Here is a 204506-nt window from a genome sequence, read left to right on the forward strand (position 1 = left end):
ACGCCCGGACCGAACCTGCACATTATCAAGGGCGCCGGCCCCGCGCTATCGAGCTATGCGCGAAACGCCATGAGGGGCGCCCGGGCGAGGCTCAAGACAGAGTTGTGGCCAGCGGGTATAACCGCCGCTCGTGTCAGGGAGGACCATGAATGATCTACGAAATGCGCGTCTATCGCTGCCTGCCCGGCCGCCTGCCGGCATTGCTCAAGCGGTTCGAGACTGCCACGCTGAAGATCTGGGAGAAGCACGGGATCAAGCAGGCGGGATTCTTCACGACCGTGATCGGCGAATCCAACCAGGAGCTGACCTATTTCCTCGCCTGGGACTCGCTTGCCGAGCGCGAGAAGAAGTGGGGCGCGTTCATGACCGATCCGGACTGGATGAAGGCCCGCGCCGAGAGCGAATCCGACGGGCAGATCGTTGCCAATATCGTCAGCCAGATTCTGGCGCCGACCGCGTTCTCGGCGGTGAAGTGAGCGCCGGTCGGCGCTGCGCAGCCTCATTGGGGACCCTGGCGCAACCCTGATATTCGGACCGCCCGGGCGGAAGAGGGTTGATCCGACCCTCATGGCGGCTATGGTCGCGCCGAAACGAGGGATTTGCCTTGAGCTCTTCGAATTCAGCGGCGCCGGTCGTCACCATCGGCGGGGTCAAATTCGGCAATGATCTGCCGATCTCGGTCATTGCTGGGCCCTGCCAGCTCGAGAGCCGCCAGCATGCGCTGGAGGTAGCCTCCGCGCTGAAGGAGATCGCGGCGCGGCTGAACATCGGCCTCGTCTACAAGACCTCGTTCGACAAGGCCAACCGCACCAGCGCGGCGGCGGCGCGCGGGCTGGGCCTTGCGCAGTCGCTGCCGATCTTCGCGGAGATCCGATCCTCGTTCGGCTTGCCTGTCCTGACCGACGTGCACGAAGCCACGCAATGCGCCGAGGTGGCGCAGGCGGTGGACATCCTGCAAATTCCGGCCTTCCTGTGCCGGCAGACCGATCTGCTGCTGGCGGCGGCTGCGACCGGCAAGGTCGTCAACGTCAAGAAGGGTCAGTTCCTGGCGCCCTGGGACATGGCCAACGTCGTGACCAAGATCACCAGCGCGAACAATCCGAACGTGCTCGTCACCGAGCGCGGCGCCTCATTCGGCTACAACACGCTCGTGTCCGACATGCGCGCGCTGCCGATCCTTGCGCGCACCACCGGCGCGCCCGTCATATTCGACGCCACCCATTCGGTGCAGCAGCCGGGCGGGAAGGGGACATCGTCGGGCGGTGAGCGCGAATTCGTGCCGGTGCTGGCGCGTGCAGCTGTCGCGGTCGGCGTTGCCGGCGTCTTCATCGAGACCCATCCTGATCCCGATCGCGCGCCATCGGACGGCCCCAACATGGTGCCGCTGCGCGAGTTCGAGGGGCTGGTCGCGCGATTGATGGCGTTCGACGCGCTGGCCAAAAGTACGTCAAAGACGACGTCAAAGAGCACCATGCGCTGATGCACCAGCCTGTGACCAGGCCGTCGTCCGACCAGAAATTTCCGCCCGCGATCAACATCATTGCGCTCGCCGGCTTCTCGGCCGCACTGTCGACGCGCGCGCTCGATCCCGTCCTGCCGCATGTCGCGGATGATTTCGCGATCAGCATCACGACGGCCGCCAGCATCGCGGCCGGCTTTGCCCTGATCTACGCGCTGGTTCAGCCGGCGATCGGAGCGGCGGCCGATCTGTTCGGCAAGGCGCGATTGATGACGGCGTGCCTGGCGCTGCTGGGCGTTGCCTGCATCCTCGGCGCGCTCGCCACCTCCTTCTCCGGATTGTTCGCAAGCCGCATCCTGGCCGGCATCGCCGCAGGCGGCGTGTTTCCTGTCGCGCTCGGCCTCACCGCCGATCTCGTCGCGCCGGCCAAGCGGCAGGTTGCGATCGGGCGCACGATGGCGGGCTCGATGACCGGCAATCTGCTCGGCTCGTCCGCCAGCGGAATCATCGGCGATTTCATCGGCTGGCGCGGCGTGCTCGTGATCCTCGGCGCGCTCGGGCTGATCGCGGCCGTGGCGGTTGCGGCAGGATTTCGCGGGGCGGCGCTGACGGCACCGCCGAAGACGGATTTCAGGACGTTGCGGCAGGGCTACCGCACGATCTTCTCCAATCCCAACACGCGCTACAGCTATTCGGCCGTGTTCGTCGAAGGCTGCTGCGTGTTCGGCTTGTTTCCCTTCATCGCCGCGTTCCTGTTCGATCTCGGCGAGAAATCGCTGTCGATCGCGGGCATCGTGATCGCGGGATTTGCGGTCGGCGGGTTGCTCTACACGCTCACCGTCTCGCGCATGCTGCCGCGGCTCGGCGTCAAGGGCATGATGATCGCGGGCGCGAGCCTCGTGGCGTTGCAGCTCGGCGCGCTCGCCTTCGGTCCCGGCTGGAAGCTGCAATTCGTCAGCATGCTGGCGATGGGCTGGGGCTTCTACATGATCCATGGCTGCCTGCAGGTGTTCGCCAGCGAGCTGTCGATCGGTGCGCGGGCGACGGCGATGTCGCTGCATTCGTTCTTCTTCTTCATGGGGCAGACGGTGGGGCCGCTCGCCTACGGCTTCGGGCTGCAGCATGCCGGCAAGATGCCGACATTGCTCGCAAGCGCTGTGATCATGGTGGTGCTGGGCCTCGTCTGTGCCCGCATGCTGCGGCAGCGGGCGCCGTCAGATGCCCGCGTCTGAGAGCGCGTCCGGGAGAAGCGTCCTTTCAAAAAGCCGCGCGAGCGGTCTTTGTGGCGCTCAGGCGCTCGCGTGGGCCTCCTGCCAGAGGTCAAGCACCTCGGGGCGCGTAATGCCACGGGTGATGAACACGATGCGCGAACGGCGGTCGGCATCGGGCCATTTTGCAAGCGCCACCGGCGGATGGAAGACGTGGTGGACGCCATGGACCGCGACCGGGGTCGCTTCATCGCGAAGATTCAAGATGCCCTTGACCCGCAAGAGGTCCTCTCCCCGGGTGGCGCGCAGATGCGCGAGCCAGCGCGATACGGCCATCCAGTCCAGGGGATCGTCGAATGCGATCATGAAGCTAAGGATCGATGCATCGTGGCTGTGATGCTCGTGATGGGCGTGACCGTCACCGTGATGATGGGCGCGCTCATGCGCCGCCTTGGCGACGTCGGCGAACGCCTGCTCGTTGAGCCAGCGCTCGATATCGGCTGTCTTCTTTTCCGGATCAATGAGGGCAGCGCCGAATAGTTGGGCCGGATCGACCTCGCCATGCACCACGCTCTCGATCCTGGCGCCAGGATTGAGCCGACGAAGCCGCAAGTCCAATGCGTCAGTGTCCTTGACCAAATCGCGTTTGGTGATCAGCAGCCGGTCGGCGAGCGCGACCTGCTTCACCGCCTCGTATTGGCGGTCGAGCTGCCGTGCTGCATTGACTGCATCGACGGTCGTCACCACGGTGTCTAGCCGCAGAAAATGCGAGACCAAAGGGTTGTTCAGCAGCAGCTGAGCAATGGGAGCGGGGTCAGCCAACCCCGTTGTCTCGACCAAAATCCTGCGGAACGGCGGTACCTCGCCACGATCGCGGCGCACCAGCAGCGCGCGCAGGGTCTCTTCCAGATCGCTGCGAATAGTGCAGCAAATACAACCACTCGCAAGCACGGCGACTTCGCCGTCGACGCGTTCCACGAGGAGGTGGTCGAGGCTGACTTCGCCATATTCGTTGATGACGACGGCGCTGTCCTTCATCGCGTCATGGCGCAGCAGGCGGTTGAGCAGTGTCGTCTTGCCGCTGCCAAGAAAGCCGGTGATCAGTGACACCGGAGTCCGCTCGGCGGATTTGTCGCTCTCGAACAGGCTCATCGGCGTCCTCAACCCTGGTCTTATTTTTGTCGCTGGACATCAGCCTAATGGAGGACGAGCATTCCGAAAACAGAATCTTAAGCCCGATCTCAGCGGGCACAACCCGGGAGGAAACGATGGACGATACCAAAGGCGACGAAGAGAAGGGCGGTGCCGCGACCGATCGGCGGACCCTGCTCCGCACGGCAGGCCTTGCCGGTGCGGCTGGGGCGGCATTCGCAGGTGCGATGCACGGCAAGTTCTCACTCGCACCGATTACCGAGGCGCAGGCCCAAACCGCAGCGATGCCAAAGGGCGTGGACAAGCCTTGGTGGCCCTCGAAATGGGGCAAAGACGACGAGGCCGGCGCGTCGAACCACATCACGCCAGCGAAGGTTCTCGATGCCGTGAAGTGGATCAAGGATGGCAAGATCTACAAGATCGGCCGCGTTTACGAGCAAGGCATGCCGTTGTTTGGCGCCCGCGCATTCTCATTGCGCATTCCCGGCGGGCCGACTGGCGGCCCGTTCGGCGACAACAAGCTCGTCTATCACGACGAGTTTCTCGCCACCGAAATCGGCCAGACCGGTACACAATTCGACGGGCTCGGCCATATCGGTATCCAGCTGGGTAAGGACGGCGACAAGAGCGAGATGCGCTTCTACAACGGCTTCAGCGCCGCAGAGATCGGCGACGCCTACGGCCTGAAGAAGCTTGGCGCCGAGAAGCTCAAGCCGCTGTTCACACGCGCCCACCTGATCGATATGGTCGCGCTGAAGGGCGGCATGATGGACGCGGGCCAAGAGATCACCTCGGCCGATATCAAGGCGGCGCTGGCGAAGCAAAGCATCGCGGAGAGCGACATCAAGCCAGGCGATGCGATCATGTTCCACACCGGCTGGGGCTCCCTGTGGATGAAGAACAATGATCGCTACAATAGCGGCGAGCCTGGAATCGGCCTCGATGCTGCGAAGTGGATCATCGAGAAGGATCTCGCGCTGACCGCGGCAGACACCTGGGCGGTCGAAGTGGTGCCCAATCCGGACAAGTCGCTCGCCTTCGTGGTTCACGCCGAATTGCAGACCAAGCACGGCATCCTCAACCACGAGAACCTGATCTTTGACGAGTTGATTGCCGACAAGAAGTACCAGTTCGTCTACTGCTTCACGCCATCGCCGATCAAAGGCGCGACCGGCAGCAATGGCTGTCCGATCGCGATCACCTGACGCGGACAAAAAGCGGGTGGGCGGGACTTCCCCGCCCATCACGCGAAGCCCCGCCCAATCACCCCCGTTCGCGATAGTTCGCGATAGGGCGTGACGCCAGGGGGCATAGCTCCCACCACGACACCGTCGGCTCGGTATACATGGCACACGAATTGCTTCGATTCTGGGCAAATCGAGGTGTGAGACCGTGGACGTCCAGACCAGTCATTCGGCCAACGCAGGCGGTCCGGGCCGTTCGACCGGATATCTCACCAAGCCGCCGCTGCGGCGTTTCCTCACCGATTGCCACGCCGAATTCCGGACCGACAATTCCGGCGAGCTTGCCGACTACATTCCCGAGCTGAAGCGTGCAAATCCCGATCATTTCGGCATCGCGCTCGTCACCATCGACGGCCATGTCTACGAGGTCGGCGACAGCGAGGTGGCGTTCACGATCCAGTCGGTGTCCAAAGCCTTCGTCTTCGCGCTGGCGCTGGAGATGGTCGGCGAGGCGCGCGTCTCGGCCACGATCGGTGTCGAGCCGAGCGGCGAGGCCTTCAACTCGATCCGGCTCACCAACGACAACCGTCCCTTCAACCCCATGGTCAATGCCGGCGCGATCGCCTGCTCGGGCCTTATCTATGAGGTCGAAGGGAAGGGCGCCTTCGAGCGCGTCCGCGCCAAGCTCAGCGCGTTCGCCGGCCGCGAGCTCGGCGTCGACGAGGCCGTACACGCGTCGGAGACCGCGACCGGCAATCGCAATCGGGCAATTGCGTGGCTGCTGCGGAATTACGCGGTGCTGCCCGACGACGTCGATGCCGTGCTCGACGTCTATTTCCGCCAATGCGCGATCCTGGTCACCGCGCGCGACCTCGCGGTGATGGCGGCAACGCTCGCCAATCGCGGCATCAATCCGGTGACGGGCGTGCAGGTGATCACGCCGCACATCGTCGCGCGCACGCTTTCGGTGATGACGAGCTCGGGCATGTACGACTATGCCGGCGAGTGGACCTACCGCGTGGGCATTCCCGCCAAGAGCGGCGTCGGCGGCGGCATCGTCGCGGCGCTGCCCTCGCAGCTCGGGCTCGGCACCTTCTCGCCGCTGCTCGACAACCATTTCAACAGCGTGCGCGGCCTGAAGGTCTGCGAGGCGCTGTCGGCGCGGTTCGACCTGCACATGCTCAATCGCAACGCCGACGTCCGCACCAGCATCATGGCGGATTACGACGTCTACGGCATCTCCTCGCGCCGCAGCCGCCAGCCACACGAGCAGCAGATCCTCGACGAACGACACAGCGACATCCGCGTGCTCGAGCTGGTCGGTGCGATGAATTTCGCCACGATCGACTACGTCACCCGACGGCTCACCAGCGAGCCGCCGAACGCGCCGCTGCTGATCATCGATTTCCGCCGCGTCCCCGACGTCACCGCGGCCGGCGCCGAGCTGCTCGGCGAGACGCTGGCCGCGCTCGGCAATGCCGGCGTCACCGCCGTCCTGTCCGGCTTCGAGACCACCTCCGCGGTGTGGCGCGCGATCGCCGCGCGCACTGCCGAGCCGCGCCGGCTGCGCCGCTTCGCACTGCTCGACGATGCCATCGAATGGGCCGAAGACCAGGTGATCTACCGCTTCGGCGGCTTCACCGATCTCAAGGAGAGCGCGCATCTCGGCGAGCAGGCGCTGCTGGCCGAGCTCGATGCCGAGGAGATCGCTGCCATCGTCAAGCTGTCGACCACGCGCCATTACGCGGCCGGCCAGCGCATCATCGCGGCAGGCGAGCCCGCCAATTCGCTGTTCTTTCTCCAGAGCGGCATGGTCAGCGTGAAGCTGCGCAGCGGCGTGCGGCTCGCTTCCCTCGGCCCCGGCATGGAATTCGGCGAGATGGCGATCCTGGAGCAAAGCCGCAGCGCCGACGTCTTGGCCGACACGCCCGTCACCTGCCTCGAACTGCCGCTCGACAGCTTTGCCGATTACCGCCGGCTGCACCCGGAAACGTCGTTGAAGATCATGCGCAACCTCGCCGCGATCCTGGCGCGGCGGCTGGTGCTGGCGAATGCCAAGGTGGACTTGCTGAGCGCGTATTAGGTGCTGGACTATCGCGCTCGCCCTCCGGCTGACGCGGCTTCCAGCCTGATATCGCTGGGTGCCTAGAAAATATGCAACCTTTTGTTGCTCTACAATCACACCGCAGAGGGAAATCGCCGACTCATCCGGCGATAAAACCGATCATCGATGGTTCGCCGGTGGCGAAGCAGCTAGGTATTTCCCGTTTGAGGAATCTGGCTATCATGGGCAGCGCAGGCCCAGCGGAATTTTCAATGATCCGGGCGGACGGGGTTGGGCCCACGCGTGGGACGCTCTTCAGGGCTTTTCTGGCCGGCACTGCTCTTGCGACGGTTGCATTGCTGCCGTCACTGGCGCGAGCGCAGGTCTGGCAGGACGGCGGCGTCGACAACGGCAATTACAACGCGCCGACCAATTGGTCGACAGGCACCGTCCCCGACAGCGCGGGTGAAACCGCGACCTTTTCCAGCACGGGCACGACGGCTGTCACGGTCACGCTTGGCCCCATCGCACCCCAGTCCTGGATTTTCGACGCTGCCTCACAAGGCTACACAATAAGCGGTCAGGCGGTGAATTTTGTCACCGGCATCACCAACAATGCCGTCGGCGTCGGTACTTTCATCTCGATCAGCAACAACATGACGGGCACCACGATCTCGCAGGCGGGGTCGAGCCGGTTGACGCTGTCCGGCACCAACTCGTTCACCACCACCAGCGTTACCGCCGGAACCTTCCTCAACACCGGCACTCTGAACACGTCGTTGACCAACAGTGCCATCGCGAGCAATTCAGGCAACCTGACCGGCGACATCACCAACTCCGGCAATTTCTCCAACATTCCCGGCGGCGTCATCTCAGTGACCACGATTGCCAACAACGGTGGCACGATCTTCAACAACGGCTCGATCACGACGACGGGAGGCACGACCAATTCCGGCACCTTCAACACGACGGGCACGGTCAACGGCGGGCTGACGAATTCGGGCACGGCCAACGCGAGGGGTGTGTTGAATGACGGCATCACCAACCAGGGCAGCGGCGTCTTCGCGCTGATCAACGATCTCACCACCAACGGTGCGCTGACCAACAACGGGACGTCGAGCCTGGCCGTGCAGTTCGGCAGCTTTACCGGCATCACGACGCTGACGAACAATTCGACCTCGGCCACCGCAGTCCAGGTCTTCGCGGGCCGTACGCTGAGCGCGACCAGCATCGTCAACAACGCCGGCACCTTCACCAACGGCGGTACGGTGACGACAAGCGCAGGGACGACGAACGCAGCCGGCGGTACCTTCACGACGACTGGAACGGTCAATGGCGGACTGACGAATTCCGGCACGGCGAACGCAGCCGGCACGATCAATGGCAACGTCGACCATCAAAGCGGCACCTTCACGGTGACCGGTGCGCTCACCGTCAACGGTACCCTGACCACCGGTACCACATCAGACCTTTTCGTCTCAGGCGGCGATCTCACCGTCACGACGCTGATCAACCAGTCCAGTGCGATGATTCACGGGACAACAATTGACGCCGGACGGACGGTCAATGCGACGACCGTGACCAACAACGGCAATCTCGGAGTCACGGGAACGCTGAATGCGACAAACACCATCAGCAACGCCATCGGCGCCAACATTGTCGTCGATCCCACCGGGACGATCAATGGATCGATCAACGCCGCTGGCGGATACACCCAGCTCTACGGGACGATCAACGGCAACATGACGCTGTCTGGCAGCCTCGCTTCGATGAACGTCTACGGCGGCAACGTCACGGGACGGGTGGATCTGACGGCAGCCGGCGCGAATGTCTACTCGACCTCCGGCGGTGGGACCTTCGGCTCGCTCGCCGGCGTAGCAGGCACCCAGCTGGATACGGACGTGTTCACCATGACGGTCGGGGGCGACAATTCGACGTCCGTGTTCGCCGGATCCGTGATCGGCACCGGCAACCTCGTGAAGACCGGTTCCGGCACCCTGATCCTCTCGGGCAACAGCGGCGCCTACACTGGGAGCACGACCGTCAGCGCTGGTGTCCTGGTGGTGGAGGGCTCGCTCGCGTCCTCGGTCCTCACTGTGAATACCAACGGATTCCTGAGCGGAACCGGTACCGTCGGAGCCACCCTGATCGCGGGAGGCTATTTCTCGCCGGGTGCCCCGGGTACGCCGGGAACCTCCATGACACTGGCAAGCCTCGCGATGCAGTCCGGGGCGTACTTCAATGTCTTCCTCAATCCCACGACGTCCACCTTTGCCAATGTCACGGGCAACGCAACGCTCGGCGGCGCCACTGTCAGCGCCAACTTCGCGGCCGGCTCTTACGTCGCCAAGCAGTACACGATCCTGAATGCGGGCAGCATCACCGGCACGTTCGATCCTACCGTGGTGAACATCAGCCTGCCGGCGAATTTCAAGACGTCACTGAGCTACGATGCGACCCACGCTTATCTGGACCTCGCGCTGATCTTTGCGCCGCCGTCCGGCAACCTGAATGCCAATCAGCAGAATGTCGGCAACGCCATCATCAATTATTTCAACACCAACGGCACGATCCCGATCGCGTTCGGCGGCCTGATGCCTGGCGGCCTGACGCAGCTATCTGGCGAGGCGGGTAGCGCGCCGCAGCAGGCGACGTTCAACGCCATGAACCAGTTCATGGGCGTGATGACCGATCCCTTCATTGCGGGCCGGGGCGATCCCTTCAGTGCGGGCGGCACGCCGAACGCGTTTGCTGATGAGAGCCTGGCCTATGCAGGCATCGGCCGCGGCAAGAGCGAGCGCGACGCTTATGCTGCGATCTCCACCAAGGCGCCGGTTGCGCCCTCGTTCGAGCAGCGGTGGAGCGTCTGGGCGGCGGGGTTCGGCGGGACGCAGCAGACTGACGGCAGCACGATCGTCGGCTCCAATACCACCACCAGCAACATCTACGGCACTGCTGTCGGCGCGGATTATCGCGTCTCGCGCGATACGCTGGTCGGCTTTGCGCTTGCCGGCGGCGGCACCAGCTTTACCGTGGCTAACGCGTTTGGCGGCGGCCGGTCGGACCTGTTCCAGGCCGGTGCGTTCTTCCGGCATGTCGTGGGGCCAGCCTACATCTCCGGCGCGCTGGCCTATGGCTGGCAGAACATCACGACCGATCGCACGGTGACGGTTGCCGGTCTCGATCGCCTGCGCGCCGAGTTCGGCGCCAACACCTATTCCGGCCGGCTCGAGGGCGGCTATCGCTTCGTGGCGCATGGCGTCGGTCTCACGCCTTATGCGGCAGCACAGTTCACCACCTTCGACCTGCCGGCCTACGCCGAGCAGGCGATCGTTGGCAGCAATCAGTTTGCGCTGACGTACGGCGCCAAGAGCGTCACCGACACGCGGACCGAGCTCGGCCTGCGCGCCGACAAGGCCTTTGCCGAGACCGACGGTGTTGTCACGCTGCGCGGGCGGCTCGCCTGGGCGCACGATTTCAATCCGGACCGCACCATTGGCGCCACGTTTCAGACGCTGCCCGGTGCAAGCTTCGTCGTGAGCGGCGCGGCGATGGCCGCGGATTCCGCATTGGTAACGGGATCGGTCGAGAAGAAGTGGTTGAGCGGCTGGTCGGCCGCAGGCACTTTCGAGGGCGAATTCTCTGGCGTCACGCGGTCCTACGCAGGCAAGGGCGTGGTCCGGTACGCGTGGTGAAGCGGATCTGTCCGGACAGGACCTAGTCTAGGGTGCAGTGAGAGAGGTGTTATCTCGCGCCACCTGCCGCGATAGGCTCCATCCCGCTCGCGATGATCGCGTCGCGCGCGGCGGGGGAGGCGAGGAAGTTTATCAAGGCGCGGCCAGCGTCCGGCTCCTTCGCGCCCGTCGCAATCCCAGCCGAGAAGATCGTAATCTTCTGCAATTCGTCCGGCAGGGGACCTACGATATCGATGCCCTTGACGGGCTTCAATTCGCTGATCTGCTGAAAGCCGAGCTCGGCCTCGCCGTGCGCGACGATCTCGCCGACCGGCGTTGCCGGAATCTTGCGCGCCTTGTCCTTCATGGCCTCAGTGATGCCGAGCTTGTCGAACATCTCGGTCGAGACGTAGACGCCGCTGGCGCTGTCGGAATAGGCGATCGTCTTCGCCGCCAGCAGCGCGCGCTTGACCGCATCGGCCGAGCTGATGTCCGGCTTCGGCGCGCCCGATTTCACCGCGATTCCGATCGGCGACTTCGTGAGATCGACCTGACTGCCGGCGACGACCTTGCCCTTGCTCGCAAGGTCGCTCAGGGCATAGCCCACCATGATCAGGACGTCGGCCGGCTCGCCGCGCTCGAGCCGCACCGGGATCGCGTTCGCGGTCGTTCCCATCGACGGCCCATATTCGGTGAGCACCTTGTTGCCACTGGCCTTCTCGAATTCCGGCACGAGCGCCTTGTAGGCGGCCGTCAGTCCGCCCGAGATCATCACCCGCACCTCAGCGGCATCCGATGTGCCGGTCAGCACGAGGACGCCGAGGACGCCTAGCGCAAAATTACGGAATGTTGCCGAGATTGATGTCATCGTCGTCGTCTCCAACTAGCCCCGTCCGCGATAGGGCGCGACGCCTTGCTCCGGCACCCACAGGCCCTTCGGCACGCGGCCGGTCTGCCAGAACACGTCGATCGGGATGCCGCCGCGCGGATACCAATAGCCGCCGATGCGCAGGAATTTCGGCTTGATCTCGCTCGCGATGCGCTTGCCGATCATCACGGTGCAATCCTCGTGGAAGGCGCCGTGATTGCGGAAGCTCGCGATGTAGAGCTTGAGCGATTTCGATTCCAGCAGCCACGCCGCCGGCGCGTAGTCGATCATCAGATGCGCGAAATCCGGCTGGCCCGTGACCGGACAGAGCGAGGTGAATTCCGGCACGGTGAAGCGCACCAGATAGTCCGTGCCTTTCTGCGGATTGGGCACGCGGTCGAGCTGGGCTTCTTCCGGCGTGTGCGGCCACTCGACCGCGCGGCCGAGCTGGAGGGATTTTTTCGCCATCGTCGTCACATCCTTTTACGGATGTCGGGATGGACGCAATCGCGGCCGTCGTCAACCCGAGGCGATCGTCTGGATCATGACGATGCGGTCGTTGCCGGACTCGCAGCCCCACAGCTCGCCCGGACGGCCGTCGAGCTGGCGGACATTGGCGTTGGCCTTGTCGCTGGCGAGGACGTTGAACTTCTCGGTGGCGGGATCGAACCTCACGATGGCATTCGCGGAGAAATCGGTCAGCCAAACCTTGTCCTTGTCATCGACATACACGGCATAGGCGCGGGGACGTTCGCCCGGCAGCTTCCAGGTCTTCCACGAGCCGTCGTCGGGATCATGCACCGAGACGTGGCCGCTGTTCCACTCGCTGACCCAGATCCGGCCTTTCGAATCCGACCAGACGCGCCGCGAGCCCTGGTTCGGGGTCGGCGGCTCGACCACGGTCGCATTGCCGCCCGCGCGGTCGATCTTCGCGATATGGCTGCCAGCGAGGGAGGCGTACCAGACATCACCCTTGGGCGTCACCGTGATGCCGTAGGGGCCGACCCCCTTCGGCGCCTTGAACACATTCATCTCGCCGGTCTTCGGAGACAGCCGGCCGTAATAGCCGGATTGCCCGGTGAACCAATAGGTGCCGTCCTTGTCGAACACGCCGGTGTTGAGATTGGCTGAGGCGAACCTTTCCGGCAGGCGGAACAGCGTGACGCTGAGATCGGAAGGGTCGACCCGCGCGATCGCGTTCTGGCCGCCCTCGGTGATCCAGGGCGCGCCATCGGGGCCGATCGTCACGCCGTGTGGGGCCGCGCCCTGGCCGAGGCTGACCGTCTTGAAACGGCCATCGCGTGGATCGAGTCTGCCGAGCAGGCCCTTGCCCTGCGCCGTGAACCAGATCGTGCCGTCGGGGGCGGGGGTGAGATCATGCAGGCCGATGCCCGGGCTGATGGGATAGTATCTCGTCCGGAACGGGCCTTCCTGCGCAAAACCTGGGCGGGCGGCAAGCAGCGCGGTGCTCGAAGCAAGAAACTGGCGGCGATTCATGGCGTTACCCCGACTGTTTGAGATTGAGGTTGGGCACGCGGACCAGGTGCGGCGGAGCATAGTCTGAGGCGCCTCACGCGTCAGTCAGAGCAGTGCGTCCAAGCGTTCACATTTGCTTGCGGCCCGTGTAAGACCCGCGGCACCGATCAGCCCTAACGAACGGAAGTGGACATCATGACCGCCATCATCGACATCATCGGCCGCGAAATTCTCGATAGCCGGGGCAATCCCACCGTCGAGGTCGATGTCGTGCTGGAGGACGGCGCGCTCGGCCGCGCCGCGGTTCCGTCCGGCGCCTCCACCGGCGCCCATGAGGCCGTGGAACTGCGCGACGGCGACAAGGCCCGCTATCTCGGCAAGGGCGTGACCAAGGCGGTCGGCGCCGTCAACGGCGAGATCTTCGAGGCCTTGAGCGGCCTCGACGTCGAGCAGCAGGCTCAGATCGACCAGATCATGATCGACCTCGACGGCACGCCGAACAAGAGCCGGCTCGGCGCCAACGCCATCCTCGGCGTCTCGCTGGCTTGCGCCAAGGCGGCCGCGAACTCGCTCGACATGCCGCTCTACCGCTATGTCGGCGGCACCTCGGCGCGGCTGCTACCGGTGCCGATGATGAACATCATCAATGGCGGCGTGCACGCCGACAACCCGATCGACTTCCAGGAGTTCATGATCCTGCCGGTCGGCGCATCCTCGTTCGCCGAAGGTCTGCGCTACGGCGCGGAAGTCTTCCACACGCTGAAGTCCGAATTGAAGAAGGCCGGCCACAATACCAATGTCGGCGACGAGGGCGGCTTCGCCCCGAACCTGCCGTCGGCGGACGCGGCGCTCGAGTTCGTCATGAACGCGATCGGCAAGGCCGGCTTCAAGGCGGGCACCGACATCATGATCGGCCTCGACTGCGCCTCGACCGAGTTCTTCAAGGACGGCAAATACGTCTATGAAGGCGAGGGCAAGACCCGCTCGATCTCCGAGCAGGCGAAATATCTTGCAGACCTCGTCTCGCGCTATCCGATCGTGACCATCGAGGACGGCATGTCGGAGGACGACATGGACGGCTGGAAGGAGCTCACCGACCTGATCGGCAAGAAGTGCCAGCTGGTCGGCGACGACCTCTTCGTCACCAACGTCAAGCGCCTCGCCGAAGGCATCAAGACCGGCCGCGCCAATTCGATCCTGATCAAGGTCAATCAGATCGGCACGCTGACCGAGACGCTCGCCGCCGTCGAGATGGCGCACAAGGCCGGCTACACCTCGGTGATGTCGCACCGCTCCGGCGAGACCGAGGATTCCACCATCGCCGACCTCGCGGTCGCCACCAATTGCGGTCAGATCAAGACCGGCTCCCTTGCGCGGTCCGATCGCACCGCCAAATACAATCAGCTCCTGCGCATCGAGCAGCAGCTCGGCAAGCAGGCGCTTTATGGCGGCAAGGCGGCACTGAAGGCGCTGGCATAAGCCACGCCCCGACCGTGAAGAGAGGGACAGGGGAGGATCGACATGAGTGACGGCAAGACCGGACTGGAATTGCGTTCGCTGCTCAAGAAGAGCGGCGAGCTGGAATTGTCTCTCGTGACGGTCCCGACGCCGGAGCCGGCCGACGATGAGGTCGTGGTTCGCGTCGAGGCGACCCCGATCAACCCGTCCGACCTCGGGCTGCTGATCGGGGCGGCCGACATGTCGGCCGCCAAGGCCTCCGGCACCGAGGAGATGCCGGTCATCACCGCCACGATGCCGGAGGCGGCGATGCGGATGATGGCGGCGAGGTTCGATCAGTCGCTGCCGGTCGGCAATGAGGGCGCCGGCACGGTGATCCAGACTGGATCGTCGGACGCGGCGAAGGCCCTGATGGGCAAGACGGTATCGATGATCGGCGGCGCGATGTACACGCAGTACCGCGTGCTCAAGGTCCGCGACGTCATGGAGCTGCCGCCGGGCACCACGGCCGCCGACGGCGCCTCCTGGTTCGTCAATCCGCTGACCGCGCTCGGCATGACCGAGACGATGCGGCGGGAGGGCCACAAGGCGCTCGTGCACACCGCGGCGGCCTCCAATCTCGGCCAGATGCTCAACAAGATCTGCATCAAGGACGGCATCGGCCTCGTCAACATCGTCAGGAACAAGGAGCAGGCCGACATCCTGCACAAGATCGGCGCCAAATACGTCGTGGATTCCAGCGGACCGAGCTTCATGGACGATCTCACCAACGCGCTGGTCGAGACCGGCGCCACCATCGCCTTCGACGCCATCGGCGGCGGCAAGCTGGCGAGCCAGATCCTGTCGGCGATGGAGATCGCGGCCAACAAGACCGCGAAGGAATACAGCCGCTACGGCTCCAACGTGTACAAGCAGGTCTACATCTATGGCAGCCTCGACACGCGCCCGACGGAGCTGAACCGCTCGTTCGGCCTCAGCTGGGGCGTCGGCGGCTGGCTGCTCACGCCATTCCTTCAGAACATCGGCCCGGCCGAGATCGGCCGCCTGCGCCAGCGCGTGGCATCCGAGCTCAAGACCACCTTCGCCAGCCATTACACCAAGGTGGTGTCGCTCGCCGAGGCGCTCGATCTCGCCAATATTGCAGTCTACGCCAAGCGGGCCACCGGCGAAAAATTCCTCATCAACCCGAACAAGTGATCGCTTCGGTCCGTTATCGGTAAACATCAGGCCGCCGCTTGGCGGCCTGATTGCTTTTGATCGTGGCCCGGATGGAGCGCAAGGCGACCCATTTCCGGAAACGCAGCGTTTCCAAATCCGACCAGTTCATGCACTTGCATCTATCGACCCGGATGGCTTAAGTGCCCTCCCGGCATTCCCGCTCAAGCCTTCAAGGACACCCAATGGCCTACAACATCGTCACGATCGCTGGCAGCCTGCGCAAGGACGGCTTCTCGCTCAAGATCGCCAATGCGCTCGCCAAGCTCGCGCCTGCCTCGCTCAAGCTCGAGGTGATCACGCCGGCGGGCATCTCGTTCTTCAACCAGGACCTCGAGGGCGCGCCGCCCGCGGACTGGCTCGCCTTCCGCGAGAAGCTCAAGAGTTCGAACGGCGTCCTGTTCGTCACGCCCGAATACAACCGCTCGATCCCCGGCGTCCTGAAGAACGCCATTGACGTCGCCTCGCGGCCCTATGGCAAGAGCTCGTTCCTCGGCAAGCCGGTCGGCATCATCTCCAATTCGCCGGGTCCGCTCGGCGGCGTCAGTGCGGCCAAGCATCTGCAGACCATCCTGCCTGGCATTTCCGGTCCGATCCTTCAGCAGCCGGAAATCTATCTCAATGGCGTCGGCGATGCCTTCGATGCGGACGGCAACCTGACCAAGGACTCCCTCAAGACGGTGCTGCAGCAATACATCGACGCCTTCGCCGCGCATGTGGCGAAGAATCAGGGGTAAGACGATGGTGTCATTCCGGGGCGATGCAAAGCATCGAACCCGGAATCTCGAGATTCCGGGTTCGGCTCTTCGAGCCGCCCCGGAATGACCTCTGATGCTGAATTAGCACTCCCTTAACCAACCTGTCCCATCTTCCAAAGATGGTCTCACGCGCGCGCCTGAAATCGATCCTGACCGGCCTTGCCCTCTATGCGATGGCGGCGGCGATCGTCGGCTATTTCGGCGTCAACGCCTATACCGGCAAATACGGTCTCAACGCCCGCCAGGAGCTCGACCAGGAGATCATCGCGCTGACGAGCGAGCTGGCTCAGCTCAAGCGCGAGCGGGCCAGGAGCGAGCAACGGGTGTCGCTGCTGCGGTCGGAGAAGATCGACCCGGACATGCTGGACGAGCGGGCGCGCTTCCAGCTCGACTATGTCCATCCGCGCGATCTCGTTCGGATGATCCCGGCGAACTAGCCCATCAGCAGCTTCTGAAAGCCGCGGCGAAAGTCGCTGCTGAAATCCGACCACCGTATCCTTTTGCCATCCTGCGAAGGTCGTAACCCCGGAACCGGGCGGTTGCCTTGACGGCGGCGCCGCGGCGGGCTCATCCCTTTGGGGTGCTCGCTGAAGTTGACGCAGATCAACCGGGCAGCACCGGCACGTCCTACACTGCTATCCGGAGGAACTGTGATGAATGGGACCATGCCCCGGCATCACGCGGCCCGCGTCGAGGCCGCCATCGCGTCAGGCCAGGCGGCTCGCTCCGCGCTCGTGGCCTCGTGGCGCCGTTCCTCCCGATTGCATCACCTTGATCCCAGCGGTCGCGCCGCGCCGATGCGGCTGACCGGAGCCGAGCTGCAGCAGGCGCGAGAGCGCATCGCGCCGCTTCTGGCGGCCGCGCAGGGCGCGATGGACCGGCTATATCAGGCCGTCGGCGCTGCGGGCTGCTGTGTGCTGCTCGCCGATCGCGAAGGCGTGCCGGTCGACCGCCGCGGCACGGTAGCGGACGATGCGACGTTTCAGTCCTGGGGCCTGTGGACAGGCGCGCTCTGGAGCGAGGAGCACGAGGGCACCAACGGCATCGGCACCTGCCTCGTCGAGCAGCGTCCGCTGACCATCGATCGCGACCAGCACTTCTTTGCCCGTAACACGCTTCTGAGCTGCACCGCCGTTCCGATCTACGATCACGAGGCGGCGCTCGCGGGCGTGCTCGACGTCTCCTCCTGCCGCGCTGATCGCACCGACGCCTTCGCCAGCCTGATCGCGCTCGCGGCGGGCGAGGCGGCCAAGCGGATCGAAGCCGACCTGTTTCGCAAGGTCTTCGCCCATGCCCGCATCGTGCTGACGCAGGCGGCGGACGGAAGCTGCGGCGGCCTCGTTGCGGTCGATGCGGACGATCTGGTGATCGGCGCAACGCGCTCCGCCCGGCTGGCGCTCGGCATCGCGTCCGGCGGTGCGTTGCGGCCGGTGCCCGCGGCCGATCTTCTCGGCGGTGATGCCGCGCACGATCATCTCGCCGGAGGCCAGCGTGCGGTGCTGCAACGGGCGCTGCTGCGCGCCGGCGGCAACGTTTCCGCCGCCGCCAAGGCCCTCGGCGTCAGCCGCGCCACGCTGCACCGGAAGCTCAAGCGGTTCGAGCTGAACCACTAGGTCGCGCTATTCCTCAATCGTCATTGCGAGCGCAGCGAAGCAATCCAGAGTCCCTCCGCGGAAAGATTCTGGATTGCTTCGCTGCGCTCGCAATGACGGTGGAAGCCGCTGGTGCGCCAATTGCTCCTTGCTTCTGACGGGCGAGACAACTGTCGCAGAACTGCGACAGGTCCGCTCCGCGATCGCGTCCGCCCGGGCTGACGGAAAACGCCTCCCGCATCATCGTCTGCGCAAGTCGCGAACAGGCGACGACAAGCGCAAACAGCAACATCGGGAGTGATCAATGAACAAGGTGGAATTCCTCAGCGTCACCAAAGTTCCCTTTGCCGAACGCTACGACAATTTCATCGGCGGCAAGTTCGTCGCGCCGATCTCCGGGAAATATTTCGATAATGCCTCGCCCCTGACCGGCCAGGTCGTCTGCAAGATCGCGCGGTCCGACGCGCAGGACGTCGAGGCGGCACTCGATGCGGCGCATGCCGCCAAGGCCGCCTGGGGCCGCACCAGTGCCGCCGAGCGCGCCGCGATCCTGAACCGGATCGCCGATCGCATGGAAGAGAACCTCGAGCGGCTCGCGATTGCCGAGACCTGGGACAACGGCAAGCCGATCCGCGAGACGCGCGCCGCCGACCTGCCGCTCGCGATCGACCATTTCCGCTATTTCGCCGGCGTTGTCCGTGCCCAGGAAGGCTCGATTGGCGAGATCGACCACGACACCATCGCCTATCATTTCCATGAGCCGCTCGGCGTGGTCGGCCAGATCATTCCCTGGAACTTCCCGCTTCTGATGGCCTGCTGGAAGCTCGCGCCGGCGCTGGCCGCCGGCAATTGCGTGGTGCTCAAGCCCGCCGAGCAGACCCCGGCCTCGATCATGGTCTGGGCCGAGATCATCGCCGACCTGCTGCCGCCGGGCGTGCTCAACATCGTCAACGGCTTTGGCCTCGAGGCCGGCAAGCCGCTGGCGTCGAGCCCGCGCATCGCCAAAATCGCCTTCACCGGCGAGACCACGACGGGCCGGCTCATCATGCAATATGCCAGCCAGAATCTCATCCCGGTGACGCTGGAACTCGGCGGCAAGTCGCCGAATATCTTCTTCAAGGACGTCACCACCGAGGACGACGATTTCTTCGACAAGGCGATCGAGGGCTTCGTCATGTTCGCGCTGAACCAGGGCGAGGTCTGCACCTGTCCGAGCCGGGCGCTGGTCCACGCCGACATCTACGACCGTTTCATGGAGCGGGCGCTCAAGCGCGTCGCCGCGATCAAGCAGGGCGACCCGCGTGATGCCGCCACCATGATCGGCGCGCAGGCCTCCAGTGAGCAGCTCAACAAGATCCTCTCCTATATCGACATCGGCAAGCAGGAGGGCGCCAAGGTGCTGGCCGGCGGCGGACGCGCCGATCTCGGCGGCGATCTCTCCGGCGGCTTCTACGTCCAGCCGACCGTGTTCGAGGGCCACAACAAGATGCGAATCTTCCAGGAGGAGATTTTTGGCCCCGTCGTCTCGGTCACGACCTTCAAGACCGACGAAGAGGCGCTCGCGATTGCCAACGACACGCTCTACGGCTTGGGTGCCGGTGTCTGGAGCCGCGACGCCAATCGCTGCTACCGCTTCGGCCGGGAGATCCAGGCCGGCCGGGTCTGGACCAATTGCTACCATGCCTATCCCGCCCATGCGGCGTTCGGCGGCTACAAGCAGTCGGGCGTCGGGCGCGAGACCCACAAGATGATGCTCGATCACTACCAGCAGACCAAGAACCTCCTGGTCAGCTACAGCCCGAAGAAGCTCGGCTTCTTCTGATCGGCAAGATCTGATCGGAGGAAAGGGCGGCGCCGCGCTTCAGCGCCGCCCTTTCCGAATGTCGGGATTGGCGCACGCACCGTTCTTGATCCGGTCACGAATCTGCGCACGCCATGGCGTGCATAGATTTGTTGCCTGATCAGCGCCAAAGATTTTCCAATATTTCGATCACGCTGCAGTGCGGCATAATGAAAGTCGTGCCATGCCGCCGCGGTGCTTTCCAAGGGCGTTTGACTTGGGTTAGAGAGGGCGAAAGTTTTCTCTGACCCGGAATTCCCATGGCCGCACCCAAGAAAGCCGCCGCAAGCGCTCCACAGGACAAGACCGATGGCGGTTCGCCCCCGGAATTTAGCAGGGAGCAGGAGTTCAAGGCTCTCCGCGACATGCTCCTGATCCGGCGGTTCGAGGAAAAGGCCGGCCAGCTCTACGGCATGGGCGCCATCGGCGGTTTCTGCCACCTCTATATCGGCCAGGAGGCCGTGGTGGTCGGCATGCAGATGGCCCTGAAAGAGGGCGATCAGGTCATCACCGGCTATCGCGACCACGGTCACATGCTTGCGACCGGCATGGACGCCAACGGCGTGATGGCCGAGCTGACGGGACGCCGCGGCGGCTATTCCAAGGGCAAGGGCGGCTCCATGCACATGTTCAGCAAGGAGAAGCACTTTTACGGCGGTCACGGCATCGTCGGCGCCCAAGTCTCGCTCGGCACCGGTCTCGCCTTCGCCAATCACTATCGCGGCAACGGCAACGTCAGCGTCACCTATTTCGGCGACGGCGCGGCCAACCAGGGCCAGGTCTATGAGAGCTTCAACATGGCGGAGCTCTGGAAGCTGCCGGTGATCTACGTCATCGAGAACAACCGCTACGCCATGGGCACCTCCGTCTCGCGCGCCTCGGCCCAGCAGGATTTCTCCAAGCGCGGTGTGTCCTTCAACATCCCCGGCAAGCAGGTCGACGGCATGGACGTCCGCGCCGTGAAGGCGGCGGGCGAGGAGGCGGCGGCCTGGTGCCGCGCAGGCAAGGGCCCCTTCATCCTGGAGATGCAGACCTACCGCTATCGCGGCCATTCGATGTCCGACCCTGCAAAATATCGCACGCGCGAGGAGGTCGAGAAGGTTCGCCACGACCAGGATCCGATCGAGCAGGTGCGCAATCGCCTGCTCGCCGCCAAGGTCAGCGAGGCCGACCTGAAGGCAATCGACGCCGAGGTGCGCGACATCGTCAACGCGTCCGCCGATTTCGCCCAGCATGATCCCGAGCCGGATGCCGCCGAGCTCTGGACCGACGTGTACCGCTGAACGCGCGCAAGCTTTCTTTGGAGAAGATATGCCAATTCAAGTGCTGATGCCCGCGTTGTCGCCCACGATGGAGAAGGGCAACCTCGCCAAATGGCTGAAGAAAGAGGGCGAGACGATCAAGTCCGGCGACGTCATCGCCGAGATCGAGACCGACAAGGCGACCATGGAGGTCGAGGCGACCGACGAGGGTACGCTCGGCAAGATCCTGATCCCCGAGGGCACCGCCGACGTCGCCGTCAACACCCCGATCGCGACCATCCTCGCCGACGGCGAGAGCGCGGCTGATCTCGCCAAAGCACCCGCAGCGGCCGCGAAGGCTGCGGAGTCCGCACCGCCGGCCGCAGCAAAGGCCGAGGCGCCCGCGCCGAAGGCCGCGCCTGCTCCGCAGGCCGTCGCCGAGCCGGATCCGGAAGTCCCTGCCGGCACCGAGATGGTGACGCAGACCATCCGCGAAGCGCTGCGCGACGCCATGGCCGAAGAGATGCGCCGCGACGCGGACGTGTTCGTGATGGGCGAAGAGGTTGCCGAATATCAGGGCGCCTACAAGGTGACCCAGGGCCTGCTCCAGGAGTTCGGCGCCAAGCGCGTGATCGACACGCCGATCACCGAACATGGCTTTGCCGGCGTCGGCGTCGGTGCGGCGATGACCGGCCTCAAGCCGATCGTCGAGTTCATGACCTTCAACTTCGCCATGCAGGCGATCGACCAGATCATCAACTCCGCGGCCAAGACGCTCTACATGTCCGGCGGCCAGATGGGTTGCTCGATCGTGTTCCGCGGTCCGAACGGTGCGGCTGCGCGCGTCGCCGCCCAGCATAGCCAGGACTACTCGGCCTGGTACTCGCACATTCCGGGCCTCAAGGTCGTCGCCCCGTATTCGGCGGCCGATGCCAAGGGCCTGCTCAAGGCTGCGATCCGCGATCCCAATCCAGTGATCTTCCTCGAGAACGAGGTGCTGTACGGCCACACCGGCGAAGTGCCCAAGCTCGACGACTTCATCATTCCGATCGGCAAGGCCCGCATCGTGCGCTCGGGCAGCCATGTCACCATCATCTCGTGGTCGAACGGCATGACCTATGCGCTCAAGGCCGCCGATGAGCTCGCCAAGGACGGCATCGAGGCCGAGGTGATCGATCTGCGCACGCTTCGGCCGATGGACACCGAGACCATCGTCAACTCGGTCAAGAAGACGGGCCGCGCCGTGACGGTGGAGGAGGGCTGGGCCCAAAGCGGCGTCGGCGCCGAGATCGCCGCGCGCATCATGGAGAACGCCTTCGACTATCTCGATGCGCCGGTGACGCGCGTGTCCGGCAAGGACGTGCCGATGCCCTATGCCTCGAACCTGGAGAAGCTTGCGCTGCCCTCGGCGGCTGAAGTCGTCGAGGCCGCCAAAGCCGTCTGCTACAGATAGAGTCCGGCGCAACCATGCACAAGCTGACCTGGTATATCTACTGGCGCTGGATATTGGCGACGTTGGCTTTTACAATTCTGGTTCCGCTTGCGTTCGTGGTGGTCGAGTTTCCATTGATGCTGTTGGTGGCGATCGTGTCGCGACTGCTGGGTTATCCCGAGTTTGCGGCCACCGCTTCTACCGTCGTCAATGCCATGATCTTCCAGCCGCTCGTTCTGAATTTGGTGTTCTTGGCCGTCGGCTTCCTGGTTCTGCGGTCCATGCTGAAACGAGCGATTGGAGTAGAGATGGACGGGAAGGTTCTTGCCCTTCAGGACGCATCGAGTTCATCGCAATGAGCGGGCCCAAGGAGCAGCCACTGCCGCCCGACGTCATGAGCCGCGACGACGCGGTCGAGATCCTGCGCGTGTTCGTGCTGGATGGCGGACTGTCGATGGCGTTCCAGCGCGCCTTCGAGGAGCCCGATATGTGGGGCCTCTTGCTCGTCGATCTCGCCCGTCACGCCGCGCGCGCCTATGCGCGCGAGAGCGAATACACCGAGGAGGACGCGCTGAACCGGATCCTCGACATGTTCCAGGCCGAGATCGAGCGTCCCACCGACACCGGCACCACGACGCCGCGCGGCAAGGGGCACTGACCATGGCGATCGAGTCCTATCATTACGATTTCATGCTGGAAGCGATCCGCGAGGCGGAAGCCTCGATCGTGCAGGGCGGCCTGCCGATCGGCGCGGTGCTGACGCGCGACAACAAGATCATCGCCCGCGGCCATAACAACCGCGTGCAGGAGAACAATCCCATCCTGCACGGCGAGATGAGCTGCCTGCGCGAGGCCGGCGCGATCTCGTTCCACGACACTGTCATGTACACCACGCTGTCGCCATGCTCGATGTGCGCCGGCGCGCTCGCGCTGTTCAAGGTCAAGCTGGTGGTGATCGGAGAGTCCATCACGTTCCCCGGCTCCAAGGATATCCTCGACAAGTTCGGCGTTCCCTGGATCGACCTTGCCGACGATCGCTCCATCACCATGATGAAGAATTGGCGTTCCATCCCTGCCAATGAGCGCCTGTGGCAGGGCGACATCGGCAACTAAACCTGGTCTGTTCGTCTTCGCTGTCGAAAGACGACGTTTTGCAAAGTTCTTCTTGAGGTCAGCATGCCCATCAACATCCTGATGCCCGCTCTCTCGCCGACGATGGAGAAGGGCAACCTCGCCAAGTGGCTGAAGAAGGAAGGCGACAAGGTCAAATCCGGCGACGTCATTGCCGAGATCGAGACCGACAAGGCGACCATGGAGGTCGAGGCGATCGACGAGGGCACGATCGCCAAGATCCTGGTGCCCGAGGGCACGCAGGATGTCCCGGTCAACGACGTGATCGCCGTGCTCGCCGGCGAGGGCGAAGATGTAAAGGCTGCAGGCAGCGCCAAGCCCAGCGCTTCGGCTGCGCCGCCGAAAGCTGCTGAAGCACCGGCCGCCGCTGCCGCGCCTGCGCCTGCTGCGCCCAAGGCGCCTCCGCCGCCGCCCGCAGCTCCTGCGCCGCAGCCCGCAGCTCCGGCCGCCCAGGCCAATGGCCATGGCGGTCGCGTGTTCTCATCGCCGCTGGCGCGGCGTCTCGCCAAGGAAGCCGGCATTGATGTCGGCATGGTCACCGGCACCGGCCCGCACGGCCGCGTGGTCGCCCGCGACGTCGAGCAGGCCAAATCCGGCAAGGGCCTCAAGGCACCCGCCGCGGCGCCGTCAGGCGCGCCGGCGATCGCGCCGACCATGTCGGACAAGCAGATCCTGTCGCTGTTCGAGCCGGGCTCGTACGACATCGTCCCGCATGACGGCATGCGCCGCACCATCGCCCAGCGCCTGACCGCGTCGATCCAGAACGTCCCGCACTTCTATCTCACCATTGACTGCGACATCGGCAAGCTGCTCGCCGCGCGCGAGGAGATCAATGCGGCTGCACCCAAGGACAAGGAGAAGAAGCCGCTCTACAAGATCTCGGTCAACGACTTCGTCATCAAGGCGATGGCGGTGGCGCTGCAGAAGATCCCGAACTGCAACGTGAGCTGGACCGAAGGCGGCATGGTCAAGCACCATCATTCCGACGTCGGCGTGGCCGTTGCGATGCCCGGCGGCCTGATCACGCCGATCATCCGCAAGGCCGAGACCAAGACGCTCTCGACCATCTCCAACGAGATGAAGGACTTTGCGGCGCGCGCACGTTCCCGCAAATTGAAGCCCGAGGAGTACCAGGGCGGCACCACGGCCGTCTCCAACCTCGGCATGTACGGCATCAGCCACTTCACCGCCGTGATCAACCCGCCGCATGCGACGATCCTCGCGGTCGGCACCAGCGAGGAGCGTCCCGTGGTGCGCGGCGGCAAGATCGAGATCGCGCACATGATGAGCGTGACCCTGTCCTGCGATCACCGCGCCATCGACGGCGCGCTCGGCGCCGAGCTGATCGGCGCGTTCAAGCAGCTGATCGAAAACCCTGTGATGATGATGGTCTGACGCGGCGGCAGAGGGGGCAACCTTGCATGTCCGGACCCGCTGGCCATGGATATCGCTGCTGCTTGGAGCCGTCGTCGCGCTCAACCCGGTTGGGCTCGATTTTCTTCACTCTGCGTTCTTTGCCGGTGAGCAACTGGCACGGAACATCGCCCAGCCCATCGTGCTCACCGCGCTGGCCATCATGGTCCTGGCAGTGGTGCTCGAATGGCTGGTGAGGTCTTTTCTGATCAAGCGCCGCGCCCGCGGCGACTCTTGAGTTGAACGGGAGCCGACATGGCCGATACATCCTTCGACGTCATCATCATCGGCTCCGGTCCCGGCGGCTATGTCACCGCGATCCGCGCCGCCCAGCTCGGCCTCAAGACCGCGATCGTCGAAAAGTCCTATCTCGGCGGCATCTGCCTGAACTGGGGCTGCATCCCGACCAAGGCGCTCTTACGCTCGGCCGAGATCTATCACTACATGCAGCACGCCAAGGATTACGGCCTCTCGGCCGACAACGTCTCGTTCGATCCGAAGGCCGTGGTGCAGCGCTCGCGCGGCGTCTCCAAGCGGCTGAACGACGGCGTCGGCTTCCTGATGAAGAAGAACAAGGTCAGCGTGATCTGGGGCGCCGCCTCGATCGATGCGCCCGGCAAGGTCACCGTGAAGAAGTCCGACGTCGAGGGCCCGAAGGGCGCGCTGGGCGAGGGGACCTATCAGGCCAAGCACATCATCGTCGCGACCGGCGCACGGCCGCGCGTGCTGCCCGGGCTCGAGCCCGACAAGAAGCTGGTCTGGACCTACTTTGAAGCAATGGTGCCGGAGCGGATGCCGAAGTCGCTGCTGGTGGTCGGCTCGGGCGCGATCGGCATCGAATTCGCCTCGTTCTTCCACACCATGGGAAGCGATGTGACCGTCGTCGAGGTGCTGCCGCAGATCCTGCCCGTCGAGGACGCCGAGATCGCAGGCTTCGCCCGCAAGCGGCTGGAGAAGCAGGGCATCAAGATCATGTCTTCCACCAAGGTGACCAAGCTGGAGAGGAAGGCCGACAGCGTCGTCGCCACCATCGACGACGGCAAGGGCAAGCCCGTCACGACCGAGTTCGAGCGCGTAATCTCGGCGGTCGGCGTCGTCGGCAATATCGAGAATCTCGGCCTGGAAAAAGTCGGTGTCAAAACCGATCGCGGCATCATCGTGGTCGACGGCTACGGCAAGACCAACGTTCCCGGCATCTATGCCATCGGCGACGTCTCCGGTCCTCCGATGCTTGCGCACAAGGCCGAACATGAGGGCGTGATCTGCGTCGAGGCGATCAAGGGCCTGCACCCGCATCCCATGGACAAGAACATGATCCCGGGCTGTACCTATTGCCATCCGCAGGTGGCCTCCGTCGGTTTGACCGAAGCCAAGGCCAAGGAGAGCGGCCGCGAGATCCGCGTCGGCCGCTTCCCCTTCGTCGGCAACGGCAAGGCGATCGCGCTCGGCGAGGACCAGGGCCTGGTCAAGGTGATCTTCGACAAGAAGACCGGCCAGCTGTTAGGGGCCCACATGGTCGGCGCCGAGGTCACCGAGCTGATCCAGGGCTACGTCGTCGCCATGAACCTGGAGACCACGGAAGAAGAGTTGATGCACACGGTGTTCCCGCATCCGACGCTGTCGGAGATGATGAAGGAAGCCGTGCTGGATGCGTATGGACGGGTGTTGAATATTTGATGGTTGGCATCGCCGCCCACCGCCGTCATTGCGAGCGCAGCGAAGCAATCCAGACCGCCTCTGCGGAAAGACTCTGATTGCTTCGCTTCGCTCGCAATGACGAGCAGAGAGAGCTGTTTGCAGAATAAGAAGGGAACCACCCCATGCACGACAACGACAATCTCACCATCGAGCGCCCGACCTTCGTCACCCATCTCGAATGTGCCATGGAAGGCGACCATTACGCCGCCGACCAGGTCCACAACCTCTCCAAGGCCGGCAAGCCGCTTCTGGTGCGCTACGATCTCGCGGGCGTGAAGAAGGCACTGACCAAGGACGCACTCGCCCAACGCCCGGGCGACATGTGGCGCTATCGCGAGCTGCTGCCGGTTCGCAAATGCAAGGACATCGTCTCGCTCGGTGAAGTCACGACGCCTCTGATCCGGCTGCCCAAGCTCGGCAAGAAGCTTGGCGGCGGCGAGATCATCGTCAAGGACGAGGGACGGCTGCCGACCGGCTCGTTCAAGGCGCGCGGTCTCGTGATGGCGGTGTCGATGGGCAAGGCGCTCGGCATCAAGCACATGGCGATGCCGACCAACGGCAATGCCGGCGCGGCGCTGGCGGCCTATGCGACCTCCTGCGGCATCAAGACCACGATCTTCTGCCCGGCGGATACGCCTGAAGTGAACGTCAGCGAGATCGAGCTCCAGGGCGCGACCGTCTACCGCGTCAACGGCTATATCGACGATTGCGGCAAGATCGTCGGCGAGGGCAAGGCCAAGGTCGGTTGGTTCGACACCTCGACCTTGAAGGAGCCGTACCGCATCGAGGGCAAGAAGACGATGGGCCTGGAGCTCGCCGAGCAGCTCGGCTGGGACGTGCCCGACGTGATCTTCTATCCAACCGGCGGCGGCACCGGCCTGATCGGCATGTGGAAGGCCTTCGACGAGCTGGAGAAGATCGGCTTCATCGGTTCGAAGCGCCCGCGCATGGTTGCGGTGCAGGCCTCGGGCTGCGCGCCGATGGTGCGGGCCTATGAGGCCGGCACCGAGCACGCGACGCGCTGGGAGGACGCTCACACCATTGCGTCGGGCATCCGCGTGCCGCAGGCGATCGGCGATTTTCTCATTCTGCGCGCGGTGCGCGACAGCAAGGGCTTTGCCATTGCGGTCGACGACGACAAGATCTCGGCGGCGCTGAACGAGGTCGCGCGCGAGGAGGGGCTGCTGCTCTGTCCCGAGGGCGCCGCAACCTACGCCGCCTACAAGGAGAGCCTTGCCGACGGCCGCGTCAGCAAGACCGACCGCGTCATGCTGTTCAACTGCGCGACCGGCCTGAAATACCCGCTGCCACCGGTCACCCGCACGCTCGATCGTCACAAGCCGATCGACTATTCCCAGTTCTAGCGCGGCAATACGCCACGAATGATCCCTCTTCCCGTACGCGGGAAGAGCAAGAACAATATCGACATCGCTGGGGAGAAGACAATGACGAAGGCCGTCTGGGCTGCGCTGATTGCTGTTCTCGCTGTCGCAGGCGTCGCGCGCGCCGACGATTATCCCTCCCGTCCCATCACCATCATCGTGCCGTTCGCGGCCGGCGGGCCGTCGGATGCGATGGCGCGCGTGCTTGCCGAGCGGATGCGCGTTTCGCTCGGCCAGCCCCTGGTGGTCGAGAACGTGACCGGAGCAGGCGGCTCGATCGGTGTCGGCCGTGCCGTGCAATCGCCGCCCGACGGCTACACCATCTCGTTCGGCCATCTCGGCACCCACGTCGCCAACGGCGCCGTCTACAAGCTCAAATACGACCTCGTCGCCGACCTCGAGCCGGTGGTGCTGCTGCCGAGCAATCCGATGATCGTGGTCAGCAAGAACGCGGCGCCCGCGACTTCGCTCAAGGAGCTATTGGACTGGCTGAAGTCGCGGCCGTCGCCGCCGACCGCCGGCACGGCCGGCGCAGGCTCCGGCAGCCACATCGCCGGCGTCTATTTCGAGAGCGTCTCCGGCATCAAGCTGCAATACGTGCCGTATCGCGGCACGGCGCCCGCATTGAACGACCTGATCGCCGGCCAGATCGACATCATCGTCGACCAGACCTCCAACTCCATCGGCCAGGTCCGCGCCGGCACCATCCGCGCCTACGCCGTCACCGACGACAAGCGCCTCGCCTCGGCGCCCGAGATCCCGACCGCGGAGGAGGCGGGCCTCAAAGGCTTCAACATGACGCTGTGGTCGGGCATGTGGGTGCCGAAGGGCACGCCGAAGGAGATCGTCGCAAAGCTCAACGCCGCGGCCGCGGAAGCGCTGAACGATCCTGCGGTGAGGAAGCAGCTCGAAAGCCAGGGCCTGGAGATGACGCCCAAGGATCAGCTCGCGCCCGAAGCGCTCGGCACGCGTCAGAAGGCCGAGATCGCGAAATGGTGGCCGATCATCAAGGCGGCGAACATCAAGGTGGATTGAGGCGGTCGGCGCAGGCCTCGCGGTGTGGCGAGGTTCCGCGAATTTTCTGAGTAGGCCGCCAGCGCGGCCATCTCGGTCACTGCCGCGTTTTGGGCCACGGGCGCTCACGACGTCGTGGTTTGGTGATCTGGTGCCAGCGCACGGTCCAGGCATTGCATCAGATCCGAGGCAGCGAACGGCTTACCGAGAAAACAGACTGCGCCCGCATTGAGTGCCCGCACACGCACGCCGTCATCCGGGAAAGCTGTGATGAATATGAACGGCGCGGCCGAACCCTGCGCCCGCATCTGCGTCAACAGATCGATTCCACTCATCAGCGGCATCTGCACGTCGGCGATCACGCACGAGGTGTCGCTCGAATCGGTCGAGCTCAAGAACTCCTCCGCCGAGGCGAATGTGTGGACGTTGAATCCGCGCGATTCCAAGAGATTGTTGATCGCGGCCCGAACGTAGGGGTCGTCGTCAAGCACCGAGATGACCGAAGCCGCTGACAAGACGTCCGCTCCTCGCCGGGAATTACGCTTGCCGTCGCCACGGCCACAACATAAAGGCGTAAGGTGGACCTGCCGGTCACGATTGGAAACTCATACTTAGGTTTGTGCATCGGACTTGTTCGGGCCAATCCCGAGCGCCTCGCTCATTCTCACCAGGTCGGCCAGCGACTTCGCGCCCATTTTCCGCATGATCTGGCCGCGGTAGATTTTAACGGTGATTTCAGCCAATCCGAGCTGGGCGGCCACCTGCTTGTTCATCAGGCCGGACGTCACCAGTGACAATACGTCTCGCTCCCGCGAGGACAGTGACTCGAAGCGTGATCTGACGCTCGAGACCGTCCTGTTGAGGTCGCGGCGCTTGCGGTCTCGCTCGATCGCGGCCTGGACTGCGTCGAGAATGTCCTGATCGCGGACCGGCTTGGTCAAGAAGTCGATCGCCCCGCTCTTCATGGCCCGAACCGTCATGGGAATATCGCCGTGACCGGTAATGAAGATGATAGGCGTGTGGATATTTGCCTTGGCAAGATCAGTCTGCAGCTCGAGGCCGCTGGTTCCGGGCAGGCGGATGTCGAGCACCAGGCAGCTTGGGACGTCTGGCGGCTTGGCCTGGAGGAGCTGCGGTGCCGAGCCGAATGCTTCGACCTTGAGACCGACCGACTCGAACAGATTGGTGAGCGCACGGCGCATGGACGCGTCGTCGTCGACGATGAGGACAATGGGCTGATCGCCGTCCTTCTGCGGCGGCGAAGAGTCCGCGCGCTCGGTCACGATGCTTCCTCTCGATGGAGGGGCAAGGTAATCTGAAAAGTCGCGCCGCGCTCCTGATTTGGCATGGCGGAAAGTCGTCCGCCATGGGCCTCGATGATCGATCGGCAGATCGACAGACCCATGCCCATGCCGGAGGACTTCGTGGTAAAGAACGGCGTGAACAGGCGGTCCATCGCCTGTTCGCTGATGCCGACTCCGCGGTCGGAAACACTCATTTGCATCGCGCCATCGCCGCTCGCCTGTGAGCGGATCGCCAGCTCGCGCGGGCGATCGTGGACGTCTGCCATGGCCTCGATCCCATTCATGATCAGGTTAATCAGGACTTGCTGCAACTGGATGCGATCGCCAAAGATCCTCGGCAGTGCCGACGACAGCTCCATACGGACGGACACGGTGTGGCTGGCCATCTCGCGCTGAACGAGCGCGACGGCCTCCCTCACGACCGCATTGGCGTCGAGCGGAACCATCTCGATGTCAGAGCTCTTGGCGAGCGCCCGAACGTGACGGATCACGTCGCCGGCACGCCTGCCGTCCTCGATGATCCACTCCACGGAGCGGCGGGCCGCTTTGATATCCGGCGGACTGCGCTGCAGCCAGGCGAGGCAGGCGTCGGCGTTTGCGATCACCGCGGCGAGCGGCTGATTGATTTCGTGGGCAATCGAAGCGGTCAGCTCACCCAGTGTCGTGACACGTGTCACATGGGCGAGCTCGGCCTGGGCTTTGCGCAGCGCGTCTTCGGCTTGATTGGCCCGGATGGCCGCGGTCACGTCTGAGCAAACGCCACGGTAGCCCAGGAAAGCGCCGTCGGCGTCGAAGAACGGCTTGCCGCTGGTCCGGACGTAGATTGGCCGCCCATCGCGGTCTCTGCTGCGATACACCAAGTCGCGGAACGGGACGTGGGCGTCGAGCGCCGCTCGATGTTGCCGCCATTTTTCGGGCTCGAGAGCGGCGTCGGGAGCAATGTCCCAGCGTGTGAGCCCGATCAGGCCCGCGGGGACGGTGTTGGTATCGGAGTGTTCCGATATCTGGGTGACGCGATGGTCTGGGCCGGTTTCCCAGAACCAGTCAGACGCGGTTTCGGCATAATCTCGAAAGCGCTGCTCGCTGTCACGAAGCCTACGCTCCGCCTCTTTGGTCGCCGTGATGTCGGTCACCGATCCGACGAACTCCACGCGACCGTTGGAATCTCGCGTCGCTCGTGCCACCGCTCTAACGTATTTGATGGAACCGTCGGGCATCACCAGCCTGTATTCGTGATCATAGTCTTTGCCTTCGCGCGCCGCCTGGCCCGTCGTCTGCTGCACAGCGAGCCGGTCCTCCGGATGGATCCGCTGAAGCATGAATGGGATCGCGGGCTTCGTCCCCTCTTCGCATTCGAAGATGCGATAGGTCTCCTTGGACCAGGTGATCTCGCGGGTTGCGGCCTTCCAGCCGAAACTACCGGTGTGGCTCAATTCCTGCGCCTGGGCGAGGTAAGCCTCGCTCTGTCGCAGCGCGTTCTCTGCCTTCTTGCGCTCGGTGATGTTCTCGCAGGCGACAAGCACGATTGGTCCGCCATTGGCCCGCAGCATGGCCTTGGCGTTCTCGCGGACCCATAACATCGAGCCGTCCTTGCGAACCTTCCGGATTTCCCAGGTGTGTGACTGATCAAGGGTCTTGAGGCACAACGCGACACAGGCGCGGACAGTGGCGCGATCTTCCGCGAGGAAGACATCCAGCACGGATCGGCCGATCAACTCGGCCGGCGTGTAGCCCAGCTGCTCGGCGCCGAACGTGTTCACGTTGATCACGGTACCGGCCGGATCGACCATGAAGTACATGACCGGCGTGTGCTCGAAGACCTGCTGCCACTGCTTGACAGCCTCGAGCAAGTCGGCGGCATTGGGATCGGTGCGCGGCTTGGCGGGAACAGTTTGCCTCAGGCAGCCGACGAGGAATTGCGCGGCTGACTTCCCGAACGTCGCTGCCCGGCCAGGCTTCATCGCAGACGCTCCCGGCACTCTCTGCGTGAAGATGAGTAGAGCACGTTGCGGAGGAAGGAGCAATTCCAGCCAAAGTCGGATCGGCGGTCATGACATTCGCCTTTGGACTGTCCGCTCGCCGCCGGGCCCATTGTGGCGCATCAAGGACACCGTGCCGGCCAAGTTTTCACGGTGACCGTGCAGCCGAAGCGTCGTGCGCCGTCTCGTTGAACTCGAGCAGCGTGGGCCCCCCGGGCGAATACGGGACAAACCTAGGTATAGCTCCTCCATTCCTAGTCATGTCGGCCATTTTACCTCCGTACAATTGAGCGCTTCGTGCCCGGCGGACTAGCCTCTCGACCATCGAGAGTGCCGAAGGGAACAACTGAGAAAAGCGTAAGCAACAGAGGGAGACAACAATGTGCGATATGTCGGTACTTCCTGAGCGTCACCGATCGGAATCCGAAAGTTGCTCCTCGCTCAGCGGATGTGCAGTTTGCGGCGGCAAGTTTGGCCTGATCCGCTACTATTCCTGGCGCACGGCGCTCTGCTCAAAGAAGTGCGTTGATCGTTTCCGCACGCGAAGCGAACGCGACCGGCAGTGGTTGTTTCGGGCTCAGGTCGCATAAGGCTGCATTGGAGAGCTGATCCGGGAGGCTGTGTCGTTGAACCGCTCATGCAAGCTCTTCTGCTGGATCGTTCTCATCACCCCCATCGCGGCCCTCCAGGCACAGGAGACGGGACACGGTGCTGTTCATCGCCAGCACCCACCTCAGGACCAGGCGCTGCACGAAAAATTCTATTCCACCTGGCACATGCCGGACAACCCGAGCGTCAGTTGTTGCAACAGCGCCGACTGTTATCCGACCGACATCAAGTACATCGAGGGCCAGATCTATGCGCGGCGCCGGGAGGACGGGAGATACATTCTGATCCCACCGCAAAAGGTGGAGCGAAACAGGGATAATCCGGACGGCCGAAACCATCTGTGCGCTCCTCCGCCAGCACTGTCTCCGCTCGACAGCGTTTACTGCTTCGCTTTGGGAGGTGCCACATGAGATTCGCGTTCGTGCTGGTCAACGGCCGGACCCCGTTCCGGCAGACCTGGTGCATGCAGTGCTGCGAGCCGATCAGCGGCAGCTATCTGCGCGAGATCGCGACCCGTCTGCCTTACTGCGATCATCAGTGCTACGCGCTGTTCTGCGAGACGCTCGCGAAAGATGGTGTGAGAGCCGCTTCATGAAATTCGTGGTGGTCAATCACGAGCCGCCGTTGCACGCGGCCACGTGCAGCACATGCTCGCGTCCCTTGCGCTCCGGCTATGTCCGCCATGCGCGGACGCAGCGCCGTTACTGCGACGACAATTGTTATCGGCGCGGCGAATTCTCCACGCTGTTCATGCAATGGCCGGTGCCTGGGCGGACAGAACCGGCCCTAGGGAACGTCGAGCTCGCCGCTGGCAGCATGATCGAGATACTGACGGTCATGAGTGCCGTCTGGTGCTGGAGCTGCACGATCAGCGCCTGGACCGTCGCGAGAGCCGTGACCGGCGCATGTTTGGACAGTCGCGATCTGATCACGATGGAAGGAGGTGACACCTAGCTGCGCGACTGCACTCGCGTGGGAGCCGCAGCACCGTATCCTTGCAGGCGTCGCGTCCAGCCCCGGCGGCGTCGATCAGGGAGCGGGTGCTGCGGTCGCCACTGGCGCCGTTGCGCCGGCCTCGTGCGTCACGACGCGCTGGTCGCTCTTGCCGGCGATCATGCCGCTGCCCTCGAATCTTGCGCGGTAGACCAGCACGTTCTCCATCACGCGCTGGACGTAGTTGCGTGTCTCCGACAGCGGGATGCGCTCGACCCAGTCGACCGGATCGACATTGGAATCGCGTGGATCGCCGCGCGCCTGCACCCACTCGCGCACGCGGCCGCGGCCGGCATTGTAGCCGGCGAAGGTCATGATCTGGTTGCCGCGATATTCCGACAGCAGCGCGCTGAGCTCGGCCGCGCCCATCTGGGTGTTGTAGACGGGATCGGACACCATCCTGTCCCAGTCGTAGGTCAGGCCGAAACGCTTGGCGGTGTCGCGGCCGGCTTCCGGCGTCACCTGCATCAGCCCGACCGCGTTGGCCGGCGACTTGTCGCGCTGATCGAACGAGCTCTCGGTGCGCGCCACCGAATAGATCACGCTGGTCTCGATCGCAGGCGCAACCTGCTTGTGCTCGGGAATGCCGATGGTCGGAAAGGCGTAATGGTCGAGCGCGAGCCCGCGCGCCAGCGCGGTCTTGCCGACCTCCAGCATCACGCGCGCATCGTTGCGCCGGCCGGCGAGCTCGGCGAGCGCTTCGAGCGCGGCGACATCGGTGCTCACCTTGGCGAAATCCTCGGCGTAGTAGAACACCATGTCGCGCTCGCCGATGCCGTAGAGCATGTCGGCGGCGCGCACGCGCTCGTCCGCTAGCTGCGTCTCGGCGGAAGCCAGCACGGGCGAGGGCGGACGCAGCTCGATGCCATCGAGGCCGAGCTTGGCGCGGGCGAGCTGGCCGTAATAGGCGGTCTGATAGCGCGCCGCAGCCCGATAGCTCATGCGCGCATCGGCCGTCGCGCCCATGGCTTCGGCAGCGCGGCCGCGCCAGTAATGGGCCCGGGACAGCGCGATCGGATTGGCGGAGCCTTCGTCGATCGCGACGAAGTGCATCATCGCCGTCCTGGGATCGTTCAGAAAGCGCAGCGCGATCCAGCCGCACATGAAGTGATAGTCGATGCGATAGACTTCCTTCTCCGGCACCGCGGCCATACGCACGACATCATAGGCGGTCCTGGACTTGCCCTGGTCGAGCAGCTTGCGCGCGAGCAGGCGGCGCTCGCGCCACCACGCGTCGGTGTCCTGGGCCGCCATGGTGTCCGGCGCGGCGGCGAGGATCACCTCGGCGGCATCGTCGATGCGGTCCTTCTGCAGGTGCCATTGGACGCGGCACAGCACGTAGCCGAGATCGCGGCGTGCTTCGGCCGGGACGTCCTCGAGATAGTCCTTCGCCTTGTTGGCCTTGCCGGTGACGGCGGCGCATGCCTTGACGATCGCGAGCGCATCCTCGCCGAGCCGCTTGGCCGCGCGCCGCGCGCCTGCGTAATCCTTGGCGCCGAGACGCTTGTCCATGCGGGCACGATGATCGTCCGCTGTGAGCAGATCACGGAAGGCTTCGTAAGAATCCTCTTCGCTGCGCTCGGACAATTCCTCCGCGCGCCAGGTTTCCCGGACCAGCCGCGCGGCCCTGTCGGTCTCGCCTTCGGCGAGCAGCACGCGCGCGAGCGCAAACTTGCCCTTGGCGCTGGTCGGCCGATCCATCGTGAACTTGTGCACGATGGCCGCGTCGGCCTTCTCCTGCCACAGCCGCGCCTCGGCGCGGCGGCGGAGCAGGGCGCTGCTCGGCCAATCGGGATTGGCCGCGAGGAAGGCGGCGTAGCGCTTGAAATTCGCGGTGCTCTCGGAATGGCGCAGCATGAACCAGTCGGCGAGCTTCTGTCCTGCGGGATCGGCAATGCGGTCGCGCGCGGCGCTCGCATCCTCGGTCTTGCCCTTGCGCGTCAGATCTATGGCGTCCTTCAGCGCGGCGAGATCGCCGGTTAGCGGCGGCGGCGCCGGCTTGTTGTCGGCGGGCTCGTCGACCGTCTTCTTCGATTTGCGCTTGGCTTCGGCGTGCTTGCCATGACGCGCTTTGCCGGCGGCGGCGTGACGGTGTTTGCCGGCCTTGGCCTCGTGCGTCTTCTTCAGTGCGGATGATTTGTGATTGCTCTTCGCCGCCAGCTCGGTGGGAAGGAGGGCCATCGCGGCCACGGCAACGACACACGCGAGCGAGCGTAGGCACTGGTTCATTCGATGGTCCCCCCTGCGAAAACCACTACAAACCCAGGTCCGCGACATGCGGCTTTGCGAATCAAAGCACCGAACGATGCGTCGGCGTCGTGTCGCATCCTCAAGCTGTCGCAACAATGCGGCAAAATACGGATTGGAACTGGGGAACTTCCGAAAGAACGAAGAGGCAGCAGCTTTTAACCTTTGTTAACGATCAGGACTCGCGCGAGGATCGCGCCCGGTGCTGGACGTCGGAACCTGCACATTGCGCGTGTTCCCTCGGCCAATCCGGTGTATGAGTTCCCTCGCTTCATCCTTTCAACCTTTGCCCTGCACCAATGCCGATTTTCAACCAGTCGATCCGGCGCAAGATCGTCGGCATCGCTCTCGGATTGATCGTCCTGATGCTGGTCACCTCGATCCTGTCGATGGTGATGTCCAGCCAGGTCGGCATTTTGCTCGACGAGCTGACCAACCGCTACATCCCGGCCTATAGCCATCTGGCCCGCGCGAACATCCGCTCGCTGGAGCGCGCCCTGGCGCTGCGGCAGATGGTGATGACCCGAATGGGATCGCCATCGGACGAGCAGGCCTACGCGGCGCGGCTTCGCGACTTCGAGGCGTTGGACCGCAAGTTCGAGGAGGAGGCCGAGGCTGCACGCAAGCTCATCAACGCGATCATCGACGACGTCAGGACGTATTCCGACAATGCCGCGCTGGCACGGCTCGACGTCCGGATCGAAAGCGCCGTCACCGAGCTGCGGCGCGATCTGGACGAGGGCAATGCGAAACTGCTCAAGCAGGTCGAGGCCAAGGATATGACCGCGGCCCGGGACACGCTGGAGCACCTCGATACCCTGCGCGATGTGTTCAATCGGAAGGTCGATACGATCCGCGCCGACATGCTGACGCAGGTCTATTTCTCGACGTCGCAGGTGATCAGCCGCCAGCATCAGACGATCATCGTTTCGGGGGTCGTGACCTTGCTCGCGGCGATCGTCGGGTTTGCCTTTGCGCTGCTGGTGAGCAGTGGCATCACGCGCCCGGTGCGGCTGTTGCTGGCCGGCGCGCGCGATGTCGAGGCGGGCCGGTTCGACAAGCCCATCACCGTCTCGACGCAGGACGAGATCGGCGAGCTCGCGGCTGCCTTCAACCGCATGATCGAGCAGCTCAGGCACAACGAGCGCATTCGCGAGACCTTCGGCCGTTACATCGATCCGAAGGTGGTGCAGGGCCTGATCGACCGGCCGGAGGTCGCCATCGACGGCGAGCGCCGGATGATGACCATCATGTTCTGCGACATGAGCGGCTTCACTTCGATGAGCGAGGGCATGACCCCGCGCGGCCTCGTCAAGGTGATGAATCACTACTTCACCGTGATGTCCGCTCCCATCAGGAATAATCGCGGGATCATCGACAAATATATCGGCGACGCCATCATGTCCTATTGGGGGCCGCCCTTCATCGAGGAGGAAGAGCAGGGTCTGCTCGCCGGGCTTGCCGCCGTCGAGATGACCGATCAGGTGCCCGCGCTGCAGAAGCAGCTGCCGGACCTGCTCGGCATCCGTGCCATGCCGGTGCCGTGCGATCTTCGCGTCGGCATCGCCACCGGCGAGGTCCTGACCGGCAGCATCGGCTCCGAACTGATGATGAGCTTCACCGTGATGGGCGATGCCGTGAACCTCGCCTCACGGCTGGAGGCCGTCAACAAGGTCTACGGCACCCGCATCCTGATCTCGCAGGCGACCGCGGACGGGATCGGATCGCGGCTGGAATTGCGCGAGATCGATCGTCTGGCGGTCGCGGGCCAAAGCGCGCCGCAGGCGATCTTCGAGGTGATGGCGAGAGCGGGCGCATTCACCGAGGCGCAAGTGACGTTGCGCACGCATTATGCCGATGGTCTCGCCGCCTATCGCGGCCGGCGCTTCGACGAGGCGCGCGCCGCCTTCAATGCGGCGCTCGAGGCAGTCCCAGGCGACGGCCCCTCGCGCACGATGCTCGTCCGCATCGCGCAGTTTGCGGCCAATCCGCCGGATCCCAATTGGGACGGCGTGTGGCGGCTGGAGCAGAAATAGCGTTGCCTTACGTCCGGCACGCCGCGCCGGAAAAAAAGATGCTACTCCATAACGATGTTCGCCGTGACCTATTTCCCGGGCTTAGGTTGGATGTCCCTGAGGCGTCTGATGGGGACACGCCGATGACACATCTTGAGGACAGGCTGGAACGGTTCGAGACGCTCACCGCCGAATGCGAGCTGATCGCCAAGCTCGCCACCGAAAGCAGCAAGCGCGAGTTCTATTTGAAGCTCGGGGAACAGTACCGTCAGCTGGCCGTCGATATCCGGCAGGCGATCGCGACGACGGCTGCGGCCTGAGCCGGGCTGAAATCCGTTCTTAACGTTTGGCGCGCATCCTTGCAGCAAGCGAGTATCGCTGATCGGCGACGCTCGTGGTGGGAAGGCCGGGGTTCGCTGCAATGCAGCGCGTCCCGTGAGTGTGATTTGCCATGCTTGACAGGCAATCCCATGCGCCTCGCTGCAGTGATCATATTCGCGCTCATGACGGCGGCCTGCGATCAGGAGCAGGACTTCACCGGCTCGACGACGCCGGCCTGTCCGTTGCGAAACTACAGCTACAATCCGCGCGACATGAACCAGTGTGTCAGCGCTTGCAAAGCGTGCGACCGCGGTACGACCGTCACCTGCACGACCTCCTGCACCCTCAAGGGGGCTCGCTGAGCGGGGCACTGGCAGGGGATCGCAATCGCGCGACGGCCATCGGTGAGCGTCGCAACCCAATCGTCCACCCGATGCTCTGCGGTTGCGCGGAACCGGTAACGGCCCCGAGCGAAGGCCGGCGGTGCTTGGACACCGGAACGATTCACATGGATTAATCATTGAAGGAAGCGGCAGGATTCGGAGTCCGATGGAATGGGTATGCTCGATCCCGGTCGTTTTCTGGTGTCGTGCTCGCATTGCGATGCCTGGCCGATGGCGGCCAATGTAAAGCGGTCGAATTGGTCGGCGTCCCCGCATGAGGTCCGCTTCGTCTGCACGCGCTGCCGCAGCGAAGAGACGGCGATCGTTTCGGCCTCCGGCGAATTGACGCCCATCAAGCGCGTCGATGTTCCGCCACGCGACGTCGCAGTCGCCTGGGCCCAGGCGCAACGCTTGCGCGGACGGTCCTGATGATTGCGATCGTCGGGTCGTCGGTGCCCGGCTGGCGGCGATAGCTGCGGCCGTCGCAAGCACTTTCACGCACCGAACGCTTCAGCGCTTTTCCGCCGCGCGGTCGCAGCTACCCGTCAGAGCGGGGCCAGGTTTTGATCTCGATGGGGCTGTCGCAAGCCCGCAAACGAACTAGAATTGGATGGGAAGGAGATCATCCATGGCGCTCAGCATCGTGCCGCCTCACGCGGACCATCTGCGGCTTGATCCGGTGGCACCACGCCTTGCGCCGGTGTTCTGCTTTGCGCTGCTGACTTTGTCATGCGCGCTTGCAAGCGTCGCGCTCGCCTGCGCAACGCCGTTCGCGGCGTTTGCAGTCGTCGCGGCGGCGATGCTGCCATTGCGCAACGCGCTGCTCGTCATCGCCGGTGCCTGGCTCGTGAACCAGGGCATCGGTTTCGGAGCCTTGCACTATCCCGTTGACGGCAACACCATCGCCTGGGGCCTCGTGATCGGCGCCGCAGCGCTCCTGTCCACCGCGGCAGCGTCCGCCGTGCTCCGCATGCTGCCGCAGCGTCGCACACCCCTGATGCTTGCGGTCACGCTCATCGCCGCCTACGCGGCCTATGAGATCGCGCTGCTGGCGGCAACGCCGTTCCTCGGTGGGGAGGGCGCGTTCACCGCCGCCGTCGTTGCGCGTCTCGGGCTGACCAGCGCCGCCTGGCTCGCCGGGCTCGTTGCCGCCTGCGAGATCGTCCGTCTGTTCGATCCGTTCGGGCGCAGAGGCGCGATGTCGGCCTGAGCGGCTCGCCTCGTACGGCAGAAGCGCTCCGGCGCGGACGCGAGAGGGGACGACTCACTTGCGCGCATGTCATCGCCGAGCCGGAGCATAGGCGCGCACCAGACATTGCGAAATTAGAGGTTGTAGCTTGTCGTCTTGCCGAGAGTATCATGGTAAGCATACCCGTGTCTTCCCGGTAACGATTGTGCTGCTTGTGCAACACCTATCCCGGATTTAACCCTCATCACCGGCGGTTCGCATCGCCGCCGCTTTTTGGCCACACCCGACCATGAATAAAATCGCTCTAAATTTACGGCGGTCTTCGAAGGCGACGAGAAAATCCCAAGGTCGATTCAAATCTTGGCTCTGATTTTTCGGGTCTGAAAGGGTTGGCCGGGGAAACTGGTTGCGATGGGCGCGAAGATCGACAAGCAGAGGCTGCCGAGCCGTCACGTGACGGAAGGCCCCGCGCGCGCGCCGCATCGGTCCTATTTCTACGCCATGGGTCTGACCACCGAGCAGATCCACCAGCCCTTCGTCGGCGTCGCCTCCTGCTGGAATGAAGCCGCTCCCTGCAACATCGCCCTGATGCGCCAGGCACAGGCGGTGAAGAAGGGCGTGGCATCGGCCGGCGGCACGCCGCGCGAATTCTGCACCATCACCGTGACCGACGGCATCGCCATGGGGCACGACGGCATGCGCTCCTCGTTGCCGTCGCGCGAGTGCATCGCCGATTCGGTCGAGCTGACCGTGCGCGGCCACGCCTATGACGCGCTGGTCGGGCTCGCCGGCTGCGACAAGTCGCTGCCGGGCATGATGATGGCGATGGTCCGCCTCAACGTGCCCTCGATCTTCATCTATGGCGGCTCGATCCTGCCTGGCAATTTCCGCGGGCAGCAGGTCACCGTGCAGGACATGTTCGAGGCGGTCGGCAAGCACTCGGTCGGGGCCATGTCGGACGAGGACCTCGACGAGATCGAGCGCGTCGCTTGCCCCTCGGCCGGTGCCTGTGGCGCGCAGTTCACTGCCAACACCATGGCGACCGTCTCCGAGGCGATCGGGCTGGCGCTGCCGTACTCCGCCGGTGCTCCGGCGCCGTACGAGATCCGCGACGCCTTCTGCATGACCGCGGGCGAGAAGGTGATGGACCTGATCGCCCAGAACATCCGGCCGCGCGACATCGTCACCCGCAAGGCGCTGGAGAATGCCGCCGCCGTGGTCGCGGCGTCCGGCGGCTCGACCAATGCTGCGCTGCACCTACCGGCGATCGCGCACGAGGTCGGCATCAAGTTCGACCTGTTCGACGTCGCCGAAATCTTCAAAAAGACACCATATGTCGCGGATTTGAAGCCGGGCGGCCGTTATGTCGCCAAAGACATGTTTGAAGTAGGTGGCATACCGCTTCTGATGAAGACGCTGCTCGACAACGGCTTCCTGCACGGTGATTGCCTTACCGTCACGGGCCGCACGATCGCTGAAAACCTCAAGAGCGTGAAATGGAATCCGCACCAGGACGTGGTGCATCCGGCGGACAAGCCCATCACCGTGACAGGCGGTGTGGTCGGTCTGAAGGGCAATTTGGCGCCAGAAGGTGCGATCGTGAAAGTCGCGGGAATGTCCAACCTCAGGTTTACCGGTCCGGCCAGGTGCTTCGACCGTGAGGAGGACGCGTTCGAGGCGGTCCAGAACCGCACCTACCGCGAAGGCGAAGTCATCGTAATCCGCTACGAGGGGCCGAAGGGCGGTCCCGGCATGCGGGAAATGCTCCAGACCACGGCAGCACTGACCGGCCAGGGCATGGGCGGCAAGATCGCGCTCATCACCGACGGCCGCTTCTCTGGCGCCACCCGCGGCTTCTGCATCGGCCATGTCGGGCCGGAGGCGGCGGTCGGCGGCCCGATCGGGCTGCTCGAGGACGGCGACATCATCGAGATCGACGCGGTCAATGGGACCCTTGACGTAAAATTGAGCGACGCCGAGCTCGCCCAGCGCAGAACCAAATGGAGCGCCCGCGCGACTAACCACACGTCGGGTGCGCTCTGGAAATATGCTCAGCAGGTTGGACCGGCGATCGGAGGGGCAGTGACCCATCCGGGCGGCGCGCACGAGAAACAGTGCTATGCGGACATTTAGGCGTGCCACAGTTGCGTTTGTGTTGGGGGCGGCTGCGCTGGCCGCGCCGGCGTTCGCCTTCGACGGTGCGCCGGTCAACCCGAAGGACGCCACCATCCCGGTCGTGACGACCTTGCCCGGCGCTGCGGGTGCGGTGCGCACCAAGGTTCCGCCTGCGGTCGCGACCCAGGAAACCTCGCTCAGCGCCTTGCAATATGCTGCCGAGGGCGGCCACCCGATCGCGCAGTGGAAGCTCGGCCGCATGTACGCCAACGGCGACGGCGTCGCCCAGGACGATCTGCGTGCCTTCGAATATTTCAGCCGGATCGCCAACGCGCATGCAGAGGACAGCCCGTCGGCGCCGCAGGCGCAGATCGTGGCCAACGCCTTCGTCGCGCTCGGCCGCTACTATCTGGCCGGCATCCCGAATTCGAAGGTCAAGGCCGATCCGGACCGCGCCCGGGAGATGTTTTCCTATGCCGCATCCTATTTCGGCAATGCGGACGCGCAGTACGACCTCGCTCGTCTGTACCTGAAGACCCCGGACGCCTCGCGCGAGGACTACCGCTATGGCGCGCGCTGGCTTGGCCTCGCCGCGCAGAAGGGCCAGCACCAGGCCCAGGCGCTGCTCGGCCAGATGCTGTTCAACGGCGACCGCCTGCCGCGGCAGGCCGCGCGCGGCCTGATGTGGCTGACGCTGGCGCGCGACAGCGCCGGCGCCGACGAGGTCTGGATCAAGGAAAGCTACAACCGCGCCTTCGCGAAGGCCTCCGACGACGACCGCGCCATGGCCCTGCAAATGCTGGAGCAGTGGGTGCAGGGGCGTAGGGAGTAGGCGCACTACAGCGTCACGCCGGGGAGATGCGAAGCATCGAACCCGGAATGACGACTAATAGCCTAGGCCGCCTCCAAATCCAGATCCGCCCACACCGGCACGTGGTCCGAGGGCTTCTCCCAACCGCGCACGTAGCTGTCGATGCCGACATTGGCGAGCCTGTCGCTGGCCTGCGGCGACAGCAGCAGATGATCGATCCGCAGCCCCTGGTTCTTCTGCCAGGCCCCGGCCTGGTAGTCCCAGAAGGTGTAGAGCCCGCCCTCGTCGCTGACGGCGCGCAAGGCGTCGGTGAGGCCGAGGCCGAGCAGGGACTGGAAGCTCTCGCGCGTCTCGGTCTTGAACAGCGCGTCCTCGGTCCAGGCAGCCGGATTGTGCACGTCGCGGGCATGCGGGATGACGTTGAAGTCGCCGGCCAGGATCAGCGGGACCTCCTCCTTGAGTCGCTTTTTCGAATAATCAAGAAGTCGCGACATCCATTTGAGCTTGTAGGGATATTTCTCGGTCCCGACCGGATTGCCATTGGGCAGGTAAAGGCAGGCGATGCGCAGCACGCCGGACTTCAGCGTCACGACGCCTTCGAGGAAGCGGGCATGGGTGTCCTCGTCGTCGCCGGCGAGGCCCGACTTGGTCTCGTCGAACCGGAGCTTGGAGAGCAGGGCGACGCCGTTGAACGTCTTCTGCCCGTGCGTCACCACGTTGTAGCCGAGCGCCTCGATCTCCAGCCGCGGAAAGGCCTCGTCGACGCACTTGATCTCCTGCAGGCAGACGATGTCCGGCTGGCACTCTTTCAGCCAGGTCAGGAGCAGATCGATCCGCTGCCGGACCGAGTTCACGTTCCAGGTGGCTACTCTGATGGGCATTGAGACGGGCTCCGGGCAGGGGTCTTGGTTAGAACAAAATGCAAACGCGCCCGTCAAGGCGGCCGCAAAATCTCCCACAAAATTAACCCGGCTTAAGCAGGCCGCAGGCCATTGATCATCAAGAGGTTCCTCGGATGGATGGCCGGACAAGGCGATGAAGCGAACTCTGCCGCGTGACGACCTGCTCGGCGCGTTCCTGTATTGGCTCGGCGGCTTCGAAATCGAGGACGGTCTGACGGCCGATCTCAGCGAGCGCGAGATCCGCCGCATCCGCGCCAAGCAGATCGATGCGGTGACCCAGCTGATCCCCGTGACGATGGCCGTGACGATGCTGAACGTCGCCATCGTGCTGATCCTGTTCTGGGGCAGGGGCTGGAACGACTTCCTCGCGATCTGGGGCCTGACGCTCGCCGCCACCGCTTCGCTTGCGGTGCGCGCATGGCGCAAGTCGCGTCAGAACCCGCCGCAGGAGGCATCGCCGCGCGCGGCGCGGCAGACGCTGCGGCAGGCGTTTTTTCTCGCCGCGATCTGGGGCGCGCTGCCGCTCGCGCTGTTCAGTCGCATCGAGCCGACCAGTCAGCTCCTCCTTGCCTGTCTGATGGTCGGCATGATGTCGGGCGGCGCCTTCACGCTCTCGACCTTCCCCCGTGCCGGGCTCGTCTATCTCGCCACCATGACGGTCGCCTGCACCGGCGCGCTGCTTTTGTGCGGCACCGGACCCTATCTGGTGACCGCGGTGTTCCTGCTGCTGTTCGCGTTCTTCATGGCGCGCAACATCGTCTCGCAGGGCAACCTTTTCCTCGGCAATCTCAAGGCCCAACTCGAGCTCGAGCGCCAGACCGAGATCATCTCGCTGCTGCTGAAGGACTTTCAGGAGAACGCCAGCGACTGGCTCTGGCAGACCGATGCCGAGGGACGCCTCGTCGACGTGCCGCAACGCTTCGCCGACGTCGCGCAACTGCCGCTTCCGCTCCTGAAAGGCTCGCAATTCGCCGACGTGCTCGACATGCTCTGCCCAGAGGATAAGAGCGCCGCCTACAACATCGTCGGCCTGATGGAGCACGCCGAGCCGCTGCACGAGATGAACCTCAAGGTCGTCGCGGGCGGCGAGGCGCGGCTGTGGTCGCTGACGGCGAAGCCGGCCTATGACCGCGACGGCCAATTCCTGGGCTATCGCGGCTTCGGACGCGACGTCACCGAGCGCTGGCGCGCCGAGAAGGCCGAGGCCGAGAGCCGCGCCAAGTCCGACTTCCTGGCGGTGATGAGCCACGAGATCCGCACACCCATGAACGGCGTGCTTGGTCTCGCCAGCATGCTGCTCGAAACCGAGCTCGATCCGGAGCAGCGCGAGGCCGTCACCACGATCCGCGAGTCCGGCGACAATCTCCAGCGCATCCTCAACGACATTCTCGACCTCTCCAAGCTGGAAGCCGGCCGCTTTCAGTTCGAGGCGATCGACTTCGCGCCGCAGGCGCTGGCCGAGACGGTCGCGACCGTGGTGCGCGCCGGCGCCAAGAGCAAGGGGCTCACGATCAGGGTCGAGCTCGATCCGAACCTGCCGCCGACACTCCGCGGCGACGTCGCGCGCATCCGCCAGGTGCTACTCAACCTCGCCTCCAACGCGGTGAAGTTCACCGACGAGGGCGAGGTGACGATATCGGCGACCTGCCAGGCGCGGCGCGACCTGCTCGCGACCGTCGAATGGACGGTGACCGACAGCGGGATCGGCATCGCACCCGACAAGCTCGGCCTGCTGTTCAGCGACTTCGCCCAGGCCGATGCCTCGATCAGCCGCCGCTTCGGCGGCACTGGCCTCGGCCTTGCTATCAGCAGGCGGATCATCGAGCAAATGGGCGGCACGATCGGCGTCACCTCGACGCCGGGCGAGGGCTCGACCTTCCGCTTCACGCTGGTGCTGCCCTGGAGCCAAGCCCAGGCCTCCGATCCGGCTGGCGGGCGCGACCAAGCCGACGAGCTCAAGGCCCGCATCGCCGGCCTCGATCGGCCGCTGAAGGTGCTGGTCGCGGAAGACGATGCGGTCAACCGCATGGTCGTGAGCAAGATGCTGGGGGCTTTCGACGTCGAGCTGCGGGTCGTCACGGACGGGACCGAAGCCGTAGCGGCAGCCTGCGAAGGCAATTACGATGTCGTGCTGATGGACGTGCGCATGCCCGACATGGACGGGCTCGCCGCCACCCGCGCGATCCGCGCGCAAGGCGGGCGCTTCGAAGCCTTGCCGATCATCGCGCTGACCGCCAATGCCTTCCCCGAGGACATCAAGATCTGCCGCGAAGCCGGCATGTCGGACTTCCTGGCCAAGCCGCTGCGCAAGCCGGCGCTGATCGAAGCGCTCCTGCGGGCGCTGGACGGCCACGTGATGTCGGAGGACGCACCGCTCCAGCCGGAGTTGATGCCGACCGAGGTGGCGTGGACGGACGAGGAGAGGCAGATAACGGGCGCGTAAGCGCGCTACACCGAGAAGCTCGTCCCGCAGCCGCAGGACGCGGTGGCATTGGGGTTGTTGACGCGGAACGAGGCGCCGATCAGGTCATCGACGAAATCGACCTGTGATCCGGCCAGGAACGGCTGCGAGGCGGAATCGACCAGCACCACCGCATTGTCCTGCTCGATCACGAGGTCGTCGTCGGTGCGGGCGCGATCGATGTCGAACTTGTATTGGAAGCCCGAGCAGCCGCCGCCCTCGACCGAGATGCGCAGCATCGCGCCCGACCCTTCGCCCTTGAGGATCTCCCCAATCCGGCGTGCGGCGCGGTCGCTGATGGTCACGGCACTCGTCATTGCTGGTCTCCGATAGTCCCGCGGTCATACCAAGTTCACTTGCCCAATTCATTTGGTATCGCGCGTCCGACATAGTTAAGTGCCACCATACGCAGAATCAAATGGATAGGGACTAAATTCGCCGTGTCCGTCGGAATGGCAGCCCCCCGCGCGCCCTATGCCTGCGACCCCGACCGCAGCCGCGGCCGGCTGGTCGCCGAGCCCCCGAGCCGGACCCGCAGCCCGTTCCGGCGAGATTGCGACCGGGTGATCCATTCCACCGCGTTCCGCCGACTGAAGTACAAGACCCAGGTGTTCGTGTTCCACGAGGGCGACCACTACCGCACCCGGCTGACTCATTCGCTGGAGGTGGCCCAGATCGCCCGCGCGCTGGCCCGTCAGCTTGGCCTCGACGAGGACCTCACCGAGACATTGGCCTTGGCGCACGACCTCGGTCATCCGCCGTTCGGGCATGCCGGGGAGCGGGCCCTGGACGCCTGCCTGAAGGAGTTCGGGGGCTTCGACCACAATGCCCAGACGCTACGCGTCGTGGCTTCGCTCGAGCACCGCTATCCCGAATTCGACGGGCTCAACCTAACATGGGAATCGCTGGAAGGCATCGTCAAGCACAACGGTCCGCTGACCGACCGCAGCGGCGCCCCGGTCGGGCGCTACCGCGAGCATGGCGTTCCCGTCGGGATTGCCGAGTACATCAAGACCTACGATCTCGAATTGTGGAGCTTTGCCTCGCTGGAGGCGCAGGTCGCCGCGATCGCCGACGACATCGCCTATGACGCCCACGACATCGACGACGGTCTGCGCGCCGGCCTGTTCCATCTCGACGATCTCAAGGGAATGCCGCTGACGGCGGAGATCGTCGCTGAGACTGCGGCACATTATCCCGATCTTGAAGACGTCCGCCGCGGTGCCGAGCTGGTGCGCGAGCTGATCTCGCACCTGATCGGCGCGGTGTTTGCGGAGACAGGGAAGAAACTCGCTGCCGTGAAGCCGCAATCGGCCCAGGATGTCCGCCGGCAAAGCCAGGCGCTGGTCGCATTTCCAGCCGACGTGGCGGAGGAAGAGGCCGCCATCAAGGCCTTCCTGTACCAGCACATGTACCGCCACGAGCGGGTGATGCGGGTGATGGGCGAGGCCGAGCAAATCCTGTTCGACCTATTCGCAAAATACCTGAAGTCCCCCAGCGAGCTGCCGCCGGAATGGCTGCTGGGGTCGGAGGCGGACGACGAGGGTGACCGGGCCCGCCGGATCGGCAATTTCGTTGCCGGAATGACCGACCGCTTTGCCTTGACCGAGCACCAGCGCCTCTTTGACTCGACCCCGGATTTGCGTTAGGCGGCGGCCATGCCCCAGACATCCTCATCGCTGCATCTGTTCGCCGACGTGCTCGCACGCGTGCACGCTGCCTGCCGCGCGCTTGCGGCAGACGCCAACTGGCCCGAGGGCATCGATTTCTCCCGCGTCGTGGTCGAGCCGCCGCGCGATGCCTCCCATGGCGACATGGCGACCAATGCCGCCATGGTGCTTGCGAAAGAGGCAAAGGCAAAGCCGCGCGATCTCGCCGAGCAGATTGCCGAACGGCTGCGTTCCGACGCGCTGATCGCCAAGGTCGATGTCGCCGGTCCCGGCTTCATCAATCTGACGCTGAAGCCGGCTGCCTGGGCCGAGGCGCTGCGTACCGTGCTGCGCGAAGGTGCCGATTACGGCCGCATCCACGGCGGCTCCAAGGTCAATGTCGAATACGTCTCGGCCAATCCGACCGGACCGATGCATGTTGGCCATTGCCGCGGCGCCGTGTTCGGCGACGCGCTGGCGAGCCTGCTCCAGTTCGCCGGCCACGACGTCACGCGCGAATATTATATCAACGATGCCGGCGCCCAGGTCGACGTGCTCGCGCGCTCGGCCTTCCTGAGGTATCGCGAGGCGCTCGGCGAGGACATCGGCGCCATCCCGGAAGGCCTCTATCCCGGCGACTATCTGAAGCCGGTCGGCGAGGCGCTGGCGAAAGAGCACGGCGACAAGCTGCTCGCCAGAAGTGAGGCCGAGTGGCTGCCGACCGTGCGCGCCAAGGCGATCGCGATGATGATGGACGAGATCAAGGACGATCTCGCCGCGCTCAACATCCGCCACGACGTGTTCTTCTCCGAGCGCTCGCTGATCGAGACCGGCAACAACAAGGTTGCCGAGACCATCGACTTCCTGCGCGCCAAGGGCGACATCTATGAGGGGCGCCTGCCGCCGCCGAAGGGCGCGCCGGTCGAGGATTGGGAAGACCGCGAGCAGCTGCTGTTCAGGGCGACCGCCTACGGCGACGACGTCGATCGTCCGCTGATCAAGTCGGACAATTCCTACACCTACTTCGCCTCCGACATTGCCTATCACAAGAACAAGTTCGACCGCGGCTTTGCCGAGATGATCGACGTCTGGGGCGCCGACCATGGCGGCTACATCAAGCGCATGCAGGCCGCCGTGAAAGCGACGACCTCAGGCAAGGGTGCGCTCGACGTCAAGATCGTCCAGCTCGTGAAACTCTTGCGCAACGGCGAGCCGGTGAAGATGTCCAAGCGGAGCGGGGACTTCGTCACCTTGCGTGAGGTGGTGGATGAAGTCGGCCAGGACGCGGTCCGCTTCATGATGCTGTACCGGAAGAACGACGCGGTGCTCGATTTCGACCTCGCCAAGGTCATGGAACAGTCGCGCGACAACCCGGTGTTCTACGTCCAGTACGGCCACGCCCGCGGCCACTCGATCTTCCGCAACGCCCGCGCCGAGGTGTTCCCGGAACTCCCGGAGGATGCCGGCCCGCGGATCGCCTGGCTTGCTGAGTCGGCGGTTGAGCGGCTGTCGGACCCGGTCGAGCTCGATCTTCTTAAGCGCCTCGCAATTTATCCGCGCATGCTCGAGGCTGCCGCCGCGGCCCATGAGCCGCACCGAATTGCCTTCTATCTCTATGACTTAGCGAGCGAATTTCACGCACTTTGGACGAAAGGGCGCGATTTGCCCTATTTACGCTTCATTATCAATAATGATGCAGATCTTACAAAGGCGCGATTGGCAATGGTCCAGGGCGTCGTCTCGGTCCTGGCATCGGGCCTCGCCATCCTCGGCGTCCATGCCCCGGACGAGATGCGGTAGTTTGGGGCGAACTACTTAAGGGGAATTCGGGGGTAACCGGCAGAAGCCGGATCGCTTAGACTTGGTTGAAAGCCTTGTGGGTCGAAAGCCGTGCCTTGGTCGAGGGGCGCGCGGCTTTCCCGAAGGGACGCATCATCACGATGGCCGAACGATATCAGGACAGACCGTTTCCTTCCGATGACTATGGTCGCGGTGGCGATCAGCATGGGAAGGCGGAAAGCGATCCCTTGGCCGAGCTCGCCCGTCTGATCGGGCAGACCGATCCGTTCGCCGCGCAGTCGCGGCCGACGGCACGTCCGCCGGCAACGCCCTCTCAGAGTTATCAGGACGACGATTACCGTCAGGTCGATGATCAGCAGCAGGATTACGCCGAGCAGGTGCCGCCGCCCGGGCCGCCCTCATGGATGCGGCGCGCCAACGTGCAACCGCAGCCGGCACCCGCACCCGAGCCCGACTATCCCGTTTCGGTAAGCCCGGTTCACCCGCTGCATCGCTACACGGCCAAGCCTGCCGCGCCCGAGCCTGTCGTTCATCAGGCTCAGGCCTACCAGGACCACGCCTATCAAGATCAGGCTTATCAGGAGCAGGCCTATCAGCAGCACGGTCAGGCCCACCAGGAGCAGTCGTATCAGGAGCCGTACGCGCAGCCGGATCCGTCGCGCTATGACGATGCGCTCTATGGTCGGCTGGAGACGGGCGAGCAGGACTTTCAGCGCGAGCCGGCCTATCCCGACGACCCTTACGCCTACCAAAGCGACTATCCCGAGGACGAGGTCGAGGAGCCGAAGAAGCAGCGCGGCGGCATGATGACGGTTGCGGCGATCCTGGCGCTTGCCGTGGTCGGCACCGGAGCCGCGTTCGCCTACAAGACCTATATCGGCTCGCCTCGCAGCGGCGAGCCGCCGATCATCAAGGCCGACAACACGCCGACCAAGATCGTGCCGGCGCCGACGGACTCCGCGGCCAAGGTGCCGGACCGCATGGTCAGCGGTGACGGCACTGAAAAGATCGTGCCGCGCGAGGAGGCGCCCGTCGACGTCAACGCCAAGGCAGGCGGGCCGCGCGTGGTGTTCCCGCCGCTGAACCAGAATGCGAACCCACCGTCGGTGGCGAGCGTGTCGCCGTCCACCGTGCCGCCGCCGAGCGCGGGGCCGACCCCAAGCAACGGCACCATGCCGAACAATTCGCCGCGCCCGATCAGGACCGTGGCGGTGAAGGGTGACCAGACCGATAGCGCCGTGCCGCAATCGGCTGCCGCCAAGCCGACGGCCGCCGCGCCGAAGCCTGTTGCCGCGCCAGTTGCGCCCGCCGCGCCGCGCAATCCGCCGACCTCGGCCAATGCCAGTGCCAACCAGCCGATGTCGCTCGCGCCGCAATCGGCACCGGCGGCCGAGCCGCCGCAGCGGATGGCCGCGACCAACCCGACGCAGATTGCGCCCACCAGCAGCGGCGGCGGCTACATCGTGCAAGTCTCCTCGCAGCAGAGCGAGGACAGCGCCGCCGCGTCCTACCGGGTGCTTCAGGGCAAGTACGGCAGCGTGCTCGGATCCCGTTCGCCGGTGATCAAGCGGGTCGATCTGACCGATAAGGGCAAGGGGATCGTCTACCGCGCCTTCGCAGGACCCTATGGCTCGGTCCAGGAAGCGACGCAGGCTTGCAACAATCTGAAGGCCGCAGGGCTGTCCGACTGCTTCGTCCAGAGGAATTAACAGCGGTTTCCTTGACCCCCTGACGGGGCAGGGTTAATCGGCCGTTATGAGCACGCGGGCCTTCATTACCGGCGTATCCGGAACGGAACTGACCGCCGCCGAGCGGGAGTTTATCCGTGCCGAACGCCCATGGGGCTTCATCCTGTTCAAGCGCAATGTCGCGACACCGGCGCAAGTTGCTGCGTTGGTTGCGGAATTACGTTCGGTCGCGAATGCCCCCGAGGCGCCGGTCCTGATCGACCAGGAGGGCGGACGGGTGCAGCGGCTAGGGCCGCCGCACTGGCCGGTTTATCCGCCGGGAGCCGTTTTCGCGAATTTGTACGACACTGATTCGGCCCTCGGGCTCGCCGCGGCGCGCCTCAGTGCCCGGCTGATCGCAGCCGATCTCGCTGATCTCGGCATCACCGTGGATTGCCTGCCGCTGGCGGACGTGCCGGTGCCGGGCGCTGACGCGGTCATCGGCAACCGCGCCTACGGCACGGAGCCGGGCAAAGTCGCGGCGATTGCCCGCGCAGTCACCGAGGGCCTGGAGCAGGGCGGCGTGCTCCCGGTGCTCAAGCACATTCCCGGGCATGGCCGCGCCACCGCCGACACCCATTTCAAGCTGCCAACCGTCGACACGCCCCGGGACGAGCTGGAGCGGACCGATTTCGCCGCGTTCAAGCCGCTGGCTGATCTGCCGATGGCCATGACTGCACATGTTGTGTTTAGCGCCTTCGACCTCGCCCATCCGGCGACGACATCTGCGACAATGATTGCTGACGTGATTCGCGGCGCAATCGGGTTCCAGGGTTTGTTAATGAGTGATGACGTGTCGATGAACGCGCTGTCGGGAAATATCGCCGAGCGGACCCGCGCGATCTTCGCGGCCGGCTGCGACGTGGCCCTGCATTGCAACGGCAGCATCGAGGAGATGCGCGACGTCGCCAGTCAGACTCCTGAACTGGCCGGCCGGGCGTTGGAGCGGGCGAAAGCCGCGCTCGCCGCACGCAAGCCGCCGCAGCCGTTCGACCGCGTGGCCGCACGCACTGAGCTGGACGCATTGATCGCACGGGCAAACACGGCATCGGCATGACCGCAGAAATCCTATCGTTCGAAACCGGGCGGCCCGCAGAGCTCGCCGAGGGTGAGCCGGCGTTGGTGGTGGACGTCGAGGGCTATGAGGGCCCGCTCGATTTGTTGCTCGCGCTGGCGCGACAGCAGAAGGTCGATCTCGCCAAGATCTCGATCCTGGCGCTCGCCGACCAGTACCTCCATTTCATCGAAGCCGCGCGAAAGATCCGGCTGGAGCTCGCCGCGGACTATCTGGTGATGGCCGCATGGCTCGCCTTCCTGAAGTCGCGTCTGCTGCTGCCGGAGCCGCCGAGCGCGGAAGGCCCGAGCGCCGAGCAGATGGCGACGGCGCTCGCCAACCGCCTGCGCCGTCTGGAAGCCATTCGCGAAGCCGCCAACCGGCTGATGAACAGGCCGCAATTGCAGCGCGACATCTTCCCGCGCGGCGAGCCCGAGCACATCGCCGAGATCAAGCATCCGAAATACACCGCAACGCTCTACGACCTGCTCACCGCCTATGCCGCGCAGCGCCAGTCGCGCGTGCTGGCGAGCGTGCATCTGGCCAAGCGCACGGTGTGGTCGCTCGCCGAGGCACGCGCCACGCTGGAGCGGCTGGTCGGCAGCATCACCGAGCAGGACGATTGGGGTGTTCTCGACGACTTCCTGATCCGGCATGTCGCCGACCCGACGCAGCGCGCAACGGTGTTCGCCTCGAGCTTTGCCGCCGCGCTCGAATTGGTGCGCGAAGGTCAGCTCGAGCTGAACCAGAAAGAGGCGTTTGCGCCGATCTATTTCCGGAAGGGGCGCCCAAAACCGGTCCCGGACGCAGCTCCTGCGCCTGATGCGCCGGTCGCTTAAGTGCAAGAAGGAGAATCTACCATGGCAAGCCTGGCTGAAGTGCGGGTAGAAGAGGCCGAGCCGATGGAGAACGAATCCCAGGCGCGCCCCGAAGAATTGCGGCTGCTGGAGGCGCTGCTGTTCGCCTCGAGTGAACCGCTGGACACCGCGACGCTGGCCAAGCGCATGCCCGAAGGCGTCGACGTCAAGGCTGCGCTCGAGCAATTGCAGGCCGATTATGCCTCGCGCGGCGTCAACCTCGTCCGCGTCGCCAACAAATGGACGTTCCGCACCGCCGGCGATCTGGCCTGGCTGATGACGCGCGAGAGCACCGAGACCCGCCGCCTGTCGCGTGCCGCGATCGAGGTGCTGGCGATCATCGCTTATCACCAGCCGGTGACGCGGGCCGAGATCGAGGAGATCCGCGGCGTCGTCACGTCGAAGGGCACGCTCGACGTGCTGCTGGAGACCGGCTGGATCAAGCCGCGCGGCCGTCGCAAGACGCCCGGCCGTCCGCTCACCTTTGGAACCACGGAGGAGTTCCTGTCGCAGTTCACCCTGGAGCAGCTCGGCGACCTGCCGGGCCTGGAAGAGCTGAAAGGCACGGGCCTCCTGGATTCGCGCCTGCCGACCGGCTTCAGCGTGCCGACGCCGTCTGATGATCCGGCCCTGCGTGAGGACGAGGATCCGCTGGAACCGGGCGATGACCTCGATCTCGCGCTCGCGCCTGCGGTCGAGCCCGAGAGCCCGCCGGATGGCGGCAATGAGGGGGGCGGCGAGGGCGGCACCGAAGAGTGACGCCCCGGCGAAATACGGGCCCCTGCGACAGTTAACACTAGCAAGATTGCGTAGCGCCGACAGCGAATTGGCGCCGCCTTGGTCCTTGTTTTTGAGACCTGCCAAGCCTAGGTTTCGGTGAAGATCGGCCGGGTCCCCGGCCATGCGCGTTTGGAGGGTTGCAGGATGGGTTCACTCAGCATTTGGCACTGGATCTTGGTGATCGCAGTGGTCCTGCTGCTGTTCGGCCGCGGCAAGATTTCGGATCTGATGGGCGACGTGGCGCAGGGCATCAAGGCGTTCAAGAAGGGCATGCAGGACGACGACAAGCCTGCCGAGAAGCCCGAGCCGGCCAAGTCGATCGAGCACAATGCGGCGCCGACCGCGGCACGGTCCGACGTCGGCAGCAAGGCCGTCTGAGCCGGAAGCAGCACGCGAGACGCGGGTAGCGGCCCCGATCCTGCGCGCAAGGGATTGGGCCGGCTCCGGCTTCGCGTGAACGGAAGACCTCATGTTCGACATCGGGTGGAGTGAACTGGTCCTCATCGGGGTCGTGGCCCTGATCGCCATCGGCCCGAAAGAGCTGCCGGGCGTGCTGCGCATGGTCGGGCAGTGGATGGGCAAGGCGCGCAAGATGGCGGCCGAATTCCAGGGCCAATTCCAGGAGGCGATGCGCGAGGCCGAGATGGCCGATCTCAAGAAGAGCTTCGACGAGGTCAAGGAAGCCGCCACGGGATTCAATCCACTGACCTCGCTCCAGAAGGACGTGAGCGACGCGCTTCGCGTCGATGCGCTGGACAAGCCGGCCGAGACGTCGGCCGCCACGGCGGTCGATCCGCCCGTCACGCCCACGACACCGGAGAGCCCAACGCCTTCGACCTTCATGGAAGCCGAAGCGCATGCGGCCGCGAACGAGCCGCTCGCGATCACCCGTGAGGTCGAACAGGCGACGGTTGCGCAGGACACCGCGCCATCCGAAGCGATCAAGGACGCCAAAGCGTCATGACCGACGCCGATATCGAGGCCAGCAAAGCCCCGCTGATGGACCACCTGATCGAGCTGCGCTCGCGGCTGATCAAGGCGTTGATCGGCTTTGGCGTGGCCTTCATCTTCTGCTTCTTCTTCGCCAAGCAGATCTACAACGTGCTGGTCTGGCCGTTCGTGTGGATCGCAGGTCCCGAGAACTCGAAATTCATCTACACGGCGCTGCTGGAATATTTCATCACCCAGCTCAAGCTCGCCCTGTTCGGCGCCGGCTTCATCTCGTTCCCGATCGTGGCGACGCAGATCTACAAATTCGTCGCGCCCGGGCTCTACAAGCACGAGAAGCAGGCCTTCCTGCCGTATCTGGTCGCGACCCCGTTCTTCTTCGTGCTCGGTGCGGCGCTGGTCTATTTCGTCGTGCTGCCGATGCTGGTGCGCTTCTCGCTCGGCATGCAGCAGGCCGGCGGCGACGAGACCGCGCAGATTCAGCTCTTGCCCAAGGTCGGCGAATATCTGTCGCTGATGATGTCGCTGATCTTCGCCTTCGGCATCGCCTTCCAGCTGCCGGTGATCCTGACGCTGCTCGGACGGATCGGCATCGTCACCTCGAAGATGCTGCGCGAGAAGCGGCGGTATTTCATCGTGATGGCCTTCGTGATCGCGGCCGTGCTGACGCCGCCCGACGTGCTCAGCCAGTGCTCGCTCGCATTCCCCCTGATGGCGCTCTACGAGGGCTCGATCATCGCGGTGGCGATGGTGGAGAAGAAGGCGGCGGCCTCGTCGCAAGCCACCGGCACCGACGTGTCGACGCCGGCCAAGCCGGCGGAGTAGGGGCGGCTGGCTCTACTGTCATTCCCCGCGAAAGCGGGGAATCCAGTACGCCGCAGCCTATCGAGGAATCACGGCCGTCTCTGGAATACTGGATCATCCGCCTTCGCGGATGATGACACCTGTGCTAGGGGAAGCGCGCCAATGCAAACTTACAACGTTTGCCGTTGTATGTTTACGCGCTGATCCAGGACCACGGCCATGCACGACATCAAAGCGATCCGCGACAATCCGCAAGCCTTCGACGCCGGCCTCGCCCGGCGCGGCCTGAAGCCGATGTCGGCCTCGCTGCTTGCGATCGACGAGAAGCGGCGTGCGGCGATCCTTGCCTCCGAGCAGTCGCAGGCGCGGCGCAACGCGGCCTCGAAGGAGATCGGCGACGCCAAGAAGGCCAAGGACGAGGCGCGCGCGGCGAAGCTGATGGCCGAAGTCGCCGAGCTCAAGACCACGATGCCGGAGCTCGAAGCGGCCGCGAAAGCCGCTGACGATGAGCTCGCCAGGGAGCTGTCGGCAATCCCCAATCTGCCGCTCGGCGAGGTACCCGATGGCGCCGACGAGCATGGCAACGTGCAGCGCCATGTCTTCGGCAACAGGCGCAACTACGCGTTCGCGCCCAAACCCCACGACGATCTCGGCGGCGCGCTCGGTGACATGGATTTCGAGACGGCGGCAAAGCTCTCCGGCGCGCGCTTCGTCGTGCTGAAGAAGGGGCTGGCGCGGCTCGAACGCGCGCTCGGTCAGTTCATGCTGAACCTGCATGTCGACGAGCATGGCTATACCGAGATCAATCCGCCGCTGCTGGTGCGCAACGAGATCATGTTCGGTACCGGACAGTTGCCGAAATTCGAGGACGACCAGTTCTGGGCGATCAAGGGCGAGTTGCTCGCCGCGCCCGAATATGAGCGGCTGCAGACCGAACGTCTCGGCATCATTCCGACAGCGGAGGTAGCGCTTACCAACCTGGTCCGCGAATCCATCGTTGACGAGAAGCAGCTGCCGATGCGTCTCACGGCGCTGACGCCGTGCTTCCGCGCCGAGGCGGGTGCGGCAGGGCGGGACACGCGCGGGATGATCCGCCAGCACCAGTTCACCAAGGTCGAGCTGGTGTCGATCACGACGCCGGAAACCAGCAAGGATGAGCACGAACGCATGCTCGCCTGCGCCGAGGAGGTGCTGCGGCGGCTCGGCTTGCACTACCGCGTCATGACGCTGTGCACCGGAGATATGGGTTTTTCGTCGCAAAAAACCTACGACATCGAGGTCTGGATGCCCGGGCAGGGCGAGGGCGGGGCGTTCCGCGAGATCTCGAGCTGCTCGGTCTGCGGCGACTTCCAGGCCCGCCGCATGGATGCGCGCTCGCGCGGGCCCGACGGCAAGCCGCGCTTCGTGCACACGCTGAACGGCTCCGGCACCGCGCTCGGCCGCGCGCTGATCGCCGTGATGGAAACTTATCAGCAGGAGGACGGCTCGATCGCGGTCCCGGACGTGCTCCAGCCCTATATGGGCGGGCTGAAGGTGATCGCGCGCGACTAAAGCGTTTTCCCGTGAAGTGGGCACTGGTTCGCGTCCGAAAACGCGGCATGACGAGAATCGCGTTGCGAAGATCGGGCGGCCGGCTATCCTGCCGGCCCGTCCACGCGAACCCCTCCGTTCATGGCCTTGCACCGCGACATCTTCTGGGTCGGCCGACAATGGGCGGTGACAGGGGCCGGGATCCAGGCCGTCGATCAGCGCCTCCGCGGCGTTCTCGACATCGAGATCGCGCGGCTCTGGGACAACGATCTCGTGCAGAGCCGGCGGGCCAAGCCCGGGGTCAATGCAGCGGATTTCGACAAGGCGCTGACCGTGGCACGCGAACGCTTTCCGCAGGAGCCGACGTCTGACCCGTTCGTGGCACAGCTGAAGGCGCTCGGCGTCATTGAGGCTTCCGTCGTGAACCAGGTCGTGCCGGCGATGCAACTGCGTGCGGAAGGCCGGCTCGCGCGCTTCCTGCCGCAATGGCGCATTCGCCGCTAGCGGGACCAGCCAGGGAACCAGCCGCCGGACCGCAATCGTCCGGTTTGCCTGATCGGCCCCGGCCGGATAAGACGGCTCAGACCCGCTTTCAGGAATCGAACCTTCCGCATGCGCATTCTCTGCACCAATGACGACGGCATCCACGCTCCCGGCCTCAAGGTCGTGGAGGAGATCGCGCGCGCCTTGTCCGATGATGTCTGGGTGGTGGCGCCCGAGCTCGACCAGTCCGGCGTGTCGCATTCGCTGTCGCTGAACGATCCCTTGCGTCTGCGCGAGGTCGGCCCGCGGCACTTCGCCGTGCGCGGCACGCCGACGGACTGCGTCATCATGGGGGCCCGCCATATCCTGGGTGCCAAGCTGCCCGATGTCGTGCTGTCCGGGGTCAACAAGGGCCGCAACGTCGCCGAGGACGTCGTCTATTCCGGCACCATTGCCGGCGCGTTGGAAGGCACCATCCTGGGATTGCCGTCGTTCGCGCTGTCGCAGGAGTTCAGCGTCGAGACGCGCGAACGGCCGCCTTGGGATACGGCGCGCAAATTCGGGCCCGATATCCTGCGCAAGGTGATCGCCGCCGGCGTTCCGAAGGACACCGTCATCAACATCAACTTCCCGTCCTGCGCGCCGGAGGATGTGCTGGGCATCCGCGTCACGCGGCAAGGCAAGCGCAATCTGGGCTTCCTCAGGATCGACGAGCGCAGGGACGGCCGCGGCAATCCCTATTTCTGGATCGGCTTCGAGCGCACCGCGATGCTCGACACCCCCGCCGACGGCACTGATCTCGCGGCGCTGCGCGAGCGCTACGTCTCGGTCACCCCGCTCAGGCTCGACCGCACCGACGAAGCCTTTTCGGAGCAGCTGGGCCTCACCCTGAAATAAAGGCTAGACTAGCCGCCGCGAAGCGCGGCCTCGATGGTCTTGCCGAGCGCGTCGAGCTGAAACGGCTTTTGCAGCGCCGGCCGGTCGCGATATTGCTCGGGCAGGCCGGAGGAGCCGTAACCGGTGGCGAAGATAAACGGGCAGCCCTTGGCCATGATGACATCGGCGACGGGCGAGATGACCTTGCCGTTGACGTTGACGTCCAGAATGGCGAGGTCGAAATCGGTGGATTGCGCAAGCCGCATGGCCTCGGTGATGTCACCCGCCTCGGCGGCTACCTTGTAGCCGAGCTCCTCCAGCATATCCGCGACCATCATTCTGATCATGACCTCGTCCTCGACGAGGAAAACAGAGCGGCCCGAAAGCCCTGTCGCAGTCATGGTTGAGTCCTTGCCCATTCTCGTAAACGTTCGCAGATAACGATAGGCGACGCAATGCGCGTTTCGGCGAACGCAAACCCCACAAATGGCTTAGCGCTTTGAATGCCTGTTGTGGTCAAATGCTGCGCCGAAAGGCTATCATGAGTTCCTGAGCCGGAACAAGATTCTCGTCTCGGGTTCTTGCGGTGCAGTACGGCGATCCGCCAGACGAGATGAGCAATAGCAGCAATGACGCCCGACCAGCAGCCGCCGGAAAAGATGATGTTTCAGCTCACGCTGAGGCGTCGGGGCATCAGCGATCAGGCCGTGCTTCGGACCATGGAAGAGGTGCCGCGCGAGCTTTTCGTCGACGAGGCCGATCGCGACGGCGCCTATCGCGACAGCGCGCTGCCGATCGCCTGCGGGCAGACCATCAGCCAGCCCTTCGTCGTTGCCTACATGACCGAACAGCTCCAGCTCCAGAAGCAGCACCGGGTGCTCGAAATCGGCACTGGCTCGGGCTACCAGGCCGCCGTGCTGTCGCGGCTCGCCGGCCAGGTGCTGACCGTCGAGCGCTATCGCAAGCTGGCCGAGGCGGCACGCGCCCGGCTTGAGAAGCTCGATTGTCACAATGTCGAGGTGATGCTCGGGGACGGTCTCAATCTGGCTCCCAACATCGGCCCGTTCGACCGCATCATCGTCACCGCCGCGATGGAGCAGATTCCGCAGAACCTGGTCGAGCGGCTGGAGGTCGGGGGCATCCTGATCGCCCCCGTCGGCCCGCATCAGGGCGTGCAGACGCTGACCCGCCTGGCCCGGACCGAAACCGGGATCGAGCGCAAGGAACTCGTCGAGGTCCGCTTCGTGCCGGCCCTGCCCGGTGTGGCGCGGGAGCTGTAGAATCCCGGATCGGCAGTGCCGCCAACATCTTATTGTGAGGGTTAAGCCGTTATTTACTCGGCGCGTGTTTACTTAAAACACCAGTTCTGTTGCGTACGAGTGAGTAACCATGTCCGCTGTCGCCGAGTTGCTTTACTCGCGCCGCGTGCCGCAGGTCGCGGTGCTGGCGCTGATCTCCTTCAGCTTTGCAGGGTGCAGCGCCGACATGTCGTCGCGGCTGTCCCAGTCGAACTTCTCCAATCCCTTCGCCTCTGAGCAGACCGGGTCGGTGCAGCAGCCAACGCCGCCGCAGCGTGAGCTGCCGCAATATGCGCGGCCGCAGACGCAGCCCGGTTACTACCAGTCGCAGGCTTTGCCTCCGCCCGCGGTGTCCGCCCCGCAATCCTATCCCGTTGCCCCCGGCGGCGGCGTATCCGGCGGCGGACGCGGCGTCAGCTCATATGCGCCTCCGGCGCAACCGCACCTGGAGACCACGGCTACCGTGCCGCCGCGGTCGGTCGCGGCCGCCCAGCCGGCCGGCGGGACCAAGATCATCGTCGGCACCAGCGATACGCTCGACGTGCTCGCCAAGCGCTATCACGTCACGCCGCAGTCGATCCTGGCCGCCAACGGCTACAAGGGTCCGCGGGCGCTCTCGCCCGGCCGGCAGCTGATCATTCCGGCTCCGGCGACGGCAGCTGCACCGGCGCCCACGATGGCTCCGGTCGCGGCTGCGCCTGCAGCGAAGCCGGTTGCGGCCGTCGCCGCACCGCCGAGCACGCACTTCGTCAACCGCGGCGACACGCTGGCCAGCATCGCGCGCAAGAACCACATCTCGGCGGCAGAGCTCGCCCGTGCCAACGGCCTCGATCCGTCGGCAAAGCTCAAGCTCGGCACCAAGCTGACCGTGCCCGGCGCCAAGACCGCCGCCGTTGCGGCGCCGGTTGCTGCGGCTCCGGTCGCGGCCACACCGGTGGCCGGAACGCTCCAGCCCGTCGCGGCAGCTCCGGCGCCCACGATCAAAATGGCCACTGCCGCCGCTCCCGTGCAGAGCGCGCGTCTCGCCCAGGCCACGAGCAATGTCGAAGAGAAGGCCGCCGAGACGCCGGCGAAGGCTGCGGAGGCCACCGGCGCGCTGCCGACCTTCCGCTGGCCGGTGCGCGGCAAGGTGGTCACGACCTATGGCGCCAAGACCAATGGCAAATCCAATGACGGCATCAATCTCGCGGTGCCCGAGGGGACGCCGGTCAAAGCGGCCGAAGACGGCGTCGTCGCCTATTCCGGCAACGAGCTGAAGGGGTACGGCAATCTGGTTCTGGTTCGGCACTCCAACGGCTACGTCACCGCATATGCCCATGCGAGTGAGTTGTTGGTGAAGCGCGGCGATACCATCAAGCGCGGCCAGGTCATTGCCAAGTCGGGTCAATCCGGGGAAGTGGCGTCGCCGCAGCTCCACTTCGAGATCCGCAAGGGGTCGAGCCCGGTTGACCCGCTTCAATTCCTGAACGGGGCGTGAGGCGCAAGCTTCGGCTTGGGGCTCGCCATCACCACAAGCACATTGTCGTCGCCCGGCTTGACCGGGCGACCCAGTACGCCGCGGCCTCTCGATCGATAGCAACCGTCTCTGGAATACTGGATCGCCCGCTTTCGCGGGCGATGACAGTTTTGGGTGGGGAGATAGCTTCCGCTAATTCGCCGTCAGCTTCACACCGAGCCGTCCCGCCAGCTCCTGCACGAACTGCCAGGCGACGCGGCCCGAGCGGGAGCCGCGTGTCGTCGACCATTCCAGCGCCTCGCGCTCCAGCGCCTCGTCGTCGATCTTGATGCCGAAATGGCTGCAATAGCCGCGCACCATGGCGAGATATTCGTCCTGGCTGCAGCGGTGAAAGCCGAGCCAGAGGCCGAAACGATCCGACAGCGACACCTTCTCCTCGACCGCTTCGCCGGGATTGATCGCGGTCGAGCGCTCGTTCTCGATCATGTCGCGCGCCAGCAGATGGCGGCGGTTGGAGGTGGCATAGAGGATGACGTTCTCGGGCCGGCCTTCGATCCCCCCTTCGAGCACCGCCTTGAGCGACTTGTAGGAGGCATCGTTGCCGTCGAAGGAGAGGTCGTCGCAGAACACGATGAAGCGGAAGGCGGAGGCGCGCAGCTGCTCCATCAGGGCCGGCAGGGTCTCGATGTCCTCGCGGTGGATCTCGATCAGCTTGAGCTTGTCGGCCGGTTTGCGCTCCGCGTTGATGCTGGCATGCGTCGCCTTCACCAGCGACGACTTGCCCATGCCGCGTGCGCCCCAGAGCAGGGCGTTGTTGGCCGGCAGGCCGTTGGCGAAGCGCTCGGTGTTCTCCATCAGGATGTCGCGCATCCGGTCGACGCCCTTGAGCAGGAACAGCTCGACGCGACTGACCCGCGGCACCGCCGAGAGGCGTCCGTCAGGGTGCCAGACATAGGCATCGGCCCGCTTGAACGACTCGGGCTCGACGGCCGGCGTGCCCCGGGCGGAAAGGTGCGCCGCAATGGTCTCCAGGGCGCGGACAATGCGCTCCTGGGCAAGGTTGGGGCCTGTCTCGGCGATCGCCGCCGTGGGGCGTTTTGCCGCGACGCGGGCGGGCCTGTTGGCAGGGGTGCGGGGGCCTTTGCCGGCCGGGCTTTTGTCTGGTTTCTTGGGCATGTCCGAAGTTCCTGAGAACGCAGCCTTATCGGGCCGCACGGGCCGCCGCAAGGTGGCCCAAAAGGGAGGTCTGGCAGCGTTGCAATTGGGGCAATGGCCGCTATAGTCCGCGCGAATTTGACCGAACCGGTCGCCCTTGAGGGCCCGACCGGCTTTCCCCCGTTCTCACGAGGATCGTCCGAATGCTGATTACCCCTGCGTATGCCCAGGCCGCGGGCGCCGGCGACACCAACAGCATGTTGATGTCACTGCTGCCGTTCGCCCTGATCTTCGTGATCATGTACTTCCTGATTCTGCGCCCGCAGCAGAAGAAGGTCCGCGACCACGCCGAGCTCGTGAAGAACATCCGCCGCGGCGACACCGTCGTGACCTCGGGCGGCCTCGTCGGCAAGGTCACCAAGGTGGTCGACGACGACCAGATCGAGTTCGAGATTTCCGACGGCGTGCGCGTGCGGCAGATGCGCCAGATGATCTCGGGCGTTCGCGCCAAGGGCGAGCCGGCGAAAGAAAGCTCGAAGGAAAGCGCCAAGGACGACAGCGCGGCGAAGTGAGCGCTTCACCGCGAGTCTCAAGTCTCCTGATCTGACAGGTCCAGTCGATGTTGTATTTCACGCGGTGGAAGGCGCTCGGGATCATCCTGACTGCGCTGATCGTGTGCCTCTGCGCGGTCCCGAACTTCTTCCCCGAGGCCCAAGTCAAGACCTGGCCCGCCTGGGCGCAGCGCCGGCTCGTGCTCGGCCTCGACCTCCAGGGCGGCTCCTATCTCTTGCTCGAGGTTGATTCCAACTACGTGAAGAAGGAGCGGCTGGACCAGATCCGCGACGACGTTCGCCGGACGCTGCGCGACGCCAAGATCGGCTTTACCGGCGGCGTCACGGTGCGCAACGACGCGGTCGAAGTTCGCATCACCAAGGAAACCGACGTGCAGCCGGCACTCGCCAAGCTGCGCGAGCTGTCCCAGCCGCTGGGCGGCCTGATGGGATCCAGCGGTCAGCGCGACCTCGAGGTGGCTGATGCCGGCGGCGGTGTGATCCGCCTCAGCGTCCCGCAGGCCGCGATGCTCGACCGCATGCGCAAGACCATCGAGCAGTCGATCCAGATCGTCGAACGCCGCGTCAACGAGCTCGGCACCGTCGAGCCCGTGATCCAGCGCCAGGGCAACGACCGCATCCTGGTGCAGGTCCCCGGCCTCCAGGATCCGACCCGCCTGAAGGAGCTGCTCGGCAAGACCGCGAAGATGGAATTCCGCATGGTCGACACCTCCGTGCCGCCGGATCAGGCGCAAGCGGGCAGGTTGCCGCCGGAATCCGAGCTGCTGACGAGCGCATCGCCGCCGCCCACGCCCTATGTGGTCAAGAAGCAGGTGCTGGTCGCCGGCGGCGACCTGACCGACGCCCAGGCGAGCTTCGACCAGCGCACGGGCGAACCGGTCGTCAGCTTCAAGTTCAACACCTCGGGCGCCCGCAAGTTCTCGCAGGCCACCACCGAGAACGTCGGACTGCCGTTTGCGATCGTGCTCGACAACAAGGTGATCTCGGCGCCGGTCATTCGCGAGCCCATCACCGGCGGCCAGGGCCAGATCTCCGGCAATTTCACCGTGCAATCGGCCAACGATCTCGCGATTCTCCTGCGCGCCGGCGCGCTACCGGCGCCGCTCACGGTCGTCGAGGAGCGCACCGTCGGCCCGGGCCTCGGCCAGGACTCGATCGAGAAGGGCGAGCTCGCCGCCTATGTCGGCTCGATCCTCGTTATCATCTTCATGCTCGTGACCTACCGGCTGTTCGGCGTGTTCGCCAACATCGCGGTGGCCATCAACGTCGCCATGATCTTCGGCCTGCTGTCGCTGCTCAATGCCACGCTGACGCTGCCCGGCATCGCCGGCATCGTGCTCACCGTCGGCATCGCGGTCGACTCCAACGTGCTGATCTACGAGCGCATCCGCGAGGAGCTGCGCGGCGGCCGCAACGCGATCTCGGCGATCGACGCCGGCTTCAAGCGGGCGCTCGCGACCATCCTTGATTCCAACATCACCACCTTCATTGCCGCCGCGGTGCTGTTCTACATCGGCACCGGTCCGGTGCGCGGCTTTGCCGTGACGCTCGGCATCGGCATCATCACCACGGTGTTCACCGCCTTCACCCTGACCCGACTGATCGTGGCATGGTGGGTGCGGTGGAAGCGGCCGCAGAGCGTGCCGATCTAGGAGCCTGATCGTGACTTACACCGTTCTCATCGGGCTCGGCGTCCTCATTGCCATCCTCACCGTGGTCGCGGCCCTCGGCGTGCTGCCGTCCCTGCGCATCGTTCCGGACGAGACGCATTTCGACTTCACGCGCTTCCGCCGCATCAGCTTCCCGATCTCGGCCGCGCTGTCGATCGTCGCGATCACGCTGTTCTTCACCCACGGCCTGAACCTCGGTATCGACTTCAAGGGCGGCACGCTGCTGGAGGTGAAGGCGAAGTCCGGCACCGCCGACATCGCGGCGATGCGCACCAAACTCGATGCCCTGGGTCTCGGCGAAGTCCAGCTGCAGCAGTTCGGCGGCCCCGAGAACGTCCTGATCCGGGTTGCGGAGCAGCCGGGCGGCGACGCCGCCCAGCAGGCAGCCTTGCAGAAGCTTCGCGGCGCGCTCGGCGACAGCGTCGACATTCAGCGCACCGAGGTGCTCGGTCCTCGCGTCGCCGGCGAGCTCCTGGCCTACGGCATGCTCGGCCTGATGCTCGCGATCATCGCGATCCTGATCTATCTCTGGTTCCGCTTCGAATGGCAGTTCGCGCTGGGCGCCATGATCGCCAACGTGCACGACATCGTGCTGACGATCGGCTTCATGTCGATCAGCCAGGTCGATTTCGACCTGACCAGCATCGCGGCGCTGCTGACGATTCTCGGCTATTCGCTCAACGATACCGTCGTCATCTACGACCGCATCCGCGAAATGCTGCGGCGCTACAAGAAGATGCCGATGCCGCAGCTGCTCAACGAGTCCATCAACTCGACGCTGTCGCGCTCGATCATCACCCACGTCACGGTGACGCTGGCACTGCTCGCGCTGCTGCTGTTCGGCGGCCATGCCATCCACAGCTTCACCGCGGTCATGATGTTCGGCGTGGTGCTGGTCGGCACCTACACATCGATCTTCATTGCGGCGCCGATCCTGATCTATCTCGGCGTCGGCGAGCATCGCGAAGATGCGCCCGATACGGCGGCGCCGGCGAAGAAAAGCAAGGCATGATCCGAACCTCATGCCCTCGCTGGCGTTTGCGAGGGCAGTAAGCCCATTCGGACGAAGCTCATGGCCGGCGATCCCAACGCTCCGCATTTCCCGCGCTCGGCGCCGATCGATGCCTATGGCAAGGGCGGCTTCGCCTTTGCCGGCATGTCGCATCGGGGCTCGCTGCTCTGCCTGCCCGATGCGATCTGGGCCTGGGACGTGACCGATCCCGCGAAGATCGACCGCTATTCGCTGGATCGGGTCTTCGCGGCCGCTAATAGCATCGACACGCTCCTGGTCGGCACCGGAACCGGGCTGTGGCTGCCGCCGCCCGAGCTGCGTCAGGCGCTCAAGGCGGTGAGGGTGGTGCTGGACACGATGCAGACCGGCCCGGCCGTGCGCACCTACAACATCATGATCGGTGAACGGCGGCGGGTTGCCGCCGCGCTGATCGCCGTGCCATGAGCACCCCCCCGCCGCCGCCCGACTCAGTTGTCTTTTGCGCCGATCTCGTGCGCAGCCATGACTTTCCGCGCTACGCTGCGACCCTGTTCGCGCCAGCCGCCGAGCGCCGCGCGTTGCTGGCACTCTACGCCTTCAACGTCGAGATCGTCCGCGTTCGCGACCAGGTGAGCCAGCCCTTGCCCGGCGAGATCCGCCTGCAATGGTGGACCGACATGCTGTCGGGCCAAGTCCACGGCAGCGCCGAGGGCAATCCGGTGGCGGCCGAGCTGCTCCGCGCGATCCGCGATTTCGACCTGCCGGTCGAGCCGCTGTCGCTGCTTGCGGAGGAACACCAGTTCGATCTCTACAACGACCCGATGCCGACCATGGCCGCGCTGGAAGGTTACCTGGCGGCGACCTCATCGGCGCTGTTCGCCCTCGCAGCGCAGGTGTTGGGACCGCCATCGGAGGCGGCCGAGCATCTCGCCCGCCATGCCGGTCTGGCGCAGGGGATCGTGCAGGTCATCGCCAATCTGCCGCGCGATGCCGCGCACCGGCAATTGTTCGTGCCGCAGCAGGTGCTGGAGAAGCACAATTGCAGCATGGAGGATGTGTTCGCCGGCAAGGAGACACCCAATCTCCATGCGGCGCTGGAGCAACTCGCGGGTGAAGCCCGGCAGCATATGACCGCGGCTTCATCGCTGCTGGCGCAGCTGGCGCCGCCGGTGCGGCCGGCATTTCTGCTGCTGCGGCAGGCGCAGGCCGATCTCGCGCGCCTGTCGCGCCCGGGACGCAATCCGTTTACATTGCAGCCGACCTCGCGGTTGCGCACGCTCTGGACGCTGTGGCGCGCCTCGCGATCGCGTGAATTTACCAAATAGGCGCCGGCTTATCGCATGGCCCGGCCAAATGCTCTATGCTGTCCTATGGCTGACATGTCCCAAAGCACGTCCGAACTCAGCGGCCTTCCGGTCGCACCGGAAGACATTCACGCCGCCGCCAAGACCATCCAAGGCGCCGTCGTCGAGACGCCCTGCAGCTACAGCCGCACGCTGAGCAGCATCTGCGGCTGCGACATCTGGCTGAAATTCGAGAACCTCCAGTTCACCTCCTCGTTCAAGGAGCGCGGCGCGCTCAACCGGCTCACCGCGCTGACGCCGGAAGAGCGCGCGCGGGGCGTGATCGCGATGTCCGCGGGCAACCACGCGCAAGGCGTTGCCTACCACGCCAAGCGGCTCGGCATTCCCGCCACCATCGTGATGCCGATCGGCACGCCCATGGTGAAGATCGAGAACACCAGGCATCACGGCGCCGAAGTGGTGGTCACGGGCGCGACGCTGGAAGAGGCGGCCGCCTTTGCGCGAAGCCACGGTGAAGCGCACGGCATGGTCTTCGTCCATCCTTACGACGATCCGCTCGTCATCGCCGGGCAGGGCACGATCGGACTGGAAGTGCTGAAGGCGGTCCCGGAGCTCGACACGCTCGTCGTCCCGATCGGCGGCGGCGGTCTGATCAGCGGGATTGCCATTGCCGCGAAGTCGATCAAGCCGTCGCTGCGGATATTGGGCGTCGAGGCCTGGCTGTATCCCTCGATGTACAACGCCATCCATGACGGCAATCTGCCGGCGCGCGGCGATACGCTCGCCGAGGGCATTGCGGTGAAATCACCGGGCAGGATCACCACCGAAATCGTCCGCCGCCTCGTCGACGACATTGCCCTCGTCAACGAAGCCGAGCTGGAGCGTGCGGTCGCGACCCTGATCTCGATCGAGAAGACCGTGGTCGAGGGCGCCGGCGCCGCCGGCCTCGCCGCCCTGATGTCCGATCCGTCTCGCTTTGCCGGCGAGAAGGTCGGCCTCGTGCTGAGCGGAGGCAATATCGACACGCGGCTGATCGCTTCCGTGCTCACCCGCGAGCTGGCGCGCGAGGGGCGGCTGACGCAATTGTCGCTCGATATCCCCGACAGGCCGGGGCAGCTCGCCGCGGTAGCCGCGCTGCTGGCCGAGGCCGGTGCCAACATCATCGAGGTCTCGCACCAGCGGACCTTCTCCGATCTGCCGGCCAAGGCGACGCTGCTGCAGCTCGTCATCGAGACCCGCGATGCCGCGCATCTCGACGAGGTCATGGCGCGGCTCAGCGCGTCCGGACTGAGCGCGCGCTGCACGTGAGCGCCACGCGAGGCCGAGCCGAGCGCTACTCGGGAAGGCCTGCAACGCGGAGGGCGTCGCCCAGCGAAGAGGCCAGCGCAGGCGCGCAGTCGACGCCCTGAAATTGACGGCCATAGCGGAAGGTCGGGTGTAGCTCCAGCACCCGCGCGGCCGCGGCTTTCGCCTCCTGCAATCGTCCCAGCTTTGCCAGCGCTGCGGACAATTGCACATAGGTGATGCTGTGGCGAGGGTTGGCCTGAACCGAGCGGTAAGCGGCGCGGCACGCCTCCTCATATCGGCCGCGATGGAAGTGCCCAAGCGCCTGGGCGTCGAATGCGGCGAAAGCCCAGGAATCGAACGGGCTGAGCCGCAGGCCTTGCTCGCTCCATTCGATGGCGCGGTCGGAATCTCCGCCCCAGCCGAGCACGACACTGCCGAGGATGTAGGTCAGGGCCGATGATGGGCTGATGGCGAGCGCGGCCTCGAACGCGGTGAATGCCGCGGAGCGATCATGCCCGTCCATGCCGACCGAGAAACCCGCGAGCGTAAGCGCAAGCGCATCATCCTGGCCATGGGCGATGGCCGAGCGCGCGTGGTGGATCGAAGCCTCGCGATTGGCTTCCTGCAAGCCGGCCCGGAGAAACAAGCAATGATGGCACATCGCCGCATTGCCGTGGGCGAGCGCATACGCAGGCTCGAGCGCGATCGCTCGTTCGAGCAACACGAGCGCCTGGGTCACCTGGGCGGGCATGCCGGAATCGACGTCCGGCTGGGCGCGCAGGACGAGATCATAGGCATCCAGGCTGTCCGGCCGCTTGCGCTTGACCCTGTTGATCTCGGCACGCCGTAGGCTGGGCGCGATGGCACCGACGGTCGACAAAGCGATGTCATCTTGGAGGGCGAAGACGTCTTGGGACCGGCGGTCAAATCGCTCGGCCCATACGTGCATTCCGCTCGCCGCATCGATCAACTGGCCGGTGATGCGGACCAGCGTGCCTGTCCTGCGGACGCTGCCTTCAAGGACGTAGCGTACACCAAGCTCGCGGCCGACCTGCTTCACGTCCACCGCGCGGCCCTTGTAGGCGAACGTGGAATTCCGCGCGATCACGAACAGCCAGTTGATGCGTGAGAGCCCGGTGATGATGTCATCGACCATCCCATCGGCAAAATAGTCCTCGTCCGCATCACCGCTCAAGTTCGTGAAAGGCAACACTGCGATGGACGGCCTGTCGGGCAATGTCAGCGGCCGTGCTTGCGGCGTTGCCCGAGCGCGATCCGGATCGGACGGCGTCACGGTCGGGCCGACATAACGATAGCCGCGGCGCGGCAGCGTTTCGATCCAATGCGTCTCGCCGGAGATGTCCGCCAGCGTGCGCCGCACCGCCGCGATCTGGACCGTCAGATTGCTGTCCTCAACGGCCTGGGCGGGCCAGGCCCCCTCGATCAAGGCGTCTTTCGAAACAGGCGCTCCAGCTTTCCGGACGAGGAGGGCGAGGAGCAGCACGGCGCGCCGGCCGAGTCCGGTCGGCTCGGCGCCGTGGAACAGGATCCCCGCCTCGTCATCGAGCCGAAAGGGACCAAATTCAAGGATCGCGGCCATGCCGAAGAAGGGCACATTTCGCAGGTTTTTTGCAACGTTTTCCGAACGGCTTCACCACTTTCGGGCGCGCCTGGATCACTATCGCGCCAGCCGTGAGGTGCGCTGCAACAAGCGATGGAGGGTTACATGACCGCGAAACACGTGATCCGCAGGCCCGGCGAGACCGAAGGGGTCGTGCTCCGCGGCCAACCGATGGGCTTCCTGGTGACCGGCGAGGACACCAGGCACACCAGTATGTTCGACTGGACAATTCCGGCAGGATTCGCCACCGGCCGGCACGTGCATCGTGTTCAGGAAGAGACGTTCTACATGCTCGAAGGCGAGTGTGAATGGCACGTTGGGGATGAGGTTGTCCGGGCAACCCCCGGGACATTTCTCTTCATTCCTCCGGGCGTAGCTCACAACATCACCAACGTGACCGAGAAGCCCGCGCGCGTGCTCATGACCGTCTCCCCACCGGGACACGAGCATTATTTCGAGGAGCTGGCCAAGCTGACGGCGAGTGGGCCGCCGGATGCGAAAGCCATCAGCGCCTTACGCGCCCGCTTCGATACCGACCAACTCTCGGCATTGACGACAAGAGCTTGATAGGTCGGCGCGATGGTGGACCGACCTCACGGTCGGCCCGGTCGCGCCGGCTCTTTTGCTATCGTGACGTCAGGTCCGCCAGATGCGCGAGCAGCCGATCGACCTCGGCTTCCGTGTTGTAATAATGCGGTGATGCCCGCACGAGATGCGGCAGCGAGCGAAGTTCGGCATCGATGCGCGTGCTCGACGGGTCCGAAGCACCGATCGTGATGCCGGCTGCAGCGGCGCTGGCGACAATGTCGTCCGCCTCGTGCCCGTCCATCGTGAAGCTGACGATCGCACCCGGCGCACGCCCGAGGTCGCGAATGGTGATGCCAGGAAGGGCGGCGAGGCCGCTGCGCAGGCGGCCGGCGAGCGGGCGGCAGCGCTGCTCGATCCGATCGATGCCGATCTCGAGGGCGTAGTCGACAGCCGCGCCCAAGCCGAGCCGGGCCGCGTAATTGTTCTCCCAGGTCTCGAAGCGGCGGGCATCGTCGCGGAGCCGATATTCATCGCGCGAGACCCAGGGCGCTGCAAAATGGTCGATCATCGGCGGCTCGAGCTGCTGCAGCAGCGCGCGGCGGATGTAGAGAAAGCCGGTGCCGCGGGGGCCGCGCAGGAATTTGCGGCCTGTGGCCGACAGCATGTCGCAGCCGATGGCTTCGACGTCGACTGTCATCTGCCCGACCGCCTGGCAGGCGTCGAGCAGATAGGGAATGCCGTGCGCCCGCGCGATCCTGCCGATTGCCTCTGCCGGATTGACCAGCCCGCCATTGGTCGGAACCCAGGTGATGGCGATCAGTTTCACCCGCTTGTCGATCATTCGTTCGAGCGCGTGGAGGTCGAGCTCACCGCTGGCATCGCTCGGCACCACGTCGATGACCGCGCCGGTTCGCTTGGCGACCTGAAGGAACGCGACATAATTCGCCGCGTATTCCACTTCGGCGCTCAGGATCCGGTCGCCCTTCCGAAACGGAAGCGAATAGAACGCCATCTGCCACGCAACCGTCGCATTCTCCACGAGCGCGATCTCGCCGGGCGCGGCATTCAGCAGGCGCGCAACCGAGCCATAGACCGCATCTAACCGCGGGGCTTCACGGTCAGCGGCGGCATAGCCTCCGATCTCGCTTTCGAGGTCGATATGCTGCTTCATTGCGGCGACAACGGGGGTCGGCATGAGCGCCGCGCCGGCGCTGTGGAGATAGGCGAGCCGGCTGGTGGCTGGCGTGTCGGCACGTATTCGGTCGAGGTCGATCACTCACGCCCTCCGCTTCTTGCGATCCCATGAACTAGGCGCCTTGCCGAGCGCGAGCAAGATGGGCTGGCCCGCCTCAGATGCAGAGGCCGAGCAGCTTGACGTGACAATTGCTGGGCTTTGGCTTGCCGGCCGGAGCGGCCTCGCGCTTCACGGCAACGACGGGTTCCTTGTCCTTTTTCTTGCCTTTGCCCTTCGGCTCGTAATCGCCGGCGATGACCATGGCCCAATAGATGCGCTTGCCGCTCGCATTCTTGGCGCTGGCAATGCCGACGCGGGAGGCATTGTGCAGCAACAGGTTCTTGCGGTGCCCGGACGAGTCGATCCACTGGCCCAGCGTCTTCTCGAAACTGTCGTAGCCATAGGCGATGTTCTCGGCGGCGCGGCCCGCACCGGCCGGTGCGACCCGGCGGTTGAACGGGCCGAGTGCGTCGTGGCTGAGGTCGTCCTTCGCCGCCATCGCGCGGGCTTGGTCCATGGCGATGCGATCGAGTGTGGCGTCGCGGACGACGCGGGCCTCACCATGCTTGAGACGGAAGCTGGAGATCAGCTCGGCTGGAGAGTCCGCCAGCGCGGGCGCGCCCGCCAGCAGCACAAGGCCAGCGATGATCCCGCCAACCACACCATGCATCATCGTCCCCCGACCGCCCATGATCTCTGCCAACCCTGCGTGATCCAAGCGCTTCTCGGTCGCCAATGTGGAGGCTTCAAGGCGCAGATCCCGCACTAGCTCGTTGGGAGCTTCGCCTCGAAATTGAAGCGGTCGCGCAGGTTCTTGCGCTGCTCCAGGATGTCCTTGAGGAAGGCGCGGTCCTGCTCGTTCTTCATCATCGGCTCGATCAGGTCGAGCTGGTTCATGGCGACCAGCTGCAAGACCTCGGTGCGCGGTTTGCCGCTGCTGTTGCGCGGCAGGGCGTGCACGACCTGGATGTGCTCGGGGGGCTTCGGCCCCTTGGCGGCGGCAAGCTCGCTGCGGAGCTGGCCTTCGAGCGCGGCCTGATCGGCCTCGACGAAGGCATAAAGCCCGACGCCGGAGCGGCGGTCGGCAAAGGCGACGATGGCGGCGTCGCGCACGGCGGGATTGCGGCGGATCAGCTCGGCCAGCACCGGCGCGTCGTTAACGAGTCGGCGGCCGCCGCCCTCGCGGTCGGTGAAATTGAACAGGCCGCGGGTGACGGCGCGATAGACCTTCTTGCCGGTGGCGAGCCACAAGCTCGCGGCAAACGACTTCCTCGCCAGGATCTTTCGCTCGCGCGACGTCAGCGCCTCCGGCGCGTAGGAGCGCTTGTGCTTGAGCAGATGCCGGAGGTCTTCATAGGCGAGGATGCGATAGAGCCGGCCGCGGCGCTTGAAGCACGCGGCGAGCTGGAAGTCGGTCACATAGGCGCGGCCGTCGCGGCCGACCAGCCAGTTCTGCTCCTTGGCGAGATCGTTGTGGCAGATGCCGGCGCGGCGCAGCCGGCGCAGTGCGGCCTTGGCCGAGCGGAAATAGGCGAGATCGCCATGGGGCTTTGCCAGATGCAGCGCGACGCCGTCGACGAAGCCGCGCACCAGAGCGCGGCGCCCGGCCCATAGCAGTTCGGGACCGACGTCGAGGCCTTTGGCGCGCACCAGGGCATGCTTCTCGCGGGCGAACAGGTGGCGCGCCAGCAGGAACGACCACCAGGGCACCTCGTCCAGCCGGCGCAATACCGCATCGATCTCGCCGCTCTCGCTGCGGAAGCGGCCGCGCTCGACGGTCGAGAACACGTCGCGCTTGAGCAGCACGCCTTCGGTCCAGCGCGCCGACAGCTCTGCGGCGTCGTCTTTGGGCAGGCTCATCGCAAACTCACGCGGCGGCGGCAATACGCAGGTGATCGGCGATCCAGCGATCGAGATCGGCGAGCGCGCGTGCGCTCAGCGCCTGCTTCTTGGCCACCGTCTTCTCGTTGCCGCGCAGCCGCGTGCCGTCGGGCTTCTTGGTCGGCACGGTCGCGAGCGGCGGGAACAGACCGAAATTGATGTTCATCGGCTGGAACGAGCGCGTACCCGGTTCGATGGTCTCGATATGGCCGCCGGTGATGTGGCCGAGCAACGACCCGAGCGCGGTCGTGCCCGGCGGGCTGACAAGCGCCTCACCACGTGCGTCCGCGGCTGCGTAGAGACCAGCGATCAAGCCGACGCTGGCGGATTCCACATAGCCTTCGCAGCCGGTCATCTGGCCGGCGAAACGCAGCCGCGGTTGCGCACGCAGGCGCAACTGGCCGTCGAGCAGCTTTGGCGAGTTCAGGAAGGTGTTGCGATGCAGGCCGCCGAGGCGGGCGAATTCGGCGTTCTCCAGCCCCGGAATGGTGCGGAAGATGCGCTGTTGCTCGCCGTATTTCAGCTTCGTCTGGAAGCCGACGATGTTGTAAAGCGTGCCGAGCTTGTTGTCCTGGCGCAGCTGCACGATTGCGTAGGCCTTGGTCGTGGGATCGTGCGGATTGGTGAGGCCGACCGGCTTCATCGGGCCGTGGCGCAGCGTCTCGGGGCCGCGCTCCGCCATCACCTCGATCGGCAGACAGCCGTCGAAATAGGGCGTGTTGGTCTCCCACTCCTTGAACTCGGTCTTCTCGCCGGCAATCAGCGCGGCGACGAAGCCGTCATACTGCTCCTTGGTCATCGGGCAGTTGATGTAGTCGGCGCCGTTGCCGCCGGGCCCGACCTTGTCGTAGCGCGACTGGAACCAGGCCACCGACATGTCGATGGATTCGCGGTGCACGATCGGCGCGATGGCGTCGAAGAAGGCTAGCGCGCTCTCATCCGTGAGCTCGCGGATGGCGTCAGCCAGTGGCGCGGAGGTGAGGGGGCCGGTGGCAACGATGACATTGCTCCACTCGGCCGGCGGCAGGCCTGAAACCTCGCCACGGGCGATCTCGATCAGGGGATGGTCGTTGAGCGCCTTGGTGACGGCAGCGGAGAAGCCGTCGCGATCGACTGCGAGTGCGCCGCCGGCGGGCACCTGGTTGGCATCGGCGGCGCGCATGATCAGCGAGTCGAGCCGCCGCATTTCCGCATGCAGCAAGCCGACGGCGTTGTTGGCGGCGTCATCCGAGCGAAACGAGTTGGAGCAGACGAGCTCGGCGAGCCCGTCGGTGCGATGCGCCTCGGTCATGCGGGTCGGCCGCATCTCGTGCAGCACCACGGGCACGCCGGACTTCGCAACCTGCCAGGCGGCTTCGGAACCGGCGAGGCCGGCACCGATCACGTGCACGATGTTGGATTGGGGTCCTGTCATGGGGCGGACAGGTAGCGCTTTTCGGCGGAGAGTGGAATCGCCGAGATCGAGTTTTCTGCCATCAGAAACGACAACGCCCGCACGAGGCGGGCGCTATCGGTCCGTTCCGGTGAAGGGCTGAACGATATCAGCCCTGGTACTGACCGGCGGCAACGCGCGGGATGTCCGAGCGATCGAGGCCGATGTCGGCCAGTTCGCGGTCGCTGAGCTGGGACAGCTCGGCAACATTGCGCTGATAGTCCCGGAAGGCCTGGATCATGCGGATGAGCGAGAGCAGCATTGGTAGTCTCCTGTAGTTCGATTCAGCTCTTGCTTTGAGCCTCATCGTTGAAATGAATATAGGTGAGAGTGGTGCAGTGCGAAAGTTCCGATGTTGCGATGCAGCTAAGCGAAGAGCGCATAGCACCGGTAAGAAGCGATTAACCTCTTGGCACTCCCGCCCAACCGCTGGGCGGCAGTGATCGGTTTCACAGCAAACGTCCGTGAAATCACGGGCTTATGTTTGGATTTGCGGTGCCGGCTTGGGTCGAAGTATGTCGCGTTCCCGTGATCCGCAACAGGATGGAATAGCGTCTGGGCCCAAGTCTCGCATGCGCGAATCGCATGATTTGCTCGGAGAAAAAGTGAATTTATATTCATATATCGCGAGGGCCGAAATTGGATCGCCATTGATCCTGAGGCTCTCTGTCGACCTGTTGGTGCCGTGTACACAGCGATGCGTTAGGGCCTCCATTACGAAGTTGTAATGAAAATCAGAAATTTCGCATGCGGCTCTGCGCGGTGCGCAGGATCACGCAGTTCTCGCGCGGAATTTATTGCGGCAAGTTGCCGCAACCGGAGGAAAGTCATGTCGCAGATTCCGGCAATGTCGCCGGTTCTGGCCCAAGGACAAGAGAAGGAAAGTAACATCATGACGAAGTTACTCGGGGTTATCGCAGTCGCCGCTGTTGCACTCGCCGTCGCGCCGGCCCAGGCCGCCAAGCACGCCATGGGCGGCTGCAGCGGGGCCAATCTGGAGAAAACGGAGACCGCGATCGAAAACATGGCCGACGGTGACAGCAAGTTTGTCGCGCAGAAGGAGATCGCTGCGGCTCAGGACTCCCTGCTCAACGGCAAAATGGGTGCGTGCGGCGCGCATCTGAACAAGGCAATGCTCGCCACCATGGGCAAGTAAACGCACCCAAGCGAGGGCCGGTCGCTCGCGATCGGCCCATGCATTTTGTCGCGTGAATTTCAGGGAGCGCGTGCAAGCTGGGCGGCAAAATAGGCGACGGTCTTGGAGTAGACCTCGCTCTTGTTCCACTGCTTGAGCACCTCAAAGTTCGGACTGCCCGGCTGCCAATCCTTGCCCTTCTGCCAGCCATAGCCGGCCAGATAATTGGCGGTGGAGGCGAGCACGTCGGGCGCGTTATGCAGCAGATCGCGCTTGCCGTTGCCGTCGAAGTCGACGGCATATTTCATCCAGGATGACGGCATGAACTGGGTCTGGCCGAGCTCGCCGGCCCAGGCGCCTTTCATGTCGGCAGGCGCAAGATCGCCGCGCTGGACGATGCGCAGCGCATCCAGCAGCTCGGCGCGAAACTGCTCGGAGCGACGGCAATCGTAAGCGAGCGTTGCAAGCGAGCGGATCGTTGCGAACTTGCCCGTGTTGACGCCGAAATCGGTCTCCAGACCCCAGATCGCGACCAGGACCTCGCCGGGCACGCCATAGGCCTGCTCGATGCGCGACAGCACCGAGCCGTATTGCTTCATCCTGTTGGCGCCGCGCTCCAAGCGCGGCGGCACCATGCGGCCGGAGAACTCCTCGAAGGTTTGGGTGAAAACCTTTTGCGAGCGGTCGCGGTTGAGCACGCTCGGATCGAGCGTGACGCCGGCAAGCCCGGCGGTGATGGCCTGCTGCGAGATGCCTTTCGCCGCAGCGTCGGTTTTGAAATCGGCCAGCCAGGCGTCGAAATTGCCCGAGCCGCAGGCAACCGCGGCGGACGCTGGCTGGACTGAGAGAAGGGACGCGGAGACGATGAAGGCTGCGAGAGCAAGACGAGAAATCGTCGGAGTCATCAGATGAAATGGATTTCCGTGAATCGATCTGACCGGCAGCAATAATCTCGGCTGTAACCGCGGCCAAAGCAAGGCGTTCGGCCCTGTCCGAACCGGGCAGGGCCGCACGTCACGAGATTGTCAGGCGTCCGTCCGATTCCGCCACGGGAAGAGGTTGGCGGGGAAGTCGGCGGCCGGCTTGCGCGGCCGATGCGGCGGAGGCGGCACAGGGCGTGCGCCCGGATCCGACACGATCACCTTGCGATAGAGGTGCCACGTGGCGTGCCCGAGCAGGGGGACCACAACGGCAAGGCCGAGGAAGGCCGGGATCGTGCCGAGCGCGAGCAGCACCGCCACGATCAGGCCCCAGGCCGCCATCGGCACCGGGTTTCTCGCGACCACGCGCAGCGAAGTGCTCATCGCCTCGAACGCACCGGCATGGCGGTCCAGCATCAAGGGGAACGACACGGCACTGAGACAGAGTGCGGCGAGCGCGAACAGGAAGCCGGTGCCGCAGCCCACCACGATCAGCCACCAGCCTTGCTGCGTCGTCAGCACGCGCCTGATGAAATCCGAGAATCCGGTGACGCCCTCATAGCCGAACGCCGCGACATAGATCGCCTGCGCGGTCGCGACCCAGGTCACGAACAGCGCGAGCAGCAGCGTGCCGAGACCGAGCATCGCACCGAACGAAGGCGAGCGCAGCACCTCCATGGCATCCCAGGCGCTGGCCTCCTCGTAGCGTTCGCGCCGGCTGGAGAGTTCGTAGAGGCCGAGGGCTGCGAACGGGCCGATCAGAGCGAAGCCCGCGGCCAGCGGAAACAGCAGCGGCAGCACCGAATAGCCCATCACCACGCGGGCGAGCACGAGGCCCAGCACGGGATAGATGACGCACAGGATGATGGCGTGGCTCGGAACCGCCTTGAAATCCTCCCAGCCGCGCCGGAGCGCCTCGTGCAGGTCGGACAGTTGGATGGTTCGAATGACAGGTCCAGCCGCATCAGTGGGCTGGGCCGTCGTGGGTACATTGCCCTGGTAGAGTGTCGCCATGGTCGCTAGCTCCCTTGCCGAGCAGCCGCACTCGGCGCCGGCAAACGGCGCAAGCGGCCGCTCTTCTCTGAGTTTCGCGATTCCAACCAGACGCGAATTCCGGACGGGATCGCGAGTTGAACGCAAAGGCTACTCCCAATTCCGAGTCCTGTCCCTCACGCCTGGGTGAAATTCGATGCCGCAGTGCAATCTCGATGATGTTCATTCGGCCGTCATTTCGCCGCAGATAAGCTCATGCTGGTTGTCGGTTCGCAGAACTTCGCGGGCGCAACGCAGTGACTTCGTCTATAAGGGGCCACTTAAGGCCCTTCCAATGGATCCTTTTCGGGGAAGCAGACATGAGCATTTTCGGGAAAATCATGAGCGCGATCTTCGGCAGCCAGCCGGCTTCCGCCGCGCCGGCCGGTGGCGCAGCGCCGGGCAGTGCCCCCGCTGGGACCGCGCCGGGCGCATCGGCGCCGGCATCAGCGCCCATGGCGGCCGTCGACGTCGCTGCCATCGTCGACAAGGCCGTCGCCGCGCACAAGGGCGAGAAGCTGGAATGGCGCACCTCGATCGTCGACCTCATGAAGGCACTCGACATCGATTCCAGCCTGGCCGCGCGCAAGGACCTCGCCAAGGAGCTCGGCTATAGCGGGGACATGAACGACTCCGCCAGCATGAACGTCTGGCTGCACAAGCAGGTGATGTCCAAACTCGCCGCCAATGGCGGCAAACTGCCGCCGGAGATCAAGCACTGACCGATCCCTCGGTCGTCGAAGGGCCCGCGATTGAGCGGGCCCTTTTGTGTTCAGGCGACCAGATCCGCATCCTCCGGATGCCGGTCGAGATAGTCGACGACGAAGCCGCAGCCGGCGATCACCTTCTTGCCGTCGCGCCGGATCAGCTCGAGCGCGCCCTTGACCAGCTCGGAGCCGATGCCGCGCCCGCGCAGCGCGCGCGGCGTTTCGGTGTGGGTAATGATCACGGCCGATGGCGTCAGCCGGTAATTGGCGAAGGCCATGTCGTTGCCGACATCGAGCTCGAAGCGCCTCCTGTCCTTGTTGTCGCGTACCGAAGCCGCCATGCGGGATCCTTCCAAGCTGCAGATTGCTTCCTGATTTAGGAGCCTGACACGGCCCTTGCCAAGATGAGACCAAGGGAGATCGGCGCAGAGGAGATATATGCAAATGCGCGCCACCGTCACCGCATTGCAGTATGGACCTGGCGCGCCGCGAGCGCGGTCCCGCGACCCCGCAAAAAAATCCCCGATGCCGCTCTTGCAAGCCGGAGTTCGGTTCCCACGTCCTGGAAAGGACATACGCCCGAATGCGGCCGGCAGGGTCGCTAGACATTCGGAGTGTCATGATCGCCAGCCGCAGACGTATGCCTCTTTTGCAGGGGAGGGTACGATGTCGGACTCTGGTTTCTTTAATACTCATCGAACGTGGGAAGACTGGTGCGGGATGCTGCTGGGTGCGGTGATCGTGGTCTCGCCGTGGTTTCCGATTCAGGATCAGGCGATCGCCGGTCACCAGACGGCGATCCTGAACACGGTCGCGATCGGTCTGGTCGTGTTTGGCATCAGCCAACTCGAATACGTCGCCTTGCAGCGATGGCAGGAGGTGACGACGATCCTGGTCGGACTGTGGCTCATCGCCTCGCCCTACGCGCTCGGCTATTCCGGCGAGGGCTTCCTCCGCATCTATCACACGAGCCTTGGTGCGGTGGTGGTGCTGCTCGGCGTTCTCCAGCTGTGGCAGGACTGGGACAGTAATGACCAGGACTTGCTCAAGCACGGACAATAGGTCGTAAGTTGACGGCAGGCCCGCGGCCACGGGCGGCGGGCCTGTGCACTCACCGTGTCACGAGATCCGCATAGTCCGGGTGCTTGTCGATCCATGCCTTCACGAACGGGCATTGCGGGATCAGCTTCAATCCGTTCGCCCGGACCTGGTCGAGCGCGCCTTGCACCAGCTTCGAGCCGATGCCCTTGCCGCCAAGCTCCTTCGGCACATCGGTATGCTCGAAGGTGATGACATCGCCGTCGAGCTTGTAGTGCTCGGTCGCAAGGTGACCCTCCACCTCGAGCTCATAGCGGTGATGGGCCTTGTTGTTGATGACGTCACTCATATCGTTGCCTTGCAGCTGCCGGCCCCGCGCACGAGATCGTAACGCGCGGTCCGGCCGGCGGTTTCCGATCCGCGCCGTTCAATCGGTCGCTTTGGCCAGCCTGGACTCTTCGGCCTGCGGCGGCGGGCGAAGGCAGCCCTGGCAGATGACCAGAGAGCGGTTGACCCTGGCGTCCTGTTCGGCCTCGATGCCGTCCTGCGCCTGCCACCGCTCCTTCGAAGAGGGCTGAGCGTCGGCTTGCGCCCTGTTGCGCTCGGAGCGGGGGGCGGTCCGGGTTGGCTGTGAGGCGCCGCGCAGCCGATTGGGATCCTCGCCGGCGCCATCCCAGGCATAGCGCGCAGGCTTGAAGGCGGGATCGGACGCAAGATGCGCTTGCGGAGAAGCGGCACATCCGGCGAGCGCCAGCGACAACAGGAGGACGGCGGGCGCTTTGACCATGATGGGGCACTCTGTACGCGACAATCGATGAACGTTGCGCCGATCATGTTTAAAATTCCCTGAACGATAATTGCTGCGCTGGCGACAAATGCGCATGCGCTATCTCATCCTCATGCTCGCTCTGTTCGCCTCGGCTGCGCGCGCCGACGACGCAAAGCCGTTCAATCCGGCCGACTATCCGCCCGGCGTGCAGAAGGCGCTGCGCTACGCCAATGAGGAATGCGAGAGCCAGGAGGGTGGCGCGGTGACCTTCGCGCCCAACACCGTGCGCAAGATCGACCTGACCGGCGATGGTCGCGAGGACTACATCGTCGATTTCCAGGACACCAAATGCGGCGATCGCGAGACGACCTATTGCGGAACCGGCGGTTGCGTCATGAAGATCCTGGTGATGCTGCCGGACGACAGCGTGCGCGAGGTGTTCGACGGCTACGTCCTCCGCTACAAGATCATGGCCCCACCGGTAAAGCGCGGCGCCGCGCGCACCATCCGCTTCGATCTGCATGGCAGCTTCTGCGGCGGCTTTGGTGCGCAGGCCTGCTGGAAGACCAGGACCATCACGGCGACGCCTTTCGCGTTCAAGCAGCCGTAGGGCAGGTCCGCGGCAGCCGGCCTTGCAGGGCCGCTGGCGTTGGCGATAAATGGGCTGCAATGAACGGACGGCTCGCGTGCCGCCCGTCGCCCACGAGGAAGCCCGATGCAGCCCCTGCGCATGTCCCGCCGCGTCATGAATCTCGCCTATATGCTGACCCAGAATGCGCGGCGGCATGGATCGCGCCCCGGTTTCGTCTGGGGTGAAAAATCCTGGACCTGGCGCGAGATCGATGCGCAGGTCTCGGCCCTGGCCGCGGCGCTCGCCGCGCGGGGTATTGCAAAGGGGGACCGCATCCTCGTCCATTCCAAGAATGGCGATGAGATGTTCTTTTCGATGTTCGCCGCGTTCCGGCTGGGTGCGGTCTGGGTGCCCACCAATTTCCGTCTGATGCCGGATGAGGTCAGTTATCTCGCGCAGGCTTCCGGTGCAAAGGCGTTCCTGTGTCACGTCGATTTCCCCGAGCACGCCGCGGCCGTGAAGGGCGGCGCAATCGAATTCACCTGGAGTGTCGACGGCAAGGCCGCGTTCGGCGAGCGCTCGGTCGCCGATGCCATCGCCTCGCAGGCCGGCGCGAACGTCGCGAATGTCGCGGTCGAGCACGACGATCCCTGCTGGTTCTTCTTCACCTCCGGCACCACCGGACGCTCCAAGGCGGCGGTGCTGACCCACGGCCAGATGGGCTTCGTCGTCACCAATCATCTCGCCGATCTGACGCCCGGCACGACCGAGCAGGATGCCTCGCTGGTGGTGGCACCGTTGTCGCACGGCGCCGGCGTGCACCAATTGATGCAGACCGCGCGCGGCGCGCGCACCGTGCTGCTGCCGACCGAAAAATTCGACATCAACGAGGCGTTCCGCCTGATCGAGGCGCATCGCGTCAGCAATCTCTTCACCGTGCCGACCATCCTGAAGATGATGGTCGAGCAGCCCGCCGCCGACAAATACGACCATTCCTCGCTGCGTTACGTCATCTATGCGGGCGCACCGATGTATCGTGAGGACCAGAAGGCGGCGCTGAAGAAGCTCGGCAAGGTGATCGTGCAGTATTTCGGCCTTGGCGAGGTCACCGGCAACATCACCGTGCTGCCGGCGGCGCTGCACGATCCGGAGGACGGCCCGCATGCGAAAATTGGCACCTGCGGCTTCGAGCGCACGGGCATGCAGGTGTCGATCCAGGACGACGAGGGCCGCGAGCTCAAGGCCAACCAGAGCGGCGAGATCTGCGTGATCGGGCCTGCGGTGTTCGCCGGCTATTACGACAACCCCGAAGCCAATGCGAAGGCGTTCCGCAACGGCTGGTTCCGTACCGGCGATCTCGGCCACATGGACGAGGAGGGTTTTGTGTACATCACGGGACGCGCCTCCGACATGTACATCTCCGGCGGCTCCAATATCTATCCGCGCGAGATCGAGGAGAAGATCCTGACCCATCCTGGGATCGGGGAGGTCGCCGTGCTCGGCGTGCCCGACGCGACCTGGGGCGAGGTCGGCGTTGCCGTCTGCGTCGTCCGTGAAGGCGCGAAGGCGGTGAGCGAAGCGGAGATGGCGGCGTTCCTGTCGCCGAAAGTGCCGCGCTACAAGATGCCGAAGCGCTTCTTCTTCTGGGATGCGCTGCCGAAATCCGGCTACGGCAAGGTGCCGAAGCGCATGGTGCGCGACGAGCTCGAGGCGCGCGGGCTGCTCGACCTCGACAAGAAGACGGGCTGAGCGCACCAGATGCGGAGCATCAAGCAGCCGGGCCCGCCGCCCCCGGAACGCATCCAATGGGTGGAGGCGAGGGGGCGCGCCTTTTCCTTCACGCTTGAAGCCGGTCTGCCGCTGCTGGAGGCCGCGCGGCGCGGCTTTGCCGCGGAGGGCTTTGCCGGCGGCGTGCTGAACTTTCGCCGCGGCGCGCTGGGGCCGTTCGCCTATGTCATGCCGGCGCTGTCGAAGACCGGCGAAAACGCGGCGTTCTACAGCGACACGTTCCGGCCCGACGGCGTGACGCGCCCAAGGCTCGGCAGCATGACGCTCGGCACGCGCGACGGTGCGCCGTTCTTTCATTGTCACGGCCTGTGGACCGAGGCCGACGGCAAGACGAGCGGCGGCCACATGCTGCCGGACGAGACCGTCGTCGCCGAGCCGTTCGAGGTCGAGGCCTTCGGTCTCGACGGTGCGATGTTCACGGCCGAGCCCGATCCCGAGACCAATTTCAAGCTGTTCGGACCGGTCGCGGCTGCGAGCAACGGCGCGCGCACGACGAGCCGCGCCTTCGCGCTCCGCCTGCGCCCGAACCAGGATTTTGCTGGGTGCCTCGAAGTGTTCTGCCGCGCGCACGGCATCGCCCGCGCGAAGATTCATGGCGGCGTCGGCTCGACCATCGGCGCGCGCTTCACCCATGGCGGCGTCACCGAGCCGTTCGCGACGGAGCTGGCGATCACGGCAGGGACAATCGCACCCGGCGCCTCCGGCGCGCTGGAAGCTGCGCTCGATGTCGCGCTGATCGACTACACCGGCGGCGTTGCGGAGGGCCGTTTGATCCGTGGCGATAATCCCGTGCTGATGACGATGGAGCTGGTGCTGGAGGTGCTGGGCTAGTCGCGGCGAGTGCTCAATGAGCGCGCAGCTTGGCAATGGCCAGGAACGTCGATTGGCTTATCCCTGAGCTCGATCCCTGGAAGAGGTCGAGCAAGGGGGATTGAGCCTGACCGGTGCTCTGGCTGTTCTTGACGTCATACATAGCGGAGAAACGGCCGAGCAGCTTTTCAACCTTCGCGGGATCGGAGAGATCCTTGATCTTCATGAAGCGGTCCACGAACTTGGCTTGGTGATCGATCGGCATCGCAGCCATCGAATCGGGCAGGTTGAACGTGGTCCTGAACACCTCCGAAAGCGCCTTGTCGGCAAGGATGTCGTATGCGGACGTGATTTCCCCCGCCTTGCGCTGGAAATAGAGGGCCAGGCGCACGCCGGGGTTCATGTCGCCTTGCTGCTGTTCCAGGCTTTGCCGGAGATAGTTTGCCTGGGTTTCCCGAAACTGATCTCGTTTCTGAGGCCCCATCGTCGGCAGGCGCGCGACGTTGCCCTTGCTGTCGAAATTGAACGAGGCCGCGATTTCAGCAAAGCGCGGATCGCTCTCCGTGTTGGCGAAGCTCTTTGGATTGCTCAGATCGGAATTGAATATCTTCTTGAGATATTCGGTGCTGATTTTCCCTGGCTGCAGACCCTTGGCGACGAGAATGAAATCGACCATTTTCCTGTTTGCGAGCAAATCGGAAACGCTCTCGATGTCTGCGATGGCTTCCCGATAAGATGTCGCGTCTTTCGCGGCTTGGGCCCGAACCGCAGCTTGCTCCTGAGGGCTCGCCTGTCTGATCATCGCGGTGACGTAGTCCTTCGCAATCTGGAGGACCTCGCTCGGGTCCTGGGCCACCAGGGGCGTGGTCAGATTGCCCTTTGCATCGAAGTTGAAGGCGCGCGCGAGCTGAACATATCGATCGTCCTTGAGGGTATACACGAAGCTCTTGGGGTCGTTGAGATCGCTTTCGAGGACGGCTTTGACGGTGTCCTGCGAGACTTCCTTGGAATCGAGGCCGACGGCCCCGAGAGCAAAATCATACACGGCCGGTGTCGATACGAACGCCTGGATCGAATCGATGGTGAGGATGGCCGTTCTGAACTGCCTGATTGCGAAGGCTTCGTTCAGCGGGCTTGCCGCCGAATAGATGGCGGCCTTGCTGTCGTCGAACCGCTGTTTCGTGAGCGCGACGTTTGCGGCAGTCTGCGCAGGCACGCCTGCCGGAAGCGACCCGTCAGGCGCAAACTCGAATGCGCCGGCCAAATCCACGAATTCGCCGATCGTGCCTATCTGGTCATTGAGGCTGGAAATGCTCTTCGTGTACGACTCCAGGTGATATTTTTCGACCAGGATCTGGACCTTCAACTGGGTCACGTCAGCGCCTGGTTGCGAGAGTTGAGCCGTGTAGTCGGCGATCTTTGCATTGGCGGCGCTCACGTCCGATTTGGCTTGAGCGAGCTGGGCGTTCAGGCCGGTCAACTGAGACGCGAAGGTGGTGTTGACGTAGCTGCTTGGATCGGATGGATCGCTGCGCAGAACCTGACTTATGGTGTCGCGCGGCCACTTGCCTTGATCGATTCCGAATGCGGAATAAACGTAGTTGCGGAGACGGTCGTCGTTCAGGAGCTGGTCTGCACCGGTGATGTTGCTGATTTGGGCGCTGTAGTATTTGGTGTCGTCGCAAGTGCATCGACCTGGCTCTTCTTGGTCGCGGTGTACAGTCCGATCATCTCGTCGGTCTGGTCCTCCGATTGCGCAACAGGCGTTGTTCTGCCGTTGAAGGAGAATGCCCCGGCAAACTCCCGGTAACGCTTATCGACCAGCTTGTTGACAAAGCTCTTTGCGTCGGAGAGGTCGCTCTCCAGGACCTTTCTCATGAAAGCCTTGGCATAGGCCATATCTTCCAGGCCGTATGCCTTCATAGCAAAGTGATACAGGCGATAATCATTCATGAGATCGTCGACGGTCTTCACCTTGCCGATGTTGGCTTTGTAATAGGCGGCCTCTCGCGAGACGTCGGGTTGCTGTTCGACCCGCGTCAGGGACTGCTTGAGATGGCGCGAAATGTAGTTGTAGCTGAAATACGTTGATACCATCGCGCATTTCTTGCGGCTTGGCGGTCCCGGACCTCCGTCAATCATTGCGGGGGCGCGAGGTGGGTGCTGGCCTCATGTCAGCAGACTGTCTCAAGCTGTGTCCCGAGCGGATTCCGTGACACAGCTTTAAGTAGTGGGCCTTATCGTAGTTTCGCACGGCGCTTGTATTTCTATTTGTGTCTGGACGTGTCTCAAATGCAGCTTTCGCGAGGGTTGTGTTCCTGGTATGTTCCGATTGCGTGAATGGATCGGAATGGGGGCAGCTGGGCATGAGCCGAAGGGGCAGTCGAACGGTCAACCTGCCGGCGCCATATCTGAAGCGGGTTTGGCTCGACCTCTCGCGCGTCCACGATCGAGAGGTCTATCCGTTTTGCCTGCCGATCTTTCCGGATGATTTCGAGCTCAATTTCGACGCGCCCATCACGATCATCGTGGGAGAGAATGGCAGCGGCAAATCGACGATTCTCGAGGGGATCGCGGCGCTCGCCGGCTATGACGACGCCGGTGGTGGGAAGGGGTACATGCCTGTCGACCACACCGAGGCGCGGGAGAAGATGGGCGGACAGCTTTCCAGCGCGTTGCGCGCGAGCTGGCTGCCGAAGATCACCAATGGTTGGTTCTTCCGCGCCGAAAGCTTTTTCTCGGTTGCGCGGTATCTCGACAAGGCCGCACGCGACGCCGGTCAGGTCGGCCCGGACTTCCTGTCGCACTCCCATGGTGAGGGCTTCCTGCGCTTCTTCGAGGAGCGGTGCCAGCGCCAGGGCATCTTCATATTCGATGAGCCGGAATCGGCGCTGTCGCCGGCGCGCCAGATCGAATTCCTCAAGTTGCTGCGACGCATGGACGCGTCCAGCATATGCCAGGTCATCATGGCGACCCATTCGCCGATGCTGATGGCCTATCCCAACGCGCAGCTGCTGCGGCTCGGGAAGTACGGGCTGGAGCCTGTTACGGTGGAGCAGACCGATCACTACCGGCTCATGCGCGAGTTCTGCGAGGATCCGCGCGGGTTCGTGGAGGCGACGCTGGGGGAGTAGGTAATGGGGCCTGCGCTCTCTCCATCGTCATTGCGAGGAGCTCTTGCGACGAAGCAATCCAGAGTCTTTCCGCGTAATGAGTCTGGATTGCTTCGCTACGCTCGCAATGACGGAGAGGAGGGGCCTGCATCGAACTAAAAATCGTCTTAATACCGGACACAGGCCCGCATCCTCGCGGCAGATTCCGCCCGAGCTTTGTTAATTCACCACCCTCAAGAGTGCCGAGGGCGCAGGGAAGGCCGGGTGCCGGCTGGCACCCGCGGTCCACTGTGCGAAGCGTGTGCTTGAAAAAGCTGCATAGCGGCATACAGGTGAAGCCAAACATCCGGCCTTCCCTGCGCAGTGGGTTGACGGCTTATGTCGTGCTCTCCCCGGGGAGCGATGCACTATTGCCCCCGTCGTCTTGCGGATGACTGACGGTGCGAGCCCGGTCGGGCCGCAACGTCACCGCAAGCCTTGGCGCACAGACCCCGGGCGCCAGGACCACACGATTTTGCCGTACGCAGACTGCGCCCGTCGTGTGCGCGCATCGCCTGCTCACGGAGTGACCCGCCCTGCAAACCGCCTGCGCGCGACGCTGCCTGCGTCCACCGCCTCCCATCCCGCGTTCGTGACGATCGCGATGCGCCCCTCGGCCCGGGTTGGGGTGGCCTCAACATGCGATAATTCCGAATTCGCGTAAAGCGAATTATTTCGGCGTGGCCGGGTTGACCCCGGTCTGGTGTTTTGTCCGCCCGGCAGCTCAATCAATGGTGTGCATTGCCTTTGCCACTGCGGTGCCACGAACGGGTCTCCCCATGGCCCAAAAATGCGCTAGCATGACCTCAGCGCGCCTCAAGTCGCGCAGGTTGAGAAACGAGGAAACGACATGAGGATGAGAAGCGGACCGGCGCTCGCCGGGGTGGCGGCGCTGGCGGTGGCGGGGATGGCTCTGATGACCGCCTTCGAGCCGGTCCGGGCCCATGGGCCGACGCGGCAGAAGGTGCGGGAATCCATCGAGATCAACGCGGCCCCGGCCAAGGTGTGGGCGGTGATCGGCAATTTCCAGGACATGAGCTGGCTCCAGCCGGTCACCAAGACCGAAGGCGAGAAGGGCAACGAGATCGGCGCGACGCGGAAACTCACCTTGACGGGCGGCGCCATTGTCGAGGAGGAGCTCTACAAATACGAGCCCGACATGCAGAGCTATTCGTACCGGATCACCAAGGTGGACGTGAAGGTGCTGCCGGTGACCAATTATTCCTCGACCCTGACGGTCTCGCCCGCGCCGGACGGCAAGGCGAAGCTGGAATGGGCCGCCGCGTTCTATCGCGGCTATCCCAACAACGACCCGCCGCCGGAGCTGAGCGACGAGGCCGCGATCAAGGCCGTGAGCGGGCTGTACAAGGCCGGGCTCGAGGCGCTCAAGAAGAAGATCGAGAGCGGTAGCTGATCGTGCGCGCGCTGGTTCTGGCGGCCCTCGCCGCCAGCCTTTGTCATGCGAGCCTCGGCAGCGCAGCCGCCGAGGAGGCGTTCGTCACCAACCAGCTCAGCGACGATCTGATGGTCGTGGACCTCGCCACTGCGCGCGGGGTTGCGACCATCCCGATCGGCGGCAAGCCGGCAGGTATCGCCGTCAGCGCGGACGGGCGCTTTGCCTATGTCACGAGCCCGGATGCCAAGGCGGTGACGGTAGTGGACGCAGCGACGCGGCAGGTCGCAGGCCGCATCGAGGTCGGCGGCGGGCCGCTCGGCATTGCGGTCGCGCCCGACGGCAAGGCGGTCTATGTCGCCGATTGGTACGCCGCCGCGGTGCGGGTGATCGATACGGCCTCGCGCAGCGTTGTCGCCAGCATCGCGGTCGGCGCCTCGCCCTCGGGTCTTGCGGTGACGCCCGACGGAAAGCTGCTGCTCTCGGCCGACCGCGACGACGATACCGTCTCCGTGGTGGACACGGCGACGCGCCAGCGCAAGGCGGTGATCAAGGTCGGCACCCGCCCGTTCGGCGTCACCATCGATGCCGAGGGCAAGCGCGCTTACACGGCCAATGTCGGCTCCGACGATGTCTCCGTGATCGATATCGCAGAGGCTCGCGAGATCGGCCGCGTGCCGGCCGGCATGCGCCCGTATGCGGTGGCGCTGACGCCGGGGCGCGGTTTCGTCAGCGACCAATATGGCGGCACCGTCAGCGTGTTCGATCTGGCGAGCCTCAAGCCGGTCAAGCGCATCAATGTCGGCGATTATCCCGAAGGGATCGCGGCAACCGCCGACGGCAAGCGCGTCATCGTCGCCTGCTGGGAAAGCAACACGCTCAGCATCATCGATGCGGTCGAGCTGAAGGTGACCGGCGAGATCAGGACCGGCGACGGCCCGCGCGCGTTCGGGGCGTTCTTGCGCAGGACGGAGTAGGTGTGGTCGCGTAGGGTGGGTTAGCGTCAGCGTAACCCACCTCTTTGGTGTCCGCGGTGACCGAAGTGGTGGGTTACGCCAAGCGGTCTCCGCTTCGCGCAGTCCGCAAGGCTAACCCACCCAACGGATCCGGCACAACACATCCGCAATCTCATCCATCCGGTCGAACACATGATCCGGCCCCAGCGCCCGCAATGCCGCCGGTGCCGCATAGCCCCAGCACACGGCGCCGCAGGCAATTCCCACGGCCCGCGCCGCCTCGATGTCGCGAACCTCGTCGCCGATCGAAATCACCTTGCTGGGCTCGACACCCGCTCGGCGGATGACCCGGCGGAATTTCGCGGCCTTGCCGAACAGCGACGCAGAGCAGTCGAAATGCGCGAACAACGCCGCGGCAGGCCCAAGCTTCTCGCGGGCATTGGCCTCGCTGTCAGAGGTCACCAGCGCCAGCTGCACGCCGTTCTGGGCCAGCGTCCGCAGCATCGTCTCGACGCCCGCAAACAGCGAGATCTCGGAAGCGGCCTCCGCCTTCAGCCGCCGCGCATGCCGCGCGATCGCCGGCAGCTTCCACAAGGGCACTTCGAGCCGGGCGAGGATCTCGCGGCTCGAGGCATGCCGCAGCTCCTCGACATCCTCATCTTTTACGCGGCGAAAGTCGAAGCGGTCGGCGACATCGTTGATGGTGCGCAGGAACCAGGGGAAGCTGTCGGCCAGCGTGCCGTCGAGGTCGAAGATGGCGAGGGAATAGGGCACGTGAAAGGGATGCCGTTCGATCATCCAGTTATTGAACTAGGATTTCCACACAGTGTCTTCGGTCCAACCAAGTTCGGCGAATTCGCTGGCGCGGAGCGATGCTTCTCCCTCTGCAAAGAACTCGTCAAGCTGAGGCGGTGCGACGCTTGTTTCGGACAGCATGGCATGCGCCTGTCCGCGATGATGAATTTGATGCTGGAAAAGATGCATGAGCAGCCGGTCGCGGCGTTCGGCCTGCACGGTCGCGTCGCGGTTGATACTCACAACGGTATTGAGACTCTCGGGCGTCAGTGCATCGCAGACAGCAATCAAGCGCTCGTCGACTGCGGCTTGCGCCGGCTTGAGCGTGACGAGGGAAGGGTACGGCACCTCGTTCTCCCAGGCCGCCGGGCCCAACCAACCGCCCTCCAGCGCATCGACATAGAAGAGATCAATGACATGGATGTGGTTTAGCGTGCGCTGAAGACTTGGAAAGAACCCGGTTCGCTCGGCCTCGAAGTCAACCTGAGACAGAGCAGCGCAAGCCGTGAGCAGCCGATGGTTTGCCCAGGCATTGTTATGAGCGAGCGCACGAAAGGTTTGCACAAGTCCGGCAGGCAAAGTTCATTCTCCCTCAGACATGTGCGTCATCACATTCCGGACGCGCAACCTACTCCGCCGCCTCGCTCGCCGCGCGTCTCCGCTTCGGCTTTCGCGCCTTCTCCAGCACCGGGGCCAGGAATTTCCCCGTATAGCTCCGCGGCGCCTTCGCAATATCTTCCGGCGGGCCCCAGGCGACGATCTCGCCGCCGCTGTCGCCGCCTTCGGGGCCCAAGTCGATGACCCAGTCGGCGGTCTTGATGACTTCGAGATTGTGCTCGATGACGACGACCGTGTTGCCCTGCGCGACCAGCTCGTGCAGCACCTCCAGGAGCTTCTTGACGTCGTGGAAGTGCAGGCCGGTGGTGGGCTCGTCCAGGATGTAGAGCGTGCGGCCGGTGGCGCGTTTTGACAATTCCTTTGCCAGCTTGACGCGTTGCGCTTCACCGCCCGAGAGTGTCGTCGCCTGCTGGCCGACATGGATGTAATCGAGCCCGACGCGGTGCAATGTCTGAAAAGTCTCGCGCACGCGCGGCACCGCCTTGAAGAACTCGGCGGCTTCCTCGACGGTCATGTCGAGCACGTCGGCAATGCTCTTGCCCTTGAACAGCACCTCCAGCGTCTCGCGGTTGTAGCGCTTGCCCTTGCAGACGTCGCAGGTGACGTAGACGTCGGGCAGGAAGTGCATCTCGATCTTGATGACGCCGTCGCCCTGGCAGGCTTCGCAGCGGCCGCCCTTGACGTTGAAGGAGAAGCGGCCCGGCTCGTAGCCGCGCGCCTTCGCTTCCGGCAGACCGGCGAACCATTCGCGGATCGGCGTGAAGGCGCCGGTGTAGGTCGCAGGATTCGAGCGCGGGGTGCGGCCGATCGGCGACTGGTCGATGTCGATGATCTTGTCGATGTGCTCGAGGCCCTCGATGCGGTCGTGCGGGGCGGCGCCCTCGCTGGCGTTGTTGAGCTTGCGGGCGATGGCGCGGTAGAGCGTATCGATCAGCAGCGTTGACTTGCCGCCGCCGGACACGCCGGTGACGCAGGTGAACAGGCCGAGCGGAATCTCTGCCGTGACGTTCTTGAGGTTATTGCCGCGCGCGTTCACCACCTTGATGGTGCGGCGGTGGTTCGGCGGACGCCGCTCCGGCACCTCGACCTCGAGCTCGCCGGTGAGGTACTTGCCGGTCAGCGATTTCGGGTTGCGCATGATCTCGGCGGGCGTGCCTTCGGCGACGATGTTGCCGCCATGCATGCCGGCGCCGGGGCCGATGTCGAGGACGTAATCTGCAAGGCGGATGGCGTCCTCGTCATGCTCGACCACGACCACGGTGTTGCCGAGATCGCGCAGGCGCTTCAGCGTATCGAGCAGGCGCGCGTTGTCGCGCTGGTGCAGGCCGATCGAGGGCTCGTCGAGCACGTAGAGCACGCCCGTGAGCCCCGAGCCGATCTGCGAGGCCAGGCGGATGCGCTGGCTCTCGCCGCCGGACAGCGTGCCGGAGGAGCGCGACAGCGTCAGATAATTGAGGCCGACGTCGAGCAGGAAGGTGAGGCGCTCGCGGATCTCCTTCAGGATGCGGCCCGCGATCTCGTTCTGCTGCGCGTTCAGCGCCTCCGGCACGGTCTCGAACCATGCGCCGGCGCCCTTCACGGACAGCTCCGAGATCTCGCCGATATGCTTGCCGCCGACCTTGACGCAGAGCGCCTCGGGCTTGAGTCGAAAGCCTTTACAGCCCTCACAGGGCACGTCGTGGAAATATTTCGCCAGCTCCTCGCGCGCCCACTCGCTCTCGGTCTCGCGGTAGCGGCGGTTGATGTTGGTGATGACGCCCTCGAACGGCTTCTTGGTGTCGTAGGAGCGCACCCCGTCCTCGTAGGAGAACTTGATCTCGTCCTCGCCCGAGCCGTAGAGGAGCGCGTTTTGCGTCTTCTTCGGCAGGTCCTTCCACTTGGTGTCGAGCGTGAACTTGTAGTGCTTGCCGAGCGCGGTCAGCGTCTGCACGTAATAGGGCGATGACGATTTGGCCCAGGGCGCGATCGCGCCCTTGCGCAGCGTCAGATCCTTCTCGGGGATGACGAGGTCCTCGTCGACATGCTGCTCGACGCCGAGACCGCCGCAGGCGGGGCAGGCGCCGTAGGGATTGTTGAAGGAGAACAGGCGCGGCTCAATCTCGGGGATGGTGAAGCCGGAGACCGGGCAGGCGAACTTTTCCGAGAACAGGATGCGCTCGGGGCCGCTCTTGTCGTGGATCTTTGCGGTCTTCTTCTTCTCCTCCGCAGGGGCAGCCGCCGCGGGCGCATCGGCGAACTCGACAACGGCGAGGCCTTCGGCGAGCTTCAGCGCAGTCTCGAAGCTCTCGGCGAGGCGTTGGCCGATATCGGCGCGCACCACGATGCGGTCGACGACGACGTCGATGTCGTGCGGGAACTTCTTGTCGAGGCTGGGGGCTTCCGCCAGCTCATAGAAGGTGCCGTCGATCTTGACGCGCTGGAAGCCCTTCTTGAGCCATTCGGCGAGCTCCTTCTTGTACTCGCCCTTGCGGCCGCGCACGACGGGGGCGAGCAGATAGAGGCGCGTGCCCTCGGGCAGCGCCAGCACGCGGTCGACCATCTGCGAGACGGTCTGGCTCTCGATCGGCAGGCCCGTGGCCGGCGAATAGGGCACGCCGACGCGCGCCCAGAGCAGGCGCATGTAGTCGTAGATCTCGGTGACGGTGCCGACGGTGGAACGCGGGTTCTTCGACGTCGTCTTCTGCTCGATCGAGATCGCCGGCGACAGGCCGTCGATCTGGTCGACGTCGGGCTTCTGCATCATCTCCAGGAACTGACGGGCATAGGCCGACAGCGATTCGACGTAGCGGCGCTGGCCCTCGGCATAGATGGTGTCGAAGGCGAGCGAGGATTTGCCGGAGCCGGAGAGGCCGGTGAACACCACCAGCTTGTCGCGGGGAATCTCGACGTCGATATTCTTGAGGTTGTGCTCGCGCGCGCCGCGGATCGTAATTGCGCGCAGGCTCGAGCCCGCGTTCTGTTGTTGGCGCTTCGCCCTGATCACTTCGTCCATCCCAGAGGTCCTCGAGGAATCCAAAGACGCGCGATCGCGCCAATGCAAAAGGCGCGCTTCGCCCGGAACCGGGATCGGCGCCGATGGGTATGGCAGCGAACGTAGGAAGAACGGCGGCGGATTTCCAGTGGGACTTGCGAATCGTCAACGGATTGTTGGCGCGCTGGCGGCATCTGGCAGCAGGAGCGCTGCGGAACCGCTCTCGGAACAGCCCGCCCAAAAGCAAAAGGCCGGCGCGAGGCCGGCCTTCCGTGACGATGTGACTTGGAAGATCAGTACTTCGCGACGACCGGGCCGCCGAAGGTGTAGTTAAGGCGAACGGTGCCCATGTCGACATCCTGCTTGATGCGGTCGGTCCGGTCGTTGACGCCAAGCACCGTGAAATTGACGTTGCGGCCGCCCATGAACAGATGGTCGTATTCGATCGCAACGGACCAGTTCGGTGCGAAACCGAATTCGATGCCGGTGCCGACTGCGCCGCCCCAGCGCGTCTCGCTCGCGCTATCGAAGACCACGCCGCCGAGAAGGCCGTCATACTTGGCGTGCGTGACCGCGGCGCCGCCCTTCAGGTACCAGAGCACGTTATTCCAGGCGTAGCCGACCTGGCCGGTGAACAGGCCGAGGGCATCGATTCTGGTCTGATTGACCACGGGTGCGAAAGCGGCAAGCGGGCTCGCGTTCGATCCCTTCAGATTGGCCCAGTCGCCTTGGGCTTCAAGGCCGAACACCCAGTTAGCCGACTGCCAACGATAACCGACCTGGCCGCCGACGAGACCGCCGGTCGCGTTGTGACAGCCTTCGGACACGACCGGGATTGCCACACCGAGCACGGCATTGAGATCCCAGCAATTGCGGCTCGATGCACCACCGCCGTTGATGCCGAGGTAGAAGCCGCTCCAGTTGTACACTGCGATCGGCGCCACCGGAGCCTTGGCGTAGGGGCGGGCCGCCAAATCGGCCGCCGAGGCCGGTGCCAACGCGCTGAGTGCGAACAAACTGGCCGAAGCCAGCAAAAGCTTCTTCATATCCATTCCCCACTTCCGTTTCTCATTCCGGTCTTCCGGAGAGCGGAAGAGCAGCGGACCTCATGACCCAAGTAACATCGTTGCTTTACACCATTGAAGCTAAAAGTTGTGTCACCCGGCCGCCACATCCGTCCGAAAACGCCAGCGGACGGACGGCCGCGACAAATACAAAAAGGCCGGCGCGAGGCCGGCCTTTCGTAACGCGGGTGCGTCAAAGACGAAGCTCAGTACTTCGCGACGACCGGGCCACCGAAGTGATAGTTCACGCCGACCTGCACGGTGTGAAGGTTGAGCGTGCCGGTGTTCACCGGAGCGCCGATACCCGAGAAATAGGTCTCGCCGCCCAGGCTGCGATAGAGATACTCGCCCTTGACCGACCACTGCGGCGCGAAGAATGCCTCGATGCCGGCGCCGACCGTCCAGCCCGAATGCCACTTGCTGTCGGAGACGCTTGCCAAGGGCGAGCTGACGGTAATCTTGTTGTCGATCCAGGCGTAGCCGCCCGTAGCGTAGAACAGCACATTGTTGACAGCCCAACCGATACGGCCGCGCACGGTGCCGAGCGCATCAATGCGCGAGCTCGTGGTCACGGGAATAATGGCGCCGCCAAAGAGAACAGGGGTGGTCACCGAAGCATTGACATCAGCCCACGAGCCGTCGGCTTCCACGCCGAACACAACGTTGCCGGTCTGCCAGTTGTAGCCGCCGGTGCCGCCGACGAAGCCACCCTTCATCCGCGGGTCGCCGGAACCGTTCTCCCAAGCGCCGCCACCGACGATACCGAGGTAGAAGCCGGTCCAGTTGTAGACCGAGGCCACAGCCACCGGAGCCTTGGTGTAGGGGCGGGCTGCCAGATCAGCAGCCGAAGCGGGGGCCGCAAGAGCGAACACACAGGCCGAAGCCAACAAAACCTTTTTCATTTTCAACTAATCCCAGTCCCAGTTTCTGTTGTTGCCTTCCTTTGCGGAAGGGCATCGGACTCAACGGCCCAACTGGCGCCGTCTTTACACCACCAAAGCCGCAAGTTGTGTCTCCGAAAAGCCACAACAGTCGAAAAGGTGATGGTTGCTGACTTATTACGTCCAGGCATCGTGCCGCAAAAAAGAAGGGCCGGCGCAGCGGGCCGGCCCTTGCATTCACTCACGAAATCAGAGGGATATCAGTACCTCCCGACCAGCGGGCCGCCAAAGCGATAATTCAACCGGACCAGGCCGATATCGACATCCTGGCTGATGCGATCGCTCCCGAACACGGCGCCCGCAGGCGTCGTGAAACTGATTGTGCGGTCGCCGAGGAAGATGTGGTCGTACTCGACGCCGAGCGTCCAGTTCGGAGCAAATCCGAATTCCAGGCCGGCGCCAACGGTGCCGCCCCAGCGGGTCTCGCGAGCCGACGCCAGCAGCGTGCCGGCGCCCGGCGTGCCGGCCGCGGCATAAACGTCGTACTTGTCCCCGACCACGGCGCCGCCGCCCTTCACATAGAACAAGACGTTGTTCCAGGCGTAACCGACCTGGCCGGTGATCAGGCCGAAAGCATCGATGCGCGAGCGGTTGCGGTCACCGGTGACCAAAGCGCTTCCAGGGAAGACGGTGCTGACGTTGTCGCCCGAGAAGTCAGCCCAGTTACCCTGGCCTTCGACGCCGAACACCCAACTGGCCGACTGCCAGCGATAGCCGATCTGGCCACCGACCGTGCCACCGGTCGCGTTGTGGCATCCTTCACCGACGAAGGTACCGGGAACGCCGGTGACGGCGCCGGTGGTGTCGAGGAAGTCCCAGCACTTGCGGCTCGTGCCGCCGCCGCCGTTGATGCCGATGTAGAAGCCGCTCCAGTCGTAAATCGCAGCGACCGCCGGAGCGGGAGCCTTGGTGTAGGGCCGCGCGGCAAGATCTGCCGCGCTTGCCGGAGCCGACAGCCCCAATGCCAGTACACTGATTGCGCCAAATAGAACCTTATTCATTGCAGTCTCCCCAGTTACGTCCGCTTCACGAAAGTCCCCGAAGCGGCTGATCAGGCGCGACGCCCATATGAACCAATTCCGAGGCAAAGCTAGCCTAAGGAAAGGGCAGAGTCCGTCTCCGGAATGCCACACTCGCGGCTCAACTGAGGTGGAACAACTTGATGAATGTTAAGCGGTTTTCGTCGTTCACGGGAACCCAAAAAAGTTCCATCGGAGCGCTGCTCTTTTCGTTGGCGGTCGGTCGAATGTTTGCTCTATCGCTATAAAGAACAAATCTGGAACAAATCTGAGCGCGATGCTATATGTGGGGATAACCCTGGGGGTGGCAGGCTGAGCGGTGCCCGCAAGCGTATAGGGTCGCCTCGACGGGCGCAGAGAAACGCGGGCAGCGGGATTCGCCCCTTTTGAAATTCAGTGGCATTCGGAGTGGAGAGCGGCGATGGCGGGAAGCGTCAACAAGGTCATTCTGGTTGGAAACCTCGGCAAGGATCCTGAAATCCGCCGCACCCAGGACGGGCGGCCGATCGCGAATTTGAGCATCGCGACGTCGGAGACCTGGCGCGACAAGAACACCGGCGAGCGCAAGGAGAAGACGGAGTGGCATCGCGTCGTGATCTTCTCTGAGCCGCTTTGCAAGGTCGTCGAACAGTATCTGAAGAAAGGCGCGAAGGTTTACATCGAGGGCGCGCTGCAGACCCGCAAATGGACCGACCAGAGCGGCGTCGAGAAGTACTCGACCGAGGTCGTGCTTCAGGGCTTCAACTCGACGCTGACGATGCTGGACGGCCGCGGTGGTGGCGGCGGAGGCGGCAGCTTCGGCGACGAACCGGGCGGCGATTTCGGCTCCTCCGGACCCGTCAGCAGCGCGCCGCGCCGTCCCGTTGCCGCCGGCGGCGGCCGCAACAGCGACATGGACGACGACATCCCGTTCTGAGCGGGCGGACCGCTCGGCGGGCGGTGCGGCGGCGATTTCGATCGCGCTTCCCGCATCGGGTCAGCAAACCTTACTAATTGGCTGGGCGGGCTCGGATTTTCCGGGCCCGCTTCATGTTTGGGGTGAGATCCGTTGCGCAGCGGAAAGCTGGCTGACGGGGCGCCGCTCCCTGGTGTTCAGGCCGGCGTTGCGGGTGGTTCTGGAGGGTCGATTCCGTGGCCGCCCAGGGCGCGGCTCTGAGCCCGTAAGTTATTGGAAAAATAAGCGGAAAAAGCGCTTTCCGAGCGGCTGCCAGGGTGGTTATCCGACCCCGGATGCGCTATATGATTCCCAGACAAAACCTCACCGGATTCCCCCTTGGCTGACGACGACAACAAGCCCGGCGACCAGCCGGCGCACCCCTCGGACATTCGCCCCGTTTCCATCTACGAGGAGATGAAGAAGTCCTACCTCGATTACGCCATGAGCGTGATCGTGGCGCGTGCGCTGCCCGATGCGCGCGACGGGTTGAAGCCGGTGCACCGCCGCATCCTGTTCGCGATGAACAATCGCGGCGACACCCCGGACAAGAAGCACAAGAAGTCCGCCGGTGCCGTCGGCGAGGTCATGGGTAAGTACCACCCCCATGGCGACCAGGCGATCTACGACGCCTTGGTGCGCATGGCGCAGGACTTCTCGATGCGCGCGCCCTTGATCGACGGCCAGGGCAATTTCGGCTCGGTCGACGGCGATCCGCCGGCGGCCATGCGCTACACCGAGTCGCGCCTGACCAAGATCGCGCTGAAGCTGCTCGAGGACATCGACGACGACACGGTCGACTTCCAGGACAACTACGACGGCTCCGAAAAGGAGCCGGTGGTTCTGCCGGCGCGGTTCCCGAACCTGCTGGTCAACGGCGCCGGCGGCATCGCGGTCGGCATGGCCACCAACATCCCGCCGCACAATCTCGGCGAGGTGATCGATGCCTGCGTCGCGCTGATCGACAATCCGGCGCTGACGATCGACGAGCTCAACGCCATCATCCCGGGCCCGGATTTCCCGACCGGCGGCATCATCCTCGGACGCCAGGGCATCCGCAGCGCCTATCATCTCGGCCGCGGCTCCATCGTGATGCGCGGCAAGGTCACCTTCGAGACGATCCGGAAAGAGCGCGAGGCGATCGTCATCACCGAGATCCCGTATCAGGTGAACAAGGCGACGATGGTCGAGCGCATCGCCGAGCTCTACAAGGAAAAGAAGATCGAGGGCATCTCCGACCTGCGCGACGAGTCCGACCGCGACGGCTACCGCGTCGTCGTCGAACTCAAGCGCGATGCCGTGCCCGACGTCGTGCTGAACCAGCTCTACAAGTTCACGCCGCTGCAGACGAGCTTCGGCGTCAACGCCGTCGCGCTCGATAGCGGCCGTCCGCAGACCATGAACCTGAAGGACATGCTGACGATCTTCGTCGGCTTCCGCGAGCAGGTCGTCACCCGCCGGACCAAATACAAGCTGCGCAAGGCGCGCGAGCGCGCGCACGAGCAGGTCGGCCTGGCCATCGCCGTCGCCAACATCGACGAGATCATCAAGGTGATCCGGCACTCGCCGACGCCGGCTGCGGCGCGCGAGACCCTGATGACGCGCGACTGGGCCGCGCGCGACGTCGAGGACATCATCACGCTGATCGACGATCCCCGTCACCGCATCAACGAAGACGGGACGATCCGCCTGTCGCTGGAGCAGGCGAGGGCGATCCTGGAGCTGCGCCTGGCGCGCCTCACGGCGCTCGGCCGCGACGAGATCGGCGAGGAGCTGTCCAAGCTCGCTGGCGAGATCAGCGATTATCTCGACATCCTGCGCTCGCGCGCCCGCATCCTCGACATCATCAAGACCGAGCTTGCCGAGGTGAAGGCGGAGTTCGCCACCCCGCGCCGCACCGTGATCATGGAGCAGGAGGGCGAGGTCGAGGACGAGGACCTGATCCAGCGCGAGGACATGGTCGTCACGGTCTCGCATGCCGGCTACGTCAAGCGCGTGCCGCTGTCGGCCTACCGGGCCCAGCGCCGCGGCGGCAAGGGCCGCTCTGGCATGCAGACCCGCGACGAGGACTTCGTCAGCCGGCTCTTCGTCGCCTCGACGCATACTCCGGTGCTGTTCTTCTCCTCGCGCGGCCAGGTCTACAAGGAAAAGGTCTGGCGGCTGCCGATGGCCGCGCCGAACGCGCGCGGCAAGGCCATGATCAACATCCTGCCGCTGGAGCAGGGCGAGCGCATCACCACCATCATGCCGCTACCCGAGGATGAATCGACCTGGGGCCAGCTCGACGTCATGTTCGCGACCACGGGCGGCAACGTCCGGCGCAACAAGCTGTCCGACTTCGTCGACGTGCGCCGCTCCGGCATCATCGCGATGAAGCTCGACGACAACGAGGCGATCGTCGACGTGCAGATCTGCACCGAGCGCGACGACGTGCTGCTGACCGCTGCCGGTGGCCAGTGCATCCGCTTCCCCGTCACCGACGTGCGCGTGTTCACCGGGCGCACCTCGATGGGCGTGCGCGGCATCGCGCTCGGCGAAGGCGACAAGGTGATTTCGCTGGCGATCCTGCGCCACGTCGACACCACCTCGGACGAGCGCTCGGCCTATTTGAAGATGCGCCGCGCGGTCGCGGGCGAAGCCGCCGCAGACGAGGCGCCGGCCGATGCCGAAGCCGAGGAGACCTCGGGCAGCTTCCAGCTCCCGCAGGAGCGCTATGTCGAGATGTCGGCGCAGGAGCAGGTCGTGCTGACCGTCTCCGTCAACGGCTACGGTAAGCGGACATCGTCCTACGAGTACCGCACCACCGGCCGCGGCGGCAAAGGCATCGTCGCCATGAGTGTCAACAACCGCAACGGCAATCTGGTCGCCTCGTTCCCGGTGGAGGAGGCGGATCAAATCATGCTGGTCACGGACAAGGGCCAGCTGATCCGCTGCCCGGTCGAAGGCATCCGCATCGCCGGCCGCTCCACGCAAGGCGTGATCGTGTTCGACACCGCCGAGGACGAGCACGTCGTCTCGGTCGAGCACATCACGGAAGAGGCCGAGAGCGGCAACGGCGAGAACGGCAACGGGGCGTGACGCCCCCTCTATGCGGCGTTTGCAAGCTCTCTCGTCAAATCGGCAAGCGCCTCGTGCTTGCCGATTTGCGCCATCCAGCACCATAGCTCCAGCGTGCAATACACGCGGTAGAGATCGAGCGTCTCCTGCCAGTCAGGGCGCTCGATCTTGCCATAGCCCGCGAGCAATCCTTCTCGCTTCGGCGCGTCCTTCGCTGTGAAATAATAGATCGCCTTCGCGATATCCATCAGCGGATCACCGGACGTCGCATTCTCGAAATCGACGATGCCGGACAGGTGCGGATCGCCCTGCGACGTCACCAGGATATTTCCGGCGTGAAAGTCGTAATGGCACAGGCGAGGGACAACTGCCGCCTTCAACAGGTGCTGGCGAGCCATAACGCTATCCCGGAGCCGCTCGGCAAGTGCGGGATCACCGCCCCGCACGCAGAACTCTTTCAGCTTCCTTTCGAGTTGCGCGGACATGTAGGCATGATTGCTCGGATATGCCGTCCACACCCCGTCGGGGCCGATATAGCCAAAACTGTCGAGGGCAATGTCATTGATCCTGCGGAGCGCCACGCCCATCTCGGCGTAGATTTCGAACAGCTGTGCGTCTGTCAGCACCGCCTCTCTCCGGCCGAGCACCGTGCCGTCAAGCTTGGTCATCAGGACGTAGTTGAGGTCGATCACCGATCGCGTGTTGTCGGCGAACAGTACGCTGGGAACGGCTATGTCAAGGTCACGGAGAAGCCCAAGAACGTAGACTTCCTTTGCCATCTTCCACTGCAGCGATGCAGGGTAGGCCTTAAGGATGCAGGCTGGCGAATCCGCCAGCGCGATCTCAAGGACAGTACCGATCTCGCCGCCATGCAGCTCAGCGACATCCAGCACCTCCGCCCGCGGAGACGTCCGACGAATGATCGTCTGCACCTGATCGACCGAGATTGTCAGCCGAGGCTTCAGCTGCAGAGGCGGATTGTTGGACATTTCGCACCTGCCTCATGCAGCCCGGTGAGCCGCGCTAAATCTCCAGCTCCGTGCCGAACTCCACCACCTGCTTGGTCGGCACGCCGAAGAACGCGGCCGAGCGTTCGGCGTTGCGCTGCAGGAAGGCGAACACGCCTTCGCGCCAGACCCACATGCCCGGGACGTCCTCGCGCGGGATGATGGTTTCGCGGCCGACGTAATAGGTGATCTCGGAGAGGTCGATGCCGGGCAGCTTGCCCTGCTGGCAAACGAGCTTCAGTCCGTCGTAGATCGTCGGGTTCTGCATGAAGCCGTAGTGCAGGATCGCCCGGGTGATGCCGGGAATGATCTCGATCACCTCGGCGCGTTCGTCGTCGGGAATGTGCGGGGATTCCTCAATCAGCACGGTGACCAGCAGCACGCGCTCGTGCAGCACGCGGTTGTGCTTGACGAACTGGGTGAGCGCGAGCGGCACGCCGCGCGGCGCCGAGGCCAGGAACACGGCGGTCCCAGGCAATCTCGCGTGGCACTTGTTGACGGCGGTCTCGATCAGATCCTCCTCGGGCTGGCGCAGCTGGCCGCGCGCCGCTTCGACCAGCTTCACGCCGGCGCGCCAGGTCAGCATCAGGAAGGCGACGAGGCCGGCGAGCAGCAATGGAAACCAGCCGCCCTCGAACAGCTTGATCGAATTGGCCGAGAAGAAGATCAGGTCGATGACGAAGAAGGCCCCGTTCACGCCGGCCACCAGCCACGGCGAATAGCCCCACTGGATCGCCACCAGCGCGGCGAGCAGCGTCGTGATGGCCATCAGCAGCGACACGGCGATGCCATAGGCGCCCGCGAGCGCGTCCGAGGTGCCGAAGCTCAGCACCGCCCCGAGGGTTGCCGCAGCGAGCAGCCAGTTCACCAGCGGCACGTAGATCTGGCCGATCGCGTCGCTGGTGGTGTGGCGGATCTGCATGCGCGGCAGGAAGCCGAGCTGGATCGACTGCTGGGTCAGCGAGAACACGCCGGAGATGATCGCCTGCGAGGCGATCACGGTCGCGACCGCCGAGAAGGCGACCAGCGGATAGTGCAGGGCGTCCGGGCAAAGCTGGAAGAACGGATTCTCGATCATGGTGGGGTCGGTGATCAAGAGCGCGGCCTGGCCGAAATAGTTCAGCACCAGCGCGGGCAGGCAGATCGCGAACCAGGCGAGCCGGATCGGCAAGCGGCCGAAATGGCCCATGTCGGCATACATGGCCTCGCCCCCGGTCACCGCGAGAAAGGCGGCGCCGAGGATGGCGAAGGAGACGTGAAAATCCTGGTGGATCAGGAAATTGAACGCATAAAACGGGCTGAGCGCGGCCAGCACCGCCGGCGCCTTGACGATGCCGTGGATGCCGAGCGCGGCGAGCACGACGAACCAGGCCAGCATCACCGGGCCGAAGATGCGGCCGATGAAGCCGGTGCCCTGCTTCTGCATCATGAACAGCCCGATCAGGATGGCGACGGTGACGGGCACGACCACCGGTGCGAGCGAGGGGGCATCGACCTTGAGGCCCTCGATGGCGCTGAGCACGGAGATCGCCGGTGTGATCGCGCCGTCGCCATAGAGCAGGGCCGCGCCGACGAGACCGACGACGAGGAGATGCGCCCGCCAGGTGCCGGCTTGCGCGTTACGCGCGTGGAGCAGAGCCAGCAGGGCGACGATGCCGCCTTCGCCGCGGTTGTCCGCGCGCAGGATCAGCAGCGCATATTTCAGCGAGATGATCAGGAGCAGCGCCCACAGGATCAGCGAGGCAACCCCCAGGACAGCGTCGTGAGTGAGTGTACCGCCATGGGCAGCCGCCTTGGCGGCTTCCTTCAGGGCGTAGAGGGGACTGGTGCCGATATCGCCGTAGACCACGCCGAGGGCGCCCATGGTCATGGCAACCGGCAGTGCATCAGGGTGGTGGCCGGAGGCAACTGCAGGTGTGCTGGACAAGGGCAAGTCCCCCAATGGAATCGCGCCCGGCGGGCCATTCCGACGGGCGCGAGCATGACGCAGTCTGCGACGAGACGTCGCAAATAGCCATGGGATTTATCTTGGGGTTTATCTTGAGGGACCTGCCTGACGCGAAACTGACAGATCCGACTACGGCGTGCGGTCGGCGGTCACGAGGCGCGCCTCCCGGACATTTCCCTTGCTGCCGGCGCGGCGCAGGCAGGACGCCTCGAAATTCGGCCAGGCCTGCTGCGAGCAGTCACGGCCGACGGTGCGGATATCGAGCCGGTCGCTCTTGGCCAGCGGCTGCGGCACGCTGGCTTCGACCGTCGGGGCAAAGCCGGGCAGGAGGGTGAGGGCCGCGGCAACACACGCAGACAGAGCGATCGCTGAAAGAGCCTTGATCATTGACAGTCCCCTGTGATGCGGCCGCCTGCGCCCAGCATGCGACCCGTCGTTCGTTGGCCGGATTAGTAACCATGGCCAGTTTCCGGACGTCTTCGCGGGCGCCGGAAATGGTTTCGTTCGCGGTCCGTTTTGTTTCGTGGCTACCCGCAGGACGAAACAAACCGGCCGTTGCCGACGTCCGGGGAGACATCTAGGGGTGACTGGACGGAAACCGTGAAGGAACCTGCCCGGCTTGCCGCCCCGGGCCGGGCGCGGTAGGACGGGGCCATGCCGCGCATCGCCTTCTACCCAGGTTCCTTCGACCCCATCACCAACGGCCATCTGGACGTGGTCCGGCACAGCGTTTCCTTGTGCGACAGACTTGTGGTCGCAATCGGGGTGCACCCCGGCAAGAAGCCGCTGTTCTCGACCGAGGAGCGGTTGAAGATGCTCGAGGACGTCTGCGGTCCGATCGCGGCCCAGGCCGGCTGCGTGCTCGAGGCGACGACGTTTGACGATCTGTCGGTCACCGCGGCGCGCAAGCACGGCGCGACCATCATGATCCGGGGCCTGCGCGATGGCAGCGACCTCGACTACGAAATGCAGCTCGCCGGCATGAACGAGGCCATGGCGCCCGAGGTGCATACGGTCTTCCTGCCGGCCTCTCCCATGGTCCGCCCGATCACCGCCACTTTGGTGCGCCAGATCGCCGGCATGGGCGGGGACGTCTCGGCCTTCGTCCCGCCGCAGGTCGCGGCACAGCTCAAGGCCAAATTCGCCGGATAACGGCGCGCTTCCTCCTCTTTCTGATCCGGAGTTGTCATGATCCGAATTCTCGCAGTTCTTGCCGCGCTTCTGTTCGCGGTGCCGGCGGCGGCACAGCAATTGCCGGCAAATCTCGACAAGGCCAACGCCATCGTCATCGACAGCACCAAGGGCCGCATCGTCATCAAGCTCAGGACCGACATCGCGCCCCAGCATGCCGAACGCATCAAGCAGCTCGCGCGCGAAGGCTTCTACAACAACGTGCCGTTCCACCGCGTCATGGATGGCTTCATGGCGCAGACGGGCGATGGCCAGAACGGCAACGGCACCGGCGGCTCGAAATATGCGAACCTGAAGCAGGAATTCTCCAAGGTGCATTTTGCCCGCGGCATCGTCGGCATGGCCCGGCGCGGCGACAGCGTCGACAGCGCCAACTCGCAGTTCTTCATCATGTTCGCCGACGGCGGCAGCCTCGACGGCCAGTACACCGTGATCGGCGAGGTCGTGCAGGGCATGGACGTCGTCGACAAGCTGAAGAAGGCGCCCCCCGGCTCGCCCGGCGGCTCCGTCACCGATCCCGACAAGATGGTGAAGGTGCAGGTCGCCTCCGACATCAAATAGGCACGGCCATGGCGCGCCGCGGTGGCAAGCTCCTGCTGATTGCCGCGATGCTGCTGCTCGGCACCTCCCGTGCCGCCGTGGAGGCCGCTCAGGTCGACACGATCCAGGACATCTTCCGGCACCTGCGCACCTGCTGGAGACCGCCGTCGCCGGCCAGGGCGCGCCCACTCGACATCACCGTCGTCGTGAGCTTTAACCGGGCCGGAAACATTCTGGGCCATCCGAGGATTACCTATGAATCCGCGGAGGCCTCCGACAATGACCGGCTGCAATACCGGATCGCGGTGATGGAGGCGTTGCAACGCTGCACGCCGGTGCCATTTACCGATGCAATGGCCGGCGCAGCCGCGGGGCGACCATTCGCGATCCAGTTCCGCAGCCGCAAAACGTCACCCGACAAGACTTCACCCCCAACGCAAGAGAGGCGAGCATGAGCGTCACCGAAAACACCCTGATCCTCGAGACCACGCAGGGCCCCGTCACCATCGAGATGCGGCCCGACCTCGCGCCGGGCCACGTCGCGCGCATCAAGGAGCTGGTCCGCGAGGGTTTTTACGACGGCATCGTGTTCCACCGCGTGATCGAGGGCTTCATGGCGCAGACCGGCTGCCCGCACGGCACCGGCACCGGCGGCTCCGGCAAGAAGCTGAAGGCCGAGTTCAACAAGGAGCCGCATGTGCGCGGCACCGCCTCGATGGCGCGCGCCGCCAATCCCGATTCCGGCGACAGCCAGTTCTTCATCTGCTTCGACGACGCCCGCTTCCTCGACAACCAGTACACGGTGTGGGGCAAGGTCACCGAGGGCATGGAGAACGTCGACAAGATCAAGCGCGGCGAGCCGGTGCAGAACCCCGACAAGATCGTCAAGGCGCGGATGGCCGCGGACAAGGAATAACGACTGGCGTCATGCTCCGCCAAGGCGGGGCATGACTGGTACCAAACGTGCGCACCGATCTCTTCGATTTCGACTTGCCTGCCGAGCGCATCGCGTTGCGCCCGGCGCATCCGCGCGACTCCGCGCGGATGCTGGTGGTGCAAGGCAGTGTGCAGCAAGACAGGCAGATCTCCGACCTGCCGCAATGGCTGAGGCCGGGTGACCAGCTCGTCGTCAACGACACCAAGGTGATTGCGGCGCAATTGAAGGGCCGCCGCATTGGCCGCGAGACCGAGCCGAAGATCGAGGCGACGCTGATCAAGCGGCTCGACGGCTCGCGCTGGCAGGCGCTGGTGAAGCCGGCGAAGAAGCTCGTCCCCGGCGATCGCATCCGCTTCGGCAACGAGGGCAAGGTCTGCCTGCTCGGCCATCTCGACGCAGAGGTGGAGGCCAAGGGCACCGAGGGCGAGGTGACGCTGTCGTTCTCGTTCCACGGTCCGGCGCTGGACCAGGCCATCGCCGATCTCGGCAGCCCGCCGCTGCCGCCCTACATCGCCTCCAAGCGCACGCCCGACGATCAGGATCTTGCGGATTACCAGACCATGTTCGCGGCCAATGAAGGCGCAGTTGCAGCGCCGACCGCGGGGTTGCATTTCACGCCGGCGCTTGAGCAGGCGCTGCGCGACCGCGGCGTCGGCATCAACCGCGTGACGCTGCATGTCGGGGCAGGGACGTTCCTGCCGGTGAAGGTCGACGACACCGAAGGCCACAAGATGCATGCCGAGTGGGGCACGATCTCGGCCGAGACGGCGGAGCGCCTCAACGCGGCGCGGAAGAACGGCGGCCGCATCGTTGCGGTCGGCACCACGTCATTGCGGCTGCTGGAAAGCGCCGCGAGCGAAGACGGCACGATCCAGCCATTCGCGGCCGAGACCTCGATCTTCATCACCCCCGGCTATCGCTTCCGCGCCGTCGATATCCTGATGACCAATTTCCACTTGCCGAAGTCGACGCTGTTCATGCTGGTGTCGGCCTTCTCCGGGCTCGCGACGATGAAGCAGGCCTATGCGCACGCGATCGCGCGCGGATACCGGTTCTATTCTTATGGGGATGCGTGTTTGCTGTTTCGGGCTGAGCAGTAGGGTGGGCAAAGCGAAGCGTGCCCACGTCTTTCTTGGACGCAGAGAAGAAGGGTGGGCACGGCGCTTGCGCGCCTTTGCCCACCCTACGATACCTGCTCCTGCGGCGGCGGTTACGCCATCACCCGCTGCGGCAAGAGCTCCGCGATCTGCACCGCATTCAGCGCCGCGCCCTTGAGCAGCTGATCGGCCGCCACGAACATCGAGATCGAATGGCCGCTAGCGTCGCTGAGATCCTTGCGGATGCGACCGACCAGCACGTCGTCCTGGCCCGAAGCGTCGATCGGCATCGGGAAGTAGTTCTTGGCGCGGTCGTCGACCACCTTGACGCCGGGCGCCTGCGCCATGATGGCGCGGACCTGGTCCTCGCTGATCGGCTTCTCGCATTCGAAGGTGATGGCTTCGCAATGGGCGCGCAGCACCGGCACGCGCACGCAGGTGACGCCGACGGCGATGCTCTCGTCCTCGAAGATCTTGCGGGTCTCCTTGATGACCTTGGTCTCTTCGTCGTTGTAGCCGGTCTCGGGGTCGATCGCGGTATTGTGGTTGAACAGGTTGAAGGCGTAGGGGTGCGGCATCACCTTGGGCGTATAGACCTGCCCGTTGAGATTGGCGCGGGTGGATTCGACGAGTTCCTCCATCGCGGCGGCGCCGGCGCCGCTAGCCGCCTGATAGGTCGAGATGATCACGCGCTTGATGCGGTTCTTCTGGTGGATCGGCCAGAGCGGCACCAGGGCGGTGATCGCGGCGCAGTTCGGGTTGGCAATGATGCCCTTGTGGTCACGGATGCGGCTGGCGTTGATCTCGGGGATCACCAGCGGCACGTTGGGGTCCATGCGGAAGGCGGAGGAGTTGTCGACCACGACGGCACCGGCCTTGACCGCGATCGGCGCATACTTCCTGGAGATGCTGCCGCCGGCGGAGAACAGCGCGATGTCGACGCCGTCGAAAGAACGCTCGGTCAACTCCTCGATGACCACACTGTGCCCGCGGAACGACACCGTCTTGCCGGCCGAGCGTGCGCTCGCCAGTGCCTTGAGCTTGCCGACGCGGAAACCACGCTTGTCCATGGTGGCGATGAACTCGGCGCCCACCGCACCGGTGACGCCGACAATCGCGACGACGGGATCGTTACTCACTTTGTCCTCCATTGAGTTTTAGACAACAAAAAAGCCCCGGACCATCGAGGGCGGGGCTTGCCGTAGAGCTGATGCGTTTAAGTCGACGACCTACGCGCGCACGCCTCCCCGGGCCCCTTCGGCCGTGGTGGTTTTGGTCGTGCGTTTGGTGGTCGTGAACATGGCGGCGACTTATGCGGGAGAGTCTTGCCCCCGTCAATGGCTTTTCGGATCGGTCGATGCCGGGGGCGGCGTGCCGGTATGCGGCACCCGCTATTTCGCACCCGCTATTTCGCCTTGGCGCCCGGCGGCTCCAGGGTGACCTCCTTGAGATCGTCGCCGCTGACGACGACGATCGAGAAGTTCAGCCGGCCGCGTTCGCGGACCAGCCCGCCGCTGATCGCCTTGCCCGCAGCGGCGCGCTCCGCGACGCGCACGGCATCGGAGAGGCGGTGCCTGATCGCACCCAAGGCTGCGAGGTTGCTGCGATCCTCGCGGTCGAGCTCGGTAAGGGGGAGGGCGGCTTCCCCGCCGACGAACTCGCCCGTCGCGGCATTGATGGTGTGGCGCCAGATCCGGTCGTTGTGCAGGGTCTTCACCCGGTAGACCGGCACGCCCGAGCCGCCGTCGAAGCTCACATCGGCGGTGGTGGCGCCGGCATGGCGGGCTTCGGCAATCGCCATGGCCTGGCTGATCGTGATCGACGAGCTGCGGAATCGCTCTATTTCGCGGCTGACTGCCTGGCGGTCCGCTTCGGCATCACCATCTGTGTCGCTGTGAAGCGCGGTCGGCGTGCTCGCGGTCACGACGGCCTGTACCGGCGCGGCGAAGAGCAGCGCGGGCATCGCGACCGCAGGCAGGTACGAGGTCCATCGTTTGGCAGTCGTCATGCTCGAAACCCTCGGCCAGCGAGTGTGCCGGATGATCGTAAAGAATTCGCGGCCGGCCTTGGGCATCGGCCGGCCGCCGAGCGCCGCGGCAGGCTGTACTGTACCCGCAATGGCGATCGAAGCGGTCCGGACCTCTTTGGGGCTGGTGAAAAAGCGGCCCGTACCGACTTATAATTAAACCATACCGTATCGTTTTGTTTCGGTCAATGACGCCACGCCATCCGCCTCGGGGAAAGTCCGCAAGCTCACGGAATTGTCAGCGGGCGGAGCGGCGCCGCGGCGTGAGTTTCGGGCCGCCCTGGACGCGGTCGGCAGGTCCCAGCGCGCCCGCCAGGAACAGCTTGATCGCCGCGCGCATGCGCTTCTCGGCGGACTTCATCTCAAGCGCCGTTCCGAACGTCGCCATGCGGTGGGTGTGGCCGACGACGACGTCGAGGAACACCTCGGCTGCGATGGTGGTGTCCTCGACATCGAGGGCGCCTTGCGCCACCAGATGGTCGAAGAAGCGCGCCGTGGTGGCGACGGCCTTGAGCCAGCCTTCCTCCTTGCCGAGCTTGGCGACGTCGGGAAAGTTGATGGCCTGCGCCGTCATCATGCGGCTGAAGGCGACGGCATCGGGGCCGCAGGTGAAGGTCAGCATCTCGCGCCCGATCTCGACCAGCCGCTGCTCGACCGGAATGTTCGAGGCGCTGGAGAGCTGCGTCTCCGCCGCCGCCGACAGCGGCGCAAGCCAACGCTCGATCTCGCGCCTCAGCACGGCCGCGAACAGGCCGCGCTTGTCGCCATAGCGGGAATAGACGGTGGGCTTGCTGACCCGCGCCGCTTCCGCGACCGCATCGAGCGAGGTCGCATCGAAGCCGCGGTCCAGGAACAGGCGGGTGGCGACCTCGATCAGCCGCTGATCGCGCTCGATCGCGGCGGTCTTGGTCGGCCGGCCGCCGCGCGATTTCGGCACCTCGCGCCGTGGCGCTGCCGGTCTTGCCTTGGTCGCAGTCAATCCCATGCCCAATGATTCCTGCGCGTTTCTGACGGTCGTCTTTGCTCTATAACGCGCAGCAACCGGGGCGTCATCGCGAATCTGGCCGAAATGGCCGGATCGTCAACGGTCTCGATAGGGCCTCGTTCCTTCGTGCCGGCCTACGGCAGCGTCGAGGTCCAGGCCTGGCCGGATGCAGCCTTCTCGTATCCGTACTGATACAGCGCCCGCATGTAGGCGGTATCGAACCCTTCCGACGGCGGGGCAGGATAGTCGCGCGCGATATAGGAGAGATGGAAGCCGAGGCGGTTGCGCTTGGCGAAATCGTAGGTCGAGAAGATGATCGAGCGGGTCTGCGATTGGGTGATCGCCGACAGGCTGCGTGAGGCGACGTCGATGGTGCCGTTGGACACCAGCTCGAAATTGCGTTCGATCTTCTTGTTGACGAGGATGTAGATGTCCATCTTCGCATTGCCCGGCAAACGGCCGCTCTGGAACAGCAGAGCTTCCGGCAGGGTCAGCACCGGCGCCGTCACGCCGCCGTCGACATGCATCTCCTGAAACTTGCGGCCCTGGCCTTCGGCATCGATCATGATGGGCGGAAACACCAGGGGAATGCTGGCGGAGGCCGCCATCACGTCGCGAAACAGCTTGAGCGCCTCGGGCGTTCCGACCGCGGCGATCTTGCCCATGTCCCAGATCGCGGTGCGCTGCGTGTCGAGGTCGGTCGTCACCACGAGCAGCTTGCGGCCCTTGGCGTGCTCGCGCGCGACCTGCGCCATGATCTCGGGCCCCACGTAGCGCGCGACGAGCTCGCGCAGCCTGGTGTTGCCGAACAGGCCGGATCCGAACAGCACGCGCATGATGCTGGGGTCGTTCAAGAGGCTCTCCGCGATGCCGCTGGTGTAGACCTCCTGCAGCGTGTCGTCATATTGCGGTCCGAGAAACGCAAACGGCGCGATCAGGCCGCCGGTGCTGACGCCCGAGACGACCGAGAAGGTGGGGCGGGTTCTCGCTGCGGTCCAGCCGTTGAGCACGCCGACGCCATAGGCGCCGTCAGCGCCGCCGCCGGAGAGGGCGAGATAGGTTCTCGTCGCGGTGCTGTAGTCCTTCTCGAAGTTGAACCTGGTGACCGGCTCGTCGGCGTAGCGCCTGAGCCCGTCGATATTCAGCACGCGCGAGACGCTGGCCTCAGTGGCCGTGTAGGGCGTGCGGGGCAGGGAGGTGCAGGCGCCGAGTGCCAGGCTGCAGATCAGGGCCACCAATCCGATCAGGCCTAGGCCAATCTGCCTGATCCGGTCGCGCGAGGAGGCGGATGCGTCGGTCGAACACGAAGGGTACGGCATTGTCGGTGGCTGGCGATCACGCATCTACCGCCGCCGGCAAGTTACGCCGCGGCATCTCGTCCAGCCCCCAAGGACAAAACTACACTGTATCGTTTTGTTTGACAAGTATGGGGAACACGGTCCGTGCGTTGGACGGTGTCCCAGTCTGAAGCACCAGCCGTGCTTTAGCGCCGCTTGGCGGGTTGATCGGCTTCCTCCGACACGCAATAAGCACCGCCATGAATCCCGACCATGACCTTCCCAATCACTTTGAGTTGCTTGCCACCGACGGGGCCGCACGCACCGGGCGGCTGACCACTCCGCATGGCGTGGTGCGCACCCCGGCCTTCATGCCGGTCGGCACCGCCGGTGCCATGAAGGGCATGCACTGGCGCGAGGTGCGCGATGCCGGCGCCGACATCGTGCTCGGCAACACCTACCATCTGATGCTGCGTCCGACCGCCGAGCGGATCGCAGCGCTCGGCGGCCTGCAGAGGTTCACCGGGTGGAACGGACCGATGCTGACGGATTCCGGCGGCTTCCAGGTGATGTCGCTGGCGGATTTGCGCAAGGTCAGCGAGCACGCCGTCACCTTCCGCTCGCATATCGATGGCGCCAAGGTCGAGCTGTCGCCGGAGCGCTCCATCGAGGTGCAGCGTTTGCTCGGCTCCGACATCGCCATGCAGATGGATGAATGCGTGCGGCTGCCCGCCGAGCGCGCCGACATCGAGCGCGCGATGCAATTGTCGCTGCGCTGGGCCGAGAGAAGCAAGCGCGCCTTCGAGACCGCCCCGGACGGCTACATGCTGTTCGGCATCGTGCAGGGCGGCGACGTGCCCGAGCTTCGTCATGCCAGCGCGAGAGGGCTGGTCGGGATCGGCTTCCATGGCTATGCGATCGGCGGGCTTGCCGTCGGCGAGCCGCAGGCGGTGATGCTGGCGATGATCGACGAGACCGCGCCGCTGCTGCCGAAGGAGCGGCCGCGCTATCTGATGGGCGTCGGCACGCCGGACGACATCCTCGAGGCGGTGAAGCGCGGCATCGACATGTTCGATTGCGTGATGCCGACGCGCAATGGCCGGCACGGCGTCGCCTTCACGCGCTACGGCCAGGTGAATTTGCGCAATGCGCGCCATGCCGACGATCCGCGCCCGCTCGATGAAGAGAGCTCATGGCCGTCGACGCGCAACTGCGCGCGCGCCTATCTCCATCATCTCGTCAAGGCGGGCGAGACGCTGGGGGCGATGCTGCTGTCCGAGATCAATGTCGCATACTACCAGTTCCTGATGCAGGGCATCAGGGACGCGATCGCACACGGAAATTTCGAGGAGTTCTATCAGCGCACGCGCACGGACTGGGCGAGGGGCGATATCGCCCCGCGCTAGATCAACGGTCCAAACTCAGTTGCACACGATCCGCCGCTTCACGGCATGCTTGGTCACGAAGCCGTAGCCGCAATTGTCGCAAGTCCAGAGATAGCTGATCATGTGGTCCGAGACGTAGGCAGATGCTTCAGCGGCGACCATGGAGTCGGCGCAGACGGGACAGGTCGGCAACTCACTGCAACGCGGATCACGCCTTAGCGTTACGGTCGACATCACTTCAGCAACTGCTGACATCGTGCTGACCTCCCTGCTTTGAGACCTAAGTCTAACATAAGCAGAATCAGTTGACGAGGTCGCAACACAAATGCGTTGGTTTTCTGCTAATTAGAGCTCACGTGATTTTGCGATGCAGCGTATTTAACATGTGCTGCATTGCCGCTTGCGTGTCGCCGCAAGCTGTCCGTAACTGCGCAAGGCCGCGACAGACGTGCAGATCGTCGCCTCAGGGAGTTCATCATGGACGCATCGTCCAACACGGGTGCAGCGCACCAACCCGGCCGTGGCCGGATCTACGACTCGATCGTCGATGCCTTCGGCAACACGCCCGTCGTGCGCTTGCGCCGGCTGCCCGGCATGCACGGCGTGAACGCGACCATTTTGGCAAAACTTGAATATTTCAATCCTGCCGCGAGCGTGAAGGACCGCATCGGTGCGGCCATGATCATCGCGATGGAGAAGGCGGGCATCGTCAAGCCCGACACCGTGCTGATCGAGCCGACCTCCGGCAATACCGGCATTGCGCTCGCCTTCGTGGCGGCCTCGCGCGGCTACCGGCTCAAGCTGGTGATGCCGGAATCGATGTCGATCGAGCGACGCAAGATGCTGGCCTTTCTCGGCGCCGAGCTGGTGCTGACGCCGGCGGCGCAAGGCATGAAGGGCGCGATCGCAGCGGCCGAGGAGCTCTTGAAGACGACGCCGAATTCGGTGATGCCGCAGCAGTTCAAGAACCTCGCCAATCCCGAGGTGCACCGCCGTACCACCGCGGAGGAGATCTGGAACGACACCGGCGGCAGCATCGACTTCTTCGTGGCCGGCGTCGGCACCGGCGGCACGGTCACCGGCGTCGGCCAGGTGCTCAAGCCGCGCAAGCCCGGCTTGCGTGTTGTCGCGGTCGAGCCGGAGGAGAGCCCGATTCTGTCGGGAGGACAGCATACCCCGCACAAGATCCAGGGCATCGGCGCCGGCTTCGTCCCCGACATCCTCGACCGCGCCGTGATCGACGAGATCGTGAAGATCAACTCGACCACGGCCATCGAGACCTCGCGCGCGCTGGCGCGGCATGAGGGCATTCCGGGCGGCATCTCCTCGGGCGCCGCGATCGCCGCCGCGCTCGAGATCGGCAAGCGGCCGGAAGCTGCAGGAAAAACCATCCTCGCCATCGTGCCGTCCTTCTCCGAGCGGTATCTTTCAACGGCTCTGTTTGAGGGGATCTGAGACATGGCAGATCAACCGAGGCGGCCGCGCACGCTTGGCGATGCCAGAACGGAAGCCGAGGCGGCGTTCAAGAAGGTGACTGCGAAGGTCGCCGCGCCGCCGCCCCAGCAAAACGCCGTTCCCGGCATCAAGGAGCAGGTCACGCTGCGGATCGACCAGGACGTGCTGGAGTTCTTCCAGGAGGGCGGTCCCGGCTGGCAGGACCGCATCAACGAGGCGCTGCGCAAGGCGGCGGGGAAATAGATAGGCTCCGACCCGGCATGCCGGACCAGCGGCGTCTCTCCGCGGACTGTGACATCCGCTTGGCGCGCATCCCTATCCTCGTCATTGCGAGGAGCTCTTGCGACGAAGCAATCCAGACTTGTTCCACGGAAAGATTCTGGATTGCTTCGCTGCGCTCGCAATGACGGAATATGCTGCAACACTGTCCATACCAACGAAAAAGCCCGGCGCGAGCCGGGCTTTCGTCTTCCGAGATCGGCGTCCGTCTCAGCGGCGGAACATGCCGCCCATCATGCCGCCGACGACGCCGCCGACGAAGGCCGCGCCGGCCGCATCGCCGGGATTGCTGCGTGGCTGGGGAGCCGGTGCGGGCGCGCTGCTCTGAGCCGGGGCGGTAGCGGCGCGGCGAGCAGCCTTCTGGCTGGTGTCGCTCGCGGTCGCGGGGGTAGCCACGATCTCCGAGAGCAGAGCTTTATGCTGAAGCTTGTTGAGGTAACCCGATGAGGGATAGCCGCGCGCCGTCTGCCAACGCTTGAGCACTGACCGGGTCTCGTCGTTGAATGTGCCGGTCTGGTTGGTGTCGAAGCCGAGCGCCGTGAGCCGACGCTGCACGTCGCGGCGCTTGTTCTTGTCGAGGCCGATCTGGTCCTCGGTGACTTGGGTGGCCTCGTCGGTGAAGGTCGCGGGATCGACGCCAGCGTTGAGCGTGCGGGTCGCGGTCGAGGGGCCGCTCTTGATCGCCGCAAGCCGTGCCAGCGCCAGCGCCTTGAACTGGCCGTTAGGGTAGGCGGTGAGGTAGGCGTTGAGCTCCTCGGGCTTGTTGGACTCCTTGACCGAGCGCCAATATTCCAGCTCTACGCCGTCCGAGCCTCCGGTCGCTGCCGGCATGATGCCGGTCGCGGTCGGGGCCGCGGCGGCAACCTGGGTGGTCGGGGCCTGATTGAGATAGACGGAGCCGGTCAGGTTGGTGTGGCCCCAGGGCAGCTGGCCCTTGCGCGTCTCCTCATTGACCTGAGCGCGCACCGACGTCATCGCCTGCTGGATCTCGACGCCGGGCTTGGTGATGTTGTCGATCAGCGCACGCGTGAACGGGCTGTTATTGCCCTCCTGGCCGTCGAGCGCGGTCTGGCCCGGGCCGGTGGCGAACGCGATCAGCGTGCCTTCGCCGGACTTCATCTCGGCGAGGCCGCTCTGGACGTTGACGCTGCGGGTCGCCGAATTCGACTTGATCTTGGCGGCGAACGGATTGTCGCGGCAGGCATCGAGGAAGACGAGCTTGACCTTGGCATCGCCCATAGTCTGCTCGAGCGTGAGGTCGATGTTGATGGCGGCGCCCAGCTTGACGTCCATCTCCGACTTGATGTCGGCGTCGACGGGCAGCAGGTAGTTGGTGCCGCTGACGGCGATGCCGTGACCGGCATAGTAGAACAGCGCGATGTCGGAGCCCTGCGCCTTGCGGCCGAAATCGAGCAGCTTCTCCGTCATCTGGTCGCGGCTGAGATTGGAGCCTTCGATCACCTCGAAGCCGACATTGCGCAGCGTCGAAGCCATCGCCTTGGCGTCGATCGGCGGGTTCGGCAATTGCGCGACGTTCTTGTAGGAGCCGTTGCCGACCACGAAGGCGACGCGGCGGTCAGCCTTGGCGGCACTGACCGACAGTGCCACGCACATCAGCGAAGCGAGGAGGGTGAGATAGCGCATTCTGAAATCCCCAGAATCGAATTGCAGGCAGCAACAAATTGGCAACGAACCTACACGAAGTGCCCGACTTCGCGCCACCAAAACGGCAGTCCGTTGCGGCAACCCGCTGCAGTGTGGCCGAATGTGCACGATGGAGTGTCGCTCCAGCGTGATCCAAATCACACGGCCACTTGGTTTTGTCGCGCGAGGCGGCGCGTGGTTCACCTTGCGCGGGCGGGAACCGGCGAAGCGGGCTTCAAATTAAGGAGATTGCCGAACAGGATCAGCGCGGCGCCGAGCACGGTCCAGGCATCGAGCCGCTCGGAATACAGCAGCCAGCCGGCGGTTGCGGTCAGTGGAACCCGCAGGAAGTCCATGGGAACCACGATCGTCGCGTCGGCGTAGCGCATCGCGCTGGCGAGGCAATAATGTGAGAACGTGCCGCAGACGGCGATCACGCCGACCCAGGCCCAGACATAGAGCGATGGCCAGGTCCAGACGAAAAGCGTCGGAACGAAGCCTGCGACGGACTGCACCACCAGCATCCAGAACAGGATCGAGAGCGCGCTTTCGGTGCGGGTCAGCGATTTGACCTGCGCCATCGAGACGCCGAATCCCATCGCCGCGCCGAGCGCGATGAGCTGGCCCGGATTGATCTCCCCGGCCACCGGTCGGACAATGACGATAACGCCGACGAGGCCGAGCACGATGGCGGCGATCTTCCACGGGGTCATCCGCTCGGACAGGAAGCTTGCCGCGAGGAGGGCCGTCCAGATCGGCATGGTGAACTCGATGGCCACCACTTGGCCGATCGGGATCAGCGTCAGTGCGAAGAACCAGCCGAGCTGCGCAATATAGTGCACCAAATTGCGGGCGACATGCTGCGGCAGGCGCGATGTCTTGAGCACCTTCAAGCCGCCGGCGCGGTAGATGATCGGTGAGAGCAACACGAACCCGGCCAGCGACCTCACTTCCATGATCTGAAAAACATTCAGCTCGCGCGTGGTCTCGCGCCCGGCCACCGCCATGACCAGCATCAGTGACAGCCAACCGGCCATCCACAGTGCAGCCATCATTTTCGACGGTGTGGTGCTCATTTGCGGCGGGTGGAATACGAAGGGGCGGCCGGTATCGGCGACATTGCCGCCGTTTGCAACGGCCAAATCTGCGGATGCAGCGATGCAGGGCGGCGTGTTAAGGCATCAGCCGAACAACAACGAGAAACATCGGGAGAGATTGCCCATGCGCATCCTGCAGCCGGCCGAGTGGAAAAAACCGCGGGGCTTTTCCCATGGCGTCGTGGTCGAGGGGCCGGGGCGGTGGGTGGTTCTGGCCGGACAAACCGGCGGCGACGAGGCGGGCAATTACGCGCCCGACATGGCGGCCCAGGTCGCGACTGCACTGAAGCGGATCGTCAAGCTGCTGGGCGAGGCCGGCGCCGGCCCCGAGCACATCGTCCGCCTGACCTGGTACCTGACCAGCCGCGCCGAGTACGAAGCGGCAGGTGCCGGCATCGGCGCGGCCTGGAAGGAAACGCTCGGGCGCAATTTTCCGCCCTCGACGCTGCTCTATATCGGAAGCCTCGTGGACGAGCGTGCCAAGGTCGAGATCGAGGTCACGGCGTTCGTGCCCGGCACATAAATTTCGACCCGGCGGGGTCGCCGGATCGATCGTCGCATCACCCGGCGTCTTACTTGGACATCGAGATGCTGGCCCCGCGGAACTGGCTGTCCGCGCGCATCGTGACGTTCTGCTTGTTGCCGGACGTCTTCAGAGAGATGTTGGCGTTGAAGCCGGCGGTGGAGGCCACCAGCTCGTAGTTTCCTCCGCCGCCGCGGCCCTGGAGCGAACCGGAGATGTTGCGGCTGGTCTCGGACCAGCTGCCTGCAATGGCGCCGCCTTCGGCCTTCACGTTGGCGCCGAGATTGAACTTGTAGGCATCGCTGGCGCAGGTCAGCGACATCTCCATGGTCGGTCCGATCGGGGCGTATTTGGCCCGGCAGCGGATCCGCTCGGTGGAGCCGTCATCCAACGTGACCGTACCAGCGCCGCTCCAGCTGCCCGCCAGCGGGGCGAACGGGCCGGACTGGGCCTTGCTTTGGGTATTGGCGATCCCTGCCGCAAACAAAACGGCGGCCGCGATCAGCAGCCGCCGGTTCCGGGCGCGAGCCTCAATTGACTTATTGGCGCGATGCTTCCCACCGCCCGCTGCACGGTATGCCTGCAGATGCTCCATTCCACTTCCCCGATCCGGCGTTGCCGCTGAGTTGACCGTTGGCATATGCACCATTGATCGAAACTTTCACAAGTCCCCCACTGCCGATGGTGCCGGAAACGTTAGCGCCGGGCGCTGTGATCTTGCCGTCGGCAACCGTCAGCATGGAGCTTGCGGTCGGCTCACACGAACCGCTCTTGGTCACGATGGTAACCTGCCAATTGCCGTCATAGGGATTCTGGGCGAAGGCGGGGGCGGCGAGGGTGCCGGCGAAAACTGAGGCGGCACAGAACACCGCAATGCGACCAAAACGCATGAATTCGTCCTTGAACGTGTCTGAGATACTGACGCTTATTCGGACGAAATGTGACGGAAATTTGTTGCGATGCCAAAACGAAAATTGTTCCTGTGGGAACAATGGTTTATTTGCCCTTTTGGCTTCGATTTCCGAAGTGGAATCAAAGGCCCCTCACGTTAAGGGTAAACGTCAGGGCGACTCGGGAAACCTGACTCAGGGAGCTTGGCCTAGGAGAGGCTCGGCGCGGAGGTCGCGAACTGCTCGTCCTGGGCTTTGGCGGGCAGCGCTTTGTGAACCTTGGCGTAGTCGATCACGTCGGCCAGCAGCTTGAGCCCGAGCGGCGCCAGCGCGCGCTCCCAAAGCTCCCGTGCGGTCTCGCCCTTCTTGACGAAGCACCAGTCTTGGGCGGCGATCGCACCGGCATCCATGCGGTCGGCGAGATGGTAGATCGTGCCGCCGGCGATCGGGTCGCCTTCCTTGATGGTCCATTCCACCGCGGCCTTGCCGCGGTGGCGCGGCAGCAGCGAGGGATGATAGCCGATCCCGCCGAACCTGGCGGCGGCGAGCGCATCCTTGCCGATCCTGGCATGGCTGTGTGCGGTGATGATCAGATCGGTGTCCGGCGCGATCTCGGAGGCGACCACCAGCTTGGGATTGGCTTGCACCTCCACCTCGATGCCCGCCGCCTTGGCCGCCGCGGCAAGGCGGTCGTCGGCGTCGGCCACCACGACCCGGACGACCGAGACGCTGTGCTCCCGGAGCATGTTCAGGGTGGTCACGCCGAAATGGCGGGACCCGACGAGGGTAATGCGCATGGGTGTCCGATCCGTCTCGCAACTGCGTACATCCCCCGATAACACGTCCGCACGCCCTGTCACCACCCGCGCAACGTTTGCGAGGGTTATCAACAATGCGCCAGGCGCCGGTTGCGTGAACTCTGGGATTGCGCGGTCGAGCTGTCCGGTGCTTCCATCCGGGCATGACACCGGCTCGGGAGCGAGCGCATGCGCAGCATCGGTTTTTTCGTCGTCGCGACACTGATGGCGGCCACTTCGGCCCAAGCTGGCGGGCCTTACCCGGCGGTCCCGCCCGAGACCGGGGTCGCGCCATCAATAGGGCCGGCCTGGGACGCCTACCGTTGCGCGCAGGGACCAGTGATCAACTTCTATCATGGCGCCTATTACGGCGAGGAGCCGCCGGCGCTCTATCGCGGCTACGCCTACCGGCCGTACTATCGTTACCGGGCCTATCGAAGATTGCCGCGCACCTATTTCTGCGTCATCGACGAGAGCACGTGACGGGTTCCTGTGTTTCGTTCTTAACAGAGATATCTCGGATTGGCTGATAGAGTGCGCCAACCGGGGCTGGCGACATTTCAACCCGCATCCGTTTTCGAACCCGGCTTTGGCCGCTGGCGTCACCGCCGGCGGCCTTTTCATGCCACGCATCACGAAATCATCGAACGGTAACACGATCTCAACCAGCTTGGCGTATCGACGAATCCGTCGCGGATTTGTATTGCGTACCGCGACACTGAAATCGTCCGCCGGCGTGGGCGCGCCGCCGGGCCGTTTCGCCGGGACAGATTTCATGCCGAACGCGATCGAGCAGATCGTCGACGCCTATGTGCGTCTGAAGAACCGTCGTGGACTCGACGAGCTGATGATGCACAGGCAGCGGCTCGCAGTCGATCTGAAGAGCCGGTCCGGCTATGATTTCAGCCTGCCGATCGGCCAGATCGACGAGGAGATCGCGATCATCGAGGCGGGGCTCAGCCGGCTCAAGGCGGAGAATTCCACGAGCTAGAAAGTCTGCATCGTGCACTGGATTCGGCGCTGACGCATTGTCGCAGCCCGAGCCCGGTTCATGCAGGGTTCAGGCCGGCCAAGTCTAATGGCCAAGTCGTTCGTGGGACGCGAACCTGAGAGGCTTGTCCCAGTGATTTGGAGGAATCGTCATGATCGAGCTTGCGCTGGCCGGCCTGCTTGCATTCGCAACCGTGCCTGCGGCATCGACGGTGCCCACGGTGGAGCAAGTTCAATTCAGAGGCGGTCCCGGCGGACAATGTCCGCGCGGCTATGATTTCAACCACTCGAACGGGCGCTGCTATCCCAACGAGCATCACGCGCCGGGTGTCTATACCCGCGATCCCGGGCCCCGTTACGGCGGCGAGCTCTGTCCGCGCGGCTACGATTACAATTACACGAACGGCCATTGCTATCCAAACGGGGCGCATGCGCCCGGTGCTTATGGCGCTCCCGAACACTACGGACGACGCGGCGAACTTTGCCCGCCCGGCTTCGATTACAACTATTCGCGCGGACAATGCTTCCCGAACAACGCTCACGCGCCTGGCTTGTACGGCCGATAATCCATCGCCAAGGGGGCGAGCTTAGTCGCGCCGGCCACCATCGATGACCGTGAACAGCGGCCGCGCCGGCGTCGGCTCGACCAATAGCTCCTCCACCAGTGCGGTCGCCGCATCGACATATTTGCGCGTGGGCTTGTCGAGAGGGCGCTTGGCCTCGTCGTCGAGCGCGACTTTTGCGGCCTCGACCAGCTTGCGCATGCGTGCCGCATGGTCGTCGCCCGCGGTCAACGTCGCGCGCGCCAGCGAGCGCAGCACGAACAGCTCGCCCTCGAGGCGAAGCAGACGGTCGTTGAGCCTGGTCAGGACGGCGTTGAGGTCGGCCATGGTGTCGGAAGCGGAGGGGTCCGTCCTGATCTAGCCGCGATCGGTGAACGGAGTCCAAACGGGGCCGGTGCAATTCGGCCGATCCAGCGTCACCGCGGGCGGCTTACCACTCGACGCCGGCCCAGCGCCTCCCGAACACGGGCGGCTTCGTCTTCACGGCCTGCCAGCCGAAGAAATGATGCTTGCCGGACCAGGCGTGCACGACGCCGTTGCAGATGCCGCATTTGAAGCTGCCGCTGTGGGCCTCACTATGCTCCTCTTTGGTCGCGGTGTAGTTCATGCCGCAACTCGCACAGGTGAATTCTTCGATCGTCCAGATGCTGTTGGCCATGGTCCGGAATGCGTTTCGGTGACTGCGAATGGAAGGTAGTCACCAGCGTTTGCAGCGGCGTAAACCGGCGCCGGGAAATCCGGTTAATGGGCGTTAGCCAAGGCGGGTTGGAGTGCGGCCGATGCGGTATCCAGCAGCCGGTCGTCTTGACGCCAGATGCGTTGCTGGCAATAACGGCTGAGCCCGCAACCGCGGAAGTTGCGTTCATGCCGCAAGGAAAGCTGTGCCCGTGAAAAGCCTCCGTCAGCTGCTGACGGGAGAGGACGTCATCCAGCTCGTGATCCGGCTCGGCCTGTTGGCCCTGCTGATCATCTGGACCTTCCTGATCATCCGCCCGTTCGTGCCGATCCTGGCCTGGAGCGGGGTGCTGGCGGTCGCGTTTTATCCGGCGTTCAGCTGGGTTGCCAAGATCCTGGGCGGCCGGCCCAAGACCGCAGCCGCGATCTTGACCCTGATCACGCTGGGCATTGTCATCGGTCCGGCAACCTGGCTCGGCATCAGCGCGGTGGACGGCGTGCGTGAGCTGGCACACCAGCTCGGCACCGGCGACCTCGTGCTCCAATCGGCCCCGGAGCAGCTCAAGTCCTGGCCGCTGGTCGGCCCCTGGCTCTACGAGCTCTGGGACCAGGCCTACAACAACGTTCGGGCGGTGGTGCGCGAGGTGGCGCCGTATCTCCAGCCGCTGGCCGGCCCGCTGCTCTCGCTCGCGGGCGATGCCGGCGTCGGCACGCTCCAGTTTCTCGTCTCGGTGTTCGTGGCGGGCTTCCTGTTTCCGCATGGGCCGCGCCTGGTCGCCGCCGGCCGCGGCTTCCTGTTTCGGATCGTGCCGGAGCAGAGCGAGCATTTCCTCTCGCTGGCCGGTGCGACCATCCGCGCCGTGGCGCAGGGCGTGATCGGCGTCGCGATCGTGCAGGCGCTGCTCGCCGGCATCGGCTTCAAGCTCGCCTCGGTGCCGAGCGCGGGCCTTCTTGCCTTCATCGTGCTGCTGCTCTCGATCGTGCAGATCGGTGCTTTCCTGGTGCTGCTGCCTGTCATCATCTGGATCTGGACCGCAAAGGACGTCACCACCGCGCTGCTGCTCACCGTGTTCTTCGTGCTGGTCGGCTTCATCGACACCATGCTGAAGCCGCTCGTCATGGGCCGTGGCCTGACCACCCCGACCATCGTGATCTTCGTCGGCGTCATCGGCGGCACGCTGGCCCACGGCATCGTCGGACTGTTCATCGGACCGATCATCCTGTCGGTGGCCTGGGAAATGATGATGGCCTGGATCAGGACCGAGGACCGGGCGGAGGCGGGGAAGGCTTGATCTCGCCCCGCCACCGCGGTGTCTACCGCCCATGCCGGATAGCTCGCGGCCTGTGATCAAGGCGCGCCGCTAACTTGTCTGTTCGACTAGACAAGTTACCATTGGGTCGATTCTGTTTTCGACTACGGCAGCAATGGCGAAGTCTTCCAAGCTGGTTGCCGCCAGGCGCGGCAAGGTATTGTTGGTCAGACGTCGGTCGGACGGCCTGTGGATGTTCCCGGGCGGCCGCAAACGCGCGCGCGAGTCGGAAAAGGACTGCCTGCGGCGGGAGATCAAGGAGGAGCTGCCCAAGCTGAAGCTCGGCAGGATCAGCCTCTGGAAGGAAGTGAAGACGAGGAACAAGCGCTCCGGCCGCAAGATGAGCGACGCGATCTTCATCGCCAAGTCCGCCAAGGGCAGGCTGGCGATCGGCGACAAGAAGGAGATCGACCGCGCCGCTTGGCAGAAGCCCCGCGGCATCCGCCTGACGGCGACCTCGCGCTACATCCGCGACCGCCTGTTTCCCCGCAAGCGGCGGCGAAGCTGAGCTGCTAGTCCTCGCGCGTCGCCGATCGCGTCCGTCCGGCGAATCTCCGCGACTGCGCCACCTGCGGCTCGGGGGCCGTCAGCTTCGCGGCCTGGAGTTCCCGCATCTCCTTGCGGACCTGGCGCGCACTGCGCATCGCCCGCTTGATGAAGGGATGTTGAGAATCCTCGGCGAAGAACAGCACGACTTCGCAGCTCGGACATTGCCTGGAATAGCCGTCCTGCAACCGCCCGGCGCGATCGCGAAACACGTTCTTGCACCGCGTGCACTGAATCTGGACTGAACTCATGCGCGGATGACAATCACTTTGAAGATGGATCGTCAGCTGATCCGAAATGTCTGAAGAAAGCTTGAATGCAGCCAGTGGCTATTGCTTGGCCGCCATCGTCTCCAGGCAATGGTTGAGAAAGGCGGTGCGATCCCTCGGCAGCACCTTCTCGAGATCGGCCTTCAGCGCGCATTCGCGCTGGCGCAACTGCTCGGCACGACGATTCTCGGCCGCCTCGCGATATTCGGGCGCGACCTTGTTGGGATCGACCAGCGGCTGCGCGTGGGCGGGGACCGTCGCGAGCAGCGCGACGGCACTGATGAAAATGAATGGTTTCAAATGAGCCTCCGTCAAAGCGGGCATCCTAGCGCGCGGCGGGCGCGCGCTCAAACGGGACCATGCGGTAGCCCGTTCCGGCCAGGTCGGTGTGGTCCGATCGGCCAGTCTTGGAACCTCATCGGCGTGTGAACCAGTTCACAAGCGTGGGGCGAAACCGCTGCTATGAAGACGTCATTGTTTAACCGATTCATTTTGAACGAACGCCCCAGCGTGGCTCCAAGCGCTGGGGCTTTTTCGTGCCTCCATTCTCGCGACCAGGGCCAGATCGTCGGGATCGCGCCGCCGCCTCGAACGTTGCCGGGGAGGGGTGCGTTCGCAGGGCAAATCCCATATGCATGGCGGCGAGCTGCCGATTCGAGGATCAAGGCGGCTCGCGTTCAGTTTGCGGCGATTCAAGAGCAGAAGCGGGATCAAGTGAGGCTTTCCAAGAAGGCAGGCGTGACCAAGAAGCCGCCGAAGAAGAGCAAAGGATCGCAGCGCGCCACGATCTCGTCTTCGTCGCCTCTCGGCATGATGGCCCTTCATCTGCTTGCGCAATGGAAGCAGTCCGGACGCAGCGGCATCGTGTTTCTCGCCGAGAGCGAGAACAGGGCCGAGCGGCTCGGCAGCGTCATTCACGCGCTCGAGCCCTCCTGCGAGGTGCTGGTGTTTCCACGCCTCAACACCTTGCCGTTCGATCAGCTGGAGCCGTCGCATGAGCTTGCGGGGCGCAGAGCCTCCGTTCTGAGGCGTCTTGCGAAATCCAAGAAGCCGGTGTTTCTCATATCGACGGCGGAAGCGGTGATGGAGCGCATGCCGCCGCCGGCCAGCCTGTCGCGCCTGAGCCTGAGCTTGAAAGTGGGCGGTACGTTCTCCGAGCACGACCTCGAGTCCCGCCTCGAATCCCTCGGTTACGATCTCGACGATGAGCCGGACTACCCGGGCGGGGCGCTGTTCCACGGCCAGACCTTCGAGATATTTCCCGCTGGCGCGCTGGGGCCGTTCCGGATCGAGCATTCGCAGCACACGATCAAACGGATCGTGGCGTTCGATCCGCATGAGCACAGGATCATCTTCGAGACCAGGGAGCTGCTCGTCGATCCCATGTCGGAGCGGCTCGGCCTTGCCGGCAAGGGCGGCAAGCGCGCGAGCCTGTTCGATTATTGCGCGGGCGCCAAATGGATCGCCGATGCAAGCGTCCCCTCGCACGCCGACGGATGGCTCGACACGATCGAGGAGGCTGCGCCCCGCAGCGAGCGGCAGCGCGAATATCTCGGGCGGAGCGATTGGAAACGGCTCTCCAAGGTCATGAAGGTGCTGCCGCGGACGGCGCCGTTCCAGGCCATCCCGGAGTTTTCGAAGCTGACATCCTCCCGGAAGGCGTTGCGCGGCTTCGTCGAGGAGACGCGCCGGGCCGGGTCGCGGCTGATCCTGATCGCCGCGCACGAGGACGATCTGCGCGTGATGGAGCGGATGAGCGGCGTCAAGGCGGAGCGCTGTGAAGACTGGGAGGAGGCGGCGCGCGGGCGGGGCGGCGAGGCGGCGCTGCTCGCCGATCTCGATGCCGGCTTCGTCGTGCCGGGGAAGAAGCCTCTGGTCGTGGTGACGGCGTCCGACGTGCTCGGCAGCCGCGCGCATCATCCGCAGCCGATGGCGCGCGCCTGGAGCGCGGCCTTCGACCATGCCGATGCGCCGGAGCAGGGCACGGTGGTCGTTCATCTCCAGCGCGGCCTCGCCGTGCTCGACGGCCTGCAGACGGTCAACACCGGCGGCGGTGCCATGCGCGAAATGATCCGGCTGAAGTTCTCCGGCGACAATGCGGTGCTGGTGCCGCCGCCCGATCTCGCCTTGATGTGGCCCTACGCGGCCGAGCTCGGCAGGCTTTCGCTCGACAAGGCGGACGGCAGCACATGGTGGGCGCGCCGCAGCGAGGCCGAGCGCGAGATCCAGATCGCGGGCAAGGCGCTCGCCAAGCACATCAGCCAGCGTCGCCGGAGGCGCGGCGAAAAGCTGGTGCCGCCGGGATCGGCCTACGAGAAGTTCGTCGCGCGTTTTCCTTACTTCACGACCATCGACCAGGCCCAGGCGATCCGGGACGTGCTGGACGATCTCGCGTCCGGCCATCCGATGGACCGGGTGATCTGCGGCGACGTCGGCTTCGGCAAGACCGAGGTCGCGCTGCGCGCCGCGGCCGCCGTGGTGCTGTCGGGCAAGCAGGTGGCGGTCGCGGTGCCGACGACGGTGCTGGCCCGCCAGCACGTCGCAACGTTCCAGAAGCGCTTTGCGCCGTTCGGCATCGAGGTCGGCAACCTGTCGCGCGCGACCTCGGGCGCGGCGCTGCGGGAGACCAAGGAGGGCCTGCGCAGCGGCCGGATCAAGGTCGTGATCGGCACGCAGGCGCTCACCGGCAAGGACGTCAGGTTCGACGATCTCGGCCTCGTCATCGTCGACGAGGAGCAGCATTTTGGCGCAGCGGAGAAGGCCAAGCTCGCAGGGCTCGCCAAGAACGTCCACGTGCTGATGATGAGCGCGACGCCGATCCCGCGGACGCTGGCCGCCGGTCTTGCCGGCTTCCGCGATCTCAGCGTGATCGCCTCGCCTCCGGTGCACCGGCTTCCGGTGGCGACCCGGATCGCGCCGCTGTCGGATGCGGCCATCGCCTCGGCGCTGCTGCGCGAGCAACGCCGCCACGGCCAGAGCTTCCTGATCTGCCCGCGCATCCAGGATCTCGACCCCATGCTGGCGCGGGTGCGGGCCGTCGCACCGGACCTTCGCATCGTCTGCCTGCATGGCAGGCTGGCGGCCGACGAGATCGACGACCGCATGATGAGCTTCGTCGAAGGCCATGCCGACGTCCTGCTCGCGACCAACATCGTCGAGAGCGGCCTCGACATTCCCCGCGCCAACACCATCGTGGTGTGCTGGCCGGAAAAGTTCGGCCTTGCCCAGCTGCACCAGCTGCGCGGACGCGTCGGCCGCGGCGGCATCCGCGCCTTCGCGCATCTGTTGACCGAGACGGAGTCCGGACAATCCGAGAAGCGCCTCGCCGTGCTCGAGGAGTTCAGCCGGCCGGGCGCGGGCTTTGCCATCAGCGAGCGCGACCTCGATCTGCGAGGCGCGGGCGACCTGTTCTCTGAACAGCAATCCGGCCACGTCCAGGTGTTCGGGCCGGTGCTCTACAGCCACCTCCTGAAAATGGCTTCGGAGAAGACCGACGAGCAGCAGGCTGCACTGTGGGTGCCCGACCTCAACCTGCCGGTCGGGGACATGCTGCCCGAGAGCTATGTGCAGTCCGAGCCGGTGCGGCTCGAGCTCTATGCCCGCGCCGCACGATGCAACGACGAGGACGATCTCGACGACCTCGAGGAGGAGACCTCCCGCCGCTTCGGACCTTTGCCGAAAGTGGCTCGCGACTTCTTCGCCGCGGCCAAGCTCAGGATCGAATGCAAACGACGCGGCATCATCCGCCTCGACGTCGGCTCAGAAGCTGCGGCCGCGACGTTCCTGCCAGGACGCTTGCGGAAGTCGCGGGGCAAGTCACTGCAGCGGGATGGCGATCGCGTCGTTTATCACGCCAAAACGCAGGACGCGCCGTTCGAGCGGGTGGAGGAGCTGTTCGAGCTGCTGGATGAGGGGTGAGGGGCTCGCGCGTTCGTCAGCGCGGACGGCTGCGAATGCGTAGCGGAAGCCCTGTTCCACCATTATAGTTAATTTGGGCGTGGCGCAGGAGATTGTCCGATGTCACATGCCATTCCTCCGGTCATCGTCGCGATTGTCGCAAGCTCATGTCTGTTGGCTCTGGCGCAAGCGGGCGGCGCAAATGCCGGGCCCGCAGGAGCGGGCATGGGAACGGGACCAGGTAGCGGTGGCGGCTCGGCACCTTCTGGAATGGGGACGAGTGCGGGCAATGCCGGTCCCTCAGCACCCCCGGGCATGGGGACGAAGGACAGCGCGCCCGGAGATCTGGGCTCCAACAGCGAGCCGACCAATCCGAACGTTCAGCCGGCCACCCCCGCGAGGTCGCGGGCGGCAGCTCAGGCCGCGAGAAATGCCGGGGCTGGTCACGCTCAAAATGGCCTGCCGATCGGCGCGATCGGGAGCGGCACGAGCAATGAGGATCAAAAGACCACTGGTTCGGCGTTGTCCCAAAGCAGATTCCGGCCGGCAACACAGGCTCAAGGAAGCGCCAATGCAGTTGGTCTGTCAGGGCGAGGCTCGAGCCTTTCGGACCAGGTCAATCGGCCGCGAGCCGCACGGGCTGGAGACAAGGTGCTGGATGCCAAGGCCAAGGTCGAGCGACGAACGACCGTGTCGCCCAAACGCGTTACGAGCCCGAAAGGGCCAGGTTTGTAATCTGCGAGCGAAGGGCGAGCAGACAGGCTGGGCGCACCGCGCCCGATCACAAGCCCGGTGCGCGAAGCGCCGTTCGGCGGATGGAGGAGCTGTTCGGAGGGCTGGACGAGGCGGAGAGCGCATCAAAATGCGAAAACAACCCCATGCACAGTAGCTAAGTGCTTCTACCATAAGGCTCGGCTCTGCATCGGCGGAACGCGACCAGTGGGGCGGGTCGGCCGGGGTCGTGATCGGGTACTGCTGCTCTACGTCAGGCCGCGTGTCTCGACGACGTGCCCTCCGTTTGACCCGTCGGGCAAAACAGCGGTATTACGCTAACTTCGGAAAATCCGTTATGCGATCTGGCCGCCGCGTTGCTCCTGCTCGATGGCGATGGCCGTGGTCGTACGGGCACCGTGCACAGATCCGTAATCGGCCGGGGCGCCGGGCCGTCTGCCGGCCGGGCCGCTAACGTGGAATTAATCCGAAAAGCTCACAATTTTAGACAGTTGTGTCGATGGGTGCTGCGTAAGGGAGGCGTCGCGAGGACGTTCCGGCGGCGGCTTCCTGTCGCTCGCTCATTGAGGTCAATAACGTGACCACGTCCTTCGAAACGCCAAGCTTCGCCGAAGAGCTCGACGCCGTCGCCCTTGCAGCCGCAGCAGGCGCGCATGAACAAGCAGGCCCGGAAGCGCCAACGCCGCCGATCAGGCCCCGCCGCAAAACAGTCCTGCCGCTGGCGGTATGTGCCCTGGCCATCAACGGCGCGGCGGCCATCTATACGTCGCCCTCCGGCCTGCCGTCACTGAATGTTGCGGGCCTCGCTGAACTGCTGCCGCGGCAGGAGGCGCCGGCGCCGAAGCCGGATCCGGTCGTTGCCGTCTTGAGAGAGATCCAGTCGGCGCAGCGGCAGCACACGGCTTCGCTGCAGGAGAACAACCAGGCCCTGCAGCAGAATGCGGCCTTGTTGCAGCAGGATTCACTGGTGCTGCTGTCGCTGCGGCAGAGCATCACGGACGAGCGGGTCGACGTGAAGAAGATCTCGTCGCAGCTGTCGACGCTGATCGCCAAGGTCGACTCCCTGCAGAATGTGATGATGTCGGACGTCACGTCGTCCATTCGACGAGCGAATGCGCGCTACGGACTCTCCGCCGCGATGCGCAAGCGGATGGTGCGGGAGCCGAAGCCTCTGGGGCCGGTGTCGATCGGAGGGGCGCCGTTGAGCGTGCCGGCTGCGGTGGCGGCTCCGGAGAGCTGAGGACTGGTCGCGCTAGGCGGCATGCTCCTCGAACGAGGTGTAGACCAGGCCTGTGGGATCGACGACCTGAACGTCCCAGCACCCGTCCTCGACCAACTCCCTGGCCTTCTTGAGCGCGGCGGCAAGTGACGACCGCTTGAGACTGACGACGCCCGCCGTGTCGAAACCGTTGATTTCAAACATGCCGTTCCTCCGGTTTTGGGAAGCGTACACGTTTCCGGCGGGTTGTCAGCGGGTTTTGTGAGGCTAGTGAAGGCTGGGCGAGGGCTAGCTAGCTCAGAACGTCTTGCCGTACTGGCAGGGCGCAGCTTCCCGCAGATGCGTTTTTCATGGGAACTAACCGGCCGCCGTCGCAAATGTGAAGGGACGGGGATAATCGGGCGATGGTCTCCCTCGGCAGCTTCAATCCAACACGCGATTGCATCCTGCACGTTCTGCACCGCTTCGAATTCGGTGGCACCGTCGGACATGCAGCCGGGAAGGTCGGGCACGGTCGCAACAATGCCGCCGCCGTCTTCCTCCGACAGCGGCTCGATGATGATCTTGTAGTGCGGACGCTCACCCATCTGGTCTCAATCTCGCAGAAACGCCCAGCAGTCACGAGCGATGGGTTTCGCAAAGGGCTCAACCCATCCCACGTGCTGAGGCCGCGGTCATGAAAGCCGCTTGCTCACCCTGGACGTTGCATCTAGCGATGACTGCAATTCTTCGGTAAATTCGGGTCGACTTTGGGAGCGATTATGGGGCGGCTACGTGATCGGGTTCGTTGGCCATGGGTCGTTGCCGGCGTTGTCCCCATGCTTTTCGTGCTCTTTTTCATAGCGTTGGGCGCATTTGCGGACCCGCAACACGACGACTTCTGTTTCTCATACCGATATGTTGAAGAGGGGCTGTACGTTTCGCTGATGCGATTATACGGGGAGTTGGGCGGACGCGTCCTCCCCTATGTTCTCATCGAAGTGCCCGCGATCATCGCGCAGGCGACGGGCGCAAGCCTCCTTTTTGCATACTCCATGACAATGATGACAGGCGTGATCCTGTTCGTCATCGGCTGCATGATCGCCATTTGGCGCGCGTGGCCGCGACTTCGCGGGTTGCCCTCGCTATTTCTCGGCATCGCCTTCGCTGCCGCAATCATCGGTGCTTCGCCGAGTGTAAGCGAGCTGCTCTACTGGCTTCCGGGGGTCGCGTGTTACGTGCCACCCGCGATCATCTGCGTCCTGATCCTCGGGGAATGCGTTCGCGCACTGGACAACGAGACCGATTTTTCGGCGACTGCGACCATCTGGATGGCTGTCGGGGCCTTCATTGCGGGATTGTGCAACGAATTTACGACCCCGTGGATCGTCGCCATTCTCATCGGCTCCGCGTTCGCGCGTCGCATGTTGGAGCGGAGAATGCAGATCGGTTGCCATCTGCTCATCGCTGTCGCCGCCTTGGCAGGTTGGACAATTGTCGTGACGGCAAGCGGCAATGGCTCCCGCATGTCGCAGATGACAAATGCCGGCCTGTTCGGCCATTCGCTGCTCGAGGCGTTCCGCTTTGGTCTTGCGCAGCTGGGCCGATTCCTGCGCGACCCCGGGGTGATCGCCTGGCTGGTTGCCGTCGGCGCATTGACGCTTGCTGCCCCCCTACCGGACCGGCCCGATCATCCCCGCGCGCGGCTGCTGGCGCCCGGCCTGATGATCCTCTGCCTTGGGTGCTGCTATTTCGAGTATTTTGTTCACTACTACTCGACAGGTATTCGCCTGGTCGAGCGAGCGCAAAATCAGGCGCTGATTCTGCTGCTCTTCGGTTCGGGACTGAGCGTTTCACTGCTGGTCCGGACCTATCGCCAAGAGCTCGAGCAATTGCTTTCCAAGAGGGGCATGCTTCTACCGCTCAATTCGACGGCGTTACCGCTTACCCTGGCCGTCGTCATGGCGGCCTCACTCCTGCTCGGCAAGACGGGCCGTCTGGTGTATGCCGAGGCATCGAGCCTCTATCCCTACTGGCGTGAGACGGTCGCGCGCCACAAACGCCTCTCCACGACACCTGACTCGGTCGTGATCGTGGCTCAGCACAGATGGAAACCGACCCTCTTGCTGATAGCCGACGTGATGGTGAACAAGGGATGCGTCGCCAGATATTTTGGGAAGACCGATTTTATCGTCGTTGAAGCACCCTCGGAATGAGGGCTGCCACGGCGACGGTTTGGATTTGTGGCTCTGCAGCAGCCTAAAGCGCGATGAGGTTTGGATGGCTCCCTAGATGCGGGAGCTGAAGTCTCTGGGGCCGGTTTCGGTCGGAGGGGCGCCGTTGAGCATGCCGGCCGTGGTGGCGGTGCCGGAAAGCTGAAGGCACGTCAAGCAAAGCAGTTGGGAGGTAGCGCGGTAACTTGATCCGAAGTTCACGCTGACGGGCTTATAGCGCCGAGTTGGAAGCGCGCAGACAGGTAACAACGGTGAGCGCGATTGGATTGGTGGACTGTCGTCGCAATCGAAGTTTCAGTTGCTGGGCCTTGGCCTCCAGCCGTATTCCTGATGCGAAATCGTGGCGGTGATGTCGGCCTCTTTGTCTGCCGAGAGGCGCCAGGCTGCCACTCCGAAGCACAACGTCAAGATCAGGGCCGTCGCAAGCAGAAGCATCGAGACGAAATGGCTCACGCGCGTCACCAGCGGTTGGGAACTACGAGAGAGCGAACACGAGTTGCCGATTCGGAAAATACAGACGCGCTGACCTAAACGACCGATTTCCACATCCAATCACACAGGACCAAAGGCGCTCACGATCCCGATCGTGATCGGGACCAGCGCGACGATTGTCCATAAAGCGGGCGAACTGGAAGATAGACCGGCGAAAAAGATCAAGAGACCGAAGCCCACGAGGGCCGCCGAGATGCCATAGGCGAGTGCTTTTTCCATCGTTCGATCCACGAGGAAACGGGATGGATTGCGCTTGTAGGACTCCCCGCCGGTCGAAACGTTCCTATGCTCAGCTGGATCAGCGGTGCATCGGCAACGTTTGGAGCTTAGCTCAGCATGCCGACTGCAACTGCAGCTCCGAAGGCTGGAGACACCAAATCACTTGGCCAAAAATCACTCGGCCATAAATCACTTGGCCATAAATCACTTGGCCATGACTGCGCCAGTCTGGCACGGGATCAGCGGCGCGCGCCTCTAAGGTGAAGACGGGTTAGTCCCGGTCTTCCGCTCAAGCAGCGCCATTTCAAGCTGGTCAGCAAGGACCGTGAGGTGGCGCGCAAGCCGGTCGAACGCTTCGCGCTTGGCTGGATCGGTAGCCAAGTCGCGGATCAGGGCGCATTCGGCCGCATCTTTGCGGAGTTTCTCGATCTGCGCCAGATAATCCTTCATCGGCAATGCTCCGTTCTGCGCAAACGGAACGTACAGCCAATGTTCGAAAGCGAACAGACGTGATTGCCAAGCTTTCCTAGTCTTCGGTGGCTTTGGCCTTCCCCAAAAAGGTCAAGCACCTCCAGCGGCCCCGGCCTCCACACCCCAAAAGCCCCCACGGTCGGGGCCGTCATTGGGCGCTACGCCCGATCTACGATCCCACGCGCAAAGCCCGCGTCTCCAAGCGATCGCGGATGACGTTGAGCAAATTCGCATCGCGCGACCTGCGACAACCGCGCAACATTTTCCACTGGAACCGGCTGCTCGCGAGTGCATTTCTCGATTGCATGGTTTTCCCTGTTATCTCGGTCGGCTCGGGGTGACGGAGGGGGGCGTACAATGAGCACTTACGATCGCACCGCTGTTCTGAAACAGCGTTTCGACGAGCTTGCTTCTGGGCTTTCCGAATTGGAAGATCTGCGCTCGCGCGTATTCGCGGCCGAGCAAAAGCAAGAGAGGCAAACTCCCGAGGGCAAGCCACCCCGGACAATTCGCAAGAGTGCCAAACCTAAATCGCGATCAGCAGAAACCGATCGACCGAAGAGGCGCTAGGCGCGGCCCGCCGGTTCACGCTTCAAGAACAAGGGCCGCTGCTCTGGAACAGCGGCCCTACCGGGCTACAATAGATCCGAGATAAAACTTGCCAGCTCCGGTAACGACAGGATTCGTCCTGGAGGATGTTCCTGCATCAACAAATGTGAATCCAAAGGAACGGCCCCGAGCGCCGCGGGGCTGGCTGCGGACACACCGGGGCCGCCCGACGCACCATTCAGTTTGGCACGCCGGGGGATATCGTCTGCTCAAACATTCGAGCGGGGTGTCTCAAAAGATACCGACCAGAAATTAAATTTCCTAGGGGTGCAGAACCAGCCCCAACCCGCCTCGAATGCGAACCGGGATGAATCTAAGAGGGCCTCAGGTGCGGCAACGCGAACGACGGCCGGTGAACACGTTCGATTGCGGCTGACGAAAAAGGAGACCGCAACCATTGGGACCGCCGGTTCACGCTGGCGGGCCACTGTCATTCGTCGCAGGTGGCCTCTCGACGCGCGAGGGCATCAGCAGACGTAGCAATTGTTCAGCTCGCTCCTTGGTCAGATTGGTTGCCATGTCGGTCCCGATCAGTGCTGGGCCCTTGCGTTCTCGATCGTAGACCATCCAACCTTTGCCTCCCATTCGAATGAAAAATCGGCTTTGCGACGGAACCTCGTCAGTCAATGAAGCATGCTCCCGGTTTGCCCAGCACTCACAGGGAGCGGCATTCATCTTTGTAGCTTCAATCGCATATGTGAATCGTTTCGGGAAAAAGTAGCACCGTCTCTTTCTTGGCGCTAACCTTGCGCGATGCGTGAGTCGGGGGATTCATGGATCGGAAGCCCATTGAGAGCATGAGTCTCGAAGAGCTGTGGCGACTGCACACCCTGGTCAATGATGTTCTGGCGGAGAGGCTTGCGGCGAAGAAGCAAGAGCTAGAACGACGACTGCAGCTCCTTAACCGAGAAGGCAAAGCTCCCCATTGAGGCCGTCGCAATCGGCTCGCCGGTTCACGCTGGCGGCTAGCCGCTCGGGAGAACCGTCACTGCCGGCGCGAACCGTTCTGAGAATGTTGCGGCCTTTGCATCCCGTGCTGCGGAAAGGGCGGCCGAGATAAACGTGGAACATCCGATGGTGGCCAGCGCGAGGAGTGCCGCACCGATAATCAGGCTACGCATTCCACTCTCCCTTCAACGGGCGTTACAATCACAGCATCGGATTGCATTGTTTCAGTTTCGCTTCGTTGGGCTCCTAAAATGGCTTCGTACACGCGGCCGTGAATGCGCTGAACCAGAAGCCAGTAGACCAGCACACGGCGCAATCCCACCTCGCGCTACTTGCTGTCGTGGCTGTGAAGAAGTGCCGTCACGACGACGCCCTTCTTCATTTGATTGCGAACGGCGTCGCTTCACAATTGCGGCTAAGTTTGGTGAGCGCGCTGGGGCTCGAACCCAGGACCCCGTGATTAAAAGTCACGTGCTCTACCGGCTGAGCTACGCGCTCCCATGGCCGCTGATGGCTAAGATAAGAGATCGCCATCGTGTTCGGACATTCGAGAGGCATGTCTTGCCGCTTCGCTGAAAATCGCGTTGCGGGGAAAACCGGTTGTTTCCGGATCATGCCTTCGGCACGGGCTGTGTAGGGGGAGTGGCAGCGGAGGTCAATAGTGCGGGTGGCTGCCGAAGATCGCGGCAGGAGCTGGGATTTGCTTGGGTTATCCGTCGCTTAGGCCAAAATTCTCACCTCAATTGGCGGCCGGTCATCCACGCCGAAGACCACGTGACTTCCAAGCACGAGGTCCGAAGACCGGCGTGGAGCCGGATCAGTTCGTCTCCCGCCGCACCTCGCTCGGCACAGGCTGCGGCGTGCCGGTCGGGTGGGGCAGCGCGACCGGGCGCAGGCCGATCAGCTCGGCGGTGCGGATCGCGCTATCGCGCCAGAACTGGAACGAGTTGATGCGGCTGAGCTCGAGGATGGCGATCGCGACGGCGGCCAGGAACGGAAGGCTCTGCAGCACCAGGACGCCGGCGAAGATGTAGATCTCGGTGATCTGGCGGAAGCTGTTGGAGGCGACCAGGACGCCGGCGCCAACGATGAGCAGGATGCCGATCACGGCCTCCCAGAACGCCTGGAACTCGATCGACATCCTGCTAAGGCCGCCCTTGGAGGTGCGGGCGAAGGCGATGTGCTCGGTGATCAGGCCCTGCGCCACCGCGCGCGACACCGTCCATTGCACGCTCATCGCCGCGATCATGGCACCCAGCATCTGGCCGGGCTGGATGGCGACGCGGGCGCGGTACATCGACAGGAAGTGCACCAGCGAGACGACGAAGGCGCCGATGATCGGCAGCGTCAGGATCTTGTCGGGGATGGCGATGTCGGCGAAGGCGACGATCGGCACCCAGACGAGGTTGAGCAGCGCCACGACCACGCCGAGGCTTTCGGCGCCCAGCCAGTTCAGCCAACCCAGGCCATATTCGCGCTTCTGGTCGGGCGTCAGCCGGCTCGCACCCGGCAGGAAGCGGCGCCAGTGCTTCTTGACGATCTGCAGGCCGCCATACGCCCAGCGGTGCCGCTGCTTCTTGAAGGCCTCGTAGGTGTCGGGCAAGAGGCCCGCGCCGTAGCGCGTGTTGGTGTAGTGGGTGGTCCAGCCGAGCTCCTGGATCGCAAGGCCGAGATCGCTATCCTCGCAGATGGTGTCGCTCGACCAGCCGCCGGCCATGTCCATCGCGGCGCGGCGGATCAGGCACATCGTGCCGTGCACGATGACGGCGTTGAGCTCGTTGCGCTGGACCATGCCGATGTCGAAGAAGCCGGCATATTCGCCGTTCATGATGTAGTGCATGATCGACAGATCGCCGTCGCGATGCTCCTGCGGTGCCTGCACCAGGCCGACGCGCGGGTCGGCGAAAGCGGGCACGAGGTCCTTCAGCCAGTCGGGCTCGACGACGTAATCGGCATCGAGGATGCCGATGATCTCGGCATCGGCCGCGGTGCGGTCCATCGCGATGCGCAGCGCGCCGGCCTTGAAGCCTTGCACCTTCTCGGCGTTGATGAACTTGAAGCGTTCACCGAGCGCGCGGCAATGGTCCTGGATCGGCTGCCAGAAGGCGGGGTCCGGCGTGTTGTTGATGATGACCACGCATTCGTAGTTGGGATAGTTCAGCCGCGACAGCGCATCCAGCGTCTGCTTCAGCATCTCGACCGGCTCGAAATAAGCGGGGATGTGGATCGAGACCTTCGGGCAGTAATTCTCGGGCACGTTCTCGACCGGCTTGTCCTTCGTAATCAGCCGCTGCGGCGGCCGGCCGAAGGCGACCGCGGCGATCTCGTCGATGCGCGCCATCGCGATGAGGACGAGCGGAACAAGGAGGATCATGCCGAGCGTCAGCGCGAAGGCCGAGCCGAAGATGAAGTAGTGGCTGTTCCAGAACGCGAACACGGTCGCGGCCCAGGCGCCGACGCCATTGGCGGTCGCCGACAGCAGGAAGGCCTGCCTGGCGGTCGCTTTCTCGATCCGCAGGATCGGCAGCGATAGCAGCACGCCGACCAACAGCGCGATGCCCATCAGCTTCCAGTAGTCGGGATTCTCCACCGGGCCGGTCCAGGCGAATTTCGGCTCGCGGCTGGCATTGAGGACGCCCCAATACGGACCGACGCCGCCTTCGAAGAATTTCCAGGGCTGATCGATGGCTTCGACGATGTTGTATTCCATGCCGATGGCTTCGGCGCGGCTGACGAAGTTGCGCAGCACCAGTGCCTGCTGGAACGGGCCGGGATCGGCGTTGCGCAAGTTGTAGCCCTGGCTCGGCCAGCCGAACTCGGCGATCACGATGCGCTTGCCGGGGAACAGGTTGCGCAGCAGGTTGTAGCGGTCGACGGCCTGGTCCACCGCCTGGTCCGAGCGGAAGTTTTCCCAGTAGGGCAGCACGTGCGCGGCGATGAAATCGACACTGGAGGCGAGCTCGGGATTGTCGCGCCAGATGTTCCAGATCTCGCCGGTGGTGACGGGCACGCGGACCGAGCCCTTCACCTTCTTGATCATGTCGATGAGGTCTTCGACCTTCTGCTCGCCGCGGTAGATCACCTCGTTGCCGACGACGACGCCGACGACGTTGCTGTTCTTGCGGGCGAGCTCGATGGCGGCCTTGATCTCGCGCTCGTTGCGATCCTTGTCCTTGTCGATCCAGGCGCCGACGGTAACTTTGAGGCCGAACTCGGCCGCGATCGGCGGCACCAGCTCGACGCCGCCCGTGGACGAATAGAGGCGGATCGCGCGCGTCATGGTCGACAGCGTCTTCAGGTCGGCGCGGATTTTCTCGACCGTCGGGATGTTGTCGATGTCGGGGTGGGCCGAGCCTTCGAACGGCGCGTAGGAGACGCTGGGCAACAGGCCTTTGAAGTCCGGCGCAGGTTCCCTGTCGCGCAGGACTCCCCACACGCCTGCATGGAGCGCAGACACGAGCAACAGAACGGCGGCGACAACGCGCATCGCGGCTAAACCAATAGGGGCTGAGGTGGCAGGGAAGCGGATCTGACCCCGAGATCCGACCGTGTCCGCGGCAAAGGAAGCATACCTCTGCCGCGCGGTTTCACAACTGTCATGGCCTCATGTCCTTATGAGGGCATGCCTTTTCGAACGACGCGCGGCAGTGCCAACCGTGTCTATGGCCGATCGTTCCTGAACGGCAGCTGAAACGAGCCGAGCTATTTAAGAGCTCGGGCTATTTCGCCGGCGTCGGGGACGGGCTGGCCGCCGGCGAGGGGCTCGCGGCCGGCTGCGGCTGCGCATTGGCGGCTGGCGCTGCCGGCTGGGAGGCCGCGGCCGCCGCCTGCTGCGGCTGGGCGGCCGGGTTGATCCAGCACGCGTGCACGCGACTGTCCAGGGTCTCAGCCACCTTGGGATCGATCTGGCCGCCGAAGCGGGTCAGGCAGCGGAACGCGGCCTGGATGTGGCCGCCGGGGCAGCCGAAGCGGTCGTAGAGGTCGAGATGGCGGAACGCGGTATCGAGGTCATCCCGCCACATCAGCCGCACCACGCGCCGGCCGAGCCAGACGCATTCGGGATTGCCGGCCGGGCCGTTGATGACCTGGGCGGCTTCCGCGAACTCGTCGGTGCGGCGCTGATTCTGGGCGGCGTCCTTGGCGGCGTCGGCGGGCTGGGCGGCCGCCTTGCCCTGGTCGGGGGCCGGCGTGCCGCTCTGGGCGGAGGCGCCGCCAACACCGATCAGAACGAGCAGGCAGGATACGGCCAAGGTGGCGGCGAACTGCCGCAGGACCGCATTTCGTGACTCGAACACCCGTTGCCGCATGAATTCCCCAATGTATCCGCTGGCCGTCCGCGTCAGGAGCCCCGCGGACGCGCCAGCTGATGGCGTCCAAATGGGTCTCCAATGCGGCGGAAAAGTCTTTCGGAGTCCATGACCTGTATTTCGAATTTTGTCCAGCAAAGTCACGATCCTAGATCACGGTCGAACGGCCGCAGGTAAATTCCCTTGGGGGCGCGAAGGGGTCCAGTGGGGGTGCCCCCTTGGCAGACGGCGTGCGAGAAGGTAATCGACGGCCCTTCGCGGAGGACGGAACCGATTTCTCTTCGTACGCCACTGGCGCTTCTGCTCGTCTCACTGGGTGCGATCGCTGCCGTGTGGTGGTGGCTTGCCACGCCGATCACGCTCGCGCGCGCCCCGATCGACCCCGCCGACAAGGTTCAATGCGTCTCCTACGCGCCGTTCCGCGGCGAGCAGTCGCCGCTGGACGCATGGACCCATATCGAGGCCGACCAGATCGAGCAGGACCTGCGCCAGCTCAAAGAGATCACCGACTGCGTCCGCACCTATTCGATGGAGAACGGGCTCGACCAGGTGCCGGCGATCGCCGCCAAGGTCGGCGGGCTGAAAGTGCTGCAGGGCATCTGGCTCTCCAGCAACCGCACCAAGAATTTCGAGCAGGCCGGCCTCGCCATCCGCCTCATCAAGCAATTCCCCGACATCATCACCGCGGTCATCGTCGGCAACGAGGTGCTGCTGCGCGGTGAGATGACGACAGCGGACCTCGTCTCCCTCATCCGCCTGGTCAAGACCCAGGTCAGCGTGCCCGTCACCTATGCCGATGTCTGGGAATATTGGCTGAAGAACCGCGAGGTCTATGACGCGGTCGATTTCGTCACGATCCACATCCTGCCGTATTGGGAGGACTTCCCCATCAAGGCGAAATTCGCCTCCGCCCATGTCGAGGCGATCCGCGAGCGCATGGCGGTGGCATTTCCCGGCAAGGAGATCCTGATCGGCGAAACCGGCTGGCCGAGCGCGGGGCGCATGCGCGACGGCGCGCTGCCCTCGCGCGCCAACCAGGCGCGTGTCGTCTCGGAAATCCTGAGCCTTGCGAAGGCACAGAAGTTCCGCGTCAACCTGATCGAGTCCTACGACCAGCCGTGGAAGCGCAGGCTGGAAGGCACCGTCGGCGGCTATTGGGGGCTCTACGACTCGGTGCGCCGCAGCCTGAAATATCCGCCGGGCGAGCCGATCAGCAATTTCCCGTACTGGAAATGGTACATGGGCGCGGGCATGGGCCTTTCCGTGCTGGTGTTCGCGGTCGCGGTGATCACGCTGCGCCGGCGGCCGTGGACGCCGCGCTTCCCGGCCTGGCTCGGCGTCGGCATCTCGGCGACGACGGCGGGAATCCTGCTCGGGATCGGCGCCGACAAGATGTATTACGAGAGCTACGGGATCGGCGGCTGGCTGCTCTGGGGAGCATTGCTGCTGGCCGGCATCCTGTCACCGATCTTCTGCGCGCAGGCGATGGTGATCGGCCGCAGCCTGCCGACCTTCCTCGACCTGCTCGGCCCGCGCGAGGGCCGGAAATGGTCGAAGCTCACTGCGGTGCTCGGCCTGACGCTGGCGGTGACGGCGGTGATCGCGGCCGCGACCGCGCTCGGCTTCGTGTTCGACCCGCGCTACAAGGACTTCCCCTACGCCGCGCTGACGATGGCCGTGGTGCCGTTTGCGCTTTTGATGTTGAACCGGCCGCAAATCGGCCAGCGTCCGATCGCCGAAGCGGTGTTCGCGGGGGTGCTGGCGCTGTCGGCCGTGTACGTGCTGTTCAACGAAGGCCGCGACAATTGGCAGTCGCTGTGGACCTGCGCGATCTATCTGTTGTTCGCCCTCACGCTGTGGCGGGCGCGGGCCGAGCAAAGCCAAGAATGAGCAGGCCGATCGCAAGGCCCGACAGCACGACATTGTAGAGCACGATGCCGAGGCCGGCCGCGATGAGGCCGACCGTCAGCAGCACGATCGAGGGCCGCATCAGGTTCAGCGTCGCAACCACCAGCGCGACGATACCGAACACCGAATTCTTGAACAGCACGGTCGCGACCGACCGCGACTTGCAGACCAGCGTCTGAAGCCCGGCGTCGCAGGCGAGCGCGACCTGCGACAACTCGATCGCGAGGTAGCGCACGTAGAGCGCGCAGCCGACGGTGACGAATCCGACCACGAGCAGGAACTGCACCTGGTAGGGCGTGAGGCGGAAGGGCTTCTTTGTCATGGCGGCAATATGGTCGGGATGACGCGGGCAAGCAACAGGGCAGGCGATGTTTCTGTTGATCCGGCGGGCCCGCGCATCGTCCAGGAACACGCGCGCATCCCGCCGGTTCTGAACATTGTGTGGCCCAACGCAATTGCGGTCGAGGAGTGAGGCATGGACAAGCCGACGCAGCAGCAGCTGAGCGAGCTCAAGAGGCTGAGCAAGGAGGCGCGGGTGGAGGATTGGTCGGACATCGTCCAGACCAAGGACGAGGCGGAGATGCGCATCCGCGATCTGAAGGAAAAGGCGCGCATGGAATAGATCATCGCCTGCGCCAAAGCGATCAGCTGCGACCTTGCGTGTTCCGGCTCTGCTCCGCCAGCCGGCGCTCGTATTTTTCGGCCAATGCAAGCAGTCGCTTCCGGATGTGGGGGTCCGCGCGGTCGGCCAGTTCGCGGATCAACGCGAGTTGCTCCCGCAGAAAGTTCGCGTCCGTCATCTCCGCTCCGAATCGAATTCGCCGCGGATAGTGCCTTCTTACGCGAACCTCCTCCGTATCATTTGGTATGTTCCGGCATGTCCCTGGCGTCCTATTTCAAGCCCAGCCGGCGCTCGACCCAGCCGAGAGCGAACAGCACGAGCAGCGTCACCGCGATCGCGGCGCCAACCAGCAGCCACGCGCCGAGTGCGCAGGCGATGCCGAGGCCGGCCGCAATCCACACGGTTGCGGCCGTGGTGAGGCCGTGAACCGTCTTCGCCTTGCTGTCGTGCAGGATGACGCCTGCGCCGATGAAGCCGACACCGGTCAATACGCCCGCAACGACGCCCTGGATGACCCTGGAGATCGCATCCGGGTGGTCGCGCAAATTCTGGAACTCGATCACGGAGATCGACACCAGGGCGGAGCCGAGAGCGACCAGCGCGAGGGTTCGCATTCCCACCGGCTTGTCGTTCATGTCACGGTCGATGCCGATCAGGAGGCCCGTACCTGCGGCGACGAGCAGCCTCAGCACATCATCAAGTTCGTTCATCGAATTCCGCAAAGCTAGGGAAAGGCGGGGCGCCGTGAAAGAACGCAAACCCGTTGCAAAAGGCCAGCGTCCGATCGCCGCATGCAAGCGGCTTCCGTCGCGGACAGGGCGTTCTAGCGCCTGAAGAACGACGACAGCGTCGATGTCGCCGACGTGGTCTCCGGCTTGGCCGGCGCCGGCTGCGCCGCGGGTGGGGGCGCGGGCTCCTCGCGCTTCGAGGAGCGCTTTGACGAATAGCTGCGGCGGCGCTTGTCCGGCTTCTCGGGCTTTGCACTGGGCGTGGGTGCAGTCTCGGCTTGCGGAGCGGCGTCCTGGTTCTTCTCGGAGCTCTTGTCCTGAACCCTGTCTTGAACCCTGTCTTGGGATTTCTCTGGTCCCTTGTCCGGCGTCTTCTCCGAGCCGCGCATCGATAGGCGCTGGCCGTCGAACACGGTGGTCTCGCAGTGACGGTCGCTCTCGGCGAGGCTTGCGCAGAATTTTGCGGCGGCGGCGGCGTTGACCAGAGGGCCGGCACCCAGACGGAGCTGCATGCCGAGGCCGGTGGTGCCTTCCTTGATCATGATGATCGGCCGCAGCGCTGCGATCTCCGGGTTGGACTTGGTCACGCCGCGCCAGAGCGCGCGCAGGCCGTCGATCGAATTGGCGCCGCCGAGATCGATCGCAAAGCGCGTCTGCTGAACCGCGATGGCAGGGGCTTCGGTCTCGGCTGCGTCCGGCGCTTTCGTTGTTGCCACGACGATTTCGGCCGCGGCGGCTGCCGGCTCGGTCTTCTTCTCTGCGGCCTTCTCAGCCGGCTCGGGTTGAATCAGTTTCGATGCGGCCGGATCCGGCGGGGCCATGAGCGACTTGGCGGGCACCAGCGGAATGGTCGGCAGCGCCGAATTCATGACCGGATTCTGCTGCACGAGCGAGGCGGCGGCCGCGGTCTGCGGCGGGGGCTCCTTCAACGTTTCCTTCGGAGTGTCCTTCTGAGAATCCTTTTGAGAATCCTTGGCGGCTTCGCTGCGCGGCTTCTCGCCCGCCGGCGCCGGCGTCGAGGCGACCGGCGCGATGCTGGGCGCTGGTGCTGCCTCCTGCGGCTTCGCGCCCGGCGGCGTGGTGGCTTGCTTGGCAATGGCGCCAGTGACGGAATCGAGCCCCTGCTCCAGCACCGTGACGCGCGAATACAGCCGGTCGCGGTCGCTGTTCAGCGTCTCGATCGCGGCGGCGAGCCGGCGCGCTTCGTTCTGGCTTTCCTTGGTCAGCAGCTGCAGCCGGTCGGCCTGCCGCACGAGATCGGCGGACGCAACCTGGTCGCGCCGCCAGCCGAGTTGGGCCTGGTTGGCCATCACGGCAACGACGACGGCGCCGACGGCCGCCACGCCCCACGAGCCCAGCCGCCACATCATGCGCCGGTCGAAGGCGCTTTCCTCGGCCAAAAGTCCGGAGAACAGCCCGCCGGTCTCCTTGGTGGAGAAGGCATCCGCCAGAGGGTCGGAATCCTTTGCCATGAATATTAAGCGCCCAGCCCTGTCCGGCTTCCCCGAATCAATCACGGAACATTAACAGGAAAAGCGCGCCGCACTTGAATTCCGGGCGTTTGCGGGGGTAGCAAGGCGATAGCTCCCGAGGGCCTCACCGCCCGCCGCGCCAATTTTGATTCGGCCATAGCTGTCAGGATTTCGATGACCGCCCGTTCCAGCCTCACGATCGTGCTCGCCGCCGGCGAAGGCACGCGCATGCGATCGAGCCTGCCGAAGGTGCTGCATCCGGTCGCTCATCAGAGTCTGCTCGCCCATGTGCTCGCCGCCGCACCCAAGGGAACCGGCACCTCGCTCGCCGTCGTGATCGGCCCCGATCATCAGGCAGTCGCCGACGAGGCCAAGCGCATCCGCCCCGACGCGCTGACCTTCGTGCAAACCGAGCGGCTTGGCACCGCGCATGCGGTGCTGGCGGCGCGCGAGGCGATCGGGCGCGGCGTGGATGATCTCCTGATCGCGTTCGGCGACACGCCGCTGATCTCGGCCGAGACCTTTGCGCGGCTGCGTGCGCCGCTCGCCCGCGGCGCTGCGATCGCCGCGCTCGGCTTTCGAGCCGCCGATCCGACCGGCTACGGCCGCTTCATCGTCGAGGGCGACCGCCTGGTTGCGATCCGCGAGCAGGCCGACGCCAGCGCGGACGAGCGCAAGATCGATCTGTGCAACGCCGGGGTGATGGCGATCGACGGCCGCCGTGCGCTCGACATTCTCGGCCAGATCGGCAATGCGAATTCGAAGGGCGAATATTATCTGACGGATGCGGTCGAAATCGTCCGCAGGCAGGGATGGGAGTCCGTGGTGATCGAGACCAGCGAGGACGAGGTGCGCGGCATCAACACCAAGGCGCAGCTCGCGGAAGCTGAAAGCGTGATGCAGGCGCGCTTGCGCAAGGCGGCGATGGAGGCCGGCGTCACCTTGATCGCGCCCGAGACGGTGTATCTGTCCACTGACACCGTGTTCGGCAAGGACGTCACCATCGAGCCGTTCGTCGTGATCGGCCCCGGCGTGTCGATCGCGGACGGCACGGTGATCCATTCGTTCTCGCATATCGTCGAGACCACGCTCGGCAAGAAGGTCTCGATCGGTCCCTATGCACGATTGCGGCCCGGCACCTCGCTCGGCGACGGCGCGCGCATCGGCAATTTCGTGGAGACCAAGGCGGCGACGCTGGAGGCCGGCGTCAAGGTCAACCATCTCTCCTATATCGGCGACGCCACAATCGGCGCCAATTCCAACATCGGTGCCGGCACCATCACCTGCAACTACGACGGCTTCAAGAAGCACAAGACGGTGATCGGGCAGGGCGCCTTCGTCGGCACCAACTCCTCGCTGGTCGCTCCGGTGACGATCGGCAAGGGCGCCTATATCGGCTCGGGCTCGGTGATCACGAAGGACGTACCCGACGACGCGATGGCGCTGGAGCGCAACCAGCAGACCATTCGCGAGGGCGGCGCGGCGCGTTATCGCGAGATGAAGACCGGCGGCAAGAAGCCGGAGAAGTGATCCTCGTCAAGGTGTCGCCCTAACTTAGGGAATGCGGGCTGGATCACGGAACTGCAAGGAGCGCTTGATCTGCTCAGTGCGCTGCATAGGGCCGAGCTAACCTGGCCGGCATGCACTGTCTCAGCTCGTTCACCGCCACGCGGACTCTTGAAGGCGCATGTGCCGCCTGGGACCACACAGCGTAGACAGAGTTGCCGAGAGCTCGGTGGTCATTGAGAACCCTCACGAGTTGACCTGATTGGAGCCGGCTGTCGACCAACCAGGTCGGAAGGCAAGCGATCCCAGCGCCATTCACCGCAGCCCCGGCCACGGCCTCCAGGTCGTCCAGCCGAATACGGCCGCCGACGGCGAATTCGATCACGGCACCGTCCTTCGTCGCGAACCGCCAGGGCTCGGCGCGCCCGCCACGACGGGCATAGGGGAGACAATCGTGGCTTGGGAGCTCGCTCAGATCGGATGGGCAGCCCCGCGTCGCGAGGTAGGTCGGCGCTGCGCACACCACCATGTCGAATGCGTCGAGGCTGCGCGCGATCAGTCCGGCACGGTCGGGCAAAGGCCCGATCCGCACGGCCAAATCGATCCGCTCCTCGACGAGATCGACAAGATGGTCGGCGAACCGGAGATCAAGCTCCATGGAGGGGTGCCGACGGGTCAGCCCGACCAGGATGGGCGCGACGCAGAGCCGGCCCAGCAAGACTGGAGCGCTAACGCGGAGCACCCCTGTTGGCGAGCGATCACTGCCACCCAACGCCGCTTCGGCCGCTTGGATATCGGCCAGAATGCGTTGGCAGCGCTCGTAGAAGCTCTGGCCCTCGTCGGTCAGGCTTTGCGCGCGGGTTGTACGGTTGAAGAGGCGGACGCCCAGCCGCTCCTCCAGGCGGGCGATCGTCTTGCCGACCGCCGATCTGGTGAGACCGAGTTGTTCAGAGGCGCGCGCGAAACTGCCGGAATCCGCGACCTGCACGAAAACGGAAATTCCGCTCAAACGATCAACCATGGCCGCCTCGGGAGAAGATCTATCGCCATTGAACGGACAAATGACCGCCAATGCGGACGTCTGAACCCCAATATAGATCACCTTCGGAGCGTGCGACAGGTTGGAGAGCGCGATGAAGACTTGGCAGGTTCGAGGGCCTGGACGCGATTGTCTGAAGCTTGAAGAGATCCCCAGGCCGTCGCCCGGTACTGGCGAGGTGTTGGTGCGCGTGCACGCTGTGTCACTCAATTATCGAGATCGCCTCTCGATCGACAACAACGGCTATGCGAGCTACGGCCTGCCGTTCACGCCTTGCTCCGATCTTGCCGGAGAAATCGAGGCCTTGGGCGCTGGTGTGTCGCGCTTCACCATGGGCGAGCGGGTGATCAACAATTTCAACACGGACTGGATGGACGGTCCGCCCCCGCGCATCGCCGGCGTGGTGGCGAGCTTCGGGGGACCGGTGCCGGGTGTGCTGGCTGAGTACGTGGTCGTCCCCGAGGCTTGGCTGGTCAAGGCGCCCGAGAGCTTGTCGTACGCAGAGGCGAGCACCCTGCCGTGCTGCGGGCTCACCGCATGGACCAGCCTTGTGGAGCTTGGGCGAATAAGGCCTGGCGAGATCGTGGTGGTTCAGGGTACGGGTGGTATGTCGATCTTCGCGATCCAACTCGCCGCAGCCGCCGGTGCAGAGGTGATCGTCACCTCGAGCAGCGACGCCAAGCTCGCGCGGGCCAAGGCACTTGGGGCGCGGCACGGAATAAACCGAACCACGAGACCGGACTGGGCCGCGGCAGTGTTGGAGCTCACAGGCGGACGGGGCGCCGACCATATTCTGGAGATGGCTGGCGGCGACAACCTCGCAAATTCGGTGAGGGCAATCGCGCCGGGAGGCCGCATCTCCTTGATTGGCGTGATTGACAGCTTCAACTCCAGCTTTCCCTCAGTGCCCGCCATCTTGGCGCAGGCGACGATCCAGGCCATTTACGTGGGGCATCGGCGCGGGCTCCAGGACTTGGTGCGCGCGGTTGACCGGATCGGCGTGAAGCCGGTGATCGAAGCCGAGTTCGAGTTCGCCGACTTCCTCTCAGCCCTCGATGTTTTCGCCCAGGGCCCGTTTGGCAAAGTCGTCATCACCGTTGGACGGTGATCAAGCAGGTGATGCACGGGACGCTGCGAGAGGCTATTCGTCGTCGGCGAATTCGGAGAAGATCGCGCGGGTCAGGCGCCAGCCGCGCGGCTTGGCGCGCTTCGCCGGCTCGCCTTCGGGATGCTTGATGAAGAGGGGCTTGTTCTCTTTGCCGCGCAGCGGCGGCGGCCAATGCGCAAGGTGCGTGCCCGTGGTCTCGCTGGCGCGCAGATACGTCGACGACAAACCTTTGCGGTCGGACGAGCCCTTCATGACTTTTACTCTCCTGGACGGAAATCGTTGGCCAAATTCGTTGACAAGAGGTTAATCTGCGCGGTTTAAGGCCGGCCAATTCGACGCAGGCGAAAGCAGAGGTCGCGGGCCAGTGCTGTCTCAATCGGCAATAATGAGAACCTAGTCTAAGTCGTTTATTTGATTGTAATGGTCGAGAGAACAATCCGAGCTATGACGCGCATATGACGCGTCTTCGGATGGAGGTGGGGCGCGGAGACGCGCAAGAAAAGGCCGCACTACTCCGTGGGGCTGCCCGTTCGAGGACTGATGCTGCGGATCGGCTCAGTTGAGCCAGGTACGCGATCCTGATGACAGAGCTGCCTCCTTGGAAACCCAGTACCGGATCATGCCCATAAGATCGCGCTGGGAAAAACCCAGCTTCTTGTGTGCGCGGAGGCAGGCGTCAACGCTTTTGGTTTTCAAGAAGTAAGCCTTCACGCGTTTAGCTTCTGCGGAGCGCAGATCGGGGCGCGGCGTCATCACGACAGTATTTCTAGCGGCCATGTTGCTTCCTTTCTGACGTCGGAACGATCTACCACGGAATGCGCGGCAGGGAGTTTGCTTGCTCCAAAAACCGCCTTCGAGCATTTCTGCTTCCTTAAAGAGGTATCATGCAACCAATTTATAGATGTAGGGTGAACAAAAAGGGGGGTAGCTACCAAATCTAGCACTCGCACCCTTGACGGAATGGAACTCTACAACCAGGTGTAATGGTAAGCGGTCGAATGCCCGTTAGTTTGGGGGAGGGTGTCGGCCGTGATTTCAACGGAGGGCCACCCTTGCTTCGTATTCATTTTTTGAATGTAGGACACGGCGACTGCACGATCATCGAACATCCATCAGGCCGCCTGACGATGATCGACATCAACAATTCGCAAGAGTTCGATTCCGAGACGTTTGCAGAAGAGTTGGCTGAGGAGCGGCGCAAAGCTCAAGCCAATCTAGTCACCAATGGCCTCGCGGGCGCCGGCCTGTTGGGCTCGCCTTATTCGCAAGCTGCGATTGATCTGGGGCTCGCTCCCGCACCAACTGGTGGCCTCGGTTTGCTCGGGACTTACAAGGCCCCGACAACGTCACTACTGAGCGACTTCCTCGCCGAGTATGCAGCCGTCCAGGCTCGGCAGCGTCGCGAATTAACAGACCCCATCGCGTTCATGCAGCGGGTCTACCCAAACCGGAAGCTTTGGCGGTACATCCAATCGCATCCCGATCTCGACCACATGCGCGGGCTTAAGAAGCTCCACCAGCACATCGGCTTCGAAAATTTTTGGGACACGGGTCACACAAAAGAGACACCGACGTTCCGCAGCAACAGCGCTGACAAGGACGATTGGGACTACTATCAGGCTTTGCGTCAGTCGGGAATGGCCAAAAACTACACGCGTGGAGACGCGCTGTTCGCGTTCGGCCGGGACGAGAACGGGATGCCTGGCGGCGACAACATCGAAATTCTGTCGCCTACGCCGGAGCTAATTGGAGCCTGTAACACCGCGCAGAAGTCAAACGACGTGAGCTTGGTGCTCCGCGTTCACCATGGTAGCCGCAGCGTGTTATTGCCCGGGGATGCCGAAAGCCTTGCGTGGGACCACATGGTCAATTTCTACGGCGCGAGATTGAAGAGTGATTTCTTCAAAGCGAGCCATCACGGTCGCGACACGGGCTATCATCAAGAAGCACTCAAGTTGATTGCGCCGGAACTAACGATCGTGTCGGTAGGTCGGAAGCCCGATACGGATGCGTCGAACAAGTACCGCCAGCAGACTGGTAAACGCGTGCCGTCGACACGCTATCACGGGAATATCAAACTGGAGATCGAGGACAACGGCGTGTGGCGCTGGTTCGTTGATCACAATCCGGGTTGATTAATGCCCAAGGCAAAATCACTCAAAGACCAGAACCGCTGGCAGCTATGGCTTGCGATCGTCGCGAATGCGGTCGCGTTCTACCTCCTCATGCAATGGGACGCGATCACCATCGACGGGGTGAAGACGTTGATTACGAAGGCTGCGAACATCTTGCCGCTAGGGCTCGCAATCGTCGTCGTCACGGTCATCAATGGGCAACTTAGCGCGGACATGAAGGCGCGCATCGTGTTCCTGCGCTGGCGGCACGCCTTACCCGGGCACCGAGCATTTTCCGATCTTGCGCCAAAAGACCCGCGCATAGACATGGATCGTTTGAAGAAGGTCTGCGGAAACAAGCTGCCGGACGATCCCGATCAGCAGAACAAGGTCTGGTACGGTCTTTACAAGCCCCTCCAAAATCAGCCATCAATTGAGCATGTGCAGAGGGATTTTCTGCTTATGCGCGATTACGCGTGTTTCGTGGCCTTAGCCACAATTGGCTTCGGCCTCGCAGCTTTCGTCGAGCTGACGTCGGTTCAGGTAGCGTCTTGGTATGTCGGCGCGATGATCGGACAATTCCTCGTTGTTCGGCAGGCCGCTGCAAACTATGGGAGCAGGTTCGTCACGACGGTAATGGCTGAGAAGGCCGCCAGCACACACGCGCCGCGGCCTCGCGTTAAAGCTGCAACCGGTTAGCGTTCCGCTGAGTGCCGATGCGAAAGAAGTCTGCCGATCAAATCGAGGAATATCTGCGACAGTACGTGCAGCAATCATGGGAAGCCGACGAGAGTGATCGAGATTACTCCACGGCCGAAGAAGCGCGCGCATGGCCGAGGCATCTCCGGCCAGGACGTCCAAATCCCTACAATTCAAAAAGTCCGAGAACGCTTCATTCGTATTTGGCCGCGTTCTTCTTGATCTCTGAAATGATCCGCTATCGGTCTAGGAAAAACGTGAAGAGAGTTCCTGGGCCGATGCGAACGGCCCTTCTGCGCACAGCGATGACGCTGTATCCGGAAGCCGACGAAAGCCTAATCATTGATCATGTGCGAATGCGCAAAAAGCATTTTGACATGTCGCTACTTGAAGACTTCGATTTCCCTACCGATTGAATTTACCAACTCGCATCCTTGGCTGAATTTAGCCAAGTTAATTTTGCAGTGGTATCGGCTTAGGTGGCCTCCGTGTCGAACACGGAGTGCAAGTCAATGATCAAACGAGTGCGTCTCGAAGACACCGACGAAGTTGAGGAGGAAGAACGCGCAGCGGCTGCCGAAGTGCTGACTGTCGATTTTCCGGAAGATGTGACGCTGCATCAAACGGGACTTTCGCTTCCAGATGAGCTGGATTACGAAGTTTGGAGCGCAATCGGGCAGAAACTTGTCACGACAAAGGAGGGCCTGCAATGGGCTCTGGGTGATTGGTGGGCCTATGGCGAGGACGCGTATAAAATTCGAAAGGACGAACTGAAGGTCCTTGGCAAGAAGCTGGGGTACAAATCAGGTAGTCTCATGAACCTTGGCACGATATCGCGCAAGGTTCCTCCCTCATCACGTAATGAGGCTCTGAGTTGGAGCCATCACAAGGTAGTCTCCAAGCTCGATCGCGACGCGCAACGGAAGTGGCTTGAACAAGCTGCAAACGGTAAGTGGTCCGTCAGACAAATGCAGAAGCAAATCCGTGAACGCCGCGGTTTCGAGGAGAAGCCGGAGGAACGAAGCTTTAAAATATGGGCCAACGACATCCGGAAGAAGGCCAAACATGCGTTGCAACTGGGCACTTGCGATGCCGCGAGCTATTCACGCTTGATGGATGATGGGACTGTCAAGGAATTGCGGACATTGGCCCGTGAGGTCGAGAGCGCATGGAAAGCGATCGCGGAGGAACTGGAGCAATTCCAACAGAAGGCTTCCTCGAAACTGAGGAGCAGGGGGGAGCGTCACGAGCATGTCAACGTCTGAAGAGAAATCGTCATCAATGCTTCGAAGACTGGACCCTTGGTCCGACGATCCATACAGCGTCCCCACGATGGACAACAATTGGAGTCACTGCATCATTGCTGGCGAGGACATTGGAGACGTCCTCCAGAAAATGATCGAATGGCACTTCGATCGAGAGCACGTGGAGTCGGTGCAGGATTGGCTAAGCGAACGGATCGTGGCCCATGAGGCCCTAGGCCGGTTTCTCAGCTCTGGAGCGTGATGCGGTGCTAGCAATCCCGCTCTAAATCGCGCTTGGCGCGGTCTGGGGCAGCTCCGGGCTCTTTCCCCCTGTCTGGGACGTCCTTGAGGGGAAAGGGCACTCATGGACCCGCTAATGAGCGTGTGGAATTAAAGGCCCGTCGTCCCTCCGGGTGCCGGGGAGCTTCGGAGGAACGACAGGGCCTGCCCATCGCGTCTCAAGGACATAGACCACGGGCTGTCGGGGTTGGTTCATGAAGCACGGACACTCGCCGACTTGTCCGTTGCTGGCTGTCCGGACGGATAAAGCAACCAGCATCGTTACCCCTCCCGGAAGCAGCGAACGGGAGGAGAATTCGTCACGCGGCTGTCGTCTTATTTCGATCGACCACGAGGCCTAGGATTGCCGCAGGCGAAGCTGTCGCACGACGCGCGATGATCTGCCCCTGTTCTTCAGCCAACGAGATCAGCATCTCCTCTTGATTTTCGAGCAAGAGCAGACTGTCCTTGATCTCGCGGAGACGCTTGACCTTCTGCTCGGCCGTCATGGCCAGAGTTGGTTTCGGCATTTGCTCGATCACGTCATCGATCCGCTTCAAGAACCTTTCGGGATAGAGGAAAGCCATGATCGCGGCCATGTCGTGCAAGGGGACCGAGGCCCGTTCGTCAAAGACGTCGAAGCTGATCGCGAACTCGCTGTGCGTTGCCGTTATGCGGGGTCGTGCGGTCTTGGCGCATCGTGCGACCCAATCCCGCGCCTTTGCGCGAATTTCCTCCATCGGCAATCCGGCCTGCTCAACGCGGAACCGTTCCGAGATCAGGCCCGCGATCTCGCGTCGAACACGATCGATTGCAGTCTGATAGCTCTCGTCCCCCTTCGGCCGAACTTTGGCACGCTTCGCATCTGACAAGACCGCGTTGGCAGGGAGCATAGAGAGCCAACGTCGTACAGCTGAATTGACATCCGCTGCGTTGCGATGTCGATCCGAATGCTCATCCTGCCGCTGACGAAGCAGCGCGATCTCCTCGCGGACTGCATCGGCTCTCTCGCCGTCTAGATTGTTCATGAGCAATCGTTCCAGCTCGCTGATCCTGCGAACCGTAGAGGAGATGAGAGCCTGAGCTTGATGCTCTGCATCTTCGAGCCTCAGAATTTTGGTCTGGGCTCCCTTTGGTAGTGTCGATCCGTCAGCCATCTATTCATCTCCAAGGGTAAGCCCGCCGCGCCGAGACGCGGCAGGCGGGTTTCCTAGCCGCGCCATGCATTCTCAAGGCGCCGGTTTCTCTGCTCGATCGCATCTTCTACATTCGTTGTCTGAGTCTGCTTGTGGGCATCCTGCTGGTCGGGGTGACGCCACGCATCGGATGTCGCTGCTACGCGTCTCTGCCAGATCGCGTCGAGTTCCTCGCGCGTCGGAGGCGCGTCACCTTCCGCGTCGTGGAGCCTGACGCTGGATAGTGTTGAAGCGGCATCCATGAACCGCATGGCCACGACGACTTTGTCGCCCGTTTCGATAATGCCGTTTGCGCGATGAACGCGCTTGCCGTGCTTGTCATAAATGACGGTGTCATTGGTTGTAGTCATCGTATTCCTCGCAAATTGAGAAGATTGCTTAGTCTCTGAGCGGAAATGCTCTGCTCTCGAACGACGTCGCTACTGGACGACACCCAAGAAAGTGAAGCATCGTAGCGATATTTCTTCGTGCCCATCATCGTCAGCACCCCAGCAACCACATTGCTGATATCGTCGTGGCCGCCCGGAGAATGATCGATCGAGTCCTTGCCTCCGCGCGAGACGCGCCGTTCAAGTCCGATCAATTGGTTCATCAGCCGGTCGTTATCGAGGAGATCGATCCGCTTACTCATGAGCATGGGCAGGAACTCAGCATAGATTTGCGATTTCGGCCGCGCGGATGGCTCGTACGTGATCCCGAATTGCTGGAATTGCTCTCTCGGCCATTCCCCGGCGTAGCGATCGCCAACAATCTTGCTGATGCCGTACTGCTTGAGGAGAGCCGAATATTGCTCCACGACATCACGCGGAGAGAAATTCGGTTTGACTTCGCGGATCACGTCCAGAATGCCGATCTTCTGCTCAACGTGCGCGATTGCCAGTGTGAACGAGTCCGTTCCCGATCCCCCGCTGGGATCAACGAAGGCATGATAGGCGTTGCCCGCGACATAAGGCCGTTCGCGTTCCTCACCAGTGACGGCTTCAACGGCTTCGCGAGACAGGAAAGCTTCGATGTCGCTCCTGAATTGTGCTCCGTATTCAGCAGAAGCTGAGACAGGATCAGCCTCGAAAGCTTCTTTGATGAATTCCGGATCGATAGAAGGGTTCATCTGCTGTGTTGAGGCCTGCCACGACAACACGCGAGGATCGTCCTTGCCGTGATATTTCTTGTGCTGAGTGAATAAGACGCCTTTTCTCGCGTACGGGCTCGATGCCAAGAGCAGCATCGCGTTTGGAATTGTAGCCATCCCCGGACGGATTGCGTTAATGACTTCGACATCAGGATTGGCACTCTCTTCGGAATGCCAAAAAGCAACTTCGTCCGCCAAGCAGGCCACCACTGTGCGTCCGCGAACTGTGCGGAAAGAAGCAGTGACGATTTCGATTGCAATGCTGTTGGAGAGTTCGAGGCCGTAATTCGTTTCCCGCTCGACCAAACGTCGGAGCATCGGGACGCGCTTAACGAAGGCCTTGGCATATCGCAGGATTGTCTTGGCTTGCTCTTTGTCTGCTGCGAGAACTTGGACTAGGCCCAATTCTCCCGCATCGAGGTGCTGTCGATAATCGCAGAAGCACGCGAGCCAAACAGCAATCAGAGCTAAGGCCCGCGATTTGCCTCCACGTCGCCCCACGACAAGAACGGCCTCTCGCATCTGCTGCGTTGGGGCCGTCGTTCTGCCAGTGCAGGCTTGATAGATCGCGAATTCGTCGGCCGACATCGGCAAGCCGAATGCGGCTGCTATGAAAGCTCGCCATGCGATCCACGATTGAGGGTCTTTGAAGAACGGGCCGAAGACGGCCGGATCGTTCATCGCGTCTAACAGCGTGAATTTCTTTGGTTGAGGCTTGAGGCGTGGTCTGAGCGGGATGTCCAATCTTTCCCGCGTCAGACTACGCTTCATGAGTCCTCGCTATCCAATCGTTCGCGTTGTGTATGTCGCGAGTGTGAATGCCGTGTTGCCCCGCGTCGGGCATATTCCAACGGATCGATCACGCCTTCCGCATCGCCGTCATCGTCAACGTTCGCATTGCTCAAGCCCAAGCCCTTCATCAAGCGGACTTGCTGCGTGTTGATCCTGTAATACTCAGCTCTGTCCTTCGCAGAGGCCGTGCCCTTCACGATGGACAGCTCTAAGCCCTCGGCCAATACTTGCAATGTTGCGATCTTACGTACGGTCGCTGTTTGCGATGTTGTTGGCTTGGAGCCCAGTTCTTCCGTGAAGAGAACAATCAAGTCCGCAAAGCGTCGTCCTTGAGCATTCTTTGTTGGAGCAATGTGCTCGAGGAAAAGCCGTCTCCCGGAAGAGACTGCAGACAGCTTGCGTGATGTCTTTTTCAATGTCCCGTGCATGTCGCGCGCTCTGCGCAATCGCTCTTGTCTAGATCAAGGGACGCGCAACGTCATAAAGCGCGTCATGGCTGTCAAGGGGAATTTTCGAATGCCGATTTTTGCAGGCGCTGGGCGACCCGGTGCTGTTACGAGGGAGAACAATTTCACGCTCACTCCCTATTCTATGGCGAAACAGGGAGGAGGGAGGAGGTCGCCCAAAGACCGTGTTTTATAGGTTATTCTTCAACTCTTCATCCGCGTCCTGAGGATCACGATTGAGCTGATTGCATTTCGTCTGGGGAGGAGTGCGAACGTCTGTAGGAAATCGGGGAGGGAATGGATCGATAGGGCTTGAACGGAGTGCTGAGGCCAATTGCTTTGATTGTGCAGTTCGATAGGCGTTTTCTTGCGTTCTTCATTTTCGCGAGGATGTGTGCTGTGAGGATGGGCGTTGCGGGCGTTATTGTCCCTCCGGGGATTTCGTCCTGCTGTCGCCATATCCCGGATCAATGTTGGATCGAGTCTCGCTTCTTCTCCCGTTTCGGTGCTGTTTAGGAGGTGGGTTGCTTTTTGTTGGCTTGTGCTCAATGCATCCGACGTCGGAGCTTCGCGATCAGTTCCTTCAGATCGTCGATGTAATCGCGGATGATCTGCCGGGTTTCTTGCGCGCAGGGCGCCAGCTCTTCCGGTTCTTTGGGTGGGGCGTGTTCGTCGGACTTAGCCATGCCGGATTGTTGAGAGATCGCGCGCTCGTTCCATTGATGCAAATCAAAGAAGGGAACGTTTATTGGCCTTGATATCGTTCAAGCCGACGTTCATTGATCAGCTCCTTCTCGCGCAGGAATTTGATCGTTTCCAACATCTGAGTCCGAACACCTGAGATGGTGACGAGCGTGGCGGGAATTCCTTCCCGCTTTATTCGCTCGTGAATATCGCGAGGGCCTTTCCCTTTGAGGGTTAGCCGCCAGATTTTCCGTTTTAGTTCGCGGCCGGAGATTGTTTTATGCTCTTGATGAGCCAATTTCTCCCGCACGATCTTCGGCCTTGGATGGCGTGCCGTGCTGATCTCGCGCGGAATGTTCTGGATGGAGCGACGCTTTCGGCGTTTTGCTCCCGGTCCAGCATGATCGTACAGGCCTTGGTCGTCGCGTCCTCCCATGGGAAGCTTCCTTTCCTCTGTTGATTGGGTCTGTCCGCTGAATAGCGATCTAAAATGTCGATCCCGCTCGATTGGCGGGCTGTGGGGCGGCTTGCCCGTTCTCGGGGGTTCTCCCCTTATCCTTGGGGCGTTTGGTGGCTGGGGGACTCTGAGCAGGGCGGCGTCTGCTCCGGGAGGTATTGCAGACATCGCCCGGACATTCGTTTAGGTCCGGGATGGGCCCAGAAACGGAAGTCAGCGTTGGATGGGTAGGGCACTCAACTCAGGCTTGTCTAATTCATCTTGCGGCGCAGCTTCTGGATAACTTCCTGTAGGGCGGCGGCGTACTCTTGAACGGCCGCCATTACCTCCTGCGTCCGCCTTTGGTTAGGGGGAGGGATCACGTTCTTAGGCGGCTTCTTGTCGCTCACATCGGGCCGTCTACACCGGGGGCCGTAGACCGGGCGACCGCAGCCACTCACTGATGTGCGAGCCGGTTTCAGCCAGGCGCGCTTTGCGGATTGCACGCTCGCGCTCAATCCCTGGCGGAAGCAGTTTAGCTTGCTCGCGCAAGCGCAGGGCCTCTGCGGCAAGGCGTTCTTCAAGGGATATGGTTTGCTTGATGCGGCGTCGCAGCTGCATGGCTCTAACTCCTCCTGAGAAAGGAGGCGGGAGCGCGTGATGGCGTTCTCATCACCGATATATGCCGAGGGCCGCGCGGTGATGGATGTTGTTAACACCTGTGGCAGACCAAGTCTGAGCAGTTTTGACCACTCGTCCAAGAAAGGAATTAGGCCACCCACAAATCCAGTACCGAGATCAAAGGCGGGCAGTGACGGCAACTGGAATGTCCTGCGAACTGGCCTTGGGTCGGCTATGGGTCATGTGCGGAAATCTGGGCTTACTATACGTGAGGTCCGGTTCGGAAGGGCCTGCGGGCATGCACGCGGGGCCTATAGCCTCTCCTTGGACGACGGGTCTGCTGGGCTTGATGCTCATCTTAGGGGATGACAAAGAGAACAATCATGCGCAGTTCTTATCCCCCTTTGCATATTCCAGATCATCGAATTCCAGCACATCCCATGGGTTCAATCGTCGATATTGATGCGGAAACATCCGTCTGAATTCCGACAATCGATCGATGCCCAATCTGCGATAAAGCCCGCGGACGCGACGTTCAACAATCGCTGGGCATAGGTCCATATAGCTGGCCTGCGTCTTCCTGATGATCCGGCAAACGATTTTTTCCGCCATGCCGTGATGCTTCTTAACGGCATACTGCGCGGTGAAGTCTTGGGCCGGATTGAGCAGGGTGACGTCGAGGCAATCGTTCATGCCCGTAGTTTTCACCTCGCGTCCAGCATTGATCCTCGTTTCGGTGTGGATCGCATCCGGCGTTCCGTCAAGCTTGGACGGCTTGTCGCTGTAAATGACGTCGATTTTGCTGGGCTTTGTTTGGTCGTCGGCGTGGCCTCTGGCATTGCTGTACGTCGTCTCAAAGAACTCGTAGGGCCGAGCATCTGTGCGTTCATATTTGAGCCGTCGGCTTTCGTGGACGAACTTGAGAACGTCCTCTCGGCTGTATCCCTCGCAGGGCTCGAAATCGCGGGCGATGTGAAGTTTGCAGATGTTGAGGCTTTCATCTTCCTCGCATTTGTATCGGTGCAGGCGTTTCAATGCCCATCGGCTCGGCTGATGCATGATCAGTACGTATCGCCAGGTCGTTTCCGGATCGTGATCGTCTCGGCGCAATCGAGGGATCATCTTGCCGCAATTGGCCTTGATCTCATGGAGAAGCTTCACGGGGAAGCGACGGCGTGCGGAGACGCCAATCGTATCGGGATAGGTGCGAACGCGCGCGATTGCGCGCGTCTTGTTTGCTCGCACAAATTGTTCTACATTCTCCATCGGCGATCTTTCCTAGGGGAGGGATTGCGATCATGAGCAGGCTTGGCAGTCTGGCTACGTGATAGATTGATCGGCCTCTCTCTGTTGCCGCAGAGGGAGGCCTTTTTTTTTTCAACGCGGCTTTGTCGGAACGCCGCGTTCGGCGAATAAAAGGACTTCGTTTTTGCGATAGTACGTCTTTGCAGTCTGACCCTCGCGCAATCGCACAGGAGTCAAATTGCCATCGGCCTCGATGCGGCGGACCGTGATAATCGCGACGCTGAGGATTTGCGCAGCTTGCGTCCGATCAACAAGAACAGAGTCAGACGAGGAGGATGTTTGCTCAGAATGGTGTGAGCTAACGCGAGACATAGTTCGACCCAATCGCTACCGCACCCCCGTTCTGACATGAACGTGGTTGCGAAAGTTGACTGGATCGCTTTGCAAGAGCCGCTGCGCGAAGGAAGCTTGCCCTAGGGGTTCTCGCGATCAGATTGCCGGGCTTCGTATGCCGATCTCCCGACGTCACCGCTCGTGCGGCCTGCCAGGAAGATATCCCAAATGATCCGGCAAGATCAATACACGTTCCCGGACGCTACGTAGGGACACTACGATCTCTAGCATGTCCCCCTAAATCGCCCGAAGGCGGGTCCGTGGGCGCGTTTCTTTCAACGGGGGAGGAATTCCCCCTCGGACGCCGACAACGCCACGCCAGCCGTCGCTAATGAGCAACGGCGACAGGGAGCCGGACGACATTGCTGGCCGGGGGAGGAGAAACGATCTGTTGGACGTGGGCGGCGAACGCTGCGAAGGCCGCTGTCTTCTCGTCAAAAAATTCCCAAAGATCGTAGGTTCTGGTGACTGTATTTCCGACGACATGGCCGATGCATCGCTCCGCGATGTGCGGATCAATCTTCAATCGGGAAAGCCGGGTGCGGAATGTTCGCCTCAGATCGTGAACTGTGAAGTGCTCCATGTCGGGGAGTTCAAGCCGCATCAATCTCAGCAATTCGGTCGTTGACGCATCCCAAGCTGAGAAAGGTCCGCGCAGTCGGGTCCCAGGAAAGACGTATGGATTTCTCTCTATGCGCGGCGTGTTCTCGATGATGGACAGGGCGAGGGGAGGCAGTTTGATCAAGCCTGCATTCGGCTTTTCGCGATCCTCATGGCCGAGCGTCCACACGCCGTTTTCAATATCAGCGTGCTTCATGTGATGGACCTTGGCCCGACGAGCTCCGGTGAGAAGGCAGGTACGAGCTAGGGCGCCAAATATGCCCATCCCCTCGGTTGCGTTCCAGAATGCTCGCAGCTCTGCGTCATTGAGAACGCGAGTCCTTTGCTTGGTCTTGTAGCGCTTCATGCCCGGGATGATTGGGCTGTTGAACCCGTCGTCGCGCAGGGCGTGAAATTTTGCGAGGCTGCGAAACGCGGCGAGAACAGCGTCGGCCATGCTCGGTCCGTGTTTATCCTCGATTTTGTCCAGGAGCTTGGTCAGCTCTTTTCGGCGTATTGAATTGATGTCCCGGTCCTTGAGGGTGGGCATCAGGTGCTTTTCGATCTGCTGCATCATGACGCGGCCGGTGCGGATACCGTTCTTCTCCACATAGCGCTTCTCAAATTCTTTCACGACGGCTGAGAACGTCCTGTCGACCTTGTCTTCCTCCGCTTGTTTTTGCTTGGCGAAGACGTCTGGGTCTTCCTGCAATGCGACTTGGAGTTTGCGGGCCTTCTCGCGGGCTGCGGCCAAGCCCAAGACGGGATATCGTCCGAGCTTATGCTGTCGAGTTCCTCGCTTACCCTTCGGTCTCCACAAGAGGTAGAAAGTCCGACTGCCGCCGGGGCTGGCTTTGAGGATAAGACCTGTTACTGAACCTCGTCCTGAGTCGTAGAAATCGATTTGTTTGGCAGGGTTGGCGAGGTTCAAAATTGCCTTGTCAGACAAATTGAGAACAGGCATCGAGTTTTGCCCCCAGCAATGACGCACATATGACGCGTGAGTCGATGAACAGAACTGATCAGAAGAGGATCGACGTGGAAGAAGTTTATCGAAAAAGCCTCGCTCGATCAAATACTTGGGCATCAAAGGAGCGCCGAGGAGATCAATGCTGATCCGAGCGCTGAGGGAACAATCAGCAATAATTATTGAGTATATGGTTCCCTGGGATTTTCGCTAAAAACCGAGCGCGTCGTTTAGGCGATTTTTCGACGATTTGGGGGATAGTGGTCCGCATGTGCGGGATTGTCGGCATTCTCGGGCGCGAGCCGGTTGCAGAGCAATTGGTGGATTCGCTCAAACGTCTCGAATATCGCGGCTACGATTCCGCGGGCGTGGCCACGCTCGAAGGCAAGCACCTGGAGCGCCGCCGCGCCGAGGGCAAGCTGAAGAACCTGGAGAAGCGGCTCGAGGCCGAGCCGCTCAAGGGGACCACCGGCATCGGTCACACCCGCTGGGCCACCCACGGCAAGCCGACCGTCAACAACGCCCATCCGCATGCGACCGAGCGCGTCGCCGTGGTCCACAACGGCATCATCGAGAATTTCCGCGAACTGCGCGAGGAGCTCGAGGCGAAGGGCACGGTGTTCCACACCGAGACCGACACCGAGATCGTGCTGCATCTCGTCGACGATCTGCTCGTGCGCGGCAACAAGCCGGTCGAGGCCGTCAAGCTGACGCTGGCGCGCCTGCGCGGCGCCTTCGCGCTCGGCTTCATCTTCGCCGGCGACAACGACCTCATGATCGGCGCCCGCAACGGCCCGCCGCTGGCGATCGGCTATGGCGACGGCGAGATGTATCTCGGCTCGGACGCCATCGCGCTCGGCCCGTTCACCGACACGATCAGCTATCTCGAGGACGGCGACTGGGCCGTGCTGACCCGCAAGAATGCGACGATCTTCGACAAGGATGGCCACGCCGTCCAGCGCGACAAGATCAGGCACGCCGCCTCGACCTCGCTGGTCGACAAGGCCAATTACCGCCACTTCATGGCCAAGGAGATTCACGAGCAGCCGGAGGTGGTCGGCCACACGCTGGCGCGCTACGTCGACATGGCGACCGAGCGCGTCGCGCTGCCGGTCAAGCTGCCGTTCGATTTCAAGAACATCCAGCGCATCAACATCACCGCCTGCGGCACCGCGAGCTATGCCGGCTTCGTCGCCAAATACTGGTTCGAGCGCTTCGCGCGCGTGCCGGTCGAGGTCGATGTCGCCTCCGAATTCCGCTACCGCGAGGCACCCTTGCGCAAGGGCGATCTCGCCATCTTCATCTCGCAGTCCGGCGAGACCGCCGACACGCTGGCGGCGCTGCGCTATGCCAAGGCCGAGGGCGTGCACACGATCGCCGTCGTCAACGTGCCGACCTCGACGATCGCGCGCGAGAGCGAGACCGTGCTGCAGACGCTGGCGGGACCCGAGATCGGCGTCGCCTCGACCAAGGCCTTCACGTGCCAGCTCATGGTGTTGGCAAACCTTGCGATCGCGGCCGGCAAGGCGCGCGGCGAATTGTCGGATGAGGACGAGACCAAGCTCGTCCATGGGCTCGTCGAGGTCCCGCGATTGATGGCGGACGCGCTCACCACCGAAACCCAGATCGAGAAGCTCGCGTACCGGATCGCCAAGTCGCGGGACGTGCTCTATCTCGGCCGCGGCACCAGCTTCCCGCTGGCGCTCGAAGGCGCGCTGAAGCTGAAGGAGATCTCCTACATCCACGCCGAGGGCTATGCCGCCGGCGAGCTCAAGCACGGGCCGATCGCGCTGATCGACGAGACCATGCCGGTCGTCGTCATCGCACCCCACGACCGCGTGTTCGAGAAGACCGTCTCCAACATGCAGGAGGTCGCCGCGCGCGGCGGCAACATCATCCTGATGACCGACGCCAGGGGCGCGGCGGAGGCGACCGTCGAGTCGCTCGTCACCATCGTCATGCCCGACATGGCGGCAGCCTTCACGCCGATGGTCTATGCCGTCCCGGTGCAGCTGCTCGCCTATCACACGGCTGTGGTGATGGGGACCGATGTCGATCAGCCGCGCAATCTCGCGAAATCAGTGACTGTCGAATAGGCAATCGGGATATCGGTCGGCCGCAGTCTTCCAAAACCTGCTAGAAGACCCTAGCTTGTTGGTAGCGACCGACCTGGAACCCGAATGACCCCCCGCGACGACGCGCCTGCGCCTCTTGATCCCCTCCCGGAACCGCATACCGGCCTGATGGGCCGCTTCCGCAATTATTTCCTGACCGGCCTCGTGGTGACGGGGCCGATTGCGATCACCCTCTATCTGGTCTGGTGGTTCGTCACCTGGGTCGACGGCGTGGTGCGGCCGTTCGTGCCGCTGGCCTATCGCCCGGAAACCTATCTCCCTTACGTCGTTCCCGGCTGGGGACTGATTGTCGCATTCTTCACGCTGACGCTGGTCGGCTTCCTCGCGGCCAATCTGATCGGCCGCACGCTGGTCGATGTCGGCGAGACCTTTCTCGGCCGGATCCCGGCGGTGCGCGCGATCTATCGCGGCCTGAAGCAGGTGTTCGAGACGCTGTTCTCGGGCAAGGGCTCGAGCTTCCGGAAAGTCGGCCTTGTCGAGTTTCCTTCGCCGGGCATGTGGTCGATCGTGCTGATCTCGCAATCGCCGAACGAGGACATCTCCCGCAGCCTGCCGGGGCAGGAGGAGCATGTCTCGGTGTTCCTGCCGTGCTCGCCGAACCCGACCACCGGCTTCTTCTTCTATGTCCCCAAGAGCAAGATCATCGAGGTCGATCTCACCGCCGAAGACGCCGCGACGCTGATCATGTCGGCCGGCGTGGTGCAGCCGGGCTCGGCGCCCGATCCGAAGAAGGCGGCCGCGCTTGCGGGCATGGCGAATGCCGCGCGGATCGCCAATGCCTCCACGCTCCGGCCCGAGCCTGCGAAGGCGGAGTAGGGCCATTCCGTCGCGGGATGGTCGCGTTCACGCGGGCGCATTCGCCCTCTGCTAGTCTCAGGTCGACCGGGCTGCCGCTCGGCGTTCGAGCTGGAGTGCATGATGTCCAAAACCATTGCGATCCTCGCCCCCGGTGCCATGGGAAGCGCCGTGGCCCGCCGACTCAGCGAGCATGGTGCGCGCGTGCTGACGTCCTTGAAGGGGCGTAGCGAGGCGACGCTGAAACGCGCAGCGGACGCCGGCATGGTCGGCGCCGAGGACGACGCGATCGCGGATGCCGACATCATCCTCTCGATCGTGCCGCCGGGCGAAGCCGTGGCGCTGGCCGAACGGCTGGCCGCGCTGATTGTCAGGCGCGAGAAGAAGCCGATCGTGGTCGATTGCAACGCCGTCAATGTCGATACCGTGCAAAGAATCGAGGAGATCATCGGCTCGGCGCAGGCGCCGTTCGTCGATGCCGGCATCATCGGCTTTCCGCCGCAGCGAGGTGGCAAGAGCCCGGCCTTCTACATGTCGGGCGAGCACGCCAAGGACGTCGCCGTGCTTGGGGATCTCGGCCTCGACGTGCGGCTCGTCGAAGGCCCGGTCGGCGCGGCCTCGGCGCTGAAAATGTCCTATGCCGGCATCGTCAAGGGCCTCGCCGGCATCGGCTCGGCCATGGTGATCGCGGCGACGAAAGCGGGCGCGGCCGATGCGCTGCGCGACGAGCTTGCGCTGAGCCAGCCCGCGATTTTGGCCCGGCTCGAAGTCGCGCTGCCCGACATGATCCCGAAGGCCTACCGCTGGGTTGCCGAGATGCGGGAGATTTCCGGATTCCTCGGGCCCGATCATCCGGCCAGCCAGATCTACGAGGGTTTTGCGAGGTGGTTCGAGCATTTCGCCGAGGATGCGAAGGGGGAGGCGGCGGACGCCGCGTTGATGAAGGCCTTCGCGGCGAGCATCGCGCCGAAGAAGACCTAGGGCGCGTACTCTCATGCTGCCATGTCTTGGCAGCATGACGTAGTATGCCTCGCCCGAGGCTCGCCCATGTCCCGCTCGCAACGACTGCTCGATCTGATTCAGGTGCTGCGCCGGCATCGACGGCCGGTCGCGGGCGCCGCGCTCGCCGACGAAGTCGGCGTGTCGCTCCGCACGCTCTACCGCGACATCGAGACCTTGAAGGCGCAAGGCGCGCACATCGACGGCGAAGCCGGGGTCGGCTACGTGCTGCGGCCTGGCTTCATGCTGCCGCCGTTGATGTTCAGCGAGGAGGAGATCGAGGCGCTGGTGCTCGGCTCACGGTGGGTCGCGGAACGCGCCGATCAGCCTCTCGGCGATGCCGCGCGCAACGCGCTCGCCAAGATCGGAGCGGTGCTTCCGGACGACTTGCGCGCTGGCCTCAATGCGTCGAGCTTGCTGATCGGACCGGGTGAAGCGCTCGCGGCCGGTGATACCGAACTCGCATCGATCCGCGATGCGATCCGTGCCGAGCGCAAGATGCAGATCGCCTATGCCGACGGCAAGGGAAGTCCATCGCGGCGCACGATCTGGCCGTTCGCTCTCGCCTTTTTCGATCGCGTGCGCGTCGTCGTCGCCTGGTGCGAGCTTCGTGACGGCTACCGGCACTTCCGAACGGACCGCATCACGGCGCTGAAATCGACGGCCAAACGCTATCCACGACGGCGCGCCGCTCTGTTGAAGGAATGGCGCGCTTTGGAGGGCGTGCCGGAGCAGTGATCTTCGTCGACACTGCTGACATAAACTGACAGCATGCCGAGCTATAGGTTTCTGCGTCGCGCTCACGTCACCGAGCGCCGAACGAGGAGACCTCACATGCCAGACTTCAGCTTCCTGCTGCTCCATGTCGAAAGCCCGGCGGCAAGCGCCAAGTTCTACAACGAGCTATTGGGTATCCCGATCATCGAGCAGTCGCCGACATTTGCCATGCTGCCGTTGCGTGACGGCGTGATGCTCGGATTGTGGTCGCGCGCCACCGTCGAACCGAAGACCGCGGGACAGCCCGGCAACAGTGAAATGGCGTTTACGGTCAGCGACGCGGCCGCCGTGGAGGAAACACACACGGCCTGGAAAAGGGGCGGACTTGCGATCGCCCAGGCGCCGACCCGGATGGATTTCGGCACGACCTTCGTCGCGCTCGATCCCGATGGTCACCGCTTGCGCGTATTCGCGCCGGAGGCCGCATGAGCCCGCGGAGTTGGCTCGCCGTCGCCTCGGCCGAGCACGTGCGCATCGGCCGGGCTCAAGGCTTGATCGCCTAACCCGCCCCTATCAACGGGATCGCCTCGTCCCGTTCGTACAGATACAACAGGCAGCGCAGCGCCTCGCCGCGCTCGCCCTTCAGCTTCGGATCCTCTTTGAGGATCCGCAGCGCCTCGTCTCTGGCTTGGGCGATCAGCTGGCCATGCACCTCCGGGCGCGCGATGCGGTAGCCGGGCAGGCCGCTCTGGCGCACGCCCAGCACGTCGCCTTCGCCGCGCAGCTTCAAATCTTCCTCGGCGATGCGGAAGCCGTCGGTGGTCTCGCGGATCACCTTCAGCCGCGCCTTCGACATTTCGCCGAGCGGCTCGCCATAGAGCAGGATGCAAGTTGACGCCTCCGAGCCGCGTCCGATGCGGCCGCGGAGCTGGTGCAGCTGGGCAAGGCCGAAACGCTCGGCGTTCTCGATCACCATGATGGTCGCGGCCGGGACGTCGACGCCGACCTCGACCACGGTGGTCGCGACCAGGAGGCCGATCTCGTGCGCGGCGAACTGGCTCATGACGCGGTCCTTCTCGGTGCCCTTCATCTGGCCGTGGACGAGGCCGACGCGGTCACCGAAACGTTTTTGCAGGGTCTCGAAACGCTTGGTCGCATTGGTGAGATGCTCGGTGCCCTCGGCCTCGGATTCCTCGACCAGCGGGCAGATCCAGTAGACCAGCTTGCCGGCTTCGAGCGCGCGGCCGACGCCTTCCATGACCTCGCTGATCCGGCTCATCGGCACGGCGCGGGTGTCGATCGGCTGGCGGCCGGCCGGCTTTTCGCGCAGCTCGGAAATATCCATGTCGCCGAAATAGGTCAGCACCAGCGTGCGCGGGATCGGGGTTGCGCTCAGCACCAGCACGTCGACGGCCTCGCCCTTGGATGTCAGCGCAAGGCGCTCGCGCACGCCGAAACGGTGCTGTTCGTCGACGATGGCGAGCGCGAGATCCCTGAAGACGACATCGTCCTGGATCAGCGCATGGGTGCCGACGAGCAGGTCGATCTCGCCTGCGGCGAGCTCAGTGATGATCTCGCGCCGCTCCTTGCCCTTCTCGCGGCCGGTGAGGATGGCAACGCGCAATCCCGCACGCTCGGCGAGCGGGGCGATGGTCTTGATGTGCTGGCGCGCCAGGATTTCGGTGGGCGCCATCAGCGCGGCCTGCTTGCCGACCTCGGCGACCGCGGCGGCAGCTAAGAGGGCCACGACGGTCTTGCCGGAGCCGACGTCGCCCTGCAGCAAGCGCAGCATGCGCACCGGCTGCTTCAGGTCTTCGGCGATCGCGGCCGCAGCGCTGCGCTGGGAGGGTGTGAGCGCGTAAGGCAGCGCGTCGATGATCTTGTTGCGCAGATGCCCGTCGCCGGCATTGCGCACGCCGGCGGGGCGGCGCAGCTGCGCGCGGATCAGGGCGAGCGCGAGCTGGCCGGCCAAGAGCTCGTCGAAGGCGAGGCGCGACCAGAACGGCCGGTCGGGCAAGATGTCGGTCAGCTCGACCGGCTGGTGTACGCGATTGAGCGCTTCCGCGATCGGCGGGAAGTGGCAGCGGCGCAGCACCTCCGGGCTGATCCATTCCGGCAAAGCGGGAAGCTTTTGCAACGCCTGCGCGATCGCGCGGCGGAGCGAGCCCAGCGCGAGCCCTTCCGTGAGCGGATAGACCGGGTCGATCCCCGACAGCTTCGAAATCGCCTCCTCGTCGAGCACGCGATCGGGATGCACGATCTGCGGGATGCCGTCATACATCTGCAGCGTGCCGGAGACGTAGCGTTTCGCGCCCATCGGCAGCAGCTTCTCGACATAGCCCGGCTTGGCGCGGAAGAAGGTCAGCACGACGTCGCCGGTATCGTCGCTGGCATAGACCAGATACGGCGCGCGCGCGTTGCGCGGCGGAGGCGGGCGGTGGCGATCGACGGTGACCTCCAGCGTCACCATGGTTCCAACGGCCGCGTCTCGGATCTTCGGCCGGGCGCGGCGGTCGATCACCTGGCTCGGCAGATGCAAGAGCAGATCGACCAGCCGCGGCGTCTCACTGCGGCTGAGCAGGTACTGCAGCAGCTTGTCCTGCTTCGGACCGACGCCGGACAGGCTGGTCACGGGAGCAAACAGCGGATTGAGCAGGCTGGGGCGCATACGTGGAATCTAGAACCGTTCGCTGCCGTGATGGCCAGTTTTGTGCGGGACGTCCACGGCTTTATTCCGGCCTGGCCACGACGGGCCTCCCTGGACCGGCGGAGTGCTGCCGGTCCAGGCGCGATCATGCTATGCGGCGCGAAACGCCGCGCCTTTGAACCGCTTGACCGGCCGGCCGCGCTCGAGTTGATCATGTGCCGCGTGCGCTTCGGTCCGGGCGGCGATCGCGGCCAGCTCGCCTTGCAGCCTGAGCAAGGCCGCCAACCGGTCCAGTGCCAGCGCCTTGTTCCGATGCTGCGAACGTTCTTCGCGCGCCACGACCGCAAGCCCGCTCGGAAGGTGGACGGCCCGCACGGCGCTTTCGGTCTTGTTCTGGTGCTGGCCGCCCGGGCCGCCGGCACGGAAAGCTTCAAAGCGAACATCCCCGGCGTTGATCGCCTTCGGCGCGTCGGGCAGCGCAGGAAGCTCGACAATTCCGATGAACCAGTTCTTGCGCTTGTGATGCGGCCTCAGCGGGCTCTGCGCCGTCCATTGGATCGCGCCGATCCACGGCCGCGCAAAGGCAGCCGCGCCATCGCCATGGACGACGACGACCGCCGATGCCGGGCCGTGCTTGTCGGGGCGGGGGCCTTCAAGATGGTCGGTATCGAAGCCGAGCGCGGTCGCTTCGGTGATGAGCGCTGCAACGGCGTTCGCGACCGCGATCCGGCATTCCGCCGGACCGCGTCCGCTGGTGAACAGGAGCCGGATCATCGGCGCTCCTCCTTCCAGCTCCTGTCGCGCTTGCCGCTGGTCGCGGCGGTGGACTGGCCCTTCTTGAAGGTCAGCAGCGGCCGGAACGTGGCCACCACGCGCACGAGACCGAACTCCACGAGATCGGCGATGACGCGCTCGATGCTCTTGTAGGCGTCCGGCGCTTCCTCCGCGAGCAGGCCGCGATCGCCGCAGACGACGATGCCGCCGAACGGGTTGCGTTCCAGCTTTGCGACGACCGACTTCTTGACCCGGACGCGGCCATGCATGGACGCACGGTCGTATTTGCGCCCCGCGCCGTGCGCGAGCGATGCAAGCGCTTCGGTCTGCATGTCCGCCAAAGGCTCGACCAGATACGACAGCGTTCCGCGCGACCCAGGCACCGGCACCAGTCCGCGATCGGCCGCCGCCGCTCCCTTGCGATGCAGTGCCAGGACGTCACCGGCGGCGTCACGCCGGCACTCGACCATGTTGTGCGCGAGGTCGCTCACGAGGCGCAGACTGGCGCGCGCGGTAGTTCCGGTCCGCTCTGCGATGATGTGGCGATTGAGCTTCGCCCATCGCACCGCGTGATCGTGGTCCGCCAGATAGGCATTTGCCGCGTCGCTGCCGATGGACAGGGACGCCTGTCCGCCGTGCAAGGCCTGCTCCAGGATCGAGAAACCGAGGCCTCGCGAGCCCGAGTGAACCAGGACATAGGCGAGGTTCCGGTCGAGGCCGGCGCGTGCAGCTGCATCCGGCGCCAGGATCTCGTCGAGGGCCTGGAGCTCGCAGAAATGATTGCCGCCGCCGATGCTGCCGAGCGCGGCATCGAAGGCGGTGGCGCCGAGGTCCGCGTCGGCCAGCACGGTCTCGACGTCGCCGTCCCAGGGCTGGTCGAGCGCGTGCATGCGCTCGGCAAGATGATCGAGCCGCAGCTTGCGCGCCGCGATGTCGAGCTCAAACAGGCCCATGCCGCAGCCGATGTCGGAGCCGACCAGTTGCGGGTGGATACGCTCGGACAGAATGGCGCAGCCGACGGGGCCATACTTGCCGGGATGCAGATCGGGCATGGCCGCGACCGCGCGCACTCCGGGAAGACCCGCGACCTGTTCCAGTTGCAGTGTTGCGTTGCCTTCGATCCACGATTTGGACGAGGCGAAGAGGTGGATCGGCGCGCGGCCGTCCACGTTGGGAAAAGTGCCCATTGAAAGCTTTCAGAAGATAGGGATCGTCGACACGCGCGAGGCGCGCGTGGTTTCCCTAACGGCGCGGCCAACGCTCGCGCAGTTTAGGCGATGCCCTCGACGGGGCGGCGAGACATGATCGTCATCGAGCCTTCTCCCAGAGATGACCGCGCCAGAAGGGGCGCCGGATCGGGCGACACACATAGCGGCGAAATTGCAAAGTCGCAAGTCACAGTTGCTGCGTGGCGGTGGCGCGGCTCTTCCCGTTGCGGGTGGGTCCGGTGATCGGACCTGCAGGCCACACCCGGCATTTTTGCACGGATCCTCGCGGGGAAGACTGCTGACTTTCCAGGGGGCAGGGCCTATATCACCCCCGCCCGGCACGTCCGGGCTTTCTGCGTTTGACTGGATTTGAGACATGACGGGAACGACACGATCGAGCAGCGGGCTGGATGACCGCCGCAAGCGGCTTCTGTTCCGCTGCTGGCACCGCGGCACGCGCGAGATGGACCTGATCCTCGGCCGCTTCGCGGATGCCGAGATCGGCAATTTGTCCGACGCCGAGCTCGGCGAGCTCGAGCGCCTGCTCGAGGTCAACGATCCCGATCTCTACGCCGCCATCACCGGCGACAAGGTGCTGCCGGCCGACGTCACCGGCGCGCTGTTTGCCCGCATCAAGGCGTTTCCGATCGCGGACGGCAAGGCATGAAGCAGGGGATGAAATCTCCGGCCGAGCTGCTCGCGCCCGGCCGCGCGCTGACGCTTGCCAATGTCGCCGAGGGCGCCGAAGGCCTCGTCGTCTCCGATCTCGCCCGTGCCATCGCGGCGCGGCCGAAGAAGCCGGCCGTCAGCCTTGCGGTGGTCTGCCGCGACGGCGGGCGCATGCAGTCGCTCGAACGCGGCTTGCGGTTCTTCGCGCCCGATCTGCCGGTGCTGACCTTCCCGGCCTGGGATTGCCAACCCTATGACCGTGTCTCGCCACATGGCGGCATTCTCGCGCAGCGCCTGACCACGCTGGCGCGGCTGGCCTCGCTCACCGGTAGCGACAAGCCGCTGATCGTGCTGACCACGGTGAACGCGGTGGTGCAGCGCGTGCCCGCGCGCGAGCTCGTCGCGGCGCAGGCGCTGTCGGTCGCGCCGGGCAACGTCGTGCCGATGGACACCGTCGTGGCCTGGCTGGAGCACAACGGCTACAACCGTTCCTCCACCGTGCGCGAGCCCGGCGAATACGCCGTGCGCGGCGGCATTCTGGACCTGTTTCCGGCCGGCCTCGAGCAGCCGGTGCGCTTCGACTTCTTCGGCGACAGCCTGGAATCGATCCGCTCCTTCGATGCCGAGACCCAGCGCACGCTGCTCGACATGCGCGCGCTCGACCTCGTGCCGGTCTCGGAGTTCCAGCTCGTCACCGACACCATCCGCAGATTCCGCATGGGCTATGTCGCCGAGTTCGGCGCGCCCGAGCGCGACGATGCGCTGTATGAAGCCGTCAGCGAGGGTCGTCGCCATCCCGGCATGGAGCACTGGCTGCCGCTGTTCCAGGACCGCATGGACACGCTGTTCGACTATCTGCAAGGCGCATCCGTCGCGATCGAGCCGCAGGCTGAGGACGCCGTGCGCGAGCGCTTCAAGCAGATCCTCGATTATTACGAGGCGAGGCGCGAGGCGATGGAGCATCCCGGCGGCGGCGCGATCTACAAGCCGCTGCCGCCCGACCGGCTGTATCTGACCGAGGAGGAATGGGGCAAGCGCCTCGGCGAGATCCCGCTGGCGCGGCTGACGCCGTTCTCCGTGCCGACCGACGGCACCGGAGTCGTCGATGCCGGCGCACGCAAGGGCCGCGACTTTGCGCCGGAGCGCAACGACAGCAATGTCAACGTGTTCGAGTCCGTGGTCAGCCACGTCATGGCGCTGCAGGCGCAGCGCAAGAAGGTCGTGATCGCGCTGTGGACGGAGGGCTCGCGCGATCGCATGAATTCGATGCTGCGCGACCACAAGCTCGCCCACACCACCAGCGTCAACTCCTGGCGGACGGTGCAGGCGACGCCGCGCAACGAGACCATGCTCGCCGTGCTCGGCCTCGAAAGCGGCTTCGAGACCGACGAGATCGCCGTCATCAGCGAGCAGGATATCCTCGGCGACCGCCTGGTGCGGCCGCGCAAGGCCAGCCGCAAGCTCGACAATTTCATCTCGGAGGTGACGAGCCTCGCCGCCGGCGACATCGTCGTGCACGTCGATCACGGCATCGGCCGGTTCATCGGCCTGCAGACGCTGGACGTTGCCGGCGCACCGCATGACTGTCTCGAGCTGCACTATGCGGCCGAGACCAAGCTGTTCCTTCCGGTCGAGAACATCGAGCTGCTGTCGCGTTACGGCTCTGATCAAACCACGGTCGAGCTGGATAAGCTCGGTGGCTCGGGGTGGCAGACACGCAAGGCGAAGCTCAAGAACCGCATCCGCGAGATCGCGGGCGAGCTGATCAAGATCGCGGCCGAACGCATGCTGCACGAGGCGCCGAAGCTGCCGGTGCAGCAGGGCGTCTACGACGAGTTCTGCGCGCGCTTCCCCTATGACGAGACCGAGGACCAGCTCGGCGCCATCGAGTCCACGCTGAAGGATCTCGAAAAGGGCCGCCCGATGGACCGGCTGATCTGCGGCGACGTCGGCTTCGGCAAGACCGAGGTGGCGCTGCGCGCCGCCTTCGCGGTCGCGCTCGACGGCAAGCAGGTCGCGGTCGTGGTGCCGACCACGCTGCTGGCGCGCCAGCATTACCGGACCTTCACCGAGCGCTTCAAAGGCTTCCCTGTCAACGTCGCGCAAGCCTCGCGCCTGATCCCCACAAAACAGCTCAACGAGGTCAAGAAGGGCATCGCCGACGGCTCGGTCGACATCGTCGTCGGCACCCATGCGCTGCTCGGCAAGACGATCAAGTTCCGCGACCTTGGCCTGCTCATCGTCGACGAAGAGCAGCATTTCGGCGTCAGCCACAAGGAGCGGTTGAAGGCGCTCCGTGCCGAGGTCCACGTGCTGACGCTGTCGGCAACCCCGATCCCGCGCACGCTGCAATTGGCACTCACCGGCGTGCGCGAGCTCTCGATCATTGCCTCGCCCCCGGTGGATCGCCTGGCGGTGCGCACCTTCGTCGCCCCGCACGATCCCTTGATGATCCGCGAGGCGCTCTTGCGCGAGCGTTATCGCGGCGGCCAGGCGTTCTACGTCGTGCCGCGCATCGACGATCTCGCCGAGGTCAAGGACTTCCTCGACAAGAACGTGCCGGAGATGAAGGTCGCGGTCGCGCACGGCCAGATGCCCCCTGCCGTGATCGAGGACATCATGACCGCGTTCTACGACGGCAAGTTCGACATTCTGTTGTCGACCACGATCGTCGAGTCCGGCCTCGACATCCCCAACGCCAACACGCTGATCGTGCATCGCGCCGACATGTTCGGCCTTGCCCAGCTCTACCAGCTGCGCGGCCGCGTCGGCCGCTCCAAGCTGCGGGCCTACGCGCTGTTCACGCTGCCGGCGCAGCAGAAGATCACGGTGCAGGCGGAGCGCCGGCTCACCGTGCTGCAATCGCTGGAGACGCTGGGCGCCGGCTTCCAGCTCGCCTCGCACGACCTCGACATTCGCGGCGCCGGCAATCTCTTGGGCGAGGAGCAGTCCGGCCACATCAAGGAGGTCGGCTTCGAGCTTTATCAGTCAATGCTGGAGGAGGCGATCGTCAACCTGAAGGCCGGCGTGTCCGAGCCCGCCGCCGACCGCTGGTCGCCGTCGATCACTATCGGCATGCCCGTGCTCATCCCCGAGGATTACGTCAGCGATCTCTCGGTGCGGCTGTCGCTATACCGGCGCCTCGCCGATCTCGACACCGAGGAGGAGATCGAGAATTTCGGCGCCGAGATGCGCGACCGCTTTGGCGTGCTGCCGGACGAAGTGCGCTATCTGTTCAAGGTCGCCGCGATCAAGGCGTTCTGCCGCCGGGCCAATGTCGAGAAGATCGACGCCGGCCCGAAGGGCGCTGTCATCGTCTTCCGCGACAATTCCTTCGCCTATCCCGATCGCCTCGTGACCTTCATCCGCAGCTACGGCCAAGCCGCCAAGGTGCGCCCCGACATGAAGGTGGTGTTCCTGCAGGACTGGGAAACGCCGGAAGAGCGCCTCGCCGGCACGACGGAGATCATGCGGCAGCTGGCGCAGCTCGCGGAAAGCAAGAAGGCGGCGTGAGCGCACCAGCCTCACCACGTCATTGCGAGGAGCCCTTGCGACGAAGCAATCCGGAATCTTTCCACGGAGACAGTCTGGATTGCTTCGCTGCGCTCGCAATGACGGTGGTTGTTGCGGCAGCTCGCGAGAAAGCTACGACGCCGCCCTTGACGCGTCGGCCGACAGCCGCGCCAGCAGCGACCTTGCCGTATCCGAGGGCGACAGCGAGTCCACGCTGACCACGGGATCGCTGCGCATCTCGTGCTTGCCGTTCGAGGTGTGGCGCATCACCGCCGACAGGCGGCGGGCGATCATATGCGCGGTGCGGAAGTCGGTCTCGGCGAACACCACGATCACCGAGCCGTCCTTCTGCGCCGCGCCAAAATCCATCTGCCGCATCAGGCGGCTCAAAATGCGCGCGGCGTCGAGCTGGGCGCGGGAATTGTTGGGGTCGAAGGCGAAGCGGGCGACGGAGAGGCCGCCGCCGCGGGCGAGCGTCTGCTCGACCGCCTTGGCGAAATCACGGGCGAAGGCTTCCACCGTGAGCAGGCCGCTGCGCGGGTCGAGCCAGCCGCCGGCATCGATCGAGCGCAAGGTGCGGCTCAGCTGCGCTTCCATGGCGTGCTGGTGGATCAGGGGCAGCGCGTTAGCCGCGATCCTCGCCGGCTCGCCCGCGATCAGCTCGAGATTGGGCAGGTCGTAGCTTTGGGTGAGCTGGTGGGCGGTGACGACCACGGGCAGGCTGCGGAAGCGAGCGTCCTCGGCGAGCACGGTTAGAAACGCATCGGTCACGCGCGCGGTAAAACCTTCGGCGAGCACGACGCCGTCGAGGTCGCGGGTGTTGAGGTGTTTTGCGGCGGCCTCGATCGAGAGCGCGCCGACCACGCCGATGCGTTCACCGAGCGCGACCGAGAGCGCGGGATAGGCGGCGCCGCGGCCGATCAGGAGCACAGTGGCGTCACGGGCGGGATCGCCTTCCGGCAGCGCAAACTTCACCTCGGGCAGCCGGCGCAGAACCGTTGCGTGCAATGTACGCACGCGCAGCGCGGCCCGGAGCCGCGCGATCAGCCGGTCGGGATTGCCGCCGCGCGAGGAGAAGGGCAGGGCGTTGTTCGGCAGCGTGCCCGCTGCATCCAGGGCCACGAAGGGCAGGTACGGCGATTGATCGGCGATCTTCTTTGCAAGCCGCGTCACATGCACCTCGTGTCCGGCATGCACCGCAGCAAGAACCGCGGCCGGCTGCACCTCTTCGACCGCGCGCGATGCGCTGGTCCAGTCGGTGTCGACGACGGGAAAGAGCCGGGCCTCGTCCAGCGCCGCCACGAAGGCGGGACGTTCGGCATCGGACACAAACAGGATCGGGCCCGCCTGGGACATCGAGACACTCAAGATCACGCAACAGATACCGCGCAATCTAGTTTGGCCGCCTTAATGCTGCGTCAACGCAAGCGCTGAAACCGCGCCTAGGCCGCCCCGGAGCGGTCCCGAAAAGCCTCGACCATCAGGGGGTTAAGCCCGAGCTCGCTGAGCGCCTCGCGGGCGCGGGCATTGTCCTGGGCGCGCCCGGCGAGCCGGTGGCCGGAGAGGCGGTCGGGCAGCGCCGTGAGCAGGGCACCCTGGCCGAGCCGGCGCGCCCATTCCTGCAGGTCGTTGGAGAGGAAGCGATAGCCGCCGACGGCCATGATGCCGGAGGGCGGCGCGGTGATGCAGATCGCGCCGCTCGGGCGGTCGAGCCGCGCGGCATAGCCGGTGTCGACATAGTCGCGCGGCGGCTGCGCCGTCAGTGTCTCGCCGACCGGTTGCGGCGGGGCGTAGGCTGCGATCGGCACCATCGCGCCGCGCAGGCCAAGCGTGCCCTTCGGCGTCAGCAGGATTTCGCCGGCGATGGAGGAGCCGGACTGCTCGCGCGGAGCGCCGTGCGGTCCGGGCATCACAGGCACCGGCATGCCGTCCTCGCCGCGGCGGGCGCCGAACAATCCGGCCTCGCCAAACAGGTAGACGTCGGTCAGCGGCGCATGCGGCGCGATCCAGGCATCGCTTGCCGCGACCTGCTCGGGCGCGCGCCACAGGCCGATGACGTTGCGCAAGGTGGGCATCCGCGCCGCGAGGTCGGCATCGCCGAGCCGCAGCGCGAGCTGCGCCGGCGCGATCAGCACCTCGCATTCGTGCTCGTTGATCTGCTGCTCGAGCACGTCGTTTTCGAACGGATGATGCAGCGCCAGCGTGCCGCCGGAGAGCAGCCACACCGCGAGCGAGGAGGCGAGCCCCGCGAACGACATCGGCGTGAACGCCGCCATCACCGTCGCGCCCTGCTTGATGTCGGCCTCGAGCGACATCGCAAGGCCGCCCGCGATCAGGCTGAAATGCGGCCGCGGCACCGGCCGGAATCCCTCCGCCGTGACGTCGAACGAGATCATGGCCGCCTTGCGGCCGTCCTGGATCACGGCGCGCGTGGTGCCGGGCGGGCGTGCCAGGACGTCGTCGAGCGAAGCCATGCCTTCGGGCAGGTCGCTTCCGAAGCCGTAGACGTGCCGGATCGAGAACGCCTCGGCCGCAGCGTGCATGGCGAGATCGGCATAGCTGACGCCGTCGACCGTGCTCATGGTGACGATGGCGCGCGCGGCGGTGCGGTTGAGCGCGGCGGTCAGTTCCGCATGGCGCCAGAGCAGCGGCAGCACGGCGACGACGAGGCCGGCGCGATGGGCGGCGAGCACGGTCAGCACGAACTCGACCGTGTTGGGCAACTGGATCGCAATCACGGAATTGGCCGGCAGGCCCGATTCGACGAAATGCGCCGACAGCGCCTCGATGGCGGTATCGGCCTCGGCATAGGTCATCCGCCGCGGCTGGTGCCCGGTAATGCGCGCCTTGTTGAGCGGATCGAGCAGGGCGGTCGCCCGCGGCTGCCGCGTCAGCGTGCGCTGAAACAATGTGTCGAGCGTCGGCGATACGGCTGGCTGGTTCACGGCGTCACTTCGCTTGATGAGCTTGCGGCTGCCCCTTCGACCACCACGTCTCCGGCAAATAGCCCGAGAGCGAGGTGGTCTTGGGCCGTTCTATCCGATTCCAGCGCGCGATCCATTGCTCCGATACGTTAAACAGCGGGATTGTGTAGACGCCCGCGATCAGGACGCGGTCGAGTGCGCGCACCGCCGAAACGAAATCCGTATGTTCACGGGCCTCGAGCAGGGCGGCGATCATCGCATCGACGGCGGGATCCCTGGCGCCCATGTAGTTGCGGGTGCCCGGATTGTCCGCGGCCGCGCTGCCCCAATAGAAATACTGCTCGTTGCCGGGCGACAGCGACTGGTCCCAGCGGTTCTGGATCATGTCGAACTCATAGGCGAGCCGGCGCTGGTCAAATTGCACGGGATCGACCGAGCGCACGCTGGCCTCGATGCCGGCGCGCCTGAGGTCGCGCTGGAAGGCGAGCGCGATGCGCTCCTGGTCGCGTGTCGTGACCATGATCTCGAAGGTGAAGGGGGCCTTGGTCGCGCGGTTGCGCAGCACGGTGCCGTCGAGATCGTAGCCGGCCTCAGACAGCAGCTTCAGCGCGGCGCGCAGCGTGGTGCGGTCGCGGCCTGATCCGTCGGTGACCGGCAGGCGGTAGCTGCCCTCCAGGATGTCGGGCGGGATCTGCGCGGCGAACGGTTTGAGCAGCTCGCGCTCGCGCGCATCGGCAGGCCTGCCATAGGCCGACAGCTCCGAGCCGGCGAAATAGCCGGCCACGCGCGAATAGAGCCCGAAGAAATAGCTGCGGTTGACCAGCTCGAAATCGAACAGCAGCGTCAGGGCCTGCCGCACGCGGATGTCGGCGAAGATCGGACGGCGGGTGTTGAACACCAGGAATTCGGACGGCTGCGGCATGCCGGGCTTGACGGTGTCGCGGATCACCTCGCCGCTTCTGGCGGCCGGAAAGTCATAGCCGTCGCGCCAGCGCAAGGGCTCGTGCTCGACGCGGAAATCGTAGAGGCCGCGCTTGAATGCCTCGAACTGGCCGTTCGCCTCGCGAAAATAGTCGAGCCTGATCTCGTCGAAATTGTAGAGCCCGCGATTGATGGCGAGGTCGCGGCCCCAATAATCGGGATTGCGCGTGAGCGTCACGCTGGCGCCCGGCTTCACCGCCGTGACCCGATAGGGGCCCGAGCCGAGCGGCGCCGTCAGCGTCGTCTCCTCGAAGGTCGCGACGTCGATCGCGTGCTTGGGCAGGATCGGCATCAGGCCGAGAATCAGCGGCAGCTCGCGGTCGTTGGCGCCGGTTAAGTCGAATCGGACGGTGAGAGGATCGGGCGCTTCGGCCTTCGCAACCTTGCTGTAATACTGCCGGTGATTGGGACGGCCGCGGTCGCGCAGCAGCAGCCACGAGAACAGCACGTCCTCGGCCGTGACCGGCTTGCCGTCGGAGAAGCGGGCGCGGGGATCGAGACGGAAGGTGACGAAGCTTCGCTCGTCATTGGTTTCGACCGTTCTGGCGAGCAGGCCGTAAAGCGTGAACGGCTCGTCCTGCCCGCGCGCCAGCAGGCTCTCGACCACGTAGTTGCGGACCGGCTGCACCGCCAATCCCCTGACGATGAAGGGATTGAGGCTGTCGAAGGTGCCGAGAATACCCCAGGTCAGGCGTCCGCCCCTGGGGGCATCGGGGTTGGCATAGGGCATGTGGCTGAAATCGGCGGGCTTGGCCGGCTTGCCGTGCATCGCGATCGCATGGGCCTCCTCGGCCGCGGCGGCGCCGGCCGACAGCACCCCGCCAAGCGCAAGGGCAAGCGCACAGAGGCGGAGGCCGGGGCCCTCGAAGAGGCGCTGGAACATGAACATCGGCACACGGTGATTCGAGGACCGGCGGGCTCGAATCTTATCACAGGGAATTTGATGGGGCTTTTGCACCAGACCGGCCAAAGACGCTTGTCGGCATTGATCTTTTCGTCGGCCACGTTAAGAAGGCACCCAATCGCGCAAGAGCGTCGAGCCCGTCACTTATCCGCCTCAATTGACGGGAAGAGAGCCGCGCCCAAGGCGGCCAGGTTCGGCGCTTCGGAGCGGTTCGGGCACTTCCCGTTCAGAAAGGGTTTTCCGCAATGAATTTCCGTTACTTGGCCGCGTCCGTCCGGCCGCGCGGGCGACTTCTCGCCCTGTTGACGGCGACGGCGTTGGCCGTTCCGTTTGCCGCCGAGGCCCAGACCCCTGCGCCGGCCCCCGGCGCACCCGCTGCGCCCAAGGCCTCCCCGGCCCCGGCTCCGAAGGCGGCTCCCAAGGCAGCTCCCAAGGCTCCGGCGCCCGCAGCATCCCCGCAGGCTCCCGCGCAGCAAGGCGCCCCGCAGCAGGGCGCGGCCCAGCCCGCCGATCAGCAGATCCAGCTGATCTATGCGCCCTGGACCAAGTTCTGCCTCAAGGGCCAGGACGCCAATGCCAAGCAGGTCTGCTTCACCGGCAAGGACGGCCGCATCGAATCGGGTCAGCCGGTCATCGCGGCCGTGATCATCGAGCCGGAAGGCGAGCCGAAGAAGATCCTGCGCGTGACGCTGCCGCTCGGCATGCAGCTCGTGCACGGCACCCGCATCATCGTCGACAGCAACGCGCCGCTGCAGCAGCCCTATGTGATCTGCTTCCAGAACGGCTGCATGTCCGACTATGAGGCCACGCCCGAGCTCATCAACAACATGAAGAAGGGCCAGAATCTCGTTGTCCAGGCGATCAACGCCAACGGCGCGCCGCTGACCCTGCCGCTGCCGCTCACCGGCGAATTCCAGAAGGCCTATGACGGTCCGCCGACCGATCCGAAGGTGTTCGAGGAAACCCAGAAGAAGCTCCAGGAAGAGCTTCAGAAGAAGGCCGACGAGCAGCGCAAGAAGCTCGAGCAGCAGGGCACGCCTCCCGGCGCAGCTCCGGCCGGCTCGAAGTAATCGGGAGCTCGATTCCCGAACATGAAAAAGGCGCTCATCTCGAGCGCCTTTTTTGCTGGCCGCATGTCGGCGGCGAAACTCAGTTCAGCGACGGATTGCGCGGGCGATAGCCGCCGGCCTTGTCCTTGATGAAGATCTCCGCAACCTGGGAATGCCGGACCGGCTCGCCCGAATCATCCGGCAACAGGTTCTGCTCAGAGACATAGGCGACGTATTCGGATTCAGCGTTCTCCGCGAGCAGGTGATAGAACGGCTGGTCCTTGTGGGGCCGCACCTCCTCCGGGATCGACAGCCACCACTCCTCGGTGTTGTTGAATTCCGGATCGATGTCGAAAATCACCCCCCGGAACGAGAAGATCCGGTGGCGAACGACCTGTCCGATCTGGAATTTGGCGGTCCGCGCTTTAATCATTCCCCGTCGATAGACCAGGATTGTGGCCGATGCTAGTGCCCTTAGCTGGAATTAACCTTCGTTTCCGGGACGGATAGCCCCCAAGCCTTCAGAAAAAACTTCAGCAATGGTCGATATCCTCAATCTGGCGCTACCTTATTTCGGCTTGATCTTCGTCGGTTTCGCCTGCGGCAAGGTCAAATCCATCCCGGAATCGGGGCTCGCCTGGATGAACTTCTTCCTGCTCTACGTGTCGCTGCCGGCGCTGCTGTTTGCGATCATGTCGAAGACGCCGTTTTCGGAATTGAACAATCCGCCGTTCCTGGTGGCGACGACGCTGTCGACGGTCGCGGCATTCACGCTGGCGCTGGTTGTCGGCAAGCTGCTCGGACGGCTGACGCTGCGCGAAGCGACGCTCGCGGGCCTCTCCGGCAGCTACGGCAATATCGGCTATATGGGCCCGGGCCTCGCGCTCGCGGTGCTCGGGCCGAAGGCGGCTGCGCCGACCGCGCTGATCTTCTGCTGCGACAGCATCTTCCTGTTCACGATCGTGCCGCTCTTGATCGAGCTGTCCGACCGCGACCATCCCTCGTTCGTCCACGCCTTCGGCGTCGTGCTCAAGCAGATCGTGCTCAATCCGCTGATCATGTCAGTCTGCTTCGGTGCGGCGGTGGCGGCATTGCATATCGAGCTGCCGGTCGCGCTCGACCGCACCATCACCTTCCTGCAGAACGCGGCCGCGCCGACTGCGCTGTTCGTGCTCGGCGTGACCGTGGCGCTCCGTCCGTTCGATCGGGTGCCGTGGGAGGTGCCGGGCGTGATCGCGGTCAAGCTGCTGATCCATCCGCTCGCGGCATTCGCCCTGATGCTGGCGTTCGGCCCGTTCGCGCAGCCCTGGGCCGCCACCGCCGTGCTGATGGCCTCGCTGCCGCCGGCACTCAACGTGTTCGTCATCGCGCGGCAGAACGATGCCTGGATCGAATCCGCCTCCGTGGCGGTGCTGCTCGGGACGTTCGCGTCGGTGGTCACGCTGACCAGCGTGATGTGGGCGATCCAGACGGGAAGGTTGGCGTTTCCCTGAGGGGTTCAACTCCTGACAACACGAACGGTGCGCTCCCTCTCCCGCTTGCGGGGGAGGGTTGGGGAGGGGGCTCTCTCCGCGTCGGGATTGTCGGAGAAAATCCCTAAATGGAGAGAGCCCCCACCCGGCGCTTCGCGCCGACCTCCCCCGCAAGCGGGAGAGGTTGCACCGCGCCCGCGGCTCGATCCAATCCAACCAAAGTCGGCGCGCGGTAACGCGTCTGAGAATTACCGCCGCCAGGTCGGCGTCAGGCCTTCGCGCATCGCAAAGCGCCGGAGCGGGCCGATGGCACCGAGGAGGTGCATGCCGATTGCGCGGACGGGCTGGAGCGGCAGGAAGTCGTTGAGCAAGGAGCGGTTGGCGATGTCGATCGCAAAGGTGCGGCTCAAGATGTCCGGCCGGCGGGCGCGATCATAGCGCTTGAGCACGTCGTCCGCACCGGGATCCCGTCCCGCGGCGATGGCATCGCCCGCGAGCCGGGCGATGTCCGCGGCATCGCGCAGGCCGAGATTGAGGCCCTGCGCGCCGATCGGCGGCACCACATGGGCGGCTTCGCCGACCAGCGCGATACGGTCGCGACCGAAGGATTTCGGACGCTCGATCGCGAGCTGGAACAGGTTGCGCCCGGGCTCGACATTCATGCGTCCCAGGATCGAATGCGACTGCTTCTCGATCGCCGCCGACAGCTCCTCGTCGCTCAGGCCGCGCAGCCGTTCGGCCTCCGCTGGCGCCGAAACCCAGACGATGCTCGAGCGGTCGGCGGGCAGGGGCACGAACACGCAAGGCCCGTGCGGCGTGTGGAACTCGGTCGAGACGTTGCGGTGGGGCCGGGCATGACCGACGTTGAAGGTCAGCGCGGTTTGGCTCAGCTCGCGCCGCGTCACCTCGATGCCGGCGGCCTCGCGGCACAGCGAGTGCCGGCCGTCGGCGCCGACCACGAGGCGCGCCGAGAGAAACTGTCCGGACGCCGTGCGCAATGCGACGTCGTCGGCTTCGATGACCACGCTTTCGGCCTCGTCGTCGAAGCGGACCAGATTGGGCAGCTCGGCCGCGCGCGCTTCCAGCGCCAGCATCAGCGCGCGGTTGTCGATGTTGTAGCCGAACGCGTCGATGCCGATTTCGTGACAGGAGAAGCGCACCTCCGGCGCGCGGAACAGCCGGCCGGTGTCGTCGACGAGGCGCATGACTTCCAGCGCAGCAGCCTTGTCCCGGCAGCGCGACCAGACGTCGAGGCTTTCCAATAGATCGATGGAGGCACCGAGCAATGCGGTGGTGCGATTGTCGGCATAGGGAACGCGGCGCGCCACCAGTGCGGTCCGGGCACCCGCCTGCGCCAGGGCGATCGCCGCGGCAAGTCCGGCCGGTCCGCCGCCGACCACGGCCGCGTCATGGAGTGTCGATGCATCTGTCATGGAGCGACATTTGACACGCCGGGCGGCAAATTCAAGCCCACCTATATTTCCCTGATTTTATGGCGAATTGTGCGATCGTGCGCCGCAATGGCGGATGTGCAAACCGGTCGCATTCTGATAGCAGAAGCCATGGATATTCAGCAGGATTCCCTGAAGCCGAGACCGGCGATCCGCGCCGCGGCCTTCTCCGTGCACATCTTCACCGCATTCGGCGCGGCGATCGCGCTCCTGGCGATGCTGGAGGCCGTGCGCGAGCACTGGGCGGCGATGTTTCAATGGCTGGGCGTCGCGCTGATCATCGATGCGGTCGACGGGCCGATCGCGCGCCGGCTCGACGTCAAGAACGTGCAGCCCAACTGGTCGGGTGACGTGCTCGATCTCGTGGTCGACTTCGTCACCTATGTGTTCGTGCCGGCCTATGCGATCGTCGCCAGCGGCATGCTGCTGCCGGTCGCGGCTCCCTTGCTTGGCATCGCCATCATCGTCACCAGCGCGTTGTATTTCGCCGACCAGCGCATGAAGGCCGACGACAATCATTTCCGCGGCTTCCCGGCGCTGTGGAATGCGGCCGCGTTCTATCTGTTCCTGCTGCATTGGCCGCCGCTGTGGGCGACGCTGCTGGTCGCCGCGCTGGTCGTGCTGACGTTCGTGCCGTTCCATGTGCTGCATCCGGTCCGTGTCGTCCGGCTGCGCTGGCTGACGATGTCGCTGATCGCGATCTGGGCGGTGCTTGCCTTCTACACGCTGCAGATGGATTTTCGCGTCGGCGCCGGGGTGACCCTCGTGCTCTGCGCCATCGCGCTCTGGATCAGCTTCAGCGACGCCTTGATCCGCCTGGCGAGATCCCTGGCGAGATCCTTGGTGTGATGCACCTGTTGACCAGCCCGGAAGCCTGGGCCGCGCTGCTCACCTTGACGGCGCTCGAGATCGTGCTCGGGATCGACAACGTCATCTTCATCTCGGTGATCGTCGCACGCATCCCCAAGCAGCAGGCGCATCGCGCCCGCCAGATCGGGCTCGCGCTGGCGCTTGTCTTCCGCATCGTCCTGCTCAGCGTGCTGGTCTGGCTGATCGGTCTGACCGCACCGGTGTTTTCGTTTGCGGGTTACGACTTCTCCTGGCGCGACCTCATCCTGATCGGCGGCGGGCTGTTCCTGATCGCCAAGGCGACGCACGAGATTCACGGCGAGGTCGAAGCCGATGACGGCGAGGGCGAGGAGAAGTCCGCGGGCAACGCCTTCTTCTGGGTGATCGTCCAGATCGTGATCATCGACATCGTGTTCTCGCTGGACTCGATCATCACCGCGATCGGCATGGCCCAGGATATCGAGATCATGGTCGCGGCAGTCGTGATCGCCTGCCTGATCATGTACATTTCGTCGGGGCCGGTGTCGCGATTCGTCGCGGAGCATCCGACCACCAAGATGCTGGCACTGGCCTTCCTGGTGCTGATCGGCGTCGCGCTGGTCGCGGACGGATTCCACTTCCACATTCCGCGCGGCTACATCTATTTCGCAATTGCGTTCTCGGCGGCGGTGGAGTTCTTCAACGTGCTGGCCAAGCGCAACCGCAAGAAGGCGAGCAAGCCGTCGGTCTAGCCGTTCCTGCGGGCGTCGAGTTGACAAGGCGGGCGCGATGGCTTTCGCTCAGCCGCAAGAAGAGGAGGTCAGGTGATGACCAAAGCCATCCGTGTGCACAAGGTCGGAGGCCCCGAAGCCCTGGTCTATGAGAGCGTCGACGTGCCGGCGCCCGGGCCGGGCGAGGTGCGCATCCGCCAGCATGCGGTGGGCCTCAACTTCATCGACGTCTATTATCGCACCGGCCTCTACAAGGCGCCGGGACTGCCCTTCATCGCCGGCAACGAGGCTTCGGGCGAGGTTGTCGCGGTCGGGCCAGGCGTCACGCATTTTCATCCCGGCGACCGCGTCGCCTACTACCACAATCTCGGCGCCTATACCGGCGAGCGCAACCTGCCCTGGGAGAAGCTGGTCAAGCTGCCCGATCACATCACCTACGAGCAGGGCGCCGTGCTGATGCTGAAGGGGCTGACGGTCTGGTACCTGCTGCACAAGACCTTCAAGGTCGAGCCGCATCATCGCGTGCTGGTCCACGCCGCGGCCGGCGGCATCGGCCTGCTCGCCTGCCAATGGGCGCGGGCGCTCGGCGCGCATGTCATCGGCACCGTCGGCTCGCGCGAGAAGGCCGAGCTTGCGGAGGCCAATGGCTGCGATCACGTCATCCTCTACAACGAGGAGGATTTCGTCGCGCGCGTGAAGCAGATCAGCCGCAACGAGGGCTGTGACGTCGTCTATGACGGCGTTGGCAAGGCGACGTTCCCGGGCTCGCTCTCCTGCCTGAAGCCGCGCGGCATGTTCGTCTCGTTCGGCAATGCCTCGGGCCCCGTGCCGCCGTTCGCGATCGCCGAGCTCAACAATCACGGCTCGCTGTTCGCGACGCGGCCGAAGCTCAACGATTATGTCGGCACGCGCAAGGAACTGCTCGAAGGCGCCGACACGCTGTTCGCCGCGGTGATCAACGGCAAGCTGCACGTGCCGATCAACCACGCCTACGCGCTCAAGGACGCCGCCAAGGCGCATGTCGATCTCGAAAGCCGCAAGACCACAGGGGCTTCGATCTTGAAGCCGTAGCTCTTTCGGAATCATCGGTTTCGTAGGGTGGGCAAAGGCGCGGAGCGCCGTGCCCACCATTCTTCATGGCGGTGAGAAATGGTGGGCACGCTTCGCTTTGCCCACCCTACGGCACCTACGCCACGCGTCTTGCCGCGCCGGCCTTGGTCAAGATCGCGTCGAGACATTCGATCATCTCGGCGATCTCGCTCCTCGTGACGTTCAGCGCCGGCATGAAGCGCAAGCTGTCGACTTGCGGCGCGTTGAGCAGCACGCCGGCCTCGAACGCCTGCGCGACGATGCCGGGTGCAATCGGCAGCTTGAGATCGAGCGCGAGCAACAGGCCGCGTCCGCGCACGCCGCCGAGCCCATGCCGGGCCGAGACCTTCTGCAGCTCACTTTCGAGCAGGAGGCCGGCCTCGTTGACCGCCTTCAGGAAGTCGGGCTTCTTGACCTCGTCGAGCACCGCAAGCCCTGCCGCGCACATGATCGGGTTGCCGTTGAACGTGCCGCCCTGGTCGCCGTGCTCGAAGCATGATGCGCGTTCGGTCGCGAGCAGGGCGGCGAGCGGCACGCCGCCGCCGATGCCCTTGCCGAGCGTCATGATGTCGGGCGCGATGCCTGTATGCTCGTAGTGGAAGAGCTTCCCGGTCCGGCCCATGCCGGTCTGGATCTCGTCGAAAATGAGCAAGAGGCCATGCGCCTCGGTCAGCGCGCGCAGCTGCTGCAGGAACTGATCGGTCGCAGGCCATACGCCGGATTCCCCCTGGATCGGCTCGAGCATCACGGCGACGGTGTTGGCGTTGATCAGCTTTTCTACCGAGGCGATGTCGTTCAGCTTGGCCTTCTTGAAGCCGGCGACCTTCGGCTCGAACAGCGGCTCGAACGCCTTCTTGCCCGAGGCCGACATCGTCGCCAGCGTTCTTCCGTGGAAGCCGCCTTCGAAGCTGATGATCTCGAACGCGCCGCCTTTGTGCAGGCTGCCATATTTGCGCGCGAGCTTGATCGCGCCCTCATTGGCTTCCGCGCCGGAATTGGCGAAGAACACCTGATCGAAGGCACTGTTCTCGACCAGCGCCTGCGCAAGCTTGAGGCTCGGCTCGTTGTAGAAGGCCGGGCTCGGCGTCAGCAGCCGCCTGGCTTGAGCTGCAAGCGCATCGGCGATCGCGGGCGGGGAGTGGCCGAGGCAGTTCACGGCCCAGCCCTGCACGAAATCGAGATAGCGCTTGCGGCCGTCGTCCCAGAGGTAGGAGCCGGCGCCGCGGACGAACACGGCCTTGGGCCGTGCGGTGATGTCCATCAGCGCGTCATACGGATGCGTGGTCATGTCGTACTCCTCTGGGGGCGGGTGGAAAAAGGGGCGCAAAAAGCAGAAAGGCCGCACCTTGCGGGTGCGGCCTTTCTCGAAAACTGGCTGAATTCAGTGGTTCAGCGGCGTCCTCGGACATGGCGCACCCTCTCGTCGTCGCGGGAGCGACGGCGGAGCATTTCGGTGCGCTGGTTGGTCCGGGCGTTGATCATGGGGCGGGTCCGTACAGCCGAACGGCAGCACTTGTCAAGCAGGCTTTTTGCAGGATGCTCGCCGAGCGTGCATCGGTCAGGTCGGTGCGCGGCTTCCTCCGCCTCGTCGTCGCCCCAATCCGCGTCCGCAATCGCGGTGCCCCTGCGTGAATGGATTGAAGTGCCACATCCCTGCGTGACGATTACTCGACGCCGTAATGCGAGAACACATCGGCGATGCCGACGTTGATTGCCTTGGCGGCCGCGATGTCGCGCTCGGCGCCGTCACTGTCACCCTTCCTGCGCTTCGCCAGTCCGCGACCGTAGAGCGAGCCGTCGAGCCTCGGCTTGATGCTCAGCGCGGCATCATAGTCGGCAATCGCCGCGTCGAGGTTGCCGAGCTTGAGATGGGCGAGGGCGCGGCTGTCCAGCGTCTCGGCATCGTTGGGAGCCATCTTCAGCGACTGCTCGCAATCGGCCAGCGCCTCCTGCAGCCGGCCGACGATCGCGCGGGTGAAGCAGCGCGAATTGAACACGTCAGCCCGGTTCGCATTCGCTCTGATGGAGCGGTCGTAATCGTCGAGCGCCAGCGCATAATCGTGCGCATCGAAATACATGTTCGCGCGCGCATAGAAGTCGCGGTCGTTGTTCGGACTGAGATCGATCGATCTGGCGAAATCGGCCAGCGCTCGGGGGCGGTCGCCGCGGTCGCGATAGATGCGGGCGCGGTTGCCGTAGGCTGGCCCGTAGTTCGGATTGAACTTGATCGACAGATCGAGGTCCGCAAGTGCGCTCGCATCGTCGCCGTGGTTGCTGAAGGCGGTGCCGCGATTGAAATAGGCGAGCGCGAATTTCGGATCGAGCTTGATAGCCTGATCGTAGTCGGCCATCGCGAGCTCGTAGGCCTTCTTGTGAATGTGGGAGTTGCCGCGGTTGTTGAAATAGAGCGGGTCGCGGGCGTTCAGCCGAATGGCGCGCGTATAGTCGGCAATGGCGCGGTCGGCGTCGCCGAGATCGTCATAGGCGATGCCGCGATTGTACAGGAGGTCGGGATCCCTGGCATCGAGGTCGATGGCGCGGCTGAAGTCGGCCACGGCGCGCTCGGCCTCGCCACGTCGCCGAAACATTTCTCCGCGATTGGCGAGCGCATGCACATCGTTGGGATTGGCCTTGAGCAGGGCCGAGCAGCCGGCGAAGCGCCGCTCGTCGCTGCCTGCGCCATCGTCGGCGAAGCACCACTGGCGGGCCTGCGCGACGGATGGCGATCGCGCGTTGGCGGGGTCCGGTAGCGCGAGCAGGGCCATCGTCAGGACGATTGCGGACAGCTTGAGGAAAATCCCTGACGTTTCATCGTGTTTCATTGTTTCCTGCGTCGAAACCATTGCGCCTCTAGCGTGTTTGTGATCGAAGGACGCGACTTGGTTCGAACCGAATGCACCACCGCCCAGACCAAGAAGGCGGGACCAACCAGATAGCTCAAAGCCTTGTCCGATACGCCCTATCCGATCGACCTCGACAGCATCCGCGGCGCGTTTCCGCCTGGCATCGAGGCGCCGCCGCTGCTGGTCGACTTTGCGGCCTGGCTCAAAGGGCGTCCCTGGGGCAGCGTCGGCTGCTTCTCGCTGCAGGGCCAATTCTCGGATTCCGCGCCGATCGTCGACGGCAGTCCCTTGCGCGAAAGGTTTTCGCTGTTCATGCGGCTGCCGGACGGCTCGGCCGTCGGCGGCTGGTATGGCGCCGGCCTTGACCGTGACAACCCGCCGATCGTCGGACTGGGATCCGAGGGCGATTACGAATTGCTGGCGCCAAGCCTCGACGGGCTGCTTGCCAAGCTGACGTCGCAAGCTTTCGACAAGGCCTGGGGCGATCTCAAGCCGCACGACGAGGTCGAGTGCCAGACCGTCGAGCTGGCGCAATGGCTCGCCGAACGGCCGACGGGCGAGGCGGCTGCGCCGGACGAGGATGCATCGGAGCTGCCCGACTTCCGCGGCTTCATGGAAAAATGGAGCCGGGACCGCGAGGATTATTGGGCTAACCATCGCATGATGGCCGAACTCGGCTGGCGGCTGGCTGCCCATCTGCCCAAGGGCAAGAATGCCTGGGATAATACGCGTTTCGAGGTCGCGATCGTCGGCAAGCAATACCAGGCGCGAATCCTCAAGCAGGGGCCGCAGCCGTTCGAGGAAGCCGCATCGATCGAATCTCTGCTGCGCGAGCTGCGCGAACAGACGTGGAAGGCTCAGCCTGAGCTCGGGTTATGGTATGCGATGAGGTTCGGACTCTACGCCGATGGTCGCGTCATGCCGAGCTTCGAATACGATGCGCGCCCGACCATCGACGGCGAACCGGCCATGCTTGTCGAAGCCAGGGCCGATCTCGCCCGCGCCCCGCGCCCGGAGCGCTGGGTGCCGAAATGGCTGGCAGAAGCCTGAAGCCTGAAACCCTGCGCTGCGTCCGTCCAGCCGGTGCGCCGAAAACTTCTGCTATCGTTCCATCTTGACCGCGCGGGAACGGCACCCTTCGATCCCGATTGCGATCCCCCTTGACTTAGAGTGCGCTCGAAGGGGTATCTGTACGTGCGTCAGTACGAGAACGGGCACACATGAAGATCGGCGACCTCGCAAAGCGAACCGGCTTGTCGGCTCACACGTTGCGCTATTACGAGCGCATCGGGCTGCTGCCATACGCAGACCGGGATCGTTCCGGCCAGCGTGACTTTGACGCGTCGATCCTCACATGGATCACATTCATCGGTCGGCTCAAGACCACGGGAATGCCGATCCGGGACATGTTGCGCTATGCGGCGCTTCGTGATGAAGGCGAAGCCACCGGTGCAGCCCGACGGCAGATGCTGGAAATCCACCGGGAACGGGTTCGCACGCAGCTTGCCGAACTCAGGGAATGCCTGCTCGTCCTTGATACCAAGATCGCCGGCTATGCCAGCGATAAACAGAGGACGAAGCAAAATGACGCACGCCCAAGAAGCCGAAAGCCGCTTCGATCGCGGCCAGCGGGCCCTGTCGCGCATTGACGGCAGAGCCGGCGAGAAGGTGGTCGCCTCACTCGCCGACATCGCTCCGGATTTCGCACGATACGTGATCGAGTTTCCCTTCGGCGACATTTACAGCCGCCCGGACCTCGGCCTGCGCGATCGGGAGATCGCAACGATCGCCGCGCTGACGGCGCTCGGAAATGCCGCGCCTCAGCTCAAAGTGCACATCGAGGCGGGCCTGAACGTCGGGCTGTCTCGCGACGAGATCGTGGAGATCATCATGCAGATGGCCGTCTATGCGGGCTTCCCGGCGGCCGTGAACGGGCTGTTCGCAGCCAAGGAGGTGTTTTCCGCGCGTGAGGCCTGACTGCATCCCTATCGTCATTGCGAGCGTAGCGAAGCAATCCAGACTGTTTCCGCGGAGGGATTCTGGATTGCTTCGCTGCGCTCGCAATGACGGAAGAGTCAGAACCCCGCGACGCTGCCGTGCAAGTCGTACTGATCCGCCCGCTCGATTTTCGCGGTGACGATCTCGCCGACACGGAGCGGGCGGCGGCTGGAGAGATACACCGCACCGTCGATCTCCGGCGCATCGGCCTTGGAGCGGCCTTTCGCCACGGTCGGGCCGACCTCGTCGATGATGATCTGCTGGCGCGTGCCGACCTTGCGCTTCAGCCGGCGCGCCGAGATCTTCTGCTGCCGGGCCATCAGCGCGTTGTAGCGCTCCTGCTTGACCTCTTCGGGGACGGGATTCTCGATCGCGTTCGAAGTGGCGCCGGCGACCGGCTCGTATTTGAAGCAGCCAACGCGGTCGATCTCGGCCTCATCGAGCCAGTCGAGCAAGTAGGTGAAGTCGGCATCGGTCTCGCCGGGGAAGCCAACGATGAAGGTCGAGCGCAAGGCGAGATCGGGACATTCCTCGCGCCAGCGCTTGATCCGCGCCAGCGTCTTGTCCTGCGCGGCCGGACGCTTCATCGCCTTCAGCACCTCGGGGCTCGCATGCTGGAACGGGATGTCGAGATAGGGCAGCACCTTGCCCTCGTTCATCAGCGCGATGACCTCGTCGACATGCGGGTAGGGGTAGACATATTGCAGCCGGACCCAGGCACCCAACTCGCCGAGCTCGCGCGCAAGATCGAGGAATTTGGCGCGGACCTGGCGGTCCTTCCACGGGCTCTCGGCATATTTCAAATCGACGCCATAGGCCGAAGTGTCCTGCGAGATCACCAGGAGCTCCTTGACGCCGGCGCCGACCAGGCGCTCGGCCTCGCGCAGCACGTCGTTGGCGGGGCGCGAGACCAGGTCGCCGCGCAGCTTCGGGATGATGCAGAAGGTGCAGCGATTGTTGCAGCCCTCGGAGATCTTCAGGTACGCGTAGTGGCGCGGCGTCAGCTTGATGCCCTGCGGCGGCACCAGGTCGAGATGCGGATTGTGCGCCGGCGGCAGCGCACGGTGCACGGCATCGAGCACGCTCTCGTATTGCTGCGGGCCGGTGATGGAGAGCACGCCCGGATAGGCCTGCTCGATCGCTTCCGGTTCCGCGCCCATGCAGCCTGTCACGATCACCCTGCCGTTCTCGGCCATGGCCTCGCCGATCGCCGAGAGGGATTCGTGCTTGGCGCTGTCGAGGAAGCCGCAGGTGTTGACGATGACGATGTCCGCTCCGTCATGCTTGCGGGCGAGCTCGTAGCCCTCCGCGCGCAGGCGCGTGATGATGCGCTCGGAATCCACCAAGGCCTTGGGGCAGCCGAGTGACGTGAATGAAATGCGCGGCGCTCTGTCCATGTAATCGCCTGGAGCCTATCTGAATTGTCCGGATTTGCGATCCAAGTAATTGAACCGATGGCGAAACTCAATAACTAACGTATGCGGCGCGATGCTAAAGCAGTACTCGCACGTATTTGGCGTGATCGGCCAATCACCAGGGAAGGTATGGACTGACCGAGGGTTCCTTAGCCTGGAAGCTCATTCGGATCGAGCGAGTGGAGGATCCGATGTGAATTGCTCGGTCATGCCCGTTTTGGTTGTTATTCGGTTTCTTGCTTGATTTCACGGAGCTTAACCACGATGCGCCGCTTCATCCTCGGCATGGTTTTCGTTACCGTTTCCTATGGCGCGATGTTCCCGGCGCGAGCTGAAGTCGACAAGTTCATCCATGTCTGCGATCGGCAGGAACGATTGTGTCCGGAATTCAGGCCACGCGTGAAGGTCCCCGATGGGTGGAGGAGGGACGAGGCCGCGAGCCTCAAGTACGGCGCCTCGATGTTCGTGCCCAACGGGAAGACTTTCGGGAAGGCCGAAGTGATCATCTATGCCGAAGGCCGCTACAACAAGGAGCAGACCGAATTGGTTCAATGGGTCGCAACGAGCGATAAGGATTGGGCGACGACATCCGGCAAGAATGCCAAGATCGCCACGCTTCCGTCGGTCAACCCCAAGGTCATCATCAACCGCTACGACAATCCGTCCCTGAAGGACCAGCCGGTTGAAGTGATCGCGCATTACGCCGATCTCGACCAGGACGGCAATTCCTACGTCGTGCGGCTAGCGGTCTCCGGCCGCAACGAGACGGCGGTGCTGGCCGCCGTGCCAGTTATCGAAAAGATGATCGCTGGCGCGAAGATTCCGTGAGAGCGTAAGTTCTGCTGCGCAGCCGAAAGCTGACCCTGCGCGAGCGTTTACTCGCGAGTGGGCGGCTCCAAAGCTCAGGCGCACCCGAGCGACACGAAGCTGACCTTGGGCGCAGCCGTCTGATCCATATCTGATCTGCCTGATTGACCGGCCTGTGCTAGTTCCAGTTGCCCATAATTACAACCCTTTGCATGGTTCGCGGGCGTGCTATGGATGAATCACCTGCCGCGAGTGAGCCATGAGCGCCGAACAGTCGCCCAAAATCGTGATCGTCGACGAAAGCCCGATCCGGGCCGCGATCCTGGAGGAGGGGTTGCGCGAAGCCGGATTCACCCAGGTCGTCCATATCAGCGAGATGCAGAGCCTCTTGGCCCGCATTTATGCGGCGGACCCCGACATCATCGTGATCGATCTCGAAAACCCCAGCCGCGACGTGCTGGAGGCGATGTTCCAGGTCAGCCGCGCGGTGAAGCGGCCGGTCGCGATGTTCGTCGACCAGAGCGATTCAGCCTCGATCCAGGCCTCGGTCGAGGCGGGGGTGTCGGCCTATATCGTCGACGGGCTGAAGAAGGAGCGCATCAAGCCGATCCTCGACCTCTGCGTGTCCCGCTTCAACGCCTTCGCCAAGCTCCAGGAGGAGCTGGAGCGCACCAAGTCGCAACTCGAGGACCGCAAGATCATCGAGCGCGCCAAGGGCATCCTGATGAAGGTGAAGGGCCTGACCGAGGACGAGGCCTATGTGCTGCTGCGTTCCACCGCGATGCGCGAGAAGAAGAAAATCGGCGAGATCGCGCAGTCGATCATCACCGCGTCGGAGATGCTGAAATGACTGCTACCCTCCGCATCGGGTTCATTCCGCTGGTCGATGCTGCCGCGCTGATCGTCGCCGTCGACAAGGGATTTGCCGCCACTGAAGGGCTCGATGTCGAGCTCGTGCGCGAAGTCTCCTGGTCGAACGTCCGCGACAAGCTCAATATCGGCCTGTTCGACGCTGCGCATCTGCTGGCGCCCGTCGCGATCGCGTCCTCGCTCGGGCTCGGTCACGTCAAGGTGCCGATCGCCGCGCCCTTCAATCTCGGCATCAACGGCAACGCCATCACGGTGTCGCCGGCGCTTCATGCCGCGCTGATGGAGGAGATCGACGGCGACCGTTTCGATCCGATGGCGACGGCGAAAGCGTTGGCGAAGGTCGTTGCCGTCAGGCGCAAGGCCGGTGCGGAGCCGCTGACCTTCGGCATGACCTTTCCGTTCTCGACCCACAATTATCAATTGCGGTTCTGGATGGCCGCGGCGGGCGTCGATCCCGACGAGGATGTGCGCCTCGTGGTGCTGCCGCCGCCCTATATGGTCGACAGTCTCAAGAACGGCCATGTCGATGCGTTCTGCGTCGGCGCGCCCTGGAACTCGGTCGCGGTCGATCTCGGCATCGGCCACATCCTGCACTTCGTCTCCGACATCCTGGTCCGGGCAGCGGAGAAGGTGCTGGCGGTCCGCCAGACTTGGGCCGACAAGAACCCGGAGGTGGTCGCAGCCTTGGTGCGGGCCGCCGTGAAAGCCGCCGAGTTCATCGAGCATCCCGAGAACCGGACCGAGGCGGCGCAAATCCTGGCGCAGCCGGAACGGATCGGCGTCGACGCCGAGGTCATCCAGCGCACTCTCACCGGGCGCCTGAAGATCTCGCCCGATGGCACCTTCCGCGAAAGCAGCCGCTACCTGCTGGTCGGACGCGAAGGGGCAGGGCGGCCCGATCCGGTCCAGGCCGCCTGGCTCTATGCGCAGATGGTGCGCTGGGGCCAAACGGCGCTCACTCCCGACGGCGTCAAGACGGCGATGGCGGTGTTCAGGCCCGATCTCTACGACGCGGCGCTCGGCAACAAGGCGCCGGCCGAGGCTCCCGCAGCGTTCGGCGCCTTCGCCGGGCCGACTTTCGACCCGGCCGATATCCGCGGACATCTCGAGGCCTTCGGGGTCGGACGCTGGAAAGCCTGATTCGAAATTGCTTCGGTTTTGAGCATGTGAGTTGGTTGGCTAATGTTTGAGCTGAATGCTCGAATTTCGGGTGAGTTCCCGCGCCGGCATTTGTCATCCCTCGTTATAACCATCTGAAAATTCATGATTTTCGATTTGCGCCAAGCTGGCACGCAACTTGAATGTTGCGCTGCGGCCAGCTTGTCATAGGTGCCTGCTGAGCCAAGTCCCGCAGCAACGAAGCTGATCGGACCGTGGGTGACGATGCCGGCTCCTGAGCCAGCCAGACGTTCCTCGCGGGTCGCGCAATCCGTCGAAGCCACCGAGGGTGGCCGCAGGAGCTTCGTTACCGACCATGAAAATCGATACGCTCTCAGTCGACTTTACCGACGAGCAGAAACGCTATCTCGAAGGCTTCACGACCGGCCTGCAGATCAGCCGCGTCGGCCGCGGCCTTGGCGTCGGCAGCGGCAAGGCGAATGCCGAGCCTGTTGGTCCCGATGCCGCGCACCTCAAGGCGCAGGACAAGGTCATCGCGTCGGGCAAGAAGCTCGCCGACCAGGAGAAGTTCAAGCGCGACGAGCATCCCTTCGACGCCTATCCGCGGCTGCGCCAGCAGGCCCTCGACAACACCCCGCCGAGCCCGGCGGACAATTTCCGCTGGCGCTATTACGGCATCTTCTACGTCGCCCCGACGCAGGACTCCTACATGTGCCGCCTGCGCATCCCGAACGGCATCATGAAGCATTGGCAGCTGTCGGGCCTTGCCGATCTCGCCGCCGAGCTCTGCGGTCCCTACAGCCACGTCACCACGCGCGCCAATCTCCAGCTGCGCGAGATCCCGCCGAAGCACGCGGTCAGAATGATCGAGGGCATCCAGGACCTCGGCCTGTGCTCGCGCGGCTCCGGCGCCGACAACATCCGCAACGTGACGGGAACGCCGACCGCCGGCATCGATCCGCAGGAGATCATCGACACGCGGCCCTATGCGCGCGAGTGGCACTATCACATCCTCAACGACCGCTCGCTCTACGGCCTGCCGCGCAAATTCAACGTCGCCTTCGACGGCGCCGGCAGGATCGCGGTGCTGGAAGAGACCAACGATATCGCCTTCACGGCCTATGAGGTGAAGGACGGCTTCGGCGTCGAGCCGGGCGTCTGGTTCCGGCTCGGCCTGGGCGGCATCACCGGCCACAAGGATTTTGCGAAATATTCCGGCATCATCGTCAGGCCGGAGCAGGCGACCGCAATTGCCGACGCCATCGTGCGCGTGTTCATCGAGCATGGCGACCGCACCAACCGCAACAAGGCGCGGCTGAAATACGTGCTCGACGCGATGGGCCATGACGGCTTTCTCAAGCTGGTCGAGGAGCGGTTGAAGACGCCGTTCACGCGCGTGCCGGAAGAGGCGTTTGCACCGCGCCCCGCTGCGGACCGCATGGCCCATATCGGCGTGCACAAGCAGAAGCAGGACGGCCTCAACTGGATCGGCGTATCGCTGACGCTCGGCAAGCTCAGCTCCGATCAGATGCGGGGCCTCGCCAAGGTCGCGCAGGATCTCGGTGACGGCGAGATCCGGCTCACGGTCTGGCAGAACCTCTTGATATCAGGCGTGCGCGACGAGAATGTCGAGCTCGCCATTGCCGCCATCAAGCAGATCGGGCTCGCGGTCGAGGCCTCGCACATCCGCGCCGGCCTGATTGCGTGCACCGGCAATGCCGGCTGCCGTTTCGCGGCGTCCAACACCAAGCGTAATGCCGCCGAGATCGGTGATTGGTGCGAGCCGCGCGTCGCCATGGACAAACCGGTCAATATCCATTTGACCGGATGCCATCATTCCTGCGCGCAGCACTACATCAGCGACATCGGACTGATTGGCGCACGCGTGCCGGTCGGCGAGGAAGACACGGTCGAGGGCTATCATCTCTTCACCGGCGGCGGGTTCGGCCCCGACGCCGACGTCGGGCAGGAGGTCTATCACGACCTCAAGGCCGAGGACGCGCCGAAGACGGTCGAGGCGCTGCTCAAGGCCTATCTCGCCCATCGCGCCTCGCCCGATGAAAGCTTCCTCGCCTTTGCGCGCCGCCACGACGGCGAAACGCTGCGCAAGCTTGCCGATGCACAGGTGTCTGCATGAACCAGATCACGCCTCCTCCGAAACTCGACATCATTCCCGCCAGCGCGCCGTTCTCCGACGCGCAGCGCTCCTGGCTGAACGGCTTCTTTGCCGGACTGCTCTCGCCTGATGTCGCGACGCCGCTGTCGGCAGAGCAGGGCGCCGCGGTCATGCCGGCCGGCGACGGCGACGACGGCGAAGCGCCGTGGCACGACCAGACCATGCCGATCGCCGAGCGGATGAAGCTTGCCGAAGGCCGTCCCCTGCGCCGCAAGATGATGGCGGCGATGGCACAGCAGGATTGCGGCCAGTGCGGCTACAATTGCCAGGATTATTCGGAGGCGATCGCGAGCCGCAGCGAAGCGCGGCTCAATCTCTGCGTCCCCGGCGGCAAGGAAACCGCGCGGATGCTGAAGTCGCTGTACGAGGAGCTCGACAAGGCGCCTGCGGCCAAAACCGCCGACAAGCCCGACGCTCCGGCGCCGGCCGTGACCGTGACGATCGCCGAGCCCGGCCGCTCGCGCGACAATCCGATCCAGGCGACCTTCCTGTCGCGCCGCCTTCTCAACAAGGGCAAGTCGGAGAAGGAAACCTATCACATCGAGTTCGATCTCTCCGAGAGCAAGCTCGACTATGTCGTCGGTGATTCCTTCGGCGTGTTCCCGCGCAACGACGTCGGCCTCGTCGACCAGGTCATCGCGCTGCTCGGTGCCTCCCACACGACCAAAGTCAACGGCAAGACGCTGCGCGAGGTGCTGATCGACGACGTCTCGCTGTCGCCGGCGCCCGACTCCCTGTTCGAGCTGATCTCCTTCATCACCGGCGGCGCGGCCCGCGAGAAGGCGCGGGCGCTGGCGCAAGGCGAGGATCCCGATGGCGATTCCGCGACCCTCGACGTGATGGCGGCGCTGCAGAAGTTTTCCGGCACGCGGCCGCATCCCGAGGCCTTCGTCGAGGCGCTGGAGCCGCTGCAGCCGCGGCTCTACTCGATCTCGTCCTCGCACAATGCGACGCCGGGAAAGCTGTCACTCACGGTGGACTCGGTGCGCTACGTCATCGGCAAGCGCAAGCGGCTCGGCGTCGCCTCGACCTTCCTCGGCGAGCGGATCAACGAGGGCGAGAAGCTCAAGGTCTATGTGCAGAAGGCGCACAATTTCGGCCTGCCGCAGGATCCGAAGACGCCGATCATCATGGTCGGTCCCGGCACGGGCATCGCGCCGTTCCGCGCCTTCCTGTTCGACCGCAAGGCGACCGGCGCGCCCGGCAAGAACTGGCTGTTCTTCGGCCACCAGCGCAGCGATTGCGACTTCTTCTACCAGGACGAGCTCAATGCGATGAAGACCTCGGGTCTGCTGACGCGACTGTCGCTGGCCTGGTCGCGCGACGGCGAGAAGAAGTTCTACGTCCAGGACCGCATGCGCGAAGTCGGTCGCGAATTGTGGACCTGGCTCGCCGAGGGCGCACATCTCTACATCTGCGGCGATGCCAAGCGCATGGCCAAGGACGTCGAGCGCGCGCTGGTCGACATCGTCGCCCAGTTCGGGGCACGTTCGACCGACGAGGCCGTCAGCTTCGTCGCCGAGCTCAAGAAGACCGGCCGCTTCCAGGCTGACGTGTACTGAGCTTCAGCTAGACCGGGACGAGGAAATTCGTTTCGATTTGCTCGGTTCTGTAGGGTGGGCAAAGGCGCGCCCTTCGCGCGCCGTGCCCACCGTTATTAAGGGTGGGCACTCTTCGCTTTGCCCACCCTACGAGAGCTGTCATCCCGACGTCATCCGAGCCGGTTCCAACTGGCTCGGATTTGAACGAATAGGATTCTCGGAACCAGCACCCAAAGAGAATTTGCATCTGCGATGTGGCGCCGTCAGAGAAGGCGCATCGCTATTTCTGCCACCATCTTGCCTCCCGCCCTGGTTGATCCTTCATACTCCCGCAAATGGGGCGTTGGAGATCGACCATGCGCGAACTATCGGCGGAAGCCAGGCTGCACTTCTACGCGCGCTCGCTCTCGCGCCGGACCGGGGCGAGCATGCACCACGTTGCGATGTACAGCGCGTTTGCGGTGATCGCAGCGATTGTGTTCGGGACGCTCTCGGTGCATCCGTTTTGAAGGTCTCGTAGGGTGGGCAAAGGCGCGTAGCGCCGTGCCCACCCTCTCTTCCTATCGTGACAGGTGGTGGGCACGCTTCGCTTTGCCCACCCTACAGTACCTACGGCACCTTTCGTGCCTCACGCGCCACTCTTGAACGGCGCCACCTCGATCCCCGCAGCCTTCAACGCCTGACGCAACGTCCGCGCGATCTCGACCGCGCCGGGCGTATCGCCGTGGATGCAGACCGTATCCGTGCGCATCTTGATGACCTTGCCGGTTACCGACACCACCGCGCCGTCCTGCACCATGCGCACCACGCGATCGGCGATCGCCTTGGCGTCATGCAGCACCGCGCCGGGCTTCTTGCGCGAGACCAGGTTGCCGTCGTCCTCATAGGCGCGATCGGCGAACACCTCGTGCACCATCGGCAGGTTGGCCTCTTCGCCCGCCTTCACCAGCTTCGAATTGGCGAGCACGACGAAGATCAGGCTGGGATCCACCGCCTTGATGCCGGCGGCGATCGCCTTCGCCGTCATGTCGTCCTCGCAGGCGACGTTGGAGAGCGCGCCGTGCGCCTTCACATGGGTGACCTTGTGGCCGGCCGCGGTCGCGATCGCCTGCAAAGCGCCGATCTGGTAGGCGACGAGGTTCTCGATCTCGGAGGCCTTGAGCCCCGCGATCGGATGGCGGCCGAAGCCGTGCAGGTCGCGATAGCCGGGATGCGCGCCGACCGAGACGCCGCGCGCCTTCGCCAGCTCCACCGTCCGGCGCATGATGTCGGGGTCGCCGGCATGGAAGCCGCAGGCGACGTTGACCGAGCTTGCCAGCTCGATCATGGCGGCGTCGTTGCCCATCTCCCACGCGCCAAAACCTTCGCCGAGGTCGCAATTCAGATCGACTGTTTTCATGGGTTGCTCTCCGCCTCTGGTCTTGTTGTCGCTTACGGCTCCGCCGTGACCTGCCAGGTCCCGGCATCGACCGCGCTGACCGCATAGCCGGCCACGTTAGCATCGCTGAGCGCCTCGATGTTGAGCGCGACGGTGTCGGAGGAGCGCAGGCGATCGGGCAGGCTGCGGATCGCTTGCGCGAACTTGCGCGCCTCGTCCTGCGCTTCGGCCATGCTGACCGCCTCGAAGCGGAGCGCGGTTCCTGCCGAGGTCTGGGCGAGGCGGCCGATGTCGGCCGTGATCACGGTGGCGATCTTCGGATAGCCGCCGGAGGTGCCGCGATCCATCATCAGCGCGATCGGCGCGCCGTTGCCGGGCACCTGGATGCTGCCGTTCACCGTGCCGTCGGAGACGATGTTGTGGCCATGCAGATGCTTGATCGCGGGGCCCTCGAGCCGGTAGCCCATACGGTCTGAGGTCGCCGAGATCTTCCACTCACTACTTAAGAACAGCGCCTTGTTGGCGTCGTCGAACTCGTCGTCCTGAGGACCCAGCAGCACGCGGATCGGACCTGTCGCCGGCCTCGGCAGCTCGAGGCGCAGCTCCGGTGCACCGCTCGCGGCATCGACAGTGAACTCGTCACCGGCCTGGAGTGGGCGTGGATAGGGGCTGCCGAGGCCGGCGCGGGCGTTCACCGCGAGGCTGCCGAACACCTTCTCGCCCTTGATGGCGCCTTCGATCGCGAGATAGGTGAAGGCGCCGCCGCGGGCGAAGCCGAGCGTCAGCGTCTGGCCGTCCTTCAGCGTCACCGAGGTGTCCATCGCGACCGGGCTGCCGGCGACGTCCGCATTGCGCGGCGCGCCTGATATCGCCAAGCGCACGGCGCCGTCGCGGGCGGTGAAGGAGGCGCCGAACGGGCCGATCTCGATTGCGGCCGCGAACGGCTCGTTGCCGACCAGCGTGTTCGCCGCCGCAAGCGACAGCCGGTCCATCGCCCCGCTCACCGTCAAGCCATAGCGCTGCGCGCCGTGGCGGCCGCCGTCCTGGACCGAGCTGGCAGGGCCGATGCTGGCAACGACGAGCCGGCTCATGCGTCCACCTGCTCGGCGACGATCTCGCCGGCTTCCGCGGCGCGGTCCATGTCCTCGAATGTCTTGTGGTCGATGGCGTAGAACGTCACGCGGTCGCCGGGCTCGGTGAGGAAGGTCGGATTGCGGTGGAGCTGATAGGTGCGCACCGGGGTGCGGCCGAGCAAGTGCCAGCCGCTCGGGGCGGCGAGGCACTGGATGCCGGCCTGGATGCCGCCGATCGAGATCGTGCCGGCCGGCGTCAGCAGCCGCGGCGATTGCCGCCGCGACATGTGCAGGAATTTGTCGAGGCCGCTGAGATAGGACCAGCCCGGCGTGAAGCCGATCATGGCGACCTTGTAATCGCCGCCCGAATGCCTGATGACGATGTCGTCCGGCGTGGTGCCCAGCGTCTTGGCGACGTCCTCGAGGTCGATGCCGTGCTCGCCGCCATAGGCGACGGGAACGCGCCAGCGCCGCGCTTTGGTGACCGGCGGCAGCGGCCGGGTGGCGATGGGGAGGATCTTTTCGCCGAGCGCATCGAAGCCGATCTTGCCGGGATCGTAGTGGACCAGCAGCGAGCGGTAGGTCGGCACGCTCTCGGTGATGCCGTCGATGGGCGCCGCGGCAAGAGCCTTGTCGAGCGCCAGCACGCGCTGGTTGGCATCATCGTCGATGGTGCGGCTGAACTCGACCGTGACGGCACTGTCGCCACTGGGCAGGAGGCGGGGCGGGGGAAGCGTCGCGGCCATTGAGCTGTCAGAGCGCTGTCGAAATCGGGCTTCTCAGGAATGCGGGCTCGACCTTGAGTTCCGCTTGTCCCTGCTTCGCGTAAATGTGCCCGCAAGTCCAATAAATTAATCCAAGGGCGCGCGATAAACCCTTGTTATCGCGTCGCATAACAGCTCGGCGGCCCTGCGCAATTGCTAGCCACTTGGCCCTTGACGCAAAGCTCGCGGCTCGCAAGATGCGCGCGTTCTTTCCCGCACCTCGGAGCTCGTTCTCGTCCATGTCGCTGTCCCCCGAAGCCCGCAAGACCCTCGCCGGCATCACCACCGCCACCATCACCACGGTCCTGCTGAAGAAGGGCCTGCGCAATGTGTGGATGCGCGGCGCGCGTCCGCTGCGCCCCGGTTTGCCGCGGCTGGTGGGACCGGCCTTCACGCTGCGCTTCGTGCCGGCGCGCGAGGATCTGGCGACGCCGGAATCCTGGTCGTCGCCAATCTCGACCCGCACCGCGATCGAGGCGATGCCGGAAGGCTGCATCGCCGTGGTCGATGCCATGGGCATCACCGACGCCGGCATCTTCGGCGACATTCTCTGCGCCCGCATGATGAAGCGCGGCGTCACTGCGCTCGTCACCGACGGCGTGGTACGTGACGTCGAGGGCGTGCTCGGCACCAATTTGCCGGTGTGGTGCGACGGCTATGCCGCGCCACCGTCGGTTGCGGGCCTCACCTTCGTCGGCTGGGGCGAGCCGATCGGCTGCGGCGGCGTTGCCGTTTTTCCGAACGACATCGTGGTCGCCGACCAGGACGGCTGCGTGCTGATCCCGCAGGCGATGCTCGAACACGTCCTCAATGAGGGCGTCGAGCAGGAGCGGATGGAAGCCTGGATCGTGAATGAGGTGAACAACGGCGCGGTGCTGCCCGGCCTCTATCCCATGAACGCCGAAACCAAGGCGCGCTACGCCGCGAGCAAGAAGTAACGGACAAGGAAACGAGGACTCTCATGGACATCACGCTCGCCGGCACGCGGCCGACCCGCCGCGCGCCGAAGGAAAACTTCACCGGCACCGTGTGGCAGGACCCCATCAACATGGCCCCGGCGCCTGCGCGGCTGAACGTCTCACGCGTCGCATTCGAGCCGGGTGCGCGCACCAACTGGCACCACCATCCGCTCGGCCAGACGCTCTACGTCATCTCGGGCGTCGGCCGCGTTCAGACCAAGGGCGGCCCGGTCCAGGAAATCCGTCCCGGCGACACCGTCTGGATTCCGCCGGGTGAAGTGCACTGGCACGGCGCCTCGCCGACCAACGGCATGTGCCACATCGCCATGCAGGAAGCGCTCGACGGCGTCTACTCGACCTGGCTGGAGCCGGTCACGGACGCAGAGTACGGCGCGGCTATCGGCTGACGCTCTCATGCCCAGGACAAGACGCATCGCCTTAAGGCGATGCGTCGCCGAGCCGGGGCCCAGAGCCTCTGGACACTGAATTGCTGGGTCCCGGCTCTGCGCGGCAACGCCATAAGCGCGTTTACGCGCGTCTTCGACGCGCTATGCGCGTTGCCGCTTGTCCGGGACACGGCACCTACATGCGCTCCGCCGTCCAGGTGCCCGTGCACATCGCGCCGCGCCAGGTGCCCGAGCCGGACGCGCCGCTGAGTCGGCCGAAGACGACGGCGCGCTTGATGCCGGTGCTCAAGGTGACGTTGACGTTGCCGGCCTCGGCGACCCGGCCCGACGCCGACACTGCGGCGCTGCTCGATGCGATCTGACCGTTGTTGATCCCGATCGCGACCGTCGCGCCGTTGCCGCAAGCCTGGCTCGATGAGACAATGCGGACATTCCATGCGCCGTCGAAGCTGCTCGTCGCAGCGCCTGCCTGTGTGAACGGGAAGACGATGGCGACAATGGTAGCGAAAAGGCCCTTGCGAAATCCCGTCATGACACGCCCCTGCGATTGATGATGCGGGGATCGTGACATCGACGAGGAACCGGCGATGTGAGGGCTGTCACGCGAGCAGCAGGCTGTGTGAGATAGCGCACGTCGCCGCGGACAAAGCAAAGATGGGAGCGGGAAGTTTCGCGATGATGGGAATCGCTCTTCTTTCCGCCTTTATGCGCCCGCAACAACCGCGTCCGCAACCGATGTTAGTTGCAGTTCCGCGCGGTGGCGCTCCGGGAATGCTACCGATGCCTGGACCGGGAATGCCGCCATTCCCTGGACCGCTCGCATATCCGGGCCGTCCTTATGCGGCTCCGATGCGTGGATATTATGGAATGCATCCGGGCGGCGGTCCTGGTTTTCAACAGTATGGTGCTATGCCTGGAGGCATCGGGCCCGGATCGCGGGCCCCTTTTTTTGGTCGGCGCGCCGGAGCCGAACTCAGTTCACCCGCGTCCAGGTCTGGCCGCCGCAGAACATGCCGCCGAAGGCGCAGCCCTGAACGCGTAGCCGGTCGGTGCCCTTCATGGCAATCGTCGAATCGTAGGTCGAGCCTGAGTTGGGATCGAGGATACGTCCGGACCATTTCTGGTCCTTGCCGGGCTTCATGTTGATCAGCACCTGCTCGCCGTTCTGGTTCGACTTGCTGTCGACCGAATAGCCGCAGAGGTTGGTGCCGCATTGCTCGATGCGGACCTTGCCTTCCTTCTCCTCGGTAAGCCACATGCCGACCGGCGAATTGAGGTCGCGCGTGGGGGCAGCCGCCGGAGCAGGGGGCGCGACGGCAGCCTGAACGG

198 protein-coding genes, 1 tRNA gene and 2 pseudogenes are annotated in these 204506 nt (G+C 64.3%); 114 read left to right on the forward strand and 87 right to left on the reverse strand.

Features of this window, described 5'->3' with window-relative positions; genetic code table 11:
• Nucleotides 1-149: 149 nt before the first annotated feature.
• The 3 genes from XI05_RS24360 to XI05_RS24370 all read left to right on the forward strand — a co-directional run bounded on the left by XI05_RS24360 (nt 150) and on the right by XI05_RS24370 (nt 2691).
• Nucleotides 150-476, forward strand: a complete 327-nt coding sequence (locus XI05_RS24360) for an NIPSNAP family protein (protein WP_271506524.1) — start codon at nt 150-152, stop codon at nt 474-476.
• Nucleotides 477-604: 128 nt separating this feature from the next.
• The gene (gene kdsA / locus XI05_RS24365) at nt 605-1480 is read left to right on the forward strand and encodes a 3-deoxy-8-phosphooctulonate synthase (RefSeq protein ID WP_271506526.1); all 876 of its coding nucleotides are present in this window, start codon (nt 605-607) and stop codon (nt 1478-1480) included.
• On the forward strand, nt 1480-2691 hold the full coding sequence (locus XI05_RS24370) for an MFS transporter (RefSeq protein ID WP_271506529.1): 1212 nt from the start codon (nt 1480-1482) through the stop codon (nt 2689-2691). Before kdsA ends, XI05_RS24370 begins: the two co-directional genes overlap by 1 nt.
• 57 nt (nt 2692-2748) lie before the next feature.
• On the opposite strand, the gene XI05_RS24375 is transcribed toward XI05_RS24370, so the two are convergent.
• Entirely contained in the window at nt 2749-3819 is a 1071-nt protein-coding gene (locus XI05_RS24375) for a CobW family GTP-binding protein (protein ID WP_271506531.1), read from the reverse strand.
• Between the two features lie 116 nt (nt 3820-3935).
• Between XI05_RS24375 and XI05_RS24380 the strand changes: the two genes are divergently transcribed.
• The 3 genes from XI05_RS24380 (at nt 3936) to XI05_RS24390 (ending at nt 10742) form a co-directional block, all read left to right on the forward strand.
• A complete protein-coding gene (locus XI05_RS24380) occupies nt 3936-5024 on the forward strand; it encodes a cyclase family protein (RefSeq protein ID WP_271506533.1) in 1089 nt (362 codons plus the stop codon).
• A 187-nt stretch (nt 5025-5211) separates the two neighbouring features.
• Nucleotides 5212-7086: a glutaminase A gene (gene glsA / locus XI05_RS24385; RefSeq protein ID WP_271506535.1), complete on the forward strand. Its 1875-nt coding sequence runs from the start codon at nt 5212-5214 to the stop codon at nt 7084-7086.
• A 317-nt stretch (nt 7087-7403) separates the two neighbouring features.
• Nucleotides 7404-10742, forward strand: coding sequence for an autotransporter domain-containing protein (locus XI05_RS24390; protein WP_271506537.1), 3339 nt, complete (start codon nt 7404-7406; stop codon nt 10740-10742).
• A gap of 49 nt (nt 10743-10791) precedes the next feature.
• Here XI05_RS24390 and XI05_RS24395 read toward each other — a convergent pair whose 3' ends face one another.
• The 3 genes from XI05_RS24395 to XI05_RS24405 are packed head-to-tail and all read right to left on the reverse strand — an operon-like array spanning nt 10792 to nt 13086.
• Complete coding sequence (locus tag XI05_RS24395; RefSeq protein ID WP_271506539.1) at nt 10792-11589, reverse strand: substrate-binding domain-containing protein; 798 nt, start codon at nt 11587-11589, stop codon at nt 10792-10794.
• Between the two features lie 15 nt (nt 11590-11604).
• Nucleotides 11605-12057, reverse strand: a complete 453-nt coding sequence (gene queF / locus XI05_RS24400; RefSeq protein WP_271506541.1) for a preQ(1) synthase — start codon at nt 12055-12057, stop codon at nt 11605-11607.
• Nucleotides 12058-12108: 51 nt separating this feature from the next.
• Nucleotides 12109-13086 carry a Vgb family protein gene (locus XI05_RS24405; RefSeq protein ID WP_271506543.1) on the reverse strand — a complete coding sequence of 326 codons (978 nt, stop codon included), beginning with the start codon at nt 13084-13086 and terminating at the stop codon, nt 12109-12111.
• Nucleotides 13087-13260: 174 nt separating this feature from the next.
• Here XI05_RS24405 and eno point away from each other — a divergent pair, with 174 nt between their 5' ends.
• From eno to XI05_RS24485, 16 genes are all read left to right on the forward strand, one after another.
• Nucleotides 13261-14544, forward strand: coding sequence for a phosphopyruvate hydratase (gene eno / locus XI05_RS24410; protein WP_271506545.1), 1284 nt, complete (start codon nt 13261-13263; stop codon nt 14542-14544).
• A 42-nt stretch (nt 14545-14586) separates the two neighbouring features.
• The gene (locus XI05_RS24415; protein WP_271506549.1) at nt 14587-15720 is read left to right on the forward strand and encodes a zinc-binding dehydrogenase; all 1134 of its coding nucleotides are present in this window, start codon (nt 14587-14589) and stop codon (nt 15718-15720) included.
• 203 nt (nt 15721-15923) lie between these two features.
• The gene (locus XI05_RS24420) at nt 15924-16475 is read left to right on the forward strand and encodes an NADPH-dependent FMN reductase (RefSeq protein WP_271506551.1); all 552 of its coding nucleotides are present in this window, start codon (nt 15924-15926) and stop codon (nt 16473-16475) included.
• Nucleotides 16476-16615: 140 nt separating this feature from the next.
• A complete protein-coding gene (locus XI05_RS24425; RefSeq protein WP_025036496.1) occupies nt 16616-16933 on the forward strand; it encodes an FtsB family cell division protein in 318 nt (105 codons plus the stop codon).
• Nucleotides 16934-17149: 216 nt separating this feature from the next.
• On the forward strand, nt 17150-18109 hold the full coding sequence (locus tag XI05_RS24430; protein WP_271506554.1) for a helix-turn-helix domain-containing protein: 960 nt from the start codon (nt 17150-17152) through the stop codon (nt 18107-18109).
• 283 nt (nt 18110-18392) lie between these two features.
• Nucleotides 18393-19910, forward strand: coding sequence for an aldehyde dehydrogenase (gene adh, locus XI05_RS24435; RefSeq protein ID WP_271506557.1), 1518 nt, complete (start codon nt 18393-18395; stop codon nt 19908-19910).
• A gap of 278 nt (nt 19911-20188) precedes the next feature.
• The gene (pdhA, locus tag XI05_RS24440) at nt 20189-21211 is read left to right on the forward strand and encodes a pyruvate dehydrogenase (acetyl-transferring) E1 component subunit alpha (protein WP_271506559.1); all 1023 of its coding nucleotides are present in this window, start codon (nt 20189-20191) and stop codon (nt 21209-21211) included.
• A gap of 28 nt (nt 21212-21239) precedes the next feature.
• Nucleotides 21240-22622, forward strand: a complete 1383-nt coding sequence (locus XI05_RS24445) for a pyruvate dehydrogenase complex E1 component subunit beta (RefSeq protein WP_271506561.1) — start codon at nt 21240-21242, stop codon at nt 22620-22622.
• Nucleotides 22623-22636: 14 nt separating this feature from the next.
• Nucleotides 22637-22960 (forward strand): hypothetical protein, encoded by a 324-nt coding sequence (locus XI05_RS24450; protein ID WP_271506563.1) that lies wholly within the window; start codon nt 22637-22639, stop codon nt 22958-22960.
• Nucleotides 22957-23259, forward strand: a complete 303-nt coding sequence (locus XI05_RS24455; protein WP_271506566.1) for a DUF5076 domain-containing protein — start codon at nt 22957-22959, stop codon at nt 23257-23259. The genes XI05_RS24450 and XI05_RS24455 overlap by 4 nt, the downstream gene beginning before the upstream one ends.
• A gap of 2 nt (nt 23260-23261) precedes the next feature.
• On the forward strand, nt 23262-23714 hold the full coding sequence (locus XI05_RS24460) for a nucleoside deaminase (RefSeq protein ID WP_271506569.1): 453 nt from the start codon (nt 23262-23264) through the stop codon (nt 23712-23714).
• 63 nt (nt 23715-23777) lie between these two features.
• Nucleotides 23778-25127 (forward strand): pyruvate dehydrogenase complex dihydrolipoamide acetyltransferase, encoded by a 1350-nt coding sequence (locus XI05_RS24465; RefSeq protein WP_271506572.1) that lies wholly within the window; start codon nt 23778-23780, stop codon nt 25125-25127.
• Nucleotides 25128-25149: 22 nt separating this feature from the next.
• Nucleotides 25150-25383: a hypothetical protein gene (locus XI05_RS24470; protein ID WP_271506575.1), complete on the forward strand. Its 234-nt coding sequence runs from the start codon at nt 25150-25152 to the stop codon at nt 25381-25383.
• A 17-nt stretch (nt 25384-25400) separates the two neighbouring features.
• The gene (lpdA, locus tag XI05_RS24475) at nt 25401-26822 is read left to right on the forward strand and encodes a dihydrolipoyl dehydrogenase (RefSeq protein ID WP_271506577.1); all 1422 of its coding nucleotides are present in this window, start codon (nt 25401-25403) and stop codon (nt 26820-26822) included.
• A gap of 143 nt (nt 26823-26965) precedes the next feature.
• On the forward strand, nt 26966-28207 hold the full coding sequence (locus tag XI05_RS24480; RefSeq protein WP_271506579.1) for a threonine synthase: 1242 nt from the start codon (nt 26966-26968) through the stop codon (nt 28205-28207).
• An 81-nt stretch (nt 28208-28288) separates the two neighbouring features.
• Nucleotides 28289-29260: a tripartite tricarboxylate transporter substrate binding protein BugD gene (locus tag XI05_RS24485; RefSeq protein WP_271506582.1), complete on the forward strand. Its 972-nt coding sequence runs from the start codon at nt 28289-28291 to the stop codon at nt 29258-29260.
• Between the two features lie 104 nt (nt 29261-29364).
• Here the strand turns inward: XI05_RS24485 and XI05_RS24490 are convergent, their stop codons facing one another.
• The 3 genes from XI05_RS24490 to XI05_RS24500 all read right to left on the reverse strand — a co-directional run bounded on the left by XI05_RS24490 (nt 29365) and on the right by XI05_RS24500 (nt 32504).
• Nucleotides 29365-29754, reverse strand: coding sequence for a response regulator transcription factor (locus XI05_RS24490; RefSeq protein WP_271506585.1), 390 nt, complete (start codon nt 29752-29754; stop codon nt 29365-29367).
• A 96-nt stretch (nt 29755-29850) separates the two neighbouring features.
• On the reverse strand, nt 29851-30522 hold the full coding sequence (locus tag XI05_RS24495) for a response regulator transcription factor (protein WP_271506588.1): 672 nt from the start codon (nt 30520-30522) through the stop codon (nt 29851-29853).
• Nucleotides 30519-32504, reverse strand: coding sequence for a PAS domain-containing sensor histidine kinase (locus XI05_RS24500; protein WP_271506591.1), 1986 nt, complete (start codon nt 32502-32504; stop codon nt 30519-30521). The genes XI05_RS24495 and XI05_RS24500 overlap by 4 nt, the downstream gene beginning before the upstream one ends.
• 638 nt (nt 32505-33142) lie before the next feature.
• On the opposite strand from XI05_RS24500, the gene XI05_RS24505 reads away from it, so the two are divergent.
• From XI05_RS24505 to XI05_RS24515, 3 genes are read left to right on the forward strand one after another with little or no spacing between them, the layout of a single operon-like run.
• Nucleotides 33143-33541, forward strand: a complete 399-nt coding sequence (locus tag XI05_RS24505; RefSeq protein WP_271506594.1) for a hypothetical protein — start codon at nt 33143-33145, stop codon at nt 33539-33541.
• A complete protein-coding gene (locus XI05_RS24510; protein WP_172782859.1) occupies nt 33538-33726 on the forward strand; it encodes a hypothetical protein in 189 nt (62 codons plus the stop codon). Before XI05_RS24505 ends, XI05_RS24510 begins: the two co-directional genes overlap by 4 nt.
• A complete protein-coding gene (locus tag XI05_RS24515) occupies nt 33723-34085 on the forward strand; it encodes a hypothetical protein (RefSeq protein ID WP_271506597.1) in 363 nt (120 codons plus the stop codon). The genes XI05_RS24510 and XI05_RS24515 overlap by 4 nt, the downstream gene beginning before the upstream one ends.
• Before the next feature lie 75 nt (nt 34086-34160).
• On the opposite strand, the gene XI05_RS24520 is transcribed toward XI05_RS24515, so the two are convergent.
• Nucleotides 34161-36353, reverse strand: coding sequence for a lytic transglycosylase domain-containing protein (locus XI05_RS24520; RefSeq protein ID WP_271506600.1), 2193 nt, complete (start codon nt 36351-36353; stop codon nt 34161-34163).
• 317 nt (nt 36354-36670) lie between these two features.
• Here XI05_RS24520 and XI05_RS24525 point away from each other — a divergent pair, with 317 nt between their 5' ends.
• The 7 genes from XI05_RS24525 (at nt 36671) to XI05_RS24555 (ending at nt 43226) form a co-directional block, all read left to right on the forward strand.
• Entirely contained in the window at nt 36671-38407 is a 1737-nt protein-coding gene (locus XI05_RS24525) for an adenylate/guanylate cyclase domain-containing protein (protein WP_271506603.1), read from the forward strand.
• Nucleotides 38408-38529: 122 nt separating this feature from the next.
• A complete protein-coding gene (locus XI05_RS24530; protein ID WP_172783651.1) occupies nt 38530-38706 on the forward strand; it encodes a hypothetical protein in 177 nt (58 codons plus the stop codon).
• A gap of 150 nt (nt 38707-38856) precedes the next feature.
• Entirely contained in the window at nt 38857-39069 is a 213-nt protein-coding gene (locus XI05_RS24535) for a hypothetical protein (RefSeq protein ID WP_271506606.1), read from the forward strand.
• A gap of 192 nt (nt 39070-39261) precedes the next feature.
• Nucleotides 39262-39519 carry a hypothetical protein gene (locus tag XI05_RS24540; RefSeq protein ID WP_271506608.1) on the forward strand — a complete coding sequence of 86 codons (258 nt, stop codon included), beginning with the start codon at nt 39262-39264 and terminating at the stop codon, nt 39517-39519.
• 199 nt (nt 39520-39718) lie between these two features.
• A complete protein-coding gene (locus XI05_RS24545; protein ID WP_271506611.1) occupies nt 39719-40300 on the forward strand; it encodes a hypothetical protein in 582 nt (193 codons plus the stop codon).
• Nucleotides 40301-40690: 390 nt separating this feature from the next.
• The gene (gene ilvD / locus XI05_RS24550; RefSeq protein ID WP_172783655.1) at nt 40691-42412 is read left to right on the forward strand and encodes a dihydroxy-acid dehydratase; all 1722 of its coding nucleotides are present in this window, start codon (nt 40691-40693) and stop codon (nt 42410-42412) included.
• A complete protein-coding gene (locus XI05_RS24555; protein ID WP_172783656.1) occupies nt 42399-43226 on the forward strand; it encodes a tetratricopeptide repeat protein in 828 nt (275 codons plus the stop codon). Before ilvD ends, XI05_RS24555 begins: the two co-directional genes overlap by 14 nt.
• A gap of 62 nt (nt 43227-43288) precedes the next feature.
• Here the strand turns inward: XI05_RS24555 and xth are convergent, their stop codons facing one another.
• Nucleotides 43289-44086, reverse strand: a complete 798-nt coding sequence (gene xth, locus XI05_RS24560; protein WP_271506613.1) for an exodeoxyribonuclease III — start codon at nt 44084-44086, stop codon at nt 43289-43291.
• A 154-nt stretch (nt 44087-44240) separates the two neighbouring features.
• On the opposite strand from xth, the gene XI05_RS24565 reads away from it, so the two are divergent.
• On the forward strand, nt 44241-46550 hold the full coding sequence (locus XI05_RS24565) for a hybrid sensor histidine kinase/response regulator (RefSeq protein WP_271506616.1): 2310 nt from the start codon (nt 44241-44243) through the stop codon (nt 46548-46550).
• A gap of 5 nt (nt 46551-46555) precedes the next feature.
• Here the strand turns inward: XI05_RS24565 and erpA are convergent, their stop codons facing one another.
• Entirely contained in the window at nt 46556-46885 is a 330-nt protein-coding gene (gene erpA, locus XI05_RS24570) for an iron-sulfur cluster insertion protein ErpA (RefSeq protein WP_172783659.1), read from the reverse strand.
• A gap of 123 nt (nt 46886-47008) precedes the next feature.
• Between erpA and XI05_RS24575 the strand changes: the two genes are divergently transcribed.
• From XI05_RS24575 to surE, 12 genes are all read left to right on the forward strand, one after another.
• A complete protein-coding gene (locus XI05_RS24575; RefSeq protein ID WP_271506619.1) occupies nt 47009-48217 on the forward strand; it encodes a deoxyguanosinetriphosphate triphosphohydrolase in 1209 nt (402 codons plus the stop codon).
• Nucleotides 48218-48226: 9 nt separating this feature from the next.
• Nucleotides 48227-50017 carry an arginine--tRNA ligase gene (gene argS, locus XI05_RS24580; RefSeq protein WP_271506622.1) on the forward strand — a complete coding sequence of 597 codons (1791 nt, stop codon included), beginning with the start codon at nt 48227-48229 and terminating at the stop codon, nt 50015-50017.
• A 140-nt stretch (nt 50018-50157) separates the two neighbouring features.
• A complete protein-coding gene (locus XI05_RS24585) occupies nt 50158-51726 on the forward strand; it encodes an SPOR domain-containing protein (protein WP_271506625.1) in 1569 nt (522 codons plus the stop codon).
• 46 nt (nt 51727-51772) lie between these two features.
• Nucleotides 51773-52801, forward strand: a complete 1029-nt coding sequence (gene nagZ / locus XI05_RS24590) for a beta-N-acetylhexosaminidase (protein WP_271506626.1) — start codon at nt 51773-51775, stop codon at nt 52799-52801.
• Nucleotides 52798-53637, forward strand: a complete 840-nt coding sequence (locus XI05_RS24595; protein WP_172783664.1) for a segregation and condensation protein A — start codon at nt 52798-52800, stop codon at nt 53635-53637. Before nagZ ends, XI05_RS24595 begins: the two co-directional genes overlap by 4 nt.
• Before the next feature lie 21 nt (nt 53638-53658).
• Nucleotides 53659-54414, forward strand: a complete 756-nt coding sequence (gene scpB / locus XI05_RS24600; protein WP_172783665.1) for an SMC-Scp complex subunit ScpB — start codon at nt 53659-53661, stop codon at nt 54412-54414.
• Between the two features lie 165 nt (nt 54415-54579).
• Nucleotides 54580-54813 carry a twin-arginine translocase TatA/TatE family subunit gene (locus tag XI05_RS24605; protein ID WP_018642198.1) on the forward strand — a complete coding sequence of 78 codons (234 nt, stop codon included), beginning with the start codon at nt 54580-54582 and terminating at the stop codon, nt 54811-54813.
• A gap of 91 nt (nt 54814-54904) precedes the next feature.
• Nucleotides 54905-55399 carry a Sec-independent protein translocase protein TatB gene (gene tatB / locus XI05_RS24610; protein WP_271506629.1) on the forward strand — a complete coding sequence of 165 codons (495 nt, stop codon included), beginning with the start codon at nt 54905-54907 and terminating at the stop codon, nt 55397-55399.
• Entirely contained in the window at nt 55396-56208 is an 813-nt protein-coding gene (gene tatC / locus XI05_RS24615) for a twin-arginine translocase subunit TatC (RefSeq protein ID WP_271506631.1), read from the forward strand. The genes tatB and tatC overlap by 4 nt, the downstream gene beginning before the upstream one ends.
• Before the next feature lie 198 nt (nt 56209-56406).
• A complete protein-coding gene (gene serS / locus XI05_RS24620; RefSeq protein WP_271506633.1) occupies nt 56407-57738 on the forward strand; it encodes a serine--tRNA ligase in 1332 nt (443 codons plus the stop codon).
• A gap of 120 nt (nt 57739-57858) precedes the next feature.
• Entirely contained in the window at nt 57859-58221 is a 363-nt protein-coding gene (locus XI05_RS24625; RefSeq protein WP_271506637.1) for a hypothetical protein, read from the forward strand.
• Nucleotides 58222-58329: 108 nt separating this feature from the next.
• Nucleotides 58330-59097, forward strand: coding sequence for a 5'/3'-nucleotidase SurE (gene surE, locus XI05_RS24630; protein WP_172783670.1), 768 nt, complete (start codon nt 58330-58332; stop codon nt 59095-59097).
• Between the two features lie 8 nt (nt 59098-59105).
• On the opposite strand, the gene XI05_RS24635 is transcribed toward surE, so the two are convergent.
• Nucleotides 59106-59477: a response regulator gene (locus tag XI05_RS24635; RefSeq protein ID WP_197959430.1), complete on the reverse strand. Its 372-nt coding sequence runs from the start codon at nt 59475-59477 to the stop codon at nt 59106-59108.
• Nucleotides 59478-59705: 228 nt separating this feature from the next.
• Here XI05_RS24635 and XI05_RS24640 point away from each other — a divergent pair, with 228 nt between their 5' ends.
• Together XI05_RS24640 and XI05_RS24645 are read left to right on the forward strand one after the other, a co-directional pair.
• A complete protein-coding gene (locus XI05_RS24640; protein WP_271506639.1) occupies nt 59706-60356 on the forward strand; it encodes a protein-L-isoaspartate(D-aspartate) O-methyltransferase in 651 nt (216 codons plus the stop codon).
• A 109-nt stretch (nt 60357-60465) separates the two neighbouring features.
• Nucleotides 60466-61851: a peptidoglycan DD-metalloendopeptidase family protein gene (locus XI05_RS24645; RefSeq protein WP_271506642.1), complete on the forward strand. Its 1386-nt coding sequence runs from the start codon at nt 60466-60468 to the stop codon at nt 61849-61851.
• Between the two features lie 171 nt (nt 61852-62022).
• Here the strand turns inward: XI05_RS24645 and XI05_RS24650 are convergent, their stop codons facing one another.
• On the reverse strand, nt 62023-63006 hold the full coding sequence (locus XI05_RS24650) for an ATP-binding protein (protein ID WP_271506644.1): 984 nt from the start codon (nt 63004-63006) through the stop codon (nt 62023-62025).
• Between the two features lie 182 nt (nt 63007-63188).
• Between XI05_RS24650 and yajC the strand changes: the two genes are divergently transcribed.
• From yajC to XI05_RS24680, 6 genes are read left to right on the forward strand one after another with little or no spacing between them, the layout of a single operon-like run.
• A complete protein-coding gene (yajC, locus tag XI05_RS24655; protein WP_212257173.1) occupies nt 63189-63557 on the forward strand; it encodes a preprotein translocase subunit YajC in 369 nt (122 codons plus the stop codon).
• Between the two features lie 47 nt (nt 63558-63604).
• A complete protein-coding gene (gene secD / locus XI05_RS24660; RefSeq protein WP_172783676.1) occupies nt 63605-65209 on the forward strand; it encodes a protein translocase subunit SecD in 1605 nt (534 codons plus the stop codon).
• Between the two features lie 10 nt (nt 65210-65219).
• Complete coding sequence (secF, locus tag XI05_RS24665; RefSeq protein WP_271506647.1) at nt 65220-66239, forward strand: protein translocase subunit SecF; 1020 nt, start codon at nt 65220-65222, stop codon at nt 66237-66239.
• Nucleotides 66240-66299: 60 nt separating this feature from the next.
• The gene (locus XI05_RS24670) at nt 66300-66683 is read left to right on the forward strand and encodes an Mth938-like domain-containing protein (RefSeq protein ID WP_063683332.1); all 384 of its coding nucleotides are present in this window, start codon (nt 66300-66302) and stop codon (nt 66681-66683) included.
• Nucleotides 66680-67543 (forward strand): phytoene/squalene synthase family protein, encoded by an 864-nt coding sequence (locus tag XI05_RS24675; protein WP_271506649.1) that lies wholly within the window; start codon nt 66680-66682, stop codon nt 67541-67543. The genes XI05_RS24670 and XI05_RS24675 overlap by 4 nt, the downstream gene beginning before the upstream one ends.
• Nucleotides 67544-67588: 45 nt before the next feature.
• Nucleotides 67589-68830, forward strand: a complete 1242-nt coding sequence (locus tag XI05_RS24680) for a threonine ammonia-lyase (RefSeq protein WP_271506652.1) — start codon at nt 67589-67591, stop codon at nt 68828-68830.
• A gap of 25 nt (nt 68831-68855) precedes the next feature.
• Here the strand turns inward: XI05_RS24680 and XI05_RS24685 are convergent, their stop codons facing one another.
• Nucleotides 68856-70409, reverse strand: coding sequence for a winged helix-turn-helix domain-containing protein (locus XI05_RS24685; protein ID WP_271506654.1), 1554 nt, complete (start codon nt 70407-70409; stop codon nt 68856-68858).
• Between the two features lie 126 nt (nt 70410-70535).
• On the opposite strand from XI05_RS24685, the gene XI05_RS24690 reads away from it, so the two are divergent.
• Nucleotides 70536-70997: a cupin domain-containing protein gene (locus XI05_RS24690; RefSeq protein WP_271506657.1), complete on the forward strand. Its 462-nt coding sequence runs from the start codon at nt 70536-70538 to the stop codon at nt 70995-70997.
• Between the two features lie 58 nt (nt 70998-71055).
• Here the strand turns inward: XI05_RS24690 and XI05_RS24695 are convergent, their stop codons facing one another.
• From XI05_RS24695 to XI05_RS24715, 5 genes are all read right to left on the reverse strand, one after another.
• Nucleotides 71056-72234, reverse strand: a complete 1179-nt coding sequence (locus tag XI05_RS24695) for an aminotransferase class V-fold PLP-dependent enzyme (RefSeq protein WP_271506663.1) — start codon at nt 72232-72234, stop codon at nt 71056-71058.
• A 73-nt stretch (nt 72235-72307) separates the two neighbouring features.
• On the reverse strand, nt 72308-72862 hold the full coding sequence (locus XI05_RS24700) for a CAP domain-containing protein (protein WP_271506666.1): 555 nt from the start codon (nt 72860-72862) through the stop codon (nt 72308-72310).
• A gap of 95 nt (nt 72863-72957) precedes the next feature.
• Entirely contained in the window at nt 72958-74052 is a 1095-nt protein-coding gene (locus XI05_RS24705; RefSeq protein WP_271506669.1) for an AMP-binding enzyme, read from the reverse strand.
• A gap of 7 nt (nt 74053-74059) precedes the next feature.
• Nucleotides 74060-75487, reverse strand: a complete 1428-nt coding sequence (gene trmFO / locus XI05_RS24710) for a methylenetetrahydrofolate--tRNA-(uracil(54)-C(5))-methyltransferase (FADH(2)-oxidizing) TrmFO (protein ID WP_260379254.1) — start codon at nt 75485-75487, stop codon at nt 74060-74062.
• 127 nt (nt 75488-75614) lie between these two features.
• Entirely contained in the window at nt 75615-75767 is a 153-nt protein-coding gene (locus XI05_RS24715; RefSeq protein ID WP_007590701.1) for a DUF1127 domain-containing protein, read from the reverse strand.
• Between the two features lie 567 nt (nt 75768-76334).
• On the opposite strand from XI05_RS24715, the gene XI05_RS24720 reads away from it, so the two are divergent.
• Entirely contained in the window at nt 76335-76661 is a 327-nt protein-coding gene (locus XI05_RS24720; protein ID WP_271506671.1) for a hypothetical protein, read from the forward strand.
• A gap of 59 nt (nt 76662-76720) precedes the next feature.
• On the opposite strand, the gene XI05_RS24725 is transcribed toward XI05_RS24720, so the two are convergent.
• Nucleotides 76721-77545, reverse strand: a complete 825-nt coding sequence (locus XI05_RS24725; protein WP_271506674.1) for a lytic murein transglycosylase — start codon at nt 77543-77545, stop codon at nt 76721-76723.
• 120 nt (nt 77546-77665) lie between these two features.
• Nucleotides 77666-78574 (reverse strand): DUF2189 domain-containing protein, encoded by a 909-nt coding sequence (locus tag XI05_RS24730; RefSeq protein WP_271506677.1) that lies wholly within the window; start codon nt 78572-78574, stop codon nt 77666-77668.
• A 338-nt stretch (nt 78575-78912) separates the two neighbouring features.
• Between XI05_RS24730 and XI05_RS24735 the strand changes: the two genes are divergently transcribed.
• Nucleotides 78913-79314, forward strand: coding sequence for a DUF3597 domain-containing protein (locus XI05_RS24735; protein ID WP_211401963.1), 402 nt, complete (start codon nt 78913-78915; stop codon nt 79312-79314).
• A 50-nt stretch (nt 79315-79364) separates the two neighbouring features.
• On the opposite strand, the gene XI05_RS24740 is transcribed toward XI05_RS24735, so the two are convergent.
• Complete coding sequence (locus XI05_RS24740; protein WP_172783691.1) at nt 79365-79640, reverse strand: GNAT family N-acetyltransferase; 276 nt, start codon at nt 79638-79640, stop codon at nt 79365-79367.
• 325 nt (nt 79641-79965) lie between these two features.
• Between XI05_RS24740 and XI05_RS24745 the strand changes: the two genes are divergently transcribed.
• Complete coding sequence (locus tag XI05_RS24745; protein ID WP_271506680.1) at nt 79966-80361, forward strand: SPW repeat domain-containing protein; 396 nt, start codon at nt 79966-79968, stop codon at nt 80359-80361.
• A 49-nt stretch (nt 80362-80410) separates the two neighbouring features.
• On the opposite strand, the gene XI05_RS24750 is transcribed toward XI05_RS24745, so the two are convergent.
• Together XI05_RS24750 and XI05_RS24755 are read right to left on the reverse strand one after the other, a co-directional pair.
• Nucleotides 80411-80686: a GNAT family N-acetyltransferase gene (locus tag XI05_RS24750; protein WP_271506684.1), complete on the reverse strand. Its 276-nt coding sequence runs from the start codon at nt 80684-80686 to the stop codon at nt 80411-80413.
• Nucleotides 80687-80764: 78 nt separating this feature from the next.
• Entirely contained in the window at nt 80765-81220 is a 456-nt protein-coding gene (locus XI05_RS24755; RefSeq protein ID WP_271506686.1) for a hypothetical protein, read from the reverse strand.
• Between XI05_RS24755 and XI05_RS24760 the strand changes: the two genes are divergently transcribed.
• The 3 genes from XI05_RS24760 (at nt 81219) to XI05_RS24770 (ending at nt 84296) form a co-directional block, all read left to right on the forward strand.
• A complete protein-coding gene (locus tag XI05_RS24760) occupies nt 81219-81716 on the forward strand; it encodes a hypothetical protein (RefSeq protein ID WP_271506688.1) in 498 nt (165 codons plus the stop codon). The genes XI05_RS24755 and XI05_RS24760 overlap by 2 nt on opposite strands.
• A 105-nt stretch (nt 81717-81821) precedes the next feature.
• Nucleotides 81822-83426, forward strand: coding sequence for an acyl-CoA synthetase (locus XI05_RS24765; protein ID WP_271506690.1), 1605 nt, complete (start codon nt 81822-81824; stop codon nt 83424-83426).
• A 9-nt stretch (nt 83427-83435) separates the two neighbouring features.
• Entirely contained in the window at nt 83436-84296 is an 861-nt protein-coding gene (locus XI05_RS24770; protein WP_271506692.1) for a PCC domain-containing protein, read from the forward strand.
• A 13-nt stretch (nt 84297-84309) separates the two neighbouring features.
• Here XI05_RS24770 and XI05_RS24775 read toward each other — a convergent pair.
• A pseudogene (locus tag XI05_RS24775) lies at nt 84310-86372 on the reverse strand (DUF1217 domain-containing protein).
• Nucleotides 86373-86641: 269 nt separating this feature from the next.
• On the opposite strand from XI05_RS24775, the gene XI05_RS24780 reads away from it, so the two are divergent.
• From XI05_RS24780 to XI05_RS24790, 3 genes are all read left to right on the forward strand, one after another.
• The gene (locus XI05_RS24780) at nt 86642-87409 is read left to right on the forward strand and encodes an AAA family ATPase (protein ID WP_271506696.1); all 768 of its coding nucleotides are present in this window, start codon (nt 86642-86644) and stop codon (nt 87407-87409) included.
• 868 nt (nt 87410-88277) lie between these two features.
• Nucleotides 88278-88841 carry an SRPBCC family protein gene (locus XI05_RS24785; RefSeq protein WP_271506699.1) on the forward strand — a complete coding sequence of 188 codons (564 nt, stop codon included), beginning with the start codon at nt 88278-88280 and terminating at the stop codon, nt 88839-88841.
• 2 nt (nt 88842-88843) lie between these two features.
• The gene (locus XI05_RS24790; protein WP_271506700.1) at nt 88844-89797 is read left to right on the forward strand and encodes a YVTN family beta-propeller repeat protein; all 954 of its coding nucleotides are present in this window, start codon (nt 88844-88846) and stop codon (nt 89795-89797) included.
• 111 nt (nt 89798-89908) lie between these two features.
• On the opposite strand, the gene XI05_RS24795 is transcribed toward XI05_RS24790, so the two are convergent.
• From XI05_RS24795 to XI05_RS24820, 6 genes are all read right to left on the reverse strand, one after another.
• On the reverse strand, nt 89909-90550 hold the full coding sequence (locus tag XI05_RS24795; protein ID WP_271506902.1) for an HAD family hydrolase: 642 nt from the start codon (nt 90548-90550) through the stop codon (nt 89909-89911).
• Between the two features lie 36 nt (nt 90551-90586).
• Nucleotides 90587-91150 (reverse strand): DinB family protein, encoded by a 564-nt coding sequence (locus tag XI05_RS24800; protein ID WP_271506703.1) that lies wholly within the window; start codon nt 91148-91150, stop codon nt 90587-90589.
• 49 nt (nt 91151-91199) lie between these two features.
• Nucleotides 91200-94181 carry an excinuclease ABC subunit UvrA gene (uvrA, locus tag XI05_RS24805; protein WP_271506706.1) on the reverse strand — a complete coding sequence of 994 codons (2982 nt, stop codon included), beginning with the start codon at nt 94179-94181 and terminating at the stop codon, nt 91200-91202.
• A 272-nt stretch (nt 94182-94453) separates the two neighbouring features.
• Nucleotides 94454-95206, reverse strand: a complete 753-nt coding sequence (locus XI05_RS24810; RefSeq protein WP_271506709.1) for an outer membrane protein — start codon at nt 95204-95206, stop codon at nt 94454-94456.
• A gap of 224 nt (nt 95207-95430) precedes the next feature.
• A complete protein-coding gene (locus XI05_RS24815; protein WP_271506712.1) occupies nt 95431-96126 on the reverse strand; it encodes an outer membrane protein in 696 nt (231 codons plus the stop codon).
• 239 nt (nt 96127-96365) lie between these two features.
• On the reverse strand, nt 96366-97166 hold the full coding sequence (locus XI05_RS24820) for an outer membrane protein (protein WP_271506714.1): 801 nt from the start codon (nt 97164-97166) through the stop codon (nt 96366-96368).
• A gap of 439 nt (nt 97167-97605) precedes the next feature.
• On the opposite strand from XI05_RS24820, the gene XI05_RS24825 reads away from it, so the two are divergent.
• Together XI05_RS24825 and gyrA are read left to right on the forward strand one after the other, a co-directional pair.
• On the forward strand, nt 97606-98100 hold the full coding sequence (locus XI05_RS24825) for a single-stranded DNA-binding protein (RefSeq protein WP_271506716.1): 495 nt from the start codon (nt 97606-97608) through the stop codon (nt 98098-98100).
• 357 nt (nt 98101-98457) lie between these two features.
• Nucleotides 98458-101196 carry a DNA gyrase subunit A gene (gene gyrA, locus XI05_RS24830; protein ID WP_172783708.1) on the forward strand — a complete coding sequence of 913 codons (2739 nt, stop codon included), beginning with the start codon at nt 98458-98460 and terminating at the stop codon, nt 101194-101196.
• A gap of 8 nt (nt 101197-101204) precedes the next feature.
• Here the strand turns inward: gyrA and XI05_RS24835 are convergent, their stop codons facing one another.
• The 3 genes from XI05_RS24835 to XI05_RS24845 all read right to left on the reverse strand — a co-directional run bounded on the left by XI05_RS24835 (nt 101205) and on the right by XI05_RS24845 (nt 104517).
• Nucleotides 101205-102164 (reverse strand): phosphotransferase family protein, encoded by a 960-nt coding sequence (locus XI05_RS24835; protein WP_271506718.1) that lies wholly within the window; start codon nt 102162-102164, stop codon nt 101205-101207.
• A gap of 34 nt (nt 102165-102198) precedes the next feature.
• Entirely contained in the window at nt 102199-104052 is a 1854-nt protein-coding gene (locus XI05_RS24840; protein WP_271506904.1) for a potassium transporter Kup, read from the reverse strand.
• A gap of 207 nt (nt 104053-104259) precedes the next feature.
• Complete coding sequence (locus tag XI05_RS24845; RefSeq protein ID WP_271506721.1) at nt 104260-104517, reverse strand: hypothetical protein; 258 nt, start codon at nt 104515-104517, stop codon at nt 104260-104262.
• A 267-nt stretch (nt 104518-104784) separates the two neighbouring features.
• Between XI05_RS24845 and coaD the strand changes: the two genes are divergently transcribed.
• Genes coaD through queA form a run of 5 tightly spaced genes read left to right on the forward strand, consistent with a single transcriptional unit; the run spans nt 104785 to nt 107898 of the window.
• Nucleotides 104785-105282, forward strand: coding sequence for a pantetheine-phosphate adenylyltransferase (gene coaD, locus XI05_RS24850; protein ID WP_172783711.1), 498 nt, complete (start codon nt 104785-104787; stop codon nt 105280-105282).
• Nucleotides 105283-105318: 36 nt separating this feature from the next.
• Nucleotides 105319-105882 carry a peptidylprolyl isomerase gene (locus tag XI05_RS24855; RefSeq protein WP_172783712.1) on the forward strand — a complete coding sequence of 188 codons (564 nt, stop codon included), beginning with the start codon at nt 105319-105321 and terminating at the stop codon, nt 105880-105882.
• An 8-nt stretch (nt 105883-105890) separates the two neighbouring features.
• Nucleotides 105891-106316 carry a hypothetical protein gene (locus tag XI05_RS24860; RefSeq protein ID WP_271506724.1) on the forward strand — a complete coding sequence of 142 codons (426 nt, stop codon included), beginning with the start codon at nt 105891-105893 and terminating at the stop codon, nt 106314-106316.
• Nucleotides 106313-106777, forward strand: a complete 465-nt coding sequence (locus XI05_RS24865; protein WP_018642141.1) for a peptidylprolyl isomerase — start codon at nt 106313-106315, stop codon at nt 106775-106777. The genes XI05_RS24860 and XI05_RS24865 overlap by 4 nt, the downstream gene beginning before the upstream one ends.
• Nucleotides 106778-106824: 47 nt before the next feature.
• Nucleotides 106825-107898 carry a tRNA preQ1(34) S-adenosylmethionine ribosyltransferase-isomerase QueA gene (gene queA / locus XI05_RS24870; protein WP_271506727.1) on the forward strand — a complete coding sequence of 358 codons (1074 nt, stop codon included), beginning with the start codon at nt 106825-106827 and terminating at the stop codon, nt 107896-107898.
• Between the two features lie 110 nt (nt 107899-108008).
• Here queA and XI05_RS24875 read toward each other — a convergent pair whose 3' ends face one another.
• The 4 genes from XI05_RS24875 to XI05_RS24890 form a co-directional block, all read right to left on the reverse strand.
• Nucleotides 108009-109046, reverse strand: a complete 1038-nt coding sequence (locus XI05_RS24875) for an aspartate-semialdehyde dehydrogenase (protein ID WP_271506730.1) — start codon at nt 109044-109046, stop codon at nt 108009-108011.
• Between the two features lie 254 nt (nt 109047-109300).
• Nucleotides 109301-109903, reverse strand: a complete 603-nt coding sequence (locus XI05_RS24880; protein WP_271506906.1) for a PepSY domain-containing protein — start codon at nt 109901-109903, stop codon at nt 109301-109303.
• 256 nt (nt 109904-110159) lie between these two features.
• The gene (locus tag XI05_RS24885) at nt 110160-110906 is read right to left on the reverse strand and encodes a TetR/AcrR family transcriptional regulator (protein ID WP_172783717.1); all 747 of its coding nucleotides are present in this window, start codon (nt 110904-110906) and stop codon (nt 110160-110162) included.
• A 134-nt stretch (nt 110907-111040) separates the two neighbouring features.
• Nucleotides 111041-112249, reverse strand: coding sequence for a patatin-like phospholipase family protein (locus XI05_RS24890; RefSeq protein WP_271506733.1), 1209 nt, complete (start codon nt 112247-112249; stop codon nt 111041-111043).
• 194 nt (nt 112250-112443) lie between these two features.
• Here XI05_RS24890 and tgt point away from each other — a divergent pair, with 194 nt between their 5' ends.
• Nucleotides 112444-113589 carry a tRNA guanosine(34) transglycosylase Tgt gene (gene tgt / locus XI05_RS24895; RefSeq protein ID WP_271506736.1) on the forward strand — a complete coding sequence of 382 codons (1146 nt, stop codon included), beginning with the start codon at nt 112444-112446 and terminating at the stop codon, nt 113587-113589.
• Nucleotides 113590-113604: 15 nt separating this feature from the next.
• On the opposite strand, the gene XI05_RS24900 is transcribed toward tgt, so the two are convergent.
• Complete coding sequence (locus XI05_RS24900) at nt 113605-113823, reverse strand: hypothetical protein (RefSeq protein WP_172783720.1); 219 nt, start codon at nt 113821-113823, stop codon at nt 113605-113607.
• A 222-nt stretch (nt 113824-114045) separates the two neighbouring features.
• Here XI05_RS24900 and cysK point away from each other — a divergent pair, with 222 nt between their 5' ends.
• Together cysK and XI05_RS24910 are read left to right on the forward strand one after the other, a co-directional pair.
• Nucleotides 114046-115023 (forward strand): cysteine synthase A, encoded by a 978-nt coding sequence (gene cysK / locus XI05_RS24905; RefSeq protein WP_271506739.1) that lies wholly within the window; start codon nt 114046-114048, stop codon nt 115021-115023.
• A gap of 3 nt (nt 115024-115026) precedes the next feature.
• Nucleotides 115027-115266 carry a BrnA antitoxin family protein gene (locus tag XI05_RS24910; protein WP_271506741.1) on the forward strand — a complete coding sequence of 80 codons (240 nt, stop codon included), beginning with the start codon at nt 115027-115029 and terminating at the stop codon, nt 115264-115266.
• Nucleotides 115267-115512: 246 nt separating this feature from the next.
• Here XI05_RS24910 and XI05_RS24915 read toward each other — a convergent pair whose 3' ends face one another.
• Both XI05_RS24915 and XI05_RS24920 read right to left on the reverse strand, forming a co-directional pair.
• On the reverse strand, nt 115513-116946 hold the full coding sequence (locus XI05_RS24915; RefSeq protein WP_271506744.1) for a caspase family protein: 1434 nt from the start codon (nt 116944-116946) through the stop codon (nt 115513-115515).
• A 200-nt stretch (nt 116947-117146) separates the two neighbouring features.
• Nucleotides 117147-118022, reverse strand: a complete 876-nt coding sequence (locus XI05_RS24920) for a DMT family transporter (RefSeq protein WP_271506907.1) — start codon at nt 118020-118022, stop codon at nt 117147-117149.
• A 145-nt stretch (nt 118023-118167) separates the two neighbouring features.
• On the opposite strand from XI05_RS24920, the gene XI05_RS24925 reads away from it, so the two are divergent.
• Nucleotides 118168-118566 (forward strand): RidA family protein, encoded by a 399-nt coding sequence (locus XI05_RS24925; protein WP_271506748.1) that lies wholly within the window; start codon nt 118168-118170, stop codon nt 118564-118566.
• A gap of 49 nt (nt 118567-118615) precedes the next feature.
• Here the strand turns inward: XI05_RS24925 and XI05_RS24930 are convergent, their stop codons facing one another.
• The 3 genes from XI05_RS24930 to XI05_RS24940 all read right to left on the reverse strand — a co-directional run bounded on the left by XI05_RS24930 (nt 118616) and on the right by XI05_RS24940 (nt 120253).
• Nucleotides 118616-119161 carry a hypothetical protein gene (locus XI05_RS24930; protein ID WP_271506751.1) on the reverse strand — a complete coding sequence of 182 codons (546 nt, stop codon included), beginning with the start codon at nt 119159-119161 and terminating at the stop codon, nt 118616-118618.
• Nucleotides 119106-119456, reverse strand: coding sequence for a hypothetical protein (locus XI05_RS24935; protein ID WP_172783726.1), 351 nt, complete (start codon nt 119454-119456; stop codon nt 119106-119108). The genes XI05_RS24930 and XI05_RS24935 overlap by 56 nt, the downstream gene beginning before the upstream one ends.
• A gap of 209 nt (nt 119457-119665) precedes the next feature.
• Nucleotides 119666-120253 carry a formyltransferase family protein gene (locus XI05_RS24940; protein ID WP_172783727.1) on the reverse strand — a complete coding sequence of 196 codons (588 nt, stop codon included), beginning with the start codon at nt 120251-120253 and terminating at the stop codon, nt 119666-119668.
• 189 nt (nt 120254-120442) lie between these two features.
• On the opposite strand from XI05_RS24940, the gene XI05_RS24945 reads away from it, so the two are divergent.
• From XI05_RS24945 to XI05_RS24955, 3 genes are all read left to right on the forward strand, one after another.
• A complete protein-coding gene (locus XI05_RS24945) occupies nt 120443-120736 on the forward strand; it encodes a hypothetical protein (RefSeq protein WP_271506754.1) in 294 nt (97 codons plus the stop codon).
• Between the two features lie 292 nt (nt 120737-121028).
• Nucleotides 121029-121244: a hypothetical protein gene (locus XI05_RS24950; RefSeq protein WP_271506909.1), complete on the forward strand. Its 216-nt coding sequence runs from the start codon at nt 121029-121031 to the stop codon at nt 121242-121244.
• Nucleotides 121245-121395: 151 nt separating this feature from the next.
• Nucleotides 121396-121809 (forward strand): hypothetical protein, encoded by a 414-nt coding sequence (locus XI05_RS24955; RefSeq protein ID WP_172783729.1) that lies wholly within the window; start codon nt 121396-121398, stop codon nt 121807-121809.
• A gap of 21 nt (nt 121810-121830) precedes the next feature.
• Here the strand turns inward: XI05_RS24955 and XI05_RS24960 are convergent, their stop codons facing one another.
• Together XI05_RS24960 and XI05_RS24965 are read right to left on the reverse strand one after the other, a co-directional pair.
• Nucleotides 121831-122133 carry a hypothetical protein gene (locus tag XI05_RS24960; protein WP_027575377.1) on the reverse strand — a complete coding sequence of 101 codons (303 nt, stop codon included), beginning with the start codon at nt 122131-122133 and terminating at the stop codon, nt 121831-121833.
• A gap of 103 nt (nt 122134-122236) precedes the next feature.
• Nucleotides 122237-122464 (reverse strand): hypothetical protein, encoded by a 228-nt coding sequence (locus XI05_RS24965; protein WP_025036396.1) that lies wholly within the window; start codon nt 122462-122464, stop codon nt 122237-122239.
• A gap of 223 nt (nt 122465-122687) precedes the next feature.
• Between XI05_RS24965 and XI05_RS24970 the strand changes: the two genes are divergently transcribed.
• Together XI05_RS24970 and XI05_RS24975 are read left to right on the forward strand one after the other, a co-directional pair.
• A complete protein-coding gene (locus XI05_RS24970; RefSeq protein ID WP_271506757.1) occupies nt 122688-123773 on the forward strand; it encodes an AI-2E family transporter in 1086 nt (361 codons plus the stop codon).
• 133 nt (nt 123774-123906) lie between these two features.
• Nucleotides 123907-124299, forward strand: coding sequence for an NUDIX hydrolase (locus tag XI05_RS24975; RefSeq protein ID WP_172783732.1), 393 nt, complete (start codon nt 123907-123909; stop codon nt 124297-124299).
• Between the two features lie 4 nt (nt 124300-124303).
• Here XI05_RS24975 and XI05_RS24980 read toward each other — a convergent pair whose 3' ends face one another.
• Both XI05_RS24980 and XI05_RS24985 read right to left on the reverse strand, forming a co-directional pair.
• Nucleotides 124304-124549, reverse strand: coding sequence for a hypothetical protein (locus XI05_RS24980; RefSeq protein ID WP_306557883.1), 246 nt, complete (start codon nt 124547-124549; stop codon nt 124304-124306).
• Nucleotides 124550-124666: 117 nt separating this feature from the next.
• A complete protein-coding gene (locus XI05_RS24985) occupies nt 124667-124906 on the reverse strand; it encodes a hypothetical protein (protein WP_271506760.1) in 240 nt (79 codons plus the stop codon).
• A gap of 510 nt (nt 124907-125416) precedes the next feature.
• Between XI05_RS24985 and XI05_RS24990 the strand changes: the two genes are divergently transcribed.
• Nucleotides 125417-128524 (forward strand): DEAD/DEAH box helicase, encoded by a 3108-nt coding sequence (locus XI05_RS24990; protein WP_271506911.1) that lies wholly within the window; start codon nt 125417-125419, stop codon nt 128522-128524.
• A 1288-nt stretch (nt 128525-129812) separates the two neighbouring features.
• The gene (locus XI05_RS24995) at nt 129813-130475 is read left to right on the forward strand and encodes a hypothetical protein (protein ID WP_271506763.1); all 663 of its coding nucleotides are present in this window, start codon (nt 129813-129815) and stop codon (nt 130473-130475) included.
• Nucleotides 130476-130487: 12 nt separating this feature from the next.
• Here the strand turns inward: XI05_RS24995 and XI05_RS25000 are convergent, their stop codons facing one another.
• Together XI05_RS25000 and XI05_RS25005 are read right to left on the reverse strand one after the other, a co-directional pair.
• Nucleotides 130488-130658, reverse strand: coding sequence for a hypothetical protein (locus XI05_RS25000; RefSeq protein WP_212257138.1), 171 nt, complete (start codon nt 130656-130658; stop codon nt 130488-130490).
• A gap of 182 nt (nt 130659-130840) precedes the next feature.
• Nucleotides 130841-131041, reverse strand: a pseudogene (locus XI05_RS25005) (type II toxin-antitoxin system HicB family antitoxin); the annotation flags it as partial.
• A gap of 231 nt (nt 131042-131272) precedes the next feature.
• Between XI05_RS25005 and XI05_RS25010 the strand changes: the two are divergent.
• Nucleotides 131273-132649 (forward strand): DUF6056 family protein, encoded by a 1377-nt coding sequence (locus tag XI05_RS25010; protein WP_271506766.1) that lies wholly within the window; start codon nt 131273-131275, stop codon nt 132647-132649.
• Between the two features lie 570 nt (nt 132650-133219).
• Here XI05_RS25010 and XI05_RS25015 read toward each other — a convergent pair.
• Together XI05_RS25015 and XI05_RS25020 are read right to left on the reverse strand one after the other, a co-directional pair.
• Nucleotides 133220-133378, reverse strand: a complete 159-nt coding sequence (locus tag XI05_RS25015; protein ID WP_271506769.1) for a hypothetical protein — start codon at nt 133376-133378, stop codon at nt 133220-133222.
• Between the two features lie 255 nt (nt 133379-133633).
• Entirely contained in the window at nt 133634-133828 is a 195-nt protein-coding gene (locus XI05_RS25020) for a hypothetical protein (RefSeq protein ID WP_271506771.1), read from the reverse strand.
• 378 nt (nt 133829-134206) lie between these two features.
• On the opposite strand from XI05_RS25020, the gene XI05_RS25025 reads away from it, so the two are divergent.
• On the forward strand, nt 134207-134419 hold the full coding sequence (locus tag XI05_RS25025) for a hypothetical protein (RefSeq protein ID WP_271506773.1): 213 nt from the start codon (nt 134207-134209) through the stop codon (nt 134417-134419).
• 1004 nt (nt 134420-135423) lie between these two features.
• Here XI05_RS25025 and XI05_RS25030 read toward each other — a convergent pair.
• From XI05_RS25030 to XI05_RS25045, 4 genes are all read right to left on the reverse strand, one after another.
• On the reverse strand, nt 135424-135579 hold the full coding sequence (locus XI05_RS25030) for a hypothetical protein (protein ID WP_172783740.1): 156 nt from the start codon (nt 135577-135579) through the stop codon (nt 135424-135426).
• Between the two features lie 249 nt (nt 135580-135828).
• Nucleotides 135829-135904: transfer RNA gene (locus XI05_RS25035), tRNA-Lys, on the reverse strand.
• A gap of 319 nt (nt 135905-136223) precedes the next feature.
• The gene (locus XI05_RS25040) at nt 136224-138893 is read right to left on the reverse strand and encodes a glycosyltransferase (protein WP_271506776.1); all 2670 of its coding nucleotides are present in this window, start codon (nt 138891-138893) and stop codon (nt 136224-136226) included.
• Nucleotides 138894-139125: 232 nt separating this feature from the next.
• A complete protein-coding gene (locus XI05_RS25045; protein WP_271506779.1) occupies nt 139126-139713 on the reverse strand; it encodes a beta-1-3, beta-1-6-glucan biosynthesis protein in 588 nt (195 codons plus the stop codon).
• Between the two features lie 330 nt (nt 139714-140043).
• Between XI05_RS25045 and XI05_RS25050 the strand changes: the two genes are divergently transcribed.
• Nucleotides 140044-141603, forward strand: a complete 1560-nt coding sequence (locus XI05_RS25050) for a glycoside hydrolase family 17 protein (protein WP_271506782.1) — start codon at nt 140044-140046, stop codon at nt 141601-141603.
• Here XI05_RS25050 and XI05_RS25055 read toward each other — a convergent pair.
• Complete coding sequence (locus tag XI05_RS25055) at nt 141563-141943, reverse strand: hypothetical protein (protein ID WP_260379225.1); 381 nt, start codon at nt 141941-141943, stop codon at nt 141563-141565. The genes XI05_RS25050 and XI05_RS25055 overlap by 41 nt on opposite strands.
• Before the next feature lie 153 nt (nt 141944-142096).
• On the opposite strand from XI05_RS25055, the gene XI05_RS25060 reads away from it, so the two are divergent.
• The gene (locus tag XI05_RS25060; RefSeq protein ID WP_271506785.1) at nt 142097-142243 is read left to right on the forward strand and encodes a hypothetical protein; all 147 of its coding nucleotides are present in this window, start codon (nt 142097-142099) and stop codon (nt 142241-142243) included.
• Nucleotides 142244-142265: 22 nt separating this feature from the next.
• Here XI05_RS25060 and XI05_RS25065 read toward each other — a convergent pair whose 3' ends face one another.
• The 3 genes from XI05_RS25065 to XI05_RS25075 form a co-directional block, all read right to left on the reverse strand.
• The gene (locus XI05_RS25065) at nt 142266-142421 is read right to left on the reverse strand and encodes a hypothetical protein (RefSeq protein ID WP_172783746.1); all 156 of its coding nucleotides are present in this window, start codon (nt 142419-142421) and stop codon (nt 142266-142268) included.
• A gap of 91 nt (nt 142422-142512) precedes the next feature.
• The gene (locus XI05_RS25070) at nt 142513-142953 is read right to left on the reverse strand and encodes an MgtC/SapB family protein (protein WP_172783747.1); all 441 of its coding nucleotides are present in this window, start codon (nt 142951-142953) and stop codon (nt 142513-142515) included.
• A 113-nt stretch (nt 142954-143066) separates the two neighbouring features.
• Entirely contained in the window at nt 143067-144443 is a 1377-nt protein-coding gene (locus XI05_RS25075) for a hypothetical protein (protein WP_271506788.1), read from the reverse strand.
• A 174-nt stretch (nt 144444-144617) separates the two neighbouring features.
• Here XI05_RS25075 and glmU point away from each other — a divergent pair, with 174 nt between their 5' ends.
• On the forward strand, nt 144618-145973 hold the full coding sequence (gene glmU / locus XI05_RS25080) for a bifunctional UDP-N-acetylglucosamine diphosphorylase/glucosamine-1-phosphate N-acetyltransferase GlmU (RefSeq protein WP_271506791.1): 1356 nt from the start codon (nt 144618-144620) through the stop codon (nt 145971-145973).
• Nucleotides 145974-146046: 73 nt separating this feature from the next.
• On the opposite strand, the gene XI05_RS25085 is transcribed toward glmU, so the two are convergent.
• Nucleotides 146047-146970 carry a LysR family transcriptional regulator gene (locus tag XI05_RS25085; RefSeq protein WP_271506796.1) on the reverse strand — a complete coding sequence of 308 codons (924 nt, stop codon included), beginning with the start codon at nt 146968-146970 and terminating at the stop codon, nt 146047-146049.
• A gap of 112 nt (nt 146971-147082) precedes the next feature.
• On the opposite strand from XI05_RS25085, the gene XI05_RS25090 reads away from it, so the two are divergent.
• Nucleotides 147083-148096 carry a zinc-dependent alcohol dehydrogenase family protein gene (locus tag XI05_RS25090; protein ID WP_271506797.1) on the forward strand — a complete coding sequence of 338 codons (1014 nt, stop codon included), beginning with the start codon at nt 147083-147085 and terminating at the stop codon, nt 148094-148096.
• Between the two features lie 33 nt (nt 148097-148129).
• On the opposite strand, the gene XI05_RS25095 is transcribed toward XI05_RS25090, so the two are convergent.
• Complete coding sequence (locus XI05_RS25095) at nt 148130-148348, reverse strand: hypothetical protein (protein ID WP_212257132.1); 219 nt, start codon at nt 148346-148348, stop codon at nt 148130-148132.
• Between the two features lie 303 nt (nt 148349-148651).
• On the reverse strand, nt 148652-148957 hold the full coding sequence (locus tag XI05_RS25100) for a hypothetical protein (protein ID WP_271506800.1): 306 nt from the start codon (nt 148955-148957) through the stop codon (nt 148652-148654).
• A 191-nt stretch (nt 148958-149148) separates the two neighbouring features.
• Here XI05_RS25100 and XI05_RS25105 point away from each other — a divergent pair, with 191 nt between their 5' ends.
• The 4 genes from XI05_RS25105 (at nt 149149) to XI05_RS25120 (ending at nt 152174) form a co-directional block, all read left to right on the forward strand.
• Nucleotides 149149-150231 carry a ComEC/Rec2 family competence protein gene (locus XI05_RS25105; protein WP_271506803.1) on the forward strand — a complete coding sequence of 361 codons (1083 nt, stop codon included), beginning with the start codon at nt 149149-149151 and terminating at the stop codon, nt 150229-150231.
• 3 nt (nt 150232-150234) lie between these two features.
• Nucleotides 150235-150909 (forward strand): hypothetical protein, encoded by a 675-nt coding sequence (locus XI05_RS25110; RefSeq protein WP_271506808.1) that lies wholly within the window; start codon nt 150235-150237, stop codon nt 150907-150909.
• 17 nt (nt 150910-150926) lie between these two features.
• Complete coding sequence (locus tag XI05_RS25115; protein ID WP_271506811.1) at nt 150927-151325, forward strand: hypothetical protein; 399 nt, start codon at nt 150927-150929, stop codon at nt 151323-151325.
• 96 nt (nt 151326-151421) lie between these two features.
• Nucleotides 151422-152174 (forward strand): hypothetical protein, encoded by a 753-nt coding sequence (locus tag XI05_RS25120; RefSeq protein WP_271506814.1) that lies wholly within the window; start codon nt 151422-151424, stop codon nt 152172-152174.
• Between the two features lie 578 nt (nt 152175-152752).
• On the opposite strand, the gene XI05_RS25125 is transcribed toward XI05_RS25120, so the two are convergent.
• The 9 genes from XI05_RS25125 to XI05_RS25165 form a co-directional block, all read right to left on the reverse strand.
• On the reverse strand, nt 152753-153589 hold the full coding sequence (locus XI05_RS25125) for a hypothetical protein (protein ID WP_271506816.1): 837 nt from the start codon (nt 153587-153589) through the stop codon (nt 152753-152755).
• A 53-nt stretch (nt 153590-153642) separates the two neighbouring features.
• Nucleotides 153643-153978, reverse strand: a complete 336-nt coding sequence (locus XI05_RS25130; protein WP_271506819.1) for a hypothetical protein — start codon at nt 153976-153978, stop codon at nt 153643-153645.
• Entirely contained in the window at nt 153975-155528 is a 1554-nt protein-coding gene (locus XI05_RS25135; RefSeq protein ID WP_271506822.1) for a hypothetical protein, read from the reverse strand. Before XI05_RS25135 ends, XI05_RS25130 begins: the two co-directional genes overlap by 4 nt.
• Nucleotides 155525-155977 (reverse strand): hypothetical protein, encoded by a 453-nt coding sequence (locus tag XI05_RS25140; protein ID WP_271506824.1) that lies wholly within the window; start codon nt 155975-155977, stop codon nt 155525-155527. The genes XI05_RS25135 and XI05_RS25140 overlap by 4 nt, the downstream gene beginning before the upstream one ends.
• Nucleotides 155978-156540: 563 nt before the next feature.
• Nucleotides 156541-156681, reverse strand: coding sequence for a hypothetical protein (locus tag XI05_RS25145; RefSeq protein ID WP_271506827.1), 141 nt, complete (start codon nt 156679-156681; stop codon nt 156541-156543).
• Between the two features lie 59 nt (nt 156682-156740).
• Entirely contained in the window at nt 156741-157115 is a 375-nt protein-coding gene (locus tag XI05_RS25150) for a hypothetical protein (RefSeq protein ID WP_271506829.1), read from the reverse strand.
• A 420-nt stretch (nt 157116-157535) separates the two neighbouring features.
• The gene (locus tag XI05_RS25155) at nt 157536-157736 is read right to left on the reverse strand and encodes a hypothetical protein (RefSeq protein WP_271506833.1); all 201 of its coding nucleotides are present in this window, start codon (nt 157734-157736) and stop codon (nt 157536-157538) included.
• A gap of 381 nt (nt 157737-158117) precedes the next feature.
• Nucleotides 158118-159002 (reverse strand): hypothetical protein, encoded by an 885-nt coding sequence (locus XI05_RS25160; RefSeq protein ID WP_271506834.1) that lies wholly within the window; start codon nt 159000-159002, stop codon nt 158118-158120.
• A gap of 700 nt (nt 159003-159702) precedes the next feature.
• Entirely contained in the window at nt 159703-160938 is a 1236-nt protein-coding gene (locus XI05_RS25165; protein WP_271506837.1) for a tyrosine-type recombinase/integrase, read from the reverse strand.
• Between the two features lie 272 nt (nt 160939-161210).
• Here XI05_RS25165 and glmS point away from each other — a divergent pair, with 272 nt between their 5' ends.
• The 5 genes from glmS (at nt 161211) to XI05_RS25190 (ending at nt 166076) form a co-directional block, all read left to right on the forward strand.
• Nucleotides 161211-163037: a glutamine--fructose-6-phosphate transaminase (isomerizing) gene (gene glmS / locus XI05_RS25170; protein ID WP_271506840.1), complete on the forward strand. Its 1827-nt coding sequence runs from the start codon at nt 161211-161213 to the stop codon at nt 163035-163037.
• Nucleotides 163038-163121: 84 nt separating this feature from the next.
• Complete coding sequence (locus XI05_RS25175; RefSeq protein WP_172783754.1) at nt 163122-163892, forward strand: DUF502 domain-containing protein; 771 nt, start codon at nt 163122-163124, stop codon at nt 163890-163892.
• 102 nt (nt 163893-163994) lie between these two features.
• Nucleotides 163995-164852, forward strand: a complete 858-nt coding sequence (locus tag XI05_RS25180) for an NAD(P)-dependent oxidoreductase (protein ID WP_271506843.1) — start codon at nt 163995-163997, stop codon at nt 164850-164852.
• Nucleotides 164853-164918: 66 nt separating this feature from the next.
• The gene (locus XI05_RS25185) at nt 164919-165608 is read left to right on the forward strand and encodes a helix-turn-helix transcriptional regulator (RefSeq protein ID WP_271506846.1); all 690 of its coding nucleotides are present in this window, start codon (nt 164919-164921) and stop codon (nt 165606-165608) included.
• Between the two features lie 96 nt (nt 165609-165704).
• A complete protein-coding gene (locus XI05_RS25190; RefSeq protein ID WP_271506849.1) occupies nt 165705-166076 on the forward strand; it encodes a VOC family protein in 372 nt (123 codons plus the stop codon).
• Between the two features lie 70 nt (nt 166077-166146).
• On the opposite strand, the gene recG is transcribed toward XI05_RS25190, so the two are convergent.
• From recG to XI05_RS25205, 3 genes are all read right to left on the reverse strand, one after another.
• Nucleotides 166147-168255 carry an ATP-dependent DNA helicase RecG gene (recG, locus tag XI05_RS25195; RefSeq protein ID WP_271506852.1) on the reverse strand — a complete coding sequence of 703 codons (2109 nt, stop codon included), beginning with the start codon at nt 168253-168255 and terminating at the stop codon, nt 166147-166149.
• A 129-nt stretch (nt 168256-168384) separates the two neighbouring features.
• Entirely contained in the window at nt 168385-169008 is a 624-nt protein-coding gene (prfH, locus tag XI05_RS25200; protein WP_271506854.1) for a peptide chain release factor H, read from the reverse strand.
• The gene (locus XI05_RS25205) at nt 169005-170195 is read right to left on the reverse strand and encodes an RNA ligase RtcB family protein (protein ID WP_271506857.1); all 1191 of its coding nucleotides are present in this window, start codon (nt 170193-170195) and stop codon (nt 169005-169007) included. The genes prfH and XI05_RS25205 overlap by 4 nt, the downstream gene beginning before the upstream one ends.
• A gap of 397 nt (nt 170196-170592) precedes the next feature.
• On the opposite strand from XI05_RS25205, the gene XI05_RS25210 reads away from it, so the two are divergent.
• Together XI05_RS25210 and mfd are read left to right on the forward strand one after the other, a co-directional pair.
• The gene (locus XI05_RS25210; RefSeq protein WP_271506859.1) at nt 170593-170883 is read left to right on the forward strand and encodes an FAD assembly factor SdhE; all 291 of its coding nucleotides are present in this window, start codon (nt 170593-170595) and stop codon (nt 170881-170883) included.
• Nucleotides 170880-174398, forward strand: a complete 3519-nt coding sequence (gene mfd, locus XI05_RS25215; protein WP_271506863.1) for a transcription-repair coupling factor — start codon at nt 170880-170882, stop codon at nt 174396-174398. The genes XI05_RS25210 and mfd overlap by 4 nt, the downstream gene beginning before the upstream one ends.
• 132 nt (nt 174399-174530) lie before the next feature.
• Here the strand turns inward: mfd and XI05_RS25220 are convergent, their stop codons facing one another.
• The 3 genes from XI05_RS25220 to XI05_RS25230 form a co-directional block, all read right to left on the reverse strand.
• Entirely contained in the window at nt 174531-175754 is a 1224-nt protein-coding gene (locus XI05_RS25220; protein ID WP_271506865.1) for a GGDEF domain-containing protein, read from the reverse strand.
• 86 nt (nt 175755-175840) lie between these two features.
• Entirely contained in the window at nt 175841-177343 is a 1503-nt protein-coding gene (locus XI05_RS25225; protein WP_271506866.1) for a class I adenylate-forming enzyme family protein, read from the reverse strand.
• Nucleotides 177344-177347: 4 nt separating this feature from the next.
• The gene (locus tag XI05_RS25230; protein WP_271506913.1) at nt 177348-179192 is read right to left on the reverse strand and encodes an extracellular solute-binding protein; all 1845 of its coding nucleotides are present in this window, start codon (nt 179190-179192) and stop codon (nt 177348-177350) included.
• Nucleotides 179193-179452: 260 nt separating this feature from the next.
• Here XI05_RS25230 and XI05_RS25235 point away from each other — a divergent pair, with 260 nt between their 5' ends.
• The gene (locus tag XI05_RS25235) at nt 179453-180277 is read left to right on the forward strand and encodes an invasion associated locus B family protein (RefSeq protein ID WP_271506868.1); all 825 of its coding nucleotides are present in this window, start codon (nt 179453-179455) and stop codon (nt 180275-180277) included.
• A 79-nt stretch (nt 180278-180356) separates the two neighbouring features.
• Here the strand turns inward: XI05_RS25235 and hspQ are convergent, their stop codons facing one another.
• On the reverse strand, nt 180357-180689 hold the full coding sequence (gene hspQ / locus XI05_RS25240; protein WP_008564941.1) for a heat shock protein HspQ: 333 nt from the start codon (nt 180687-180689) through the stop codon (nt 180357-180359).
• A gap of 106 nt (nt 180690-180795) precedes the next feature.
• On the opposite strand from hspQ, the gene XI05_RS25245 reads away from it, so the two are divergent.
• The gene (locus tag XI05_RS25245; protein WP_271506870.1) at nt 180796-181749 is read left to right on the forward strand and encodes an AEC family transporter; all 954 of its coding nucleotides are present in this window, start codon (nt 180796-180798) and stop codon (nt 181747-181749) included.
• 227 nt (nt 181750-181976) lie between these two features.
• Here XI05_RS25245 and XI05_RS25250 read toward each other — a convergent pair whose 3' ends face one another.
• The gene (locus XI05_RS25250) at nt 181977-183161 is read right to left on the reverse strand and encodes a UbiH/UbiF family hydroxylase (RefSeq protein WP_271506872.1); all 1185 of its coding nucleotides are present in this window, start codon (nt 183159-183161) and stop codon (nt 181977-181979) included.
• Nucleotides 183162-183248: 87 nt separating this feature from the next.
• On the opposite strand from XI05_RS25250, the gene pcsA reads away from it, so the two are divergent.
• The 3 genes from pcsA (at nt 183249) to XI05_RS25265 (ending at nt 185809) form a co-directional block, all read left to right on the forward strand.
• Nucleotides 183249-184028 (forward strand): phosphatidylcholine synthase, encoded by a 780-nt coding sequence (gene pcsA / locus XI05_RS25255; protein ID WP_172783766.1) that lies wholly within the window; start codon nt 183249-183251, stop codon nt 184026-184028.
• Entirely contained in the window at nt 184025-184759 is a 735-nt protein-coding gene (locus tag XI05_RS25260) for a TerC family protein (RefSeq protein ID WP_271506874.1), read from the forward strand. Before pcsA ends, XI05_RS25260 begins: the two co-directional genes overlap by 4 nt.
• A 75-nt stretch (nt 184760-184834) precedes the next feature.
• Nucleotides 184835-185809, forward strand: coding sequence for a quinone oxidoreductase family protein (locus tag XI05_RS25265; RefSeq protein WP_172783768.1), 975 nt, complete (start codon nt 184835-184837; stop codon nt 185807-185809).
• A gap of 115 nt (nt 185810-185924) precedes the next feature.
• Here XI05_RS25265 and XI05_RS25270 read toward each other — a convergent pair whose 3' ends face one another.
• Nucleotides 185925-187115 carry an acetylornithine transaminase gene (locus XI05_RS25270; protein ID WP_271506876.1) on the reverse strand — a complete coding sequence of 397 codons (1191 nt, stop codon included), beginning with the start codon at nt 187113-187115 and terminating at the stop codon, nt 185925-185927.
• Between the two features lie 376 nt (nt 187116-187491).
• Nucleotides 187492-188649: a tetratricopeptide repeat protein gene (locus tag XI05_RS25275; protein WP_271506878.1), complete on the reverse strand. Its 1158-nt coding sequence runs from the start codon at nt 188647-188649 to the stop codon at nt 187492-187494.
• 123 nt (nt 188650-188772) lie between these two features.
• Here XI05_RS25275 and XI05_RS25280 point away from each other — a divergent pair, with 123 nt between their 5' ends.
• From XI05_RS25280 to XI05_RS25290, 3 genes are all read left to right on the forward strand, one after another.
• Nucleotides 188773-189720 (forward strand): hypothetical protein, encoded by a 948-nt coding sequence (locus XI05_RS25280; protein WP_271506880.1) that lies wholly within the window; start codon nt 188773-188775, stop codon nt 189718-189720.
• Nucleotides 189721-189890: 170 nt separating this feature from the next.
• A complete protein-coding gene (locus tag XI05_RS25285) occupies nt 189891-190319 on the forward strand; it encodes a MerR family transcriptional regulator (protein ID WP_271506882.1) in 429 nt (142 codons plus the stop codon).
• Nucleotides 190255-190647: a carboxymuconolactone decarboxylase family protein gene (locus tag XI05_RS25290; RefSeq protein ID WP_172783773.1), complete on the forward strand. Its 393-nt coding sequence runs from the start codon at nt 190255-190257 to the stop codon at nt 190645-190647. Before XI05_RS25285 ends, XI05_RS25290 begins: the two co-directional genes overlap by 65 nt.
• A gap of 98 nt (nt 190648-190745) precedes the next feature.
• Here XI05_RS25290 and rimO read toward each other — a convergent pair whose 3' ends face one another.
• Nucleotides 190746-192065 carry a 30S ribosomal protein S12 methylthiotransferase RimO gene (gene rimO / locus XI05_RS25295; RefSeq protein WP_260379202.1) on the reverse strand — a complete coding sequence of 440 codons (1320 nt, stop codon included), beginning with the start codon at nt 192063-192065 and terminating at the stop codon, nt 190746-190748.
• Between the two features lie 282 nt (nt 192066-192347).
• Between rimO and XI05_RS25300 the strand changes: the two genes are divergently transcribed.
• From XI05_RS25300 to XI05_RS25325, 6 genes are all read left to right on the forward strand, one after another.
• On the forward strand, nt 192348-192911 hold the full coding sequence (locus XI05_RS25300) for a hypothetical protein (RefSeq protein ID WP_271506915.1): 564 nt from the start codon (nt 192348-192350) through the stop codon (nt 192909-192911).
• Nucleotides 192912-193149: 238 nt separating this feature from the next.
• The gene (locus XI05_RS25305) at nt 193150-193740 is read left to right on the forward strand and encodes an ANTAR domain-containing response regulator (protein ID WP_036012463.1); all 591 of its coding nucleotides are present in this window, start codon (nt 193150-193152) and stop codon (nt 193738-193740) included.
• The gene (locus tag XI05_RS25310) at nt 193737-194900 is read left to right on the forward strand and encodes a CmpA/NrtA family ABC transporter substrate-binding protein (protein WP_271506884.1); all 1164 of its coding nucleotides are present in this window, start codon (nt 193737-193739) and stop codon (nt 194898-194900) included. The genes XI05_RS25305 and XI05_RS25310 overlap by 4 nt, the downstream gene beginning before the upstream one ends.
• Nucleotides 194901-195234: 334 nt before the next feature.
• Entirely contained in the window at nt 195235-197016 is a 1782-nt protein-coding gene (locus XI05_RS25315; RefSeq protein ID WP_271506886.1) for a NirA family protein, read from the forward strand.
• Nucleotides 197013-198617 carry a sulfite reductase subunit alpha gene (locus XI05_RS25320; RefSeq protein WP_271506888.1) on the forward strand — a complete coding sequence of 535 codons (1605 nt, stop codon included), beginning with the start codon at nt 197013-197015 and terminating at the stop codon, nt 198615-198617. The genes XI05_RS25315 and XI05_RS25320 overlap by 4 nt, the downstream gene beginning before the upstream one ends.
• 335 nt (nt 198618-198952) lie before the next feature.
• Entirely contained in the window at nt 198953-199105 is a 153-nt protein-coding gene (locus XI05_RS25325; RefSeq protein WP_036028094.1) for a hypothetical protein, read from the forward strand.
• 119 nt (nt 199106-199224) lie between these two features.
• Here the strand turns inward: XI05_RS25325 and XI05_RS25330 are convergent, their stop codons facing one another.
• Genes XI05_RS25330 through pxpB form a run of 3 tightly spaced genes read right to left on the reverse strand, consistent with a single transcriptional unit; the run spans nt 199225 to nt 201793 of the window.
• Complete coding sequence (locus XI05_RS25330) at nt 199225-199995, reverse strand: LamB/YcsF family protein (RefSeq protein WP_271506889.1); 771 nt, start codon at nt 199993-199995, stop codon at nt 199225-199227.
• A gap of 32 nt (nt 199996-200027) precedes the next feature.
• Nucleotides 200028-201065 (reverse strand): biotin-dependent carboxyltransferase family protein, encoded by a 1038-nt coding sequence (locus tag XI05_RS25335; protein ID WP_271506891.1) that lies wholly within the window; start codon nt 201063-201065, stop codon nt 200028-200030.
• Nucleotides 201062-201793, reverse strand: coding sequence for a 5-oxoprolinase subunit PxpB (gene pxpB / locus XI05_RS25340; RefSeq protein WP_271506893.1), 732 nt, complete (start codon nt 201791-201793; stop codon nt 201062-201064). The genes XI05_RS25335 and pxpB overlap by 4 nt, the downstream gene beginning before the upstream one ends.
• Before the next feature lie 257 nt (nt 201794-202050).
• Between pxpB and XI05_RS25345 the strand changes: the two genes are divergently transcribed.
• Together XI05_RS25345 and XI05_RS25350 are read left to right on the forward strand one after the other, a co-directional pair.
• Nucleotides 202051-202749 carry a ribonuclease activity regulator RraA gene (locus tag XI05_RS25345; RefSeq protein WP_027536148.1) on the forward strand — a complete coding sequence of 233 codons (699 nt, stop codon included), beginning with the start codon at nt 202051-202053 and terminating at the stop codon, nt 202747-202749.
• A gap of 23 nt (nt 202750-202772) precedes the next feature.
• Entirely contained in the window at nt 202773-203177 is a 405-nt protein-coding gene (locus tag XI05_RS25350) for a (R)-mandelonitrile lyase (protein WP_212257108.1), read from the forward strand.
• 175 nt (nt 203178-203352) lie between these two features.
• Here the strand turns inward: XI05_RS25350 and XI05_RS25355 are convergent, their stop codons facing one another.
• Together XI05_RS25355 and XI05_RS25360 are read right to left on the reverse strand one after the other, a co-directional pair.
• A complete protein-coding gene (locus XI05_RS25355; RefSeq protein ID WP_271506895.1) occupies nt 203353-203709 on the reverse strand; it encodes a hypothetical protein in 357 nt (118 codons plus the stop codon).
• 441 nt (nt 203710-204150) lie between these two features.
• Nucleotides 204151-204506, reverse strand: a 356-nt coding sequence (locus XI05_RS25360; protein WP_271506897.1) for a DUF2147 domain-containing protein, incomplete at its 5' end; no start/stop codon positions are given.

Origin of the sequence: Bradyrhizobium sp. CCBAU 11357 (assembly GCF_028128865.1) — a bacterium.
Classification (GTDB): domain Bacteria; phylum Pseudomonadota; class Alphaproteobacteria; order Rhizobiales; family Xanthobacteraceae; genus Bradyrhizobium.

What these genes read in the sequence shown, in the direction of transcription:
- XI05_RS24825 (WP_271506716.1), top strand. Translation starts at nt 97,606, where the DNA reads ATGGCGGGAAGCGTCAACAAGGTCATTCTGGTTGGAAACCTCGGCAAG.
- XI05_RS24770 (WP_271506692.1), top strand. Translation starts at nt 83,436, where the DNA reads ATGCGGAGCATCAAGCAGCCGGGCCCGCCGCCCCCGGAACGCATCCAA.
- XI05_RS25350 (WP_212257108.1), top strand. Translation starts at nt 202,773, where the DNA reads ATGGACATCACGCTCGCCGGCACGCGGCCGACCCGCCGCGCGCCGAAG.
- XI05_RS24915 (WP_271506744.1), bottom strand. Translation starts at nt 116,946, where the DNA reads ATGCGCTATCTCACCCTCCTCGCTTCGCTGATGTGCGTGGCACTGTCG.
- XI05_RS25210 (WP_271506859.1), top strand. Translation starts at nt 170,593, where the DNA reads ATGACGGGAACGACACGATCGAGCAGCGGGCTGGATGACCGCCGCAAG.
- XI05_RS24525 (WP_271506603.1), top strand. Translation starts at nt 36,671, where the DNA reads ATGCCGATTTTCAACCAGTCGATCCGGCGCAAGATCGTCGGCATCGCT.
- erpA (WP_172783659.1), bottom strand. Translation starts at nt 46,885, where the DNA reads ATGACGAGTGCCGTGACCATCAGCGACCGCGCCGCACGCCGGATTGGG.
- XI05_RS24555 (WP_172783656.1), top strand. Translation starts at nt 42,399, where the DNA reads ATGCGGACATTTAGGCGTGCCACAGTTGCGTTTGTGTTGGGGGCGGCT.
- queF (WP_271506541.1), bottom strand. Translation starts at nt 12,057, where the DNA reads ATGGCGAAAAAATCCCTCCAGCTCGGCCGCGCGGTCGAGTGGCCGCAC.
- XI05_RS25045 (WP_271506779.1), bottom strand. Translation starts at nt 139,713, where the DNA reads ATGCGGCAACGGGTGTTCGAGTCACGAAATGCGGTCCTGCGGCAGTTC.
- XI05_RS24485 (WP_271506582.1), top strand. Translation starts at nt 28,289, where the DNA reads ATGACGAAGGCCGTCTGGGCTGCGCTGATTGCTGTTCTCGCTGTCGCA.
- eno (WP_271506545.1), top strand. Translation starts at nt 13,261, where the DNA reads ATGACCGCCATCATCGACATCATCGGCCGCGAAATTCTCGATAGCCGG.
- cysK (WP_271506739.1), top strand. Translation starts at nt 114,046, where the DNA reads ATGGACGCATCGTCCAACACGGGTGCAGCGCACCAACCCGGCCGTGGC.
- XI05_RS24510 (WP_172782859.1), top strand. Translation starts at nt 33,538, where the DNA reads ATGAGATTCGCGTTCGTGCTGGTCAACGGCCGGACCCCGTTCCGGCAG.
- XI05_RS24740 (WP_172783691.1), bottom strand. Translation starts at nt 79,640, where the DNA reads ATGGCGGCTTCGGTACGCGACAACAAGGACAGGAGGCGCTTCGAGCTC.
- pdhA (WP_271506559.1), top strand. Translation starts at nt 20,189, where the DNA reads ATGGCCGCACCCAAGAAAGCCGCCGCAAGCGCTCCACAGGACAAGACC.
- XI05_RS25010 (WP_271506766.1), top strand. Translation starts at nt 131,273, where the DNA reads ATGCTTTTCGTGCTCTTTTTCATAGCGTTGGGCGCATTTGCGGACCCG.
- XI05_RS25345 (WP_027536148.1), top strand. Translation starts at nt 202,051, where the DNA reads ATGTCGCTGTCCCCCGAAGCCCGCAAGACCCTCGCCGGCATCACCACC.
- glmU (WP_271506791.1), top strand. Translation starts at nt 144,618, where the DNA reads ATGACCGCCCGTTCCAGCCTCACGATCGTGCTCGCCGCCGGCGAAGGC.
- XI05_RS24940 (WP_172783727.1), bottom strand. Translation starts at nt 120,253, where the DNA reads ATGCGCATTACCCTCGTCGGGTCCCGCCATTTCGGCGTGACCACCCTG.
- XI05_RS24465 (WP_271506572.1), top strand. Translation starts at nt 23,778, where the DNA reads ATGCCCATCAACATCCTGATGCCCGCTCTCTCGCCGACGATGGAGAAG.
- XI05_RS25015 (WP_271506769.1), bottom strand. Translation starts at nt 133,378, where the DNA reads ATGGAAAAAGCACTCGCCTATGGCATCTCGGCGGCCCTCGTGGGCTTC.
- XI05_RS25330 (WP_271506889.1), bottom strand. Translation starts at nt 199,995, where the DNA reads ATGAAAACAGTCGATCTGAATTGCGACCTCGGCGAAGGTTTTGGCGCG.
- adh (WP_271506557.1), top strand. Translation starts at nt 18,393, where the DNA reads ATGAACAAGGTGGAATTCCTCAGCGTCACCAAAGTTCCCTTTGCCGAA.
- XI05_RS25090 (WP_271506797.1), top strand. Translation starts at nt 147,083, where the DNA reads ATGAAGACTTGGCAGGTTCGAGGGCCTGGACGCGATTGTCTGAAGCTT.
- XI05_RS24450 (WP_271506563.1), top strand. Translation starts at nt 22,637, where the DNA reads ATGCACAAGCTGACCTGGTATATCTACTGGCGCTGGATATTGGCGACG.
- recG (WP_271506852.1), bottom strand. Translation starts at nt 168,255, where the DNA reads ATGCGCCCCAGCCTGCTCAATCCGCTGTTTGCTCCCGTGACCAGCCTG.
- XI05_RS24685 (WP_271506654.1), bottom strand. Translation starts at nt 70,409, where the DNA reads ATGGCCGCGATCCTTGAATTTGGTCCCTTTCGGCTCGATGACGAGGCG.
- coaD (WP_172783711.1), top strand. Translation starts at nt 104,785, where the DNA reads ATGCCGCGCATCGCCTTCTACCCAGGTTCCTTCGACCCCATCACCAAC.
- uvrA (WP_271506706.1), bottom strand. Translation starts at nt 94,181, where the DNA reads ATGGACGAAGTGATCAGGGCGAAGCGCCAACAACAGAACGCGGGCTCG.
- XI05_RS24480 (WP_271506579.1), top strand. Translation starts at nt 26,966, where the DNA reads ATGCACGACAACGACAATCTCACCATCGAGCGCCCGACCTTCGTCACC.
- XI05_RS24840 (WP_271506904.1), bottom strand. Translation starts at nt 104,052, where the DNA reads ATGACCATGGGCGCCCTCGGCGTGGTCTACGGCGATATCGGCACCAGT.
- XI05_RS24565 (WP_271506616.1), top strand. Translation starts at nt 44,241, where the DNA reads ATGAAGCGAACTCTGCCGCGTGACGACCTGCTCGGCGCGTTCCTGTAT.
- XI05_RS25055 (WP_260379225.1), bottom strand. Translation starts at nt 141,943, where the DNA reads ATGACAAAGAAGCCCTTCCGCCTCACGCCCTACCAGGTGCAGTTCCTG.
- XI05_RS24625 (WP_271506637.1), top strand. Translation starts at nt 57,859, where the DNA reads ATGGCCTTGCACCGCGACATCTTCTGGGTCGGCCGACAATGGGCGGTG.
- XI05_RS24425 (WP_025036496.1), top strand. Translation starts at nt 16,616, where the DNA reads ATGGTCTCACGCGCGCGCCTGAAATCGATCCTGACCGGCCTTGCCCTC.
- XI05_RS25160 (WP_271506834.1), bottom strand. Translation starts at nt 159,002, where the DNA reads ATGGAGAATGTAGAACAATTTGTGCGAGCAAACAAGACGCGCGCAATC.
- XI05_RS24965 (WP_025036396.1), bottom strand. Translation starts at nt 122,464, where the DNA reads ATGGCCAACAGCATCTGGACGATCGAAGAATTCACCTGTGCGAGTTGC.
- XI05_RS24500 (WP_271506591.1), bottom strand. Translation starts at nt 32,504, where the DNA reads ATGAAGCCTGGCCGGGCAGCGACGTTCGGGAAGTCAGCCGCGCAATTC.
- XI05_RS25020 (WP_271506771.1), bottom strand. Translation starts at nt 133,828, where the DNA reads ATGAAGGATTATCTGGCGCAGATCGAGAAACTCCGCAAAGATGCGGCC.
- XI05_RS25100 (WP_271506800.1), bottom strand. Translation starts at nt 148,957, where the DNA reads ATGCTCGAAGGCGGTTTTTGGAGCAAGCAAACTCCCTGCCGCGCATTC.
- XI05_RS25085 (WP_271506796.1), bottom strand. Translation starts at nt 146,970, where the DNA reads ATGGTTGATCGTTTGAGCGGAATTTCCGTTTTCGTGCAGGTCGCGGAT.
- XI05_RS24720 (WP_271506671.1), top strand. Translation starts at nt 76,335, where the DNA reads ATGTCGCAGATTCCGGCAATGTCGCCGGTTCTGGCCCAAGGACAAGAG.
- XI05_RS25285 (WP_271506882.1), top strand. Translation starts at nt 189,891, where the DNA reads ATGAAGATCGGCGACCTCGCAAAGCGAACCGGCTTGTCGGCTCACACG.
- XI05_RS25075 (WP_271506788.1), bottom strand. Translation starts at nt 144,443, where the DNA reads ATGGCAAAGGATTCCGACCCTCTGGCGGATGCCTTCTCCACCAAGGAG.
- XI05_RS24990 (WP_271506911.1), top strand. Translation starts at nt 125,417, where the DNA reads ATGATGGCCCTTCATCTGCTTGCGCAATGGAAGCAGTCCGGACGCAGC.
- XI05_RS24760 (WP_271506688.1), top strand. Translation starts at nt 81,219, where the DNA reads ATGCGCTATCTCATCCTCATGCTCGCTCTGTTCGCCTCGGCTGCGCGC.
- XI05_RS25355 (WP_271506895.1), bottom strand. Translation starts at nt 203,709, where the DNA reads ATGACGGGATTTCGCAAGGGCCTTTTCGCTACCATTGTCGCCATCGTC.
- XI05_RS25175 (WP_172783754.1), top strand. Translation starts at nt 163,122, where the DNA reads ATGACCCCCCGCGACGACGCGCCTGCGCCTCTTGATCCCCTCCCGGAA.
- XI05_RS25290 (WP_172783773.1), top strand. Translation starts at nt 190,255, where the DNA reads ATGACGCACGCCCAAGAAGCCGAAAGCCGCTTCGATCGCGGCCAGCGG.
- XI05_RS24460 (WP_271506569.1), top strand. Translation starts at nt 23,262, where the DNA reads ATGGCGATCGAGTCCTATCATTACGATTTCATGCTGGAAGCGATCCGC.
- XI05_RS25300 (WP_271506915.1), top strand. Translation starts at nt 192,348, where the DNA reads ATGCGCCGCTTCATCCTCGGCATGGTTTTCGTTACCGTTTCCTATGGC.
- XI05_RS24880 (WP_271506906.1), bottom strand. Translation starts at nt 109,903, where the DNA reads ATGACGACTGCCAAACGATGGACCTCGTACCTGCCTGCGGTCGCGATG.
- XI05_RS25065 (WP_172783746.1), bottom strand. Translation starts at nt 142,421, where the DNA reads ATGACGGACGCGAACTTTCTGCGGGAGCAACTCGCGTTGATCCGCGAA.
- XI05_RS24865 (WP_018642141.1), top strand. Translation starts at nt 106,313, where the DNA reads ATGAGCGTCACCGAAAACACCCTGATCCTCGAGACCACGCAGGGCCCC.
- XI05_RS25205 (WP_271506857.1), bottom strand. Translation starts at nt 170,195, where the DNA reads ATGGGCACTTTTCCCAACGTGGACGGCCGCGCGCCGATCCACCTCTTC.
- XI05_RS24415 (WP_271506549.1), top strand. Translation starts at nt 14,587, where the DNA reads ATGAGTGACGGCAAGACCGGACTGGAATTGCGTTCGCTGCTCAAGAAG.
- scpB (WP_172783665.1), top strand. Translation starts at nt 53,659, where the DNA reads ATGGCAAGCCTGGCTGAAGTGCGGGTAGAAGAGGCCGAGCCGATGGAG.
- XI05_RS24640 (WP_271506639.1), top strand. Translation starts at nt 59,706, where the DNA reads ATGACGCCCGACCAGCAGCCGCCGGAAAAGATGATGTTTCAGCTCACG.
- XI05_RS24585 (WP_271506625.1), top strand. Translation starts at nt 50,158, where the DNA reads ATGGCCGAACGATATCAGGACAGACCGTTTCCTTCCGATGACTATGGT.
- XI05_RS24745 (WP_271506680.1), top strand. Translation starts at nt 79,966, where the DNA reads ATGTCGGACTCTGGTTTCTTTAATACTCATCGAACGTGGGAAGACTGG.
- XI05_RS25335 (WP_271506891.1), bottom strand. Translation starts at nt 201,065, where the DNA reads ATGAGCCGGCTCGTCGTTGCCAGCATCGGCCCTGCCAGCTCGGTCCAG.
- XI05_RS24700 (WP_271506666.1), bottom strand. Translation starts at nt 72,862, where the DNA reads ATGCATGGTGTGGTTGGCGGGATCATCGCTGGCCTTGTGCTGCTGGCG.
- XI05_RS24595 (WP_172783664.1), top strand. Translation starts at nt 52,798, where the DNA reads ATGACCGCAGAAATCCTATCGTTCGAAACCGGGCGGCCCGCAGAGCTC.
- xth (WP_271506613.1), bottom strand. Translation starts at nt 44,086, where the DNA reads ATGCCCATCAGAGTAGCCACCTGGAACGTGAACTCGGTCCGGCAGCGG.
- rimO (WP_260379202.1), bottom strand. Translation starts at nt 192,065, where the DNA reads ATGGACAGAGCGCCGCGCATTTCATTCACGTCACTCGGCTGCCCCAAG.
- XI05_RS24750 (WP_271506684.1), bottom strand. Translation starts at nt 80,686, where the DNA reads ATGAGTGACGTCATCAACAACAAGGCCCATCACCGCTATGAGCTCGAG.
- XI05_RS24845 (WP_271506721.1), bottom strand. Translation starts at nt 104,517, where the DNA reads ATGATCAAGGCTCTTTCAGCGATCGCTCTGTCTGCGTGTGTTGCCGCG.
- XI05_RS24755 (WP_271506686.1), bottom strand. Translation starts at nt 81,220, where the DNA reads ATGCGCATTTGTCGCCAGCGCAGCAATTATCGTTCAGGGAATTTTAAA.
- XI05_RS25135 (WP_271506822.1), bottom strand. Translation starts at nt 155,528, where the DNA reads ATGAAGCGTAGTCTGACGCGGGAAAGATTGGACATCCCGCTCAGACCA.
- XI05_RS24855 (WP_172783712.1), top strand. Translation starts at nt 105,319, where the DNA reads ATGATCCGAATTCTCGCAGTTCTTGCCGCGCTTCTGTTCGCGGTGCCG.
- XI05_RS24950 (WP_271506909.1), top strand. Translation starts at nt 121,029, where the DNA reads ATGCCGAACGCGATCGAGCAGATCGTCGACGCCTATGTGCGTCTGAAG.
- XI05_RS24535 (WP_271506606.1), top strand. Translation starts at nt 38,857, where the DNA reads ATGCGCCTCGCTGCAGTGATCATATTCGCGCTCATGACGGCGGCCTGC.
- hspQ (WP_008564941.1), bottom strand. Translation starts at nt 180,689, where the DNA reads ATGATTAAAGCGCGGACCGCCAAATTCCAGATCGGACAGGTCGTTCGC.
- XI05_RS24430 (WP_271506554.1), top strand. Translation starts at nt 17,150, where the DNA reads ATGAATGGGACCATGCCCCGGCATCACGCGGCCCGCGTCGAGGCCGCC.
- XI05_RS25270 (WP_271506876.1), bottom strand. Translation starts at nt 187,115, where the DNA reads ATGACCACGCATCCGTATGACGCGCTGATGGACATCACCGCACGGCCC.
- lpdA (WP_271506577.1), top strand. Translation starts at nt 25,401, where the DNA reads ATGGCCGATACATCCTTCGACGTCATCATCATCGGCTCCGGTCCCGGC.
- argS (WP_271506622.1), top strand. Translation starts at nt 48,227, where the DNA reads ATGCCCCAGACATCCTCATCGCTGCATCTGTTCGCCGACGTGCTCGCA.
- XI05_RS24860 (WP_271506724.1), top strand. Translation starts at nt 105,891, where the DNA reads ATGGCGCGCCGCGGTGGCAAGCTCCTGCTGATTGCCGCGATGCTGCTG.
- XI05_RS25115 (WP_271506811.1), top strand. Translation starts at nt 150,927, where the DNA reads ATGCGAAAGAAGTCTGCCGATCAAATCGAGGAATATCTGCGACAGTAC.
- XI05_RS25060 (WP_271506785.1), top strand. Translation starts at nt 142,097, where the DNA reads ATGGACAAGCCGACGCAGCAGCAGCTGAGCGAGCTCAAGAGGCTGAGC.
- XI05_RS25125 (WP_271506816.1), bottom strand. Translation starts at nt 153,589, where the DNA reads ATGGCTGACGGATCGACACTACCAAAGGGAGCCCAGACCAAAATTCTG.
- XI05_RS24820 (WP_271506714.1), bottom strand. Translation starts at nt 97,166, where the DNA reads ATGAATAAGGTTCTATTTGGCGCAATCAGTGTACTGGCATTGGGGCTG.
- XI05_RS25000 (WP_212257138.1), bottom strand. Translation starts at nt 130,658, where the DNA reads ATGTTTGAAATCAACGGTTTCGACACGGCGGGCGTCGTCAGTCTCAAG.
- XI05_RS25190 (WP_271506849.1), top strand. Translation starts at nt 165,705, where the DNA reads ATGCCAGACTTCAGCTTCCTGCTGCTCCATGTCGAAAGCCCGGCGGCA.
- XI05_RS25230 (WP_271506913.1), bottom strand. Translation starts at nt 179,192, where the DNA reads ATGTTCATGTTCCAGCGCCTCTTCGAGGGCCCCGGCCTCCGCCTCTGT.
- XI05_RS24875 (WP_271506730.1), bottom strand. Translation starts at nt 109,046, where the DNA reads ATGGAGGACAAAGTGAGTAACGATCCCGTCGTCGCGATTGTCGGCGTC.
- XI05_RS24925 (WP_271506748.1), top strand. Translation starts at nt 118,168, where the DNA reads ATGCGCATCCTGCAGCCGGCCGAGTGGAAAAAACCGCGGGGCTTTTCC.
- XI05_RS24945 (WP_271506754.1), top strand. Translation starts at nt 120,443, where the DNA reads ATGCGCAGCATCGGTTTTTTCGTCGTCGCGACACTGATGGCGGCCACT.
- XI05_RS25265 (WP_172783768.1), top strand. Translation starts at nt 184,835, where the DNA reads ATGACCAAAGCCATCCGTGTGCACAAGGTCGGAGGCCCCGAAGCCCTG.
- XI05_RS25185 (WP_271506846.1), top strand. Translation starts at nt 164,919, where the DNA reads ATGTCCCGCTCGCAACGACTGCTCGATCTGATTCAGGTGCTGCGCCGG.
- XI05_RS25040 (WP_271506776.1), bottom strand. Translation starts at nt 138,893, where the DNA reads ATGCGCGTTGTCGCCGCCGTTCTGTTGCTCGTGTCTGCGCTCCATGCA.
- XI05_RS24785 (WP_271506699.1), top strand. Translation starts at nt 88,278, where the DNA reads ATGAGGATGAGAAGCGGACCGGCGCTCGCCGGGGTGGCGGCGCTGGCG.
- mfd (WP_271506863.1), top strand. Translation starts at nt 170,880, where the DNA reads ATGAAGCAGGGGATGAAATCTCCGGCCGAGCTGCTCGCGCCCGGCCGC.
- XI05_RS24920 (WP_271506907.1), bottom strand. Translation starts at nt 118,022, where the DNA reads ATGAGCACCACACCGTCGAAAATGATGGCTGCACTGTGGATGGCCGGT.
- ilvD (WP_172783655.1), top strand. Translation starts at nt 40,691, where the DNA reads ATGGGCGCGAAGATCGACAAGCAGAGGCTGCCGAGCCGTCACGTGACG.
- XI05_RS24445 (WP_271506561.1), top strand. Translation starts at nt 21,240, where the DNA reads ATGCCAATTCAAGTGCTGATGCCCGCGTTGTCGCCCACGATGGAGAAG.
- XI05_RS25245 (WP_271506870.1), top strand. Translation starts at nt 180,796, where the DNA reads ATGGTCGATATCCTCAATCTGGCGCTACCTTATTTCGGCTTGATCTTC.
- XI05_RS24765 (WP_271506690.1), top strand. Translation starts at nt 81,822, where the DNA reads ATGCAGCCCCTGCGCATGTCCCGCCGCGTCATGAATCTCGCCTATATG.
- XI05_RS24545 (WP_271506611.1), top strand. Translation starts at nt 39,719, where the DNA reads ATGGCGCTCAGCATCGTGCCGCCTCACGCGGACCATCTGCGGCTTGAT.
- XI05_RS24540 (WP_271506608.1), top strand. Translation starts at nt 39,262, where the DNA reads ATGGGTATGCTCGATCCCGGTCGTTTTCTGGTGTCGTGCTCGCATTGC.
- XI05_RS24605 (WP_018642198.1), top strand. Translation starts at nt 54,580, where the DNA reads ATGGGTTCACTCAGCATTTGGCACTGGATCTTGGTGATCGCAGTGGTC.
- XI05_RS24405 (WP_271506543.1), bottom strand. Translation starts at nt 13,086, where the DNA reads ATGAATCGCCGCCAGTTTCTTGCTTCGAGCACCGCGCTGCTTGCCGCC.
- XI05_RS24715 (WP_007590701.1), bottom strand. Translation starts at nt 75,767, where the DNA reads ATGCTGCTCTCGCTCATCCGCATGATCCAGGCCTTCCGGGACTATCAG.
- tatC (WP_271506631.1), top strand. Translation starts at nt 55,396, where the DNA reads ATGACCGACGCCGATATCGAGGCCAGCAAAGCCCCGCTGATGGACCAC.
- XI05_RS25155 (WP_271506833.1), bottom strand. Translation starts at nt 157,736, where the DNA reads ATGCAGCTGCGACGCCGCATCAAGCAAACCATATCCCTTGAAGAACGC.
- XI05_RS25110 (WP_271506808.1), top strand. Translation starts at nt 150,235, where the DNA reads ATGCCCAAGGCAAAATCACTCAAAGACCAGAACCGCTGGCAGCTATGG.
- XI05_RS24375 (WP_271506531.1), bottom strand. Translation starts at nt 3,819, where the DNA reads ATGAGCCTGTTCGAGAGCGACAAATCCGCCGAGCGGACTCCGGTGTCA.
- XI05_RS24930 (WP_271506751.1), bottom strand. Translation starts at nt 119,161, where the DNA reads ATGGAGCATCTGCAGGCATACCGTGCAGCGGGCGGTGGGAAGCATCGC.
- XI05_RS24645 (WP_271506642.1), top strand. Translation starts at nt 60,466, where the DNA reads ATGTCCGCTGTCGCCGAGTTGCTTTACTCGCGCCGCGTGCCGCAGGTC.
- XI05_RS24705 (WP_271506669.1), bottom strand. Translation starts at nt 74,052, where the DNA reads ATGAGCCTGCCCAAAGACGACGCCGCAGAGCTGTCGGCGCGCTGGACC.
- XI05_RS24515 (WP_271506597.1), top strand. Translation starts at nt 33,723, where the DNA reads ATGAAATTCGTGGTGGTCAATCACGAGCCGCCGTTGCACGCGGCCACG.
- XI05_RS25145 (WP_271506827.1), bottom strand. Translation starts at nt 156,681, where the DNA reads ATGGCTAAGTCCGACGAACACGCCCCACCCAAAGAACCGGAAGAGCTG.
- trmFO (WP_260379254.1), bottom strand. Translation starts at nt 75,487, where the DNA reads ATGACAGGACCCCAATCCAACATCGTGCACGTGATCGGTGCCGGCCTC.
- XI05_RS24780 (WP_271506696.1), top strand. Translation starts at nt 86,642, where the DNA reads ATGAGCCGAAGGGGCAGTCGAACGGTCAACCTGCCGGCGCCATATCTG.
- nagZ (WP_271506626.1), top strand. Translation starts at nt 51,773, where the DNA reads ATGAGCACGCGGGCCTTCATTACCGGCGTATCCGGAACGGAACTGACC.
- XI05_RS24960 (WP_027575377.1), bottom strand. Translation starts at nt 122,133, where the DNA reads ATGGCCGACCTCAACGCCGTCCTGACCAGGCTCAACGACCGTCTGCTT.
- yajC (WP_212257173.1), top strand. Translation starts at nt 63,189, where the DNA reads ATGCTGATTACCCCTGCGTATGCCCAGGCCGCGGGCGCCGGCGACACC.
- XI05_RS25025 (WP_271506773.1), top strand. Translation starts at nt 134,207, where the DNA reads ATGAGCACTTACGATCGCACCGCTGTTCTGAAACAGCGTTTCGACGAG.
- XI05_RS25275 (WP_271506878.1), bottom strand. Translation starts at nt 188,649, where the DNA reads ATGAAACACGATGAAACGTCAGGGATTTTCCTCAAGCTGTCCGCAATC.
- XI05_RS24520 (WP_271506600.1), bottom strand. Translation starts at nt 36,353, where the DNA reads ATGAACCAGTGCCTACGCTCGCTCGCGTGTGTCGTTGCCGTGGCCGCG.
- XI05_RS24680 (WP_271506652.1), top strand. Translation starts at nt 67,589, where the DNA reads ATGGCTGACATGTCCCAAAGCACGTCCGAACTCAGCGGCCTTCCGGTC.
- tatB (WP_271506629.1), top strand. Translation starts at nt 54,905, where the DNA reads ATGTTCGACATCGGGTGGAGTGAACTGGTCCTCATCGGGGTCGTGGCC.
- XI05_RS25030 (WP_172783740.1), bottom strand. Translation starts at nt 135,579, where the DNA reads ATGCGTAGCCTGATTATCGGTGCGGCACTCCTCGCGCTGGCCACCATC.
- XI05_RS25140 (WP_271506824.1), bottom strand. Translation starts at nt 155,977, where the DNA reads ATGCACGGGACATTGAAAAAGACATCACGCAAGCTGTCTGCAGTCTCT.
- XI05_RS24420 (WP_271506551.1), top strand. Translation starts at nt 15,924, where the DNA reads ATGGCCTACAACATCGTCACGATCGCTGGCAGCCTGCGCAAGGACGGC.
- XI05_RS24670 (WP_063683332.1), top strand. Translation starts at nt 66,300, where the DNA reads ATGGCCGGCGATCCCAACGCTCCGCATTTCCCGCGCTCGGCGCCGATC.
- XI05_RS25315 (WP_271506886.1), top strand. Translation starts at nt 195,235, where the DNA reads ATGAAAATCGATACGCTCTCAGTCGACTTTACCGACGAGCAGAAACGC.
- tgt (WP_271506736.1), top strand. Translation starts at nt 112,444, where the DNA reads ATGAATCCCGACCATGACCTTCCCAATCACTTTGAGTTGCTTGCCACC.
- pcsA (WP_172783766.1), top strand. Translation starts at nt 183,249, where the DNA reads ATGGCGGATGTGCAAACCGGTCGCATTCTGATAGCAGAAGCCATGGAT.
- XI05_RS24810 (WP_271506709.1), bottom strand. Translation starts at nt 95,206, where the DNA reads ATGAAGAAGCTTTTGCTGGCTTCGGCCAGTTTGTTCGCACTCAGCGCG.
- XI05_RS25320 (WP_271506888.1), top strand. Translation starts at nt 197,013, where the DNA reads ATGAACCAGATCACGCCTCCTCCGAAACTCGACATCATTCCCGCCAGC.
- XI05_RS25250 (WP_271506872.1), bottom strand. Translation starts at nt 183,161, where the DNA reads ATGACAGATGCATCGACACTCCATGACGCGGCCGTGGTCGGCGGCGGA.
- XI05_RS25130 (WP_271506819.1), bottom strand. Translation starts at nt 153,978, where the DNA reads ATGACTACAACCAATGACACCGTCATTTATGACAAGCACGGCAAGCGC.
- XI05_RS24530 (WP_172783651.1), top strand. Translation starts at nt 38,530, where the DNA reads ATGACACATCTTGAGGACAGGCTGGAACGGTTCGAGACGCTCACCGCC.
- XI05_RS24635 (WP_197959430.1), bottom strand. Translation starts at nt 59,477, where the DNA reads ATGACTGCGACAGGGCTTTCGGGCCGCTCTGTTTTCCTCGTCGAGGAC.
- glmS (WP_271506840.1), top strand. Translation starts at nt 161,211, where the DNA reads ATGTGCGGGATTGTCGGCATTCTCGGGCGCGAGCCGGTTGCAGAGCAA.
- XI05_RS25310 (WP_271506884.1), top strand. Translation starts at nt 193,737, where the DNA reads ATGACTGCTACCCTCCGCATCGGGTTCATTCCGCTGGTCGATGCTGCC.
- XI05_RS24935 (WP_172783726.1), bottom strand. Translation starts at nt 119,456, where the DNA reads ATGCGTTTTGGTCGCATTGCGGTGTTCTGTGCCGCCTCAGTTTTCGCC.
- secD (WP_172783676.1), top strand. Translation starts at nt 63,605, where the DNA reads ATGTTGTATTTCACGCGGTGGAAGGCGCTCGGGATCATCCTGACTGCG.
- serS (WP_271506633.1), top strand. Translation starts at nt 56,407, where the DNA reads ATGCACGACATCAAAGCGATCCGCGACAATCCGCAAGCCTTCGACGCC.
- XI05_RS24675 (WP_271506649.1), top strand. Translation starts at nt 66,680, where the DNA reads ATGAGCACCCCCCCGCCGCCGCCCGACTCAGTTGTCTTTTGCGCCGAT.
- XI05_RS24380 (WP_271506533.1), top strand. Translation starts at nt 3,936, where the DNA reads ATGGACGATACCAAAGGCGACGAAGAGAAGGGCGGTGCCGCGACCGAT.
- XI05_RS24725 (WP_271506674.1), bottom strand. Translation starts at nt 77,545, where the DNA reads ATGACTCCGACGATTTCTCGTCTTGCTCTCGCAGCCTTCATCGTCTCC.
- XI05_RS25165 (WP_271506837.1), bottom strand. Translation starts at nt 160,938, where the DNA reads ATGCCTGTTCTCAATTTGTCTGACAAGGCAATTTTGAACCTCGCCAAC.
- XI05_RS25325 (WP_036028094.1), top strand. Translation starts at nt 198,953, where the DNA reads ATGCGCGAACTATCGGCGGAAGCCAGGCTGCACTTCTACGCGCGCTCG.
- XI05_RS25070 (WP_172783747.1), bottom strand. Translation starts at nt 142,953, where the DNA reads ATGAACGAACTTGATGATGTGCTGAGGCTGCTCGTCGCCGCAGGTACG.
- XI05_RS24975 (WP_172783732.1), top strand. Translation starts at nt 123,907, where the DNA reads ATGGCGAAGTCTTCCAAGCTGGTTGCCGCCAGGCGCGGCAAGGTATTG.
- XI05_RS24395 (WP_271506539.1), bottom strand. Translation starts at nt 11,589, where the DNA reads ATGACATCAATCTCGGCAACATTCCGTAATTTTGCGCTAGGCGTCCTC.
- XI05_RS24650 (WP_271506644.1), bottom strand. Translation starts at nt 63,006, where the DNA reads ATGCCCAAGAAACCAGACAAAAGCCCGGCCGGCAAAGGCCCCCGCACC.
- XI05_RS25220 (WP_271506865.1), bottom strand. Translation starts at nt 175,754, where the DNA reads ATGTCCCAGGCGGGCCCGATCCTGTTTGTGTCCGATGCCGAACGTCCC.
- XI05_RS24370 (WP_271506529.1), top strand. Translation starts at nt 1,480, where the DNA reads ATGCACCAGCCTGTGACCAGGCCGTCGTCCGACCAGAAATTTCCGCCC.
- XI05_RS24455 (WP_271506566.1), top strand. Translation starts at nt 22,957, where the DNA reads ATGAGCGGGCCCAAGGAGCAGCCACTGCCGCCCGACGTCATGAGCCGC.
- XI05_RS24735 (WP_211401963.1), top strand. Translation starts at nt 78,913, where the DNA reads ATGAGCATTTTCGGGAAAATCATGAGCGCGATCTTCGGCAGCCAGCCG.
- prfH (WP_271506854.1), bottom strand. Translation starts at nt 169,008, where the DNA reads ATGATCCGGCTCCTGTTCACCAGCGGACGCGGTCCGGCGGAATGCCGG.
- XI05_RS25180 (WP_271506843.1), top strand. Translation starts at nt 163,995, where the DNA reads ATGTCCAAAACCATTGCGATCCTCGCCCCCGGTGCCATGGGAAGCGCC.
- XI05_RS25235 (WP_271506868.1), top strand. Translation starts at nt 179,453, where the DNA reads ATGAATTTCCGTTACTTGGCCGCGTCCGTCCGGCCGCGCGGGCGACTT.
- pxpB (WP_271506893.1), bottom strand. Translation starts at nt 201,793, where the DNA reads ATGGCCGCGACGCTTCCCCCGCCCCGCCTCCTGCCCAGTGGCGACAGT.
- XI05_RS24360 (WP_271506524.1), top strand. Translation starts at nt 150, where the DNA reads ATGATCTACGAAATGCGCGTCTATCGCTGCCTGCCCGGCCGCCTGCCG.
- XI05_RS25095 (WP_212257132.1), bottom strand. Translation starts at nt 148,348, where the DNA reads ATGAAGGGCTCGTCCGACCGCAAAGGTTTGTCGTCGACGTATCTGCGC.
- XI05_RS24900 (WP_172783720.1), bottom strand. Translation starts at nt 113,823, where the DNA reads ATGTCAGCAGTTGCTGAAGTGATGTCGACCGTAACGCTAAGGCGTGAT.
- XI05_RS24955 (WP_172783729.1), top strand. Translation starts at nt 121,396, where the DNA reads ATGATCGAGCTTGCGCTGGCCGGCCTGCTTGCATTCGCAACCGTGCCT.
- XI05_RS24910 (WP_271506741.1), top strand. Translation starts at nt 115,027, where the DNA reads ATGGCAGATCAACCGAGGCGGCCGCGCACGCTTGGCGATGCCAGAACG.
- XI05_RS24835 (WP_271506718.1), bottom strand. Translation starts at nt 102,164, where the DNA reads ATGTCCAACAATCCGCCTCTGCAGCTGAAGCCTCGGCTGACAATCTCG.
- XI05_RS25305 (WP_036012463.1), top strand. Translation starts at nt 193,150, where the DNA reads ATGAGCGCCGAACAGTCGCCCAAAATCGTGATCGTCGACGAAAGCCCG.
- XI05_RS24730 (WP_271506677.1), bottom strand. Translation starts at nt 78,574, where the DNA reads ATGGCGACACTCTACCAGGGCAATGTACCCACGACGGCCCAGCCCACT.
- surE (WP_172783670.1), top strand. Translation starts at nt 58,330, where the DNA reads ATGCGCATTCTCTGCACCAATGACGACGGCATCCACGCTCCCGGCCTC.
- XI05_RS24815 (WP_271506712.1), bottom strand. Translation starts at nt 96,126, where the DNA reads ATGAAAAAGGTTTTGTTGGCTTCGGCCTGTGTGTTCGCTCTTGCGGCC.
- XI05_RS25120 (WP_271506814.1), top strand. Translation starts at nt 151,422, where the DNA reads ATGATCAAACGAGTGCGTCTCGAAGACACCGACGAAGTTGAGGAGGAA.
- XI05_RS24890 (WP_271506733.1), bottom strand. Translation starts at nt 112,249, where the DNA reads ATGCGTGATCGCCAGCCACCGACAATGCCGTACCCTTCGTGTTCGACC.
- XI05_RS24690 (WP_271506657.1), top strand. Translation starts at nt 70,536, where the DNA reads ATGACCGCGAAACACGTGATCCGCAGGCCCGGCGAGACCGAAGGGGTC.
- XI05_RS24885 (WP_172783717.1), bottom strand. Translation starts at nt 110,906, where the DNA reads ATGGGATTGACTGCGACCAAGGCAAGACCGGCAGCGCCACGGCGCGAG.
- XI05_RS25150 (WP_271506829.1), bottom strand. Translation starts at nt 157,115, where the DNA reads ATGGGAGGACGCGACGACCAAGGCCTGTACGATCATGCTGGACCGGGA.